220 protein-coding genes, 1 tRNA gene and 1 pseudogene (1 of these 222 cut by a window edge) are annotated in these 230,686 nt (G+C 64.5%); 106 read left to right on the top strand and 116 right to left on the bottom strand.

Going from position 1 to position 230,686, the window contains the following annotated elements; all coding sequences use genetic code 11:
* Window positions 1–208: the final stretch of a hypothetical protein gene (locus tag E4P29_RS19820; protein ID WP_135046841.1), read on the top strand. Its footprint begins 461 nt before the window's first position; the window shows 208 of its 669 coding nt (coding positions 462–669); its start codon lies off the left edge, out of view; the stop codon is at window positions 206–208.
* A 149-nt stretch (window positions 209–357) separates the two neighbouring features.
* Here E4P29_RS19820 and E4P29_RS19815 read toward each other — a convergent pair whose 3' ends face one another.
* Window positions 358–807, bottom strand: coding sequence for a GNAT family N-acetyltransferase (locus E4P29_RS19815; RefSeq protein ID WP_209205470.1), 450 nt, complete (start codon window positions 805–807; stop codon window positions 358–360).
* A gap of 26 nt (window positions 808–833) precedes the next feature.
* Between E4P29_RS19815 and E4P29_RS19810 the strand changes: the two genes are divergently transcribed.
* Entirely contained in the window at window positions 834–1,508 is a 675-nt protein-coding gene (locus E4P29_RS19810; RefSeq protein ID WP_135046840.1) for a TetR/AcrR family transcriptional regulator, read from the top strand.
* Here E4P29_RS19810 and E4P29_RS19805 read toward each other — a convergent pair.
* Together E4P29_RS19805 and E4P29_RS19800 are read right to left on the bottom strand one after the other, a co-directional pair.
* The gene (locus E4P29_RS19805; RefSeq protein ID WP_167735549.1) at window positions 1,492–2,106 is read right to left on the bottom strand and encodes a LysE family translocator; all 615 of its coding nucleotides are present in this window, start codon (window positions 2,104–2,106) and stop codon (window positions 1,492–1,494) included. The two genes, E4P29_RS19810 and E4P29_RS19805, sit on opposite strands and share 17 nt — an antisense overlap.
* Window positions 2,103–3,119, bottom strand: a complete 1,017-nt coding sequence (locus E4P29_RS19800; protein ID WP_209205469.1) for a redoxin family protein — start codon at window positions 3,117–3,119, stop codon at window positions 2,103–2,105. Before E4P29_RS19800 ends, E4P29_RS19805 begins: the two co-directional genes overlap by 4 nt.
* Before the next feature lie 136 nt (window positions 3,120–3,255).
* Between E4P29_RS19800 and E4P29_RS19795 the strand changes: the two genes are divergently transcribed.
* Complete coding sequence (locus E4P29_RS19795) at window positions 3,256–4,410, top strand: NAD(P)/FAD-dependent oxidoreductase (protein ID WP_135046838.1); 1,155 nt, start codon at window positions 3,256–3,258, stop codon at window positions 4,408–4,410.
* On the opposite strand, the gene E4P29_RS19790 is transcribed toward E4P29_RS19795, so the two are convergent.
* Window positions 4,373–5,236 carry a helix-turn-helix transcriptional regulator gene (locus E4P29_RS19790; RefSeq protein WP_135046837.1) on the bottom strand — a complete coding sequence of 288 codons (864 nt, stop codon included), beginning with the start codon at window positions 5,234–5,236 and terminating at the stop codon, window positions 4,373–4,375. The genes E4P29_RS19795 and E4P29_RS19790 overlap by 38 nt on opposite strands.
* Window positions 5,237–5,386: 150 nt before the next feature.
* Between E4P29_RS19790 and E4P29_RS19785 the strand changes: the two genes are divergently transcribed.
* Complete coding sequence (locus tag E4P29_RS19785; RefSeq protein WP_135046836.1) at window positions 5,387–6,196, top strand: NAD(P)H-dependent oxidoreductase; 810 nt, start codon at window positions 5,387–5,389, stop codon at window positions 6,194–6,196.
* On the opposite strand, the gene E4P29_RS19780 is transcribed toward E4P29_RS19785, so the two are convergent.
* Complete coding sequence (locus E4P29_RS19780) at window positions 6,168–6,644, bottom strand: DinB family protein (RefSeq protein ID WP_135046835.1); 477 nt, start codon at window positions 6,642–6,644, stop codon at window positions 6,168–6,170. The genes E4P29_RS19785 and E4P29_RS19780 overlap by 29 nt on opposite strands.
* Window positions 6,645–6,777: 133 nt before the next feature.
* Between E4P29_RS19780 and E4P29_RS19775 the strand changes: the two genes are divergently transcribed.
* On the top strand, window positions 6,778–7,200 hold the full coding sequence (locus E4P29_RS19775; protein ID WP_245154411.1) for a hypothetical protein: 423 nt from the start codon (window positions 6,778–6,780) through the stop codon (window positions 7,198–7,200).
* 96 nt (window positions 7,201–7,296) lie between these two features.
* Window positions 7,297–8,319: an ABC transporter substrate-binding protein gene (locus E4P29_RS19770; RefSeq protein WP_135046834.1), complete on the top strand. Its 1,023-nt coding sequence runs from the start codon at window positions 7,297–7,299 to the stop codon at window positions 8,317–8,319.
* On the opposite strand, the gene E4P29_RS19765 is transcribed toward E4P29_RS19770, so the two are convergent.
* A complete protein-coding gene (locus E4P29_RS19765) occupies window positions 8,294–9,577 on the bottom strand; it encodes an MFS transporter (RefSeq protein WP_245154410.1) in 1,284 nt (427 codons plus the stop codon). The two genes, E4P29_RS19770 and E4P29_RS19765, sit on opposite strands and share 26 nt — an antisense overlap.
* Before the next feature lie 194 nt (window positions 9,578–9,771).
* Between E4P29_RS19765 and E4P29_RS19760 the strand changes: the two genes are divergently transcribed.
* The gene (locus E4P29_RS19760; protein WP_135046833.1) at window positions 9,772–10,962 is read left to right on the top strand and encodes a transposase; all 1,191 of its coding nucleotides are present in this window, start codon (window positions 9,772–9,774) and stop codon (window positions 10,960–10,962) included.
* Window positions 10,963–10,982: 20 nt separating this feature from the next.
* Here the strand turns inward: E4P29_RS19760 and E4P29_RS19755 are convergent, their stop codons facing one another.
* Window positions 10,983–11,321, bottom strand: coding sequence for a hypothetical protein (locus tag E4P29_RS19755; RefSeq protein WP_245154409.1), 339 nt, complete (start codon window positions 11,319–11,321; stop codon window positions 10,983–10,985).
* 211 nt (window positions 11,322–11,532) lie between these two features.
* Here E4P29_RS19755 and E4P29_RS19750 point away from each other — a divergent pair, with 211 nt between their 5' ends.
* Both E4P29_RS19750 and E4P29_RS19745 read left to right on the top strand, forming a co-directional pair.
* Window positions 11,533–12,225: a hypothetical protein gene (locus E4P29_RS19750; RefSeq protein WP_135046831.1), complete on the top strand. Its 693-nt coding sequence runs from the start codon at window positions 11,533–11,535 to the stop codon at window positions 12,223–12,225.
* Window positions 12,226–12,270: 45 nt separating this feature from the next.
* A complete protein-coding gene (locus tag E4P29_RS19745; protein ID WP_135046830.1) occupies window positions 12,271–12,579 on the top strand; it encodes a hypothetical protein in 309 nt (102 codons plus the stop codon).
* Here E4P29_RS19745 and E4P29_RS19740 read toward each other — a convergent pair.
* The 5 genes from E4P29_RS19740 to E4P29_RS19725 all read right to left on the bottom strand — a co-directional run bounded on the left by E4P29_RS19740 (window position 12,559) and on the right by E4P29_RS19725 (window position 17,030).
* On the bottom strand, window positions 12,559–13,167 hold the full coding sequence (locus E4P29_RS19740) for a hypothetical protein (RefSeq protein ID WP_135046829.1): 609 nt from the start codon (window positions 13,165–13,167) through the stop codon (window positions 12,559–12,561). The two genes, E4P29_RS19745 and E4P29_RS19740, sit on opposite strands and share 21 nt — an antisense overlap.
* Window positions 13,168–13,251: 84 nt before the next feature.
* Window positions 13,252–14,568 (bottom strand): hypothetical protein, encoded by a 1,317-nt coding sequence (locus tag E4P29_RS19735; protein ID WP_135046828.1) that lies wholly within the window; start codon window positions 14,566–14,568, stop codon window positions 13,252–13,254.
* Window positions 14,565–14,984: a hypothetical protein gene (locus E4P29_RS19730; protein WP_209205468.1), complete on the bottom strand. Its 420-nt coding sequence runs from the start codon at window positions 14,982–14,984 to the stop codon at window positions 14,565–14,567. Before E4P29_RS19730 ends, E4P29_RS19735 begins: the two co-directional genes overlap by 4 nt.
* Window position 14,985: 1 nt before the next feature.
* Window positions 14,986–15,150: a hypothetical protein gene (locus E4P29_RS26000; RefSeq protein ID WP_167326471.1), complete on the bottom strand. Its 165-nt coding sequence runs from the start codon at window positions 15,148–15,150 to the stop codon at window positions 14,986–14,988.
* The gene (locus tag E4P29_RS19725) at window positions 15,147–17,030 is read right to left on the bottom strand and encodes a hypothetical protein (RefSeq protein ID WP_135046827.1); all 1,884 of its coding nucleotides are present in this window, start codon (window positions 17,028–17,030) and stop codon (window positions 15,147–15,149) included. Before E4P29_RS19725 ends, E4P29_RS26000 begins: the two co-directional genes overlap by 4 nt.
* 139 nt (window positions 17,031–17,169) lie before the next feature.
* On the opposite strand from E4P29_RS19725, the gene E4P29_RS19720 reads away from it, so the two are divergent.
* The gene (locus tag E4P29_RS19720; protein WP_135046826.1) at window positions 17,170–17,964 is read left to right on the top strand and encodes a hypothetical protein; all 795 of its coding nucleotides are present in this window, start codon (window positions 17,170–17,172) and stop codon (window positions 17,962–17,964) included.
* 2 nt (window positions 17,965–17,966) lie between these two features.
* Here the strand turns inward: E4P29_RS19720 and E4P29_RS19715 are convergent, their stop codons facing one another.
* On the bottom strand, window positions 17,967–18,374 hold the full coding sequence (locus E4P29_RS19715; RefSeq protein ID WP_135046825.1) for a hypothetical protein: 408 nt from the start codon (window positions 18,372–18,374) through the stop codon (window positions 17,967–17,969).
* 240 nt (window positions 18,375–18,614) lie between these two features.
* Between E4P29_RS19715 and E4P29_RS19710 the strand changes: the two genes are divergently transcribed.
* Window positions 18,615–19,754, top strand: coding sequence for a lipase family protein (locus E4P29_RS19710; RefSeq protein WP_135046824.1), 1,140 nt, complete (start codon window positions 18,615–18,617; stop codon window positions 19,752–19,754).
* Here the strand turns inward: E4P29_RS19710 and E4P29_RS19705 are convergent, their stop codons facing one another.
* Window positions 19,755–21,569 (bottom strand): 2-isopropylmalate synthase, encoded by a 1,815-nt coding sequence (locus E4P29_RS19705; protein ID WP_167735548.1) that lies wholly within the window; start codon window positions 21,567–21,569, stop codon window positions 19,755–19,757.
* Between the two features lie 51 nt (window positions 21,570–21,620).
* Between E4P29_RS19705 and E4P29_RS19700 the strand changes: the two genes are divergently transcribed.
* Window positions 21,621–22,301, top strand: a complete 681-nt coding sequence (locus E4P29_RS19700; RefSeq protein ID WP_135046823.1) for a FadR/GntR family transcriptional regulator — start codon at window positions 21,621–21,623, stop codon at window positions 22,299–22,301.
* A gap of 397 nt (window positions 22,302–22,698) precedes the next feature.
* On the opposite strand, the gene E4P29_RS19690 is transcribed toward E4P29_RS19700, so the two are convergent.
* The 3 genes and pseudogenes from E4P29_RS19690 to E4P29_RS26425 form a co-directional block, all read right to left on the bottom strand.
* Entirely contained in the window at window positions 22,699–23,079 is a 381-nt protein-coding gene (locus tag E4P29_RS19690; protein WP_135046822.1) for a VOC family protein, read from the bottom strand.
* Between the two features lie 42 nt (window positions 23,080–23,121).
* Window positions 23,122–23,760 carry a hypothetical protein gene (locus tag E4P29_RS26430; protein WP_245154420.1) on the bottom strand — a complete coding sequence of 213 codons (639 nt, stop codon included), beginning with the start codon at window positions 23,758–23,760 and terminating at the stop codon, window positions 23,122–23,124.
* A gap of 85 nt (window positions 23,761–23,845) precedes the next feature.
* Window positions 23,846–24,190, bottom strand: a pseudogene (locus E4P29_RS26425) (NAD-dependent epimerase/dehydratase family protein); the annotation flags it as partial.
* 164 nt (window positions 24,191–24,354) lie between these two features.
* Here E4P29_RS26425 and E4P29_RS19680 point away from each other — a divergent pair.
* Window positions 24,355–25,407 carry a YihY/virulence factor BrkB family protein gene (locus E4P29_RS19680; RefSeq protein WP_135046821.1) on the top strand — a complete coding sequence of 351 codons (1,053 nt, stop codon included), beginning with the start codon at window positions 24,355–24,357 and terminating at the stop codon, window positions 25,405–25,407.
* A 246-nt stretch (window positions 25,408–25,653) separates the two neighbouring features.
* On the opposite strand, the gene E4P29_RS19675 is transcribed toward E4P29_RS19680, so the two are convergent.
* The 3 genes from E4P29_RS19675 to E4P29_RS19665 form a co-directional block, all read right to left on the bottom strand.
* The gene (locus E4P29_RS19675) at window positions 25,654–26,157 is read right to left on the bottom strand and encodes a hypothetical protein (protein ID WP_135046820.1); all 504 of its coding nucleotides are present in this window, start codon (window positions 26,155–26,157) and stop codon (window positions 25,654–25,656) included.
* Between the two features lie 21 nt (window positions 26,158–26,178).
* Entirely contained in the window at window positions 26,179–27,390 is a 1,212-nt protein-coding gene (locus E4P29_RS19670) for a GMC family oxidoreductase (RefSeq protein WP_348539775.1), read from the bottom strand.
* 200 nt (window positions 27,391–27,590) lie between these two features.
* The gene (locus E4P29_RS19665; RefSeq protein WP_167735547.1) at window positions 27,591–28,250 is read right to left on the bottom strand and encodes a hypothetical protein; all 660 of its coding nucleotides are present in this window, start codon (window positions 28,248–28,250) and stop codon (window positions 27,591–27,593) included.
* A gap of 169 nt (window positions 28,251–28,419) precedes the next feature.
* On the opposite strand from E4P29_RS19665, the gene E4P29_RS19660 reads away from it, so the two are divergent.
* A complete protein-coding gene (locus E4P29_RS19660) occupies window positions 28,420–29,169 on the top strand; it encodes a TetR/AcrR family transcriptional regulator (RefSeq protein ID WP_245154408.1) in 750 nt (249 codons plus the stop codon).
* 68 nt (window positions 29,170–29,237) lie between these two features.
* On the opposite strand, the gene E4P29_RS19655 is transcribed toward E4P29_RS19660, so the two are convergent.
* Genes E4P29_RS19655 through E4P29_RS19620 form a run of 8 tightly spaced genes read right to left on the bottom strand, consistent with a single transcriptional unit; the run spans window position 29,238 to window position 35,612 of the window.
* Entirely contained in the window at window positions 29,238–30,074 is an 837-nt protein-coding gene (locus E4P29_RS19655; RefSeq protein ID WP_135046816.1) for a methylamine utilization protein, read from the bottom strand.
* Between the two features lie 32 nt (window positions 30,075–30,106).
* Window positions 30,107–30,403, bottom strand: coding sequence for a biphenyl 2,3-dioxygenase (locus E4P29_RS19650; protein WP_245154407.1), 297 nt, complete (start codon window positions 30,401–30,403; stop codon window positions 30,107–30,109).
* Between the two features lie 8 nt (window positions 30,404–30,411).
* Window positions 30,412–30,750, bottom strand: a complete 339-nt coding sequence (locus E4P29_RS19645) for a plastocyanin/azurin family copper-binding protein (protein ID WP_032387665.1) — start codon at window positions 30,748–30,750, stop codon at window positions 30,412–30,414.
* 10 nt (window positions 30,751–30,760) lie between these two features.
* Window positions 30,761–32,326 (bottom strand): multicopper oxidase family protein, encoded by a 1,566-nt coding sequence (locus tag E4P29_RS19640; protein WP_135046879.1) that lies wholly within the window; start codon window positions 32,324–32,326, stop codon window positions 30,761–30,763.
* Between the two features lie 20 nt (window positions 32,327–32,346).
* Window positions 32,347–33,600, bottom strand: coding sequence for a hypothetical protein (locus E4P29_RS19635; RefSeq protein ID WP_245154418.1), 1,254 nt, complete (start codon window positions 33,598–33,600; stop codon window positions 32,347–32,349).
* Window positions 33,601–33,656: 56 nt separating this feature from the next.
* Window positions 33,657–34,355 carry a methylamine dehydrogenase light chain gene (locus E4P29_RS19630; protein ID WP_135046813.1) on the bottom strand — a complete coding sequence of 233 codons (699 nt, stop codon included), beginning with the start codon at window positions 34,353–34,355 and terminating at the stop codon, window positions 33,657–33,659.
* A 34-nt stretch (window positions 34,356–34,389) separates the two neighbouring features.
* The gene (locus E4P29_RS19625) at window positions 34,390–35,004 is read right to left on the bottom strand and encodes a redoxin domain-containing protein (protein WP_135046812.1); all 615 of its coding nucleotides are present in this window, start codon (window positions 35,002–35,004) and stop codon (window positions 34,390–34,392) included.
* A gap of 26 nt (window positions 35,005–35,030) precedes the next feature.
* Entirely contained in the window at window positions 35,031–35,612 is a 582-nt protein-coding gene (locus E4P29_RS19620) for a MauE/DoxX family redox-associated membrane protein (protein WP_167735546.1), read from the bottom strand.
* Window positions 35,613–35,951: 339 nt separating this feature from the next.
* Here E4P29_RS19620 and E4P29_RS19615 point away from each other — a divergent pair, with 339 nt between their 5' ends.
* From E4P29_RS19615 to E4P29_RS19605, 3 genes are all read left to right on the top strand, one after another.
* Window positions 35,952–37,451: an APC family permease gene (locus tag E4P29_RS19615; RefSeq protein WP_135046810.1), complete on the top strand. Its 1,500-nt coding sequence runs from the start codon at window positions 35,952–35,954 to the stop codon at window positions 37,449–37,451.
* Window positions 37,452–37,456: 5 nt separating this feature from the next.
* Window positions 37,457–38,224, top strand: a complete 768-nt coding sequence (locus E4P29_RS19610) for an IclR family transcriptional regulator C-terminal domain-containing protein (protein ID WP_280634553.1) — start codon at window positions 37,457–37,459, stop codon at window positions 38,222–38,224.
* Window positions 38,225–38,311: 87 nt separating this feature from the next.
* Entirely contained in the window at window positions 38,312–38,746 is a 435-nt protein-coding gene (locus tag E4P29_RS19605; protein ID WP_135046808.1) for a GNAT family N-acetyltransferase, read from the top strand.
* Window position 38,747: 1 nt separating this feature from the next.
* Here E4P29_RS19605 and E4P29_RS19600 read toward each other — a convergent pair whose 3' ends face one another.
* Together E4P29_RS19600 and E4P29_RS19595 are read right to left on the bottom strand one after the other, a co-directional pair.
* A complete protein-coding gene (locus E4P29_RS19600; RefSeq protein WP_135046807.1) occupies window positions 38,748–39,917 on the bottom strand; it encodes an MFS transporter in 1,170 nt (389 codons plus the stop codon).
* Complete coding sequence (locus E4P29_RS19595; protein ID WP_080739000.1) at window positions 39,917–40,756, bottom strand: MurR/RpiR family transcriptional regulator; 840 nt, start codon at window positions 40,754–40,756, stop codon at window positions 39,917–39,919. Before E4P29_RS19595 ends, E4P29_RS19600 begins: the two co-directional genes overlap by 1 nt.
* A gap of 142 nt (window positions 40,757–40,898) precedes the next feature.
* Between E4P29_RS19595 and E4P29_RS19590 the strand changes: the two genes are divergently transcribed.
* Genes E4P29_RS19590 through E4P29_RS19575 form a run of 4 tightly spaced genes read left to right on the top strand, consistent with a single transcriptional unit; the run spans window position 40,899 to window position 44,623 of the window.
* Window positions 40,899–41,474, top strand: coding sequence for a tripartite tricarboxylate transporter TctB family protein (locus tag E4P29_RS19590; RefSeq protein WP_167735545.1), 576 nt, complete (start codon window positions 40,899–40,901; stop codon window positions 41,472–41,474).
* Window positions 41,475–41,477: 3 nt separating this feature from the next.
* Window positions 41,478–43,001 carry a tripartite tricarboxylate transporter permease gene (locus tag E4P29_RS19585; protein WP_135046805.1) on the top strand — a complete coding sequence of 508 codons (1,524 nt, stop codon included), beginning with the start codon at window positions 41,478–41,480 and terminating at the stop codon, window positions 42,999–43,001.
* The gene (locus E4P29_RS19580) at window positions 42,998–43,990 is read left to right on the top strand and encodes a tripartite tricarboxylate transporter substrate binding protein (RefSeq protein WP_135046804.1); all 993 of its coding nucleotides are present in this window, start codon (window positions 42,998–43,000) and stop codon (window positions 43,988–43,990) included. The genes E4P29_RS19585 and E4P29_RS19580 overlap by 4 nt, the downstream gene beginning before the upstream one ends.
* Before the next feature lie 21 nt (window positions 43,991–44,011).
* The gene (locus E4P29_RS19575; protein WP_135046803.1) at window positions 44,012–44,623 is read left to right on the top strand and encodes a methyltransferase; all 612 of its coding nucleotides are present in this window, start codon (window positions 44,012–44,014) and stop codon (window positions 44,621–44,623) included.
* 8 nt (window positions 44,624–44,631) lie between these two features.
* Here the strand turns inward: E4P29_RS19575 and E4P29_RS19570 are convergent, their stop codons facing one another.
* The 5 genes from E4P29_RS19570 to E4P29_RS19550 form a co-directional block, all read right to left on the bottom strand.
* Complete coding sequence (locus E4P29_RS19570; protein WP_167735544.1) at window positions 44,632–45,387, bottom strand: EAL domain-containing protein; 756 nt, start codon at window positions 45,385–45,387, stop codon at window positions 44,632–44,634.
* 258 nt (window positions 45,388–45,645) lie between these two features.
* Entirely contained in the window at window positions 45,646–46,938 is a 1,293-nt protein-coding gene (locus E4P29_RS19565) for a lipase family protein (protein WP_245154406.1), read from the bottom strand.
* A 20-nt stretch (window positions 46,939–46,958) separates the two neighbouring features.
* Window positions 46,959–48,548, bottom strand: coding sequence for a GMC oxidoreductase (locus E4P29_RS19560; protein WP_135046801.1), 1,590 nt, complete (start codon window positions 48,546–48,548; stop codon window positions 46,959–46,961).
* Window positions 48,549–48,654: 106 nt separating this feature from the next.
* Window positions 48,655–49,200, bottom strand: coding sequence for a TetR/AcrR family transcriptional regulator (locus E4P29_RS19555; protein ID WP_135046800.1), 546 nt, complete (start codon window positions 49,198–49,200; stop codon window positions 48,655–48,657).
* A 50-nt stretch (window positions 49,201–49,250) separates the two neighbouring features.
* Window positions 49,251–50,576: an MCE family protein gene (locus E4P29_RS19550; RefSeq protein WP_135046799.1), complete on the bottom strand. Its 1,326-nt coding sequence runs from the start codon at window positions 50,574–50,576 to the stop codon at window positions 49,251–49,253.
* A gap of 132 nt (window positions 50,577–50,708) precedes the next feature.
* Here E4P29_RS19550 and E4P29_RS19545 point away from each other — a divergent pair, with 132 nt between their 5' ends.
* Entirely contained in the window at window positions 50,709–52,334 is a 1,626-nt protein-coding gene (locus tag E4P29_RS19545; RefSeq protein ID WP_167735543.1) for an FAD-dependent monooxygenase, read from the top strand.
* Window positions 52,335–52,375: 41 nt separating this feature from the next.
* Here the strand turns inward: E4P29_RS19545 and E4P29_RS19540 are convergent, their stop codons facing one another.
* The 5 genes from E4P29_RS19540 to E4P29_RS19520 are packed head-to-tail and all read right to left on the bottom strand — an operon-like array spanning window position 52,376 to window position 56,077.
* A complete protein-coding gene (locus E4P29_RS19540) occupies window positions 52,376–53,134 on the bottom strand; it encodes a 1-acyl-sn-glycerol-3-phosphate acyltransferase (protein ID WP_135046797.1) in 759 nt (252 codons plus the stop codon).
* A 6-nt stretch (window positions 53,135–53,140) separates the two neighbouring features.
* Window positions 53,141–53,533 (bottom strand): hypothetical protein, encoded by a 393-nt coding sequence (locus E4P29_RS19535; RefSeq protein WP_135046796.1) that lies wholly within the window; start codon window positions 53,531–53,533, stop codon window positions 53,141–53,143.
* A gap of 8 nt (window positions 53,534–53,541) precedes the next feature.
* A complete protein-coding gene (locus E4P29_RS19530) occupies window positions 53,542–54,684 on the bottom strand; it encodes an FAD-dependent oxidoreductase (RefSeq protein ID WP_135046795.1) in 1,143 nt (380 codons plus the stop codon).
* Window positions 54,681–54,878: a ferredoxin gene (locus tag E4P29_RS19525; protein WP_027495453.1), complete on the bottom strand. Its 198-nt coding sequence runs from the start codon at window positions 54,876–54,878 to the stop codon at window positions 54,681–54,683. The genes E4P29_RS19530 and E4P29_RS19525 overlap by 4 nt, the downstream gene beginning before the upstream one ends.
* A complete protein-coding gene (locus E4P29_RS19520; protein ID WP_135046877.1) occupies window positions 54,875–56,077 on the bottom strand; it encodes a cytochrome P450 in 1,203 nt (400 codons plus the stop codon). The genes E4P29_RS19525 and E4P29_RS19520 overlap by 4 nt, the downstream gene beginning before the upstream one ends.
* Before the next feature lie 158 nt (window positions 56,078–56,235).
* Between E4P29_RS19520 and E4P29_RS19515 the strand changes: the two genes are divergently transcribed.
* A complete protein-coding gene (locus tag E4P29_RS19515) occupies window positions 56,236–56,916 on the top strand; it encodes a TetR/AcrR family transcriptional regulator (RefSeq protein WP_135046794.1) in 681 nt (226 codons plus the stop codon).
* 13 nt (window positions 56,917–56,929) lie between these two features.
* Here the strand turns inward: E4P29_RS19515 and E4P29_RS19510 are convergent, their stop codons facing one another.
* From E4P29_RS19510 to E4P29_RS19495, 4 genes are all read right to left on the bottom strand, one after another.
* Window positions 56,930–57,142 carry a hypothetical protein gene (locus E4P29_RS19510; RefSeq protein WP_135046793.1) on the bottom strand — a complete coding sequence of 71 codons (213 nt, stop codon included), beginning with the start codon at window positions 57,140–57,142 and terminating at the stop codon, window positions 56,930–56,932.
* 237 nt (window positions 57,143–57,379) lie between these two features.
* Window positions 57,380–58,228: a GAF and ANTAR domain-containing protein gene (locus tag E4P29_RS19505; protein ID WP_167735542.1), complete on the bottom strand. Its 849-nt coding sequence runs from the start codon at window positions 58,226–58,228 to the stop codon at window positions 57,380–57,382.
* Window positions 58,229–58,376: 148 nt separating this feature from the next.
* Window positions 58,377–60,734: a pyruvate dehydrogenase gene (locus E4P29_RS19500; protein ID WP_135046791.1), complete on the bottom strand. Its 2,358-nt coding sequence runs from the start codon at window positions 60,732–60,734 to the stop codon at window positions 58,377–58,379.
* A gap of 238 nt (window positions 60,735–60,972) precedes the next feature.
* Window positions 60,973–61,602 carry a TetR/AcrR family transcriptional regulator gene (locus E4P29_RS19495; protein ID WP_135046790.1) on the bottom strand — a complete coding sequence of 210 codons (630 nt, stop codon included), beginning with the start codon at window positions 61,600–61,602 and terminating at the stop codon, window positions 60,973–60,975.
* Between the two features lie 118 nt (window positions 61,603–61,720).
* On the opposite strand from E4P29_RS19495, the gene E4P29_RS19490 reads away from it, so the two are divergent.
* The 6 genes from E4P29_RS19490 to E4P29_RS19465 all read left to right on the top strand — a co-directional run bounded on the left by E4P29_RS19490 (window position 61,721) and on the right by E4P29_RS19465 (window position 67,687).
* Window positions 61,721–62,701, top strand: a complete 981-nt coding sequence (locus E4P29_RS19490; protein ID WP_135046789.1) for an NmrA family NAD(P)-binding protein — start codon at window positions 61,721–61,723, stop codon at window positions 62,699–62,701.
* Complete coding sequence (locus tag E4P29_RS19485) at window positions 62,698–63,483, top strand: SDR family oxidoreductase (protein WP_135046788.1); 786 nt, start codon at window positions 62,698–62,700, stop codon at window positions 63,481–63,483. Before E4P29_RS19490 ends, E4P29_RS19485 begins: the two co-directional genes overlap by 4 nt.
* A 12-nt stretch (window positions 63,484–63,495) precedes the next feature.
* Window positions 63,496–64,212, top strand: coding sequence for a TetR family transcriptional regulator (locus tag E4P29_RS19480; protein ID WP_135046787.1), 717 nt, complete (start codon window positions 63,496–63,498; stop codon window positions 64,210–64,212).
* Between the two features lie 130 nt (window positions 64,213–64,342).
* Window positions 64,343–64,978, top strand: coding sequence for a VOC family protein (locus tag E4P29_RS19475; protein WP_135046786.1), 636 nt, complete (start codon window positions 64,343–64,345; stop codon window positions 64,976–64,978).
* Between the two features lie 16 nt (window positions 64,979–64,994).
* Window positions 64,995–65,921, top strand: coding sequence for a fumarylacetoacetate hydrolase family protein (locus E4P29_RS19470; RefSeq protein ID WP_135046785.1), 927 nt, complete (start codon window positions 64,995–64,997; stop codon window positions 65,919–65,921).
* A complete protein-coding gene (locus E4P29_RS19465; RefSeq protein WP_135046784.1) occupies window positions 65,918–67,687 on the top strand; it encodes an FAD-dependent monooxygenase in 1,770 nt (589 codons plus the stop codon). The genes E4P29_RS19470 and E4P29_RS19465 overlap by 4 nt, the downstream gene beginning before the upstream one ends.
* Here the strand turns inward: E4P29_RS19465 and E4P29_RS19460 are convergent.
* Window positions 67,675–68,436, bottom strand: coding sequence for a TspO/MBR family protein (locus E4P29_RS19460; RefSeq protein WP_135046783.1), 762 nt, complete (start codon window positions 68,434–68,436; stop codon window positions 67,675–67,677). The genes E4P29_RS19465 and E4P29_RS19460 overlap by 13 nt on opposite strands.
* 252 nt (window positions 68,437–68,688) lie before the next feature.
* Between E4P29_RS19460 and E4P29_RS19455 the strand changes: the two genes are divergently transcribed.
* Genes E4P29_RS19455 through E4P29_RS19440 form a run of 4 tightly spaced genes read left to right on the top strand, consistent with a single transcriptional unit; the run spans window position 68,689 to window position 72,320 of the window.
* The gene (locus tag E4P29_RS19455) at window positions 68,689–69,372 is read left to right on the top strand and encodes a hypothetical protein (RefSeq protein WP_135046782.1); all 684 of its coding nucleotides are present in this window, start codon (window positions 68,689–68,691) and stop codon (window positions 69,370–69,372) included.
* Window positions 69,373–69,382: 10 nt separating this feature from the next.
* Window positions 69,383–70,240, top strand: coding sequence for a hypothetical protein (locus E4P29_RS19450; RefSeq protein ID WP_135046781.1), 858 nt, complete (start codon window positions 69,383–69,385; stop codon window positions 70,238–70,240).
* A gap of 9 nt (window positions 70,241–70,249) precedes the next feature.
* Window positions 70,250–71,467: a lipase family protein gene (locus E4P29_RS19445; RefSeq protein ID WP_135046780.1), complete on the top strand. Its 1,218-nt coding sequence runs from the start codon at window positions 70,250–70,252 to the stop codon at window positions 71,465–71,467.
* A 19-nt stretch (window positions 71,468–71,486) separates the two neighbouring features.
* A complete protein-coding gene (locus E4P29_RS19440; protein ID WP_135046779.1) occupies window positions 71,487–72,320 on the top strand; it encodes an alpha/beta fold hydrolase in 834 nt (277 codons plus the stop codon).
* Between the two features lie 68 nt (window positions 72,321–72,388).
* Here E4P29_RS19440 and E4P29_RS19435 read toward each other — a convergent pair whose 3' ends face one another.
* The gene (locus tag E4P29_RS19435) at window positions 72,389–72,829 is read right to left on the bottom strand and encodes an Hsp20/alpha crystallin family protein (RefSeq protein ID WP_027495425.1); all 441 of its coding nucleotides are present in this window, start codon (window positions 72,827–72,829) and stop codon (window positions 72,389–72,391) included.
* 295 nt (window positions 72,830–73,124) lie between these two features.
* Window positions 73,125–74,294: a thiolase family protein gene (locus E4P29_RS19430; protein ID WP_135046778.1), complete on the bottom strand. Its 1,170-nt coding sequence runs from the start codon at window positions 74,292–74,294 to the stop codon at window positions 73,125–73,127.
* Between the two features lie 93 nt (window positions 74,295–74,387).
* Between E4P29_RS19430 and E4P29_RS19425 the strand changes: the two genes are divergently transcribed.
* Together E4P29_RS19425 and E4P29_RS25995 are read left to right on the top strand one after the other, a co-directional pair.
* Entirely contained in the window at window positions 74,388–74,858 is a 471-nt protein-coding gene (locus E4P29_RS19425) for a helix-turn-helix domain-containing protein (RefSeq protein ID WP_135046777.1), read from the top strand.
* A 29-nt stretch (window positions 74,859–74,887) separates the two neighbouring features.
* Window positions 74,888–75,052 carry a hypothetical protein gene (locus E4P29_RS25995; RefSeq protein ID WP_167735541.1) on the top strand — a complete coding sequence of 55 codons (165 nt, stop codon included), beginning with the start codon at window positions 74,888–74,890 and terminating at the stop codon, window positions 75,050–75,052.
* Between the two features lie 14 nt (window positions 75,053–75,066).
* Here E4P29_RS25995 and E4P29_RS19420 read toward each other — a convergent pair whose 3' ends face one another.
* Window positions 75,067–75,657, bottom strand: coding sequence for a LysE family translocator (locus E4P29_RS19420; RefSeq protein ID WP_135046776.1), 591 nt, complete (start codon window positions 75,655–75,657; stop codon window positions 75,067–75,069).
* Window positions 75,658–75,709: 52 nt separating this feature from the next.
* Here E4P29_RS19420 and E4P29_RS19415 point away from each other — a divergent pair, with 52 nt between their 5' ends.
* Window positions 75,710–76,264, top strand: coding sequence for a CGNR zinc finger domain-containing protein (locus tag E4P29_RS19415; protein ID WP_135046775.1), 555 nt, complete (start codon window positions 75,710–75,712; stop codon window positions 76,262–76,264).
* A gap of 224 nt (window positions 76,265–76,488) precedes the next feature.
* Here the strand turns inward: E4P29_RS19415 and E4P29_RS19410 are convergent, their stop codons facing one another.
* The 7 genes from E4P29_RS19410 to dcd form a co-directional block, all read right to left on the bottom strand.
* Window positions 76,489–77,568, bottom strand: a complete 1,080-nt coding sequence (locus E4P29_RS19410) for a fused (3R)-hydroxyacyl-ACP dehydratase subunits HadA/HadB (RefSeq protein WP_135046774.1) — start codon at window positions 77,566–77,568, stop codon at window positions 76,489–76,491.
* An 83-nt stretch (window positions 77,569–77,651) separates the two neighbouring features.
* Window positions 77,652–78,620, bottom strand: a complete 969-nt coding sequence (locus tag E4P29_RS19405) for an Hsp70 family protein (RefSeq protein WP_167735540.1) — start codon at window positions 78,618–78,620, stop codon at window positions 77,652–77,654.
* A 137-nt stretch (window positions 78,621–78,757) separates the two neighbouring features.
* Window positions 78,758–79,045: an ANTAR domain-containing protein gene (locus E4P29_RS19400; RefSeq protein WP_135046773.1), complete on the bottom strand. Its 288-nt coding sequence runs from the start codon at window positions 79,043–79,045 to the stop codon at window positions 78,758–78,760.
* 149 nt (window positions 79,046–79,194) lie between these two features.
* Window positions 79,195–80,247, bottom strand: coding sequence for a hypothetical protein (locus tag E4P29_RS19395; protein WP_135046772.1), 1,053 nt, complete (start codon window positions 80,245–80,247; stop codon window positions 79,195–79,197).
* 83 nt (window positions 80,248–80,330) lie between these two features.
* Window positions 80,331–81,770, bottom strand: coding sequence for a CYTH and CHAD domain-containing protein (locus tag E4P29_RS19390; RefSeq protein ID WP_135046771.1), 1,440 nt, complete (start codon window positions 81,768–81,770; stop codon window positions 80,331–80,333).
* An 86-nt stretch (window positions 81,771–81,856) separates the two neighbouring features.
* On the bottom strand, window positions 81,857–83,323 hold the full coding sequence (locus tag E4P29_RS19385) for an Hsp70 family protein (RefSeq protein ID WP_167735539.1): 1,467 nt from the start codon (window positions 83,321–83,323) through the stop codon (window positions 81,857–81,859).
* Between the two features lie 168 nt (window positions 83,324–83,491).
* Complete coding sequence (gene dcd, locus E4P29_RS19380; RefSeq protein WP_027495411.1) at window positions 83,492–84,070, bottom strand: dCTP deaminase; 579 nt, start codon at window positions 84,068–84,070, stop codon at window positions 83,492–83,494.
* 556 nt (window positions 84,071–84,626) lie between these two features.
* Here dcd and E4P29_RS19375 point away from each other — a divergent pair.
* The 3 genes from E4P29_RS19375 (at window position 84,627) to E4P29_RS19365 (ending at window position 87,730) form a co-directional block, all read left to right on the top strand.
* Window positions 84,627–86,474, top strand: a complete 1,848-nt coding sequence (locus tag E4P29_RS19375) for an EAL domain-containing protein (protein ID WP_280634555.1) — start codon at window positions 84,627–84,629, stop codon at window positions 86,472–86,474.
* A gap of 19 nt (window positions 86,475–86,493) precedes the next feature.
* Window positions 86,494–86,567, top strand: a tRNA-Gly gene (locus E4P29_RS19370).
* A 188-nt stretch (window positions 86,568–86,755) separates the two neighbouring features.
* Window positions 86,756–87,730 carry an alpha/beta fold hydrolase gene (locus E4P29_RS19365; protein ID WP_135046768.1) on the top strand — a complete coding sequence of 325 codons (975 nt, stop codon included), beginning with the start codon at window positions 86,756–86,758 and terminating at the stop codon, window positions 87,728–87,730.
* 4 nt (window positions 87,731–87,734) lie between these two features.
* On the opposite strand, the gene E4P29_RS19360 is transcribed toward E4P29_RS19365, so the two are convergent.
* Window positions 87,735–88,922, bottom strand: coding sequence for a helix-turn-helix domain-containing protein (locus E4P29_RS19360; protein ID WP_135046767.1), 1,188 nt, complete (start codon window positions 88,920–88,922; stop codon window positions 87,735–87,737).
* A 164-nt stretch (window positions 88,923–89,086) separates the two neighbouring features.
* Here E4P29_RS19360 and E4P29_RS19355 point away from each other — a divergent pair, with 164 nt between their 5' ends.
* From E4P29_RS19355 to E4P29_RS19335, 5 genes are all read left to right on the top strand, one after another.
* Window positions 89,087–90,835, top strand: coding sequence for an aldehyde dehydrogenase family protein (locus E4P29_RS19355; protein ID WP_245154405.1), 1,749 nt, complete (start codon window positions 89,087–89,089; stop codon window positions 90,833–90,835).
* 28 nt (window positions 90,836–90,863) lie between these two features.
* Window positions 90,864–92,450 (top strand): GMC family oxidoreductase N-terminal domain-containing protein, encoded by a 1,587-nt coding sequence (locus tag E4P29_RS19350; protein WP_135046765.1) that lies wholly within the window; start codon window positions 90,864–90,866, stop codon window positions 92,448–92,450.
* A gap of 154 nt (window positions 92,451–92,604) precedes the next feature.
* Window positions 92,605–93,294: a hypothetical protein gene (locus E4P29_RS19345; protein WP_135046764.1), complete on the top strand. Its 690-nt coding sequence runs from the start codon at window positions 92,605–92,607 to the stop codon at window positions 93,292–93,294.
* Between the two features lie 103 nt (window positions 93,295–93,397).
* Window positions 93,398–93,868: a hypothetical protein gene (locus E4P29_RS19340; protein WP_135046763.1), complete on the top strand. Its 471-nt coding sequence runs from the start codon at window positions 93,398–93,400 to the stop codon at window positions 93,866–93,868.
* On the top strand, window positions 93,865–94,530 hold the full coding sequence (locus E4P29_RS19335) for a methyltransferase domain-containing protein (RefSeq protein WP_135046762.1): 666 nt from the start codon (window positions 93,865–93,867) through the stop codon (window positions 94,528–94,530). Before E4P29_RS19340 ends, E4P29_RS19335 begins: the two co-directional genes overlap by 4 nt.
* Here the strand turns inward: E4P29_RS19335 and E4P29_RS19330 are convergent.
* Window positions 94,517–95,833, bottom strand: coding sequence for a hypothetical protein (locus E4P29_RS19330; RefSeq protein WP_135046875.1), 1,317 nt, complete (start codon window positions 95,831–95,833; stop codon window positions 94,517–94,519). The genes E4P29_RS19335 and E4P29_RS19330 overlap by 14 nt on opposite strands.
* Before the next feature lie 79 nt (window positions 95,834–95,912).
* On the opposite strand from E4P29_RS19330, the gene E4P29_RS19325 reads away from it, so the two are divergent.
* From E4P29_RS19325 to E4P29_RS25990, 5 genes are all read left to right on the top strand, one after another.
* Window positions 95,913–96,710 (top strand): S-methyl-5'-thioadenosine phosphorylase, encoded by a 798-nt coding sequence (locus E4P29_RS19325; protein ID WP_135046761.1) that lies wholly within the window; start codon window positions 95,913–95,915, stop codon window positions 96,708–96,710.
* Entirely contained in the window at window positions 96,707–97,765 is a 1,059-nt protein-coding gene (locus tag E4P29_RS19320) for an NAD-dependent epimerase/dehydratase family protein (protein ID WP_135046760.1), read from the top strand. The genes E4P29_RS19325 and E4P29_RS19320 overlap by 4 nt, the downstream gene beginning before the upstream one ends.
* Window positions 97,758–98,411: a glycosyltransferase family 2 protein gene (locus E4P29_RS19315; RefSeq protein WP_135046759.1), complete on the top strand. Its 654-nt coding sequence runs from the start codon at window positions 97,758–97,760 to the stop codon at window positions 98,409–98,411. The genes E4P29_RS19320 and E4P29_RS19315 overlap by 8 nt, the downstream gene beginning before the upstream one ends.
* Window positions 98,408–99,064: a DUF2064 domain-containing protein gene (locus tag E4P29_RS19310; protein ID WP_135046758.1), complete on the top strand. Its 657-nt coding sequence runs from the start codon at window positions 98,408–98,410 to the stop codon at window positions 99,062–99,064. The genes E4P29_RS19315 and E4P29_RS19310 overlap by 4 nt, the downstream gene beginning before the upstream one ends.
* A gap of 177 nt (window positions 99,065–99,241) precedes the next feature.
* On the top strand, window positions 99,242–99,403 hold the full coding sequence (locus tag E4P29_RS25990; protein ID WP_167735538.1) for a hypothetical protein: 162 nt from the start codon (window positions 99,242–99,244) through the stop codon (window positions 99,401–99,403).
* 5 nt (window positions 99,404–99,408) lie between these two features.
* On the opposite strand, the gene E4P29_RS19305 is transcribed toward E4P29_RS25990, so the two are convergent.
* Entirely contained in the window at window positions 99,409–99,843 is a 435-nt protein-coding gene (locus E4P29_RS19305; RefSeq protein WP_032367083.1) for a MarR family transcriptional regulator, read from the bottom strand.
* Between the two features lie 148 nt (window positions 99,844–99,991).
* Between E4P29_RS19305 and E4P29_RS19300 the strand changes: the two genes are divergently transcribed.
* Window positions 99,992–100,615 (top strand): class I SAM-dependent methyltransferase, encoded by a 624-nt coding sequence (locus E4P29_RS19300; RefSeq protein WP_135046757.1) that lies wholly within the window; start codon window positions 99,992–99,994, stop codon window positions 100,613–100,615.
* Between the two features lie 79 nt (window positions 100,616–100,694).
* On the top strand, window positions 100,695–102,530 hold the full coding sequence (locus tag E4P29_RS19295; protein ID WP_135046756.1) for an acyl-CoA dehydrogenase: 1,836 nt from the start codon (window positions 100,695–100,697) through the stop codon (window positions 102,528–102,530).
* A gap of 348 nt (window positions 102,531–102,878) precedes the next feature.
* Here E4P29_RS19295 and E4P29_RS19290 read toward each other — a convergent pair whose 3' ends face one another.
* From E4P29_RS19290 to E4P29_RS19275, 4 genes are all read right to left on the bottom strand, one after another.
* Window positions 102,879–103,490, bottom strand: coding sequence for a hypothetical protein (locus tag E4P29_RS19290; protein ID WP_135046755.1), 612 nt, complete (start codon window positions 103,488–103,490; stop codon window positions 102,879–102,881).
* Window positions 103,491–104,473: 983 nt separating this feature from the next.
* The gene (locus E4P29_RS19285; RefSeq protein WP_135046754.1) at window positions 104,474–104,965 is read right to left on the bottom strand and encodes a flavin reductase family protein; all 492 of its coding nucleotides are present in this window, start codon (window positions 104,963–104,965) and stop codon (window positions 104,474–104,476) included.
* 169 nt (window positions 104,966–105,134) lie between these two features.
* Window positions 105,135–107,360, bottom strand: a complete 2,226-nt coding sequence (locus tag E4P29_RS19280; RefSeq protein WP_135046753.1) for a VanW family protein — start codon at window positions 107,358–107,360, stop codon at window positions 105,135–105,137.
* A gap of 229 nt (window positions 107,361–107,589) precedes the next feature.
* A complete protein-coding gene (locus tag E4P29_RS19275) occupies window positions 107,590–108,894 on the bottom strand; it encodes a helix-turn-helix domain-containing protein (RefSeq protein ID WP_280634552.1) in 1,305 nt (434 codons plus the stop codon).
* Window positions 108,895–109,042: 148 nt separating this feature from the next.
* Between E4P29_RS19275 and E4P29_RS19270 the strand changes: the two genes are divergently transcribed.
* Genes E4P29_RS19270 through E4P29_RS19250 form a run of 5 tightly spaced genes read left to right on the top strand, consistent with a single transcriptional unit; the run spans window position 109,043 to window position 113,842 of the window.
* The gene (locus E4P29_RS19270) at window positions 109,043–109,864 is read left to right on the top strand and encodes an ABC transporter ATP-binding protein (RefSeq protein WP_245154404.1); all 822 of its coding nucleotides are present in this window, start codon (window positions 109,043–109,045) and stop codon (window positions 109,862–109,864) included.
* Window positions 109,854–110,576: an ABC transporter ATP-binding protein gene (locus E4P29_RS19265; protein WP_027495389.1), complete on the top strand. Its 723-nt coding sequence runs from the start codon at window positions 109,854–109,856 to the stop codon at window positions 110,574–110,576. The genes E4P29_RS19270 and E4P29_RS19265 overlap by 11 nt, the downstream gene beginning before the upstream one ends.
* Before the next feature lie 26 nt (window positions 110,577–110,602).
* Window positions 110,603–111,481, top strand: coding sequence for a branched-chain amino acid ABC transporter permease (locus E4P29_RS19260; protein ID WP_032374817.1), 879 nt, complete (start codon window positions 110,603–110,605; stop codon window positions 111,479–111,481).
* Between the two features lies 1 nt (window position 111,482).
* The gene (locus E4P29_RS19255; RefSeq protein ID WP_135046752.1) at window positions 111,483–112,526 is read left to right on the top strand and encodes a branched-chain amino acid ABC transporter permease; all 1,044 of its coding nucleotides are present in this window, start codon (window positions 111,483–111,485) and stop codon (window positions 112,524–112,526) included.
* Complete coding sequence (locus E4P29_RS19250) at window positions 112,523–113,842, top strand: ABC transporter substrate-binding protein (protein WP_027495386.1); 1,320 nt, start codon at window positions 112,523–112,525, stop codon at window positions 113,840–113,842. The genes E4P29_RS19255 and E4P29_RS19250 overlap by 4 nt, the downstream gene beginning before the upstream one ends.
* Window positions 113,843–113,991: 149 nt before the next feature.
* Here the strand turns inward: E4P29_RS19250 and E4P29_RS19245 are convergent, their stop codons facing one another.
* Window positions 113,992–115,290, bottom strand: a complete 1,299-nt coding sequence (locus E4P29_RS19245; protein WP_135046751.1) for an acetyl-CoA C-acetyltransferase — start codon at window positions 115,288–115,290, stop codon at window positions 113,992–113,994.
* A 139-nt stretch (window positions 115,291–115,429) separates the two neighbouring features.
* On the opposite strand from E4P29_RS19245, the gene E4P29_RS19240 reads away from it, so the two are divergent.
* Both E4P29_RS19240 and E4P29_RS19235 read left to right on the top strand, forming a co-directional pair.
* A complete protein-coding gene (locus tag E4P29_RS19240) occupies window positions 115,430–116,776 on the top strand; it encodes a 3-oxoacyl-ACP reductase (protein ID WP_135046750.1) in 1,347 nt (448 codons plus the stop codon).
* Entirely contained in the window at window positions 116,773–117,630 is an 858-nt protein-coding gene (locus tag E4P29_RS19235) for a MaoC/PaaZ C-terminal domain-containing protein (protein ID WP_135046749.1), read from the top strand. The genes E4P29_RS19240 and E4P29_RS19235 overlap by 4 nt, the downstream gene beginning before the upstream one ends.
* 69 nt (window positions 117,631–117,699) lie before the next feature.
* On the opposite strand, the gene E4P29_RS19230 is transcribed toward E4P29_RS19235, so the two are convergent.
* Window positions 117,700–118,302, bottom strand: coding sequence for a TetR/AcrR family transcriptional regulator (locus E4P29_RS19230; protein ID WP_135046748.1), 603 nt, complete (start codon window positions 118,300–118,302; stop codon window positions 117,700–117,702).
* Window positions 118,303–118,364: 62 nt separating this feature from the next.
* A complete protein-coding gene (locus tag E4P29_RS19225) occupies window positions 118,365–119,540 on the bottom strand; it encodes a glycoside hydrolase family 3 N-terminal domain-containing protein (RefSeq protein ID WP_135046747.1) in 1,176 nt (391 codons plus the stop codon).
* A 154-nt stretch (window positions 119,541–119,694) separates the two neighbouring features.
* On the opposite strand from E4P29_RS19225, the gene E4P29_RS19220 reads away from it, so the two are divergent.
* The 3 genes from E4P29_RS19220 to E4P29_RS19210 all read left to right on the top strand — a co-directional run bounded on the left by E4P29_RS19220 (window position 119,695) and on the right by E4P29_RS19210 (window position 124,706).
* Entirely contained in the window at window positions 119,695–120,162 is a 468-nt protein-coding gene (locus tag E4P29_RS19220; protein ID WP_027495380.1) for a universal stress protein, read from the top strand.
* 103 nt (window positions 120,163–120,265) lie between these two features.
* Entirely contained in the window at window positions 120,266–120,436 is a 171-nt protein-coding gene (locus E4P29_RS19215; protein ID WP_072692026.1) for a DUF2613 domain-containing protein, read from the top strand.
* Window positions 120,437–120,458: 22 nt separating this feature from the next.
* A complete protein-coding gene (locus E4P29_RS19210) occupies window positions 120,459–124,706 on the top strand; it encodes an alpha-(1->3)-arabinofuranosyltransferase (RefSeq protein WP_135046746.1) in 4,248 nt (1,415 codons plus the stop codon).
* Here E4P29_RS19210 and E4P29_RS19205 read toward each other — a convergent pair.
* Window positions 124,684–125,829: an acyltransferase gene (locus tag E4P29_RS19205; RefSeq protein WP_209205467.1), complete on the bottom strand. Its 1,146-nt coding sequence runs from the start codon at window positions 125,827–125,829 to the stop codon at window positions 124,684–124,686. The two genes, E4P29_RS19210 and E4P29_RS19205, sit on opposite strands and share 23 nt — an antisense overlap.
* Window positions 125,830–125,996: 167 nt before the next feature.
* Here E4P29_RS19205 and E4P29_RS19200 point away from each other — a divergent pair, with 167 nt between their 5' ends.
* Window positions 125,997–127,121, top strand: a complete 1,125-nt coding sequence (locus tag E4P29_RS19200; RefSeq protein WP_135046745.1) for a DUF3068 domain-containing protein — start codon at window positions 125,997–125,999, stop codon at window positions 127,119–127,121.
* A 169-nt stretch (window positions 127,122–127,290) separates the two neighbouring features.
* On the opposite strand, the gene E4P29_RS19195 is transcribed toward E4P29_RS19200, so the two are convergent.
* The 3 genes from E4P29_RS19195 to E4P29_RS19185 all read right to left on the bottom strand — a co-directional run bounded on the left by E4P29_RS19195 (window position 127,291) and on the right by E4P29_RS19185 (window position 131,054).
* Window positions 127,291–129,009, bottom strand: a complete 1,719-nt coding sequence (locus tag E4P29_RS19195) for a nitrilase-related carbon-nitrogen hydrolase (protein WP_135046744.1) — start codon at window positions 129,007–129,009, stop codon at window positions 127,291–127,293.
* On the bottom strand, window positions 129,006–130,448 hold the full coding sequence (locus tag E4P29_RS19190; protein WP_135046743.1) for a cytosine permease: 1,443 nt from the start codon (window positions 130,446–130,448) through the stop codon (window positions 129,006–129,008). Before E4P29_RS19190 ends, E4P29_RS19195 begins: the two co-directional genes overlap by 4 nt.
* 168 nt (window positions 130,449–130,616) lie before the next feature.
* Window positions 130,617–131,054 (bottom strand): MarR family winged helix-turn-helix transcriptional regulator, encoded by a 438-nt coding sequence (locus E4P29_RS19185; RefSeq protein WP_135046742.1) that lies wholly within the window; start codon window positions 131,052–131,054, stop codon window positions 130,617–130,619.
* A gap of 103 nt (window positions 131,055–131,157) precedes the next feature.
* Between E4P29_RS19185 and E4P29_RS19180 the strand changes: the two genes are divergently transcribed.
* A complete protein-coding gene (locus E4P29_RS19180) occupies window positions 131,158–132,234 on the top strand; it encodes a substrate-binding domain-containing protein (protein ID WP_135046741.1) in 1,077 nt (358 codons plus the stop codon).
* Here the strand turns inward: E4P29_RS19180 and E4P29_RS19175 are convergent.
* The gene (locus E4P29_RS19175) at window positions 132,215–133,429 is read right to left on the bottom strand and encodes a polysaccharide biosynthesis protein (protein ID WP_209205466.1); all 1,215 of its coding nucleotides are present in this window, start codon (window positions 133,427–133,429) and stop codon (window positions 132,215–132,217) included. The two genes, E4P29_RS19180 and E4P29_RS19175, sit on opposite strands and share 20 nt — an antisense overlap.
* Before the next feature lie 25 nt (window positions 133,430–133,454).
* On the opposite strand from E4P29_RS19175, the gene E4P29_RS19170 reads away from it, so the two are divergent.
* Entirely contained in the window at window positions 133,455–135,239 is a 1,785-nt protein-coding gene (locus E4P29_RS19170) for a hypothetical protein (RefSeq protein ID WP_135046740.1), read from the top strand.
* Here the strand turns inward: E4P29_RS19170 and E4P29_RS19165 are convergent.
* On the bottom strand, window positions 135,174–136,406 hold the full coding sequence (locus tag E4P29_RS19165) for a glycosyltransferase family 4 protein (RefSeq protein WP_135046870.1): 1,233 nt from the start codon (window positions 136,404–136,406) through the stop codon (window positions 135,174–135,176). The two genes, E4P29_RS19170 and E4P29_RS19165, sit on opposite strands and share 66 nt — an antisense overlap.
* Window positions 136,407–136,489: 83 nt before the next feature.
* Between E4P29_RS19165 and E4P29_RS19160 the strand changes: the two genes are divergently transcribed.
* Window positions 136,490–137,260 (top strand): class I SAM-dependent methyltransferase, encoded by a 771-nt coding sequence (locus tag E4P29_RS19160; protein WP_245154403.1) that lies wholly within the window; start codon window positions 136,490–136,492, stop codon window positions 137,258–137,260.
* Between the two features lie 9 nt (window positions 137,261–137,269).
* Entirely contained in the window at window positions 137,270–138,148 is an 879-nt protein-coding gene (locus tag E4P29_RS19155; RefSeq protein ID WP_135046739.1) for an ROK family protein, read from the top strand.
* Window positions 138,149–138,214: 66 nt separating this feature from the next.
* Here the strand turns inward: E4P29_RS19155 and E4P29_RS19150 are convergent, their stop codons facing one another.
* The 4 genes from E4P29_RS19150 to E4P29_RS19135 all read right to left on the bottom strand — a co-directional run bounded on the left by E4P29_RS19150 (window position 138,215) and on the right by E4P29_RS19135 (window position 143,370).
* A complete protein-coding gene (locus E4P29_RS19150; RefSeq protein WP_135046738.1) occupies window positions 138,215–140,044 on the bottom strand; it encodes a phosphoenolpyruvate carboxykinase (GTP) in 1,830 nt (609 codons plus the stop codon).
* 308 nt (window positions 140,045–140,352) lie between these two features.
* Complete coding sequence (locus E4P29_RS19145; protein ID WP_135046737.1) at window positions 140,353–140,655, bottom strand: DUF6802 family protein; 303 nt, start codon at window positions 140,653–140,655, stop codon at window positions 140,353–140,355.
* A gap of 79 nt (window positions 140,656–140,734) precedes the next feature.
* Complete coding sequence (locus E4P29_RS19140) at window positions 140,735–142,288, bottom strand: hypothetical protein (RefSeq protein WP_135046736.1); 1,554 nt, start codon at window positions 142,286–142,288, stop codon at window positions 140,735–140,737.
* Window positions 142,285–143,370: a hypothetical protein gene (locus E4P29_RS19135; RefSeq protein WP_135046735.1), complete on the bottom strand. Its 1,086-nt coding sequence runs from the start codon at window positions 143,368–143,370 to the stop codon at window positions 142,285–142,287. Before E4P29_RS19135 ends, E4P29_RS19140 begins: the two co-directional genes overlap by 4 nt.
* 243 nt (window positions 143,371–143,613) lie before the next feature.
* On the opposite strand from E4P29_RS19135, the gene trmB reads away from it, so the two are divergent.
* From trmB to E4P29_RS19120, 3 genes are read left to right on the top strand one after another with little or no spacing between them, the layout of a single operon-like run.
* Complete coding sequence (gene trmB / locus E4P29_RS19130) at window positions 143,614–144,372, top strand: tRNA (guanosine(46)-N7)-methyltransferase TrmB (RefSeq protein ID WP_135046734.1); 759 nt, start codon at window positions 143,614–143,616, stop codon at window positions 144,370–144,372.
* Window positions 144,373–144,386: 14 nt separating this feature from the next.
* Entirely contained in the window at window positions 144,387–145,073 is a 687-nt protein-coding gene (locus E4P29_RS19125) for an NYN domain-containing protein (RefSeq protein WP_228139387.1), read from the top strand.
* Window positions 145,074–148,505 (top strand): MMPL family transporter, encoded by a 3,432-nt coding sequence (locus E4P29_RS19120; RefSeq protein ID WP_135046733.1) that lies wholly within the window; start codon window positions 145,074–145,076, stop codon window positions 148,503–148,505.
* Between the two features lie 116 nt (window positions 148,506–148,621).
* Here E4P29_RS19120 and E4P29_RS19115 read toward each other — a convergent pair whose 3' ends face one another.
* The 3 genes from E4P29_RS19115 to E4P29_RS19105 all read right to left on the bottom strand — a co-directional run bounded on the left by E4P29_RS19115 (window position 148,622) and on the right by E4P29_RS19105 (window position 152,380).
* Window positions 148,622–150,520 carry a DUF2339 domain-containing protein gene (locus tag E4P29_RS19115; protein ID WP_209205465.1) on the bottom strand — a complete coding sequence of 633 codons (1,899 nt, stop codon included), beginning with the start codon at window positions 150,518–150,520 and terminating at the stop codon, window positions 148,622–148,624.
* Window positions 150,521–150,595: 75 nt separating this feature from the next.
* Entirely contained in the window at window positions 150,596–151,246 is a 651-nt protein-coding gene (locus tag E4P29_RS19110; RefSeq protein WP_135046732.1) for a DUF1707 domain-containing protein, read from the bottom strand.
* A 21-nt stretch (window positions 151,247–151,267) separates the two neighbouring features.
* Window positions 151,268–152,380: a glycosyltransferase gene (locus E4P29_RS19105; protein ID WP_135046731.1), complete on the bottom strand. Its 1,113-nt coding sequence runs from the start codon at window positions 152,378–152,380 to the stop codon at window positions 151,268–151,270.
* A 110-nt stretch (window positions 152,381–152,490) separates the two neighbouring features.
* On the opposite strand from E4P29_RS19105, the gene E4P29_RS19100 reads away from it, so the two are divergent.
* Entirely contained in the window at window positions 152,491–152,880 is a 390-nt protein-coding gene (locus E4P29_RS19100) for a MarR family transcriptional regulator (protein ID WP_135046730.1), read from the top strand.
* A gap of 4 nt (window positions 152,881–152,884) precedes the next feature.
* On the opposite strand, the gene E4P29_RS19095 is transcribed toward E4P29_RS19100, so the two are convergent.
* Genes E4P29_RS19095 through E4P29_RS19080 form a run of 4 tightly spaced genes read right to left on the bottom strand, consistent with a single transcriptional unit; the run spans window position 152,885 to window position 156,137 of the window.
* Window positions 152,885–153,103: an autophagy-related protein 2 gene (locus E4P29_RS19095; RefSeq protein ID WP_135046729.1), complete on the bottom strand. Its 219-nt coding sequence runs from the start codon at window positions 153,101–153,103 to the stop codon at window positions 152,885–152,887.
* 37 nt (window positions 153,104–153,140) lie between these two features.
* Window positions 153,141–153,767 (bottom strand): response regulator transcription factor, encoded by a 627-nt coding sequence (locus tag E4P29_RS19090; RefSeq protein ID WP_209205473.1) that lies wholly within the window; start codon window positions 153,765–153,767, stop codon window positions 153,141–153,143.
* Between the two features lie 35 nt (window positions 153,768–153,802).
* Window positions 153,803–154,972 (bottom strand): DUF5931 domain-containing protein, encoded by a 1,170-nt coding sequence (locus tag E4P29_RS19085; RefSeq protein WP_032367106.1) that lies wholly within the window; start codon window positions 154,970–154,972, stop codon window positions 153,803–153,805.
* Window positions 154,959–156,137, bottom strand: coding sequence for an AI-2E family transporter (locus tag E4P29_RS19080; protein WP_135046867.1), 1,179 nt, complete (start codon window positions 156,135–156,137; stop codon window positions 154,959–154,961). Before E4P29_RS19080 ends, E4P29_RS19085 begins: the two co-directional genes overlap by 14 nt.
* A gap of 142 nt (window positions 156,138–156,279) precedes the next feature.
* Here E4P29_RS19080 and E4P29_RS19075 point away from each other — a divergent pair, with 142 nt between their 5' ends.
* The 12 genes from E4P29_RS19075 (at window position 156,280) to E4P29_RS19020 (ending at window position 167,623) form a co-directional block, all read left to right on the top strand.
* Window positions 156,280–157,755, top strand: coding sequence for an adenylate/guanylate cyclase domain-containing protein (locus E4P29_RS19075; RefSeq protein WP_135046866.1), 1,476 nt, complete (start codon window positions 156,280–156,282; stop codon window positions 157,753–157,755).
* A 9-nt stretch (window positions 157,756–157,764) separates the two neighbouring features.
* Window positions 157,765–158,898 carry a YbhN family protein gene (locus E4P29_RS19070; RefSeq protein ID WP_135046727.1) on the top strand — a complete coding sequence of 378 codons (1,134 nt, stop codon included), beginning with the start codon at window positions 157,765–157,767 and terminating at the stop codon, window positions 158,896–158,898.
* A gap of 112 nt (window positions 158,899–159,010) precedes the next feature.
* Window positions 159,011–159,562, top strand: a complete 552-nt coding sequence (locus E4P29_RS19065) for a YceI family protein (RefSeq protein ID WP_135046726.1) — start codon at window positions 159,011–159,013, stop codon at window positions 159,560–159,562.
* A 211-nt stretch (window positions 159,563–159,773) separates the two neighbouring features.
* On the top strand, window positions 159,774–160,148 hold the full coding sequence (locus tag E4P29_RS19060; protein ID WP_135046725.1) for a DUF3054 domain-containing protein: 375 nt from the start codon (window positions 159,774–159,776) through the stop codon (window positions 160,146–160,148).
* A gap of 74 nt (window positions 160,149–160,222) precedes the next feature.
* Entirely contained in the window at window positions 160,223–161,599 is a 1,377-nt protein-coding gene (nhaA, locus tag E4P29_RS19055; RefSeq protein WP_135046724.1) for a Na+/H+ antiporter NhaA, read from the top strand.
* Between the two features lie 79 nt (window positions 161,600–161,678).
* The gene (locus E4P29_RS19050; protein ID WP_135046723.1) at window positions 161,679–162,932 is read left to right on the top strand and encodes an APC family permease; all 1,254 of its coding nucleotides are present in this window, start codon (window positions 161,679–161,681) and stop codon (window positions 162,930–162,932) included.
* Between the two features lie 31 nt (window positions 162,933–162,963).
* Complete coding sequence (locus tag E4P29_RS19045; RefSeq protein WP_135046722.1) at window positions 162,964–163,329, top strand: metalloregulator ArsR/SmtB family transcription factor; 366 nt, start codon at window positions 162,964–162,966, stop codon at window positions 163,327–163,329.
* Window positions 163,326–164,414, top strand: coding sequence for an ACR3 family arsenite efflux transporter (gene arsB, locus E4P29_RS19040; RefSeq protein WP_135046721.1), 1,089 nt, complete (start codon window positions 163,326–163,328; stop codon window positions 164,412–164,414). Before E4P29_RS19045 ends, arsB begins: the two co-directional genes overlap by 4 nt.
* Window positions 164,414–164,836 carry an arsenate reductase ArsC gene (locus E4P29_RS19035; protein WP_135046720.1) on the top strand — a complete coding sequence of 141 codons (423 nt, stop codon included), beginning with the start codon at window positions 164,414–164,416 and terminating at the stop codon, window positions 164,834–164,836. Before arsB ends, E4P29_RS19035 begins: the two co-directional genes overlap by 1 nt.
* Window positions 164,833–165,249, top strand: coding sequence for a low molecular weight phosphatase family protein (locus tag E4P29_RS19030; RefSeq protein WP_135046719.1), 417 nt, complete (start codon window positions 164,833–164,835; stop codon window positions 165,247–165,249). The genes E4P29_RS19035 and E4P29_RS19030 overlap by 4 nt, the downstream gene beginning before the upstream one ends.
* Window positions 165,246–166,310: an ArsO family NAD(P)H-dependent flavin-containing monooxygenase gene (locus E4P29_RS19025; protein WP_135046718.1), complete on the top strand. Its 1,065-nt coding sequence runs from the start codon at window positions 165,246–165,248 to the stop codon at window positions 166,308–166,310. Before E4P29_RS19030 ends, E4P29_RS19025 begins: the two co-directional genes overlap by 4 nt.
* Window positions 166,307–167,623 carry an FAD-dependent oxidoreductase gene (locus E4P29_RS19020; protein WP_135046717.1) on the top strand — a complete coding sequence of 439 codons (1,317 nt, stop codon included), beginning with the start codon at window positions 166,307–166,309 and terminating at the stop codon, window positions 167,621–167,623. The genes E4P29_RS19025 and E4P29_RS19020 overlap by 4 nt, the downstream gene beginning before the upstream one ends.
* Before the next feature lie 75 nt (window positions 167,624–167,698).
* On the opposite strand, the gene E4P29_RS19015 is transcribed toward E4P29_RS19020, so the two are convergent.
* From E4P29_RS19015 to E4P29_RS19005, 3 genes are all read right to left on the bottom strand, one after another.
* Entirely contained in the window at window positions 167,699–168,445 is a 747-nt protein-coding gene (locus E4P29_RS19015; RefSeq protein ID WP_135046716.1) for a sulfite exporter TauE/SafE family protein, read from the bottom strand.
* A 33-nt stretch (window positions 168,446–168,478) separates the two neighbouring features.
* Window positions 168,479–170,140, bottom strand: coding sequence for an NTF2-like N-terminal transpeptidase domain-containing protein (locus tag E4P29_RS19010; protein WP_027495345.1), 1,662 nt, complete (start codon window positions 170,138–170,140; stop codon window positions 168,479–168,481).
* 107 nt (window positions 170,141–170,247) lie between these two features.
* Window positions 170,248–172,044, bottom strand: coding sequence for a penicillin-binding transpeptidase domain-containing protein (locus tag E4P29_RS19005; protein WP_245154402.1), 1,797 nt, complete (start codon window positions 172,042–172,044; stop codon window positions 170,248–170,250).
* A gap of 123 nt (window positions 172,045–172,167) precedes the next feature.
* Here E4P29_RS19005 and E4P29_RS19000 point away from each other — a divergent pair, with 123 nt between their 5' ends.
* The 3 genes from E4P29_RS19000 (at window position 172,168) to E4P29_RS18990 (ending at window position 175,355) form a co-directional block, all read left to right on the top strand.
* Window positions 172,168–172,713, top strand: a complete 546-nt coding sequence (locus E4P29_RS19000; RefSeq protein WP_135046714.1) for a hypothetical protein — start codon at window positions 172,168–172,170, stop codon at window positions 172,711–172,713.
* Window positions 172,714–172,846: 133 nt separating this feature from the next.
* Window positions 172,847–174,472: an ATP-binding cassette domain-containing protein gene (locus E4P29_RS18995; protein WP_135046713.1), complete on the top strand. Its 1,626-nt coding sequence runs from the start codon at window positions 172,847–172,849 to the stop codon at window positions 174,470–174,472.
* A 97-nt stretch (window positions 174,473–174,569) separates the two neighbouring features.
* On the top strand, window positions 174,570–175,355 hold the full coding sequence (locus E4P29_RS18990) for an alpha/beta hydrolase (protein ID WP_209205464.1): 786 nt from the start codon (window positions 174,570–174,572) through the stop codon (window positions 175,353–175,355).
* A gap of 178 nt (window positions 175,356–175,533) precedes the next feature.
* On the opposite strand, the gene E4P29_RS18985 is transcribed toward E4P29_RS18990, so the two are convergent.
* Complete coding sequence (locus E4P29_RS18985; RefSeq protein WP_135046865.1) at window positions 175,534–177,222, bottom strand: AMP-binding protein; 1,689 nt, start codon at window positions 177,220–177,222, stop codon at window positions 175,534–175,536.
* A 104-nt stretch (window positions 177,223–177,326) separates the two neighbouring features.
* Here E4P29_RS18985 and E4P29_RS18980 point away from each other — a divergent pair, with 104 nt between their 5' ends.
* Entirely contained in the window at window positions 177,327–177,800 is a 474-nt protein-coding gene (locus E4P29_RS18980) for a DUF3995 domain-containing protein (RefSeq protein ID WP_209205463.1), read from the top strand.
* On the opposite strand, the gene E4P29_RS18975 is transcribed toward E4P29_RS18980, so the two are convergent.
* From E4P29_RS18975 to E4P29_RS18955, 5 genes are read right to left on the bottom strand one after another with little or no spacing between them, the layout of a single operon-like run.
* Entirely contained in the window at window positions 177,797–178,903 is a 1,107-nt protein-coding gene (locus E4P29_RS18975; RefSeq protein ID WP_032374789.1) for an ATP-binding cassette domain-containing protein, read from the bottom strand. The two genes, E4P29_RS18980 and E4P29_RS18975, sit on opposite strands and share 4 nt — an antisense overlap.
* Window positions 178,904–178,914: 11 nt before the next feature.
* Entirely contained in the window at window positions 178,915–179,781 is an 867-nt protein-coding gene (locus E4P29_RS18970; protein ID WP_135046711.1) for a carbohydrate ABC transporter permease, read from the bottom strand.
* Window positions 179,781–180,731 (bottom strand): sugar ABC transporter permease, encoded by a 951-nt coding sequence (locus E4P29_RS18965; RefSeq protein WP_135046710.1) that lies wholly within the window; start codon window positions 180,729–180,731, stop codon window positions 179,781–179,783. Before E4P29_RS18965 ends, E4P29_RS18970 begins: the two co-directional genes overlap by 1 nt.
* The gene (locus E4P29_RS18960) at window positions 180,728–182,080 is read right to left on the bottom strand and encodes a sugar ABC transporter substrate-binding protein (RefSeq protein ID WP_245154401.1); all 1,353 of its coding nucleotides are present in this window, start codon (window positions 182,078–182,080) and stop codon (window positions 180,728–180,730) included. The genes E4P29_RS18965 and E4P29_RS18960 overlap by 4 nt, the downstream gene beginning before the upstream one ends.
* The gene (locus tag E4P29_RS18955; protein ID WP_135046709.1) at window positions 182,077–183,102 is read right to left on the bottom strand and encodes a sugar-binding domain-containing protein; all 1,026 of its coding nucleotides are present in this window, start codon (window positions 183,100–183,102) and stop codon (window positions 182,077–182,079) included. Before E4P29_RS18955 ends, E4P29_RS18960 begins: the two co-directional genes overlap by 4 nt.
* A gap of 116 nt (window positions 183,103–183,218) precedes the next feature.
* On the opposite strand from E4P29_RS18955, the gene E4P29_RS18950 reads away from it, so the two are divergent.
* Both E4P29_RS18950 and E4P29_RS18945 read left to right on the top strand, forming a co-directional pair.
* Window positions 183,219–184,253 (top strand): NAD(P)-dependent alcohol dehydrogenase, encoded by a 1,035-nt coding sequence (locus tag E4P29_RS18950; RefSeq protein WP_135046862.1) that lies wholly within the window; start codon window positions 183,219–183,221, stop codon window positions 184,251–184,253.
* Window positions 184,250–185,725, top strand: coding sequence for a mannitol dehydrogenase family protein (locus tag E4P29_RS18945; protein WP_135046708.1), 1,476 nt, complete (start codon window positions 184,250–184,252; stop codon window positions 185,723–185,725). Before E4P29_RS18950 ends, E4P29_RS18945 begins: the two co-directional genes overlap by 4 nt.
* Here E4P29_RS18945 and E4P29_RS18940 read toward each other — a convergent pair.
* The 6 genes from E4P29_RS18940 to E4P29_RS18915 all read right to left on the bottom strand — a co-directional run bounded on the left by E4P29_RS18940 (window position 185,709) and on the right by E4P29_RS18915 (window position 192,871).
* The gene (locus tag E4P29_RS18940) at window positions 185,709–186,374 is read right to left on the bottom strand and encodes a TrkA family potassium uptake protein (protein ID WP_135046707.1); all 666 of its coding nucleotides are present in this window, start codon (window positions 186,372–186,374) and stop codon (window positions 185,709–185,711) included. The genes E4P29_RS18945 and E4P29_RS18940 overlap by 17 nt on opposite strands.
* Window positions 186,367–187,680 carry a potassium transporter TrkG gene (locus tag E4P29_RS18935; protein ID WP_135046861.1) on the bottom strand — a complete coding sequence of 438 codons (1,314 nt, stop codon included), beginning with the start codon at window positions 187,678–187,680 and terminating at the stop codon, window positions 186,367–186,369. The genes E4P29_RS18940 and E4P29_RS18935 overlap by 8 nt, the downstream gene beginning before the upstream one ends.
* A 197-nt stretch (window positions 187,681–187,877) precedes the next feature.
* A complete protein-coding gene (locus tag E4P29_RS18930) occupies window positions 187,878–189,077 on the bottom strand; it encodes a mandelate racemase/muconate lactonizing enzyme family protein (protein ID WP_135046706.1) in 1,200 nt (399 codons plus the stop codon).
* A gap of 73 nt (window positions 189,078–189,150) precedes the next feature.
* Window positions 189,151–190,104: a 2-hydroxyacid dehydrogenase gene (locus E4P29_RS18925; RefSeq protein ID WP_135046860.1), complete on the bottom strand. Its 954-nt coding sequence runs from the start codon at window positions 190,102–190,104 to the stop codon at window positions 189,151–189,153.
* A gap of 44 nt (window positions 190,105–190,148) precedes the next feature.
* On the bottom strand, window positions 190,149–191,495 hold the full coding sequence (locus E4P29_RS18920) for an enolase C-terminal domain-like protein (RefSeq protein ID WP_135046705.1): 1,347 nt from the start codon (window positions 191,493–191,495) through the stop codon (window positions 190,149–190,151).
* A gap of 32 nt (window positions 191,496–191,527) precedes the next feature.
* Entirely contained in the window at window positions 191,528–192,871 is a 1,344-nt protein-coding gene (locus E4P29_RS18915; RefSeq protein ID WP_135046704.1) for an MFS transporter, read from the bottom strand.
* A 341-nt stretch (window positions 192,872–193,212) separates the two neighbouring features.
* On the opposite strand from E4P29_RS18915, the gene E4P29_RS18910 reads away from it, so the two are divergent.
* Genes E4P29_RS18910 through E4P29_RS18900 form a run of 3 tightly spaced genes read left to right on the top strand, consistent with a single transcriptional unit; the run spans window position 193,213 to window position 197,037 of the window.
* Window positions 193,213–194,811 carry an aldehyde dehydrogenase (NADP(+)) gene (locus E4P29_RS18910; RefSeq protein WP_135046703.1) on the top strand — a complete coding sequence of 533 codons (1,599 nt, stop codon included), beginning with the start codon at window positions 193,213–193,215 and terminating at the stop codon, window positions 194,809–194,811.
* 31 nt (window positions 194,812–194,842) lie between these two features.
* A complete protein-coding gene (locus tag E4P29_RS18905; RefSeq protein ID WP_135046702.1) occupies window positions 194,843–195,769 on the top strand; it encodes a 5-dehydro-4-deoxyglucarate dehydratase in 927 nt (308 codons plus the stop codon).
* Complete coding sequence (locus E4P29_RS18900) at window positions 195,766–197,037, top strand: glucarate dehydratase family protein (protein WP_167735554.1); 1,272 nt, start codon at window positions 195,766–195,768, stop codon at window positions 197,035–197,037. Before E4P29_RS18905 ends, E4P29_RS18900 begins: the two co-directional genes overlap by 4 nt.
* Window positions 197,038–197,044: 7 nt before the next feature.
* Here E4P29_RS18900 and E4P29_RS18895 read toward each other — a convergent pair whose 3' ends face one another.
* The 3 genes from E4P29_RS18895 to E4P29_RS18885 are packed head-to-tail and all read right to left on the bottom strand — an operon-like array spanning window position 197,045 to window position 200,069.
* Window positions 197,045–197,692 (bottom strand): TetR/AcrR family transcriptional regulator, encoded by a 648-nt coding sequence (locus E4P29_RS18895; RefSeq protein ID WP_135046700.1) that lies wholly within the window; start codon window positions 197,690–197,692, stop codon window positions 197,045–197,047.
* Window positions 197,689–198,534, bottom strand: a complete 846-nt coding sequence (locus E4P29_RS18890; protein WP_135046699.1) for an SDR family NAD(P)-dependent oxidoreductase — start codon at window positions 198,532–198,534, stop codon at window positions 197,689–197,691. Before E4P29_RS18890 ends, E4P29_RS18895 begins: the two co-directional genes overlap by 4 nt.
* Window positions 198,531–200,069 (bottom strand): NAD(P)/FAD-dependent oxidoreductase, encoded by a 1,539-nt coding sequence (locus E4P29_RS18885; protein ID WP_245154400.1) that lies wholly within the window; start codon window positions 200,067–200,069, stop codon window positions 198,531–198,533. Before E4P29_RS18885 ends, E4P29_RS18890 begins: the two co-directional genes overlap by 4 nt.
* A gap of 127 nt (window positions 200,070–200,196) precedes the next feature.
* Here E4P29_RS18885 and E4P29_RS18880 point away from each other — a divergent pair, with 127 nt between their 5' ends.
* Together E4P29_RS18880 and E4P29_RS18875 are read left to right on the top strand one after the other, a co-directional pair.
* The gene (locus E4P29_RS18880) at window positions 200,197–200,808 is read left to right on the top strand and encodes a chorismate mutase (RefSeq protein WP_052061535.1); all 612 of its coding nucleotides are present in this window, start codon (window positions 200,197–200,199) and stop codon (window positions 200,806–200,808) included.
* Between the two features lie 161 nt (window positions 200,809–200,969).
* Complete coding sequence (locus tag E4P29_RS18875) at window positions 200,970–202,679, top strand: ribonuclease J (protein WP_245154399.1); 1,710 nt, start codon at window positions 200,970–200,972, stop codon at window positions 202,677–202,679.
* An 11-nt stretch (window positions 202,680–202,690) separates the two neighbouring features.
* Here the strand turns inward: E4P29_RS18875 and E4P29_RS18870 are convergent, their stop codons facing one another.
* Both E4P29_RS18870 and E4P29_RS18865 read right to left on the bottom strand, forming a co-directional pair.
* Window positions 202,691–203,095 carry a MerR family transcriptional regulator gene (locus E4P29_RS18870; protein ID WP_135046698.1) on the bottom strand — a complete coding sequence of 135 codons (405 nt, stop codon included), beginning with the start codon at window positions 203,093–203,095 and terminating at the stop codon, window positions 202,691–202,693.
* 34 nt (window positions 203,096–203,129) lie between these two features.
* Window positions 203,130–204,638 carry a SulP family inorganic anion transporter gene (locus E4P29_RS18865; RefSeq protein WP_135046697.1) on the bottom strand — a complete coding sequence of 503 codons (1,509 nt, stop codon included), beginning with the start codon at window positions 204,636–204,638 and terminating at the stop codon, window positions 203,130–203,132.
* Window positions 204,639–204,811: 173 nt separating this feature from the next.
* Here E4P29_RS18865 and E4P29_RS18860 point away from each other — a divergent pair, with 173 nt between their 5' ends.
* Complete coding sequence (locus E4P29_RS18860; protein WP_135046696.1) at window positions 204,812–205,705, top strand: LysR substrate-binding domain-containing protein; 894 nt, start codon at window positions 204,812–204,814, stop codon at window positions 205,703–205,705.
* A gap of 77 nt (window positions 205,706–205,782) precedes the next feature.
* Here E4P29_RS18860 and E4P29_RS25985 read toward each other — a convergent pair whose 3' ends face one another.
* The 4 genes from E4P29_RS25985 to E4P29_RS18845 all read right to left on the bottom strand — a co-directional run bounded on the left by E4P29_RS25985 (window position 205,783) and on the right by E4P29_RS18845 (window position 207,920).
* Window positions 205,783–205,950, bottom strand: a complete 168-nt coding sequence (locus tag E4P29_RS25985) for a hypothetical protein (RefSeq protein ID WP_167735537.1) — start codon at window positions 205,948–205,950, stop codon at window positions 205,783–205,785.
* Complete coding sequence (locus E4P29_RS18855; RefSeq protein WP_135046695.1) at window positions 205,947–206,279, bottom strand: hypothetical protein; 333 nt, start codon at window positions 206,277–206,279, stop codon at window positions 205,947–205,949. Before E4P29_RS18855 ends, E4P29_RS25985 begins: the two co-directional genes overlap by 4 nt.
* 349 nt (window positions 206,280–206,628) lie before the next feature.
* Entirely contained in the window at window positions 206,629–207,024 is a 396-nt protein-coding gene (locus tag E4P29_RS18850) for a universal stress protein (RefSeq protein WP_135046694.1), read from the bottom strand.
* Window positions 207,021–207,920 carry a 2-hydroxyacid dehydrogenase gene (locus E4P29_RS18845; RefSeq protein ID WP_167735553.1) on the bottom strand — a complete coding sequence of 300 codons (900 nt, stop codon included), beginning with the start codon at window positions 207,918–207,920 and terminating at the stop codon, window positions 207,021–207,023. The genes E4P29_RS18850 and E4P29_RS18845 overlap by 4 nt, the downstream gene beginning before the upstream one ends.
* Window positions 207,921–208,356: 436 nt before the next feature.
* Between E4P29_RS18845 and E4P29_RS18840 the strand changes: the two genes are divergently transcribed.
* From E4P29_RS18840 to E4P29_RS18810, 7 genes are read left to right on the top strand one after another with little or no spacing between them, the layout of a single operon-like run.
* Complete coding sequence (locus E4P29_RS18840) at window positions 208,357–209,934, top strand: ABC transporter substrate-binding protein (RefSeq protein WP_135046693.1); 1,578 nt, start codon at window positions 208,357–208,359, stop codon at window positions 209,932–209,934.
* 1 nt (window position 209,935) lies between these two features.
* Window positions 209,936–210,865, top strand: a complete 930-nt coding sequence (locus E4P29_RS18835) for an ABC transporter permease (RefSeq protein ID WP_027495305.1) — start codon at window positions 209,936–209,938, stop codon at window positions 210,863–210,865.
* Between the two features lie 8 nt (window positions 210,866–210,873).
* Window positions 210,874–211,860 carry an ABC transporter permease gene (locus E4P29_RS18830; RefSeq protein ID WP_032400489.1) on the top strand — a complete coding sequence of 329 codons (987 nt, stop codon included), beginning with the start codon at window positions 210,874–210,876 and terminating at the stop codon, window positions 211,858–211,860.
* Entirely contained in the window at window positions 211,857–212,876 is a 1,020-nt protein-coding gene (locus E4P29_RS18825; RefSeq protein WP_135046692.1) for an ABC transporter ATP-binding protein, read from the top strand. The genes E4P29_RS18830 and E4P29_RS18825 overlap by 4 nt, the downstream gene beginning before the upstream one ends.
* Complete coding sequence (locus E4P29_RS18820; RefSeq protein ID WP_135046691.1) at window positions 212,869–213,864, top strand: oligopeptide/dipeptide ABC transporter ATP-binding protein; 996 nt, start codon at window positions 212,869–212,871, stop codon at window positions 213,862–213,864. Before E4P29_RS18825 ends, E4P29_RS18820 begins: the two co-directional genes overlap by 8 nt.
* Window positions 213,865–213,875: 11 nt before the next feature.
* Window positions 213,876–214,601 (top strand): sulfite exporter TauE/SafE family protein, encoded by a 726-nt coding sequence (locus E4P29_RS18815; RefSeq protein ID WP_167735552.1) that lies wholly within the window; start codon window positions 213,876–213,878, stop codon window positions 214,599–214,601.
* A gap of 46 nt (window positions 214,602–214,647) precedes the next feature.
* Window positions 214,648–215,721 carry an SDR family oxidoreductase gene (locus tag E4P29_RS18810; protein WP_135046689.1) on the top strand — a complete coding sequence of 358 codons (1,074 nt, stop codon included), beginning with the start codon at window positions 214,648–214,650 and terminating at the stop codon, window positions 215,719–215,721.
* 38 nt (window positions 215,722–215,759) lie between these two features.
* Here the strand turns inward: E4P29_RS18810 and E4P29_RS18805 are convergent, their stop codons facing one another.
* The 3 genes from E4P29_RS18805 to E4P29_RS18795 all read right to left on the bottom strand — a co-directional run bounded on the left by E4P29_RS18805 (window position 215,760) and on the right by E4P29_RS18795 (window position 219,349).
* The gene (locus E4P29_RS18805) at window positions 215,760–217,160 is read right to left on the bottom strand and encodes an FGGY family carbohydrate kinase (RefSeq protein ID WP_135046688.1); all 1,401 of its coding nucleotides are present in this window, start codon (window positions 217,158–217,160) and stop codon (window positions 215,760–215,762) included.
* Window positions 217,161–217,200: 40 nt separating this feature from the next.
* On the bottom strand, window positions 217,201–218,898 hold the full coding sequence (locus tag E4P29_RS18800; protein WP_135046687.1) for a SulP family inorganic anion transporter: 1,698 nt from the start codon (window positions 218,896–218,898) through the stop codon (window positions 217,201–217,203).
* Between the two features lie 106 nt (window positions 218,899–219,004).
* Complete coding sequence (locus E4P29_RS18795; protein WP_027495297.1) at window positions 219,005–219,349, bottom strand: metalloregulator ArsR/SmtB family transcription factor; 345 nt, start codon at window positions 219,347–219,349, stop codon at window positions 219,005–219,007.
* 113 nt (window positions 219,350–219,462) lie between these two features.
* On the opposite strand from E4P29_RS18795, the gene E4P29_RS18790 reads away from it, so the two are divergent.
* The 4 genes from E4P29_RS18790 (at window position 219,463) to E4P29_RS18775 (ending at window position 223,395) form a co-directional block, all read left to right on the top strand.
* Complete coding sequence (locus tag E4P29_RS18790; RefSeq protein WP_135046686.1) at window positions 219,463–220,110, top strand: TetR family transcriptional regulator; 648 nt, start codon at window positions 219,463–219,465, stop codon at window positions 220,108–220,110.
* 149 nt (window positions 220,111–220,259) lie between these two features.
* Window positions 220,260–221,417 (top strand): acyl-CoA dehydrogenase, encoded by a 1,158-nt coding sequence (locus E4P29_RS18785; protein WP_027495295.1) that lies wholly within the window; start codon window positions 220,260–220,262, stop codon window positions 221,415–221,417.
* A gap of 5 nt (window positions 221,418–221,422) precedes the next feature.
* Window positions 221,423–222,271 carry a 3-hydroxybutyryl-CoA dehydrogenase gene (locus E4P29_RS18780; RefSeq protein ID WP_280634554.1) on the top strand — a complete coding sequence of 283 codons (849 nt, stop codon included), beginning with the start codon at window positions 221,423–221,425 and terminating at the stop codon, window positions 222,269–222,271.
* A 200-nt stretch (window positions 222,272–222,471) separates the two neighbouring features.
* Window positions 222,472–223,395, top strand: coding sequence for a glucose 1-dehydrogenase (locus tag E4P29_RS18775; protein ID WP_080736605.1), 924 nt, complete (start codon window positions 222,472–222,474; stop codon window positions 223,393–223,395).
* An 85-nt stretch (window positions 223,396–223,480) separates the two neighbouring features.
* On the opposite strand, the gene E4P29_RS18770 is transcribed toward E4P29_RS18775, so the two are convergent.
* The 5 genes from E4P29_RS18770 to E4P29_RS18750 all read right to left on the bottom strand — a co-directional run bounded on the left by E4P29_RS18770 (window position 223,481) and on the right by E4P29_RS18750 (window position 227,873).
* On the bottom strand, window positions 223,481–224,239 hold the full coding sequence (locus tag E4P29_RS18770) for an SDR family oxidoreductase (RefSeq protein ID WP_027495292.1): 759 nt from the start codon (window positions 224,237–224,239) through the stop codon (window positions 223,481–223,483).
* An 83-nt stretch (window positions 224,240–224,322) separates the two neighbouring features.
* A complete protein-coding gene (locus E4P29_RS18765; RefSeq protein WP_135046684.1) occupies window positions 224,323–225,060 on the bottom strand; it encodes a 1-acyl-sn-glycerol-3-phosphate acyltransferase in 738 nt (245 codons plus the stop codon).
* A 15-nt stretch (window positions 225,061–225,075) separates the two neighbouring features.
* Window positions 225,076–225,831 (bottom strand): ABC transporter permease, encoded by a 756-nt coding sequence (locus tag E4P29_RS18760; protein WP_135046683.1) that lies wholly within the window; start codon window positions 225,829–225,831, stop codon window positions 225,076–225,078.
* Complete coding sequence (locus E4P29_RS18755; RefSeq protein ID WP_135046682.1) at window positions 225,828–226,811, bottom strand: ATP-binding cassette domain-containing protein; 984 nt, start codon at window positions 226,809–226,811, stop codon at window positions 225,828–225,830. Before E4P29_RS18755 ends, E4P29_RS18760 begins: the two co-directional genes overlap by 4 nt.
* Before the next feature lie 96 nt (window positions 226,812–226,907).
* Window positions 226,908–227,873, bottom strand: a complete 966-nt coding sequence (locus E4P29_RS18750) for a lysophospholipid acyltransferase family protein (protein ID WP_135046681.1) — start codon at window positions 227,871–227,873, stop codon at window positions 226,908–226,910.
* Between the two features lie 116 nt (window positions 227,874–227,989).
* Here E4P29_RS18750 and E4P29_RS18745 point away from each other — a divergent pair, with 116 nt between their 5' ends.
* Window positions 227,990–229,393, top strand: coding sequence for a GntP family permease (locus E4P29_RS18745; RefSeq protein WP_135046680.1), 1,404 nt, complete (start codon window positions 227,990–227,992; stop codon window positions 229,391–229,393).
* A 19-nt stretch (window positions 229,394–229,412) separates the two neighbouring features.
* Here the strand turns inward: E4P29_RS18745 and E4P29_RS18740 are convergent, their stop codons facing one another.
* Both E4P29_RS18740 and E4P29_RS18735 read right to left on the bottom strand, forming a co-directional pair.
* A complete protein-coding gene (locus E4P29_RS18740; RefSeq protein ID WP_032369542.1) occupies window positions 229,413–230,117 on the bottom strand; it encodes a M50 family metallopeptidase in 705 nt (234 codons plus the stop codon).
* A gap of 112 nt (window positions 230,118–230,229) precedes the next feature.
* On the bottom strand, window positions 230,230–230,686 hold a 457-nt coding region (locus tag E4P29_RS18735), incomplete at its 5' end, for an acyl-ACP desaturase (protein ID WP_167735536.1).

The raw sequence follows: 230,686 nt of genomic DNA, 5'->3' as shown, positions 1-230,686 counted from the left end.
AGCATTCGCCAATCAGTGGACGCCGACGTCGACGAGTTCCACTGCCGCGCCTACCGGTAGTGCGACACCGTTGGCGATCGAAGGTGACATGGTCGATGACGGCAGCACGGGTGACGACGGGGCGGGGCCGATTCTTCTCGGTGTGGTCGCAGTGGTGGTTGTCGTCGCCGGCGGTTCTGTGCTGCTCGTGCGTCGACTACGTCGGTAGCCATCACCTGCCGTGGATGAGATCTGTTCTGTTCTAATCGATCGATTCCCGCGTCACCCACAGCGCGGACGGGACCTGAACTACCGTCGAACCCGCGGTCAGATCGGGTAATCGCGTTCCCCGTAGGCTCGAATTCACGGTCGACTCAGTCACTTCAGCCGCAGCACTCCAGCGGAGGTTGAATCGAATCCACATGCCACAGAGTAGAATTCGACTAGATGTTCCTCGTAATCGACGTGCAGCCACTCGATATCGGTTGTACGCAGATCGGAAACGACATGAGAGACGAGCCTGGTGCCGATCGCCTGGTGTCGCCATTCCGTAGCAACTGCGGTGTCGAGCAGGAACGCGTGCTTGCCACCGTCCCATGCTGCGTTCACGAATCCGCACAGCACACTGCCATGGAAGGCACCGACCCACGATTTGCTGTGTCGCTGCAACCGAGATCCCCAAGGCACCAACTCGTAGTTCCCCCCGAACGCATCGTGATGGAGCTGCGAAAGCTGGACATCATCGATGTCGAAGCGGACTCGGAAATCAACAGCCATGCCGAACAGCATAGAAATGTCGTCAATAGCCCGCAGTCCGGCATGGAACAACGTTCCAGTTGTGACAGGATTTGCGCATGCCAGTCAAGAAGCCGACACCCGCGCGACGTTCCGATGCCCTGTCCAAAGGGCGCATCGTGCAGGCAGCGATCGAGATGCTCGACGAGGGCGGCACCGATGCTCTGACGTTTCGCACCCTCGCCGCACACTTGTCCACGGGTGCCGGAGCGCTGTATCACCACGTCGGCAACAGGGAAGATCTGCTCACGGCAGCGGCCGAAACCGTCATGGCGTCGGTCTTGGAATCCTCGCCCGAGAACGAGCCGACAGAGCAGGGCGTTCGCGGCGTGATGATGAGGGTGTTCGACATGATCACCACGCGGCCATGGGTGGCGACGCAACTCGCCGGCGCGCCGTGGCAGCCGGCCGTCATGCATCTCTTCGACCGCATCGGAACCGAACTGGACGTACGCGGAGTTCCGGAGAATGCGCAGTTCGACGCCGCGTCCGTGCTCATGTACCACGCCCTCGGGGCCGCGAGTCAGCGCGATGCCGGACGGCAACTGGCCGCCACGGTGACGGACCGCGCGACATTTCTCGACTCCACACGCTCGGCGGTGACGGATACCGGCGACTATCCGTTCCTGACCCGAATCGCGTCACAATTCGCCGAACACGATGATAGAGAACAGTTCCAGGCCGGTGTCGACATCATCCTGGCCGGGATCGACCGAACTAGCGTAAGACGATGAAGACAGCGCACAGGAGAAAGACCGCGGCAGTGGTTCGGTCCACTATGCGTCGACCACCGCGGTCGAAGAAGCGACGAAGGCGCATCCCAGCAAGACCGTAGAGCCCGATGATCACTGCCATGACCGTGGTGAGGGTGAGTCCGAGCAACAGATAGTCCTCGACGTACACGTGTGAGAGGTCTATGACGCCGGGGAGTAGCGCAACGTAGAAGCCGATAGCCACCGGATTGGACATGGTGAGCACGATTCCGAGGCCGACACTGTGAGCTCGGCGGGAGGTGCCACGTGCGGGCACTGAGCGCGCCGACGTGCCAGCTGTCCTCCACTTCTTCGCGGCGAGATAACAGAGATACACAGCGCCGGCCCAGGTGAGGGCGCGAAGGATCGGCTCGTAGGCCGCCGTCGCCGCGGCGAGGCCTGCCATGGCCATGCCGAGGAGAGTCAGCTTTCCGACAATGATGCCGGCGGCCAGTCCAGAAACGCCCCGGAACCCGGAGTCGAGGGATCGAGCCGTCACCGCAACAACTTCGGGGCCGGGGGTGGCAGCTGATGCCGCGAACACTCCGGCGAACAGCGCGAGATCGGCAATGCCGATCACTGCCCGTCGCCGTCGACAGTGCGTGATGCGATCCGCGTCGGTGCCGTCACGTGCTGGGGGTGTTGATCGAGCCAGTCGAGGACGGTCTGCGCGTGTCGGTCCGGTGGGAACACCGGGTAGAACACGTGCTCGATGATTCCCCCGGTGATGACGAGAGCAAGTCGTCGGTAGACCGTGAGATCCTCTGTGCTGAACGTCGGTAGTCCGATCGCGTCGTGCAGAATGAGTTCGCTGTCGGTGAGCAGCGGATAGGGAAGTCGCAGTGCCCCAACCAGTTCCGATTGATATTCGACGGGTTGGCTCGACAGTCCATAGACCGCGCTGATCCCGGCCTGCACCAGCTCTGCATAGTGGTTACGCATGTCGCAGTTGTGCGGGCTGCATCCGCGGGCACCGGGGATGGCGTCCCAACCGTCGGGCATGTCATGCCCTGGTGCACCGGTCATCGGAAATACATAGACCAGGACACGGCCCGTTCCGAAGGCGGCGAGGTCGACGTGGCCACCGTCGGTGGACGGCAACCGGGTCGTCGGCATTGCCACCCCGCGCAGATGATCGGTCGCTCCGTCGTCGTGTGGAACGTCGAGGTCGGCCGGCAGCGGGGCGAGATTGGGATTGTGCGCATCGGCGGTGGCCCACTCGTCGGCCATCCGTGCGCTTGCCTCGGCGAGGTTGGCGACCAGCGCGACGCGTTGGCGATCGAGGTCGTCGATGGCCTGTTCGACCCGCTGAATCGCCCGGCGATACCCCGACAGCGAGGCGGGACAGGTGTCCGCGTGCAGACTTCCGGCGTTCAGGCAGTCGATGAACGGGTGCATGTCCGCGAGCGGAATTCCGAGTGCATTCAGCCGGTGGATATGCGCGACGACTCGAACCTGGTGGCGGTCGTACACGCGGTAACCGTTGGCGGCCCGTTCGGGGACAACGAGATTCAATGCCTCGTATCCGCGCAACGCCTTCGACGAGGCACCTGTCTCGCGGGTGACATCTCCAACACTCAGCAGGTCGTCCATCTCCGTACCGTAAACCCGGCCCCCAGGGGACAGGTCAAACGCGAAAGGCGACCGAGGGCGTCCGCCTACTTGACAGCGTTGGAACAGTGTTCCATTCTTACTTGGAACAGCGTTCCAACAACGGGCGGAGACATCCATGGCTACATCCATCTCGATCATCGGTGCAGGACTCGGCGGCCTGGTGCTGGCACGAGTACTGCACGTGCACGGAATCGCCGCCACGGTCTACGAGGCCGACGCCACGGCTGACGTGCGCACCCAAGGCGGGCAGCTCGACATCCACGAGGACGACGGGCAGGTCGCCCTCGCCGCGGCCGGACTCACAGAACAGTTCCGCGCCATCATTCACGAGGGAGGCGAAGCGACTCGCGTCCTACGCCCCGACGGCGAGGCTCTACTCGACGAACCCGACGACGGCACCGGAGGTCGACCGGAAGTACTGCGCGGCGACCTGCGACGCATTCTGCTCGACTCACTGCCGGCCGGCACCGTTCAGTGGGGGCACAAGCTCACCTCCGTCCGCCCCTTGGGCAATGGACAACACGCACTCGAGTTCGCGAACGGAACCACGGCGGTCAGCGATCTGCTCGTCGGGGCCGACGGCGCGTGGTCACGAGTCCGATCCCTGCTCTCGGCTGCCCAACCCGAATACGTGGGTACCGTCTTCGTCGAGACCTACCTCCACGACGTCGACGTACGTCACCCCGCGACGGCTCGCGCAGTCGGCGGCGGTGCCATGTTCGCCCTCACCCCGGGTAAGGGAATTTCCGTGCACCGCGAGGCAGGCGACATCCTGCACACGTACGTTCAGCTCAATCGCAGCGCCGACTGGATCGACGCGATCGACTTCAGTGACACCGACTCCGCCAAAGCAGCGGTCGCAGCCGAATTCGACGGTTGGGCAGCGGAATTGACAGCGCTGATCACCGACGGCGAAACCGCGCTGGTTCCCCGAAAGATCTTCACGCTCCCCAACGACCACCGCTGGGATCCCACGCCGGGAGTAACCCTCGTGGGCGATGCCGCACACCTGATGCCCCCATCCGGAGACGGCGCGAATCTGGCGATGTTCGACGGTGCCGAACTCGCTCTCGCCATTGCCGATCACCGCGACAACATCGACGAAGCGCTGTCCGTCTACGAGGCGTCCCTGTTCACCCGAAGTGAAGCGGTGGCCATCCAGTCACACGAAACGCTCGACCTCTGTCTCGGGGAACGCTCCCCGTTCGGAATGATCGACCTGATCACCGGCGTCACCCCTGTGAGCTCGGGTGATCGTCTCTCGCAGTAGCAGATTCACTGTCCGACGCCGTATCGAGCGCGAGGGCTGCAAGCAGCCGCAAGCCGTCCTCGCTGGCACTGCCGGCCGCGGCGCTCAGGACGATCATCTCCATTCCCGGCTCACCCGGCAGAGCGAAGTTCTCCTGATGCAGCTCCAACAGACCCACCAGTGGGTGACGGTAGGCCTTGCGGCCGTGGGTTCGAGCGCACACATCAGCGCGTGCCCACAGTCGACGGAATCGATCACTGCCCATGGATAATTCGCCGATCAGTGACGCCAACCGAGGGTCGTCCGGATACTGTCCCGCAGCGAGTCGAAGGTGCCCGACGACGTCCATGGTGCAGGTGTTCCAGTCGTCGTACAGCCCCCGCTCGGTTTCCTCGAGAAAGATGTGCCGTGCAGTGTTCAACCCCGGGACGGGTTGGCCGTACAGCACACGTGCAAGTCGGTTGGCCGCAAGCACATTCATGCGGTGGTCCATGATGAACGCAGGTGCCCCCTGCACCAGATCGAGGACGCGTAGAAGTTCCGGTCGCACGCGCCCCTTCGGGGTCTTCGCGGGCCGGCGACGTCGGCGGGCGAGCCGATCCAGGTGCGCCCGTTCGGTGTCGTCCAAAGCGAACACCCGCGCCAGAGCGTCGAGAATCTGGTCGGATGGCTGTGTGGCGCGGCCCTGTTCGAGACGAACGTAGTAATCGATGCTGACGCCCGACAGGTGAGCGACCTCCTCGCGCCGCAGCCCGTCTACGCGGCGATACCGGTCGACGGGGATCCCGACCGAGGCCGGATCGACACGGGACCGCCGAATTCTCAAGAAGTTCGCCAAATCGTCCACACCTGAAGTATCCCCCGGATTCGTCGGTCGAGAGTGGTACCGCCGATACCAGGAACACCGACCACAGGACATCGCGCCCCTGAACGAGACGGGCAGAACGAGACAGAGTGAAGGCGTCACTCGAACACAACTCGACAACAGGGAGCACTCGTGAAGACGCTCATCGTCTACGCCCACCCAGAACCGCAGTCGCTCAACCACTCCCTCAAGGATCTGGCCGTCACCACGTTAAGAGCCGCCGGTCACGAAGTGCAGGTGACCGATCTCTACGGATCGAACTGGAAGGCCGCACTGGACGCGTCGGACTACGGGCCCGCCGCCTCATCGCCGCTGCGGGTGGCTGCCGATTCCGGGCGCGCTTTCGACACCGGCACCCTCACGTCCGACGTCCGCACCGAGCAGGAGAAGTTGCTGTGGGCCGACACCATCATCTTCCAATTCCCCCTGTGGTGGTACTCGATGCCCGCGATCCTGAAGGGATGGGTGGACCGAGTGTTCACCTACCACTTCGCTTATGGCGTCGGCGAACACAGCGACACCAAGTACGGTGAGCGCTTCGGCGAGGGAACCCTCGCCGGCAAAAGAGCACTGCTGTCAATCACCGTGGGCGGCCCTGAAGCCCACTACTCGGATCGGGGCATCAACGGCCCGATCGACGACCTGTTGTTCCCCATCCACCACGGCATCCTCTACTACCCGGGAATCGACGTTCTGCCTCCGTTCGTCGTCCACGGATCCGATCGATTGACGGCCGAGGAGTACGCAGTTGCCGCGAAGAACTGGGAACGGCTACTACTCGAACTCGAGACGACCGAACCGATAGCGTTCAGGAAACAGAACTTCGGCGATTACGAGATGCCGTCTCTTCGTCTCAAAGACGGCCTCGAGCAACCCGGGCAGTCGAGTTTCGCCTTGCACGTGCGGTCGCCAGTCACTCCCGACGAAGGACGTCGCGGGTGAGCTCGAGCTGGCCGAGATGCTGAGACAGCTCACGCACCAAGTGTGTCAACACCCATTCCGGGGTGGCGGTTGCCAGCTCCGGACGCGTGGAACCCATGACGGTCCGATCGCGAATGCCCTCGCGTAATGCCAAATCCACCCACTCGGGCAGACGCGTACGAACGTCGTCGACCCGTGCGATCAGGTCATCGACCCGACCGGTGGCCGTGAATTCGGTGGCGCGGTCCCGCGGGATTTTCAGGCCGGCGATCACCGAGCCTCCCCAGTGCTCGATCACGGCGACACAGTGGAAGACGATGGCGTACGGACTGTTTGCGCCCGGCAGATCCGGTGTGGTGTTGGCCAGCTCGTCACCCAGGCCCCTGAGAATTTCCGTCATCGACGACAGGCTCTCGCCGGTGATGACGAGAGTGGCGTCGGCTACGCGCCTTTCGATGTCGTCGTGCATCACCGGACCGTACACCCGGCCATCTCGCGAACCCAGTGTCGATGGCGTCTCGATAGCTCGTTTGCCACCATCTCGCCTCGAATAGGAGAGAGGATGGGGCCATCGCCAGATTCCGAAACCAGTGGAGGTTGTCATGGCAAGGCTTGTTCAACGGGTTGCAGTGTGCGGTGCGGTAATGGTCGGTGCGGCGATCGCGTCGGCTGCAGTGGCGTCCGCAGAGGTGACGATCCCGTTCCAGTTCAACCCAGCCCCCTACGGAAACCCCAGGGGCAGTGTCGATTCACCGCCGAGCAATTGTGCCGTGGTGGTGGGCGAGCAACCCGGGATCGCCAAGGTCACCGACGTCCCGAACGCGAACACCGGCTGCTACCTCATCTCCGACGTGCGCTGGGTGAACCTGACCACCGGGGCCAGTGGCAACGCGCGATTGTCCGACGCCCTCTTCGGATCCCCGCACGAGGCAATTGTGTACAGCGGGCCAGGGCAAGTGGCACTCATCGGACTACCGACTTCTGCGACCACTGTGCCGGGGTTCGCGACGTTCTACGTTCCGTAGCCATTCGAGAAGGTATCGACCGCAGAACGTAGGACAGCACAATCGGGCGAGCGTGGACTAGATTAGGGCATCCAAACTACGCTCGAAGGAGACTCGATGAATCCCGTGGTGAATCGGCGGACTGCATTATCGATGACGTTCGTGTCGGTCGCCGGGCTCGTCGTAGCCGGCTGCGCCAATGGCTCGGCGGAACGTTCGGATGGTTCGAGCTCGACGGCGAACGTCGAGAGCGGCGCGTTCCCCGTGACGATCGAGCACAAGCTCGGTTCGACGACCATCAACACCGCTCCCACTCGTATCGCCGCGGTGGGCATCGGCGACTCCGACGTGCTGCTCTCGTTGGGTCTGACGCCTGTGCTGGTGCCGGTGTGGAAGGGCTCGACCGACGACGGCATCGGCATCTGGGCCGAACCGACAGTCAAGGGAGACGAACCGGTCGCGCTGGCGAATGCGACGACCGAGTTCGATGTGGAGACGATCGCCGCCGCTGCCCCCGATCTGATCATCGCCGTCAACAACGCCATCGACGAGGACGTCTATGCGCAGCTCAGTGCGATCGCGCCGACGGTGCTGCACGCTGCCGACCAGACCGACTGGGTGCTGCCGTGGCAGGAGGTGACCACCAGAATCGGACGCTCCGTAGGTTTGCCGAGTGCCGCTCAGGCCGAGGTCGACCGCGTCGAAGCCCTGGTGGCGCAGGCTCGAACCGACAATCCGCAGTTCGTCGGCAAGACGGCTGCATTGGTCATCAGGTGGAGTGACGGCAAGCTACGGGCGTTCAGTCCCGACTCGGCGCGGGCCCAGCTGTTGACCGCACTCGGCTTCGAGGCACCCGCCGCGTTGGCGTCCCAGTTCGAAGGCAAGCTGAACACCGAACTGTCGGCGGAGAGCTACAGCTTGCTCGACTGCGACTACCTCTTCTTCGACAATTACGAACTCCACCGCGAGTCCATGGAATCGCAGGAGACCTTCACCAGTCTGGGTGTCGTGCGCAACGGTGGATTGATCGCGCTGGATCCGATTGTCTCCGACGCAGTGTCGATGCCGAATCCGCTGACCATCCCGTTCGTGCTGTCTGCGTTCATCGACGACATCAAGGCAGTCGACGCGGCCAGATAGCGTCGGACATCGACGACCACACACCGAGCACAACGGCAGGCGCGGCAATGCAGCCGGCGACCACCAACCATGGGGTCGCCGCTGCAACGCTGCCGTCGTCGAGTCGATCGTAGAGATACCCGACGCCGATCGTGCCGATCAACGACAGACATCCACCGATGGTGTTGAGCAGTCCGAAATGTGCTCCCAGATAACGCTCTCCGGCAATTCGGGCGAGCGTGTCTCGCATCGAGGGCACCATCAACATCTGCCCCAGATGCAGTAGTGCGATCCACGCTGCAATCTGCACGTACGGCCACACCGAGTCGGTGATGGTGCCTGGCCCTAGCGCCGGAATGACGAACGACGCCGCCATCACGGCCAAGCCGATGGTTGTTGCGGCTCGCGATCCCATCCGTGCCGCAACCGCCACCATCGGCCGTTGACCGACGATCACCAATACCGCTGCCCCCACGTAGAACCAGCCGAGCAGATCCTGAGAGCCGATGCGTAGCGAGAGTTGCTCGGGCAGCATCAGATACAGCTGAGCGAGCGCGACGAACTGTGCGCTGCACAGCGTGGCCAGCACGACGTAGCGTCGATTGCCCAACACCACACGCCAGACCCGGGTGATGGAAGTACCGACGACACTGCCGGTTTCGGTTGTCCTGGGGAACAGGAAGTAGAACCCGATCCACATGCCGGCGAACAGGATTGCGGCCACAGCGGCGGAGGCCGAGAACGGGAACACCAGGAGCACCGCCCCCAACGCGGGCCCGAGCACGGTGCCGAGCCGACTGCTCATCTGCTCGTAACCGAACAGTTCGGTGCGTTTGATGACGCCTGAGTCTTCGAGCTGTCGCCCGATATCGGCGTTGGCGGATTCCACCGCAGGCGCGAACAGTGCTGCGGCGAAACCGATCAGCAGAATCCCGACGATCACTGCGGGGAGGCTGCTCGCAAGCGCCAGCACAACGAACCCGACGATGCGTATTGCTATGCCCCACAGAATAACCGGTCGACGACCGAAACGATCGGCGATGCTGCCGCCGAGAAAGAACATGCCCTGCTGACTGAACGTGCGCAGACCCAATACGAGCCCGACGATCCAGCTCGCGAAGCCTAGCTCCTCTGACAGATGCACCGCGAGAAACGGAACCACCAGATAGAAGCCGACATTGAACAACACCATCGATGCCAGCACGAGCTTGACCACCGACGGAAGGTCTCGTAGTCGACCTCGCGCCGACGCACCACCGACTCCAGGGTTGATCGTCACGAACGTCGACACTACTGGCGCGAGGACCGGTGTGGTCCCCTCAGCCCTTCAGGGTTCCCACGTATTCGACCCTTGCTGACGATGTTCTCGATCTCATAAGCTCTGATCATGACATCGCGCGTCGGCGACTGGGACGATCGTGGCAGCGTAGATCCTTGGAATGTCTCGACGTCCATTCCTAGAGAGCAGGTTTCGTGAAGCACTCCGGAATTGTCGACGCCGACCATCACCAGTTCGTCGTCGGATCACCGTCCGCAGAGACCTACGAACCTGCTGTGACCGGCAGCGTCATGGAAGTGGGGCGGAATTTCGTTACTGTCATGACAGGAGTCGCGTACGGCCCGGTATCGGTGACGGTCGAACTGCTTACTACCGCTCCCGGCGACCCTGGCGCTGAGGTCGAGTGGGAGGTCATCGAAGAAGCCACGATCAAAGTGAGCACACCGTTCCGGGTCGTCACTCTCGATGGTGAGATCTCGCAGGATTTCCCGGCGCTGTCGACAACGAAGGGCCTCAACACCTTCCGCGTCAGCGCGCGAGGTCGAGATGCGAGGCCGGACCAGACCGTCACCGCCCCCACCGAGTCCTACCTCGTGCAGGTCTGGAAAGTCACCCAGCCAGCCACAATGCGGCGACTCCACAAGACCGACACGGTATGGAACGACGACATCACCGTCCGCAAGATCCGAAGCTGGTGGGACCCCGATCCCGCCGCAGACGCGACCTTGTACATCAAGTACGGCTACGAATACATGACGAACCAAGTCAAACAGGACGCGATCAATTGGGGTGGGCGACCGCCCACCGACAAGCTCTACCGCGCCCACTCTTCCAAACAGTTCGCCTTTCACGACAGAATGCTCGTCGACGCACTGGCACGCGCCCGCGCACCGAAACTTCGCAAGATCGCAGCGTGGGCCGTGCGCAGGTCTTACACATTGGCCGGCGTTGCAGATATCGACTGGATTCGGGCAGGACTCGAGGCGTTCGAGAACGAGACCCCGCTCCCAGCACCGTTCGACGACAGGCACAGCACGAAAGTGTGGGACGCCTTCAACGCCGACACCCGCATCCAGATGTGGGTCACATCGGACAGCGGCGAGCAGGTCCCGACGGCTGCGTCGGCAGCGGCCAATGCTCTGACAAGAGCCAGCGGAGTTGAGCCGTTCGTAGCCCTGTTCGACGTCCTGCAAACCCTATTGGTGGTGCAACATCAGGTCGACCATCCGGACCAGCGGCCGTTCCAGAGGCCGGACTACGACTACGTGGGACTCATCTCCGTCGTGCGTCGCGAGTTCTTTCCGAAACTGGCCCCCGCCGACCGATACGAACGCTGGATCGGTCACACGATCGACGATGTGCTGCAAGCAGATGCCGGGCGATGACGGCGCGGGTCCTCGATCGATCACGTGCTCTCTGCGAGCTCGCCCATTCGTGTGATGCCGCCGTTCCTGTCACGCCACACAGCTACCTCGTTAACGAGCTGCGGGCTCATGAACCCGCCGGCATCACCCCACGGCCACGCTGTGTGGGCCTCGGCTACTGCGTTCTGGACAAGATCCGCCATCGACCACAACGCAGCATCTTCATCGGCATCGATGTTCGCGCCGGTGCCGTTGCCGTTGAGACCGTTGGCTCGCCGACCGGTTATGGTGACCGCGCTAGCAAGCCACACCGCGCCGCCGTCGGGGTCGTACTCGGCTACCCAATCGATGTGTTCGATCAGACCGCTGTACTGGCGCACATGCAGATCACGGCTGAGTCGGTGAATAGCACGCAACCACGGGTCAGGCAGGTCAGCATGCGTTATCTCGACTCCACTCGATGGCGTCCATGTCCCGGTCAACACTTGCTCTCGGTTCGGGAAGAAGGGGTTCACCACGTGAGTATCCCAGCTGCGCATGGGCGGCCGGGTGTCAGATGCGAACCGCTACTCCCTGTTAGGGTTTGGCGGCATGAGGTGGTCGATCATCCCGGTTGCTGCAGTGTTCGTGGCAACCGCATGCGGCACACCGGCCGTGGCCCCACCCACTACCGCGTCGCCGACGCCCGAGCGCTACTTCACCACCGCTCCTGTCAACGCTCCCGTCGACGACACCGCTGTATGCGTGGACTCCGACCAGCCGAACATCACCGAGGACGATTACGTCACCTACTGGCAGACCGTGTTCGACGACCAGCGTGCCGCCTACCCGGATCAATCGTTCCCATCACCTGCACAGATCGCCGAGGACAAGAGCGCGGAATGGCGGCAGGGGCCGAACGACGAAGTTCCGAGCGGCGCCGACGCAGCCTTCTCGAATGCAGTGTGCGGCTTGCCCATCAACGACGGGTCGCTGCACTCGGGAATCGAGTTCCGCGCCCTCCGAGGCCAGGTTGCACAGTACGGACGAGCGACGTGCAATTCGATCGCCGGTTCCGGAGTTCCCCAGATGTGGGAGCAACTGCATCCGAACGACCCTGCGGCCTCATCGGTTCCTGGCGATCAGGCAGCCCAGTTCGAGCTTCTCGTCTATTCGGCAATGGCACACATATGTCCGCAGCTGGCCGACTATCAGGGCTTGCCCCCCATGAAGAACTGTGCCGACTTGACGCCCGACCCGTCGGCAGATCCCGAAGCGCGGGTTTTCTGTCGCGGTGAACGCTGAGCTCAGGATGTCGTCGTCCGTCAGGCACTCCGTCATGATGTACCGGTGCCATCTATCGATCCGTTCCATGCCCTCGTTCTGATGAACGCCGTGTTCGCCTCAGCAGCGTGGTGTCTGGCCAGGCCGTCGTGGCCCGCGGCGATATCGCTGGGTGTCGTCTCGATGCTGTGGCTGTTCTTCAACGCCCCCATCGAAGGCAGGACGTTGTACGTGGTCGACGCAGAACGAGGTCTCACCGAGTCCGACTTCATGACACTCGCAGGGCTGGTGTTGGCAGCGGTGACGATTTACCGGGTCCGACGCGGACGGACCAGAACGCAGACCCCTCACAGGTCAGAAGTCGAAGGTGAGTGAAAACCTGTACCAGGGCCCGCCCAGGCTGGTGTAGTCGAGTTCTTCACTCGATGATCGTGGTTGCGGCGGACCGTCGGGAGAGTAGATCCAGCCAGAAATGTGGCTGAAGAACACGGTATCCGCGTCGACGAAGTAGACCTCGGTCTCGTTCAACCCGCGGCTGACACTGGTGAGATCGAACGCGTCGATCGACACGTTGTCCACATTCACTGGTCCGGTAGCGGGCAGGGTCGCGACGAACGCGTCGAACTTCGGCTTCGACCGCTCGAACGATGGCTCCGGAATGGTGAGCGCCAGAATCAGTCCGATCACGACGATGACCGGTGCCACGGCGATCATCCGCGACCACGGCTGCCCTGACCGTAGGTACTTCACAGTCTTGTACCACCAGACGACGCCCACGACGAGGAGGATCAGCGCAACTGCAACGAAGACAAAGAAATTGAGTAGGTTGAAGACTCGCCCGGCAACAGGCCAGTAGTTCATCGACCCGAACAATGCCGCCGCGCACAACAGGAAAGTGATAGCGGCCAGAACTTTTCCGGGAGGGCGCACCCGCTTCTCTCGCTTGGGTATCGGGCGGTCCACAGTGCACATCGTGCAGGAAGAGTAGCGTTCCTGCCCCGTCATTATTCCGAATTTCGGACAATCCTCGATTCGCGTGCGGCCCGATCACGCACCGAACAGCAGGAACAATCCACCGAATGTGTAGAGCACCATCACGACCATCATGGCGAGTTGACCGGTAGCCGCGTGTTCTTTCGGCAGAGTTCGCAGCGAGGCGTCGTGGGCGAGGGTGATGCCCACCAGGTGCCCCACCACGACCGCCAGGACGGCGATGCCGGCGACGACCGACGGGTGGTTGGACAGGACGTAGGAGACCGATGCATCCCGCAGCCCCAGTACATTCGCTCCGTTGCCCAATGGATCCGATAGCGAAATGATTGTCTGCTGGCCCTTCTCGACGAAGTACGTGAGGTAGTGAGCCGTCATGTAACCCACCACGATCGGGATCAGGGAATGGGCGAGCAGGCCAGGTAGCGCGGCACGGCGAACACGCGACACTCCCCCGGTGGCACGGGCCGCAGACCAGAACGCCGCTCCGACAACGCAGATGACGGCAATCAACCCGAGTGTTCTGGTCGGCACCGATCCGAGAGCGGACTCGTCTACCAGCGAACGCCACGCCGGTATCTGCCCGATGCTGTCGAAGGCGGTGGACCCGAGCAGAACGGCGAGCACTGCCACTGTCCCCCGCTGCACCGGCAGGCTGACGGCTCCGTCGAGCGGTGACCGCAGCGCCAGAAGGCCGGACGCGGCATCTCGGGTGAGTGGCGACAATCGAGACACGGTATCGCTGTACACCTCGAAAGGGTCTGCACGAGAGAACCATTCGTCACCGAAGATCGCCGCACCGACTGCCATCACCACGACGTACACCGCGCACCACAGACGAACGGCCGACACCGAGCCCGAGTCGGGTGAGGCCAGTTCGAGCCAGACGAACGCGAACAGACCGACAACCGCAGGTACGCAACCCCATTCACGACGGTAGGCGACCATTGCCGCCGACGTCGGACGACGCAACAGTCCGCACACGACGCGGTGTAGTGCCCGCATCGGAGACACGATTCGCCAGAACGGCCCGAACACCAGCGATGCCGGAACGATGCCCACCCACACCAAAACGTAGAAGGTGCCGAGCAACGCGTTGCTGGAATCCTGTGGCCCCCACACCGATGCTGCGGCGACAGTGCCCGCCAGCAGCACCGACAAGGTCCCGACGAGACCCCGGACGATCGCCGAATCGGCCACCACCGTCGTCCGCGGCAGCGCCACGACGACACGCGTGGGGTCGAGCCTGGGGCGACGCCACGCGAACAACAGCAGCACGAACGACGCCGCCAGCACCCACGCCCCTCCGATCAGGGCGTAGGTGACAGGAATCGGCAGATCGGTCGACCCACCGAGGCCGTGGGCGAGAATCACGGACGAACGACGAGCGTGGCGACTGTGCGATCGCTGTGATGCAGTTCGACATCCACCTGTCCGGGCACATCGACGGTGAACGTGAACAGCTGATCTTTGCCCGGCTCGATCTCGAAGGTGTGCTCGGGAACCGAATGCACGTGCAGTTCGTCGGTGATATCACTGCTGATCGACATCGAAATCGATTGCCCCACAGAGGCGTCGAGGCGTTGATTGGTCGGTTCGACCGTCCCGCCATTGATCGACAGATTCATCCGCAGGGTATCGGGCTGCGCGGACACCGACGCGGTGGAGTCGGTGCTGGGCACCGGTTCTGCCGCGGTGGGCGAGGTAACGTCGGACGACGATCCACAACCGGCCACCAACGCCACCGCTGCACATCCGATGATCGCTGCCCGCACTGGCGACAGTCCCATGTCAGTGCTCTCCTTCTTGTTCGAGTTTCTCTGCGCGCTCCGCCCGGCGGTCCTTCCTGACGACGTACAGCACCGCGGCCACGATGATCAACGCAGGCGCGACCGCCGGAATGGCCAGCACCACAGAGTGATCGGCGAGATAGACGACGTCGGATGCTGCCGTCATACGGAGCTCGAATCCAGCGTCCTGCGTGACACCGATGCTCCCGGGGTCTCGGTACTGATGCGTACTGCGCCCCACGACAGAGCCCAGATCAATGCCAGAGTGCAGACGAGCACAACCAGTGATGCGGCACCGAACAGCCACGCCGGGTGGTCGAAGCTCCGTTCGCGCTGCAGCAGCGCAGTCTCGCTCTGCAGCTGCCGCGTGAACTGGGCGTCGGCCGAGACCTCGGACGCGCCGATGCCGGGATCGGCCGCCATGAAGATCGGCGTTCCGGTCAACGTTCGACCGTCCTGGATACGCAGGAACGTCTTCCAGGTGCCATGCGCCGGAACCGGGCGGGTCGACCGATACATCCCCGGCCCGGTCCGTTCGAGACGATCGACGACCAGACCACGCAGAGTGTCACCGGCACCCTGCCACGCCAGGATCGCCACCCACTCGGGGTCGTCGGACACCAGATCGGTTGGATCGAGACGGACCGTCGCCGTCACCATCCGGCCACCGTCCTGCGGCGGAGCATCCGCGAGAGTGACCGTCGCCGTTGCGTTTTCCGGCACGTCGATCATCAGACCATTGGCTGTCGCGCCGCCGAGGACGAGTACCAACGCGACGACGATCGTCCGACGAACCGCAGGTGCCGGCAGCCCGTCCCCGCTGAGCAGTTGCGCGAACAGCCCTGCCGTCAGCCCACACATGACGCCGACAGGTACTGCCATTGCAAGTGCCTCGACCCACATCGACGTCGGCCACGGGTAGACGAATACCGCGTCGATCCACAACGATTCGAGCCACAGACCCACGGTTGCGGCAGCCAACCCAGCGAGCATTCCGAATCGAAGTCTGTGCACCACGAGCGGAGTGAGACCGACGAGTTCGACCACCACCGCGATCCCGAGAAACAGTGCGAAGACGTTGTGCGGTTCACCCAGTACCGGACCGACGACGAATGCCGTCAGCTCACGAATGACGGCGGCGAATGCGACGACGAACAGAGTCGCGCCCCGTCCCACGACCAGTCGTGCTGCGACGAGCGCGAACGCTCCGGCACCGACGATGAGCATCGGTTGGAACACCAGCCGGAACTGCTCGACTCCGAAGTCGAACTCGATCTGGAACACCGACAGTCCGATGAGGAGACCACCGAATGCGCTGGCTTTGAGAACCCAAGACAACACCGAGCGTCTGGGTCCCTGCGCAGGTTCGTCCACCTCGTCGGGGGACGTCTGCTGCGCCGCGGCCAGCGCCAGTCTGCCTTCGTGCTCGAGCAGCAGGACTCCGATGAGAGACAGTCCGGCACCGCCGATCAGCATGAGGTGAGTCGGCCCCCACAGCGTCACGTCCTGGCCGAAGATGCGGTGCCAGATGTCGTCCAACGGAAAACCGATGAGCGCATACAGTCCACTGCCCGCGATCAGCAGACCGCCCGTGGGCGCATACCAAGTGCGGGTGATCTTGACGGCCGCACGACCGGGCTTCTCGTCGAGCGGCAGGATGATCGCCAGCGCGCCCGCGATGAACAGGAAGAACAAGCCCACCAGGATGAAGTAGTGGGCCGGGTTGGCCAGTGGCCCCTCGTCGCGCCCTCGTCCGATGTGCAGGCTGACGTCCCAGATGAACCCGAAGAATGCCGTCAGGATCGTCGAGACGAACAGGACCAGAGGCAACGCAGCCCAGCCGGGTAGGTTCAGCTTCGATCCCGCGAAGTCCGCCAGCCTCGCCAACCAGGTGATGCGGCGAGTGCGGTGCATGAATGCCAGATACAGCAGAAACAGCGAGACGACGGCCGCGGCTGCCGTCATACCGAAGACCTGGTCCAGCGCCGCGCCTCCGCTTTCCGACTGAGCAATGACGTTACTCATCGTCACACTTACTTTGACCATAGCGAGAGTATGAACCATGGCGCGCTGTTTCGGTCAAATTCGGAACAATCGGTGGATCGCTGCTCCGCGATCTAGTCCTACAGAGTGATGTGCGCCCGAGCCTTCGATGATTGACTCTCGTGCGGAAGGGAGCCGTCCGATGAGTAAGTCCGTCCCACGCGACCGCTGGTGGATCGTTCTGTTGGCATGTGCAGGAGCACTATTGGTGGCCGCGTTCGTTCTCGGACCGGCCGCGCTGCTGCGCGGAAGCTACCCGCAGTTCCAGGATCAGTCCGCCATGGGCCCACTGCTCGGCCGTGGATTGGTCGAGTATTGGGGCAGCGGTGTTCGCACCTTCCCTCCCGGCTTGGCGGAGATGGTGGACTACTGGTTCGCCTGGCACGCCATCAAGATCGTCATCTCGGTGCTGCTGACCGTCGTTCTGGGGCTACTGGCAGCGACGCTGTGGAGGCGATCCCTGACTGCCGGACTGGGTCACGTGATCGCTGCGACCAGCGCAACGGTGCTGTCGCTGTTGTCGGTGTTCGTGGCCGTGATCAACATCCAGTCGACGGTCGCTCCCGTCGTCGCGCTGCTTCCGATGCTCTCCGATGACGACGCGGACGGGAAGACGGCTCAATCACTGATCGAAAGCGGTGTGCGGAGCGGAGATACGCGGCCGCCTCTGCTCGAGCTGCTCACACAGGTAGAGCACTACAACTGGGCGGTCGTTGTCGCGACGGCTGTGGTGATCGCAGTTGTCGCTACCGGAACCGTGATCGCGTTCCGTCGGTATGTGAAGACGGACTCGGAAGATCGTCCCCACCGTCGGATGTTCGCAACCCTCGGGTCACTGGGCGCACTGATGACGATCGGGATGGCGCTGCTGTTCATCGCGGCCGTCGTGGCCGTCGTCGATCCGAGAGAAGCGCTCCTCGGATCAGTCGGCTTGTAAAACTACTGCCGGCTGCGATCGCGGGCACGCGCGCGGAATTGTCCGAGGGCGAGGATGGTCAACGCGACCCCCAGCAGGGTGAGGGGGATTTGGGCGCGGGGCGCGTCGATATCGAGTACGAGGATCTGCCACACCACCCACCCGATGGTCACCAACCCGACGCACACGACACACGTCGGAGCGTCGTACGCATCGACGAGCACAGCCGCAACCGAGATCAACGATCCGAGTCCGAGAAAGATCAGCACGAACAGCCCGGAGATGCGGTAGTCCCAGGTATGCCACGCAGGGAGCATGTCGACATCCAAGCCCAGTGACCGCCCACTGGGGTCGGAGGTCAACGACATTCCGTTGAACGTTCCGGCTGCACCCAACAGGATCAGCAGTGCCACCGTCGATAGCTTGTTCACGGTGACGTCATTGTTCGTCGTCCTTCGGTTGCGGCAGTATGCGGTGCGTCTCCGCTGATTCTGCCAGAACGAGGCCGCTCGGTCTTGTTCGCCGCACGAGACCATCAGGTCGGAACTCGCCGCCGCCCTCACCGGTCATCGATGAAGACTGCAGCTCGCACTGGCACCCGGTATATTCCCGCACCAAGGATGGACAGGTGACCATTGTTCGTCCTCTTCGCTCGACACCTTTAGGAAGACATGACGATTCGATCCGCTGCGATTACGACGCTGGCTGCCGGACTGCTCGCTGCCACAGGCATTCTCACGCCCATCGCCGGCGCGGCGCCGGCAACGTCCATCGATGTACTTCCCCGGCTGATCGACGGTGCCGCCGCGGGCTATGCACTGACCTACACAACCACCGACGAGCATGGCCGTCCCGCGATTGCCCGCGGACAGGTCTACCTCCCCTCCGGCACACCACCACCGGGAGGATGGCCGGTCGTGTCATGGGCCAAAGGGACCGTCGGCGTGGGTGATTCGTGCGCCATGAGTACCGCACTGGACGACGGGTCTGCCGAGGACCCGATGGCCGTCGAACTGTCCAAGCCCCTGCTCACCCAACTTCTACGGAGCGGCACGGCCGTTGTCTCGACGGACTACATCGGACTCGGAACCGCCGACGCCCACCATTACCTGAACAGCATCTCTGAGGCGAACGCCGTCACCGACATCGTCAGCGCTGCCGCAGACGAACTACCCGAGCTGTCGCACACCTGGGTTGCCGCCGGACACTCTCAGGGCGGCGCAGCCGCACTCACCACCGGGGCTCGCGCGGATGCCTACGGGGCGGACACGGACTTTCGAGGGGTGATGTCGTTCGCACCGTCGTCGAACCTCGAAGCCGTCCTTCCGCTGCTCTCTCCCACCACTCCTCGCATCGCACCACTCGACAACATCACGGCCACTCTGATCTACGTCCTGTACGGGCTCAGGGATTCTCGGCCGGATCTCGACGTGGACAGCTACCTCAGCGAACTGGGGCGCGACTACCTGGCGCATGCAGAAGACACTTGCATCAGCGACCTACGACAGAAGGTCAGTGGTGTTGCACCACAACAACTCCTGTCTCGACCGCTGTCCGACCCCGCCATGACCTCGGCTATCCGCGACTACCTATCCGTGCCGACCACCGGTTACACACGGCCGGTGACCATCGAGCAAGGCCTGGCAGATACCGTCGTGCCGCCGGCTCTGACGACCGCCCTCACCGCGGAACTGGTGGCACAGGGAGTCCGCGACGTGACCTACCTGCCCGTGCCCGGTGCCACTCATTACGACGTCATCGCCGCCACCGTCGACGACGCCCTACCTCGAATACTCGACATGCTGCACTGATCAGCCACCGACATGAGGCGGACGCCGATCGCTACCGAGCACGTGGTCCCGCTGGGTCGCCGAGCCGGCGGCACGAAGGACTGCGTCGAGGGTGGCGGACAGGACGGAGCGATCGATCCCTGCCGCCCATCGAGACCCGGTGGCAGTGCGGTACTCGAGCATCGAGACCGCATCACTGTCGTTGCCCGCTCGCACACTGGTCTGCGTCAGACCGAGGATGTCCACGTGCCGGCCATGGGCGGACAACGCGTCGACAAGTGCCTCGACCGGGCCGACTCCCGTGTGTGATGTCTCGAAGGTCGCGCCGTCGATCTTCAATGTGATGCAGGTGTCGGCCGACCCGTCGTTGTCGTGAGAGTCGAAGCCGACCAGCGTCACGTCGGGTTCGTCGACACCGATGTACACCTCCAGGAAGACGTCCCAGAGTTGCTCGGCCGACAGTTCGGTACCGACAGAATCAGTGCGGGCCTGCACATGTCGGGCGAGGTCGATCTGCAGGCGACGCGGAAGTTCGATACCGTAGTTGGTTTCGAGGAGATAGGCGATTCCTCCCTTGCCCGATTGCGAATTCACCCGAATGACCGCGTCGTACGAGCGACCGATGTCGCTGGGGTCGATCGGTAAGTACGGCACCCGCCATTCGATGTCGCGCTTGGAGCGGCCTTCGCTCAGCGCCCGCGTGCGATGCTCGACGAAACCCTTCTTGATGGCGTCCTGGTGCGTACCACTGAAAGCGGTGTGTACGAGGTCGCCGACATACGGATGCCGAGGGTGAATCTCGAGCTGGTTGCAGTATTCGACGGTTCGCCGAATCTGATCGATGTCGGAGAAGTCGATCATCGGATCGACACCCTGTGCATGCAGATTCAGTGCGAGAGTGGCGATATCGACGTTTCCGGTGCGTTCGCCGTTGCCGAACACGCAGCCCTCCACCCGCTGCGCGCCGGCCAGGACAGCCAGCTCTGCGCAGGCAATTCCGGTCCCGCGGTCGTTGTGCGGATGCACCGACAGGATTACGCTGTCTCGTCGCGCGAGGTTGCCGTTCATGTACTCGATCTGGTCCGCATAGACATTCGGCGTCGCCACCTCCACGGTTGCAGGCAGATTGAGGATGACCGGCCGCTGCTGCGTCGCGTCCCACAGAGTCGTCACTGCATCGCAGACATCGAGGACGTAGTCGGGTTCAGTGAGATTGAAGACCTCGGGCGAGAACTCGAATCGCACGTTGGGCAGGTCGCCGGCAAGTTCGAGGACGTCGGATGCACCCGAAAGTATCAGTGCGCGAAGCTCGTTGGCCTCCCGGCCGAGCACTACCTCACGCCACGTCGGAGCCGTGGCGGTATACATGTGGATCACGACGTCGTTGGTGATTCCGCGGATCGACTCCACGGTTCGCTCGATCAGGTCGCGTCGGGCCGGAGTGAACACGACCACGGTGACGTCGTCGGGTGCCAGATCAGTGTGGGCGAGCAGCCGCACGAAATCGAAATCGGTCTGCGATGCCGATGGATAGCCGACTTCGATCTCCTTGTAGCCCATCGCGACCATCAACTCGAAGAACTGTTTCTTGCGGGCAGGATCCATCGGCTCGGGCAACGCTTGGTTGCCGTCGCGCAGATCGACCGGCACCCCTAGCGGTGCCTCGGTCAACCGTCGCTCCGGCCAGCGACGGTGGGACAGCGGAATGTCGACCTTGGCGTAGACGTCACGGTAACGATGCGACGGCATCTGGGAGTGCCGCTGCCGATTCCAGGTGGGCGCGCCGACGGGAACGGGTCCGGCGGGAGTGGACAGAGTGGGGAAATCTGTGCGCATGCGAGCAATGTAGCACTACTCCTCAGACAAGCTGAGGAGTAGTGTTTCGGTGTGACCGCGATACGCCGAACATCCTTGGCCGATCAGGCCGCCGAACTGCTGCTTGCCAAAATTCAGTCCGGCGAGTGGCCGGTCGGCACCAAACTGCCAGGTGAAACCACCCTTGCCCCCATGTTCGACGTCGGGCGATCGACAATGCGCGAGGCCATCAGACAACTGGCGGGGCGTGGAATTCTCGTCACCCGGCAAGGATCCGGAGTCTTCGTCGAATCACTCGATGAGGCTCGGACGGACTGGGACCGAGTGTTGCAGCGGGTTCACATCACCGCTGTCCTCGAAGCCCGCCTCGCCATCGAAGGTGAGGCGGCAGCTCTCGCCGCGGCCCGACGCACCCCCACCGACCTCGACGCCATCCGTAGCTCACTCGAGCTACGCAACACCGCCCGCGCCGACGCGGTCGTTCTGGTGGAGGCGGACATGGCCTTTCACCGCACCATCGTGGTCGCGTCGCACAACGACATCCTGCTCGAACTCTTCGACTCCATGGCTCCACGGTTACGGACCGCGATGATCGACATGCTGAAGATCAAGGGCGCGTTCGGAGAGGACTCGGACCACGACACCCACGCCGACGTCGTCGAGGCAATCGCCGCACGCGATGAGCACCGCGCTCACACGCTCACCCGCACACATCTCCTGGAGTTGTCGACGACCATCGCTCCACCGAAGTGAACACCGTCCGAGTACAGAATCCGGTGCAGCTGGCCGCGGTGAGCGCGGTCAGCTGCACCGGATTTTCACCGTTCGTGGTGTAGCCATGGGCACCACACCGATGTCGATCGGTGCCCTCATCGTCGTTGCCGTCATGCTGAACAACTCGCTGGGGCTCGCTGTTCGTTACGGAATCGGCAGGGCATGCGGACTCGATGTCGCCAGCCGCCGCGCGATCAGCATCGAAGTCGGTATGCAAAACTCCGGCTTGGCAGCGGCACTCGCATCGGTACACTTCTCACCCGCTGCCGCACTCCCCGCTGCGATTTTCTCGGTGTGGCACACGTATCCGGATCGCTGCTGGCCAGCTACTGGTCCAGACGGTCGACGGGTGCCGATCACAGCCAGAACAGTACCGTCACACGGGACTGAGTCTTGGACGCAGCAAACAGAATTCGTTGCCTTCCGGATCCGCCAGCACGTGCCACGATTCCTGGCCGGTCTGGCCGACGTCCACTCGTCGCGCGCCGAGAGTGAGCAGTCGTTCGAGCTCGGCGTCCTGATCTCGATCGGTCGCATTGACGTCGATGTGCAGTCGAGGTTTCGCCGGCTCGGGATTCTCGCTGGGGATGAAGATGATGGTCGGCTGCGAGCCGCCGAACCCGTCGCGCGCACCGATTTCGACGGAACCGTCACCCTCCCTGTCCAATACGACGAAGTCCAACACCTCACACCAGAACGTCGCCAAGACCTCGGGATCGCGACCTTCGAGTACCAGTTCACTGATTCGACATGCCATGAGCGCGAATTTACACCTGCCGCGGCGTCGGATATGCCGTGTTCACGGCCTCTTCGCGCGAGATATGAATCCCCGTCGACCGAAGGCCCGGATGCGGTCGACCACCGTGCGTGAGCGTAGCGCGCTCGTGATGGAACCTGCGTCGTCGCGCATTCCGCGAACGACCTCTCGGACCACATCGGGGCCGTCCATGCGGGGAGTCCAGTCCAGATCCCGTCGAGCGCGGTCGGTGTGCAACATCGGGGTGGCGAACGCGAGATCGACCCAACCGTGGTGGACAGCGGACAGGTGGGTCTCGAAGCCGAGGCGCGCAGCAGCGGACAACACCCGAGAGGGCACGGGCACGATGCGCGCACCGAACGCGTCGGCCACGTCGTGGGCTCGCACGGGTGTCGGGCCGCCGAGGTTGTACGGCCCGGTTGCACGTCGATCCAGCACTCGCACAATGGCATCGGCGACGTCGTCGCTGTGCACCGCAGGAACGGCGAACGACCTGTCGATGGGCAGGATCGGAAGATGATCGACGATTGCCGACGGCACGAGATCGGGCAGCGCGTACCGCAACAGCGCGCTTCCGAACTCGTATTGGCCGATCAGGCCCGGCCTGATTCGCGCGACCGCAATATCGGGATGCGCTGCCTCGAACTCGTCGAGCACATCCTCGGCGGCAGCCTTGTCCATGCTGTACGTCGACGAGCACCCCGGTTCTCGGCCACGACTCGTCTACCTTCTCGCCGTACGACCCCGGTGCGTACACCCCGCCGGACGACATGTGCACCAGATGAGGAACTCCCGCTTCCGCGCAGGCCGTTGCTACCGTCCGCACTGCGTCGACATTGACTGCCCGTAGGTACGAGCGCTCTCGCATCGGCTGAAAAGCGATGGCCAAGTGGACGACCGCATCTGCATCGCGCATCACCGCGCGCAGGCGATCCGCGGCGTCGGCGGCCATCACGTCCAGCGATACCCACTCCATTGTCGGGAACGGGGATTCGGTTTCCGGTGGACGCCGCGCGACCCCGACAACCGAATCGTTCGGACGATCCCGTGCCAACGCTCGCAGCAGGGCCGTGCCGGCATTTCCGGTTGCTCCGACGACGACTGTTCGCATCTTTTACCTCCGGTGATCGCCCCCCAGTCGAAGTGCCCTCGTGTGCGTCGATCGAAACCGACGTGATTCACGAGTTCGAGCCGCCGTTCTCCCGGGCATCGAACCACCGCCACGGCGGGCGCATTTCCCGGTTTCCACCGAAAAACCCCGGGTATGCGACCGCCATGGCCGATTCAGCAGCATCACCCGCACCCACCGAGGCAGATCCGGACGACCCGCGCAAAGCGGATTCTCCTGCCGATCTGACCAAGCCGTCGTGGATCTATGTTCTGAAGAAGACTGCCCGTGAATTCTCCCGGGATCAGTGCACCGACCTCGCAGCCGCGTTGACCTACTACGCCGTGCTCTCGCTCTTCCCCGCGATCCTGGCCATCGTGTCGTTGCTGGGTGTGTTCGGCCAGGGACAGGCCACGGTCGACGGCGTGCTGCAGGTCGTCGGCGATCTCGGCCCGCAATCCGCTGTCGACACGTTGCGTCCAACCATCGAACAGCTCGTCCAAGCGCCCACTGCCGGATTCGCTCTGATCATCGGTATCGCAGGCGCACTGTGGTCTGCATCCGGCTACGTCGGCGCATTCGGCCGCGCGATGAACCGCATGTACGAGGTGGACGAGGGTCGGCCCATTTGGAAGCTGCGCCCCGTGATGCTTCTGGTGACGCTCATCGCCCTGGTCCTCATCGCGCTCGCCGCCGTCATGCTGGCCATCAGTGGCCCCGTGGCCAAAGCTGTGGGCGACGCCGTCGGACTGGGCGACACCGCACTGACGATCTGGAACATCGCACGGTGGCCGCTCGTCCTGATCGTGGTGGTACTCGCCGTCGCAATCCTGTACTACGCAACACCGAATGTGCAGCAGCCCAAGTTCAAATGGATCAGTTCCGGCGCTGCGGTCGGCATCATCGTATGGATTCTCGCCACCGTCGCGTTCGGCTTCTACGTCGCCAACTTCTCCAGCTACAACAAGACCTACGGCTCCCTCGCCGGGGCCATCGTATTCTTGCTGTGGCTGTGGATCACCAACTTGGCGTTGCTGTTCGGTGCCGAACTGGATTCCGAACTCGAACGCGGCCGCCAACTCCAGGCCGGAATCGTCGCCGAAGAGCGCCTGCAACTGCCGCCCCGAGACACCCGGGTATCGGACAAGAACGACGAAAAAGACGCACAGGCTGTCGAGGATGGTCGCAGGTTGCGGGAGGAACACAACCGGACTCCGTGAATCATGCCGCCTCGCATCCTCGCCGAGCCCACCGTCCATCGACCATCGACCATCGACCACGAACATCCGAGTTGACAGCTCCAACAACGAAAGAAGGCCTAACACGCCACCCATCCCTCGCCCGGGATCAATCGTCACCGGCACCAGAACATCGTCGTCGTCCACCAGCACATGATTCCCCAAGCGACGACGTTCCAACCGAGGCATCGTCCGATTCGGGTCGTCGGTGCACGGCACGCATCGTGGTCACCGGTCCAGAGTGAAGTACATCAGCGTGATGCGTCGCCGCATGACAGTGAGGTACATCGCGGCAATGAACACCCCGGGCCCCAGCGCAGCTGCTTCGCCGGTGATGAGCGGAACCGGCCGAGGGTTCGCATGCTGGTTGTAGTCCAGTGCTGCGTGGTGCCCGTCCTCGGCGGTCGTGATCGCGAAGTCACCGAATGTGCGGGGTCGTCGGCGACTGATCCACAGGTTGGTTCCAGTGTTGCCGTCGAATCTCTTGCCGCGCCATATCGGGCGCGTGAGCATCGCGATGATGGAAGTGATCGGAGTGCGCAACATGCCCGGAAGTCGCTGCAGGGCAATCAAAGAGACTATTCTTCCGGTGTAATCGCCGGCAAGGACGACGGGCGAGGGCGAGGCATTCATCAGCGACGCCAGATCGGCGAAGCCGAGACCGTCACGCGATGTCGGTATCGGAGCAGTGGCGTCGGCGAGGCTGTGCAAGCGAATTGCGTTGTCTTTCATCGGATTCTCCTGACAGGTGTTCTACGACCCAGAGGTTTCTGGGCATCGGTAGATTTGATGGCTGATGCGTTCGGCCATTGCGGCAATGGTCATGGCGGGCGGAATGCCGGGCGCGGACGGTAGTATCGACCCGTCGGCGACGAACAGTCCGGGATAGTTGTGAACCTGCCCGGAGGGGTCGACCACCCCGTTCGTCGGCGACTCGGCCATCGGTACTCCACCGAGTGGGTGGACCGAAGCCAGACGCGTACTGTCGCGCCCGAAAGGCGCATTGACGATCGTGCGTTTCGCCCGGTAGCCCGAGGCGATGGCCGTGGCGTGATCGGCGAGGCTGTCGAACAGTTCGGAATCGTCGTCGCGGTCGGTGCTGAGGTGAAGGTTGCGCCCGTCGTAGGTGGCTTCCGACGCGATACGGTCCGCGCCCATACCGACCAGCAGGGCAGTTCGTGGCAGCAATCTCGCCACTGCGGCGGACGGGGCCAAGTGGTGCAGGCGAAGCCCCACCTCGGCAGTGAGGAAGTCACGTTCGCCCTCCGCGGTCAGATACGCGGTGATCGGCGGTCCCGCAACGGAATCGACTCGCTGCGCGGTCCGATGAACCACGGTCACCATGTCCCCGTTGGGGGTGAAGCCACGTCCCAGGGCGGAGCTGACAAGGGGCAGCGTTCCGAGCCGGTCGCGAGCGTCGAACAGGAGCCGCATCGTTCCCAGCGTTCCTGCCGACAGGATCAATCGAGGTGCCGATTCGACATAGCTGCGACCGCGTTCGTGATCGCGGTACCGCACCTGCCATCCGCCGTCGGGTGTCTGCGACATGGCGACGACCTCACTCATGGCCCGCAACTCGGCACCGTGACGCAGCGCCACCGGCAGATAAGTCGTTCCCATCGTCGCCCTGCTCGGTTTGCCGAGGGGATTGCTCGTCAGAGCGAGATCGGGAAAGTGGACCGGGCCCAGTCCCGCTGCGGTCGCGGCGCGGTCGAATGCGCGCGCCTTCTGCGGAATCGGAGCAACCGGACGTGGGGCGACCATTGTTCGGACCGCGTCGATATATGGCCGCATCTCGGCTGCGTCGATGCAGTCCGGGAAAGCGTCGAGGTAGGCGTCCGGTGGTGGCACCTGCATGTCGGTGTAGACGAGAGATCCGCCGCCGACCCCGCTGGACACCACACAGGTCAACCGGTCGAACTGATGTAGCTCGTACAGTCCGTGACGGCGGACTCCGACAGACATACTGCGTGACCGAGTGGAGTATCGGATCCCTCGCACCATATGCAATGGGCCCGTCCGACCCGACGCGGGAACCCGGTCGCCATCCCACCAGGTCCCGCGTTCGAGAATCAGAACCCGGTGGCCACCTTCCGCCAGTCGTGCTGCAGTGACCGCACCGCCGAATCCAGACCCGACGACTATGGCGTCCCACCTGGGCTTCGTCATGGACCCACACGACCGTTCACGCTGCCCTGCGCGGTGAGAGCACGACCGTCGAATCGATCGAACTCGTGCCACACCTTCATCGGGGACACCCGTCGTCGCAGTGCCAACGACAACGCCGAGACGACGGCCCCGACCAAGTAGGTTCCTCCGACGATCAGTTCGTCGACCACGCGACTTCCCAGTACCGACTGCCCGCGTATCCGGCGAATCAGCGCTTCTGCGGTGTTGCCGGATACGTTCAGCAGCGTCATGACTCGAACGACGGTATCGAGGTCACGGATTTGCTGTGGGCTGTACCGGTTTTCCATCCGACGTTCGAGGGCCTCGTCAGCACGACCGAGACCGTTCGCCGCTCGACTCTGCGCCCACACCACCGCGATCAAGACATCGTCGGTCGCGTCGGCCGGGTCCAAGCCGACCAGCCGCGCCAATCCGTCGCGGTCCGCGCCGGAGGTGATCGCAGCGTCGTCGTGCATGAAAGCGCAGAACTTGCAGTCGTTGACCATCGCAACGGCGAACATGACCTGCTCACGCAGCAGCGGATCGACGCAGGTCGGTGTCCAGACGGTGACAAGGCTGCGTCCGCGCCTGAGAAGAGTGCCGACATCACGCGTCATGGCGGCCGCGGTGAACGTGCGTTTACGGAAAGGGGGCACTACATCAGTGTGCCGACCGGGTTGAGCTGCCATGTTCGCCACTTCCTTCGATCGATGTGAAGCGAAATGTAATCACCGATAACATTTCGATCGGTGATCGCACAGTAGGCGCTGCCTGCCTACACTGTCAACGGGGAACGGGAAGACAGGATCGGGAGGAGTGGTCACAGTGGGCGGAGCAGCTGCACCATCGCGTCGAGAAGCTCGACGTAAGGAGACCGTCGACGAGATCAAGACGCGGGCTCGTGCGCATCTGGCCGAACACGGGCCGGGCGGGTTGTCCTTGCGTGCTGTCGCACGGGAGATGGGAATGTCCTCGGCGGCGATCTACCGGTACTTCGACAACCAGTCGGCCTTGATCGGCGCGCTCTGCATCGACGCATACACCGCGCTCGGCGACTCCATCGACGCTGCTCGAACCGACGCGGACTCACATGATCTGCAGGCCCAGTGGTGGGCCATGGGCCACGCAATCAGACAGTGGACGCTCGCCCACCCCCACGATTTCACGCTGATCTTCGGCACCCCCATCGCCGGCTTTCACGCGGACGCCGCAGTGACCGGCCCGGCAGCAAGCCGTGCGCTACTTTCACCGATGGTGGTCTATCTCGCTGCGGTCGAGAACGGATCGGCAGACCTGACTCGGTGCCGGATCCCCGAACTGCTCGAGCCCGGCGATCTCGGGACCTACCTACTCGATCTGCAAGAGACTGCTCTCGCGAAAAGTATCGACCGCCAACATCTTCTGCGTATAGCGGCGGTAGGACTCAACGCATGGGCGTCGATCCTGGGTTTTCTCGTCTCCGAGCAGTTCGGCAATTTGCCACGCCTGGTCTCGAGTGTGGACGCGCTCTACGACTCGCACCTTCGAACGGTGTTGTGCGGGATGGGGTTCAGGGAGTCGGAACAACACGACTGATTCAGATCGGGAAACCACAAAAAGGGGTGGCCCGGGTATCGAACCCGGGCCACCCCTGATTGCACAGCTCAGAGCAGGGCGACTCCCGCGAACACGGCTGCACCGACGAGCACGGCACCCGTGAACGCCTGAACGCGGCGGTCCACGACGCACATCAACGACAGGAAGCCGGGCATCGATCCGCCCCGGCGGGTGTGCACGATAGCCAGCGCACTCGGCATGCAGCGGCCGAGCGAGACCGTCACGAACAGAGCCGCACCCAACGCAGGCGAGCCCATCGCTGCCACACCCAGTGCCATCAGGTAGTACGCACTGGACCTGATGTAGATCAGGAAGCCCGGCCCGATGATGGCACCGAACAGCAGGGACACCTTCCACGGTTCCATACTCCGCCGCAGGTGACGCGGTAGCTGCTGTCGACGCATCGGAGTCGGCATCGAGATCAGCCCCAGTTCGTGCAACCCGTACGCGAGAGCGAGGGCGGCCCACACCCCGAGCAGCGCGGCCATCGGCACAGCACCCGAGAAGACTCCCCCGACGGCACCGATCGCGGCACCCGTGACCGAACCGGTGACGACGGAACCCAGTGCGTGCCAACCGAGTCGACGAACCGGGGTAGATGACCCCTTACGCCCGGGTTGCTTGGGTGCTACGACAACTCCCGCGACGGACATTCCGCACGTCGACCAATTGGCCGCCAGTGCCGTGACGGCTCCCGCGGCGACGACGACACCGATCAGCCCGGTCGCGGCAGTCGGAGTGAACGCGAATGCAGCACCCGCGCCGATCGCAGCGGCAGCCGAAATGAGCACGGTGCGTGTGCCGAGCCCCACCGAGCTCTGCAGGGTCGGTCTGATCTGGGGCATATCCTGTTGCAGTGCAGTGTGATCGATGATCGTGGTCATGGATACCTCCTCGATTTCTGTGGTGGTGCACATCAGCCGACGTGAACCGTTCCGGACATGTACGGGTGAATCGAGCAGTGATACTCCACGTCACCCGGCGTGTCGAACGTGAACCGAAACGTGCTGTCTCCGTTGACCCCACTGTCGAACACGCCGTCGGCGTGAACTTCGTGGAGCAGTCCGCCATCGTCGAAGTGCCACTCGACGGTGCCGCCGACCGGAATGCTCACCTCCTGCGGATCGAACCGGACGTTGCTGATGAGCACGGTGGCGTCGATGTCGGGTTCGGACGAGCACCCGGCGGCGAACGCCAGGATGGAGACCGCCACCACCGTTCTCACTCCTCGACGACGACCGTGCCGAGCATCATCGGGTGCGGGGTGCAGTGATAGTCGAATGTGCCTGCCTCCTCGAAGGTGTAGGAGTAGCTACCTTCGGTCAGCAGCTCGCTCTTGAAGGTCTCGTCGGCAGTCTCGACCACATCGTGCGGCAGACCGTTGTCGTCGAAGATCCACTCGACGGTCTCGCCCTTCTTGATCGTCACCGACGCCGGGCTGTAGCTCATGTTCTCGACTCGGACCGTCGCCGCGGGGGCATCGCTTCCCGAGTCGCTACTGCACGCCGTCAGGCCCAGCAGCGCAACCAGCGCCGCGACCAGGACAAGTATCTTCTTCATGGATTACCTCTCATCTGATGTACATCAAGTTCGCCGTCATACCCGCCTCGAAGTGATAGGCGTTGTGGCAGTGGAACATCCACTCGCCGGGATTATCGGCATCGAAGTCGATCGCCAACGAGGTCCCAGGCAGGACGTTCACGGTGTCTCGGCGCAGCCCGCCGTAGTCCGGAACCGCGAACGTATGTCCGTGCGTGTGCATCGGGTGCCACATGGTCGACGTGTTGTTCATGGTGATGCGAATTCGCTCGCCCTGCTTCATGACGAGCTTGCCCGCATCGGATCCGGCCATCGCCCACACGTACCGATCACCGGCCTGCAGCAGATCCACCGAGAACTCGCGGTCGGGAGTTCTGTCGGCCAACTTCGACTTCTCTGCCGGCCGGAGCTCACTCTCGAGAACCAGCTCGCGTCCCAGCTCCGGAATCGCTCCTCCGACATCAGGATTCGACATAGGCGCGGCGTCCGTGCTGCGCAGTACCGTCGACGCGTATCCCGGTCGGCCCTCCACTGCGGCCACCATCGGCCATGCGCCGGAAGCGACCGTCACCAGTACGTCGTATCGCTGCGCCATACCGATGAGAATCGCATCGGTCTCGACCGGCACCACGTCGAAGCCGTCGACGGCAACGATCGTCAGGCGGTGTCCGGCGACCGCGAACCGATACGGAGTCTCCGCTCCCGCGTTGATGATTCGCAGCCGTAGCCGAGATCCGGCAGCGGCCTCGACGACGGCAGGGTCATTGGGAGGTCGGCCGTTGATCAGGTGGAGCGGATAGGCGATGTGCTGCGTCATGCCCCCGAGCACCTGAGACTCCCCGTGTCCCGACGAGGTGAACGAGGTTGCAACCGTGGCTTCGTCTGCGCCGATCGGGGCCGGAGCCGCTGCGCCACCGTGACCGGCATGACCGCCGCCGTGCAGTTCCGGGTTCAGCGCGGCCATGATCGCGTCGGGCGTCGTTCCCAGGCCGTCGACCCAGTCGTCGAGTACCAGAACGGCATCGGCGTCGGCACCGGACTCGTCGCGGGGATCTTCGACGATCAGGGCCCCGAACAACCCCCGGTCGGCCTGAAGGCCGGAATGCGAGTGGTACCAATACGTCCCGGGATCGGGGGCGATGAACGAGTAGTCGAACGTGGTACCCGGAACTATTGCCTCCTGCGTCACCGGTGGTACTCCGTCCATGTCGTTACGGATCCGGATGCCGTGCCAATGGATACTCGTGTCGCTCGACAAGGAGTTGGTGACCGACGCCCGCATCGTGTCTCCGGCAGTGAGCCGAAGTTCCGGCGCGACCGCACCGTTTCCGTAGGTCCACGTGTTCACCAGACGCCCGCCCAGGTCCACTGCTGCCAGGCCTGCCGCGAGAGCGTAGGTTGCCGTCTTCCCGGAGGATGCGCGCGCAGCCTCGGCAGCAGCGACCTCGGGGTCGGTCGGTTTGATGTAGTTCAACTTGTCCGTGGATCCGGACGCCCCCTCGGAGGAGGCGCTGCATCCGGCGACACCGAGTGCGCCGATTCCCGCCAGGCCGACGCCCGCTGTCGCGAGGGACAGGAAGCGGCGTCGGCCCAGCATCGTCCGGGTGTCCGACGAAGTCACTCGATTTCCTCGGGGGTGATCAGATTCGTGATCGGGTTGACCGCGCCGTCGATGTCGACGGAGCTGACCTGCTGCCCTGTTGCGGCATCGAATCCGACGAGCTTCTGGGGCGCTTCGCCGTCGACCTCGGCACCGTCGCCCAGCACGTAGAACGTCTTGCCGTCCAGACTGAATGCCATCGAGGAGAAGCTCTCGATACCGATGTCCGCCAACGTCAACGAACGCACTGGGGCCAGGTTCGCAGCGTCGGACAACACGATTTTCGCCACCGAGCCACCGCGGGCAGAGTCCGGGTGGACGATGCTGTCGGTGTAGGTGATGGCCATGCGGGTCGCGTCGGCATTGATGACGTTCTCCGAGAAGCGTCCGGACGGGTCGCCGGCGTTACCGATCGGCTTCACTGCCTCGGTGGGAAGTCCGTTCGAGAAGTCGAAGACGAACACGTCGCCGTTCTCACTGACGAGCAGAGCCTTCTTCGCATCCTCGGCGAAGGTCGTCTTGCGGGTACTGACGAAGTCGTCCGGGAGCACCTTCTCGCGGCCGACTTCGGTGGGCACACCGTCGTCACCGATGTTGACGTGCAACAGCTCTCGGGTGTCCTCGCACACGCTGTACAGATCGTGGCCGACCATCCACGTGAACGGACCACAGCCGACGATGCGGAGTGCGCCCGACTCCTCACCGGCCCCCAGATCCACGACGCGAATTCCGTAGAGTCCGTCGTCCCAGCTGACGAAGTACTTTCCGTCGGAGGTGACGGCGTTCGATCCTTCCCGTGAGTGCACGCGTGCCACATCGGGGAGTTTCGCTTCCTTCGGTTCGAGCAGGTTTCCCGAATAGGTACTGACGGTGAAGTCCGCTGCCCCACGTGATCCACGTGGACGCCACACCTCGGCTGCGACAATGGCCGGGTCGCTGCTGGTCTCGCCCACGAACCCGTGCACCACCGGATCCCAGATTCCCGCACCGACGGTCACGCGCGTGGTGACCTTGCCTGTCGCGGGATCGAGTGCGTTGACGGTCATTTCGAGCTTGCCGAAGCCGCCTTCGATGCCGAGGATCTGGTTTGCGCCGATCGGGGTGATCTCGCCGACGTGGAGCGGCTCGGGGATCTGGCCCGTGATCTCCTGATCCTCCTCACCGAGACCGATTCCCTCACCGGGGGCGGTGAACTCGACGGACGGGTAGGTGACCTCGGTCGAAGAGGCCGAGTCCTCGGTGTCATCGCTCGACGAGCTGCACGACGTCATAGCGAGCAGCGCCGCCAGCGGGGCGGCAGTGAGTACCGCGGTGCGGCGTAGACGTGTCACGAGCCGGCACCTACCTTCGGGCGAGCAGCGGGACGGGCCTGGCAGTCCGCGCCGACGATCGGAGCCATGGTGCAGGTGTAGGCCTGCGATTCGTCGGAGACGCACCAGATGATTTCTTGGTCGTAGCTGCCGCTGACCGGGTTGTACATCGTTGCCTGCATGTCGGGTTCACCGCAGAACGAATTGGAACAGCTCGGTGCACCGCAGCAGTCGTAGTAGGCGATGAGGTACGTCTTGCCGTCGGCAGGGTTGGTGCAGCAGCCGACCCAGAATTCGGCTCCGGGCTTGGACCCTGGTGCACAGGTGGTCAATCCACCGCCTTCACATGCAGCACAGGACGTTCCGTCCATGCTGCACCACCGCCAGTAGTCGCACTCTGCGGGATTGCTGCCGTCGTACTCGGGAACCTGCGGCTCGGGTGTGGGAGCCGCAGGAGTCTCCTGCGCGTATGCCCGAGAGACCGGGAGCGCGCTGACGACGGCCACGCCCGAGGCACCCAGCGTCCATCTACCGATCTTCGAGATCATGGATCGACGTGAAACACGCTCGGACAGTTTACGACCCGACCGGCTCGCGAAACTACCCCCGCGTCCTGCCATCCATTCGGCCTGCTCGGCCACTGTGTTCTCGTCGACCGGATACCGCTGCTCGCTACCACCCGAGTGCGGGTCGTGGGGATGTTCGTGATTGTCCATGTGCTCTCCGATGTGTGAAGGGATCCGAGTGGGACTAGGCAGCGCCTGCGTGATTTCGGGCAGCCTGGGTGTGCAGGTGCTGCAGCGACGGTGTGCCGGATTCGAGTGCGTTGAGCAAACTTTCGACCTGGGCCATGTGGTTGCACAGGCCCTTCGCCTTGATCTTGCCGTGTTCGTCGAGAATGACGCCGAACGGAGTGGTACCGATCTGGTACGCGATTCCTACGTCTCGGCCGTCGACATAGCTCAGTTCGGAACCTAGTCCGGCGCCGGCGAGGAACTCAGCGTGCTCGGCCGGAGTGCCGTCGGAGATCATGACGATGTCGAGGTCGGATTCACCCTTGGCCATCGACTTCATACCGGGCAGAAGCGATTTGCACGTCGAGCATCCGGGAGCGGTGAACAGGAGCAACTGCGGCCGCTCGCGATGTCCACCGACACTGACCGTTCGTCCGACATGATCGGTGAGACCGTGGAAGCTGGGTCCTGCCTGTTCGATCTTGGGGCCGGTGTCCATCATCCGCGCGCCGAGCGGCCCCAAACGCACTTGTACTCGCCCGACTTCGCGGGCCAGTCCGAGAATCATGAGCAGAAGCCCGGCAACGGCCACGGTGAGGACGAGAACCATGGTCACGAGAAATACAGTCATCGACGTGCCTTTCGGAATGAGTGAAATCAGTAGCGGCTGACGGACGAGATTGCGCGCAGTTCGATGGCGGCGTTGGTGAGGTAGTCGTCGATGGGCCGACGCCCGAACGACATGACCGAGCGCGCGTAGACCCCGACACACACGAGTGCGACGACGAACAGGCCGACTCCCGTTCCGGTGAGGCGGTCGAACACGCCGATCTCAGGAGTCAGAGTGACTGCCGCCGCGAGGATCGCGAACGACGCTGCGCGGGCGGAGTGCCACCATCCGATGTGGGCGATCTCTTCGCCACCGGCCGAGAACGCGAAACATCCGCAATCAAGATCGCGGCGTCCGCGCAGCAGGTTGATCGTCAGTCCGGCGAAGAAGGCGAAAAACATCGCCGACGCGACCGCGCCCGTCACCACGGGAGCGACGCCGAGAATCAGACCGGCACCGAGCACGATTTCCAGCCAGGGAAGGACGCGGCCGACGACCACGGCCACCTGATCGGGGAGCAGTCGATACCCCCGCACGGCACGAATCATGCGCTGGTTGTCCGTGACCTTCGGTATGCCTGCCACCAACAGAACTGCGCCGACAACGCACGATAGGGCTGCCCAGAGCATCGCCAACTCCTCACCTCGTTCGCCTCACGCCGCCCGTCACTCGGTCGGCTGTACGAATCATGCGAGGTGGATGCGACGCCGACGCTTCTCCCGAGTTACATGCGCAACGACGCCAAGTGGTGCGTCGAGTGGCCGATCCGCGCAGGTCAGAGCGTTCTGATGCGCCCGACTATGGTCTGAATCACCGCCCGCCCGACGTCCGGTTCGATTTTGGGTCGCCGATTCTCACTTGAACTTCCAACCGTTGAAATCGTTGAAACACGGAAGAAATCACCGCGTCGTACCTTGTGCTTCTCGACCGGCTTCATTCCCACCCCGGACACCGCCCTCAGGACGACGATGAACACCAGTGCACTGCGTGCCGCCCTCGAACAGGCCGCTCTGACCGAGCGGCCCATCAATCCTGTGTACTCCCCGTTGAGCGCGCTCGGGCGTAAGCAACTGACCCCGTTCGATTTGCTCGGTCAATCCATGTCGACCATGGCTCCCGCGACGTGCATGGTGTTCATCGCTCTGTGGATGTCTACTTTCGGGGTGGGCAGCGCCGGGCTCGTCGCCATCGTCGGTGCCACTGTCGTCATGACCCTCGTCGCCTTCTGCATACGGCAGTTCACGCTCCGACTCGCGGCATCGGGTTCGCTCTACAGCTTCGTCGCCCATGGCCTCGGGAAACGGGCCACCCTGACCGCCGCCGCGGTATTGCTCGTCGGCTACGTGGGCGTGTCGATTTCGGTGCTGTCGAATGCAGGCGCGAACCTCGTCAAGGTGGCAAAGGTATCGGGACTTCATCTCGGTGGTGGATCGGTGATGATCGCCAGTGCCGTTGTCGCAGTGATCGTTGTGTCGATCGCGGTCAGGGGCGTGCGCTTCGCGAGCCGGACCATTCTCGTCATCGAGATCTGCACCCTCGTCCTCATCACCGCGCTGCTGATGCGTGCGCCGGTCGAGTTGAACGTGGCGAACACCTCCACCGACGCACCGATCGGATTCGTCCTCTTCCTCGCGATGCAAACTGTGCTCAGCCTGGCCGGATTCGAGAGTGCCGCGTTCTTCGGACCGGAGGCCCGTACGCCCCTGCGCTCGGTGAGCCGGACGCTACTGGTGTCCCCGTTACTGGTCGGAGCGCTCTACGTGTTCGCCGGATGGGCCGGAATGACCGGGCACGCAGGCACACTCCTCAACGCGTACTTCGGCGGCGTCGATTCGGGCTCGAGCCTTCTTCTCGTGATGGCGGTGAACATCGGAGTCTGCTCTTCCTGGATCGCATCGACACTGGGATTCGCGCAGGCCGGTTCGCGGTTGTTGTTCTCGATGAGCATCGAGAAGATCGTCCCGAGCTTTCTCGATCGAGTGCACCCTCGCTTCCGGACGCCGTGGGCAGGAGTCGTGCTCTTCGTCGGTGTGTCGTTGTTCGGGTCGTTGTGGCACAACCCCGATCACGCACCGGACAACTACGACGTCGTGATCGAGATTGCGCTCGTTCTCGGTTACACGATGGTGTCGATTGCCGCGTTGCGATTCCTCGGCCGAATATCCGAACACACAGTGTGGACTCGACTGTGCGGATTGTGCGCCGCTGCAGCCGGATCCGGACTGTTGGTGTTCGCGGTGATCGACACAGCCAGATCCGGAGCCTGGGCGTACATCGCGTGGTTCGTGGCGCTCGGAGCGTCCGGCACGATCTGGCATTTGTTCCTCCGGTGGTTCAGACCTGAGAGCATCGACGCTATCGGGGTGTTCGACAGCGTCGAAACAGCCGATCTGTTACCGGGATCGGCCGAACTGGAGATGAGCGCGGCGGGCAAACCCGTACTGACTCCTCCTCGTCACGGGAGATAACCGTGGTGACCGAACGACACGATGCGCGCCGGGGTGGATCGGGAACAGGGTTCGGGGGGCAACAGCCGAAAGCCGTGCAGAAGGCTCTCGCCATGCTGGAGGCGGTGGCCTACCTGGGTGCCGGCGCAACCGCGAAACAGATTGCGGCTCATACACACGTGCCGCCGGCGACCGCCTACCGCATGCTGAACTTCTTGGTGGCCGACGGCTTCCTGGTACGAGTGCCGGACCTGTCGGGTTTCGCATTGGGGCGGCGGACATCGGAACTGGCATATGCAGCAACGGAATCGGACCCGGTCCGCACTGTCGCGGACGTTCTCGGCGGCATGCGCGAGCAGACCCGGCACGGCCTCTACGTCGCCGGCATCCGCGGAGGTACCGTGCGCATGGTCGACGTGGACCCCGACCACGAGGTTGTCTCCGCATCCACGATCATGCGAAATCCGCACGCACACGCAGTGGGAAAACTCCTGCTCGCGTTCACGCCCCGAGCCGTCGACAACCTGGAACTGCGGGCGGTCACCGCACACACCCTCGTCGACGAGCCCTCGCTCCACAGCGATCTGGCCCGCATCCTCGCCACCGGAGTGTCGTTCGAGAACGAGGAATCACGAATCGGCCGAGCCGCTCTGGCGGTACCGGTCCGAACGCGCGGTTCCGATGTCGTCGGCGCTCTGTGTCTGCAAGGAATCGCGGGCAGAGTCACGCCTACCAATTCCGAATTGGTCGAGTTCCTCGTACAGGGGTCCACGGACTTGGAGGGACTGATCTGATCCTGTGCATCACGCCACCGACGTGGGAGAATTGCTCGGGCCACCGCACACGATGCGAAGATCGATACCTCCCGAGGAAACGGACCCATGCCTTCCCTGCACCATGCTCCACTAGCTGACCTGGACCCGAGCACCCTCTACCGAATCATGGCGCTTCGGGTTGCGGTGTTCGTGCACGAGCAGAAGATCGTCGACGAGGCCGAACTCGATGGCGCGGACCTACTTCCGACGACCGAGTTGTTCTGGATCCAGGACGAGGACGGCGAGGTGGCGGCTACCCTCCGAGTGCTCGTCGACGACACGGTCCACATCGGCCGCGTCGCGACCGCGGCTGCGGGCAGGGGCCGAGGCTACGCCGGACAGCTCGTCGAGGCCGCGCTGAAGGCGTACCCGGGGGTGGTCGAGATGTCCGCGCAAGCGCACCTCGAAAAATGGTACGGGCGATTCGGATTCACTCGAGTGGGAGAGCAATACCTGGAAGCGGGAATCCCCCACGTGAAGATGTCCACCCATCCCACTTGAGTCAGGGCCGACTTCTCGGGTGCGAGGCCGCGACGATCGATCCCCCGAGCACGAGTGCATTGCCGAGCAGAATGCCCGTCACCCCGAACGGGCCGGCGATCGCGCCGACCGTCAGTGGGATGAGGATCTGCGCAGATCTGTTGGCCGACATCCGCAACCCCAACGCCTCCCCCTGCGTGGACTTCGGCACGATCGACACCACCCACGACATGGTCAACGGCTGCGGAATACCCAAAGCGATGCCGAGTGCGATCATGACGCCGATGGCCCCGACGGCCTGTACGAACGGCAGCACGGCGAGAGCGATCGCGCCGGCCGCAAGCGAAACATTGAGCAGCACAGTGCGACCGAACCTCGCGTCGAGTTTGCCGAGCCCCACTCGGCTGACAACCGACACCCCGGCACGCAACGCCAGCAGCCACCCCACCGTCGTCACCGACACTCCACGCTCGACGGCCCACGCCGGCACGAAGGCATAGAGCAGATCGACCGTCACCAGCACGGCACCGCTCACCGTCAACGACTGCCACATGCCCGGCAGCTTCAGCAACTTCAGCCCCGACGCTTCGCCCTCAGCAGGTTTCTGCGCGCGAATGTGGTTGTGGCCGAGCATCAAGAACAGAGCGGTGGGGAGCGCTACCGCCGTGAACGCACCGGCAGTGAGGATGCCTGCCGTCGTATTGGGACTCTCGACGCTCGCGCCGCCGAATCTCGACGCGACGGCCGTCACAGCGAGCGGCCCGACCAACTGACCCATCGACGCGGCGGCAGTCAGTGCGCCGAAGGCACTTTCGTTCTTGCCGTCGACGTGGACGTGTGCGACGAACGCCTGCTGCCCGATCATGATGAGCAGATTGCCCAGACCGAACGCGGCCGTACACGCAAGCAACGCCCACATTGCCGAAAACGCAACGAGTACACCGGTTGCCATCGAACACAACACAATTCCCGACAAGATCACCACCGGCCCGCCGAACCTGTCGGCGATGCGCCCGATCGGGAGGGCTGCCAGTACCGCGGGCGCGGCGAACAGTGCCGCAATCACCGCCAGCGTTCGAGTGTCGGCACCCTCGGCGATCGCCCGATAGCCGATCATCAACCGCACGCCGACCCACCCGGCTTGCGCAGCCGTGGCCTGAACGGTCAGAGCAATGGAGTCACGAGACGGCATCAGCGCAAAGGAATTTCGTCGGTTCCTCCGACCAACCTCGATACGTCGTTGATGTCGTCGCGCACCGCCCCGTACCGATCGGGATCGAGGTGGAAGATGGCCAACTGCAGGGCGTACGCGATGGCAATGGGAATGATGAGGGTGTTGTACTCGGAATCGTCTCCGCGTTGCGCGACGAGGAGATGCGTCGGCGCGGGCCTGAAGTGGTAACCCGGCGCATCGCTGATCAGAATCGACGTGCCGCCGCGTCGTTCCGCTTCACGGACCAGAGCAGGCAGCTGAGACGGTGCCTCGCGCAGCGCGAACGCAATAAGGATGGAGTCCTCGGTGAAGCTGACGAACCGCTCGGCGAGGTCCTTTCCCCCGAGACCGAGCTCGACGACGACAAGACCGAGTCGGCGGAGACGACGGGCCAGCATATCCAGGGCAGGGCGTTCGTCGGCCTTGGAGAACAGGTAGACCACCCGCGCCCGATGAATGGACGTCGCCACGTCTACCAGCTGCTCCTGCGGGATGAAGCTCGACAACCGCTCCAGTGCACGGGCCTCGTCGCGCGCGAAGACAGCCAGTTCGTGACCGGTATCGCTGCGCATCAGAGCCGATGCGGTCACGGGTTCGGGGTTGTCGCGTTCGAGATCTGCGCGCAAGTCCGGGAAGCCGCTGTATCCGAGCTTCTGCGCCAACCGCACAACGGTCGACTCGTGAGTTTGCGCGCGGGCCGCAACGGGAGCTGCGCGCAGACTCGACGGCTCAGGCTCGCCGAGAAGCACCGCAATGACCCGTTTTTCGGACGCGCTCAGCGACTTCCCGCTGCTCGCCACCACTGTTCGGAAGCTCATACCCTCCACTTTCCACTGTGTCTGTTGACACACTCAACCACAATCCTGTAAACCTGTGCAAGATTGCAAGTGATCCACAGCACAGCAATCCGGCCGACCTTCTCAGGCCGCATCCGAACATATGTCAGAAAGGCGGCAGGCCGTGAAGGTACTGCTCGGCACACAACACACGATCGAATGGATCGTGCTCGGCGCGACCCTCGTCGTCGGCCTGGCGACGGTCACCATGGCAACCGGGTACGGCGTCACGGCTGACCCTGGCGTCGGGGCGGGCTTCCTGCCTTTGGTGGGCGGCCTCGGCATGATCCTCGGCGGTGCGATGTGGGCAATTCAGCTCGTTCGAGCACCGCGGACGAGCGCGCCCGAACCGGAGCCCGAACTCGAGCCCGCTACCTCCGCGGCCGTCGCATTCCTCTCCAGCGACAACGAGGAAGATGCCGACGAGACCGAGCTTCCCGACCGCGCCGGCTGGATCAGAATCGGAGTCGTCGTCGCAGCGATTGCCGGCGCCGCACTGGTACTTCCCACCCTCGGCTACACCCTGTCCATGGCCCTGATGCTCGCCGTCGTCCTGACCTTCGTCGGTAGACGGACCCCCGTGGTCGCCGTCGGCGTCGCAGTGGCCACCACCCTGGCCACCCGACTGGTGTTCGACGTCTGGCTCGGTACGGCCCTGCCGGCTTCCTCCATTCCGTTCCTCGCTGACTGGGGGTTGTGAGTCATGGGCTTTCCCGATCTGATGGCAGGCTTCGTCAACGTCCTCACGCCTACACATCTACTGTTCGCACTTCTCGGGTGCGTACTGGGCATGCTCGTCGGTGTGCTGCCCGGCTTCGGCCCCGCCGCTGCGGTGTCGCTGCTGATCCCGATAACGTTCGGGCTCGACGCCACCACAGCGCTGATCATGCTCGCCGCGATTCTGTACGGAGCGGCGTTCGGCGGCACCGTCACCGCAGTACTGCTCCGCATTCCCGGTGAGGCGTCGTCCATCGCCACCACGCTCGACGGCTACGAGATGGCCAAGAGCGGACGCGGTGGACCCGCCCTCGTCGTTGCCGCCCTCGCGTCGTTCGTCGGCGGGCTCGTCGGCGTCGTCGGATTCGTCGTCGTCGCCCCGTTCAGCCGATTCGCACTCGAATTCGGCGCTCCCGAACTGTTTCTCGTCGCACTGCTCGGCATGGCCCTGATCACCAGCTTCTCGGGCAACAACCCCGCGAAAGCACTGATCAGTGTGGGGCTCGGCCTAGCGATCGCGTCGGTGGGCATCGACTCCGGCCAGGGCATCCAGCGATTCACGTTCGGCATGCCGGAATTGTTCGACGGCGTCGCACTCGTGGCCGTCGTCATGGGCTGCTTCGGACTCACCGAAATCCTCATCCAGGCCCGCTCGGCGGGCGGTGCCGGCCGTCGACCGCTCGCCGTCGGAAAGCTGTTGCCCACCAAGACGGACATCACCAGGTCCGCGGGACCGACTATGCGGGGATCGGTCATCGGCTTCTTCATGGGCCTGCTCCCCGGATCTCCAGGTGCCGCAACCTCATTGGCCTCCTACGCGATGGAGAAGAAGCTCACCAAGCGTCCCGGACAGTTCGGCAAGGGTGCCGTCGAGGGTGTCGCCGGACCGGAATCGGCCAACAATGCGCTCGCACTGTCGTCGATGATTCCACTGTTCACCCTCGGCATCCCTACCTCCGCCACCGTTGCCATCATGGCCAGCGCCTTCACCATCAACGGTCTGATCCCCGGCCCACTGTTGTTCCGCGACAACCCCGAAGTGGCCTGGACCATCATCGCCAGCTTCCTCGTCGGCAACATCATCCTGCTGATTCTCAACGTGCCCCTGGTTCGTCTGTGGATTGCCGTACTGAAGATCCCGTTCCACTACCTGATGGCGATGATCCTGGCCTTCATGTTCCTGGGCGTCTACAGCATCAACGGCAGCGTCTTCGACATCTTCATCATGCTCGGCGCAGGCGTCATCGGATACCTGTTCCACCTCACCAAGATTCCGCTGACTCCACTGGTGCTGGCTCTCATCCTCGGGCCGTTGCTCGAGGAGAACTTCCAGCGTTCACTCTCGCTCTCTCGCGGGGACTACGGCGTCTTCGTCGAAGGCCCGATCAACAAGGTTCTCCTGCTCGTCTTCATTGCAGCCGTTCTGTTCGGAATGCTGCGCCCCGTCCTCGCTCGTATCCTCTCCCGCCGCGCCACCCGAACCCAGCCCATCAAGGAGTCCGTCTCATGAGAACACTGCCCACCCTCGTCGCAGCCATCTCCGCCGCTGCCCTGATCGCCGGTTGCAGTGGCGGCACAACCGATTCCGGTGCACCCTTTCCGCGCAGCGGAGCCACCGTCGAATGGGTCGTCCCGTCCGCCGCCGGTGCTGGCAACGACATTCTGGCCCGAATCATGGCCCCCGCCATGGAGACCGAACTGGGCGTGCCGGTCAAGGTAGTCAACAAGGAAGGCGGTAGCCAGGTCGTCGGCCTGAACTACCTGGCCAACGCCAAGCCGGACGGCGAGACCATCGGCTTCACGAATATCCCGTCGATCCTCGGGCGATACCTGGACCCGAGCAAGAAGGCCGGGTTCGATCGCGAAAGCTTCGCGCCCATAGGATCGTTCGCGTCCAACGACATCGTGATCGGGGTCAACAAGTCCAGCCCCTACAAGAACATGAGCGAACTGTTCGATGCAGTGAAGGCCAACCCCGGCACCATCACAGTGGGTACCGACTCCCGCGCGGGCGACGACCACGTCAACCTGCGCACCCTCGAAGACACCCTGGGCCTCGACTTCAACATCGTTCACTACAACAGTGGAGCCGACAAGATCTCGGCTCTGGTCTCCGGCGAAACCGACTTCGCCCTCGGTGGAGTCTCGAGCTTCTACGGCCAGTTCGCCTCGGGTGAGGTCAACATCCTCTCGGTACTCACCGAGGAGCGAAACAAGCTCATCCCCGACGTACCGACGCTGGCGAGCGAGGGATACGACGCCCCGTTCATGACCAACAACTTCGCCATCAGCGCCCCCGCGGGCACGCCGGACGCAACGATGACCACGCTGCAGAATGCCCTCGAGACTGCACTCGCCGACCCCGCAGTCGCCGAGAAGCTGACCGGCGCAGCGACACAGCCCGATTGGGTCACCGGGGCCGACGTCGCGACCTTGTGGGAACAGCGCGAAACCCAGATCGAACCGATCATCGCCGAACTGCTCGCCGACCAGCAATAACATCCGAAAGGCATTCGCATCATGAGCACCGAAACATACTCAGCGCCATCCGTATCCGACGAGATGATCGACCGATTCTCCCGCGTGCCCGCAGCCAACGTAGGCGATGCCCAGGAACGCTTCGGCATCATCGCAGGCCTGCGACCGATCTGGGCCGGAGCAGCCGTCACCGGCCGGGCCTACACCGTGTGGACCCGGTCGGGCGACAACCTCTACATCCACAAAGCTCTCGACGATGCCCGCCCCGGCGACGTCATCGTGGTCAACGGATCGGGTGACGACACCCGCGCCCTCATCGGCGATCTCATCGGAATTCGCGCCAAGTCGCTCGGTATCGCAGGCTTCGTCATCGATGGTGCCGTGCGCGATGCCGATGCCTTGGCCGAGTTGGGTCTGCCCGTCTTCGCGCGCGGTGTCACACCGGCAGGTCCCTACAAGAATGGGCCGGGCCGACTGAACGAGCCGGTCGCGCTGGGGGGCGTCGTCGTCTCCCCCGGTGACATCATCGTCGCCGACGCCGACGGAGTGGTCGTCGTCAAGAGCGCCGATGTGGACGACGTCATCGTCGCCGCCGAAGAAGTGGTGGCACGTGAGGCCTCGAAGCGGGAGAGCTTCTCGGCCCGCAGCCACTGAACACAGCCTCAGACAAGCAGATCCACCGCTGCAGGGCGACCGATTCGGTAGCCCTGCAGCAGATCGGCCCCGATCAGCGTGGCCGCCTCGAGATCGTCATCGGTCTCGATGCCCTCGAACACGCACCTGGCCTCGGTCCTTCGTGCGAACTCGAGCACCAGTTCGGCCATGGCCGACTTCACCTTGTGCCCTTTCATGCCGTGGACGACGAACGCATCGAGTTTGATGATCTGCGGCTCGAGCACGACGAGCTGCCGCAGACCTGCATATGCGGATCCCACATCGTCCACCGCGACGGCTACGCCGCCGCGTTTGAGCTCGCCCAGGACAGCCACCACCGCGTCCTCGTCGTCGAGGGCACCGTGTTCGGTCAGCTCGACAACCAGTGGTCTTTGTCGGCCGTAATCGAGAAGTTCGTTCACCAATGCAGCATCGACCAGTAGCGTTGCAGCACTGAGGTTCACCGCAACGAAATACCCGTCCGGCAGCCGCGCCGATTCCGCCAGGGCCTTCACCGCCGCAGACCTTTCCAGAGCAGGCCCGAGGCCGCAGTGCGCTGCATCGGCGAACCACGCCTCGGTGTCACCTCCGCCCGCCGGGAAACGCGAGAGGGCCTCGTATCCCTCGATCACAGCATCGTGTGCACGGACGATCGGCTGAAAGACGATGTCGGGACCACCGCCGGCGATCACGGTCTCCACTCGACGCCGCGACCGCAGCAGGGTCGAGCGCAGCGGGGTCGAGGCAGGCCTAGTCGACGGCACGGTTCCACACCCGCACCACCGGATGAAGCCGAACCGGAGCCGCAACCGGGCACATCGCAGCAACGACGGCATCCGGGTCCCGATCCCCGAAACTAGCGATCAGCGAACGAACTCGCCGCGTGTCGCGAGGCCAGAAGGCCCCGAACGCCTCGGCTATCGCGACATAGTCAGCGGCGCGTTGCTCGACGCTCAGGCGTGCGGGACAGCGATGCCGGAGTACGAATTGCCGCACCAGCCGCCAACGCCTGCGATCGCCCCTCAGTCGATGGAGCATATTGCCATGGGGACGTCGGCGAACCGATCCATCAGGAACGTCGCGGCGGCACCGCCGTATCCGTCGATCAGCTGCGGCCCGAAGTGGTTGGGCAACACCGCACCCTGCAGGATCGGCGGCAACGGGTTGGTTCGGAATTCGACCGTGGCGCCTCGCCCACACCAGTCCTGGGCCAACTGCCGGGCCTGACCGTACGGCACGGTGTCGTCGTTGATTCCGCTGGTGATCATCACCGGCGCGTTCGGGGTACTGCGCCCGATCCGCTGCGCCTCGAGGATGGGCCCCGCCTGCGGAATGGCACCCAGGTTGTCGAGCATCGACTTACCGTCGATTGTCAACGATTCGGTACGTAGGAACGGGTACTTCAGGATGGTGTCGCCGATGCACTGCGTCGACAGATCGCTCAGCACCGCCTTGCCGTGATCGGTCAGTCGTTCGTCGATCAGCGGCAGCAAGCTCGGATCTCGCTCGACGAAACCGTTGAGGGCGTAGCCGATCACGCCTCCGATCAGCGTGCCGTCGACGGTCTTCAACACCTCGAGCAAGTCCGCTGTAGGAGCTCCGGCCCATGTGCCCTTCAGGTTCACCTCAGGCGCGTACTCCGCGGCCAGTTCGGCCGCCGCGGCTGCAGCTCCACCACCTTGGGAGTAGCCCCAGATACCCACGGGCGCATCGGCATCACCGAGAAGTTCGTTCGCGGCGCGGGCACCGTCGAGAACCGCATGAGCCTGCTCGACACGATTGACGTAGGTGTGCACGCCGGGTGTTCCCAACCCGATGTAGTCGGTGACGAAGACGTTCGCACCCATCGAACCCCACAGTGTGGAGGACAACGCTTCTTGGTTCGCGGAAATCGACAACGGCTGCGTCACAGCATTGACCGTCGTCGGGAACGCACGGGAGGGAGCGCACTGATCAGCTTGGCCCACCGTGCCGGGTGCGACGACGATGGTCGGCCGAGGACCGGCCCCACGCCACGGCACCTCGGTCTCGATGAACGCCCCCGACACCCCCACCGGCGAATCATCCTGCGTGCGCGACGTATACAGCACCCGCTTCGCCTGAACGGGGTAGACACCGTCCGGACCGGGCAGCGCCGCGAACAGCGACATCGGCTGAGTCCGCAGCACGGCACCGGGGTCGTCGACGATCTGTGCCGGTGGAACGTAGAAATCGTCGACGGGGTCGGCTTGCGCAGCCGGGGCTCCGAGCAGGGCCACCGAGGACGCGAGCACGGCAGTGACTGCGACGCCGATCATGTTGCGGTACAGATGCATCGATCTCTTTCTGGTGGGGGTCAGATAACGGAGCCGATGTCATCGGCAACGATGTTGTCCAGTGCGCGCTCGGCCAGTGCGGCGATGGTCATGGATGGGTTGCACGCTGCGGCGGTGCCGGGCATGAGCGCCCCGTCGAGGACGTAAAGCCCCCGCTGACCGTGGACGCGACCGTCGAGGTCACACACCGCGCCCATGTTGGCCCCACCCAACGGATGCCAGGTCGAGGGGAACAGCGCGTTGGTATCGGTGAGAACGCTGCCCGATCCGGCGATGCGACGCACCGTCGGATCGATCGATCCGTCCTGAATGATGCTGTCGCCGTTGGCCGGCCAATGCAAGCGCACCTGGTCGGCGGAGGAGTCGTAACCGAAATGTCCGCGGCCGCGGCTGACTCCGTAACCGACGAGCATCGTACTGTGGGCATCGAACGACAACGGCGGTATCGATGCCTGAATGACGGTGTGCGCAGTACTCGGGTCGTCCCAGTTGAGGCTGCCGTACACCACCGGGCCACCTTGTGGTGCGCCGAATTGCTGTTCGATACTCGACCACACGTAGATGCGATCGGCATTGGTGCCCCAGCCCTGCCCGAGCTGGTCCGGCAGGTCCGAGATCCCTCCGGTGGCACCGGCGCGCACCAGTAGCTTGGTGGTGTTCAGACTGCCTGCCGCCATGATCAGCGCTCCGGTGGTGAGAATCTTGTTCTCCAATACCGTTCCATCGGAATCTATTCGGTCGACATGGACCGTCCAACGGCCGTCGACGCCGCGTTCGATACTCGTGACGTCGTGCTGCGCGGCTACCGTGGCCAATCCGGTAGCCTCGGCGGCCGCGATGTAGGTGACGTCGACGGAGTGCTTGCCACCGTTGTTGACTCCGAACGCACCGGATCCGTCGGTGTACGACGGTGCCATCACCCCGCGCGTCTCGTCGAGGGCGAAATTCCAGTCGATCGGCATCGGGATCTTCGAGACCGGCAGACCTGCCTGCCGCGCGTTGGCCGCGAACGCCCGCGCCGCAAGGTAATTGGGCGTGTCGATCAGTTCGTCGGGAGCCTCCTCGAGCTGGAGCATCCGCGCCACACGCGGGTAGTGCACTCGGTCCAGCATCGACCAGTCGAGCCCGGCCGGGAAGTACTCCTCGAACACCGACTGCGCCGGCTGCAACGTCATACCTTGATAGACCAACGACCCACCGCCGACACCGGCAGCACACAGGGCCGTCATGTTGTCTCCGGGCACCGCCTCGAGCAAACCGACGTACGGGTCGAACGGGACCGGCCTACCGAACAGATTGGGACTCGAGCCGAACCACAGCATGCGCTTGTCCGGCGACGTGGCCCGCGGGAAGGTGTCGGCATTCGGTCCTGTCGGCCAGCGCCTTCCGCGCTCGAGCACCAGCACCGGCACACCGGCTTCGGCCAGGCGTAGCGCGGCGACGCCCCCGCCGAACCCCGATCCGATGATGACCACGCGATGGTCCTCGCGGGTGAGCGGGATCTGGGAACGCCGCCCACTGGATGCTCGGGCCTGCCCAGATCCCAATACTGCGGCCAGGCCCGCCACCGCGGTTGCACCGAGGAATGACCGGCGGTTCAAGTTCGACAAGAGTCCCCCAAGGATGTGTTGCAGCGCATCGAGACATGCATCACGTGCAGGTGCGGTGCAAAACTAGACAGAAGTGGGATCCGGTGTCAAGTTTTAGAGGTTGCTGTCAGAACAGGAGCGGGCAGAGCCAGCGCCGGAGATACGCCCGCAGACCGTCGTCGTCGCTGATCTGCGCGTCGTCGAACAGGATGACCGACAGCGCCACTCGAATGAGCATTCGCTCGATACCGTCGAACAGGGTGGAATCGAATTGCGGGTTTCGTTCGATGTAGCCATCGAGGAATTGACGAGCCACCGGCTCGGCTCGATCCACGACGTCCGGATCGAACAAGGGATTCGCATTACCCGAATGCAGCAACGTGTTGAGCACCGGCTCGCCGCGAACGACGTTGCGGGCGGACACGATCATCTCGACGACGAACTCGGACGGCGTTTCGGCTCGATCGGCGCTCTCACGGATGCCACCGAGGACTGCGAAGACGAGTCCGACCATCGCCTCGGAAATCATGTCCTCACGGGTGGTGAAAATCGAGTACACCGTCTGCCGCGTCACGCCCGCGGCACGCGCAGCCGCGGCAATGGTGACGTCCTCGAATCCACCCTCGGCAATGAGACCGAGTGTGGCGTCGAGAATCTTTTGCTTCGAACGCATGGTTCCGAGTATGACCGCTCCCGCACAGCCGCGTCGCCACCCACGTCCCATCAGTGCAGTTCGATCTGACTGCCTCGCATGGCCGGTGCACCCAACAGTGTTGTCCAGGAGGGAATTCGCGAAGGCTCCACGCCCGATCGGTTTGCGTAGACGACGGCCAGAGTCTCCCGCTCGACATCCGAGCCGGCGTACGACGCGGACGCGGCAGGAAACGCGACGTTCTGAGCAGTGGGTTCGCCGCCTCCCTGAGGACCGGGATTACGTGAGGGCACCTGATACGCACCGTCGTTGAAGGAGCCGCCGGAATACTGTGACATGTTCTCCCCTACCGGAGGGCTCGGTAGGCACCTGGGCGGTCGATCGTCCAAGAATCGCGGCTCGTCCTGGTTGGGTAGGTATCGCCCCTTGGGGTTGACGAACTCGGCTGTTCCCTGAATACCGGGAAAGTCGCCGTCCGTTTCGAGGACTTCGGGGATCTGCGGTACCACCGCGACGATCTGGTCGAGGAAGCACTCGACGGTGGGGATGTACTCCTGGAGGGTTTCGAGCGCTTCCCGAGAATCCGCTGCCAGGCTGATGACGTCGTCGGAGTTCGCAGCCACGAAGTCCGCTGTGGTCGAACTGCTCGAAGTCAATGACGCGATCAGCGTGTCGACGGCGGGCCGTCGTTCGACAACGGTGTTGCCGGTAGCCCGGAAGTTGTCCAACGCATTCACCAAGGACGGAAGAGCATCGGAGTATGTGTCGGCGAGGTCGGCGACCCCGCGAATATCGTCCTGCAAAGCGGGCATGTCGGCATTCAGCTGCTCGAAGATGTTCTCGAGGCGGTCGATCGTCGACCCGATCTGCTCGCCCCTTCCGGACAGACCTTGGGCGAGGGCACCGAGGGTACTGGCCAGATCCTGTGGCGGAATTGCCTCGAGCAGGGGCTGCAGTCCGTCGAGGAGAACTCCGACCTCGATGGCGTTGCCGCTCACGTCCTGCTCGAGCACCGATCCGTCGACGACCGGGTCCACCGGGCCGACAGGAACATTCAAGGCGACGTAACGCTCACCGAACAAAGTCTTCGGGAGCAATCGCGCGGTCGCGTCCGCGGAGATCATCGGAGCGAACGACGGCGTGATGGCCAGGTGTGCGACGACAGCCCCGTCGCGAACCGACGTCGAATCGACATGCCCCACCAGAACCCCACGCACCTTGACGTCCGCGCGGAGCGGCAACGAATTGCCCGCGGAGTTCAAGACCACATCGACGTCGACAGCGTCGTCGAATGTTCCGTCGTACCTGGTGACGGACCAACCGATGAAGACCGCCAGCAGAACGAAGAACACGGCACCGAGTGGAACGGTCGTCGTGCGCCGGCGTGACTCGATCATGACGAAGTGGTGCGGTCTGAGTGATTCATGCCATACTCCTTTGCGATTGACGGTATCGTCACGCATGGCGGTACCGTCAGTCAAGTGCCGTCGCCCCCGAGCTTCACGCTCCCGCCTACTTCGAGGAACCACATGACCAGCAACAACGGTGGCGCCAGCCCTGCTCTCGACGTGGATGTCGTCATCATCGGGTTCGGTCCCACCGGTGCCACCGCAGCCAACCTCCTGGGGCAGCGCGGAATCCGGACGGCCATCGTGGAGCGCGATATCTCCATCTATCCGCGCCAACGCGCGATCGCGTCGGACGAGGACGCGCACCGGGTGTGGCAGGGGCTCGGCCTGTTCGACGAGATGCTGGCCACGATGTCCTCGGACGTCCGGGTGCATTTCAAGAACGGCGATCGAACGTTCCTGTCGATGACGTCGTCGCAGAGTCATGGGCAGGGCGTGCCCGGAATGTGTTACTACCATCAGCCCGAGCTCGAACGTGTTCTGCGCCAGGGGATCGAACGCTTCCCCACCGTCACGGTCATGCCGGGATACGACGCGATCGATCTGTCGCAGGACGAGGAATCCGTCACCGTCACTCTTCGCCCTGCCGAGGGCGGACCGGATCGGCAGATCACCGGACGTTACGTGATCGCCTGCGACGGCGGCTCCAGCTCCATCCGTAAGCTCCTCGGAATTGCGTTGCCCGGCAAACACATCGAGGAACCCTGGTTCGACATCCAGCTCCGAGCCTGGTACGACCTGCCCGTCGACGCCCCGCTGGACTTCACCTTCATTTCCAACCCGCATCGTCCCGGCGTCGACTGCCCGTGCCCCATGGGCTACCACCGCGTCGAGTTCAGGGTCAACAAGGGCGAGACCGTCGAGCAGCTGCAGACCGAGGAGGGCCTACGCGGCCTGCTCGCAGAACGCGGGATCGACTACGACCAGGTCGAGATTTACCGGAGCTGGGGATACACCTTCCACATCCGGCAGGCCGAGAAGTGGAGCAAGGGACGGGTCTTCCTCGCGGGCGACGCCGCGCACATCATGCCGCCCTTCGCCGGGCAGGGAGTCTCGTCCGGGGTCCGTGACGTTGCCAATCTGTGCTGGAAGCTCGACGCAGTGCTCAACGTTCAGGCCGACCCGAGCCTGTTGGACACCTACGAGCCCGAACGCCGACCGAACGTCACCAAGCTCACCGCATTCTCACTGCGCATCGGCAAGCTGGTGATGCTCGGCAACCCTACTGCGGTGCGTCTGCGCGACAGCGTGATTCGAGCAGCCATGAAAGCCCCGGGCCTGGGGAGGGTCATCACGACGAATGGACTCAAGCCTCGCTACGAACTGGGCACGAAGGGCGGCTTCTTCGCCGCGAACACCCGACTACGCAGCCCTCGCGGCACCTTCATCCGCCAGCCATGGGTGGTGGGCTCCGATCTGGCCCCGGTCAGATTGGACACGATCCTGGACAACAGCTGGACCTGGATCGGATTTCCCTCCGCGCCCATCCCCCGCGCGCTCGCCGAGGCCGGCGTGCGCGAGGTGAAACTCGAATACGCCTCTGCCGTAGCCACTCACACCGTCGAGCCAGGACACTATGTCGACAGCGAAGGCGTCGTGGCGCGTCAGATGCGTAGATCTCGCGCAAGCGGATTTTTGGTTCGCCCCGACAGGTTCATCTACTGCAGTGATCGCGACATCACCGCGGACGATTACCAACGAGTGGCGTCGGTAGTCGGCGGGGCAAAGCTCTCGACATACGCCTGAATCGGCCGTTGGGCCGTCATCGAATGCCGACGATTTCGACGTCATCCGATGACGGGTCGCCGATCCTTCGTCAGTTCGTCGAGTTCGGCCTGCATAGCCGAGTGCACCCGCACTGCGAACTCCTCGGCCGTATCGTCGGCCTCGGGGCGCATGGGTGCGAGCACCGTCGTTTCGAGTTTGGTGGGCAGCGGCAGGTACGGAAGAAGCCCAACCAGACCGAGATTGACGCCCCACGGAATGGACACCGTCAGCGGAAACGTTTTGAGCCGCAGTACCTTGTTCAACCTCAGCGCCTTCGCCAATCGCTTCCCGCTGCCGAGTACCAGCAGGGACTCCCCTGCTCCTGCCGTGACGACGGGGACGATCGGCACCCCCGCCTCGATCGCCAACCGGGCGTACCCGGTACGCCCGTCGAAGAGAATCTCGTTGCGGTGCTTCCATGCCTTGAGCGCATCGACATCTCCACCAGGAAACACCAGGACGTTGTGGCCCTCCTCGAACGCTTCGAGTGCCGTCTGTTTGCTTGCGGGCCTGGCACCGAAGGGTTCGATCAGCTTTTCGGCATGCAGAGTCCACGCGATCTGGTGGGTCAGCGTGATCAATTCACGATCGATACCGAGCTCGTCGTATGCGGCCGCGAATGCGAACACGTTGAGATCGATGACTCCACCGAACCCATGGTTGGCGACGAACAGCACCGGGGTGTCCGGAACCGGTTGCGCTACGGTCACTTCCAATCGGTTGTAGAGGCGAACGGCACCGATACTCGTCGCGCGAACGACTCGAGCGAAGTTGTCCACCGCCGACTACCGGTCCAGTTGCAGGTCCGCCAGCGCGCCGGCGATCACGAAGCCTCCGGCAATTGCACAGCCGGCTGTTCTCGTTCGTTGCGGCAGGTGAGCGGTGAGCGCGAACGCCGCGGTGTCCCAGACGTCGACGGCCACACCTGCTCGCAGCAGAGTGCGCACGGCCTTCGGCGCGTACCGAGTTGCCGCGTACAGGCCGCCGCCGATGTAGATTTCACGAATTCCGAAGGTGCGAGCCGCAGCTCGCGTCGTCGCCACCGCCGCATCTGGCCCGGCGAGGAGTTCGTTGGCGCGAGTGGGTGCCACCATGTGGGCGATTCCGATCGCTGCCCGGGCGAGCCCGACCGCCTCGGGAAGACGACGAACCAGACCGGACTCAAAGCTGAAAGCCATGAAATTCCTTACGTAGTGGGAACAGCGGAGTCACGAGCAAGCCGTCTGAGCAGGCCGACGGCCTTCTTCATGCCGTAGGCAACGACGGTCGTGCGGCCGTCGTCGTGGTGCCACTGCAGGAGCGCCGATCCGTCGTCGACGGATCCTCCGAGGACGGTGGGTTCTCCCTGCAGAGGGAGTGGCCCGACGACCTTGATGGACAGTCCCAGAATCTCGGTCCAGAAGTAGTCGTCGGTAGGCGCACACGTGGGTTCGAGGCCGAGCGCGGAGGCCGCGGCTACCTTGCCCTGCGCGACGGCATTCGACCAGAACGAAGCTCGGCCGGAACCGGCACGTGAATACGCGACGTCGCCTGCGGCGAACACGTCGGGAACTGCTGTGGCACAGCGCTCGTCGATGGGAACACCTCGATCATCGGCAATCCCGGTGCCGTTCAACCATTCGGTCTCGGGCACATCACCGGCGCAGGTGACCACCACATCGGCGTCGAGGGTGCGGCCCGCGAACTCGATCCCGGTGACGGGGTTGCCCGTCAACGTAACCGGGCTGTCCGCGCGGAGAAACTCGACCGACGCGGCCTCGGCACGCGCGGTAATCGCGTCGGACAGGTAGCTACCCACTAGCCGTTTCAACGGAGGGTCGACGTCCACGACGGTGACCGCGATTCCGCGAGAGACGCAGGCACTGGCTACCTCCATGCCGAGGAATCCGGCCCCGACGACGATTGCCGTCTGCGCCGCATCGAGTTTCGGGCGTAGTGCCCGAACATCGTCGAAGGTACGGAGCACCGTCTCGCCCGTTTGCCCGGGAGCCGCGATGCGACGTGCGGCCGCTCCGGTAGCGATGATCAAACGATCGTATGGAACATGAGTACCGTCAGCAGTGGTGACGACGTGATCTTCGGTATCCACCGATACGGCCCGATCACCGTAAGTCTCGAGGCCGAGGTCGGAGAGATCCCACGTTTCCGCCTCGGCCGCTTCACCTTTCAGGACGTGCTTGGACAACGGCGGCCGGGCATAGCAACCGTCGGCATCGGCCCCGATCATGGTCAGTGGACCGTCGTGGCCGCGGGCCCGCAGTTCGCGGACTGCCGTGCACGCGGCTATGGAGTCTCCGACGACGACGATCCTGCTCTCGAGAGAGCTCACGCCTGTTCTCGCAGTGCCGCTACCGGGCACACGCCGACCGCAGACCGGGCCGAGGCTGCGAGGTCGTCGGGAATGTCGTTGCCGTCGAAGGCGTAGTGCAGTTCGCCCTCGTCATCGAGGCTGAACACCTTGGGTGCCTGTTCGGCACAGATGCCGTGGCCCTCGCAGCGATCCCAATCGACGTCGATCCTCATGGCTGTGTCCCTTCTGCTGCCACCAATTTCAGGGGCAACCGTTCGTATCGATGAATGACGTTGTTGACAGCTCGTACGGGTGTTCCTGTGGGAACGAACTTCTCGACTCGCTGCGCCAGCACCCGGAGCATGGTCTGGGCTTCCAGGCGGGCGAGCCCCTGACCGGCGCACCCGTGCACACCGGATCCGAAGCCGAGTTGACGCGCCGCGTCACGGGTGATGTCGAAGGTGTCGGGGTTGTTCCATTCACGCTCGTCGCGGTTCGCCGACGCATAGACGACCAGTACGCGAGCACCTTTCGGAATTCGCGATCCGTCGATCTCGACGTCATGGACCGCACGACGCGAGAATGCTCTGATCGGCGACTCGTATCGAACGACCTCGTTGATCGCATTGGGTATCAAGTCCGGGTCCTGCCTGATCGCCTGCCACTGCTCGGGGTGCCGGGCGAACAGGTCCAGGGCGCCGGAAATCGCCCCGATGGTGGTATCGAGCGAGGGACCGAGGTAGTCGATCATCAGCGCAGGACAGGCCGACTTCTGAATCTTGTTGTCGTCGGCGGCCTTCAGGACATCGTCGCCCATGCTCCCGGGAATCACCGATCGATCTCGCACCACGCGCCGCGAGAAAGCGAGCATCTCGGCGGCACCCTTGACGGCGGTGATCGAGTGCCGGTTGACGGGGCCGAGGGAGTCGAATGTCGCGCCGGCCCAACGGAGTAGATCCTCTCGGCCGTCCTCCGGCCACCCGACGAGATCGGGCACGATCGACATCGGCAGGGCTGTCGCGAGATCGTCCACGCCGTCGACGAACTGTTTGCTCAGTGCCGCGTCGACGATGCTGTTCGCTTTTTCCTCCACAGCCGCTTTCATCTTGCGCACGGCCTTCGGAGTGAGTCGATGCGCGAGCACCGATCGCTTGGTCGCATGCTCGTCGCCGTCACTGTTCAGTGTCGTTCCGCGGCCGAGCCGATTGGCGACGGGATTGAGCGCCACTCCGTCCCCCGAGATGAAGGTCTCGTCGTCGAGCAGCACGGCCTTGCAATCCGCGTAACGCGGGACGGCGAATACCTGCTGGCGCGGCAGCCACACCACCGGACCGAGGGCGCGTAGCCGGGCGTAATGGGGGTACGGGTCGAGGATCGCATCGGTGGAGTACAGATCGGTGCGGTACTGCGGGATCGTCGCGTTCGTCGTCATGAGGTCCTTCGGTGCCGCCGGAAGTCGATTCCCCTGCCGTCGCAAGGTGTTGACGATATCGTCACTCATGCCACGGCCGTACGTCAAGGTTTTTTGACGAATTCGTCATCATTGATTCGCGATAGGCTGCACTCGACATCGCAGAGCAGGAGCAGATCGTGACCGAAGGCAACCGCGTCGAGCGCCGCAAGGCACGCACCAGAGCCGCGCTGATCCAGGCCGCGCAAGGGTTACTCGCCAACGGGAACACCAACGCACCCGTGCTCGAAATAACGCAGGCCGCCGACGTCAGCAACGGATCGTTCTACAACTACTTCGAGAGCAAAGAAGAACTGTGGCAGGCCGCCATCGACGCCGCTCTCGAGTCCGTCGGCGACTACCTCGATTCGCTCACCGTCGGTTTCGAGGATCCGGTCGAGAAGTTCACCCAGTCTTTCAGATTGTCCGGGCGCCTGTTCCGCCTCGAACCGCAACTGAGCCGCGTGCTGCTCAACTCCGAGGCCGCCGCGTTCGCCGCAGCGGGCGGCCTGGCACCACGGTCGCGTCGCGATATCGAATCGGCCGCAGCGCAGGGAAGATTCGACGTCGACGATCCGGATCTCGCCCTCGCGATAGTCGCCGGTTCACTGCTCTCCATGGGCCGCCTGCTCCTGGCACAACCCGACCGCGACGAGGCGGCGACGGTCGACGGCACGACCGAGCGAGTGCTCCGCGCACTCGGCATATCGACCGACGAGGCTCGCACACTGTGCAGTAGTCCACTGCCGGCGTCGTACAGCGGCGACGTCCACGCGGCCGTGGTACCCACGGCGTCCGTCCGGGACGGCGGCGAAAGCTGATCCGCGTACGGCTCTAGTCGTCGACGGCCCTGGGGGCCACACTGAGGGCCTCCTGCGCCGACATGTCGGCCTCGACCGCGCCCTGCAATTCGGCATCGTCGACGCCGACTACCAACGGGACATCGACGTCGGTCTGCCCACGTACATCCGCGAGCCCTTGCTCGTGTTCCTTCGCGCGCCGATAGACGGCGAGTGCTGCGTCTTGTTTCTCTTGCGCCGTGGCCATGCCGTCAGGCCCTCTGGTGTCGGGGTGGGCCGTGCACAGGTACCGGTGCCGGGACTGCCCGAGCAGCCGGCTCGGTCTTCCGACTCCCCCCGCCGGTGTCGATGTCGAGAAAATGTTGAAGTTCGTCGTGAATCGGAGTGTCCGTCATGGGCCTTGACCTTCTCGACCTTCGGTGATGCAGATCGTTCGGCTTCGCTGAACCATTGGTGATGCTCGGTGGACCGTGTGACCCCGACTCTACGGCCCTTCGGAATCCTGCCGTCGGCCGACGGAATCGACCATCCGGGCCGCCAACACGGCAACTCGAGTGTTCTCTCGCTGCGATTGCTGCACCAACGCGGCGAATGCAGCCTCGGGATTGATCGACTGCGTTGCCATCAGGATGCCCTTTGCCTGCTCGATGGTGGCCCTGGTCGCCATCGCCGCTCGAAGACCGACCACTTCCTGCTTCGCCTCCGCCGTGTGCCGGGAATTCCATACTGCCGCTTCGACCGACGTGACGAACATTTTCACCACCACTTCGTCGATATCGTTGAAGCCATCGGCATCGAACCCGTAGATGTTGAGCGAGCCTGCATGCTCGGAGTCGACGGCCAGCGGTGCCGACAGGTAACTCTGCACTCCGATGTCTGCCGCTGCGGCTGCGAATGCGGGCCAGCGAGTAATGACTTCGTCGATTCGGACGCACACCATCCGATCGTGGCGCGCAGCTTCGAGGCACGGCCCCTCGTCCGCTCGGTACTGATCGGCATCGATATCCACCACGCGAGCGTCCGAGAATGCAGCGGTGGCAGGATTCTCCGAATCATGATGCAGCAGGGTAACTCCCGCCATATCCGCCCCAGGAATTGCCACCACGGCCTGCTCACACAGGCCCTGCAGCACAGTCTCGAATCGGCTGTGCTCGAGCAATATTCCGCGGAACACATCGAGCGCCTCGAAGGTGTCTTCCGCGAAATACGTCGTCGCACCCGGCACGTGAGATCGCCTCGGGAGTGCCGCCGCGATCTGCTCGTCGAACGCGGCGGCGGCCGCTCTCTCGGCAGCCGAATCGTCCGGCGGTCCCTCGGACATTCGATCGGTCACGTGATCCCGCCCCCATACGATGCGGCCATCACACCCTTCGCCGTGAACGAGCACCCCACGGCGTTGGCCCTCGCCGAATGTTACAACCGTACGCCCGCTGTCAACCCGAACTGGATGAATCGGACACCGAGCGTGAGCACCCGGGGCACTACTGCCCGGTGACATCCAGTGCGGCACCGACGATCGAATCTGTGTCGATGTGATGATGCTTGTACACCTCGTCCAAAGAGCCCACCTGACCGAAGTTGCTGACGCCCAACGACGTCGACGCCACGCGGTTCACCGTGGCCAGGAACGCCAACGTGTGCGGATGGCCGTCGAGAACGGTCACCATCGGTGTCGCCCGATCGGCCGGCAACAGCTGATCGAGAATCCACGACTCCGCGTCGCCGTGCCCCTGCCGCGCCTGGACGGCTCGATAGAGCTGGCCCGGACTCGTGATGCACAGTACGTCCGCGAGAATGCCGATGCGCTCCAAACGTGCTGCAGCGTCGAGAGCTTCGGGCATGAGCGCACCCATCGCGGCGATCGTGACGGTGGCTCCGTCTCGTCGGACGAGCGGATAGCCGCCGGCCACCACCTGCTTGCGCCTGCGTTCGCGGGCCGCCGGATCGCTGGGCACGTCGGCCAACGTCTGATCGACCGGACGGGTCGACAGGCGCAGGTACGCCGAGGTGCCGTCGGGACGACCCAACTTGGCGATGCTGGCGAGCAACGTCCACTCCACGTCGATGGCAAAAGCCGGCTCGTACGAGATGCACCCGGGCTGCTCCAGACCGATCGACGGGGTCTTGATCGACTGGTGCGCACCACCTTCCGCGGCCAACGTGACACCCGACGGCGTACCGACGAGAATCGACTGACCGCCCGCGTAGATGCCGTACGACCACGGTTCGAGTGCGCGTTCGACGAACGGGTCGTACATCACCCCGATGGGGAACAGCGGCTCTCCCCACCGGCTCCACGTCGCCCCGAGCTCACCCATCAATCCGACCAGATTGGTCTCTGCGATACCGAGTTCCATGTGTTGACCGGTGGGACCCTCACGCCAGTGCATGATGGTTTCGGCATCGTCGCCGAACCAATCGTGCCGCTCCGACGAAGACCACACGCCGACCTTGTTGACCCAACCGCCGAGATTGGTGGTCGAGCTGACATCGGGACTGACCGTGACGACGCGTCGCGCCGCATCCGGGGCCTCACGCGTCAGGTCGATCAGGGTGCGGCCCAGCGCGGCCTGTGTCGTGGCCGTGCCCTTGGGAGTCCGGCCGATGTCGGTGGGAACTGCAGGCGGTGCCGCGACGGGCACCGGTTCGCGGCGCAGCCGTTCGGCGACATCGGCGCACAACTGCCCGGCCGCTGTGGCGTCGTCGAAACGTCCCCAGGGCGAGTCGGCATCCGTGCCGAGAGTCGCTGCGAGTGAGGCATATTCCTCGATCGTCAACAGGGAGGAATGGTTCTGTGGGTGCCCTTGCGTAGGGAGCCCGAAGCCCTTGACCGTGTAGGCGATGATGACCGTGGGGCGGGTGTCGTCGATCTGCGCGTAGGCCTCGCGCAGCGCGTCGAGATCATGGCCGCCGAGATTGCGAATCGACTCGGTCAGAATCAGATCGTCGAGGTCACCGATGAGCGCCGAGATCGTCGCGGCATCGGAACCGTTGCCGGGCAACCGATCTCGCAACTCGGTCGCCGAGCACCGCAACAGCCGCTGATACTCGGGATTGGGCATGTCGAGGATGCGACGCCGCAGGGCGTCACCACCGGTACGCGCGAACAGGTTCTCGAGCAGCCGACCGAAACGCACGGTGATGACCTGCCAGCCTGCCGCGTCGAACATCTTCTCGAGGCGACGCGCGGCGATGTTCGGCACCACTCGGTCGAGGGACTGCCGGTTGAGGTCGACGATCCAGACGATCTCGCCCAACTCACCGATGCCCGGATCGATGACGGCCTCCCACACGGCACCCTCGTCGAGCTCGGCATCTCCGACGAGCGAATACTGCCGGCCGCGAAACCCGCTCGGAGCGTCTTCGGAAAATGCGGAGTCGACGAAGCGGCGCGACATTGCGCCCCAAATAGGAGCCGTGGCACCGATACCCACCGATCCCGTCGAATAGTCGACGGTATCGGGATCTTTGGCGCGCGACGGGTAGGACTGCAGACCACCGTACGAGCGCAATGTCGTCAGATATTTCTCGTCCAGCTCACCGAGAAGGTAGTTGATGGCGTGCAGCACCGGCGACGCGTGCGGCTTGACCGACACTCGGTCGCCTGCTTCGAGCTGCTCGAACCACAGCGAGGTCATGATGGTGACCATCGACGCGCACGACGCCTGATGACCGCCCACCTTGAGACCTGTCGGATTGGGCCGGATTCGGTTGGCGTGGTGAATCATCGACGTCGACAGCCACAGCACCCGCTCGGAAATGTCGTGCAGGGTTTCGCGCCCACCGGTGACCGCGTCTCCGTCGGTCGAATTGCCGGTGGTCGAGCTGAGGCTGGTCATGGCGAGCACTCCTGAAATAGGCGACGAAAGATTGCATCGAGTGGACGTGGCGGGACCGGATGGGCCGGCGTCACTCCATGAGGCAAGCGTTCGGATTGCGAAGCGCCGAGTCAGTCGCGTCTGTGATGCAACCGGCGTCAGTCGACCAGAGCTTGACCGGCTGCGCAATAGAAGTGAGTCAGGTTGGGCATTCTGCGCAATATCCCGAACACGCAGTTGCAGATTCTGGTCGACCTGATCACCGAGACCCGGCACCTCGACGAGTCGCAGAATCGATGACGGCTTCGAATGCATCGACGATCAGCGCGACCGATTCGTCCAGATCGAGATCCACCGATTCGAAGAAGGCGTCGGCGGTTCGATCGAGGAAGCCGGTCCACCCCGAAATAGCGACAGCGACCAGTGGCGGCAACGGATCCGGGAGTTCGGCCAGGACTGCAACCTGACGCTGACCCTCGGCGCGAGCCTGACGGAGGGCGCTCTCGACGCCGGCCTCGCCGAATTCCTCCTCCCGCACTACGCGCAGGTACAGCGCGCGGTGATCCCGCAGAAACTCGATGTGCCGTCGAACGAACCCTTCCAGCCGAGCTCGGACGGTCCGCTCTTCGGATTGCGGCCCCTGCGCGTCGGACAACTTGCCCAGAACGTCGGCCAGTGCAGCCTGCACCAGGCCCTGCTTGTCGGTGAAGTAGTAGAAGAGCAACCCGTGCGCCACACCCGCTCTGCGCGAGATCGCCGCCGCACTGATGTCTGCGCTGGCACCTTCGGAGATCATCTCGATCGCGGCGTCGATCAACGCCTGACGGCGATCGCGACGTGGGCGGGCACGCCGCGACGGCTCTGCATCGTCGACGTCGTTCGAAGGCACCGTCCGAGACTAATGCAGATCGAGTCGGCTATTGCGTCGACCTCTTGCGTTATGTGCAGATCATCTGCAATATGTGCAACCGGGCCGGAGTTGCCGCGCTCACCATCGAGGAGGTCCGATGATCACAGTGACCAGTGCCGCGGGCGGGATCGGACGGTTGCTCGTCCGGCAGCTGACCGCGCAGAAGATGCCCGTCCGCGCTGTCGTGAAGAACGACAGTCAGGCTGCGACCACCCGTCGAGACGGGGCAACAGAGGTCGTCGTGGGCGATCTGCGGTCGCCCGACACGCTCGACAGAGCCCTGGCCGGCACCGACGTCCTCTATCACGCGGCACCGACCCAGGTCATCGACGAAGGACCGATCATCGAGCACCTGATCGCAACGACGCCGGCAAGCGGGTTGCAGCACATCGTGTTTCACTCCGTCATCCATCCGGACCTGCATCAGCTGACACACCATCACCAGAAGGACATCGCCGAGGGCCTGCTCCGCGACAGCGGAATCCCCACCACGGTGCTCAGGCCGTCGCACTACATGCAGAACTACCTGGAAGTGTGGGAGTTCCTGCAGGCAGGCGTCATGCCGTACCCGGTGTCACCGGACAGCGTCATGGGTGTCGTCGATCTCGCCGACGTCGCCGAGGCCGCGGCGAACGTGCTGATCGAACCGTCGCCGCACATCGGCCGCACCTACGACCTGTCCACGGTCGAACTCACCCGGCACCAGATGGCCGAGATCTGGTCTCGCGTGCTGGGCCATCCGGTGACCGCCATCCGCATCCCGCCCTCGTCTCTGACCAACACGCTCGACGTTCTGCCTGCACTCCCCGCCGTCATCGGTCACGCTGTGCGATCGACGAAACTGAATTCGATCGGGCACCTCGTTCGCGGTGCGCAGGCCGCGTCGAACCCCCGCGACATGAAGAGTTGGCCGGAAGACGCACGTCAGGCGTACCGCACGATGATGACCCATTACGACCGCCATGGTCTGCCCGCGGGAGACTTGACGGTTCTTCCGACCCTGCTCGGACGAGCACCCACCTCGTACGAAGAGTTCGCCCGCCGCTCGGCCGCCGAGCTCGGGCGCTCGGACCGATGAGCCCTGGAGCTTGTCGATACCGTCCGGGCCGCTCGCTGGTCACCGGCGCGAGTTCCGGAATAGGCGCCGAGTTCGCGCGCGTGCTGGCCGCCCGCGGCTCCGATCTGGTGCTCGTCGCGCGACGGGAAGATCGTCTGACAGCGCTGGCGGACGAGCTCGAATCGACCTACGGTGTGCGCTGCCGAACAGTGCCCTGGGATTTGTCGGAGGAGGCCGGTGGTCGGCGGCTCCGCGCCATCGTTCCCGAGCGCATCGACCTCATCGTCAACAACGCAGGATTTGCGGTCCAAGGACCGTTCGTCGACGGCGACGCCGACGATTTCGAGCGACTCGTCGCCGTCGACATCCGCGCGGTCGTGGACATCTGCTCGGCGTTCCTGCCGGACATGATCGCCCGTACAGCAGGCACCATCGTCAATGTGGCCAGTACGACGGCATTCCAACCTGTCCCGACTCTTGCCGTGTACGCGGCCGCGAAAGCCTTCGTGCTGAGCTTCAGCCAGTCGCTGTGGTACGAAGCAGCGCAACATGGAGTCAGAGTGTTCGCACTCAACCCCGGCCCCACCCACACCGAATTCTTCGACGTCATAGGCGATTCGGCCACAGCCACCGGTACCTACCAGAGACCGGCCGACGTCGTCGCCACCGCCATGAAGGCACTCGACGCCAAACGTTCACGGCCACATGTTATTTCCGGTCGCCGCAATGCTCTTCAGGCGGCGATGGCGGGTATCGTCCCCGCACGAGTTCTACTCCCGACCCTCGCACGAATGCTGCACTAGACTGTCACGATCATGGCCAGGGTCTCGAGATTCACACTCGCCGATCGCCGAGAGGCGGTGGCACGGGCATTCGGGGGTTCCGAAAGCCCGGCAGCCGTGGCCACGGACTTGGGCATCCACACCACCACGCTGTACCGCTGGGCCGGATCGTCGGCCACAGACGAACCCGGGCCCGCACCGACACGCCTCATCGAGGCCACCCAGGAGCTCCTTCGGCACGCCGACTACGCAGACATCACGATCGAAAGTGTCGCTGCGCAATGCGGTCTGGCCCCCAGAACGGCCTTCCACCATTTCCCCAACAAACGCCAACTGTTTCAGGCCGCCGTCGACGACGCCGCCACCGTTCTGATCGAACGCATCCGTGAACGGTCTGCGGATGCCGGATGGCCGAACACCCCACTCGAGCAGCTGCAGACATTTCTGCGAATAGCGGCCGAGAGCATCTACGAGACACCGCGCACGCACGTGCTGTTCCGCAATCTCGGAGTCCCGAAATCCGAAGGTACAGCTGAGCGTTGGCACGACAGCTTCGTCGATGCCATCACCGAACTACTCCGCGCCGCTGCCGAAGCAGGGCAGATCGACAACGCCACGGACCTCCCTGCCTCAGCCCGACTGCTCACCGGTGCCATGCGCGGCATCCACACAGCGGTGTTCGACGGTGCCGACGCCGACACGGCATTGGCCCTCGTCGGCCGTGTTCACCTTCTGATCCCGCCCGCCTGATTCCAGGACGTCTTCTCACCTACGGCATCGGTCGACGCTCGCAATCTACTGACTGTCAGTCAAATTATTGACTGACAGTCAAACTGCACTTAATCTGGACCACACTCCGATCGCGACGAAAGGTCGATTCATGAGCGCAACGCACGATGCACCGACGATCGAGACGCAACGGGTCGCGCCCGACTACATCGCGCATTGGGTCGTCAAATCTGCGCGAACCGAGGAGATGGTGCGCTGGTACGGCACGGTGTTCGGTGCCGAGATCGCCTACCAGGACGACGAGATCACGTTCTTGACCTGGGACGACGAGTCGCATCGACTCGCGATCATCGCCGTACCCAAGCCGGTGAAGTTCCTGTTCCCCTTCGCCAAGCTGCGGCGCAAGGCTTACGGCATCGATCACATCGCCCTGACGTTCCGATCTCTGGAACGACTGCTGGAGAACTACGTGCGGCTCAAGCGCCAGGGCATCCTCCCGGTGTGGTCCATCAACCACGGACCGACGATCTCGCTGTACTACGAGGACCCCGACGGTATTCGGCTCGAATTCCAGGTGGAGAACTTCGACCCCGACCACACCGCGGCCTTCTTCTTCACCGAGGAATTCGCACGCAATCCCATCGGCGTCAACATCGACCCCGCCTACCTCCTCAGCCGACTCCGAAACGGAGCGACCCACGAGGAACTGCGGCAGCGTGAGGCCGGGACCAGGCCCGGCCGGCCGGTGATCGCCAACAAGAAGACCATCACGCCGAAAACTCTGTAGGGGGAGAACGAACAGCATGTCCGTCAACATCATTCGAGCCACGGACGGCTGGTGGCGTCTCGACGGCGACCAGGCCGTCAAGATCGACACCACTGCGCAGACCACCCGTGAGCTACTGGCCGACCGGACGGCTATCGACGCCGCATCGGGGGCAGGCACGAATGTCGCCGAGCTCGAACCCCTCTCACCCATCACCGCGCCGTGCCGAGTGGTGGCTCAGTTGCTCAACTACCGATCCCATGCGATCGACGCCGGCTCGGACCCGAAGACCCTGCAGCCGACGTTCTTTCGTAAGTCGTCCGCGTCGATCAGTGGCCCGAACGATCCCATTCGGCAGCCCCCGGAGGTAGCGCTGCTCGACTACGAGATCGAGCTGGGCGTCGTGGTCGGTGCCGATATCCCCATCGGCACAACCGTCACCGACGACAACCTCGCCTCCTACGTGGCGGGCTTCGTCGTGGCCAACGACGTGTCGGCTCGGGAGATCCAGTTGACGAAAGTGCAGGTGTACGAGAGCAAGTCGTATCCCACGTTCACCCCACTAGGTCCTCGGCTGGTGCTGCTCGACAACGACGAGCTGCGACGACTGCCCGACCTACGCATGACTCTGGCCGTCAACGGAGAGATCCGTCAGGACCAGACCATCGGCGACGACCTCATCACGCCGCCCGCCGAGGCCTTCACCAGACTGGCCCGTTTTCAGAACATGACCGCAGGCGACGTCCTGTTGACCGGAACTCCGATCGGCACGGCAATCTCCGCGCCGCCCAGGGTGATTCAGAAGATCGGTGAACTCATCCCGCCTGCGCTGAAGTGGAAGTTCTTCTTCGCACGCCAAGCCAAGAACCCCAAATACCTCTCGGTCGACGACGTCGTCACTGCCACCATCCGCACTCCGGACGGGTCGATCGACCTGGGGACCCAGGAAACCGTAGTCCGATGAGCACTCCTGTCGTCATCATCGGTGCCGGTCCGGCGGGTACCACTGCAGCGCTTCTGCTGGCGCGCAGAGGTATTCGAACGGTGTTGCTGGAGCGTCGAACCAATCCCCTGTTCCATCCGGCGGCTCACGTCATCAATGCTCGGACGCTGGAGATCTGGAACGAGTACAGCCCCGAACTGGCCAAGTCAATTGCGGCAATGTCGCCTCCGCACGAACAGGTGAATCTGATCAGCTGGTACGGCGACCTGGCCGGTGACGCCATCGGGTCGATCGACCTGCTGTCCGATCCCGAGCGCAAAGCCATCGTGGAAAGCCAAAGCCCGTACATGGTGTCGCACATCGGCCAGCACATTCTGATGCCCGTGCTGTGGGACGCCGTGGACGCCGAACCGTTGATCGAGTTTCGCCGCGGAGTCTCCGTCGAATCGGTCGACACGAACTCCTTTGACGCGCGCATCGCCTTCCGCACCCTGACGGGTGACGTCGACGAACTCGGTGCGCCGTATGTCCTCGCCTGCGACGGTGCCAACAGCGCGACCCGCGACGCGGCCGGGATATCGCTGACCGGGCCGGTACTCGCCAACATGGGCAGCGCGTTCTTCACGTCGACAACACTGTTTCCCGACGACGCGCGTCCGCTGTTGAGTTGGATCTACACCCCGGACCTGTGCGGAGTGCTCATCTCGCACGCCGACCACCGCTACATCCTGATGACGGCCTATCTGCACCCCGCGCAGGAGATCGCCAGGAACGGCCGCCGATTCTGGGAGAAGACGCTACCGAAGGCGTTGGGTACGAACGACTTCACGCTCGAATCGACGGGCACGTGGGTGATGACGTCACAGACGGCCGACACGTTCCGCCACGATCGGCTGCTGTTGCTGGGCGATGCCGCTCACCGCTTTCCGCACACCGGCGGCTTCGGGCTCAATTCGGGAGTGCAGGATGCCCACAACCTCGCGTGGAAGCTCGATGCCGTGCTCTCCGGTGCGGCAGGCCCGGAGCTGCTGGACACCTACGACACCGAGCGTCGGCCCGTGGTGGAGAAATTCGCCGAACAGAGTGTGGCCAACCACTTCCGCATGGACGACATCGGCAAGCGCGTCGGGATCACCAACGCCATGCTGGCCAAGGCAACTCAGGCCATGGGGCGGGCACCACTGAACAAGATCCCGGACCGACTGATCGCGCCCATCGCGGCCGCAGCAACCCGCAAGCAGATGAGTCGGTCGCGAAGCCTGCGCCCGGACGTCCCCGGGTCGGCGGAACTGCGTGCCGAAATTACCGCGGCGATTCCACTGCAGTTGGAGCATTTCGTCTCCACTGGTCTGCAATTCGGCTACCTCTACGACAGTCCACTGATCGCCCAGGACGCGTCGACGAAGCCCGTGGAAGATGTTGTCGATTACGTGCCCACCACCTACCCCGGTGCGCGATTGCCGCACGCGCTCGTCTCGGTCGACGGGCAACTCGTCTCGCCGCACGACGTGTTGGACCCGAACATGTTGACGCTGTTCACCTTCGATGGTTCTGCGTGGGAAGCGGTGATTGCTGGTATGCGTGATGTGCGCCCGGGTGTGTCGCTCGTCGTACTGGACGCACCCGTCGGCGTCGATCGCAACGAGCTGATATCGCTGTACGAAGTAGGTGAGTCCGGAGCAGTCCTCGTCCGACCCGACGGTCACGTCGCCTGGCGTACCAACGATTCGGGGAGTTCGCTGTCCGACTTCCTCGAAACGCACTGGAGAAAGTACTACGCCGCCTGACGGACCGTCGACAACCGTGATCGGAGCCTGATTCCCACCGTCACGACGGCGACGATCGCTGCGGCAAATACTGCCGTCCATCCGACCGTAACGTTCGTGAGCTCGCCGCCGAGACGCCCCTGTGCCAGCCACCCCAGACCCCAGACGATGGCGAGCATCGGAGCAACGGCCCCGTTGGAATAACGCGCCAGAGTCACCCCGACCAGTGCTGCGACGGCCAGTACGACGACTGCCCAGACCGTTGCGCCGCCGGTCACTCCGAGATCGACCAGCCACGCCGAGATGTTGGCGATTGTCGCGACGCACACCCACCCGAGATAGAGGCCCATCGTGCCGTCGGTGATCACCGCGTCGGCCACGGATTCCGGGCGTTGCTGTTGCAGGAGTACGAACACGCGCACGAGAGCGGCCAACAACGCAACGATGACCACCACGCTGAGCCACACCTGCCCGAACTGAATCGCGAGAATCCACGCCGGATTGAGCAACATCGACGCGATAGCCGGTGCCCGCAAGGCGTCGTGACGTGCAGTTCGACCGGGTAAGAACTGCCAGACGGCATAGACGATGAGACCGGTGTAGATCACCGACCAGATCGAGAACGCGGGACCAGCGGGAGCCACCAGCGTCGACGTGGCACTGAGCGCCCCGCCAGCTGCCTCGGCAATGGGCGTCCCTATCCACGCGCCGGACCCGAGAAACGACACCACAACCGCAACGACCGCACTGACAACGACGCCAATCCTCATGGCTGCGATAGTCCCCGAAAAACGGAAGCGACAAACCCTGAACTGCAATGCCGCTACGTTGTGCTGATGACATGGCGATGGACGGTGGGACTGATGCTCGTCGCCATCACCGCGGTCACCTGTGCCTCACCAGCGTCGCTGAGTCCCCACCGGGTCGTCGCCGAAATCGGATCTGCAGAGGCATTTCGGTGCGACCGAGGGCCCCAGATAGACGAGCCGCGACCGAGATTCCCTCGGCCCACACCTGGGACAGTGCCTGACGATTTCGTTCCAGTAGCCGCGATCGTCTGCGACCAAATCGACGAGGGGGTCGCCCCCGACACCGTGCCGTACCGCGAGCACAGATACGAAGGCGACCTCACGGAGGTGATCCGCCTACTCAACGCGCCGTCCGAAAGCATGCTGATCCGCGGCTATTGCCCGACATACAGCGTCGTCGAGCCGCCGCAGATATGGCTCGTCGACAACCGAGGGCGCGCAATAGAACCGACTCTCCCTACTGGGGAATGCGGGCTGCCGAATCACAGCGCCATCGCCGAAATTCGGACACTCGAGATGGTGACCGAATTCGAACACGACGTATCGGTGATCGGCTACGACCGGCAACGAGTCTCGAGCTGCTCCCCCCATTACTCAGAGGCTCTCCTCGGCAGTGAGCGCGCAGGGGGTCTGACCATCGGCTACACGTACTGCTTGTTCTCCGGCACCGAATTCACAGGAGTCACCGGAGAGACCGGGATATCGATCGAAGACTTGGCCCCCGCCGAGCCCTGCTCGATGTCCGCAACACGGACGGCGGTGACGACGTATGTTGCTGACTGGCCGTCGAACATTCGTAATTTCACCATCGAACTCGACGGATGCCGTCGCGTCATTCCCGACGGATATGCGCCACTGGAGGCGAGCAAGGAGTTGTTGGCTCCTTTCTTGCGCTAGCGTGCGAGCCATGCTTCGCAAGGTACTTGCGCTTGTCGTCATCCTTGCCGTCGGTGCGGCCGCGTGGCATCTCACCACGCCCAATCGCCCCATCGCACGCATCGTTCCTGCTGAATCCTTGGCCTGCGCCACTCCGTATCCGCTCGGTGCGCACAGGTCGACACCACTGGCCACTGTGCCGAGAGAGTTCGAGCCGGCAGCAGCCATCACGTGTGACGCATTCCTGAGCGATCGAGTTTCTGCGGACAAAACTGTCAGCTTCGTTCAACGCCGTTGGGAAGGTGATATATCGACGTCCATCGACCTCCTCAATCGATCGTCCGAGCATTCGGCTTGGATCGACGACTGCGACACGTCCACGTATCTGTTTGCAGAACTGGATGAGTTCTGGCTATTGGACGATCACGGGCGTGCGATCCGCCCTGGATTCCCACAAGACTCCTGCGGGCTGCCGAAACCAGGTGGACTCGCCGCGATCATGGATCTGACGGAAGTCTCTGCTGTGGAGCACAGAGTTCCCCTGTCGGACAACCAGATCAACGACTATTACTACTGTTCACCGGAATACACATCGCCCCGCGCCGGCACAGGACGACCAACCGTTGCGCCCCTCGGAAGCAGCTTCTGTAAATTCGACTCGGGCATCTTCGCGGGCACGGTCTCGGCTGACAGTACTGTCGATGTGGACTCACTACCGTTCGCGACCGACTGCGAAACTGAGGCCACCGAGGTAGCAACGACCCGGTATTCCACCGGCTCCGAACTAGGACAACAACTCACCATCGAACTCGACGGATGCCGTCGCGTCATTCCCGACGGATATGCGCCATTGCAGGCGACCGAGGAGTTGTTGGCTGCCTTCTGGTAGACACTCGGCATGCCCGCATCCATTGCCCTGTCGTCTCGTCGAGTTCTCGCAGCTGCGTGCGGGCTCACGCTGTTGACGGCCGTCGGATGCAGTTCGTCGCCCGCTGTGCCCGACTCACCCGAGCCCGCAACGACGTCCGCAGCACAGTCGCAGTACGAGCTGACGGGTACAGCGGGGACGCTGCTCGAATCGGAGGATTTCGAGTCCCGGTCGGCCAGGCTCACGGCGACGGGCGCGACCGTCTATCGCTTCGTGTACGAATCGACGTCCGGTGTCGATGATTCTGCGACTGCGGTCTCCGGTGTCGCCGCTGTTCCGCCCGGTACACCTCCGGCAGGTGGATGGCCGATCGTCGTCTACGGCCACGGCACCACCGGCGTACAGGCCGACTGCGGGCCCTCCCTCTACCCCGACCTACTCGGATTGGACTCCACAGTCGAGGCGTTCACCGGACTCGGCTACGTCACGGTGCTGCCCGACTATCAAGGACTCGGCAGCGGCAACGGCACCCACCCGTACCTGGAGCCACGCACTACGGGGCACAACATGATCGACGCAGCGCGCGCCGTCCACAACGCCCTGCCCGAGACTTCTGCACGGTGGGCGGCCGTCGGAATGTCACAAGGTGGGCAAGCAGCCTGGGCCGCAAACGAATTGAACTCCAGCTACGGGCAGGGACTGGATCTGGTCGCCTCGGTGTCCCTGTCCCCGCCCACGGATCTGGCGCCGCTTGCGCGCGCCGCCAGTGACGGCACCCTGACCACACCGCAGAAAGGGCTGCTGCCGTACCTGCTCTACGGGGCGCAGCAGGTCGATCCCACGTTCGACCCTCGCGACTACAGCGGCACGGTTGCCCAGACAAACAAAGAACTGCTGCTCACGTGCCAAGGCATCGACACCGCAACCAAGGAGCGCGCGGTCAGCGAGATGGCGCCGAAGGAGTTCGCGCCGAGATCCCCTGAGGCCGAGCAGAAGCTGTTCGATCTGATCGGCCGTTACACCCTCCCCCAGGTACGAACCACCGTGCCCATGTTCGTTGCCTACGGTGCGCGCGACGACATCGTGCTACCGCAGTGGACGGCAGACGCCGTCCGCGCAGCGTGTGCGATCGGCGATCGGGTTGTCGCCCAAGAACAACCAGAGCAAGGACACAACGTGAGCGACGACGCGGCCATGCAATTCCTCGCCGCCGAATTCGCCGGTGCATCGGTTCCCAGCACGTGCTGACCAACGAAAGGACTCTTCGGTGAGTGAGAGGATTGCACGCTACACCCATGACGGACTCGAGTTCGACGTCCTCGACCAGGGACCTCTGGACGGCCCGGTTGTGTTGCTGCTGCACGGCTTTCCGGAACGTGCCGCGTCGTGGTCCGCAGTGATGGACCAGCTGAACGAGGCCGGGTTTCGAACAGTCGCGCCCGATCAGCGCGGGTACTCGCCGGGTGCCCGACCCAAACGCCGACGCGCCTATCGCGTCGGTGCGCTCGTCGACGACGTCGTAGCCCTCATCGACACGATCGGAGCCCCGGTGCATCTGGTCGGCCACGACTGGGGAGCGAACATCGCGTGGGTCACCGCGGGTCGGCGGCCGGATCTGATGTTGTCGCTGACCGCGTTCTCCGTCCCACATCCCGGGTCGTTCATGACGGCTCTGCTCACCTCTCGACAGATCCTCCACTCCTGGTACTTCGCGTTCTTCCAACTGCCGATACTGCCCGAGAAATGGATGACGCGGCCCGGTCAGAGGGCCGAAAAATGGTACGAGAGAAGCGGTATGAATGCGGACGACCTGGAGCGCACGCGCACGGACGTCGTCGACTACGGCGCACTTCCCTACGCTGTCACCTGGTATCGCGGACTGCCGTTCTCCAACCCTGGTATCGGCCGTCTGCGCATCACAGTGCCGACATCGATGGTGTGGAGTGACGGCGACACATTCATCGGCCGCTCGGCCATCGAACGCGCACAACAGTACGTCGACGCCCGCTACACCCTGACAGTGCTTGCCGGAGTGACACATTGGATCCCGACTCAGGCACCGACCGAGGCAGCGCAGGCAATTATCGCCAACGCCTCGTAGATGCCTTCGGCAGTGGTGCGACTATGTGCCCTCTGCGGCGCATTGCCGCACCACTGCGCGAAGCGCACTCAGCTCTTCTGCGGCTCGATGGTCTTCTGCGTGTTGTCGTGGGCGATCTCGATCTTGCGCGGCTTCGCGCGCTCTGCCAGCGGGATGGTGACCGTCAGGACGCCGTTGTCGTAGGAGGCCGAGATCTTCTCCGCGTCGACGCCGTCTCCGAGGGAGAGTTGACGCCGGTACGTTCCGGCGAACCGCTCCGACGAAAGCCACTGCACACCATCACTACTCGGAGCGGTGCGATGAGCCGTCAGAGTGAGGGTGCCTCGGTCGATGTCGACGTCAATGGAGCCGGGGTCGACGCCGGGTAGGTCAGCGTTGAGTACGTAATGGTCGTCGAGCTTGTACAGATCCATCGGCATGAATCTGGGCGCACGGTCCGAACCACTGGTCGCGCCGAGCATGCCGGCGGCAATGGAGTCGAGGTCACGGAACGGATCGAAGCGAAGCACAGCAACCACCTCCTGTACGACGAAGCGTCCGCCCCTGTGGCGGGCCGCCCTTCACTGTGCAGAACCCAAATTAGCACTCTCCATCGGAGAGTGCCAAGAGGTAGTTCCAATTTTTCTGCGCCCAATTATGTTGCAGTGGTGCAGCTATGGGCTCAGCTGCACCACTGCGGACATCTCAGGCTGCGTCGGCAAGCCTCACGAGATCGCGGCCCTTAGTTTCCGGTGCCAGGTACGACGACACCAGGGTGCGGTTATGTGCCCTCCAGGGGACTCAACCGCACCACTGCCGGAGGCACTACAGGCGTTCGATGATGGTGGCGTTCGAGAGCCCTCCGGCCTCGCACATCACCTGTAGGCCGTAACGCTGCTCGCGCTCGGCGAGCGCGTGGACCATGGTCGTCATGATTCGGGCACCGCTGCCGCCGAGCGGATGGCCGATGGCGATGGCCCCGCCGTTGACGTTCACCTTGTTCAGGTCTGCGCCGGTCTCCCTGGCCCAGGCGAGCACCACGGAGGCAAAGGCTTCGTTCACCTCGAACAGGTCTATGTCGTCGATGGTCAATCCGGTCTTCGCGAGCACTTTCTTCGTCGCCGGGATGACTGCGGTGAGCATCATCAGCGGATCGTCACCGACCACCGCAAAGCTGTGCAGCCTCGCCATCGGAGTCAGGCCGAGTTCCTTCGCTTTCTCGCTGGTCGTGATCATGACGGCCGCGCTACCGTCGTTGATCTGGCTTGCATTGCCTGCGGTGATGTTCCAACCTATTTCCGGGAAACGCTGCGCCATGGCGTCGCTGTAGTAGGCCGGTCGCAGTCCCGCCAGCGCGTCGAGTGTGGATCCGGTGCGGATTCCTTCGTCACGGTCGAGCCCGCGAATAGCGCTGATCTCCCGCTTGAAACGTCCCTCTTCGGTGGCTGCAGCTGCCTTCGCGTGACTCGACCGAGCGAACTCGTCCATCTCGGTGCGGCTGATACCCCACTTCGCTGCGATCAATTCGGCACTGATGCCCTGTGCCACCAGACCTTCCAGATACCGCTCGGCGAAACCGACACCTGCCGGATCCTCGGTTCCGACCAGGTTCGAACCCATCGGAATGCGGCTCATCGACTCCGAACCGGCAGCCACAGCCAGATCGTAAGCACCGGAGATGACACCCTGCGCGGCGAAATGTATTGCCTGCTGGCTACTTCCACATTGCCGGTCGACGGTGGTTGCGGGTACAGATTCCGGATAGCCCGCCGCCAACGCCGCACGCCGAGTCATGTTCGACGCCTGATCCCCTACCGCAGTGACAACTCCACCGATGACGTCGTCGATCTGGGCCGGGTCTATCCCGCTGCGCCGCAATACCTCTCGCAGACTGTGGGCCATGAGGTCCACCGGGTGCTCCGGGTGCAGTGTGCCGTTCACTTTGCCCCGTCCGACCGGGGTCCTGACTGCCTCGACGATGACTGCATCTCTCATGACGGCTCCTTGTCCGATCGATCCGTTCCTGTTGGATCGCTGACACCACGGTACGAGCTGGCTATAGTTTTGTAAAGCCAGTAGGATCGTGGCATGCCCCTCCACATGGACGGCCCACTGTCCGACCTCGAAACCTGGACAGCAGGCGACCGATGCTCCATTGCGCGCGCCCTGTCGGTGGTCGGCACGCGGTCGACCATGCTGATCCTGCGTGAGGCCTTCTACGGCACGACCCGCTTCGACGACTTCAGCCGACGCGTCGGCATCACCGACGCCAGCAGTGCGGCCCGACTAAAGGAACTCGTCGACGTCGGAATCTTCGTCAAACAGCCCTACCGACCGGACAAGGGAAGAACGCGCTACGAATACGTTCTGACGAGGATGGGCGAGGATCTGCTGCCCGTCGTACTCGGGCTGATGCAGTGGGGCGACCGATATCTGCAAGACGACGACGGGCCACTCGACGTCGTCGATTCACAAGGCGAGCCCGTGCGCGTACGCGTCACCGACGGCGGCGGTTCCGAAGTGCCGATGAACGAGCTGCGAGTGCGCGTTGCCGGATGATTGCCGGGCCGACGCGTAGCGTGTCCGCGATGGACGATGAATCGTGCATCGAACCCGAGGACGACCCGCGGGCACAGTGGCGACAGCTACCCGACCCCGTGCGGCCGACCCACGAGGGCCAGGCCCTGGAATCCGACGCGTCTCTGTGGGACCGCAAACCCACATACGACCCGGAAGTCGGAATCGTTCGCTGACTTTGCGGAGGTGCTCACATAGCCTCGACAGCGAGTGCGACTCCGATACCGATGAACAGGACGCCGATCACTCGGTTCCAGGATGTCGACTTCGACGAACCACCGGCCAGACGGCCCACAGCCGCAGCGACCACCGCCCAGACCGCCAAACCGATTGCCACGTCGACGATTCCGAGTAGCCCGATTTGCAAGGGAAGCGGTCCGTCGGCGTCGACGAACTGCGGCAGCAGCGCGACGAAGAACAGAACGGCTTTCGGGTTGAGCACATTCGTCACCAGACCCATGCGGAACCAGCGCACGTCGGACGTGGCACTCCCCTCCGACGACGCCTGCCTCAGCGCCGAGATACCCAGCCACACCAGATACAGACCCCCGAGAATCTGAATGAAGTTCAGCGCCATCGGTGATCGCGAGATGAGCAGTGACAGCCCCACCACTGCAGCGATCATGTGCACGCACAAGCCGGTCTGTGCACCGAGGCCCGCTCGCCACCCGGCACTGCGGCTGGTCGCTGCTGCCCGGGCCACCACTGCGAAGTCCGGACCGGGTATTGCGTACGCCAACAGCACGACGCCGAGGAACGGTAACCATTGGATGTCCGTCATCGTCTCGACGGTATCTGATGCTTTTACATCCGTAAACCATTAGACTTAGGCTATGGACTGGAACTGGCTCGGCGACCACTTCGCACTCGACGTGGTCAACACCGTGCAGTTGCAACGCGGCACCTACGTCGAGCTGATCGCCTCCACCGCCGATCTCCAGGAATGGGCCGAGCTACAGGGTGCCCGGGTGCCTGAAACGATCCCTGACGATGCCGACATCGATACATTCCGGCTGACGCGAGATCACATGCTGGCGCTACTGCGGGCGGTGGCGTCGGACATGGAAGTTCCGGGAGCCGGCGTCGACCACATCGACAACATTGCCCGACGCCATCCGGTGACCCGTCGGCTCGATCTCGGGAGCGGCGGTGGCGTCGGACATGTTGTGGGTACGTCGGATCCGATCGACGCGATCCGGGCCCGCGCGGCCTCTGCGGTGATCGATCTACTCAACGGGCCGGATCGCGCACGGTTGGCCTTGTGCGATGCTCCGCGATGCGGTCAACTGTTTCTGCAGGATCGGCCCAATCAGCAATGGTGTTGCAGCGCTTGCGGAAATCGCGCTCGTGCGGCACGACACCACGCAAAGGAGAAGCGCGGATCATGAACATTTCAGTAGCGAACAGAGGGCTCAGCCGACGTATTTACGCCCCCAGCAGCAATCCACGCCGCCCGCACGGGGCGTAAATTCCGACCCCTCCGACACATCGGCTCCCCACATTCGGAAACCCGACGCCGATCCGGTAGTTGTCAACCTGTCTGAGACAGGTTGACAACTACCGGATCGGAGTCAGAAATCCGAAACTGAGGAGCTGATACGCGGCTACAGGCTCAGCCCAATTGCACTGTTGCCGTAGCGCGGTGGCCGAAGATGCGCTTGCCCTCGAAGGTCGCGCCGATCGAGATGACGGCCGTACGGGACTCCTCGTCCTTCGACTTGATCTTGCCGCTGAAGACGATTTCGGCCGGCTTGTGTGTGTCCACCGGGATCGGGGTGGTGAAACGAACGGTGTAGTCCTTCACCGCACCTGGATCGCCGAGCCATTGGCTGATGAATCCGCCGCCGACACCCATGGTGAGCATGCCGTGCGCCAGGACGTTCTCGAGATCGATCATCTTGGCGAACTTCTCGTCCCAGTGAATCGGGTTCGCATCACCGGCGACACCGGCGTAGTTCACCAGATCTCCGCGAGTCAAACGCACGGTGCGCGTGGGCAACTCGTCGCCGACGTTCACCTCGTCGAACTTCTTCGTCGGCTGACCCCGGTACTCCTCGACGACGAGCGGCTCGTGTTCCTGCGGGGTGGACAGCGTGTCGTGCTCACTGGCGGCAGCGGCAGCGGCATCCATCGAGGCGCCGAACATCACCAGGCTCTTGGCTGCGTCCGAGATGGCCGGGTCGATCTCGCCCGAACGCCCGACGAGCAGCGTGGTGTACGTGGTCTGCACCAGTTCGTTCTTCTGGTTGGACACGACGTTCTTGGTCACCATCATGTCGCGGCCCATGACCGTCTTGAACGAGTCGAGCGAGACATCGCAGGTCAGTTGGTCACCGGCCAGAATCGGCTTCTGGAACACCAGCACCTGGTCGGTCTGCAGAATCTGACTGAGGTCGTATCCCTCGGCGATGGACTCGAGGAGCTTCTTCTGCGCCAGCGTTCCGACCAGCGACATGAACGTCAGCGGGGCCACCAGAGCACTGTGGCCCAGCGCTGCTGCGGCGTCACCGTCCCAGTGGGCGGGGTGGAAATCCTGAACGGCACGGGCGTACTCGCGAACCTTCTCGCGGCCCACCTCGTAGTAGTCCTCGGTGCGGTAGTGGTACCCGACCATGCTGCGCGCGTGCTCCGCCGGATCGAATGCTCCCGCATCGGATGCTGCTGCGCCGGACTCCGCTACCTGCTCTGCCACTGTTGCCCCACCGTCTCGTCCCTACTGTTCATCATTACCCGAGCAACCTACCCAACGACGACACACGTTGGCCAGGAAGGGGCTCAGGCGGAACGGTGCCGCGGGGCGTCCCGGTACCCCACCATGCCCACCATCGCGGCCGACTGCGTCAGGACCGACGCACTGCTCATCGCGCCGCGCGGACGGTGTTGCCGCGACGCGACCGCATCGATTGCCATCAGGGCTGCCCCGTGCGCAGTGAGGGACTCGGGATTGGCAGGCGCGATGACGGGCAACATCAGATCGCGTCGAAACATCCGACGAAGCGACGGCAGGTTGGCGCATCCGCCCACCATCACCAACGCATTCACGGCGCAGGGTGCGTCGACGATGATGCTGGCCACCCAATCTTCCAGTGATCGGATACTGCGTTCGAGAACATCGTCGAACGTGTTGCGCCACAACCGAACCGGCCCGCCGACGAACGGACCGGCGATCTCTGCCACCCGCAGGCGTGACAGCTGTTCGCGTGCCGTGCGGATCGATACCAGCAACTCCGCGCGTGCCCGCTCCGAGGCCAATTCGTCTGCCCCGTAGACCGACAGCAGGTAGCGAGAGATCTGCGCGTCACACCCGATTCCACCGAACAACGTGGTGCGCACCGAACTGTGCACAGCTCCAGTGGCCGGGTCGGCGATCGACACAGTGGTTCCCGACGCTCCGATGTCGCACACGGCCACGGTGCGCGCGCCCTCGAGCATCCCGGTGCCGCGCAGATACCGAAGCTGCGCCCCGAGCTCCGACGCCACCAGCAGACGATCGGCCTCGTACGTGGAATACGCCGACGTGCGTCCGCGAGCACCGGGATCGTCCGGGACGGCGAGAACGATGTCCGGTCGATCGACCATTTGATCCCGCGACATCGAATCCAACAGATCGAGAGCGACCTGCAGATGGTCGTCGGGATCGAACGATCGCACGACGTGCGCAGAACGTACCGACTCGTCCGACGCGTCCAGGGCTACACCCCGGGCGATGGCTGAACCCACCGAGACACCAAGGACAGATCTCATGTTTCCTCGACTCGCCTAGCTACTCCGACCTGGCGATCGTAGCGCCTCGAACCGACTCGAAATCGGAAACTGCCGCAGTTCATCGAACTTTTGGTTTGTTTTGGGACTTACTACAACCGCTCAGGCGACGAGTTGGATCACGCGACGTGCCCGAACCCGTCGCGACGGTCGGCGAGCAACGAGCCCCACTCCTCCTGCGCCGACGACATCGCGGCACAGCCCACGCCGTAGTCGGAGTCCATTCCTCGTGCCGCAGTGACGATGGACCGAGCCGACTGCACGAGAGAAACATCGAAACGGAAACTGTGCGCCGCCAATTCGGCGAACGCCTCATCCGGGCTGCAGCCGCGCAAGGCGATGAGGACACCCACCGCCCTGTCGATGGTCGTGCGCGTCACCGGTTCTACTGCGGATTTGTCGGTCATCGAGAACTCACCGTCTACTGGTCGATCACCCGATGGTAGCCAGGCTCGAGCAGAAGTTCAGGTGTCCGAGTCGAATTCACACACCTGTCACACCATGGACTTTTCGAAGTAGCGAACCCGCTCGCTCACAACGGAATATCGGTGAATCGTCACTCGGCCGAATCGGTGACAGGTGGTTCTGCCGTTCGGGGCGCGGGCTCGGTATCCGTCGGCCCCGAAGGCTCCGAAGTCTCGGTGGGCCCCGTCGGCTCCGTGGTCTCGGTCGGGCCCGGATCGGCGTCGGTGGGATCCGGGACATCCGTCGAAGTATCGGTGGGAGCTGTGGTTTCGTCGTCGGTCGGCGGAGTCTCGGTGTCGGGCTTCGGATTCTGGGTCTTCGTCACCCGACCGACCGGAGCGGAATCGTCGCCACCCGAGTTGTCTCGTCCCGTCGACGACGACCGCGGCGCGTTCGATATCGTGCTCGCGACATCCACCGGGAACGCGTCGACCCGGACATCTCCCGGTGCGACCCCAGCGGGCGAGACATCCAGAACTCCCGCGCCGATAGGTGGAACCGCGGATGGCCCGGCCACAGGATCAACCGCCCCGGCACCCGACGCCGGCCGACCGGGTGTCGACGGGGTGATGCTGGAACCGGCGGTATCGAGAACTGCGTCCCGAGTGGGCGCAGGCGAGGAGAACGCCCACACGGTTGCCCCACTCAGAGCAGCCAGCACGGCAACACCCAATCCGACCGTGGCCCATCGAGACTTCCGCGACGCAGCTTCGGAGTCTGCGGCCCGATCGTCCCAGCCGGATTGCACCGTAGAAACCTCGTCACTCGACGCACGGCCCGTTCTGGACGCGGCGCCGACGACGGCGGCGGCCACGTCCGACGGATACTCGTCGGGCAACCGCGGATCGTCCATCGCCAGTACCTCGACGTCGACGACGCGGTGGTCCGCCAGCGCCGCCCGGACGATCTCGCCCTGGAGGGGGTTGTCGCAGACGACCGCTGCCCCGTCGACGATCAAGTCTCGTTGCGCAGCTTGGACTCGCATGATTCCGAGAACCGTCGCGACGGCATCACCGATTCCACCGGGAGCCGCGGTGAGCGATACGGGTCGGGACGCGACAGGGCCGAGTCCGGGCAGGTCTGTTTGGACCAACACTGCCGAGATCTCGTCGGTACCGACGTGAACGCCCAGCGCAACGGACATACCTTCGACCATCCCTTACTCGATTCGGCCTCACAGTACACTTCGAGGCCCGAAACAGGGAAAAGGATGGTTTGGCTGTTCGATCAGAATTCCAGCTTGCTCGCCTCAGCACGCGCCAGCTCGGCCGCCCGGCGCTCACGCTCGAAGAGCAGCCCGAAGGTGAACCCGTTCTCACCGGAGGTGGTTCCCGCCCGGGCACCGAGAGTGCGCAGAATCTCGGCCGCGATGACGGCATCCTGATGCTCGCCGAGAACTTCCTGAATCTGCTTGTATCGCTTGATATTCGACTTGGACACCTTCTTGTCCAGGACGGGTGCCACCAACTCGGCCGCATACCGAGCCCGCTTCGAGGCCTTCCTGGCGCGGTGCAGTTGCTCGTCGTCGGTACCGCGCACAGCCTTCTCGGTGCGGTCGACGGCCTTCTTACCGGCCTTGCGCGCCAGCTTGATCAGCAACCGCTCGCTCACCTCGCCGTCGATCGGTAGTCCCCTCGACCAGGCGGCCACGGTCGTGAGCAAATCTCGGTACCGTTCGCCATCGAGCTCGGCCATCGCAGCCTCGCGGTGGCGGATCTGCTCGGCCAGCAGATCGTTCTCGATACGCGACGCCACCGGGCCCAGAACCAATTCCGACGGAAGGTCCCGCAGAGCAGCTGCAAACCGCGCGCGCTGCACCTGCCTATCTCTCACCTCGCCGAGCAGGCTTGCATACCAGGACAATTCGGCCTCGAGTGCAGCCGTGGGCTCGTCCTCGAACACACTGCCGAAGACGCGAAGCGTGCTGCGATAGCGCCTGATGGCCACCCGCGTGGAGTGAATCGGATCCAGTCCGCGACGCAGATACACGTCGCCGGCCACGATGGCCTGGGCTTGTTCGTCGAGATAGTCGACGAGCAACCGAAGCCCGTCGTGCGCCGGCTCCTCCCGAACCACCGACAGCGCGCGATGCAATTTGGACGGATGCGCCGACGGCGTCGCACCCGACGCGCGGAGCACCTTGCTCGCCTTCTTCAGGAAGGATTCCGAGCCGGCCGGCCCGAGCTCCACCTCCACCTCGCGCCACTGCGGCCCGGTCGCGCCGCCGATCAGCACGACCGACACCGCGTCGTCGGCGAATTCGGCCACGACGGATCCGGCTGCGTCGGTGACGGTACGAATCGTCCGACGCGTCGTCAGGGTGGCGACAGCCGACAACTGCTGGCCCATGACCGCGCCGCGGAGCACGTCGGCCAGCTCGTCGGGCACGGCTTTCGTGTCGCCGGTGCCGAGCGGAAGCCTGATCTCGGTTCGCGCCTTCTCCGCAGGAACCTTTGCGTGCCAACCATTGTCGGAGTCTCCGGTGCGTCGACGAAGGGTGATCCCACGGCGCAGCAGATCGTGACCGGTGGTGTCGAAGTACTCGCTGACCAGTTCGGTCTCCGTTTCCGTCATCGCGCCGTCGGCAGGAACGAGCGAGGTGAGGGCGGGGAACTCGAAGTCTGCATCGACATCGAACTTGTCTTCGCGCTCGGTCTGTGACTCCATACCGACCATCCTGCCTCGAGCATGCGGTGCCGTGGCGGCCGAAACCGCAGATCTATCTCCTCGACGGCGTATCGAACCGGGGTGGGCTACGACCGCCGAGTAGTGGTCGCGGGTTTCGTCGGGGTCGGAGTGCGAGTGGTGGTGCGCGGCATCGTTGTTGTGGTCGGTGCGGTAGTTGTCGGCGCAGTGGTGGGCGTGGGGTGAGTCGTGGACGTCGGAGCCGTGGTGGTGGTCGGGGCCGTGGTGGTGGTCGGGGCCGTGGTCGTCGTCGGAACTCGACTGCCCTCACGCGCGGGTCGAACGACGGATGCGTCCGGAACCGCGGGGCTTCGAGGCGGTGAATCGGCAGCACTCGGCGAGGTGGGTGAAGGAGAGGACGACGGGTCGCCGGATGTCGGGGACGCCGAGGACGGAGCGGCCCCGTTCGAGGCCGACACCGAGGGCTGCGTCGACACGGACGGTGAGCCGTCCACCGCCGGCATCACAGCCTGCGATCGGGCGGAGGGCGACGCGCTCTGCGAGGTCGCGATCGACGGTTCGGGGACGTCGTCGGTGGTCCGAGCTGCTGCTGCGACCACGGTTCCGGCCACGCACACAGCAATCAGCGCGGCGAGTGCGCCCCCGACGCGCCGGGACTTGGCTGCTCTGGCCATTCGATTCGACGGGCTGCCGCTGTGCCGCGGACGACGGGAGGGCACGGTGGTCACTGCAGGTGACGGTGCAGGCCTGACACCCACGGTCCGCGCGATCCCGGCCGCACCACGCGCAGCCAGCAGTTCCGGCCGTTCCGGCGCGTAGACGGGCATCGACACGGCGTCGAACAGCTTCTGCCGAACGATCTGCATGTTGGCACCGCCGCCGACCGCAACGATCGCGTCCACGCGAACGCCGCTCGCGGCAACGGAAGCGAGCACGTCGACGGCAGTGGAGACTGCCCCCTGAACGGCGTCGCCGATCAGCTCGTCGAGGTCGTGGCGCCACAACGAGGCGCGGCCGCCGACGAACGGCCCGAGGACCGAAACGCTGCGCAGGATCGACAGCTGGTGCTTGCCGGCTCGCACGTCGTGCACGAGCTGTCGGCGAGCGTCCACCGTCAACGCCTCCGCCGCGCCGAACGTCTCGATGAGGTGATTGCTGAGCACGTGGTCGCAGTCGTCGCCGCGCAGTTCTTCGGTGCGATGAGAGGCCAGGACCCGACCGGACTCGACATCGATCACCGACACACTGGTGCCGGATGCGCCGACGTCGAACAGAGCGACGCAGCGCTCACCGGCGAGCACTCCGGTTTCTCGCAACGCGCCCAACTGCGCACCGAGTTCGGAGACGAGCACGATGCCGTCGGAGAAGTCCTCACGGAAGGCCGTGTCGGGATCGCTCTCACGGAGGGCGAGCACCGGGTAGTAGCGAGCGGACGCGTATCGGTCTGCCGTGCTGTGCACCGATGCGACGACGGCATCCCACGGATCGGGGGCGAGACCGTTGGGCGCAGGCCCGGTGGCAACCGGTTCGAGGGCGTCGAGCACCGTATCGACACCCGAGCTGTCGCTGATCACACTGCGGACGCCAGTCGACCCCAGGGAAGCGCCGAGCACGGAAGGATCGGGTACCGCGGACACGAGAAACCTCATTCTGGCAGGCCCCAACCCACGTTCGGACACCAGAATACCGTTACAACCGGGAACTCACCAGGTTTCGTCCAACAAAACAGACCGAACGTTGGTCTATGTCACGTCCGACTGGATGAAATTCAGATACGCCTTGGACGGGGTGGGACCACGCTGCCCCTGATACTTGGAGCCGACCGCGGCGCTGCCGTACGGATTCTCCGAGGGCGACGACAGCCGAAACAAGCACAGCTGCCCGATTTTCATTCCCGGCCACAGCGTGATCGGCAGGTTGGCGACGTTGGACAACTCCAACGTGATGTGGCCGCTGAATCCCGGGTCGATGAACCCGGCCGTCGAGTGGGTGAGCAGTCCCAGCCGTCCCAGCGAGCTCTTTCCCTCGAGCCGGCCCGCCAGATAATCCGGCAGTGTCGTCAGTTCGAGAGTGGAACCGAGGACGAATTCCCCGGGATGAAGAACGAACGGCTCACCCGCTCGGGGCTCCACCAATGTCGTCAGCTCGTCCTGCTGCTGAGACGGATCGATGTGGGTGTACCGGGTGTTGTTGAACACCCGGAACAGCTTGTCGAGCCGCACATCGACGCTCGACGGCTGCACCATCGACGGATCGAAGGGATCGATCGCCAGGTTGCCCAGGGTCACTTCGGCACGAATGTCACGGTCGGAGAGCAGCACCACTGCAGGTTACTGGTCCCCACGCGCCCTGCGCGAAGCACCCGAGTGACCACTTCCGCAGGTACAGCCGGACCGAACACATTCCAGTCGATGTTCCCTCGTACATCGGCCACCCTTCCGGTGCCGCATTCCGGCCACGACGCCACCTGAAGTCGGTATTTGTGGACACAACTCATCGACGACGCCCGGATCGACTCCGGCGCATTACATCCGCGGTGGATTCGCAACGGAGAACGATTGGGTGACTTCACATCTGCGCGCACTGGCCGTGCAACCTGTCTCGCCGTCGTTCCTCTACGCGCACTCGGGACGAATACCGCACATTGTCACCAGTACTTTCGGATACGTTGCAGCACTTGAACTTCGAGCTGCAGGAGCACGCGAGGCCGAGTCGATCGCTCCGGTGTAGCGCGCCACGAAGCGCGATACAGTCGTAGTGTCCCGGTTTCGGGCTCCCTACCGGGGTAGAGTCCGGAATAGACCAGGGGGAACAGTCCTGCACTGCGTCTACCGGAGCGGTACACCAGACCGCGCGACGAGAGGCGGGAGTGGGGCCCTGGAGAACGGTCGGACACTCGAGGTTCTCGTCACCGGCGTCGCCACCGAACTGATGGGAGTCGACGCGGCGTCGGTGCGCGAAGCATACCTTTCGGTATTGCGTCAGCTCGTGGATTACCTGGGCATCGATTTCAGCTTCCTACGGCACCACGATTTCGATGCCCGGGCAACCAGACTCACCGCGGAATGGCCACCGCGCCTGAGCATGCCCGATCCCGACCCCCTCGCCGTCGTCTACTTCGACAAGACGGATTCGGTCTTCGCGGTAACCGAAACACTGTCCGAGCCGGCAGTGTTTCGACCCGACCCGGAGCAGGAGGAGTTTCTCCCACAGGTCGAGAATGCCTCAGGATTCAGCGCCACCTCGATGGCCGTCGTACCGCTGCGGCACTCCGAACGCACCATCGGGACTCTGGGCTTCGTCAACATGGGTGACCGAACCTGGTCCGAGGCAGAACTGAACGGTCTCACAGCAATTGCCGCGCTGCTCTCGCAGTTGCAGGCGCGAGTCGATGCCGAGGAACAGATCAGGTTCTCGGCCTTGCACGACGGCCTCACCTCGCTCCCGAACCGCACCGCACTCACGCAGCACCTTCGTGAACGACTGGACCCGTCGATGCCCGGCCCGATAGCGGTGTTGCACATCGACCTGGACCGCACCAAGGCGCTCAACGACTTTCTCGGACACCTCGCCGGCGACCAGTATCTCCAGGCTGTCGCCAGACGTCTGCAGGCGTTCGTCGGCAAATCGGTCAGTCTCGCGGCCCGCCTGAGCGGCGACGAGTTCGTCGTGGTCCTGGCCGGCCCGTGCTCGGACAGCGTTGCCGCTCAGCACGCCCGCGAGATCGCCGAGTCCATCCAGGCACCGGTCACTCTCGGTGTCGAGCGAATCGGTCGCAGCGCCAGCATCGGCATCGCCTTCGGCGTGCCCGGTGACCACACCGCCGAATCCCTGCTCCGACAAGCAGGGCAAGCCGCTCTGGTGGCCAAGCGTGCTGGTGGACATCACATCTCACTGTTCACCGACGAGATGCGCGCGCAGTCCGAACTCCGCAACGACGTCGAGATCCACCTACGTGACGCCATTGCGGGAGACTCGCTGACGCTGCACTTCCAACCGGAGGTCGATCTCGTCACCGGGCGCATCACTGCGGTGGAGGCACTGGTTCGGTGGCGTCACCCCACCCGCGGCCTGTTGCCGCCGTCCGCCTTCATTCCGGTGGCGGAGGAGACGAACCTCGCCGGCGAACTCGGCCGGTGGGTTCTCGACCGCGCGTGTCGGACCTTGGCTGCCTGGCAACGGGAGATCCCCGGCCTCGACATCGTGATGCGCGTGAACATCTCGCCCGTGCAGCTGGTCACCACCGGCTATGCGGCCGCCGTGGCGCGCGCCCTCGACGAATTCTCGATCGCGGGCTGCCACCTGTGCCTGGAGATCACCGAAGTAGCCGTCGTACAGGATCTTTCGCGTACCCGAGTGACGCTCCGAGAACTGCGGGACCTCGGCGTTCAGATGGCGATCGACGACTTCGGTACCGGATACAGCTCGCTGTCACACCTCAAGGAACTGCCCGTCGACGCACTGAAAATCGACCGGGCGTTCGTCACCGACCTCGGATCGGGCGCGACCGGCGACCTCGCGATCGTCCAGTCGATCATCGGGCTCGCGCACGCCTTCGGCCTGAGCACCATCGCCGAGGGCGTCGAAACCGAGAGTGCCAGGCGCACACTGGTGGCGTTGGGCTGCACCCGCGCCCAGGGCTACCTGTTCTCCGAACCCGTACCGGCCGAGGACGCCCAGGCCCTGCTGCACGGTGTACGCATCGACGTCGGGCCACCCTGCTAACCTGGACGCCGCACCACACGCCGGTGTAGTTCATTGGTAGAACGCGACCTTCCCAAGGTTGAGAGGCGGGTTCGATTCCCGTCACCGGCTCCACGGTCCCCTTGTCGGCGGTAAACCCGCCTTTCGATCGATCCCCGCATCGACACCCCCACGGTCACCCGAAGCTCGGTCGACAATCGGCATGCGACACAATAATCGCTACATAACTATTGTTGTGACTTTTATGCGCTCATGCCCGATTTCGTAGGGACATTTCACAACTGCAGGAATACCGTATGGTCATGCGCGGACCACGCCGAATTCTGATTGCTGTCGTCGTCGCACTCGCCACTGCCCTGTCGGCCTTGCTGACCCACGCGGCACCACTCGCCCACGCAGGCCCGCTCATGCCCATCGCCGCTGCGCCGTCTCAACCCGACCACGCCGATGCCATCCGCTACGCGGCCACCAACCGCGACGCCGCCCCACCCGGGGCAAACGACATGAGCTGCGTGCCCACCGCCGAGCACCCCAATCCTGTCGTACTCGTGCACGGCACCGACGCCACCGCGTATTCCGATTGGGCCGGCTTCTCCCCGATCCTGCGTGCCGCCGGCTTCTGTGTCTTCGCGATCAACTACGGCGCATCACCGGACGGCAAGTCCAACGGCTACGGAGTCATCGAAGACAGTGCAGCACAACTGAAATCGATGACGACGGCCATCCTCGACGCGACCGGCGCTGCGGCGGTGGACGTGGTGGGCTACTCGCAGGGTGCTGCCGTCGCCCGATACTTCGTCAACAGGCTCGGCGGTGCCGATGTCGTCGACCGATGGGTGGGAATCGCGTCACCGACCTACGGCGGCACCATGTACGGCGTCGCCCCCGTCGTGCAGGCCGTGCCCGGTGCGACCGGTCTGGTGGCCGACGAATTCGGACCGGGCCTGGCCCAGTTGATGGCCGGATCGGATTTTCTCGAGAACCTCAATGCCGGCGGCGACACCGTACCCGGGGTGGACTACACCTCGATCGCAACCAAGGTCGACGAGGTGATTCAGCCGTATACCAATGCGCTGCTACGAGATCCAGGAGCGCACAACATCGTGATCCAGGACGTGTGCCCCGACACCGAGGTCGCACACTTCACGTTCACCTACGACCCGACCGCACTCCGGCTCGCGCTCAACGCCCTCGACCCGGCGAATGCGCGTCAGCCGTCCTGCGTTCCGGTACCACTGGGAACGGGAATCCTCGACGTCGTGTTGGCCAGCCACTGACCCGTCAGGTCAGTAGTTGATGGGCTCGAAGTCCTACGTAGAGTTCGGCGGCCTGCACGGGATCACGGAAGTCGCGGCCGGTGAGTTCCGCGATACGCCGCAATCGGTACAACACCGTATTGCGGTGGTAGTGCAGCTGTTCCGCGGCATCCTTGGTGGAGCCACCGCACGAGAACCACGCATCGAGAGTCGCCAGCAGACTCGTCCGCTCAGCGCGGGGCAACGCCAACAGATCGCCGAGAATCTGACGGGCCGCGATTCGGCCGGATTTCGGGTCGCGCGCGAGCAGTAACGGCACCGGTACCGAGTCGTAACGCACCGGCGTCGACGGCACAGAATCAGGGAAGCTGCACGAACGGGCCAGACGGGCCTGCCCCACAGCTTCACCGATACCCGACGGCGACCGGAACACCGAACTGACACCGATCCGTCCCGGGCACAGTTCTCCGATGGTGACCAGTGCCGTGTCGATGTCGGATTCCCGAGCGGCGCAGAACAATCCGATGCTGCCGTCCACCTCGGCATCCCACACCGACTCGGTACCCACGGCCCGTAACCGAGCGACCACACCTTCGATACCGAGTCCCGTCGACGAGGGCTCCTGGGATACCACCGCAAAAAAGCCACGATCCGGAATTCGGAACGCACGCAGGGCATCCGCCGCCGCGGCCGGATTCGCGGCATGGTCGGCGAACAGCACCCGAATCAGGCGACCGCGGGCTTCGGCGCTCTCGCGGGCTCGCATATCTGCGCTCTCTCGATACGCTTCGGCCGCCTCATCGGAATACACGTCGACCAATGCCCACACCTGCGCAGCCATGTCCAGCAGCGCGTGGCTGGCCCGGCCGTGCGAACGCACCATCAACTCGTCCCAGACCAGCCTGCCACCGAGCCGGAACGCATGAAGCAATGCCGCCAGCGGTACACCTTGCTCGGCCTTGAGCCTGCCCGCCTGCTGCGCCGACTCGAGTCGAACCGGTGCACGCCCGGACAGCTTGCCCAACATCGAGGCCAGATTGCTGCGAGACGCTTCGTGGAGTTGATCCGCGGTGAGGAGCGTCGCCTCGAGATAGGCGTGCTCGGCTCCCAGGATGCGCCGGACCAGTTCGCTCGCCAGCTCGTCCACGTCGTCGAGCATCGTCGCCGCCAGCTCGGTCGGTGACGGATGCAGAGCGGACTCGGTGGTGGTCATGACTGAACCATAGCTCGGCGGATGTAAGCCACACCACACCCAAACTGTGCGACGGCACAATCCGCTGCGCCCGATTGACAGCCGTGGCCCATGGCATGCCGCCCCGAATACGACCAGAATCACAGTCGAAGCCGTGTATCCGAACGACGAGTGGAGACAAGAAGTTGACCAGCGAAGTCACCCCACACCTACAGCCTGTACCGACGAACGGACCGGACGCCTCCTCGGCGGTCGACACCGCTCTTGCCGACCTCGCGGCAGGTGAGCACACCTGGGGCCGCCTCGGTCTGGCCGACCGCCGGGCACTGCTCGAGCGCATGCATGCCCTCACCACGACGCACGCACAGGAATGGGTGACCGCCGCCGCGTCGATCAAGGGCCTGGACCCCTCGTCCAGCCTGCTCGGTGAGGAGTGGCTCTCCGGCCCGTACTCGCTTCTCGGCGGACTCGGCACGCTCGCACACACCCTCTCGGCGCTCGAGGCAGGCGACAGCCCGCTGGCCGGAGTGAAGTTCGGAACAGCTCCGGGCGGACGCACGACCGTATCGGTGTTGCCGCTCAACAACTTCGAGAAGCTGCTGCTCAACGGATTCAGTGCCGAGGTGTGGCTCCGGCCCGGAATCGACCGTGCCACCGCACAGCGCACCGCAGGCCTCGCCCAACTCGACCCGACGCGCACCGCGGGAATCGGCGTCGTACTGGGCGCAGGCAACATCAGCTCGATCGCGCCGCTCGACGCCCTGTACGAACTCATCGCCTTCAACCGAGTCGTCGCGCTCAAGCTCAACCCCATCATGGACCCGCTGCTGCCGGTCTTCGAGAAGATACTCGCGCCACTGGTGGACATCGGGGCCCTGCGTCTGCTCACCGGCGGGGCCGACGTCGGCACCTACCTGGTCAACCACGATCGCGTCGACCACGTCCACATGACGGGCAGCGCAATCACCCACGACGCCATCGTCTTCGGGCCGGGACCCGACGGTGCCGCCCGTAAGGCGGCGAACCGGCCGATCCTGACCAAGGAGATTTCCAGTGAACTCGGCGGTGTCTCACCCACCATCGTGTTGCCGGGCGAGTGGAGCCGCGCGGACATCGAGTTCCAAGCCGAACACGTAGCCACCCAGCGACTGCACAACAGCGGATACAACTGTGTCGCTTCGCAGGTCGTCGTACTGTCCTCGGAATGGAAGCAGCGCGACGAGTTCATCGCAGCTCTGCGGGCCGCACTCGACCGGGCACCGGCCCGGGCCCCCTACTACCCGGGCAGCGACAGACGAGTGTCCGACGCCACCGCCACGTACCCGTCGGCCGAACGGCTCGGCGACGGCGGTGGCCGAGTGCTCATCACCGACCTCGATCCGGGCGAGTACGCACCGCTTCTGCAGACCGAGTACTTCGCACCCGTGATGGGCGTCATCGAGTTGCCCTACAGCGGTACAGCTTTCGCCGCCAAAGCCGTGCAGACGGCCAACGAGGAGTTCACCGGCACCCTCGGCATCAACATCATCGGCACGCCGAGCACCATCAAGGAACTCGGTGAGAAGTTCGACTCCATGCTTGCAGACCTGCGCTACGGCACCATTGCCGTCAATGCCTGGACTGCCCTCGGCTTCCTCACGGCGTCGGCCACCTGGGGCGCGTTCCCCGGCCATACCGTCGACGATGTCCAGAGCGGAATCGGCATCGTGCACAACGCATTACTGATCGACGGTGCCGAACGAACCGTCGTGCGCGGACCCTTCCGCCCACTGTCGAGGTCGCTGATCAGCGGAGAGATGTCCATCTCCCCCAAGCCGCCGTGGTTCGTCACCAACAAGACCGCGGCATCGACCGGGAAACTGCTCACCGCATTCGCCGGAGCACCGTCCTGGACCAAACTGCCGGCGATCTTCGCCTCCGCCCTGCGCGGCTGAGCAGCGCCGACGAACCCGAAGGACAACCATGAGCACACAGAACACAACTGCCGACTACATCGTCGTGGGCGCGGGCTCGGCCGGCGCAGTGGTGGCCAACCGTCTCAGCGCCGATCCTCGCAACAGCGTGATCCTGCTCGAGGCAGGCCCGGAAGACAAGAACAAGTTTGCCCACATCCCCGCCGCGTTCTCCAAACTCTTTCGTACCGAGGTCGATTGGGACTACCTCACCGAACCGCAGCCGGGGCTACGCGACCGCAGCATCTACTGGCCGCGGGGCAAGATGCTCGGCGGCTCGTCGTCGATGAACGCCATGATGTGGGTGCGCGGATTCGCCGCCGACTACGACGAGTGGGCAGCCAATTCCGACGACTCGTGGTCGTTCCGCAACCTCGTGGGCTACTTCCGCAAGATCGAAAACATCGAGGGCACAACCGAACTGGACGCCGGAACCGGCGGTCCGCTGATCGTGTCCCACCAGCGCAGCTCACGCCCGCTCACCTCGTCCTTCCTCTCCGCCGTCGAGGAAGCCGGCTACTCGGTGGAAACACCCAACCTGCCCGAACCCACGGGCTTCAGCCGCACCATGGTGAACCAGAAGCGCGGTGCCCGTTGGAGCACCGCCGACGCCTACCTCCGCCCGGCGAAGAAGCGCACCAACCTCACCGTCCTCACCGAGGCACAGGCCACCCGGGTTCTGTTCGAGGGCAGCGCCGCCGTCGGCGTCGAATACACCTCCGACGGCGTCACCCATACGGTGCGCGCACACAAGGAAGTCATTCTGTCCGGCGGAGCCATCAACACCCCGCAGCTGCTGATGCTCTCCGGCATCGGAGACCAGGAGCAGCTCAAAACCCACGGCATCGCTGTACAGCACCACTCGCCGGACGTCGGGCAGAACCTCCTCGACCACCTGGCTGCCCTCATCGGATGGAAGACCGAGAAGGACTCCCTGTTCCACGCCGAGAAGATTCCCGAGCTCATCAACTATCTCGCGCGCCGACGCGGCATGCTCACCTCCAACGTCGCAGAGGCATACGGCTTCATCCGGAGCCGCGAAGACCTGCCGCTGCCGGACCTCGAACTCATCTTCGGGCCGGCCCCGTTCTTCGACGAAGGCCTGATCGCCGCCGACGCACACGCCGCGGTCATCGGCACCGTCCTGCTGCAACCCAAGAGCCGAGGCGAGATCACCCTCCGGTCCGCGGACCCCCTGGCCAAGCCCATCGTCGAGCCGCGTTACCTCAGCGACCCCGACGGCATGGACCGCAGAGCCATGATCGAAGGACTGCGCGTGTGCGTCGCGCTGTCGGAGACCCCGTCTCTGAAGGGGCAGCTCGGGGACGTCGTACGCCCCAGGGTGGCGTCGAACATCTCCCCGGCGGATCTGCTCACCGAGGCCCTCGAGCAGAACGCGCACACTCTGTACCACCCGGTGGGCACCGCGCGGATGGGCAACGATGCCGGCAGCGTCGTCGACGCCGCGCTGCGGGTTCGGGGCGTCGACCGCCTCCGTGTCGCCGACGCATCGATCATGCCCAGCATCATCCGCGGCCACACCCATGCACCGTCGGTGATCATCGGCGAACGAGCCGCGGATCTGATCCTGGGCTGAGCCGAACGTGAACATGTCTGGTTTGACCGTTCGCGCAGTGGGGTAACAGGTCGGCACGCTTGAATGCAAGCATCGCGATGAAGACCCATCCGATCGGCAAGCAGCGCCGAATCACCCACAACGCTCGAGAGACGAGCACGGAAGGTTGACCGACATGTTCACTGTTCGTAAAGCTTTGGCCGCCACCGCAATCGGTGCACTCACCATCGTTCCGCTCGCCGCATGCTCCAGCGACGACGCATCCAGCACCGTCGAATCGGCCACCTCTTCTGCCTCCGAGGCAATGGAGAGCACCCCGGAGCCCGCAGCCGAGGTCGACGACCTCAGCAACGGCGTCGACACCGCAGTTGCCCTCGACCCGGGCTTCCTGGGCGCACTGACCACCCTCGGCCTCACACCGGGCGTTGTCGGAACCGCAACTCTCGCAGACGGTTCCATTCGCTTCCCGATCACCGGTGGCGACGTGAAGTACTGGGAGCCCGGCACGGTCGACCCCTACGTGCAGGGCGAGATCAACCACGACGGTAGCGGATTGTCGCTGACCGCAGGCGAGACCGTGGTCGAGCTGACCAACTTCGACATCGATCCGGGCACCTCGCTGCTCACCGGTGACGTCACGGTCAACGGCGAAGAGGCTGCTGCCGACGCCGTACTGTTCGACCTCGACGGCCGCACCCTGCAGCCGTTGGCCACCGGCCCCGACAACACCGCCATCCTGCAGGGCACCCAGGTGAAGATCTCGGAGACCGCAGCCGGACTGCTCAACGACACGTTCAAGACCGACGCTGTCACCCCGGGACTGCTCGTCGGCGTTGCGACCATCACGGTCAAGACCGCCGCGTAATCTCTTCCTGAACCCGTGCGCGGGCAGTTACCGACCGACGTCGGTGCTGCTCGCGCTCTGGTGCTTTCACAGCCGTTTCGTCGACGCGACAGGGGATTTCGGAATGAGAGCCTTCCGACGGATATACGGCGGCCACCCTCTGCACGCCGTCGGCCTGCTGTTCTCTTTCGCTCTGGTCGGTTACGTCGTCCACATAGCCGGTCCGAAAACGTTGTGGAACAGCGACATCTGGTGGCATTCCATTGCCGTCTGGTTCTTCGGATCGGTACTGCTGCACGACGCGGTCCTGTTCCCACTCTATTCGGCAGCCGATCGCCTTCTCACCGGGCTCGGACGACTGCAGCTGACCGTCTCGCCCGTCAACTACATTCGCGTTCCCGCTCTCGGCACCGCACTGACGTTCGTGATGTTCTTCCCCGGAATACTGTCCCAGGGCGCGGAAACCTACCGAGCGGCAACAGGTTTGACCCAAGACCCCTTCTTGGAACGATGGCTGGTCCTGACGGCCGTGTTGTTCACCGCCAGCGCCCTCGTCTACTTCATTCGCTTCACCGTGGTACGGAGCCGAACATGAGCGTCACCGCAGACACCCTTTTTCACCGCGCCGCCGCTGGATTGCCCTGCTGGATCGGCGATTCCGACGGCTCGAGAGAACGTCTGCCCACAGCCCGCTGGATGGGTGGGAGCGCATCCTCGGCAGAGGATCGCCGAGCCGACCACGCCATGATCAGCCGATGTACCGGGTCCACCATCGATCTCGGCTGCGGGCCCGGCCGGCTGACCGAGGCTCTTGCCCGACGCGGGCTCTCGGCGCTCGGCGTCGACACGTCCAAGACTGCCGTCGACCTGACCATCGGCCGCGGCGGAAATGCCGTTCTCCGTGACCTCTTCGAGCCTTTGCCCGGTACCGGCACGTGGTCGTGTGTACTGCTTGCCGACGGCAACATCGGCATCGGCGGAGATCCGGTGCGCCTGCTCCGCCGAGCCGCCGACCTGCTGGCACCACACGGAGCCATCATCGCCGAGGTCGACGAACCCAGCGACTCCGGCATTCGGCACCGCACCGTCCGCTGGGAAACCGACACCATGGTGGGCGATTGGTTCGCCTGGTCGAGCGTCAGCGCCGACGCCACCGCCGACCTCGCCCGCGCCGCCGGCCTCCAGATGGTCGACGTGGCTCCGATCGACGGCCGCTGGTTCGCGCAGATGACGCCGACTCCGCTCACCAATTCGTGAACAGCAGATGATTGACGGCCAAAGCCCCGATCACCTGCAGCGCCAACCAGAATCGATGTGTTCGACGCGGCAGCACCGCCGGGGCGATCAACATCCACATCGCGAACGGCAGCCAGATTCGCTCCGTCTCCGCTTTGCTCAGCTGACTCAGATCGGCCATCACCACCGCCGCGAGGCCGCCGAGCACCAACAGGTTGACCGGCTGCACCCGCGTGGCGATGCGCGGAAATGCCGCCGGCACAGCCACACCCAGCGCACAGAACAGTGCAGCGAAGTTCGCCCAGCCCCAGTACTCGAACGGACGATCCTTGGCGATGCCCTGGTAGTACCGTTCCTGCACCAGCTCGTACCCGTCGTACCACCAGAATCCGTACGCCGTGAAGATCCCCGCTACGAGCACGGCACCGATCACCGCACCGAGGAACGGCAGAACCTTTCTGCCGGCTATCAGTACCGCAACCGCGGGCAGTCCCATCAACACCAAGCCGTAGTTCAGGTAGATGCCGAAACCGAGCAACACTCCTGCACCGATCGATGCGGGCCACAGCCAGCGCTTCGTCGAGACCGCCAGCAGCGCGACACCCCACGCCGCGACCCCGGCATAGAACGCATCGGCGGAGACGGCGATCCAGATCGCTGCCGGAGCGATCGCCACGAACGGTGCTGCGCGCCTGGCCATGTCCTCGTTGCCCAGAACACCGAGCGTGAGAACCACGGCAACTGCGGCACTGGTTCCCACAAACACGCACAGCGTTGCTGCCCAGGCCCCGCCGCTCAGACCGAGACGGTCCAGCCAGACGAACGTCAGCAGCGCACCGGGCGGATGGCCCGAGACGTGCGTGGTCCACGAATCCGCCTGGAAGTCCAGAATGCGCTCGGAGAATCCTCGCAGCGTCGCGGGGATGTCGGTGATGCCGGGCACCTCGTGCAGGTACTCGTCGGTCGACGCCAACCGGTCGACGAACCCACGCTTCCAACCGTCGACCATCGCCAGCGCCATCGTCCACGCCGCCGACACACCCCACACGACGAACAACAGCCGCGTCCAGGACAGGCGTCGAGCCACGGTCGGTCCCCACAGCACGGTAGCCACCGCGATGAGGACGGCGAACGGCGTTCCCCATCCGACATGAACATCACGAAAGCCGAACAGCGGTGCGGCATCGGCGAAATCGCGCACCTGCTGCGGTGTTCTGTTGATGATCGGGGTGACGATCTCGTTGCCCAGATACGGAACGACGAACGCGACGGCAACGAGCACGACGGCCAGCGCACCGGCTACGGCTTCTCTCCAGTAACGGATAGTGTTTTCTCCCTGCGGACTTGAAGACGAACACGGTTTCGGACCAGCATATCGACCGACGGTGATGGAGGATGGGTAGATGAACACGCAAGCGGGGGTACGCGCCGAAATCGCGGTGATCGGCGGCAGTGGCTTCTACTCGTTCTTCGCCGACGACGCCGAAGAGATCGAGCTGGACACCCCCTACGGATCCCCGAGCGCACCGATCACCGTCGGCGAGGTGGAAGGACGACGAGTCGCGTTTCTTCCTCGACACGGCCGCGCTCACGAATTCTCGCCGCACACCCTGCCGTATCGGGCCAACATGTGGGCGCTGCGCATGCTCGGTGTCAGCCGCGTCTTCGCCCCGTGTGCCGTGGGATCGCTGGTGGCCGAATACGGTCCGGGAACCGTCGTGATTCCGGATCAACTCGTCGATCGGACGTCCGGCAGGACCCAAACCTATTTCGACAACGGCGGCATCCACGTCGAATTCGCGGATCCGTACTGCGGGGAGCTGCGCAACGCGGCTGTCCAGGGGTCCGCGGTCGACGGCGGTGTCATGGTGGTCGTCGAAGGCCCTCGGTTCTCCACTCGTGCCGAAAGCCAGTGGTTCGCGCGCCAAGGTTGGACACTGGTGAACATGACCGGTCATCCCGAAGCCGTCCTGGCCCGCGAGCTCGAACTCTGTTACGCACCGATAGCGTTGGTGACCGACCTCGACGCCGGAATCGAATCCGGCCAGGGAGTCAAGGCAGTGGATGTGTTCGCCGAATTCCAGAAGAACATCGAACCGCTCAAGGCGCTCGTCCGATCGGCAGTACGCGATGCGCCGACAGGCGACTGCCCGCACTGCCGGGTGCACGCCGGAGTTGCACTGCCCATCGAGCTCCCGTGACACGCGTACTGCTCACCGGCGCAGCCGGATTCATCGGAGGCCACATTCTCGACGCAGCGCGCGACACCGATCTCGAGATCGTTGCCGTCGACGCGATGTTGGATTCCGCCCACGGACCGGGCGCGAAGGCCGAGGGCATCACCGATCTGGATGTGCGCGACAAGGATTCACTCGTCGATGCCCTACGCGGCGTGGATGTCGTGTGCCATCAGGCTGCTGTCGTCGGTGCCGGTGTCGACGCCGCGGACGCGCCGGCATACGCCAGTCACAACGACTTCGGAACCGCAGTCCTGCTCGCGGCGATGTACGAGGCAGGGTGTTCCCGCCTGGTGCTGGCATCGTCGATGGTGGTCTACGGCGAGGGGCGTTACCTCAATTCCTCCGGCGAGACAGTCGTGCCCCGGCCGCGCACCCGGGCCGATCTGGACGCCGGGCTGTTCGACAACCGGGACCCCGCGTCCGGGGAGCCACTCGATTGGCTACTGGTCGAGGAGGATTCACCGCTACAACCGCGCAGCACCTACGCAGCGAGCAAACTGGCGCAGGAGAGCTACGCTTCGGCGTGGGCACTGGCTACCGGTGGTTCCGTCGTCGCACTGCGCTACCACAACGTGTACGGCCCGCACATGCCGCGCAACACCCCGTATTCCGGTGTGGCAGCCATGTTCCGATCGTCGCTCGAGCTCGGGAAACCGCCCACGGTCTACGAGGACGGCAAGCAGGCCCGCGATTTCGTTCACGTGCACGACGTGGCAGCAGCGAACATCGCATCCATCTCCGCCGAACTGGACGGCTTCACCGCGCTCAACGTGTGCTCGGGTCATCCGATCACCATCGGAGAGGTGGCGTCCGTTCTCGCCGACGCGAGGGGTGGACCAGCGCCCGAAATCACCGCCCAGTACCGAGCCGGGGACGTACGGCACATCGTCGCCAGTCCACAGCGGGCAGAAGAGGTCCTGGGATTTCGCGCGCAGATCCTGCCGCAGGAGGGTCTCACCGCGTTCGCCGACGCACCGTTGCGCGACGCCGAGGGAACGGGCCCACCCCGTGTCTGAGCCCGGATCTGTCACCGTCGTCATTCCCTGCATGAACGAAGCCGAATCGCTTCCGGCCGTGCTGGATTCGATCCCGCCGGGATATCGAACGATCGTCGTCGACAACAACTCGACCGATGCCACCGCCGCGGTGGCAGCCGCCCACGGCGCGGCAGTGGTAGCGGAAACCGTCCCCGGATACGGTGCCGCCGTGCACGCAGGCGTCCTCGCCGCCGACACCGAAATCGTCTGCGTGCTCGACGGAGACGGCTCGATGGACCCACGCGACCTACCCACCCTGGTGGCTGCACTGAACAGCGCAGACCTGGCCGTCGGCCGTCGCCGGCCCGCCAAGGGAAGTTCCCCGCTGCACGCACGAATCGGCAATGCCGTTCTGTCTCTTCGACTTCGGACCAAGTACAAGTTGCCCGTACACGACCTGGGTGCCATCCGAGCGGTCCGCCGACAGGCACTGCTCGACCTCGATGTCACCGACCGACGCTCCGGCTACCCGCTGCAGCTGCTCGTGCTCGCGGCCGAGGCCGGCTGGACCGTCGTCGAACACGACGTGGACTACCGGCCACGAACCGCAGGCACGTCCAAGGTCTCCGGCTCGGTCCGCGGCACCATCGTGGCCGTGCGGGACTTCTGGAAGGTGCTCTCGTGACCGTCACCGCCCTCGTCGTGGCCAAAGCACCCGTTCCAGGACTCGCCAAGACTCGCCTCGCCGCAACGATCGGCGATGCGGCCGCAGCCGAGGTGGCAGCTGCCGCGCTGCTCGACACCCTCGACGCCGTCACGGCAGCCGACGTCGACCATCGCGTCGTTGCCCTCACCGGCCATCTTCACGACGCGGCCCGCGCCGAGGAACTCACCCGAGCCCTCGCGTCGTTCACGGTGATCCCGCAGCGCGGCGACGGACTGGGCGAACGGCTGGCGAATGCGCACGCCGACGCGGCAGCCGCGGGTGCGGTACTTCAGATCGGTATGGACACCCCGCAGGTCACCGGGCGACTACTCAGCGAAGCAGCCGCGTTGCTCGCCGACACCGATCTACTGGGTGCGGCCGAGGACGGCGGTTGGTGGATCCTGGGTCTGCGGGATCCGTCTCGGGCCCGGGCATTGTCGACCGTACCGATGTCGGCACCGTCGACGGGCGTCGACACTCTTGCGGCACTCACTGCCGCGGGTGCCGAGGTCACCATGGTGTCGGAATTGCGGGATGTGGATTTCGAATCCGATCTCGACGTGGTGTCGAGCATGTGCACACCGAACAGTCACTTTCGCCGAGTCGTCGAACAATTACGCGACACTCGGTAATTCGATATTTCGACGAAGCGACGGAAAAACAATCCTTCAGGTCTCTACATCCGTTGGGGAGCAAGAGGCTTCGCTTTGTCGTATTTGCCGGACCGCGCGCGACGTATATCGAACCGCAACACTTCATAACCACCGTTTCACGGCGATTTCTCAGACATGAGTGCTAGAAAGTGTCACATGACCGGGTTGCTGATAGGCGTAGTCGTCTGGATGGTGTGCGCAGCAGTAGTCGCCACCGTCCTCGGCCGCGTCGCACACCGAGGAGACTCCGAGGAACTCGGATCCACCCTCGAGTGGAATATCGACGGTCTCGATCGCGAAGTTCAACACGAGAACTGACGGTCTCAGTCGACTCGATCGACCAATTCGATCAGGATTGCCGACGCTGCGGCCAACGTTTCCCGCTGCCGAGCCGACAACTCGTCCAACTGTTCGGCAAGAGCGATTTCGCGAGACGCCACTTCGTCGCGAGCAGTCGCAACGCCCGCCTCGGTCAACTGCAGCACCACCTGTCTGCCGTCGGTCGGGTGCGGCTCACGGACAATCAGGCCGGCCTCGACCAACTGATGCGACGACCGCGACACCGACGGCGGCTTGATTCGCTCCCGAGAAGCCAGTTCACCGGTCGTCATCGGCCCCTCGCGCAACAACGTCGTCAGAATCGACAACTGAGCCACCGGCAACCGGTCACTCGAATGGCGCAGACGCAGTCTCCGATTCAGCCGCATCGCACTGACGGACAGATCCCGCGCCAACTGGGAATCGGGTAAATCACTCACGGTGTCCAGATTACGACACCGAGGTGTATTCGCCCGATTCGAGAAACCGGCCACGAGTTGATTCATGTCGCAGCCCGAACTCGAAACCTCCAGCAGAGCGTGCTGTTGCTACGGGCCACGCTGTAGCAGTTCCCATTAGGCTTCCGGCGTGGACGCTGCCGAATGGGACCGCAAGTACGAACGCCGAGAACTGGTCTACGGCGAGGCTCCGAATGCCACCTTGGTCGAACTCGCGACGACGCTGCCGCGCGGTCGAGCCCTCGATCTGGCGGCCGGCCAGGGCCGCAACGCCATCTGGCTCGCGACACGGGGCTGGACCGTGGACGCCGTCGACTTCTCGTCGGTGGCACTGACGCGGGCGAGTCGAGTGGCCGAGTCGGCCCCGAGGTCGGTGCGCGAGCGCCTGACCTGGATACATGCAGATGTGACGAAGCTGGCAACCGAGCCCAACTATGACCTGGTGCTCATGTTCTACCTCCATTTGCCCCCGGAAGAGCGACGCCGAGCCGTATCGGCTGCCGTGTCCGCGTTGAAACCTGATGGAATCCTCATGATTCTCGGACACCACTCGTCGAATATCACCGCCGGCGTGGGCGGCCCACAGGAACCCGAAATCCTCTACACGCCAGAAGATCTGGCGGCAGACGCCGGGGACCGACTCACCGTCACCACGGCCGAGAACCGGTATCGAGACGTGAGCGGCGGCACAGCGATCGACGCTCTATTACTGGCGAGTAGGTCCGCCCTTGGCAGCGGAACCGATCGGGGGTAATATCCGTTAAGTTACCGACGAGTAGCTAACTTGGGCGGTACTCACGAGACCGCACCACCGACTGGAGAGCGAACGAGCAATGGGCCATTACAAGAGCAACCTCCGGGACCTCGAATTCAACCTCTTCGAGATGTTCGGACTCGACGAGACACTCGAAGGCGACAACTTCGGCGACATGGACGGTGAAGTAGCCCGTGACATGCTGCGCGAGGTAGTACGCCTGGCCGAGGGCCCGCTCGCCGAGTCCTTCGCGGACGCAGACCGCAACCCCCCGGTCTTCGACCCCGAAACCCACAGCCTGAAGCTTCCCGAATCCTTCAAGAAGTCCTACAAGGCCCTCGCCGACGGCGAGTGGTGGCGCGTGGGCCTCGACGAAGAAGTCGGCGGCACGGCAGCACCCCGAAACCTGCTCTGGGGCATGAACGAGATGCTCCTCGGATCACAGCCCGCAGCCTTCATGTACTCCGCAGGCCCCGGATTCGCAAACATCTTGTACCACAACGGAACCGATGAGCAGAAGGAATGGGCGAAGGTCATCGTCGAGCGCCAGTGGGGTGCCACGATGGTTCTCACCGAGCCCGACGCCGGATCCGACGTCGGCGCCGGACGCACCAAGGCAATCAAGCAGGACGACGGCTCCTGGCACATCGAGGGCGTCAAGCGCTTCATCACCTCGGCCGTCTCCGACGACCTCTTCGAGAACATCTTCCACCTCGTGCTCGCCCGCCCCGAAGGTGCCGGACCAGGCACCAAGGGCCTGAGCCTGTTCTTCGTTCCGTCCATCCTCTTCGACTTCGAGAAGGGTGAACTGGGAGAGCGCAACGGTGCCTTCGTCACCGGCGTCGAGCACAAGATGGGCCTGAAGGCCTCCGCCACCTGTGAGCTCACCTTCGGTGGCCACGGCATCCCCGCGAAGGGCTGGCTCGTCGGCGAGGTCCACAAGGGCATCGCGCAGATGTTCGACGTCATCGAGCACGCTCGAATGATGGTGGGCACCAAGGCAATCGGCACCCTCTCCACCGGCTACCTCAACGCACTCGAGTACGCCAAGGAGCGCGTCCAGGGCGCCGACCTGACCCAGATGACCGACAAGACCGCACCACGCGTCACCATCACGCACCACCCCGACGTGCGCCGCAGCCTCATGATGCAGAAGGCGTACTCCGAGGGCCTGCGCGCGGTGTACCTCTACACCGCCGCGCACCAGGACCCGATCACCGCCAAGCAGGTCTCGGACGCCGACGAAGACATCGCCTACCGCGTCAACGACCTGCTGCTGCCCATCGTCAAGGGCGTCGGCTCGGAGATCGCCTACCAGGTGCTCGCCGAATCGCTGCAGACCTTCGGTGGCTCCGGCTTCCTGCAGGACTACCCCGTCGAGCAGTACATCCGCGACGCCAAGATCGACTCGCTGTACGAAGGCACCACCGCCATCCAGGCGCAGGACTTCTTCTTCCGCAAAATCGCCCGCGACCGCGGCGTAGCCCTCGCTCACGTTGCCGGACAGATCAAGTCGTTCATCGACAGCGAAGCAGGCAACGGACGCCTCAAGGCCGAGCGCGCACTGCTCGCTACCGCCCTCGAAGACGTCCAGGCCATCGTCACCTCGATGACCCAGCACCTCATGGGCGCACAGGACCAGCCCACCGAGCTGTACAAGGTCGGCCTGGCGTCGGTGCGTTTCCTCATGGGCTTCGGCGACCTGCTCATCGGCTGGCTGCTGCTGCGTCAGTCCGAAATCGCCATCGCCGCACTGGACAACGGCGCAGAGGGCAAGGACAAGGCGTTCTACGAGGGCAAGATCGCGGTGGCCTCGTTCTTCGCCAAGAACATCCTGCCGCAGCTCACCGCCACGCGGGCCATCCTCACCAACATCGACAACGACATCATGGAACTGGACGAAGCAGCGTTCTGATTCTCTGAAACCTTCGACGGCCGCACCTGTTTCTCGGGTGCGGCCGTTGTTGTTTGTGCGCCGTCGGTCTCGCCTCGGCTGACGGCCTGCGTAGCGGCGCAAACGCGCGCGCGTTTGTCAGATGCGCGCGAATTCTGCAGAATTTTTAGGCAATTTCGTGCGCGTTCGGCAAATGCGCGCGCGTTTGCGACCTAGCCGGGGCCGATGGACTTCACGCGCTACGGTCACCGAACCCGACCCACGTAGACGCTCCCCCGTAGATGCTTCCCCTAGCCCTGGCGACGCTTCCCCCAGCCCTGGCGCAAACGCGCGCGCGTTTGTCAGATGCGCGCGGATTCTGCGGAATTTCTAGGCGATTTCGCGCGCGTTCGGCAAATGCGCGCGCGTTTGCTCGCCACTCGATGTAATTCGCACGCTCCCTCGCGGTGGCGGCAAGGCAGCGGCCCGTTCTACAGCTCGGGCAACGCGCGCCACCAACTCTGCTGGATTCGCCAGGTCCGCCCAGGTCCAGCGCACCACCGGATATCCGAGATCGCGCACCGCGTCCTCCCGTACCTTCTCCCTGAACACCACGTCGCCGGGGTTCTCATCCTGTCGCAAGTACTTGGTGTACTTGGCTTTACCGTCGAACTCGCATACGACGAGGCCATTGACCATCCAATCGATCCGTGCCACCGATCGCCCACTTGGATCCAGGATCTCCACCTGAGACTCGACGTCGAATCCACCCTGGCGCAGTATGATTCGACTCTGCGATTCCCCCGGGTTCTCGCTGCGCCCGTCCATGAGGTTCACGGCTCGTCGCGCCTGCGCCACACCTTTCCAGCCCCGAGCCCGCTGCAACTCCGCGTCGAGCTCATTCTCGTCACAGCACTTCAAAGCCACGTCACCTGCGATTAACGCAGACAGCAGCGTCTCGGTTCGAGCAAGGTCGACCACTGTCCGAGCCAGCGAGGTCACCGAGACTCCGTCGACCGTCACGCTCGACAAGGACGGTGCACAGTGCACGGTCACAGCTGTATTCGTACGACCGCCGCCGCGGCGGTGTCGGGTGATGTGAACCTTGTCCAATCCGCCAGTGGGTAAGGGTAATCCGTGCAGTAGTGCAGCCGAACGGTGACTGACGACGTAACCACCGGACAAGATCGGCAAAATCGCATCGATCAACAGTCTGTGCCGCTCCTGTTCTGTCAGCCCGGCCAATCTCGACGACGGAACGTAGACGCCATTCACAAAACGCTCCCAGCCACCCCGCTCATACATTGCGCGCAACTCGTGATCGGCGCTCCCGTCTGCCAGCGCCTCGGAGCGTCGAATCATTCGGTCGTCCTTCATGCTCCGAGTCTCGGCCATGCGTCGACGGAGTCGAGCTCGAAAGCTGACGACTGTGCACAACTCCGGGCTTGTGGATGAATACAGGTACCGGCGTACCAGTTCGCCTAGCTGTCAGTCCCGCAAACGCGCGCGCTTTTGTCAGGTGCGCGCAGAATTGCCCACGATTGGGCCACTATTTCGCGCGCGTTCAGCACGTGCGCGCGCGTTTGCGAAGCAGACGGAGCCGAAACAGGTGGACGAGCAAACGAGGCCGCACCGAGCGAAGCGCAGCTGCACCACCAGGAGAACCGGCTCGGCGAAGCGTCGCTGGCCGACTTCACGAGACCGATCCGACAAACGCGCGCGCATTTGTCAGATGCGCGCAGAATTGCCCACGATTGGGCCACTATTTCGCGCGCGTTCAGCAAGTGCGCGCGCGTTTGCGAAAACCGGAGGGCGAACCGAACAGGCCGAAGGTGGGCGGACAGGGCCGAACCGGAGGGCGAACCGAACAGGCCGAAGGTGGGCGGACAGGGCCGAACCGGTGGGCAAAGCGAACAGGCTGAAGGGGGCCGAACCGGTGGGCGAAGCGAACAGGCTGAAGGGGGCCGAACCAAGTCGAACAGCGGTTACTGCTGGAGTTTGCGGAACTTGCTGCCGTGGAACACGATTGGGTTCACTTCGCTCTGCACTTCCAAGGAATGGATGCGTAGCAACACTATTGCGTGATCGCCCGCTGGAATTTGCTGCTCGACGGTGGTGTCGAGCCAGGCGGTGGCACCGACGATGAAGGCCGCGCCTCCGTCGGTGACGGTGAGATCGAGACCGGCGAAGCGGTCGCCGGTTTTCGCAGCCAGAGTGCGGACGGCATCGTTGTGTGCTTCCCCGAGCACGCTGACGCCGATGTTCGGCGCAATTTCCAGCTTCGGCCACGTGGTCGACGTGTTCTGAATACACACCGCTACCAACGGCGGATCGATCGATACCGATACGAAGCTACTGGCCGCCAAGCCCACCAGGACACCGTCGATCTTCGCAGCGATCGCCACGACGCCACTGGGGAACTGCGCGTACGCCTCACGAAGTGTCTGTTGATCGAGGACGGTGCGTGTGAGCGTCATGGAGGAAGCTCCCTTTCGATCTTGCGGTGCCGAGCGCACCTGTACTGTGCAACCTCGTCGCGGCGGCATTCGTTCCGGGCATACGTCTACGTCCAGCAAACACCCGATCGAGCGTCGACGCCACAGTCCGAATCCGCGTGATTCGAAGTGACACGTCGAGCACAGGACGTCACTCGTCGTCGTTCGGGCGCGGGGCGTCGTCGGGTTCGGGCGCCGGAGCCGGCCGGTCGGGCTGGACGCACTTGACGATCGGTATGGGGTCGTATTTCACGGTTCTGGTATTGCGCGAGATCTCGCTGCCCGACGCGGAGTCGCTGATCACCCGGGTGTCACTGGCGGTGAATCCAGGTCCCCCGCCGGACGCGACGCAGCCGGCACCGGCCGGCAATGTCACGGTATTCGGCGAGGTGGGCCGCGTCCGCGGGCCGGTGATGGACTCGACGTCGACGGTTTTCGTGCCCCACAGCCGGACGGTCACGCTGGACGAATCCGCGAACGACTCGATCACCACGCCGGTGTCGTTGGGATTGGTGAACTTCAGGTCGATGGCCCCTTCGAAGACCGTCGCCTCCCGGGCCTCGGGGTATCGACTGATGTAGTAGCTGTGCTCGGTGTGATCGGTGTCTTCCATGCCCGCGAAGTACGACGCGTTGTATAGGGTCGTCGCGAACTGGCTGATGCCGCCGCCGACGGCACGATCGGGTCGCCCGTTGTCGATGATTCCCGACTCGACGAAGCCCTGGGCGGTACCGCGCGGGCCGGTGTACCCGTTGAGCGAGAACGTTTCCTTCGGCTTGACCAGCGCCCCGTTGACGATCTGCGCGGTGAGCCCGATGTTCACGCCCGACGCGTACTCGAAACCTCCGGTCGTGTACTCCGCGATCACTTCTCGCACACCGAGATTCTGTGCCGCCTCGGTGGTGAGGGCAGGCGGTGCCGGTTGGTAGACGGCCTCGGCCGAGCGGGGACCGTCTGCAGCCAGCAGAGCGGGAAGCTGCTCGAGGGTCTTGTTCCACTCGACCAGCTCACCCATCACCCCGGGCACGACGGTGGGAGCTCCGCCGGTGAATGTGAACGACGCGTCCTTGGGTGGAACTTCGGTGCGGACCAGCTGCGGAGCAAGAATTCCGGTGGCGACGCCGGTGTCGTAGATCGGAGTCAGGCCGCCCTGCCCGTCCGGGTCGAAGCGCAGCACCTCACCCACACGGTCCGCCGGCAACGTCGCATCGACGTTCTGCCGACCTTCGATGACCACCGGTGCCGACACTGCGGGCGCCGCGACGTTCGACAGAGCCTGATCGACCGCATCCTGCGTCACAGTGACGGGCGTGGATTCGTAGACGACCTCGGTCGCACCCGTCGACCACTCGGTCTGCAGGTTTCGACGCGTTCCGTCGGCGTCCAGTACCCGCCCGGCCAGCGGCTCGACGGCTACAGGGGCACCGCCTTCGAAGACGACATCGCCTTCGACGGGCTCGCGGTCCGTCTCCGCTCGAAGGCCGTCCACGGCGACCGCAAGTGCCTGCTCGTCGGTGGTCGAGACGACGCCGATCTCCCGGCTGCCGAACAGTGACGTCAGACGCGTGATCGGGTTGATGGGCTGCGTACCCGCGCGATCGAGCGTCGCATTCCAGTCGACTCCCAGCCCGGCTGCGGCAGGCAAGACTTCGACCTGTCGGTCGTCGATGCCCACCTGAATCGGTTGCTCCGCGCGAGGTCCCAGCTCGGCACGCAGCACGGCCTCGGCGTCGGAATGACTCTTGCCGCCCACCTCGATGCCGGCGACGGTCACGCCGCGCGGAACCCGATCGCTGGAGGCAATCCAGTCCGCCGCGTACAGCAGCCCGAGAACGGCAACCACCGCGCCGGTACCGATGGCAATTTTCTTCCACGGCGGGGTGAACCCGGATCCAACGGGCTCCGACGAACCGTTTTCGGAGGGAGTAGAGGGAGAGCCGGCCGATGGCTCAGGCTGCCCGGCGTCAGGCGACTGTGGGGAAACAACGGGCTGTGCCACCGTCGGTGATTCGTCCGCCACCGGTGTGGTCGGTGCCTCCGTGACCGGTGCAGGAGACTCGGCCCCGTCGATCGGGGCACCATCCGAATCACCGTCGGTATGGAGGTCGGCAACAGGCTCGGAGTGCTCGATCTCCGCAGTGCCATCGGATGCGGTTCCGTCGGCCTGTGTCAGCTCGGCTTCGTCAGCCTCGACTTCGTTCGCCTCGGCTTCAGGGGCGTCCTGGCCCTCGGGGACAGGCTGCACTGCATGCTTCGGGGCTTCGGAGTCGTCGCGGATGGCCCGGAACACCTCGGTCGGCGTGTCGTACGGCGGTACGTCGGGGCTCGGCTCGGCACCCTTCGGCGCGTCACCCGACCTACTGTTGCCCTCGCTCACTTTCGACCCTTCCAGGACCGTCGATACATATTCCGGCCTGCTGCGCGGCGTACCCCGCGAACGAGCTTACGCAAACCGCACAGCACCGCTCGTTCCGAGACCCTCGCATGCGCCGTACGCAAAAAGGCCCCGCACTGCTGCCGGGTCGGGGGTCAGGCAGCAGTACGGAGCCACACGGAATATATGCAGACTTCAACCACTCGTTACAGCGAGTTCGGAATTGCCATCGTCATTTCATTCGATTGAATGAACCGCGGGCCGTCGAACAGTCGTCCTGCTCGACGGCCCGCGCCCAATGTCCCGTCCTGACCAGCGCAAGAGTGAGCAGAAGCCGGTCGCGTGCGTCGGTGAGATCACGCCCGGTCAACTCCGCGATTCGACGCACCCGATAGATGACGGTGTTGCGATGGCAGTAGAGCGCCTTCGCGGCGTTGGTGGGCGAACCGTCCGAAGCGAGCATGTGCGCCAACGTGTCGAGCAACGTTTCTCGGTGCGGTTCCGGATGCGTGAACAAAGCGCCGAGCGCATGGCGAACCAACAGTTCCGACGACTGATCGTCGGCGGCCATGATCACCCTCGGCAATCGGTCCGTCGCCAACGCGACGCCACTGTCTTCGGTGATGGTCTCGGCCGTCAGTGCCGCCAGGCGATACGCCGCCGCGAACGACGCCACTCCCTCGGGTGAATGCGCGACACCCACCGGGCCGACCGCCCGCGCGGCAAGGGCGTCGATGACCGATCTCCACGATCCGGTCCCGAGCGCCACGAGCGCGAATTGATGCCCGTCCCGTGTGTTCCAGTGCGACACTGCGCCGATCTGATCCATCGCGTCCTCGGGCGCGGGGAGCGGAGGCGACCCCTGATCGTCGAGCGGACCGACCACGCAGGCAATCTGCTGTGAGGCCGAAAGGCCGAGGGTCGCGCGGGCCTCGATCACGAAAGCCGGATCGCCGCCTCGGCCCGACCGGAGGCCGTCGAGAATCACCAGCACATTGGCGAGATCGCGCTGCTGCATACGCGCGCTCTCCTGGCGGTACGCCTCGACAAGAGTTTCGTACTGACTGTCCAGCGCTCTCCACAACTGTTGACCGGCGACCAGGAGTAGATGCTCGTCGATCACGGATCTGCATTGTTCACGCTCGAGCATCAGTTCTTCCCACAGTGTCCGACTTCCGAGCGTGTACGCCTTCAGCACCAACTCCATCGGAATGCCTTGGCGTGCACGCTCTCTCCCGGTGCGACGCCATACCTCTCGGGCGTTGTCGCCCGCGGCCGCAAGACCGGACAGCGTGCGTAGGCCCTGGCTGATATGCGCGCGGGTACTGCGACGAATTTCGCCGGCGATGTCAGGAGTGGTGCTTGCCAGGTATGCGGGTTCCTGCTCTATCAGCGCCAGCGTGATCGAGTCGGCGATCGCATCCGCCCGCGGCAACAGCGCGGCCCACGCACCGCGGATCTTCTCCTGGTCGGAGGGGTTCACCGCGCCGCGCGCAGCGGAACGCGACGACGCGCGCCGAACCCCGGAAGAAGCCATCCGCTCATTTTTGCGCACAGAGCCCACATCACAGGGTGATTTGACCGTTACTGGTGCCCAGACACCCAAACATTCTGTGCGAAGCGCCCATACCGCGCGTTGTGCTGCACGCCCCATAGTGGACCCAACAGATTGTGAGGTGCATCACTTGAACTCTCTCGACACGATGAATCCGGTCCTCACCATGACGGACGTCGACGTGTCCTTCGGCGGCATCGTCGCGCTCTCCGGAGTGACCATCGAGGTACGACCCGGCGAAGTCCTCGGCGTCATCGGACCCAACGGGGCAGGCAAGACCACACTGTTCAACGTTGCGTGCGGTCTCGTTCGACCCCGATCGGGAACCCTTGCCCGACACGGCGAGACCTTGAGCCACCTCCGCCCACACGACCTGCCCCGGCTCGGCATGAGCCGAACGCTGCAGGGGCTGGGACTGTTCGATCGAATGACCGTGCTGGACAACGTCATGGTCGGTGCCGACCGAGTGGCACGCACCGGAATTGTCAGCGGCCTGCTGGGCCTTCCCTCGAGCGCGGCCGACGACGCGGCGGTCCGCGCGACCGCCATGAACACCCTGGAACGACTGCGCATCGACGGCTACGCGCACCGGCTGCCACCGAGCCTGCCCTACGCGGTCCGAAAGCGCGTAGCCCTCGCGCGCGCACTGGTGAGCGAACCGTCGTTGATCCTGCTCGACGAACCCGCCTCGGGCCTGTCCAACGACGAAATGAGCGAACTCGGTGACGAAATTCGCTCTCTCACATCAGCAAACAAGGATTCCCAGCCGGACCGACCGGCCACATCGGTCATGCTCGTCGAACACCACATGGACCTCGTCATGACCGTGTGCGACCGGATCTACGTTCTGGACTTCGGCAAGGTCATCGCCCAAGGCACACCGGATCGGATTCGCGAGGATCCGGCCGTACTGGCCGCATATCTCGGAAACGAGGTGGCACATGACAACTGACGCGACACACCTGAAGATCACCGACCTCACCGTGCACTACGGGCCGGTCACCGCACTGGATTCGGTGTCGATGACCGTCACCGCGGGCACGATCACCGCCGTACTCGGAGCGAACGGTGCCGGAAAGACCACGCTGCTGCGCACTGTCTCCGGCCTCCTGAAGCCGACGTCGGGGCGTATCGAGCTCGCCGGCGTCGACATCGTCGGCATACCTCCGGATCGCATGTCCCGCAAAGGGCTTGCGCACGTCCCCGAGGGTCGTGGGGTGATCGCGGAACTCACCGTCGACGAGAATCTCCGACTCGGAGCATTGGGACGCAACCGAAGTCACGATGCCGTGACCCTCGATCGCATCTACGACATGTTCCCACCGCTGACCGGACGGCGAACCTCGTCGGCGCACACGCTGTCGGGCGGAGAACGGCAGATGCTGGTGATCGGTCGAGCACTGATGGCAACGCCGTCGGTTCTTCTCCTCGACGAACCGTCGCTCGGGTTGGCACCGAAAGTCGCCGCACAGATCTTCGAAACGCTGCGCGCACTCGTCGATTCCGAATCGATGACGGTCGTGCTCGTCGAACAGAACGCACGAAGTGCACTGTCGATCGCCGAACATGCCGTCGTCCTCGATCTGGGCAAGGTCGCGGTGGAAGGCCCGGCCGACACCTTGGCCGGGGACGACGCCCTCCGACACGCCTATCTCGGGTTCTAGAGCAAGCCGAAAGGACGCCAGCCACAGTGCAACAACTGCTCACCATCCTCATCAACGGCGTGACGACAGGCATGGTCTATGCCGCGTTCGCCCTCGCTCTCGTCCTCATCTGGCGATCGACCCGCATCGTCAACTTCGCCCAGGCTCCGATGGCCATGATCACCACGTACGTCGCACTGGTCGTCATCGACGCCGGTTACTCGTACTGGTTGGGCTTCGGAGTCGCACTGCTCAGCGGACTGTTGTTGGGAGCGTTGATCGAACGACTCGTCATTCGGTTCGTCGACAGCTCCTCGCACATCAACCCGGTGATTCTGACGCTCGGGTTGTTCATCATCATCCACGCGGTTGCGGCCATCATCTTCGGGAACCAATTTCGTTCGTTCCCAGCACCGTTCGGTCTCACCGGCCAGAAGGTCGGAGAGATCAACGTGGCCCTGACCGGATACGACGTGTTCAAGATCGTCGCCGTTCTCGTGGTCCTGGGCCTGCTGATTCTGCTGTTCCGGTTCACCGATCTGGGACTGAAGATGCGCGCCAGCGCATTCGAGCAGGAGGTAGCCAAACTGCTCGGAGTCCGGGTGAGTCGAATGCTCACGCTCGGTTGGGCTTTGGCCGCAGTCGTCGGATCGCTGGCCGGGCTGCTCATTGCAGGCGGCTCGCTGGTGCACCCCGGGTACATGGACTCGATCGTCGTCTTCGGTTTCGTCGCAGCCGTTCTCGGTGGTCTCGACAGCCCGGCAGGCGCAGTGGTCGGAGGCCTGCTGATGGGCGTCGGGCTCAGTTTCGTCAGCGGCTACCTCGGCCAGGACCTCGTGTCGAGCGCGGCGTTGATCATTCTGATCGTCGTTCTCCTCGTCCGCCCGAGCGGGTTGTTCGCCAGCGCAGCAGCCAGGAGGGTATGACGTGAACGCAACTCTCACTCGAATCACGGCCACCCCGGTACGACGCCACTTCCTCTGCGCTGTCATCGGACTCGTCGTCATCGTGCTGGCGCTCGAATCACTGAGCACCTTCCGTCAGAGTCAGCTGACCTCGGTCGCGTACCTGGCGATCGCAGCCGGCGGATTGACCGTGCTGACCGGTCTGAGCGGGCAGCTCTCGCTCGGGCACGGTGCGTTCATGGCCGTCGGTGCGTACACCGCGGCATTGATGTTGCGGGCCAACGATTCCGGATGGTCGGTGCCCCTCGTACTGCTGGCCGCCACCGTGATCTCTGCCTTGGTGGGCGTGGTCGTGGGAGTGGCCGCCGCCCGACTGCACGGCCCGTACCTGGCCGGTGCGACGCTGGCTCTGGCCGTCGCAGTACCGGGACTGGCCTTGTACTTCTCGGACTACCTCGGCGGTGAACAGGGTCTCGTCGTCCCGGCTCCGAAAGTCCCTGATCTGATCGACGACGTGATGTTCTTCGTCACCGGAAACGAGCTCAGCGGAACCAAATTCGTCGCCTACGTCAGCTGGGTGCTGCTCGTCGTCGTGTTCTTCTTGCTGGCGAACGTCTCGTCGAGCCGAATCGGCCGTCGCTGGCGGGCCGTTCGAGACGACGAAGTCGCCGCCGAGCTGTCCGGAATCGATCTCGGGCGGGCACGCATCCTGGCGTTCGTCGTCAGCGCCGCATGCGCGGGTGCCGGAGGTGCCGTCCTCGCGATGTCGGCGCGGATCGCGGCCCCGAGCGGGTTCACGCTGACGCTCTCCCTGACATTGCTCTCCGCCGTCGTCATCGGCGGGCTCGGCACCCTGTTCGGGGCATTGATCGGGGCACTGTTGCTCACCTACATCCCACCGGTGGTCACCAACCTCGGGCTCGATCTGGGGCTGAGCAGTCTGCAATCCGCCGAACTCGCACCACTGGTGACCGGCATCTTCACCGTCCTGGTCATCCTGTTCGCCCCACTGGGTCTGGTGGGCACGTTTCGAAGGTTGCGTTCAACCAGAAAAGAGATGAAATGAAGAAGTTCGGATCGGTGGCGGTCAGAACGACCGCACTCGTCGCCGTCGTCTCGTTGGCTGCAGCATGCGGTGCAGGCGGTAGAGACGAGGCAACAGAATCCTCGGAAGGCTCGACGATCGGCATCACCGACACCTCGGTGAAGATCGGAGCCCACTTCCCACTGACCGGGGTCGCAGCACCCGGATACAGCGAAATACCCACGGGCGCAAAGGCTTACTTCGACTACGTCAATGCCGCGGGCGGCGTCAACGGCAGGCAGATCGAGTACGTCGTTCGTGACGACTCCTACGATCCGACGACGACCACCCAGGTAGTCAACGAACTCGTCCTCCAGGACGAAGTGTTCGCCGTCGTCGGTGGACTCGGCACGGCGACGCACAGCGCAGTGATCGACTTCCTGAACGAGGAGGGTGTGCCGGATCTGTTCGTCTCCTCCGGCGCGATCATGTGGGGCAACGACCCCGAGAAGTACCCGAATACCTTCGGCTGGCAGCCCGACTATCAGGTCGAAGGCAAGATCATCGGCGACTGGGTGACGAAGAACCGCCCCGACGCGAAGGTCGGACTGTTCCTCCAGGACGACGATCTCGGCAGGGACAGCGAAGCCGCGGTACGCCAATATCTCGACGACCAGATCGTCGAGGTCGTGCGCTACACGTCCGGCAACACCGATGTCGCACCACAGATCGCGGCTCTGCAGGGTGCCGGAGCCGACCTCGTACTCGGCTTCAACGTCCCGTCGTACACCGCACTGAGCCAACTGACCGCGATGCGGCTCAACTACGATCCCGAGTGGTTCTACAGTTCGATCGGCTCCGACGTCGACCTGGTCGGTTCTCTGCTCGGACGCTTCTCCCAGGGCGCGGTCACCAACGGTGCCCAGTCCCTCGAAGGCATGATCTCGCTGGAATACATCCCCGGCGTCGACTCCCCCGAGAATCCGTGGACGCAACTGTGGCAGAAGGTCTGGGCGCAGAACGGAACAGGTGACCCACTGACCAACTACCGCATCTACGGACTCAGCCAGGCGTACGCGTTCGTCCAGGCACTTCAGGCGGCCGGCGAGAATCCCACCCGTGAGGGCATAGTCTCCGCGATCCAGGACGGCGGAATGGACTTCCAGGGCCCGCAGCTGGCCCCGTTCCGATACTCCGACGAAAGCCACCTCGGAATCTCCGGAGCCAGTGTCTTCCAGATCCGCGGAGGTGTACCCGAGTACCTGACTCCCGTGTTGCAGACCGACATCGGAGACTCGGCAGTGGAGGAATACACCGGGGACGAATCGACTCCGCCGGAGAGCGGCATACCCGGCTGATCGGACACGAAAAGGCACGCAGAGCGAGCTCTGCGTGCCTTTTCGACGTTGTGATCAGCAGATCCGAAAACCCCTCGTTTGCCGGATCCGCCGACCCTGTGACCCCCAGATCGTGTCCCCGTACCGGGGAGCAGCCGAAGCTGCGGTGATCAGCGCTCGATGATGGCGGTGACGCCCTGGCCACCGGCCGCGCAGATCGAGATCAGGCCGCGGCCCGAACCCTTTTCGGCCAGCATCTTCGCCAGCGATGCGACGATGCGTCCACCGGTCGCGGCAAACGGGTGGCCCGCGGCGAGCGAGGATCCGTTGACGTTGAGCTTGCTGCGGTCGATGGAACCGAGCGCACCGTCGAGTCCCAGACGCTCCTTGCAGTACGCGTCGCTCTCGAACGCCTGCAGCGTCGCGAGCACCACCGAAGCGAACGCCTCGTGGATCTCGTAGTAGTCGAAATCCTGCAACGTCAGACCGTTACGGGCGAGCAGACGCGGGATCGCGTACGTCGGGGCCATCAGCAGGCCGTCCTTGAACGATCCGTTGCCGTGGATGTAATCGACCGCGGCGGTCTCGGAATCGACGAGGTGCGCCAGCACCGGCAGGTTGCGCTCGGCAGCCCATTCGTCACTCGACAGCAGCGCAGCCGACGCACCGTCGGTCAGCGGAGTCGAGTTGCCGGCCGTCATCGTGGCGTCGCCCAGCTTGGTTCCGAAGACCGGCTTGAGAGTGGCCAGCTTCTCCACGGTCGATCCCGGACGCAGGTTGTCGTCGCGGGTCAGGCCGAGGAACGGCGTCACCAGGTCGTCGAAGAATCCGCGGTCGTACGCGGCTGCCATGTTGTGGTGGCTCGCCGCGGCCAGTTCGTCCTGGTCCTCGCGGCGGATGCCGAATTCCTTCGCCGTGATGGCGGCGTGATCACCCATCGACATACCGGTACGCGGCTCACCGTTGCGGGGAATCTCGATGCCGAGCATGCCCGGACGGACGTTGCCGAGGAGCTTGATGCGATCGCCGGTGCTCTTCGCCCGATTCAGGGAGAGCAGGAACTCGCGCAGTTCGTCGTTGACGCCGATCGGAGCGTCGGACGTCGTATCCACGCCGCCGCCGATACCGGCGTCGATCCGGCCCGAGGCAATGGCGTCGCCGACGGCGATGATCGACTGCAGACCTGTACCGCAGGCCTGCTGGATGTCGAAGGCCGGGGTGTACGGGCTCAGCGCGCTGCCGAGCACGACCTCACGGGTGAGGTTGAAATCGCGCGAGTGCTTGAGCACTGCACCGGCGGCGACGAGGCCGAGACGCTCGCCCTGCAGACCGAAACGGGCGACGAGACCGTCGATGGTGGCGGTGAGCATGTCCTGGTTGGACGCCAGCGCGTACTTCTTGTCCGAACGCGCGAACGGAATGCGGTTGCCACCGACGATTGCGACCGGTCGTAGCTGCTTGCTTGTCACTGACGTCTCCAAACATCGTCCCCAGCATGTGGGGAATGGCCCTGGTGGAGTTTCATCTTACTGGCGAGTAAGTTGGTTGTCGACACCCGGTCGTGCGCCTCGCCCTCAGAGCGAGCAGCGCTGAATGAAAGGTACGACAGTGGCAGCCTCCAAGGGAGCCCCAGATCTCTACTCAACGTTCCTCGCGTCCGCGCCGGGAGCCTTCATCGCCAAGCAGGCCGGCCTGCCGCAGCCCGAGAAGCTGCGCCGCTACAAGGCAGGCGAGCCGCCACTGGCCGGACCGGTCCTGATCGGTGGCAGCGGCCGCCTCGTCGAGCCCCTGCGCGAGCTGCTCTCGGACTACCCGCAGTCGCAGCCCCACGACGACAAGCACGGCGGATTGGTGTTCGACGCCACCGGAATCGGCAACGTCGCCGAGCTCGAGCAGCTGTTCAAGTTCTTCCAGCCGGTCATCCGCAACCTGGCACCCTCGGCTCGCGTCGTCGTCATCGGCACCACCCCCGAAGAGACCTCGAGCGTCGACGAGCACATCGCTCAGCGCGCCCTCGAAGGCTTCACCCGCAGCGTGGGCAAAGAGGTCAAGCGCGGCGCGACGGCTCAGCTCGTCTACATCTCTCCCAAGGCGTCGACCGGCCTGTCCGGCCTCGAATCGACCCTCCGCTTCCTGCTCTCGGCCAAGTCCGCCTTCGTCGACGGCCAGGTCATCGTCGTCGGTGACGCAGATTCACAGGCACCGGCCTCGTGGGACAAGCCGCTCGCAGGCAAGGTAGCCGTCGTCACCGGCGCTGCCCGCGGCATCGGTGCCACCATCGCCGAGGTTCTCGCCCGTGACGGAGCCACCGTCATCGCCGCAGACATTCCCGCAGCGGGAGAAGCACTCTCGCAGACGGCCAACAAGGTCGGCGGCACCGCGCTCGCACTCGACGTCACCTCACCCGACGCCGGAGAGACGCTGAGCAAGCACCTCCTCGAGCGCCACGGCGGTGCCGACATCATCGTGCACAACGCAGGCATCACCCGCGACAAGACCCTCGCGAACATGGACGACGCCCGCTGGAACTCCGTCATCGGCGTCAATCTCGCTGCGCCGCAGCGCATCACCGACGAGCTGGTGGCATCGGGCGCGCTCAAGGAAGGCGGACGCGTCGTCGACGTCTCGTCCATCGCCGGTATCGCGGGTAACCGCGGCCAGACCAACTACGGCACCTCCAAGGCCGGCGTCATCGGCCTGGTGCACGCCTCCGCACCGGTACTGGCGAAGAAGAACATCACCATCAACGCCGTTGCTCCCGGCTTCATCGAAACCGCGATGACGGCAGCCATCCCGTTCGCCACCCGCGAGGCCGGACGACGCATGAGCTCGCTGCTGCAGGGCGGCGAGACCGTCGACGTCGCGGAGTTGGTCTCCTACTTCGCTTCTCCCGCATCCAACGCCGTCACCGGGCAGGTCGTGCGCGTGTGCGGCCAGAGCCTCCTCGGCGCATGAGCACCATCACGCTCACCGAGCAGCCGAAGACGTCGCAGATCTACACCGCGGCGGCACTGGGCGCGTTGCCCTTCCTCGGCTCCAAGTCGAAGACGGTGCCCAGCACCGTGTTCGAGCTCAAGGGCCTGCGAGTGGACCAGGACAACCTGGCCGGCTACTGCCGCGCGACGGGGCTGCGATTCGGCGACCAGCTCCCGATCACCTACCCGTTCACGCTCGTGTTCCCGACCGTGATGAAACTGATGGTCTCCAAGGGCTTTCCGTTCGCCGCAGTCGGTTCGGTGCACGCCGAGAACGTCATCGAGCAGTTCCGCGGTATCTCGGCATCGGAGCCGCTGGACATCCGAGTGCACGCGGAGAATCTGCGCGAGCACCGCAAGGGCTTACTGGTCGACCTGATCAGTGAGGTCAAGGTGGGACGCGAGCTGGTCTGGAAGCAGACCTCGAGCTTCCTGAGCTTGCAGAAGACCTCGCTCTCGGGTGGGCCTCGCGAGACGCCTCCTGCAGACGAGGTTCCGCCGCCCCCGACCCGCACGTTGCGCGTCGACCAGCGGATCATCAGCCGGTACGCGGCCATCTCCGGAGACCGCAACCCGATCCACGTATCCTCGCTCGGTGCAAAGGCATTCGGCTTCCCGAAGACCATCGCACACGGAATGTGGAGTGCTGCAGCGGTACTGCAGACGGTCGAAGGTCGAATCCCGGAGGCCGTGAACTACAGCATCCGCTTCGGCAAGCCGATCTTCCTGCCCGCGACGATCAACGCTTACGCCGATGCCGTCGGTACCGGCTGGGACCTGTCGCTGAAGAACCCGAAGAAGGGCTACCCGCATCTGACGGGAACCCTGCGCTGAGCTAGCTCGAACTCGAAGTTATGGACGGATTTCACCGGATTTCCGTCCATAACTTCGAGTTCGGCAGTCTCAGGTAGTTGCAGTTTTCTTGCCGGCGAGTCCGCGCCACGCCAGGTTTTCCAGGAGGTCCGCTGCGGCGTCGACCTCGATTTCTCCGCCTGCCACGCGGTCGGCCACGGCCTCACCGGCCCCGACCAGTGCGACGGCCATCAGCCCGAAGTTCTGCGACTGTTCCGGGTCTCGGGTACTCATCGCCAGCAGACCTGCGGTCAGCTCGATCAACCGGTCTCGGCTGCTCTGCACCTGCGAGGCAAAAGCCTGCTGACCGATCGCCTGGCGGTAGAGCACCATCCACGACTTCCGGTTCTCGCCGACGAAGCCGAGGAAACCGATCAGCGCGCGGCGCAGTTGCTCGCGCGGCGTCAGGGTCGGGTCTGCGGCGGGCGTCAGGGCTTCGACGAACTTGAGGCCCTCACGATGGATGCACGCAGCGAACAGCTCGTCCTTCGAGCCGTAGTACAGATAGAGCATCGGCTTGGAGATGGCCGCCTTCTTGGCGATCGAATCCATCGATGTCTCATGAAACCCGTTGTCGGAGAACACATCCACTGCCGCGTCGAGCATCTGCTGCTCACGGACGGCGCGGGGCAGTCTCTTGGTGCCGCCAGCCATGGATCCTCCAATACGTACGAAGCACTAGACGTTACTCCACAGTAAGGTCCAGCGACGACCGATCAGGCTCCGCACGCACCTTTGAACCGCGCAACCGTCGCCGCTGCCTCGTCCACCTGGGCTGCGGGAAGGCGTCCCGTCGCCACTGCGTCCTCCAGATTGTCCAACACCGCCGGCACCTGATCGGTGGTCAGCCACAACGCCACATCGGCTCCGGCAACCAATGCCGATTCGACCGCGTCGACGATCCCGAGCCGGGCCGTGATCGCCGCCATGCCACTGAGGTCGTCGGTGAAGATCGGGCCGTCGAAGGGCTTCGCCCCGTATCCGACGCCGTCACGCAGCAACGCCATGGCCGCAGGGCTGATGCTGGCGGGAACACCGGGGTCGGTCAGTCCGGGCACGTCGAGGTGGCCGACCATGACGCCGACCCCTGTGGTGTCGAGCGCGGCGAACGGCAGCAGATCCTTGGCTTTCAGCTCGTCGAGCGACGGTGTGGTGACGGCACCGGTGTGCGAATCGCCCGAACCCGAACCGTGCCCGGGAAAGTGCTTGATGACCGGCTCGACTCCTGCATCCTTCAACCCCTTCGCGTACGCCCCCGCGTACTCGATGACGACCTGCGGATCGTCGGAGAACGAGCGATCACCGATGACCGAATCATCCGGCTGAGCACTGACGTCGACGACCGGCGCGAAATCGACGGTGACGCCGAGATCCTTCAGCCCCCGGCCTCGCGTCAAGGCCTCCTGATATGCCTCGTCCACCGACATCGTCTGCGCCAGTTCCCGCGCCGACGGTGCCGCACCCAACAGATCGGCAACCCGCGACACGCGTCCACCTTCCTCGTCGATCGTCACCATCGGGGCCACCGCGGACGCGTCGAGCACCTGCGGCACCTCGCGGTTGCCGAGCATCGACTCGTCGGTCCAGCTGCCGACGAAGATCCCACCCACCTGCTCGGTGGACATGATCTGTACGGCGTCCTGCGTTCCGGTGACGCCCACGGTGAGCAACTGAGCCAGACGTTGCCGCTCGGTCAGGCCGTCGACGAAAGTGACACACGCGTCGGCCGGCGGAGGCGTCGACTGCGGGGCCGACGTCTGCGGAGCGGTCGTCGTCGAGGAGGGAGCCGACGGCGTCGAGGCCACCTGCGTCGATTCACTCGAGCACGAGACGAGCAACCCCACCCCGACCGTCAGAGCTGCAGCGGACCGAACCGAAAACCGAAGTCGCATGGAATACGACGGTAGCCGAGAAGTTGCGTGTTGCTGACCGCCCTCCGGTTGGGATCAATGCGACTTTGTTGCACTCCGAGCGACTGAAACCCACATTGATCCGGGGTGGGGGCGGGGTAATCTGGACGAAAGCGACATGAGGAGAATTGCCACCATGACTGCTGATCTCATACTCATTGCCTACGACGGTTCCGACAACGCCAAACGAGCCATCGACTATGCGGGACGGTTTCTCACCACCTCTCGCGCGATCGTCGTCACGGCCTGGGAGCCGATGGTGCGTCAAGCAGCGCGGATGTCGGGTCTGTCGGGCGTCATGCAGCCCGAGTGGGTGCCGGACGACGAGGCCGAGGACGTTGCTCTCACCGATGCGAAGGTGACCAACAGCGAGGGCGTCGCACTGGCAGAGGCCGCAGGCCTGAAGGTGGAAGGCCAGTGCACCGAATGCACCACCGCCATCTGGAGCGCGATCGTGGAGAAGGCCGACGAGATGAACGTCGACATCATCGTCACCGGCACCAGGGGCACCACCGGGCTGCGGGCCCTCCTGCAGAGCTCGGTGGCCGAGCACGTCCTGCGGCACAGCCACCGACCCGTCCTGATCGTTCCGCCCGGAAAGTAACGCGTCCACCGGCCGGTTCAGCTGGTGCAAGTGATACCGTGATGCCCGCGTGGGGGACAACCTCGCCCACTGCCTCACTGAGCCGACTGACTGGAGAACCGAGATGAAGTTCGCTGTCCCGGGTGTCATTGCCGCCGTCGTCGGAGCCGTACTGGGTGCCGGCGTCGTATTCGGAGTCACCGCCGGTGCAGCAGACAACTCTCGTCCGGATATCGATCGCACCGGAAACGCCGACTCGTCCTTGCTGAACCAGGTTGAGTACGGCAGCCGCTGACGCTGGTCGCTCACGTGGATCGTTGATCTCGGCCGAGCCGCTCGGCCGGATTTGGCTCTTCGGAGTCTCCGCTCTCGTATTCCTGCTCACGTTCATGCAGGTTCCGGGCTTCACCGTCGCCGATACCAAGTTCGACCTGGCGCAGAACCCTCTCGGATTTCTCGAACGCGCCTCGCATCAGTGGAACAGCGCCGCACCGCTCGGCCAGGTGCAGAATCAGGCCTACGGCTACTTCTTCCCGCACGGAGCGTTCTTCGCCGGCGGTGATCTGCTGTCGATTCCACCGTGGATCACCCAACGCATCTGGTGGGCATTGCTGCTCGTGGCCGGGTTCTGGGGAATCGTCCGGCTCGCCGAGGCACTCGGTGTCGGCAGCCGCAGCTCCCGGCTGATCGCGGCGACGGCATTCGTGCTGTCCCCCAGGGTGATCACCACTCTGGCGTCGATCTCCTCGGAGACGATGCCGATGATGCTCGCGCCGTGGGTGCTCGTACCCATCGTTCGTTGCCTGAACACTGGGTCCGCAAGTAACACGCTTCGGCGAGCAGCGGCACAATCGGCGCTGGCCGTCGCGTTGATGGGCGCGGTCAATGCAGTCGCGACGGCCGCTGCGGTGTCGGTCGCCGTCATCTGGATGCTGTGTCACCGGCCGAACCGCCGCTGGCTGGTGTTCGCTTCCTGGTGGACCGGCTTTCTGGTGCTGGCGACACTGTGGTGGATCGTCCCACTGCTGTTGCTGGGCAAGGTCTCGCCGCCGTTCCTCGACTACATCGAGTCGTCCGGCACGACGACCCAGTGGACGTCGCTGACCGAGGTGCTGCGCGGCACCGGCAGTTGGACCCCGTTCGTCTCGCCGGAGCGAGTGGCCGGCGCGGTCCTGGTGACGCAGCCCGCTGCCGTGATCGCGACCGGCTTGATCGCGGCCGCGGGGATCGCGGGTCTGGCCATGCGCTCGATGCCGGCCCGCGGCCGGTTGACGATCATGTTGTTCGTCGGTCTCGTCGGCCTGGGAGCGGGATTCGTCGGCGATCTCGACGGTCCGTTCGCGGCAACGGTCCGAGTGTTCCTCGATTCCGCGGGCGCACCTCTGCGCAACATTCACAAACTAGAGCCGGTCATCCGAATCCCGTTGGTACTCGGCCTCGCTCATCTGCTGGCCCGGGTTCCACTGCCGGGCTCGGTTCCACGGCCGACGTGGCGAGCGGCCGTCGCGCATCCCGAGAAGCACCCGATGATGGCGGTGACCGCGCTGGTCCTGGTGGCGCTGACCCTGTCCACGGCGCTGGCATGGACGGGCAAGCTGGCGCCGCGCGGTGCGTACGAGGCAGTGCCGCAGTACTGGCACGACGCCGCCGACTGGCTCACCGACCATGCCTCGGGCTCGAGCCCCGACGGTTCCGACGCGCAGCGGGCATTGATCGTGCCCGGCGCACCGTTCGCTCTGCAGACCTGGGGACTGACGCGCGACGAGCCGTTGCAGGCTCTCGCGACCACGCCCTGGGCCGTCCGAGATGCGGTGCCGCTCACGCCGCCGGGTGCCATTCGCGCCCTGGACTCGGTACAGCGACTCTTCGCCGACGGCAGGCCGTCGACCGGCCTGGCCGATACCCTTGTGGGACAGGGCATCAGCTACGTCGTCGTGCGCAACGACCTGGATCCGGAGGATTCGCGGTCCACTCGACCGGCGTCCGTCCACCGCGTGCTCGACGGTTCGCCGGGGCTCGAGAAGGTGGCGGAGTTCGGCGAGGACGTGGCCCCCGGTCAGGTGGACGGGGTGGTTCTGGACGGCGATCTGCGGCCTGCGTATCCGGCCGTCGAAATCTATGCGGTCGACGCAGCGGCCGACGTCCCTGCCTCCGGCCCGTACACGGTCGACGTGGATCGGGTGCCGGTGGTGCAGGGCGGTCCCGAGTCGATTCTGCGATCGAACGAGTTGCGCAACAACGGCGTTCGGCTACCCGTTCCGGCCGGACCGACGCTGCTGGCGTCGGATGCAGCTGCTGCGGGTCTGCCCGTCGATTCGGTGACGGTCACCGATACACCGATGAATCGCGAGACCGATTTCGGTCAGGTCGACAATCACAACTCCGCTCTTCGTGCAGCCGACGAGCCCCGCCGTTCGCTGAACGAGGTGCCCGATTATCCGGTGTACGGGGCACAGACCGTGGACGCCGAGTGGGAAGGCGCGACGTTGACCGCGTCGAGTTCGGCGTCGGACGCGACTCAGATCGGAGGCAGCGTGCCCGGCAGCGGTGTCGCGGCCGCGGTGGATGGCGATCTGGCCACCAGTTGGATCAGCAACGGCATCGAACGCGCTGTGGGGCAATGGCTTCAACTCGATTTCGACACTCCGGTGCGCGGCGGGCTGCTGCACATGCGTACCAGCCCGGGAACGATCGGAGACCCGGTCAAGTGGGTCGAGGTCACCACTCCGAACGGTTCGACGGCGGCGCGGGTGGACAAGCCGGGAGACCCGATGACGGTGTCGTTGCCCGGTGGGGAAACGCCGTGGCTGCGCATCACCGCGAAATCGACGGTCGACGGCACCCGGGGCAGTCAGTTCGGCATCAGCGAGGTGTCGGTGGACGACTACTCCGATCGAGACAACCCGAAGCCGGTCTCCATCGTGCACCGTGCGGTGTTGCCACCCACTCCTGCGGGAGCGAGCGTCGACGCCTGGGAGCTGGGCCAAGAATTTCCGGGGCGCTCTGGTTGCCTGGACACCGACGATCGAATCCGGTGCAGCAGTGGACTGTCCAAGTCGCCGGAGGAACTGGGTCGCTTCTCGCGCACGATCGACGTCCCGATGGGTACCGCGGTGATCCCCGAGCTGACGGTACGCACGCGGCAGTCCCCCGAGCTCGAGGCGCTGCTGGCCCAGCCCGGCCGGCCGCTGGCGAGCGGGGCGTCCGACGTCGCGGACCTCGACGGCTCGGCCTTCGCCGCCACCGACGGCGATCCGCGTACGTCGTGGACGGCACCGGAGAAGTCGATCACCGATCGAGCCGGTACCGACCCCACGTTGACCATTCAACTGCCCGCTCCGACACTGGTGGACGGGCTGAAGCTGAGCCCCAGCCTCGGCGCGCTGCCTGCCCACCCCACGCGGGTGGCAGTGAATCTGGGGAACGGCCCGATGGTGCGTGATGTGGATGCCGACGGTTCGACGACACTCGAGCTGGCACCGTACGTAACCGACAGGATCGTGCTGTCCATCGTGGACTGGGACGGTGTACTCGACCGAAACTCGTTGGGCTTCATCCAATCTCAACCGCCCGGATTTGCCGAGGTCACACCGCTGTCCGCCGGCGAGCCGATCGGGCCGCCGTACGACGGTGACCGGCAGATCACGGTCGACTGTTTCGACGGCCCCCTGGTGTCGATCGCGGGGCAGACGGTCCGCACCTCGGTGACGGCGACAGCGGACCAATTCCGTTCCGGTGCAGCATTACCCGCATCGGTCTGCGACGCGGACATCCCGGTGAACGAGAACTTCGTCAACCCCGTCTCGCTTCCCGAGGGACGCCAGGACATCGTCGTCGAGCCCGGTGCGTCGTTCTTCGTCGACGGGCTTCGACTGCGCACCATGCCGATTCCGGCGTTGTGGCCGGATACGTCTGCGCCGCAGGCGGCGCGCACCACCGCGTGGAGCCCCGACCACCGCGAAGTGACCCTCACCTCGAGCACCTCGGATCGCCTGCTCGTCATTCCCGAAAGTAACAACAGCGGCTGGCGCGCAACGACTCCCGGGGGGACCGAATTGACCCCCGTGGTGGTCGACGGCTGGCAACAGGCCTGGATCGTCCCGGCCGGGGCGTCGGGCACGGTGTCGTTGGATTTCACCACCGACCGCTGGTATCGACTCGGGATCTTCGGTGGGCTGCTGCTGTTGATTCCGCTGCTGATCGCTGCGCTGCGGCGGCCTCGCGGCGTCGTGGATCCGGGTCCAGCGCCCCGGCCGTGGCGTAGCACCCCGGTGGCGTTCGCGGCGCTGCTCGGTGCGGCGATCGTGCTGGCGGGCATTGTCGGTGCGATCTCGGTGCTGGTTCTCGGTGCCGGCTCGGCGCTCCTGAGCCGCCGGTACGGGCCGGAGATCTCGTCTCGTGTATCGGTCTGTGCAGCAGGAGGATTCGCCCTGCTGGGGGCCGCGTTGCTCTCGCTCGGACCGTGGCGGTCGGCAGACGGATACGTGGGTGGGTCCTACGCGGTGCAGCTGGCTTCGTTGGTCGGCATCGTCGCGCTGGCCGTCAGCGCGATGCGGAAGTCGTGACCGCCTTCTTCGGCGCGAACCTGCGGCGGGCCGGCTCTTCCACCAACGCATAACTCGCGGCAGCGACCGGAATCGACAGTGCCAGGGTCACCGTCAGCACGAACCACATGCCGCCCGAGAAGGGGACGATGCCGAACACCGGGAACACGACTGCGAGCACGGCCAGGTGCCAGATGAAAATTCCGTACGACCAGCGGCCGAGGGTCAGCATCACCGGATGCTCGAACACCCGATGCCGGCGGCCGGAATCGGCCAGCACCAACGGCGAGAGCATCGCGAACGCAAGCACGGCACCGAAGACGATCTTGAGCTCGAACTGCCACGGCTCGGGCCGCACCAACCCTTGCGGACCCGCCAGCGGCGTCGCCGACAGAACGAACGCCGTCACCGCGATCGCGGGCATCACCCACCTGCGACGCGCCCATCGATGCACCCACATCTGCGGACCGACCGATACTTCGGCGAGGAGCATGCCTGCGGCGAACCACGGAAAGTAGCCGGGCAACCAGTTGTCGTGATGAATGGCTTCCGGTGTGGCGATCGGGACGAACGCCCAGGAGAGCGACACCGAAGACGCAGCGAGCAGAACCCACACCCGATACCTCGCCGACGAACCCCGCAGCCGCATCATCAGCCAGGCGAACACGGGCAGCAACAAATAGAACGCCACTTCCACCGACAGCGACCACATCTGCGTCATGCCCTCGGTCAGTGTCAACGGTACGAACACCTGGGTCAGAGACAGGTTGGCCAACCACACTCGGTAGTCCCCGCCTGCGTGCGGCAGAAACAGCAGGACCAGCACCGTGACCACCCAGTAGGCGGGCAGGATGCGCACTGCGCGAGACCAGAAATACCGCCGTGTCGGCTGCGCGGCTCCCGACCCACGGGCCTGCGCGGCATGCGGGCGCCACAGCAGAAATCCCGACAGCGCGAAGAAGATCGCCACCGTCAGATCGAACCGGCCCCAGACTCGGCCCATCAGCGGGGAATTGGCGGCCCCGGTCTGGAACGCGACGTGGGTGACGACGATGCCGATTGCGGCGACTGCCCGCATGCCTTCCAGAGCGGGCACGAAGGCGCGCAACGGTACGACGGACGCCGAGTGGACTCCAGTGCTCATGGTGGCTCAAGTGTGCCGTGTCGAACCGGCGTGGACGAGACCGGTGCCACTGTCGACTGTTACTGTCACCTGCGACGTGTCGTAAGAAATCGGGCAGCGCATCGGGGAATTCGTACGATCCCGCCTGCGGTGTCTTCCAGTGAAGCGGTCGACTAAGGAGATTCAGCATGGCGGAGCGCTCAGGGCCGAGCCGGATACTAGCCCTCGTTCTCATCGGCTTGGGCGCATTTCTGGTGGTTGCCGCCATCCTCATCCCCACCTACACCGTCTCGGCGCTCGAGAAGACTCCACTCGACCTCGAGGTCACCACCGTGTCCACCGGCACCGGAAGCGTCCTCGACGCGCGGTCGCTGGCAGCCGGTCGCGCCGTGGTCGATCAGAACGTTCCACTGACCTCACAGCGATTCGTCACCGTCGAGGACCCGTCCGACGCCGACATCATGACTCTTCAGGCCGGACAGACGTTGCGCCGCACCGACAAGCAGGCCGACACCGGACTACTGACCGCCACGGTCGACCGCGTGAGCATCGACCGTAAGACCTCGATGCCCGTCGAGAGCCCGATCGGCACCATCCAGGTGGCAGGCGACAAGCCGGCCGAGGAAGTGGCCCACACCGGTCTGCAGTACAAGTTCCCGTTCAACGCCGAGCAGAAGAGCTACCCGTACTTCGACGTCAACGCGCGCGCCTCGAAGGACATCGACTTCGTCGAGGAAACCGAAATCAACGGCACGCCGGTCTACCAGTACCAGCAGACCGTCGGACCGGTCGACCTGTCGACCGTGGTGAACCTGCCGACCAACAAGGTCACGCTGCCCGCCGACACCTGGGGCGTCGAGGGCGGAACCGCACCGGTGACGATGACTCGCTGGTACGAGAACACCCGCACGGTCTGGGTCGAGCCCGAGACCGGCGTCGTCGTCAAGGGCGAAGAGCAGATCCACCAGTACTACGGCCGTGAAGCAGGCAAGCCCGAGGTCGACGTCCTGAAGGCCCCGATCACGTTCGACGAGAACACCGTCGAATACCAGATCCAGCAGGCCAAGGACGGCCAGGACAAGCTGTCGCTCTTCGGCCGCACCGTTCCGATCGTCGCCGGCATCCTCGGTGTCATCTCGTTGATCGCAGGAGTCGTTCTGCTGCTGCGCGGAGGCGGCAACGGTGGACACCGTCAGCCCGCCCGCACCGACGCCGCTCCCCGCCCGACTCCCAGTGGCGGCACCGCACCGAACCGCGATTGGACGACGGACCGCACGGAAGAGATTCCGAGGACGAACCTCTCCAAGGAGTAAGTGCGCTTCGCGCAGGAGTGGAGCCTGCGGAACGACCCGGGTGGCAGGAGTGGAGCCTGCGGAACGACCCAGGTGGCAGGAGTGGAGCCTGCGGAACGACCAGATAGCCAGTGGCGTGGTTATGTGCCCCAGCGGGGACATAACCACGCCACTGGCGTTTCTCGGCCACTCAGGCCGTCGAGAGGATTCCGTACTGGTGTGGTTGGCGCATCAGCACGAGGTCTTTGCGGCGCACGACGTTGGTGGGGTACGCCCCACCCAGGTTCGTGGTGTCCACGACGCCGGTCGCGTGGCCCGGCGCGTCACTGTCGACGAGGGCTTCGGTTCGGGGGAAGGCGAAGGTGTCCGGCCCGAATACTCCGCTGTGCCCGGTGATTCCGCGGTCGGTGTCGATCGAGTTGGCGAAGGCGAAGTACACGTTGTTCTCGCCTGCCCGGACGCGCATGTGATGCCAGTGCGTGGGATCGGCTCCGGTGGGGACCTCTGCTGCATGAGGGATTTCGGTTCCCGGGTGCGAGCCGACGAAGGTGCCGGCGAGTGCGGCCGGGCAGACGATCAGATCGCAGCCCCGCAGAGCCAGGATCCGGCCTGCCTCCGGTATCAGTGCATCGTGACCGACGAGCATTCCCACTCTCCCGACGGGAAGGTCGACGACGGTCCAGCGGTCGCCCGCATCGAACAGCGACGTATGTTCGGCGGACAGATGGATCTGGCGGTACGCCGTGCAGGTTCCGTTCGGCTGGACCAGCACTGCAGAGTTGTACACGCGATCGGTCCCGTTCTCACGCTCGGCCAATCCGACGACCAGCGAAACATCATGGCGGGCAGCGATATCGACGACGCGTGAGAGCGACGTTCCGTCGATCGATTCCCCGACCTCGCGCGGTGGTCGATCCGCGGAGACCGGCCCGGTGACGGACAGTTCGGGAAACACGATGAGATCACTCGCGTCCGCGAGGCCGGCGGCCCACTGCTCGATGTCGTCGAGGTTGCCGTCGATCGACGTCCCCGGTGTGCATTGCACAACGCTCACCGACGAAGTCCGCCCGGCCGGTAAGGGCGAGTGGCCGTAGAGGGTGAAGAAATCGAGCGGGTTCCACGCGTACGTGTTGGTCTGCAGTTCACGGTACAGATTCGGCCTGCGCACGGGCCCGGGCTCGCGTGTGCGACGAATGTCGATGTCGCCGAGAACGATACCGTCACCGACGTCGAGGAGACCGGCCACGTTTCCGTCGGGTTCGATGATGCAGGTGCCGCCGCTGAACTGAACGGTTCGTTCGAGACCCCAGCGGTTGCTCTCGATGACGTAGCAGTTGTTCTCGAAAGCACGACTGATCCAGTAGGGGGCAGGAGTGCGTTCGGCGAGCCAGTTGCTGATGTGGCAGATCACGTCGGCACCCTGAAGCGCAACCACTCGCGCCGTCTCCAGGAAGTGCAGATCCATGCAGATGAGCAATGCGATGCGCCCGAGTGAGGTCTCGAACACCTGGTGCCCGAGATCGCCCGGGGCCGCCCATTTGGGCTCGGCGATGTACGGATGTGTCTTGCGGTGTGTGCCGACAATTCCCTCGGGCCCGATGAGAACGGCACTGTTGTAGAACAATCCGCTCGTCGCATCGACTTCGGGCATGCCCACGACGATGTAGCAATTACGACGAGAAGCGATCTCGGCGAACGTCTCGGTGGTGGGGCCGGGGATCTGTTCGACGACGGTTGCCGCTTCCTCGGTGTCGTGGAAGCAGTAGCCCGTGGTTGCCATTTCGGGTGTCGTGATCAGGCGCGCTCCGTCCGAGGCCGCCTTCTCCACGAGTTCGGTCAGAGCGGCGATGTTCGAGTCCTTGGCGAACAGTGTGGGCTCGAACTGGACGGCCGCTGCAGTGAATGTCATGACGCCACAGTCCTTTCGGCGATGAGGGGATCGTTCGATTTCGGTGGTTCGTAGAACTGTCCGCGGGTTGCGATCGTGAGCGGAACGTAGAGCAGCGGGCCGAGAAGCATGGCGATGAACGACGCGTAGTACGACGGGTAGAGGCCGAATACCCCGAGCCCGCCCACCGCGACGCCCGCTGCCATGGCGATGATGCCGCAGGGGTTCCAATTGCGTACTCGCCCTTCACGGAACTCGATGTTGTCGCGTGGTGCCAGGCCGAGCATTCGTCTGCACACGAAGTAATCCGCGAGCAGAATGAAGATCCAGGTGTTGGTCATGATGCCGGTGACGGCCAGGAACTTGTCGGTGTACTGCAGAATGTTGACGGGGTAGCACAGCACGCCCACCACCAAGAGCGCCACCATCCACCATTGACGGCCGACTTTTTTGGGCGAGAGCACATCCCACGCGTTCGACAGGGCCAGGGATCCGGAATACAGGTTCATCACGTTGATGCGTACCTGGGTCACCACCGCGAAGATCACGCCGAGCAGACCCATGACGATGGCGAAGTACAGTCCCGGGTCGGTGGCCGAGAGTTCCGGTGTTGCAGTGGTTCCGGTGAAGTGACGCAGCATCGTGAAGCCGAGGAACGCACCGAGAATCATCACGACGACGATCATCAGCAGTTCGGCCAGCATCAGTCCGGCCGTTCCGACGTAGCTGACGCTCTTCTTGGCGAACCGTCCGTAGTCGGTGGCGATGAGCGCCTGGAACACCACCTGCCCGTTGGCGAGACTGAAGGCCTGCCACATCGCGGTGGCGGTGAATCCACCGGTCGCTTCCCATTCACCGGGCCCGACGAGTACGTAGCCGCTCGCGAGCATGTACATACCGACGGCGAACAGGATCAGGAAGATCGGCATCCCGAAGCGCTGCAGAATGTTCATCGAGTGCATACCGCGCCAGGAGAAGAACAGCGCCACGAGTGCGACCAGCGCGAATACCACTGTGGCCCAGGCAGAGTTGATATCGATCCCCGCGAGCTCACTGAGCCCGTGCGAGACGATGCTGCCCTCGAAGATGAAGTAGAAGACGTAATTGACCGCGTAGACGAGCGAGGCGACGGCAGAACCCTTGGTTCCGAACCCCAGCCCGCGGGTGAGCAGTGGCAGCGACAGACCCTCCTGGCTGGCGATACGCATGATGAGGCTGCCGACGAGCGTCGCGCCGATCACCATGTAAGCCACGGGGATCAGGAACATCGGCCATCCCACCAGAAACCCGATCTGGCCGCCGAGGGCGAACCAGAACATCGCTGTCACGTTGCCGGTGAGGACGAGCAGAATCGCGGGCCGACGCCAGCGTTGGTCGTCGGGCACTCGGGAGGTTGCGTAGCTTTCGATCTGATCGTCGAGGCTGGTCGCTGGCCCCTCGAAGTACTTCTTCATGTTCATGAACGGGTGTCCACTTCGGTTCGCGGCGAGAGCGCTGGCTGCGCTGCATCGGAACAATACTTGCCACGGACACTATTGCGTCGTGAAACATGTTAAAAACAGATCACCAAACGAGCCGACCTGGCAGGGAACGGCGGAGCCGCGTCCGAAACCGGACGCCGACAGCGGTCAGTGAGTGATCGAGGCCGTCTTCGCGTTGGTCTCGAGCGCCCGGAGCAGAGACTCCAACAGCTCACGATCCGACTCCGACGGGAACACCGTCGCCGCGACGTCGTTCATCACCGGGGCGGCCGCGTCGTGCTTGGCTTTTCCACGAGCCGTCGACCGGATGAGCACCTGGCGACGATCGACGGTGCCGGTACGGCGGTGCACCAGATTGTTGGACACCAGCCGATTGACCGCCTTGGTCAACGTCGGCGGGGAGAGCAGAGCGAACTCGGCCGTCTCGGCCATCGTGTGCCCCTCACCGTCGGACAACAACGACAACACTCGCCATTCTTCGAGGTCCAATTCCCACGGCACGAGGGCGGCGCGCAATCGATCCGACACTGCCCGCTCGACCACGGTGAGCAAACGCGCTGCCGAGGCAGCGTCCTGGTGATCCATGTGATCGTCCCCCTGCTCGGTTCCTGCGTCGGCGCTACAGTCTCTGTCAGCGATTCTATGGTGAAGCGAACCGCGCAGAGACACCGAGCGGACGGACGGCACGATGAACAGCGACGGGTTCGACACATTTCGCGTCGGCCTGATCTTTCCGATGTCCGGACCGTTCGGCATCATCGGGCCGTCCAGCGAGCTGTCGGCCCAGCTGGCCAGGGACGAACTCAACGCCTCGACAGGCGTAGTGGGCCGCCGCGTCGAGTTGATCTCCATCGACGGCGGCCGCGATCCGGTGACGGTGGCCCGCGAGGTCGCGACACTGCTCGATGCCGGCGCCCTCGACGCGGTGGCAGGGATGCACACCTCGGCGGTACGGCGAGCCGTCATTCCGGTGACGCTCGGTCGAATTCCGTACGTGTACACCTCCCTGTACGAGGGCGGCGATCGCTACCCGGGACTGTTCATCACCGGTGAGACGCCTGCCAACCAACTGGTCCCGGCGCTGGAGTTCCTCGTTCGCGAATTCGGACGGCGACGCTGGGCGATCGTCGGAAACGACTACGTCTGGCCACGAAAAAGTGCTTCCATCACCGCAACTCGGCTACGTGGGCTGGGCGCATCGGTGGTGCACGCCGAGTTCGCACCGGTCGGCACGAGCGACTTCGCCGCGACCGTCACTGCGATCGAACGATCGGGTGCCGACGCGACCGTGGTCCTCCTCATCGGCGACGACGCAGTCCATTTCCATCAGCAGTTCGCCACGGCCGGGCTGGACGGGCACTGCGTCCGCCTCAGTCCACTGATGGACGAGAACATGTTGCTGGCGGCCGGCGGCGAGAACACCCATGGGCTGTACGTCGCGTCCGGCTACTTCGAAACCCTCGCCACCGAAGCGAGTTTGGGGTTCTCCGCTCGTTTCGCTCGTTCCTTCGGGGTCGATGCGCCGATCGTCGGCGCACTGGGACAGTCGTGCTACGAGGGCATCAAACTGCTCGGGGCGTTGGTGAACAGGGCAGGCACCGCCGATGTTCGCGTCATCGAATCCGTATCCGATTCGGTGTCGTTCACAGGTGCCCGCGGGCACCTGTTTCTGTCCGACGGCCATGTCTCGCAACCGATCTACTTGGCATTGGCCGGTGCCGTCGACTTCGAGATCATCGGCGAGATCAGACCTGCCGGCGACTGATCCTGTCTCCGAACAGAACGACTGCGCACACGACGACCATCGTGACTGCGGCGGTAACGGCTGCGACGGTGACGAACTGGGCCAGCGTGGAGGCCACGAACAGCAACAGCAGCACCTCGGCCGCGAGGGCGAACCAGGCGACGAGGGCCAGGCGGGTACGCTCACCCGCTATCGCCCACAGCAGCGCGCTCTGCAGTACCGCCAGGCACGCCCCCTGCAGCACGAACAGCCACACGTATTGCTGCACACCGGAATACGTGTCGCCGACAACCAACGGCAGTAACGGCGACGCCAGCGCGCCCCCCAATACCAGTACCGTGCCGAGTCCGGCGACGACGGTCAGCGCCGAGCGCACTGCGGCAGCCGAGTGCAACGGGTTCGCCATTCGCGGATACAACACCACCCCGACCGCCTGCGGCAGCCAGAACGCTGCTTTGGACGCGACAGCACCGACCGCGTACAGCCCGGCCTCGGTACTGCTGAGCAACGAACGAGCCAGCACCAGATCCAACGCGGACATCGCGATCAGCACCAACTGCACCTGCGAGGCCTGCAACACCGTCAGAACGGTCACCCTGGTTTCCGACACCGCGTTCACCGGCACTCCAGCGGCCGACCGCGCGCCGACGGCCACCACGCCGATACCGGCCGCCGTCGCCAGCAGCACCGAACCCGGGCCGCCGCCGAGCAGCAACACGACCACCGCCGGCGCCACCTTGCCGAAACCGGCCGCCGCCAACACCACGCTCAATGCGCCGAATCGGCCGCGTCCTTGCAGAAGCCCCTGCTCCGCGGCCAACAGCACCAGCACCGGCGCAGCGATCACGGCCGACACCGTGGCCGCTGCGGAGACGTCCATGGCCGCCGACAACGCAGGCGACACAGCGAGAGCCAGCACACCCACGACCGCCGCACAGCGGTAGCCGACACCGCGCAGCTCGCGAGAACTGCGGCCGCGCACCACCTCGCGCGCGACGACGGACTGCAACGCCAACGCCGGTACCGCCAGAACCAATTGCACCGCAAGAAGACTCGCGAACTCACCGTAACCCTCGACGCCGAGCATGCGACTCGCGAGCACCTGCAACAGATACGCCACGACATTGGCGAACATCGAGCCGGCCGTCACCATCCCCATCCCGGCGACGGACGCACCCGCCGGGTGGTCTGCCTCGGACGAGGCGCGAAACGACATGTGCCCACGGTATAGGGTGCCGATCATGGCGTGGTCGAGGTCGAGGTGGACGCCGCCGCTCTACAGCCTGCTGCTCTCGCTCGTCGTTCTCGGACCACTGCTCGGCCCTGGATATCTCCTGCTGCGCGACGCCGTCAGCACTCCCCGTTCATACTTCACCGACTCCGCCTGGGGAATCGCCGACGCGGCCGCGCGGGCCGTGCCGCAGGATGCCGCGATCGCCGCCCTGACCACGGTGTTCGACGGTGGCCTCGTGGTCAAGGCCGTCCTGCTGCTGGCGTTGTGGATGGCCGGCTGGGGCGCGGCGGTGATGGCGCGGAGGATCCTGCCCACCGCACCACTGCCTGCCCTGCTCGTCGCGTCGACGGTGGCCGTGTGGAACCCCTACGTCGCCGAACGCCTGCTGCAGGGGCATTGGAGCCTGCTCGTCGGATACGCCGCCCTCCCGTGGACGGTGGTCGCCGCACTCGCGGTCAGGTCCGGTCGCTCCTGGTGGGCCCTCGCGGTCTGCCTGGCCGCTGCCGGGCTCACCCCCACCGGTGCACTACTGGCAGTAATACTCGCGCTACTCGTCGTCGCCCTCCCCGGGGGTGCCCGACGCGGCCTGCGTGTGGTCGCCACCCTCGCGATCGCAGCCGTCGCGTCGGCGCCGTGGCTGATGGCGACAATGGTGTCGGGCGGTGGCGTCGAACCGGCGGATCCGGCGGGTTGGGCCGCGTTCGCAGCACGCGCCGAGCCGGGTCTGGGCACGGTGGGCAGCCTGGCCGGTCTCGGCGGTATCTGGAACTCCGATGCCGTACCCAATTCTCGGACAGGACTTTTCGCTGTTGTGGGGACGGTCCTGTTGCTGACCGTCGTCGCGCTCGGGATACGGCCGCTGTGCCGGCGTCGACGTAATCCGGTGATCGTGGGTCTGGGTGTCGTTGCGCTCGGTGCCATCGCGCTCCCTGCGCTGGCAGCAACCGGACCGGGGTTGGCGGCCGCACGCGTACTGGGCGACACCGTCCCCGGGGCCGGCCTGCTCCGCGATTCGCAGAAGTGGGTTGCGCTGACCATGCCGATGTACGCCCTCGCCGCTGCGGCCGGTATCAGCTGGTTGGCGTCCCGGCGCGCCCATCACCGCCGACCGAATTCGGTGCAGTGGGCCGCGCTGAGCGCGGCCGAGCGCACCCGATTCGGCAACGCCTGGCTACCAGGGGGCGTTGCCGTGCTGGCGTTACTCGTTGCACTCCCCGACCTCGGCTGGGGCGTCGGCAACGCACTGAAGCCGGTGACGTACCCGCAGTCGTGGCGAGCGGTCTCGGCGGAACTCGCCGACCAGGACGGCGACGTGGCCGTACTCCCCGCCGGAATGTTCCGCCGCTTTCCCTACAGCGGCTCAGCGCCCGTGCTGGATCCTGCACCCCGAATGCTGCCTCTCGACGTACTGCAGACCGGTGAACTTCTCGTCGCAGGCGGCACGGTCCGCGGGGAGGGCCGACGGGCAACGGACGTGCAGAACGCTCTGCTCGCAGGCGACTCCGCGGACACTCTCGCGGCCCTGGGCGTCGGTTGGGTACTGGTGGAGAACACGACGCCGGGCGAGCTCGGCGATGCGCAGCAGACGTTGGACCGGCTCGACGTCGTGTACTCCGACGAGGAACTGAGCCTGTACCGGGTGCAGAATCCGGTAATCCTCGAAAGTCGTTCGGCGACAGCCGTAGTGCTCGCACATCTGGCGTGGGCACTGCTGTTGCTCGGAGGACTAGCGGTAGGACTCCTGAGCCGATTCGGCAGGGGTATGCGCGTCGGCCGCTCCCACCAGACCTGACGACCAGGTGCCGCGCGTCGTCCCGTCGAGCACCGAGAACACGCCGTCGGCGCACTGGCCCCAGGAGAACTCTCCTGCGCGCACTCGCGCCTTCTCCCCGAGGCGAGTGCGCGCCTCGGCGTCCTGCAGCAGTTCGGCGACGGCAGCGGTCAGCGCGGACACATCGCGGTCCTCCGCTCCGGACGTCGAACCACCCACGAGAACACCGGTGACGCCGTCGATGATCGAATCGGTGAGCCCCTTGGAGCTGCGGTACCCCACCGTGGGAACACCGTGCTGGGCGGCTTCGACGACGGAGAGGCCCCAGCCCTCCTTTCGGGAGGGCATCACGTGCACCCACGACCGACCGAGCAGTGCATGCTTGCGCTCCTCGTCGACGTGGCCGTGGAAGGTGACGTACCGATCGACGCCCAGGCCCGTGACGTACTCGCGAAGATTGTGTTCCCACCACCCGCCGCCGATGACGTCGAGGTGGATGTCGGGAATGCGGCCGCGCAGCGCAGCCACGACGTCGATCGCGTCCTCGATCTGCTTGTGCGGAACCAGTCTCGACAGCACGGACAACGACGGGTGCGGCGTGCGGGTGTCCTCGCCGCCCTCCGGCACCGACAGAGGAATGTCGTCGGCCCCGTTGCGCACCACGGCGATGCGCTCCCGATCGACCCCGAGCGCGATCAACTCGTCCGCGGAAGGCAACGACACTGTCAGGTACTGATTACGGCGGTGCACCTTCGGCGAGACTGTCGACTCGAGCCACCAGCCGAGCTTTGCCATCATCGGGCCCGCCACCGGCCACTGCTCGCGATGACAATGATGCACCAGCAGCGTCACCGGCACGCCGAGTACTGCGCGGGAGAAGAACGGAATGCCGTTCTGGGTGTCGATCACGGCATCCGGGGCGATCCCCTTGAGCGGGCCGAAACCGAGCCGACCAGCGGCGATAGCAGCCAAGGCACGGGGATACACCGACAGGCGGCCACCACCGCGACTGATGCGGATGCCGTCGACGATCTCTTCGGCGGGAGCACCGGGGTACGACGCCGTCCGCAGCGTGACGCGGACGCCGCGTCGAGCCAGGCCCGCGCCCACTTGCTCGAGGTAACGCTCGCTGCCGCCGCCCTGCGGATGCCCGGTATCGCGCCAGCACAGCAACAGAACCTCGCGCACCGCTCGCTTCACCTCATCCACCGTGCTCGCTTCTCGACCGTCGTCGAATACCGCTGCCACACTAACCGCTAGGGTTCGTTTTCGTGACTTCCGCCGTGACACGACTGTTCGCCTCTCGCGCGACACTGCGTCGCTCGGTGAAGCTACTGAAAGACTTCGGGCACGAGCAGAGTTCTCCGGACATCTTCTACGGCGCCCTGGCCCGTGATTCCGTCGAACTGATCGGAGACCTGTACCGCGGCCTGACCGGCACCGACATGTCTGCGGCGACGGTGCTCGACGTCGGCGGCGGACCCGGATACTTCGCCGACGTCTTCGGAGCGAGTTGTGCGCGCTATCTGCCCGTCGAACCGGACGCCTCGGAAATGCACGCCGCCGGACTGCAGATCCCCGGTTCGGTGCGCGGCTCCGGCATGGCGCTGCCCTTCCGCGACGACAGCGTCGACATCTGCTTTTCGTCCAACGTCGCCGAGCACGTCCGCGAACCGTGGACCATGGCCGAGGAAATGCTGCGTGTCACCAAACCCGGCGGACTCACTGTGCTTTCGTACACCATCTGGTTCGGCCCGTTCGGCGGCCACGAGACCCGGCCGTGGCATTACCTCGGCGGCGAATACGCGGCCCGACGTTACGTCCGCACCACCGGACACGAACCCAAGAACCGATTCGGTGAATCTCTGTTCGACATCAGCGCGGCAGACGGATTGCGTTGGGCGCGAAGCACTCCCAACGCAACGTTGCTGGCCGCTTTTCCGCGCTATCACCCGCGCTGGGCATGGTGGATGATGCGCGTACCGATACTCCGCGAGTTCCTCGGCAGCAACCTCGTCCTGGTCCTGAAACCGAACGCATAACCTGGATCGATGACGGCACTCGCGCTCGACATCGGCGGCACCAAGATGACAGCGGCACTCGTCGGCGACGACGGACGTCCGCAGCACCCGGAAACCGTTCCGACACCGGCCTCCGGCGTGTGGGAGGCCTGTGCCCAACTGCTGCGCAGGGTCGTCGGAAGCGCCGACGTGACGCGGGTCGGGGTCGCGTGCTCCGGTCCGGTCGACCTCGTCACCGGGTCGGTCGCGCCGATCAACGTCGACGAGTGGAAGAACGGATTCGGTCTGCGCGAGCACATCGCTGCCGCGCTTCCCGAAGCCGACATACTTCTGGCGATGGACGGCAGCGCGGCGGCGTTGGGTGAGCATCGATTCGGTGCCGCGGTGGGGGTGCCGGACGTGCTGAGCCTCGTGGTGTCCACCGGGATCGGCGGAGGCCTGGTGCTGGGCGGGAAGATCGTCGCCGGTGCCAGTGGCAATGCCGGGCACATCGGCCACATCGTCGTCCCCGGTTCGACGACGTCCTGTGCGTGCGGCGGAATCGGGTGCGTGGAAACGGTGTCGAGTGGGCCGTCGGCGGTGCGGTGGGCTCGGGAGCAGGGCTGGCCGGGGAGCACCGGTGTCGAACTGGCTGCGGATGCCGCCGCGGGCGAGCCGCTCGCCGTCACCGCACTGCAACGCGCCGGAGTCGCTCTCGGTCAGGCCATCGCCTCGGCGGTCGCACTGGTGGACGTGCGCATGGTGGTGATCGGCGGCGGTTTCGCTCAGGCCGGCCCGCCGCTGTGGGACCCGATCCGGGAGTCGATCGCGCTGCACGCGCGCCTGAAGTTTCTCGACGGCCTGCAGGTGGTGCCGGCTGCATTGGGCGGTCTGGGCACGCTGCACGGCGCGGCAGCTCTCACCGCCTGATCTCACATACTTCGAAAGCCAGAACGGGGCCCACCCCTCGGTGAGCCCCGTTCTGTCTCGTGAATACTACGCGCCCAGGCGCTGCTTGAGGGCGTCGAATTCGTCCTGAATCCCGGTAGGCAGCTTCTCGCCGACGAAGTCGAACCACTCCTGGATCAGCGGGATCTCGGCCTTCCACTCGTCGGTGTTCACCGCGAGTGCCTCGGCGACGTCGTCGACGGTGGTATCGAGTCCGTCGATATCGAGTGCCTCGGCGGTGGGGACGACACCGATCGGGGTCTCGACGCCCGCGGCCTTGTGCTCGATGCGCTCGACGATCCACTTGAGCACGCGCGAGTTCTCACCGAATCCGGGCCACAGGAAGCGCTTGTCGTCGCCGCGACGGAACCAGTTGACGTAGAACACCTTCGGCAGCTTGGACTCGTCGGCGTTCTTACCGAGGTCGATCCAGTGCTGGAAGTAATCGCCCACGTTGTAGCCGAGGAACGGCAGCATGGCCATCGGGTCGCGTCGCACGGTACCGACAGTGCCCTCGGCGGCAGCGGTTTGCTCGGAGCCAACGGTGGCTCCCATGAACACACCGTGCTGCCAGTCGCGGGCCTCGGTCACCAATGGAACGGTGGTCTTGCGTCGCCCACCGAACAGGATCGCCGAGATCGGCACGCCCTGCGGGTCGTCCCACTCGGGAGCCATCGACGGGCACTGAGCCATCGGCACGCAGTACCGCGAGTTCGGATGTGCGGCATCGGTTCCGGACTCGGGCGTCCAATCGGTTCCCTTCCAGTCGATCAGGTGATCGGGCTTGCCTTCGAGGCCTTCCCACCACACGTCACCGTCGTCGGTCAGGCCGACGTTGGTGAACACCGAGTTGCCCTGATCGATGGTCTTCATCGCATTCGGGTTGGAATCCCAGTTGGTGCCGGGCGCGACACCGAAGAAACCGAACTCCGGGTTGACGGCGTAGAGCCGGCCGTCCTCGCCGAACCGCATCCACGCGATGTCGTCACCGATTGTCTCGGCACGCCAGCCCGGGATGGTCGGCTGAATCATTGCGAGGTTGGTCTTGCCGCACGCGGACGGGAACGCCGCGGCGATGTAGTACGCCTTGTCCTCGGGCGAGATCAGCTTGAGGATCAGCATGTGCTCGGCCAGCCAGCCCTCGTCGTGGGCCATCGCCGACGCGATACGCAGCGAGTAGCACTTCTTGCCCAGCAGCGCGTTGCCGCCGTAGCCGGAGCCGTAACTCCAGATCTCGCGATCCTCGGGGAAGTGCGTGATGTATTTGGTGTCGTTGCACGGCCACGGCACGTCGGCCTGGCCCTCGGCCAGCGGAGCACCGAGCGAGTGCAGCGCCTTGACATAGAACCCGTCGTCGCCGATCTTGTCCAGCGCGGCCTGACCCATGCGGGTCATCACACGCATGGAGATGACGACGTACTCCGAATCGGTGAGCTCGACGCCCAGCTTCGGATCGGCGGCGTCGAGCGGGCCCATGCAGAACGGAACGACGTACATGGTCCGGCCGCGCATGCAACCGCGGTAGAGCTCGGTCATCAGCGACCGCATCTCCGACGGGTCCATCCAGTTGTTGGTGGGTCCGGCGTCGATCTCTTCCTTGGAACAGATGTACGTGCGCGACTCGACGCGAGCCACGTCCGACGGATCGGAGTTGCCGAGGAACGAGTTGGGCTTCTTCTCGTCGTTGAGACGGGTGAAGGTGCCTGCCTCGACCAGCTTGTCGGTCAGGCGCTCCCATTCGGCGTCGGATCCGTCAGCGAACACCACGGAGTCCGGTTCGGTCAGTTCGGCTACCTGAGCAACCCAGGCAAGCAGTTCTTTGTGTCGAGTCGGCACGCTGTCGGTGCCGCTCAAACCGGGAATGGTCGCTGAGGTCATCTAACTCTCCTGGGGTTAGCCGGAACCGGGAAGAATTCGCACGATCGCTGTGGGCAAGCACGCACGAGTAGATCTCGGTTTTCCCCTCTCGGCGGGGCGCTGCTCGGCCGTTCGAACTGCAGTACACCATGTTACTGGGTACGGCAAGCCGAGGACCGAGCGCCGGATGTCCTGTTGTTCAGGTTAACGCCGAGCGACGTGATTCCAGAAACAGGGTGTTGTCCGATTGGTCACAAGACCGATTCAGATAGGGAAAGATCGACGCAAGAAGCCGTCCACCAGGGCCGATGCAAATCAGACCGACTGGCCTACAGTCGGCCTGATTCGGACGATCTACCCTCCCCGAAACCGTTCGCTTCCCGAAAAATCTCCCAGGATTCGTAGTGCCCGTCACGGTCGAAGGCGGTGAACTTGTCTGTCACACCGTCGCCATCGACATCCGTTCCCACCGTCGTTCCGGCCTCTGTCGTCCGCACGGAGGTCTCGTGACGACCGTCGCCGTCGAGATCGAACCAGTCCGTCGAGACGTAGCCGCCGCCGTCGTCCGACGCGTCCTCGGCAGGCTCGTTCGTCTCGAAACCGCCCACTGCGAAGCCATCCACCGCGATCATCGACGCTCCTCACTGTCCGGGCCCTGTTCTCACTGTCAGGTCACCTGTTCGGCACCTGCGAATCTGTTCGGAGGTGCACCTACCCGCTTCGACGCATCGGTGCGCCGATCGGTTCCGGATCCCCGGGAGAGAATTCGACGGGATTCGACGGCACGACCATGCCGTGCCCGGACCCGCGAAATCGCTCCAGCCCACGCTCGAGTGCAGCCAGATCCCGATCGCACGCCGAGAGCAGAGCCGATCGGTGATCGGCGAGCCTGCGGAGTTCGGCGTCGATCTCGGCCAGCGACAGATCGATACGTGCCACCGCCTCCCGGTCCGTCGACGTCAACGCCGACGCGAGCGCGGACTCGGCTTCCAGAATGCGAGAGAGCAGCCGCTGTTCCACTTCCGATTTCACGCGAGCCAGACTTTCCTGGGTCCAGCCCCGAAGATGCGCACGGTCGGCGACCAGTGCCCGTGATCGGGTCAACCACCACGCGATCGCGGCACCGACGGCAAGTGAGACGACCGTGTTGGCCACGGCCAAGGTAGGAATCAGAGCCAGGGGCGAGACGATCAGCCGACCCAGTCCCACCCCGGCCGAGGCCCCCAGTGCAACCATCAGGACGTCTTCGATTCCGCGTCGCCGGGTCGGTTCGCCGATGTCGATCTCACCGCCTGCGGTACCGGGTTCGGGCACCGTGTCGGCGAGCCCGAGTTCGACTTCCACGGCGCGGAGACCGGCGGACAACGCGGCGTCGGCGCGTGCTCGCACTGCCCGTGCGGACTCGGCGAGGTGCCCGGGCAGATGGCCGAGTTCGGCCCGCCGCGATCCCTCGATCGTCTGCCGTACCCGGGAACCGAGCATCCGAACGTCCTCGGCCGCAGCGTGAATGCAGTCCACCCGAACCCGCTGAATACGGTTGTGCAGCAATGCTCGTCGGTCACCACCCAGATGTTCTCGTTCACCGAGCAGCCGCGCCCGCCGGGCACGCAGAGGGGCAGTGTCACCACCTCCGGTCACTGCGCGAGCTTCGGCCACGATGGCGGCCTTCGCCTCTGCGGCAGATTCCTGCACTACAGCAACGTATTTGCGCTGGGCCCCTACCGCCGCGGCTTGCATCAGCAACGCGTCGATTCTGTCGGCGACCGCCCCGAAACCCGACTCCGCGAACACGGCGGCATCGCCGCTCTCCCTACCGGCTCGTGCCAACCGTGCCGAGACCGGATGAACGGAGTGTTCCACCGCACGCGGAACACGCTCGGCGAGAATGTCGATATCGGCGTCGACCACCTCGCGCCACCGGCGATGCACATCGATCTTGTTGACCACCAGAACAACCGGTGTCGACTCGAAGGCAGGACGCCAGCGCTCGACGTCGGCTCCGCCTACCGGAGCCGACGCGTCGACAACGATCACGACCACCGCGGCTTCCTCGACCGAGTCGGCGAACCCGGTCTCCGCGTCATCGCGCCTGGTGAGCAGATGGCAAATCTCGGTCTTACCGGATCCCGCGGTGCCGGTGACGTGAATGCCTGCGGGTCGACTGCTGCGTACACGGTCGATGCGTACGAGTGACTCCGAGTTACGGCGACGCAGAACACTTTTCAGATCGTCGGGCACAGCGACGACCCGGTTCGAATCGATCACGGTCGGAGCATCCGCACATAGCCACGGCACAGGGCCAGGGCGGAGCGCCGGATGGTGTCGTCCTCCGACGTGGCGGCACACCGCTTCCACACCAATGCCTGCTCCAGCAGGGCCTGCTCCGATCCTGTCTCGATCGAAACTCCCAATCGAGTTGCAGCACAGCGCATATCGGTAGCCACCGCCTCATCCGACGCGAGATACGATTCGACGGCACCTCGAACGTCTCGGTGACGGGCGGATATCTGCAGCAGTTGTTCGTGCAGGTCGTCGTCGCGCGCCGTCGCAGCAGCGGAGACGCCGTCGGACACCACCGTCGTCACGGCGTCGACCCCGGTGGCCTCCCACAACTCACGCAGTACATCCGCGTCGGACACTCCACTGCGCCGCCGGAGCGCATCGACGAGCAGGGCGAGACCGCGTAATTCCACACAGTCGAGCAGCGCCTCCCGTCGAATCGTCGAGAGCGAAATATCAGCACTCCGAAACCGATCGACCGTCAGCAGGTCCCCAGGATGCAATTCACCGGCCGCGACGGCCCGCACATCGGCCATGTCCACAGCGGATCCTCCGGCCACGCCACCCAGGCCCGCCGCGACAGATCCCATCACCGGCAGCACGCGTCGCCCCAATTGCGCGGATGCCGCTGCGGCTGTCACCGCTGGTTCGTCGAGAGTGTCGGCCTTGTTCAGCAGGATCACGGTGTGTTCCGGCGGACCACCGGGTCGAGCGGAGAGGAATGTGATGTCGTCCGGGGACACGGCACCGGCCAACACGTGGACGAGAACGTCGGCATCGCATGCGCTGCGGTTCTGCTGCACATCCACCGCACGTGGGGTGTCGGCCCATTCGCTCTCGAGCAACCGAACCTCGAACCCGTCGGTATGCAGTCGCGCGGCATCGAGCACCGACAGAATCACCGACTTCCCGACTCCGACGCGGCCGGAAATGTGCACCTCCAGCGGCCGAAGACGCCGTTGGACAGCGGTCTCGACAGCGTCCCGGGCTGTAACGGCCCCCGCCGTGTCCACCTCTCCCGAGCGCTCACACAACCGACCCAGACCTGCCTCGGCACCGTCCATCATCGATCCCCCCGGACACGACCCCCGAACAGCCACACAAGGATGCGCGATCGGCTCGTCGAGCACGATCGGCCACGTGGCCCGCAGCCCCCTGCTGCGGCCTCGATTCTGGCACACGACATCCGTTCCGGACGTGCTGTCGAGAATTACACCGTTGTAATTGGTCGACGCGGTCCTACCGCTGATCAGCAACGGAACCGCAAGTCTCAACTTCAACTCGAGACCCACCTGTCACACACTCCGCCGATGCGCGACAATGGACCGGTGAACGAGCCACAGGACACCTCTGCCGACACCGGAGACAACTCGGTGCAGACCCAGGAACGGGGCTCGCGGCTTTACCCCAGAGTGACCAGTTTCCGCTCCCGCCGCGGAGCGCTGACCGACGCTCAGCAGAGCACCTGGGACAACCTGTGGCCACGCATCGGCCGCGATGTCGCCGACGAGCAGATCGACGTCGACGCCTGGTTCGGGCGCAGCGGTCCGGCGATTCTCGAAATCGGGTCGGGCACGGGCACGGCCACCACGGCGATGGCGATGGCCGAGCCGCATGTCAACCTCATGGCCGTCGAGGTCTACCGACCCGGGCTCGCGCAGACTCTGCAGCAGATCGAGCGCGAGAACATCGAGAACGTCAGGTTGTTCCGCGGCGACGCGATGGACGTCCTCGAGAACATGCTGACCTCGGAGTCCTTGACCGGCGTTCGCGTCTTCTTCCCGGACCCGTGGCCCAAGGTGCGCCACCACAAGCGTCGGCTCCTGCAGGGCCCGACGTTCGCGATGATCGCGGACCGACTGAAGCCGGGCGGCGTTCTGCACGTGGCCACCGATCACGCCGAATACGCTGAGTGGATCGCCGAGGCCGGGAACGCCGAGCCCGGCCTGACCGTTCTCGATTGGGAGTCGCCCATGACGCACGAGCGGCCGGTGACGAAGTTCGAGGGCAAGGCCCAGCAGGTGGGCAGCTCGGTGACGGAATTGATCTGGGGAAAGAAGACAGCATGAGCGTCAGTACGGACATGCCCGACACCGTGATCGATCCCGCCGAACTCGGTGCGATCGGTGAGTCCCGCCACAGCAAGCGAGTCCTCCTCGTGTGGGATGCACCCAACCTGGACATGGGTCTCGGCGCGATCCTGGGTGGCCGGCCCACCGCCGCCTACCGCCCACGGTTCGATGCGCTGGGCCGATGGCTGCTCAGCCGCACCGCCGAACTGTCCACCTCGGGCACCGCGACACTCGAGCCCGAGGCGACGGTGTTCACCAACATTGCACCCGGCAGCGCCGACGTCGTCCGCCCCTGGGTCGAAGCATTGCGTAACGTGGGCTTCGCGGTGTTCGCCAAGCCCAAGGTCGACGAAGACAGTGATGTCGACGCCGACATGCTCGACCACATCGACTTCCGCAACCGTGACGGCGGCCTCGCCGGTGTCATGGTCGCGTCCGCCGACGGTCAGGCGTTCAAGGGGCCGTTGGAGGCCATCGCAGCAACCGGTGTACCCGTTCAGGTACTGGGGTTCCGGGAGCACGCAAGCTGGGCTGTCACGTCGGACATCCTGGAATTCCTCGACCTCGAGGACATTCCCGGTGTGTTCCGTGAGCCACTGCCACGGGTGAGTCTCGATTCGCTCCCCGACGAGGGCGCGTGGCTGCAGCCCTTCCGACCGCTGTCCGCCCTGCTCGTCGGGCGCCAAGGAGTTTCTTAAGTGTTCGCCAGATGGGGAGACATCGTCTACCGCCTGCGGTACACCGTTATCGGTGTCATGGTGGCCGGGCTGTTGGGCTTCGCCGCCTACGGTCTCGATCTCAACAGCCATCTCAGTCAGAGCGGTTGGGACGATCCGACCTCGGAATCGGCCCAGGCTGCCCGTCTGGCGGACACGACGTTCGGACGCGACAAGCAGGGTGACGTCATCGTCCTCTACACCGCGCCCGAAGGGTCGTCGATCGACGATCCGGCGTTCCAGTCCAAGGTCGTCGCCAGTCTCGAATCACTTCCCGTCGACCACCCCGACCAGATCGAGAAGGTCAACGGCACCTACTTCAAGGTGCCCGGCGCACCCAACCTCGCGGCTCTCGGTACCAACGACAAGCAACACGCCATCGCCAGTATCGCGATAAAGGGTGCCGACGACACCGAACTGACCAACAACTTCCAGGCCGTCAAGGACGCCTTCTACATCGACGGCGTCGACGTGCAGGTGACCGGACTTCAGGCCGTGGCCGGGGCGCTGCAGTCGACGATGGCAGGCGACATCCACCGCATGGAGCTGCTGGCGATTCCCGCCGTCGCGGTCCTGCTGTTCTTCATATTCGGCGGCGTCGTCGCCGCGGCGCTCCCGCTGATCATCGGCGGTCTGACGGTCGTCGGAGCCAACGGCATCGTCAAGGTGTTCACCAACTTCACCGAGGTCAACTCGTTCGTCGCGCCCGTGGTCTCGCTCGTCGGACTCGGGTTGGCCATCGACTACGGACTGTTCATCGTCTCCAGATTCCGAGAAGAACTCGGTGACGGATACACGACGCCACAGGCCGTGCGCCGTACCGTCATGACGGCGGGTCGCACCGTGGTGTTCTCCGCGACGATGATCGTCGCCTCCCTCGGCGGCCTGTTGCTCTTCCCGCAGGGCTTCCTGAAGTCCGTCGCATACGGGTCCATCGCCACCGTCGCGCTCGCAGCGCTGACGGCCATCACGATCCTGCCCGCGATGCTCGCCATCCTCGGCCCACGCGTCGACGCCCTCGGTCTGAAGTTCATGCGTAAGACCAAGTCGAGCGAAGAGATCGAGAACGGTATGTGGGGCAAGCTCACCCGCTGGGTGATGCGCAACCCCGTCAAGGTCACCGTGCCCATCGTGCTCGGATTGGTTCTTCTGACGCTGCCCGTCGGCAACATCAAATTCGGTGGTATCAACGAGACCTACCTACCACCGGACAACGTCACCCGCGTCGCGCAGGGAGAGTTCGACAGCCTGTTCCCCGGCCAGCGCACCGAACCCATCAAGATGGTCATCGAAGGCGCGCAGGGTCCGACGCTCGGCGCGATCACCACCCAGGCGAACAACGCTCCCGGATTGATCGAGAAGTTCACCCCCGTCGGCGCCAGCAAGGACGGCGTCATCGTCTTCAAAGCCGGGTTGACCGATCGCAACGACTCGAAACCGGCCATCGACTTCCTCCGCAGCATCGACGTGCCGGACGGCGCGACGGTCATGATCGGAGGCACCCCGGCAATCGAGCAGGACTCGATCAGCGCACTCATCGACAAGCTGCCGCTGATGGCCGTGCTGGTGGTGTTCATCGTGACGATGCTGATGTTCCTGACGTTCGGATCGTTGGTGCTGCCGATCAAGGCGGTGCTGATGACCGTCCTCGGCCTCGGTGCAACCATGGGCATCCTGACGTGGATCTTCATCGAGGGTCACGGGGCGGGGCTGATGAACTTCACCCCGGGGCCGATCATGGCTCCGGTGCTGGTGCTGATCATCTCGATTGTGTTCGGCCTGTCCACGGACTACGAGGTGTTCCTACTCTCCAGAATGGTCGAGGCACGCGAAAAGGGTGCCAGCACAAGCGAAGCCATCCGCATCGGAACCTCGCATACCGGACGCATCATCACCGCGGCGGCACTGATCCTCATCGTCGTCACCGGAGCGTTCGCGTTCTCCGACCTGGTGATGATGAAGTACATCGCCTACGGCATGATCGCCGCCCTCATCATCGACGCCACTCTGATTCGCATGTTCCTCGTGCCCGCCACGATGAAGCTGCTCGGCGACGACTGCTGGTGGGCTCCGCAGTGGATGAAGCGAATTCAGCGCAAGCTCGGCCTCGGTGAGACCATCCTCGAAGACGAGCTGCTGCCCACCGGAGACGTGCCCGAACTCGCACTCGCGGGCGGTGCACCCTCGTCGACCGTCGCACCCCCGATGCGTCCGACGCCGCGCCGCGGTGAGCCGCTCACCGAACCCATCCCGGTGGTGGCACCGCACGGAGGCGGACCGATCCGTGCCACGCACGCCGCGAAGGAAGAGTCGCGTCGAAGCGTGACCGGCCGGCCCGCGACGCCACCCGAGCCGACCCGCGCGGCACCGGCCACTCCCCCGAAGCAGGCTGAGCCACAGCCCGACTCGGCGCAGCCGTACTCGTCGCAGGCCTATTCGCCCCAGCCCTACTCGTCGCAGCCCTACTCGTCGCAGCCCTACTCGTCGCAGGCTTACTCGCCGCAGGCACCCGCGGCGCGTCCCACTCCGCCACGTCCTGCCGAACCGCGCCCGCCTGCATCCGAGCCGACTCGGGCTCAGCAGGTACCGCCGCGTCCGTACGTCGAACCCGAACCGACTCAGGCCGCGGACGTCGTTCGCCCCGCTCCCCCGAGCGCGGCACCCGCACCCGTACCGGAACGGTCGACGCAACCGCCGAGTGCACCCCCGAGCCGCACCCGCAGCACGCGAGCGGGGCGGGCCGAGGAGCCGGATTCGCGATCCATCGAAAGTTGGCTGGCCGATCTGCGAGCCCCGAGCGCATCGCAGGCACCACGGCCGAGCACTCCGCGAAGCGAGTCGCCCAGCAACGGCTCCCACGGTTCTGACAGCCATGCTTCGAATGGTCACGGCTCGAACGGTCACAGCACCGGTGCCAACGGGTCATCGTCCAACGGCTCGACCACCAACGGGGCTGCTACCAACGGGTCTGCAACGAACGGAGCCACCACCAACGGGTCTGCTACGAACGGGGCCGACAAACACGGCACCAACGGCTCGAGCACCGGCACCCACGGCGGCACTGCTGCCGGACGCAACGATTCCGAGCGAAACGGCAACGGCGACAACGGTTCCGAACGCCGTGGCTCGAACGGAAACGACATCGACCGCAATGGTTCGAACAGCAGTGGTTCCAACAGCAGTAGTTCCAACAGCAACGGGTCCGACCACCGCACCTCGGAACGATACGACACCGAAAGCAACGGCAACGGTGTCGGAGCGAGTTCGGAATCGGATCGCGAGGAGAAGCCGTCCGGTCGTCGTGCCGCTCCGTCGACCGAAGGCGGGGACAGTGGCCGCCATCGCGGCGGCGACAACGGGCAGGTGCTCAGTGTCAGCGAACTGCTGGCTCGGGAGCGCAACCGCTCACGCTGACGCCAGTCGTCACAGCCGGGCGGTGCCCCTCCCCCGCAACGCGTGAATGAACCACTGCACCGTCGAGACGTGTGCAGTGGTCCATTCACGCAGTGGGGATAAGTAGGCAGTGGGGGTCAGGAGGTAACCGCGCCCTCTCGGTCCGCGAATACCTTGGCGTATCGGGTGCCCGCGATCAGCAGCAACAAGCCGACTGCGATGAAGGCGATGACGCGGAAGAGGCCGTCCAGGGCGACGAGGTCGAACAGGAACAGCTTTGCGATGGAGGCGGCGGTCAGCGACAGTCCGGCCAGCAGTGCCAGGTGAGCGTGGGCGACACTTCGTAAGCCGAAGGCCAACAGGGCGAATGCTGCGATCATCCACTCGATCGTGGCGGCGGTATGCCCGGCGGTGAATCCGGTGGTGTTGCCGCCGATCGAGGTTCCCAGGCTCACGGTGGCCGAGGTCAGGCCGTACAGGGCGAGCACTCCGGAGACGATAGCGAGGGTCTGCATTCCGTCGTCGACGAGTTTCAGTTCGGTCAGTACGTAGGCGAACCCGAATGCTGTTGCAGCGAGCAGCATTCCGCCGATGATGATGCCCGCATTCCCGGCAGCGTGATCGGAGTCCAGGAGAGCCTCCGGCGGGGAGATCGAGACGAAAGTCAACGCGCCGATCACACCGAACGCACTTCCGATCAGGTACGCCAACGACGAGCGGGTGCGGTGGGCCGCGGCGAACAGAGCCAGGGCAACGGCGAACAGCACGACCGGACGCACGTCGACCGTCGTCGATCCGACTGCGGCCTGCAGCATTGCCACGGCACCGATGATCGAGACGGTGATGCGGGCATGCGCCGGCAGCCAGTGCACCAGCAGCACGATCGCCAGCGCTGCGGCCACCAGCACCAACTGCACGGTCACGGTGGTCCACCGATCGAACACGCTCGCCGAGATCAGAATCGGCAGCGCAGCCAGAGCCGTCATGACGGTGGCCACCACGTCGGAGACGTTGCGGCGCAGCAGTTCCAGAGACATACCCATTCCGGATGCGGCCACCAGGACGACGACGAGAAGCAGTCGATAGTCGGTCGGTTCGGACAGGTCGGTGCCGACCAGCGCTATCAGGACCGTGCCGACGAGGGGAAGGGTTCGGACGATCTGCAGCAGCGGCCAATCACGGCCGATCTGAGCCGGGAAGCTCGCAATGTAGGTGGCGATGAAGAACGCAATCAGGGCCAGGGTCGGACCGTCGGTCAAGATGGGGCCGCACGCCGCGACTCCGGCGAGAATCAACACCGCCATCGGCTGCGACTTCCACTGCACTGCGAGAGCTGTTCCTGCAGCGGCAATCCCGAATGCCGCGATCAACCCGATCACCGGATCGAGCCATTCGTACAGGACGGACGTTGCCAGAACGTCGAGGTACAGACCCGCAATACCCGTAGCGGCCAGAGCAATTCCGCCGACGCGTCCTCCGGAGCGACCGAACACTCGCACACCGGCGCCGATCAGCGCGAGGGAGAACACCCCGCCTGCGGCGACGCGTAGAGGCGGTCCGAACCAGCCGGCCTGTGCGGCCAGAACCAGCAGCATCACGACGCCCACGAGCGTCACACCTGCGCCTGCGACGGCGAGCAGTCGACTGATGACGCCATCTCGTTGCCACCACGGCTCACGGGGCGGAGCAGGCGGCCGCGGCGCGACCACGGGCCCACGCAAGGCCGGGGCTGCCATGGGCTGATCGGTCCTCGGAGGCGGTGTGACCGGCGGTGCCGTCACCGGACCGCGCGCGGCATAGGGCTGCTGCGGTACAGGCATCTGGGGGAAGGTGAACGTCTGCGGTGGAACGGCCGGCACATACGACCGCGCCGGCTGCGGCCTGGCGGGAGCCGAAACGGGTGCGGCACCGAGCTGCGACTGCAGTGTCTGTAGGTCGACGGCCACCTGACGCATGTGGTCGCCCAGGGAATCGAAGCGGCTGGACAGGCGCGCGACGAGTTGCGGGTCCAGCCCGGAGTTCTGGGAAGAAGTCATGGGATAGATCCTGCGGGCCGCGCGGCGCAATAGCCTGAGTAGTGCTACTCGGATCCCTCGAGTAATCCAGCCCGACTACCCGAAAATTTTGCGGAGCGAGCTACCGAAGGGATGCTTGACGGTGAGGGAACCGAAGCGGACTTTGCCGGTGAGCACCACGTGCAGCGGTCCGTACGGCGGGCCGGTTCGCACCTTGTTCGTGACGGTACCTGCGACGGCCTCGGCCCCGTTGACGTCGGCGGTTGCCTCCGTCGGGAGGATCACGGTGACCGAGCTGCAGTAGTCGTCGACGTGGATGTCGACGACCTGACTGACCATGACGGCCTGCGTGAAGTCGAGCGTTACCGACGACAGCCGCGTCACCACGTTCAATCGGCGCGGTACGTTCCACGGGCCTTTGCGGGTGATGGTGGACATGCTGCCGCGCACCGTGTCCGGCGTACCGCCGCCGTGTCCCCAGTGCTCCTGCACGACGCGGCGCGGCGTCGGTTGCGGGGTGGGATCGGCGAAGGGTTTCGGCGACGGGAGGTGCTCGTCGGCGATCTGCATGCCCGGTAGATCGGCGAGTACCGAGTTCAGCTCGCCGCGGGTCTTCGACGCCAGAGCGGTGTCCATCCTTTCGGTGAACTCACCGAGCGACAACATGCCTTGGCCGACTGCTCGTTGCAGCAGCTGCCCGACGTGCTCGCGTTCGGCATCGGACACTCGCAGATCCCTTGCCTCCATGGGCCCAGGGTAGCGAAGATGTCAGGCGAAGTGTCCGCGGAGAACCGACAACATTCCGTGTACCGATGCTGGCCAGCCGAACTCTTCGGCGCGTACTCTCGCGGCGATTCGGCGTCCGTCGGCCGGAAGCCGAAGTAGCCGTTGGATTTCCGCTGCGAAGCCGTCGGCGGTGTCGATCGAGGATCCGCCGCACTGCGGGGTGACGATCTGGGCCAGTGCCGAGCTTTCGGAGACGACGACGGGCGTGCCCGCGGCGAGCGATTCCAGTGCCGCGAGGCCGAATGTCTCGTGTGGTCCCGGTGCGAGGGCGATGTCGGCCGAGGCGAGCAGCTCGGCGACGGCCGACCTGCCGTCGACGAAGCCGAGGAAGTCGACGGGCAATCCTCGGGCGCGTCGTTCGAGGCCCGCTCGTCGGGGGCCGTCGCCGGCGATGATCAACCGAGCCCGCATACCCGAATCGCAGAGCGCGGCAAGCGAATCGATACTGGTCTCGACATGCTTTTCCACCGACAGCCGGCCGCAATGGACCAGCAGCCGGTCGGCGCTACCCAACCATGCCGAACGCGCGCCGGCGCGACGTCGTCGGGGATGGAACAGCTCGAGATCGACGCCGAGCGGTACCCGATGGACGTTGGGTGTTCCGATTCGATCGAATTCCTGCTGGGCGAATTCGGTGGTGCAGACGACGGCATCGTACGACTCGGCAGTGCGCCGATTGGCCGCGTCGGCGAGCGGCCGGGCGTACCGCATCGGCATCGTCTGAGCCAGCAGCCGGTCGAGGCGCTCGTGGGAGATCATCACGCTGCGGATGTCGCGCCGCGACGCCCACCTGCCCATTCCTCGCAGGGTCAGTCGATCCGACACCTCGATCACATCCGGCCGTAGACCCGACGTGACCGAGGCGACCCGTCGAGGGTCGGCCACGCGGTAGCTATCGGTGAACGGGACCTTCGGCGCAGGCACCTCGACGCGTGTCACCCCCGACAGCAGCGTCGTCTCACTCCACCGCGCACCCGGCACGATCAGCGTGACGTCGTGACCAGCGGCCACGTAGCCCGATCCCAGCTGGTCGACGGCCGTCCGCAGACCGCCGGACCGCGGCCCGTAGAAGTTCGCCAGTTGAACGATGCGCACCTGCTCAGTCTCTCCGGCCGGACGTCCACCCGATGCCGCCGTGGTGGATGGTGACCGAACGTTCGGCGAATATCCGTGTGGGGACGGCTACCAACGGGTAGGTGAGAGCTATGCGAGTGACACTGCAATCCACCGGCGACGCCCCGGCACCCGAGGTCTGGGAGCGTTACATGGACCCGACGGTCTGGAAGACCTGGGCTCCGCAGATCATGGGCGTCGAATACCGGGGCGAACGTCTCGACTCCGACACCACCGGCCGAGTGCTGGGGCCGTTGGGGGTGCCGATCGATTTCGAGGTGCACTCGGTGGACGAGCAGTCGTGGACATGGGCGTGGTCGGCGTGGTTCCAGAACAGAGCCATCGGTGTGGATCTGGCACACGGAGTCGTCTCACGAGCCAGCGGGACCCGGGCATGGCTCACCATCGACGGTCCACTGCCGCTCGTTCTGCCCTACCTGCCGATCGCCAAATTCGCGCTCGGCAGGCTGTGTACCCAGTAGGGGGCTACTCGGACCGCGTGACGGTCTTCTCGTCGCTCTGGTCGGCCACTTCGGTCGGCTCGGGTGTCGGTAGTTCGGACTCCTCGCCCGACCCGTCCAGATGGCCGTCGAATTCGTCGATGGCCTCGGCGCGCTCGTCACCGGTCTGATCCTGGTCGGCGTCGACGCCCTTCGTGTGCTCGGCCGGATCGACTGTCGTGTCCACTGCTTCGTTGTCGGTCATGCGGTCAAGAGTGCCCGTCGGGCCGGGTCGCAAACCCCTACAGACCCTTTTCGATGGCGTACCGGGTCAATTCGACGCGGTTGGCCAGCTGCAGTTTTCGCAATGTCGCCTGCACGTGGTTCTCGACCGTCCGGTGGCTGAGCGTCAGCCGGGTTGCAATCTGCTTGGCGCTGAGCCCTTTTGCGACCAGCCTGAGCACCTCGGTCTCGCGCTCGGTCAACGTGGGACGGGTATCGGACTCCGGTTCGGGTGACGACGACATCCGCCGGAATTCGCCGAGAACCAAACCGGCCAGACCCGGGGTGAACACCGCTTGTCCGGCTGCGGTGGCGCGGACGGCGTCGAACAGTTCCTCCGCCGATGCGCTCTTGACCAGGTAACCCGTCGCACCAGCTTTGATCGCGTCGAGCACGTCGCTGCGTTCCGCCGACGCCGAGAGCACCAGAATCGTGGATCTCGGGGACGCGTCCAGCACTGCGACGGTGGCATCGGCACCGTTCCCGTCGGGCAGATGCATGTCCATGAGGACGACGTCGGGAGTGGTCGCTCGGGCGCGGCGTCCGGCCGCGGCTACTCCGTCCGCGGTGGCGACCACCCGAAATCCGGCGGCCTCGAGATCCCGGGCGACGCCGTCTCGCCACATGGGGTGATCGTCGACGACCATCACCGCGATCTCGGCGTTCGGGTTCTCGTCGCCGGTCATCTCGCTCCTCTCGTTCGCGGAACCCGAATTTCCCATTCGGTGCCCTCTCCCTCTCCGGTGTCGAGTATCGCAGTACCGCCGAGAGATTCGACCCGGCCGAGGATGGACTTCGAGACGCCCATCCGGCCCTCGGCCTCGGCGGCAGCGAGCCGTCCGGCGGGTATTCCGCGGCCGTCGTCACGAATGCTCAGGATCAGCTCGCCGTCGACGTCTTCGAGCAGTACGTAGGCCTTTGCGTCGGCACCTGCGTGGAGCTCGACGTTGGACAGGGCAGTGGTCACGACGGCAGCGAGTTCCTCGGCGACGTCGGATTCGACGAGCACCGGGTCGGCGGGAGTCGACACCGAGATCGACGTGCCGGCCTGAGTACGCAGCAGGGCGCGCACGTCGACGATCGATCCGGTGTGATCGTCGCGCGGAGCCGACTGTTCGGAGATCAGCACGCGCAGAGCGACTTCCTGCTCACCGGCGAGCTCGGCGAGTTCGGCTGCCGGCCCGCCTATTTCGAGACCCCTACGGCGGACGAGGGCCAGTACCTGCAGCACGCCGTCGTGCACCTGTCGAGCCAGTCGCTCACGCTCCTCGGTGATCGCGGCCAACCGTGCCGCACTGCGCAATTCCTCGTGGGCGCGCCGGGCGGTGTTCGACGCCAATCCCAGCGCGAGCCCGGCCGACAGCAGCACCGGGGCGGTGGCGTCGGACCACAGGTCGGTGTCGAATCGGTCCCGTACCAGGGCACTGACCAAGGACATCACCACACCCGAGGCGATACCGCCTTTGGGCCCCAACAGAATTGCGGCGGAAATGACGGCGTTGGTGGCCCACAGGGTGGTGGGCAGGGTCTGGCGGGTGCTGTACCAGTCGTAGTCGGCCACCAAACGCGTCGAGGCCATCAGGGCTATCACGATGATCTGATCTGCGAGCACCACCTGCCAGCGCGGCAGGGTCGCCCGCGAGAGCAGGAGTGCCGAGGCTCCGGACCACACGGCCATCAGGGCGACCAACGCCCAACTCAGCCGCGGGTTGGTGTAGTTGTCGACGGTCGCGGCCTGGTAGCTGACGGCGTACACGAGAGTCACCAGACGGAAGGCCTGCGAGGCACGCCACAGCGGGCTGTCGGGATCGGCCGAGTTCAGCGTCGGCCGCACTCGGTCAGTCGTCCGCATCGGTCTTCGGGTCTGCAGTGTTCAGCTCCCCCTTGGCAAGTCGATCGGGCTCGGAGGAACCGGCAGGAGTGTCCGGGTCGCTGGGTTCGGCGGAGTACAGCGTGTCGCTGACGTCGAGTTCCTCGTACACCTCGTCGGGGTCGTCGGCGAGCAGCGACCGGACGGCGGTGTTGAGCACCGCGACGATCGGGACCGCCAGCAAGCCGCCCACGATGCCCGCAAGCAGAATGCCGACGGTGATGGACAGGACGACGGCCAGCGGGTGCAGCCGAACGGCACGGCCGAGCAGAAGCGGCTGCAACACATGGCCTTCGAGTTGCATCACCGCTATCACGATGCCCAGGGTGATGACGGCGGTGATGAGCCCCTTCGTCACCAGGGCGATGAACACCGCGACGAATCCGGTCAGCACGGCACCGATGATCGGAATGAATGCGCCGATGAACACCAGCGAGGCCAACGGAAGTGCCAGCGGTACACCGAGAATGGCGAGCCCGGCACCGATACCCACGGCGTCGGCCGCGGCCACGGCCACCGTCGCGCGAACGTATCCCACGAGTGACCCGAACCCCTGAATACCGGCTGTGCGAATCCTCTTGCGCGCCTTCGTCGGTGCGAGCCGGGTGACGAACTGCCAGATCTGATCGCCGCCGTACAGGAAGAAGATCAGCGTGAACAGCGTCAGCAACGCCCCGGTCAGAATTTCGCCGATCACCGTCGCCGTGGTCAGCGCTCCACTGGTGACCGCTTCCTGGTTGTCCTGGATGACCTTGACCAGATTGTCGGTCGCCTGCCGAATCTGGTCCTCGCTGATGTGCAGCGGCCCGTTACTGAGCCACTCCTCGACACTGTTGATCGATTGGGTGAACTGATCACCCACCTGCGGCAGCCCCTCGATGAACTGCTCGACGATGAACGTCATGATTCCGGCGACGACGCCGATGCTGGCGATGATCACGATGATCACCGCGGCGACACGCGGCACTCCTCGGCGCTGCATCCAATCGACGATCGGCACCAGCAGAGCGGCCGCCAGCAGCGCCAGACCCAGCGGGATGACCACCGTGCTCAGTTTGGCGATCACATAGGCAAAAGTGATGAATCCGGCAAACAGGACAAGCAGTCGCCACGTCCATTCCGCTCCCACCCGCACCAGCGGGTGCACCGAATCTGCGGCCGAAGTGAGGCGCGGGGACGCCCCCGTACCTTGCGCCCGCAACTCGTCGGTGCTCACCCGCTAAATTTAACCTGTGCTGGCATCTTTCCGAGCGGTCTCGCTCACCCTGAAGAGTCGCTGGCCGCTCTATATGCTCTCGATGCTCATCGCCAACGTGTTCGGCGCGGTGCTGGTATTCGCCTTCGTTCGCTACGGTCTGCCCATTCCCGAGTCGGATTCGATCGTCGCCGACCGCGTCCGCAACGTGTACATCTTCGGTGCGTATCTGGGTGTTGCCCTGGTGGTCAGCCTGATCTACGCGTACACACTGCTGCGCTCGGTCATCAGGTGGCAGCTCCGCGGCGGCCCACCCACCCGCAAAGAACAGATGACGACGCTGCACGCGCCGCTGCGTCAGGCCATCGTGCATCTGATCCTGTGGATCATCGGCGGCATCATCTTCGTGTTGCTGACCATCGCGGAAATGCCGTCGTTGTCGATCGCCGTCATCGTCACCGTCGGCATGGCCGCCACGGTCACCTTCGGCTTCACCTACATGCTCGGCGAACGCATCCTCCGCCCGGTCGCGGCACTGGCATTGAGCGAAGGCCGCTTCGATCGCACCATGACTCCCGGCGTCGGCACCCGCATGGCCATGACGTGGGGACTGGGCACGTTGATGCCCGTCATCGGCATCATCTTGCTGTGCGCCACCCAGCTGACGACCGACCTGGTGTTCTCGCCGAACGCACTGGCCGTGGCCATCATCCTGCTCAGCGTGCTGGCCATCGTGCAGGCCTTCGTCCTGTCGATGCTCACGGCAAGCCAGATCTCCGACCCGATCAGCCAACTGCACAACGCCATCGAACGCGTGCAGCGCGGCGAGACCGACGTCGAGGTCGACGTGTTCGACGGCAGCGAGATCGGTCGCCTCCAGGTCGGCTTCAACCGAATGATGGAGGAATCCGCCGAGCGACGCGTCCTGCGTCAGCTGTTCGGCCAACACGTCGGCGAGGACGTGGCGCGTCGAGCACTGCAATTCGGTACCGAACTGGGCGGCGAGACACGATTCGTCGCGGTGCTGTTCGTCGACATGGTCGGATCCACCGCCACCGCGTCGGAACGCCCGCCCAGCGAGGTCGTGGTGTTGCTCAACGAATTCTTCCGGGTGGTCGTCGACGTCGTCGGACGCCACCACGGTTTCGTCAACAAATTCATGGGCGACGCGGCGTTGGCGATCTTCGGAGCACCGCTGGACCGTCCCGACGCTCCCACCGCCGCCTTGGCCGCGGCGCGGGAACTGCGTTTCGCACTGGACGAGATCACCGGACTCGACATCGGCATCGGGGTGTCCGCGGGGCTGGCCGTCGCCGGCAACATCGGCGCGGCCGAGCGCTTCGAGTACACGGTCATCGGAGACCCGGTCAACGAGGCGTCACGACTGACCGAACTGGCAAAACTGCGTCCCGGACGCGTTCTGGCGTCCACCTCGGCTCTGTACTTCGCCGACGACGAGGAGCAGGAACAGTGGGAGTTGGGCGACCAGGTGCAATTGCGTGGTCGACGACGGGCAACCCACCTGGCCTGGCCGGTGGAGTATCCCGACTCCTCCTCGAGTGACGGTTAGTCTGACAGGATGCCCGACCCCAGCTCGACCAGCGGACCCGCAGCGCGGCGCCCGCGAAACCGGCTGAGATGGGTCAAGTGGATCGCCGCAGTCGCCCTGGTCGCACTGCTGGTGGGCGAGGCGATCTACCTGTGGCCACGGCTGCACGAATCCTGGACAGCCGTACGAGAAATCCATTGGGGCTGGCTGGCTGCGTGCGTATTTGCCCAAGCCGTGTCGCTCAGCGCGTTCGGCCGAGTCCAGAAGCAGCTGCTCGACGCGGGCGGCGTGCAGGTGCGTCAACGCAAGTCCGTCGCGGTCATCTACGGCAGCACCGCGATGTCGCTGACTCTGCCCGCCGGCCAGGTCTTCTCGACGGCCTTCACCTACCGCGAGACCCGACGCTGGGGCGCAAGTCCGGTTGTCGCCTCCTGGCAGCTGGCCATCTCCGGCGTCATCGCCGCGGCCGGGTTGGCGGTGCTCGGCGTTGCCGGCGGACTGGTCGTCGGTAGTTCGTTCAGTACTTTCACCGTGGTGCTGCCGATCATCGGCGTCGTCGCGATCGTGGCCGCTGTTCGATACATCTCGAACCACCCGGAGTCCATCAAACAGATCGCCCGTTGGGGTCTGCGCAAGTACAACGCGTTCCGCAACCACGATCTCGACGCCGGGGCCGAGGCCATCGACAAGGTCATCGGCCAAGTTCAATCCGTACAGCTCGGCAAGCGGGACGGCGCACTCACGTTGTCCTGGTCGGCTGTGCACCGGCTCGCGGACGTGGCGTGCCTGGCGTTCGCGTGCTTCGCCGTCGGCGCAGATCCACGGCTGTCCGGGTTGTTCATCGCGTTCGCTGCGGGCAAGGCCGTCGGATCCGTCCCGCTCGCACCCGGCGGACTGGTGGTCGTCGACGCCACCCTCATCGCGTTCCTCACCAGCGCTGCCTCGATCACCGCATCGCAGGCGGTGGCGTCGGCGCTGGTTTATCGCGGGGTCAGCTTCATCTTGGTCGCGATCGTCGGGTGGATCGTGTTCCTCGTCCTGTTCCGCAAGCACCAGCACGCCGATCTCGAATTCGACATCGCCCTCGAGCGGCAGGAGACCTCCGATCTCGGCCGACCCGCCGAGCCCGATCGAGACTCCAAGGGCGATCCGGAGACCGCGTAGCCCCGCGCTGTTCGGTATGGCATCCGTCACTGTCCGTTCATCCGGAATATATACGGACCCCGGTCCGCTTGTGTACTATGAGTTTGAAACTTCAACCCATCAAGGAGTCCTCATGACCACCGCCATCGCACTTCCCGAGCTCACCGCAGGCACCTGGGCCATCGATCCCACCCACTCCACCGTCGGATTCACCGTCCGCCACCTGGTGGTCAGCAAGGTCCGCGGTCGTTTCCAGAACTTCAGCGGCACCGTCACCGTCGCCGCCGACGGCACCCCGTCCGTCGACGCCGTGATCGACGTCACCTCGATCACCACCGACAACGAGCAGCGCGACGGCCACCTCAAGACCGCCGACTTCTTCGAGGTCGAGAAGTTCCCGACCGCGACGTTCAAGTCCACCTCGGTCAAGGCCGACGGCGGAGACTTCGTCGTCACCGGAGACTTCACCCTCCACGGCGTCACCAAGTCCATCGACCTGAAGCTCGAGTTCAACGGCGTCAACGCCGGCATGGGCAACGGACCGGTCGCAGGCTTCGAAGCCAGCACCACCATCAACCGCAAGGACTTCGGCATCAGCATCGACATGCCCCTCGAAGGCGGCGGCGCAGTCGTCGGCGACAAGATCGCCCTGAACCTCGACATCGAGGCCGGCCTCCAGGCGTAAGCCCCCCCCCCGGATTCACCCCCTCCTTCCGGATTCACCCCCTCCTTCCGGATTCACCCCCCTTCCTTCCGTATCAATGCGCCTTTGTTGCAGTCCAACCGACTGAAACCCACATTGATCCGGTCCTGGGGACGGGATCCAGTGGCATCGAACGGCCCGCACCTGCACTCGTAGGCGCGGGCCGTTCGCGTCGGTGTCCTACAGTGGGCCCGTGAAGTTTCGTTCCCCAGCCGTCGCTGCCGTCCTCGATCTCCTCATGATCGTGCTGTTCGCCGCGATCGGCCGTCGCAGTCACGACGAGGCCACCGCACTGTCCGGCCTGTTCCATACCGCGTGGCCGTTCGTGGTCGGTGCCGCCATCGGATGGGTAGTTACGTTCGCGCTGTACCGCAACAAGTTCGACGCTTTTCTCATCGTCCCGACGGGCATCGTCGTGTGGGTGACGACGGTGGCAGTGGGCATGGTGTTGCGTGCTCTGACCGGGCAGGGAACAGCCGGGTCCTTCATCATCGTTGCGACGATTTCCACTGCGGTTCTACTGCTCGGTTGGCGCGCGATCGCCAGATTCGTTCCCTCGGTTCGGTGACAGGGACCTTCTCGCGATAAGATCATCCACGGTGCGCCGGGAAGTCTGGTCGGCAACTGTTCTGTGCTGCGCATATGCCTTGTCGTTCGAGGGGCTCGCACTGCACGACGTTGCTACCGAAAGGCTTTGACACTGTGTCCGACTCACCGATCCCCAAAGAGAAGTTGCCGCTGTTCTCCCGCGGTTCCTGGTCCGAGGCCGACCGCATCGCGCAGGTCCTGCGCAAAGAAACAGTCGGCGGCGCGTTGCTTCTCGTTGCTACCCTCGTAGCGCTGATCTGGGCCAACTCGCCATGGTCCGCCGCCTACGACTCGTTGATGAGCACTCGCGTCGGTCCGTCAGCTCTGCATCTCGATCTGACTCTGTCCACGTGGGCGGCCGACGGGCTGTTGGCCATCTTCTTCTTCGTCGTCGGGCTCGAGCTCAAACGCGAGTTCGTCGCCGGCGATCTGCGCGATCCGGCACGCGCCGCATTGCCTGTGGCCGCGGCCGTCGGCGGAATGGCAGTTCCCGCAGTTATTTTCGTGCTGTTCAACCTCGGCACCGGGGATGGCGCTCTGCTCGGCTGGGCCATTCCCACCGCAACCGATATCGCGTTCGCCGTGGCCGTTCTCGCTGTGATCAGTACCCATCTTCCGACTGCGCTGCGTACCTTCCTGCTGACTCTGGCTGTGGTCGACGACCTCTTGGCCGTCAGCGTCATCGCGATCTTCTACACCGACGACATCAACTTCGTCGCGCTCGGCCTGACGCTGATCCCGCTCGCACTGTTCGCCGTCGCCGTGCAGATGCGCGTGCGCTCGTGGTGGGTGCTCATCCCGCTGGCCGTGGTGACGTGGGTTCTCATGCACGAGTCGGGTGTCCACGCCACCGTCGCGGGCGTTCTGCTCGGCTTCGCCGTCCCGGTGATCCGCAGCAAGGCCGCAGGCGGTCCCGATGCGGGCCCCGGTCTCGCCGAGCATTTCGAACACAAGATTCGGCCCATTTCCGCGGGTATTGCCGTGCCGCTCTTCGCTTTCTGCGCGGCCGGCGTGACCGTCGGTGGATTCTCCGGCCTACGCAGCGCACTGACCGACCCGATCGCCATCGGCATCATCGCCGGTCTCGTCTTCGGTAAGGCCATCGGTATCTTCGGCACCACGTACCTGGTCTCGCGCTTCACCCGGGCGACGTTGGACGCCGGACTGAAATGGCTCGACGTCTTCGGCGTCGCAATGCTCGCCGGTATCGGCTTCACGGTGTCGCTGCTGATCGGCGATCTGGCATTCGGTGAAGGCACACAGCGCGACGATCACGTGAAGGTCGGTGTGCTCGCCGGTTCGATCATCGCAGCGTCCATCGCGTCGATCATTCTGCGAACCCGCAACAAGGCGTACCGGGACTTCTACATCGAAGAGACGCGCGACGACGACCACGACGGAATTCCGGACGTATATCAGCAGAAGAAGTAGACCGCGGCCGACATCTGGTCTGTTGCCACTGGTGCAGCACCTTTACAGTTGTCGCCGTGATCGACATCCGGGTCCAGACATGACCGACCCACAGCCGCTGGCCCGTCGACTGGGCCTGGTCGATGCAGTCGTCATCGGTGTCGGCTCGATGGTCGGGGCGGGAGTGTTCGCGTCGTTCGCGCCCGCGTCGGCCGCAGCGGGTGCCGGCTTGCTGATAGGCCTCGCCATCGCGGCTGTCGTCGCGTTCTGCAACGCGACGTCGTCCGCGCAACTCGCCGCCCAGTATCCGACGTCGGGCGGGACGTACATCTACGGTCGCGAACAACTCGGTGAGTGGCCCGGCTTTCTCGCCGGCTGGACCTTCGTCATCGGCAAGACCGCAAGCTCGGCGGCCATGGCGATGGTGTTCGCGGCCTACGTCGCCCCTTCCTGCTATACGAAAGTCGTTGCGATTCTTGCCATTGTCGCGTTGACGGTGGTGAACTACTTCGGCATCACCCGTACGGCGCTGCTGACGAAGATCCTCGTCACCGCGGTGCTCGCCATCCTCGTCGTCGGGGTGGTTCTGGGCTTCGCCGGCTCGCCGGGCAACGGCATCGGCGCTTCGGGATCCCTCACCGGGGACGGCTGGTACGGAATTCTGCAGTCCGCGGGATTGCTGTTCTTCGCCTTCGCCGGCTACGCGCGCATCGCCACCCTCGGCGAGGAAGTGGTGCGGCCCGAGCGCACCATTCCACGGGCCATCGTCTCTGCCCTCGGCATCGCGTTGCTGATCTATGCAGCGGTCGCCGTGACGTTGTTGACGGTATTGGGCCCGGACCTACTGGCCTCGTCGTCGGCTCCGCTGGTCGATCTCGTTGTGTCGTCCGGACATTCGTGGGCATCACCCGTCATGCGCATCGGTGCCGGACTGGCCGCGCTCGGAGCGTTACTGGCCTTGATCGCCGGTATCGGACGCACGTCGTTGGCGATGGCCCGCCACCATGATCTGCCGTCGTATCTGACTGCGGTCCACCCTCGTTACTCGGTGCCGCACCGGGCCGAGATCACTCTGGCGGCGATCGTCAGTGCCGCAATTCTCGTCGTGGATCTTCGTGACGCCATCGGCTTCTCGTCCTTCGGGGTGCTGCTGTACTACCTGGTTGCGAACCTGAGCGCCTACACCCAGGAAAACGAGAACCGGCGGTACCCGAAGGCTCTGCAGATCATCGGCAGTATCGGATGCATCGTCCTGATAGCCACGCTGCCTGCGACGTCCATTGCCGTCGGAACCGTGGTGGTCGTGCTCGGTGTCGCGTATCGGCTCGTCCGCGTTCGGCAACTGTTCACTTGACGACTGGTTCGATGAACGTCAATATAGACGCATGTCGAACCAAGACCGGTCGTCCGTCGACGGCGAGTGCTGCTCGCCGCTGATTCGCGAGCCCCTCACCGTGGACTGGGCCGGAGATCTCGCCCGCATGTTCAAAGCTCTGGGAGATCCCGTCCGGCTGCGTCTGCTCAGCCTCGTCGCCAGCCACGCCGGCGGCGAAGCATGTGTCTGCGATATCTCCCCCGCATTCGACCTCTCCCAACCCACCATCTCCCACCACCTCAAGGTCCTACGCGAGGCGGGCCTGCTCGACTGCGAGCGCCGCGGGACCTGGGTCTACTACTGGGTGATTCCTACTGCGCTGCAACAGCTGTCGTCGGTTCTCGACTCGGCCGATCCGACGGCGGTCATGGCATGAGCACAGCGACCGAGACCGCCGTGGTCGGCAAGCTCCCCACCCTCGACCGTTTTCTCCCCGTATGGATCGGCGTGGCCATGGTCGTGGGCCTACTGCTGGGACGCATGATCCCCGAGCTGAACGACGCGTTGTCGTCCATCTCGATCGACGGAGTCTCACTCCCGATCGCCGTCGGACTGCTGATCATGATGTATCCGGTGTTGGCGAAAGTGCGCTACGACCGCCTCGACACCGTCACCGGCGACAAGCGTCTGCTGATCGGCTCCCTGCTCCTCAACTGGATCCTCGGACCGGCGATGATGTTCGCTCTCGCATGGCTTTTCCTCCCCGACCTGCCCGAGTATCGAACCGGCCTGATCATCGTCGGTCTGGCTCGATGTATCGCGATGGTCATCATCTGGAACGACCTCGCCTGCGGAGACCGAGAAGCCGCCGCGGTTCTGGTGGCGATCAACTCGGTGTTCCAGGTCTTCATGTTCGCCATCCTCGGATGGTTCTACCTCTCCGTCCTTCCCGGCTGGCTCGGGTTGGAACAGACGACCATCGAAGCCTCGCCCTGGCAGATCGCGAAATCGGTGCTGATTTTCCTCGGCATCCCGCTGATTGCGGGATTCGCCTCGCGCTTCTTCGGTGAGCGCGCCAAGGGCCGCGAGTGGTACGAGGAGAAGTTCATCCCGAGGATCGCCCCGTGGGCTCTCTACGGGCTGTTGTTCACCATCGTCGTTCTCTTTGCGCTGCAGGGTGATCGGATCACCTCACAGCCCTGGGACGTGGTGCGCATCGCGCTGCCTCTGCTGGTCTACTTCGCGGTGATGTGGGGCGGCGGCTACGCCCTCGGTGCCGCAATGGGCCTGGGCTACGAGCGCACCACCACCCTCGCGTTCACCGCTGCAGGCAACAATTTCGAGCTGGCGATAGCCGTCGCCATCGCGACCTACGGCGCGACCTCCGGGCAGGCACTCGCCGGAGTCGTCGGACCACTCATCGAGGTGCCGGTCCTGGTCGGCCTCGTCTATGTCTCCCTCGCCTTGCGGAAGCGGTTCTCCCCCAGCCTTTCCACGACCACGTCATCGAAGGATTCCTGATGTCCGAGACACCCAGCGTGCTGTTCGTCTGCGTCCACAACGCCGGCCGCTCTCAGATGGCCGCCGGATTTCTGACTCATCTCGCCGGCGATACCGTCGAGGTGCGTTCCGCAGGTAGCGCTCCCGCGGACACCATCAACTCGGCAGCGGTGGAGGCCATGGCCGAGGTCGGTATCGACATCTCGTCGCAGTCGCCGAAGATCCTGACCACCGAGGCCGTCGAGACATCCGACGTCGTCATCACCATGGGCTGCGGTGACGCCTGCCCGGTGTTCCCCGGAGTGAGTTACCGCGACTGGGCACTGGCCGATCCGGCAGGCAAAGGCGTCGAAGCCGTGCGGCCGATTCGCGACGAGATCAAGAGTCGAATCGAAGAACTGATCGCCGAACTGGCTCCAGCGAAGCAGAGTTCGGCGTCATGACGACACCCAGCGTGCCGTTCGTCTGCGTCAAGAACGGCGGCAAGTCTCAGATGGCCGAAGGTTTGATGCGCAAGGTCGCCGGGGATTCGGTCGAAGTACATTCTGCCGGAACGAAACCTGGTGGCGGCGTCAACGCGTTGTCGGCCGAGGCTCTCCTCGAAGTCGGTGTCGACCTGTCCGGTGGTCGGCCGAAGCCCATCGATCCGGAGTTATTGTCTCGCATCGACTACGTGATCACCCTCGGTAGCGAGGCGCAGGTGGAACCCGTGGACGGACCGACGTTCGAGAACTGGAACACCGACGAGCCGTCCGAGCGTGGTATCGACGGGATCGAACGGATGCGTCTGGTACGCGACGATATCGCCGGTCGCGTCGAGGAATTTGCGTCCCGAATACGAAGCGCAAGTAGCTGATTCGCGTGAAATACGAGGTAGTGGTGATCGGCGGCGGTCAGGCAGGACTGGCCGCCGGCTACTACCTGCGCCGAGCCGGGCTGGACTTCGTCATTCTCGACGACCAGACGCACGCCGGCGGTTCGTGGCAGGACTACTGGCCCTCGTTACATCTGTTCTCACCCGCCGAGTACTCGCGACTACCCGGCTGGCCGATGCCGCCGTGGCACAGTGGTTTTCCGCCGGCTTCGCATGTGGTCGACTACCTGCGGGCATACGAGAAGAAGTACGAATTGCCGGTGCACAGGCCCGTCGACGTGAAGTCCGTGCATCGTACGACCGAGGGCTATCGAGTCGACACCGACGGCGAGTCGTACGGTGCCGCAGCAGTCGTCAGTGCGACGGGAACGTGGTCTCGGCCGTTCTGGCCCAGCTACCCGGGCATGCGTGAGTTCGGTGGGACCCAGCTGCATGCCGCTGACTACCGAACGCCGGATCAGTTCGTGGGCAAGCGAGTAGGAATTGTCGGCGGCGGAAACTCGGCGGCGCAGATACTCGCCGAGATATCCACGGTCGCCCAGGCCCTGTGGTTCATCAACCGCGAGCCGAGGTTTCTGCCCGACGACGTCGACGGTCGGGTGCTGTTCGATGTCGCCAGCGATCGGTCCCGCACTCTGGCGGCAGGCGGTCCCGATACCGGCGGGGTCGCCGGTCTGGGCGACATCGTCATGGTCCCGCCGGTGCGGGAGGCCAGGGATCGCGGAGTGCTGCACGCCCGGCCGATGTTCACCGCGATCACCACCGACGGCGTCACCGACGGACATACAACGGAGAAGCTGGATGTACTCCTGTGGTGCACCGGATTCCGACCCGCACTGCGGCATCTGCAGCCGCTGCACCTGCACACCGAAGGATCGGGAATCGTGTTGGACGGCAATCACGTCGGCGGCGAACCAACGCTGGTGTTCCTGGGCTACGGCGACTGGACCGGCCCGGCCTCGGCGACGCTCATCGGCGTCGGCCGGACCGCACGCGCAGCAGTGGACACTCTCGTTCGACGAGGAAAGGTAGATCAGTCATGAACGAATACCCCGTAGTGGTGGTCGGCGCAGGCCCCATCGGTCTCGCTGCTGCGGCGCACCTGACCGAAACCGGTTCTGCCGTCATCGTTCTCGAACGTGGACCGTCGGCCGGATCGGCGGTGTCCGAATGGAATCACGTGCGGCTGTTCTCTCCGTGGTCCGAGGTCGTCGACCCGGCTGCCGCCCGACTGCTCGAGCCCACCGGCTGGACCGCACCGGACGGCGACACCTACGCCACCGGACGCGAATGGGTGGAGCACTATCTCGCGCCCCTCGCTGCTGCGCTCGGCGATACCGTCCGAGTCGACTGCGAGGTGGTCGGCGTCGCCCGCCGCGGACGCGACCGCGTCGTCGACGCCGGACGCGACACCGAACCACTGTCGGTGCACATCCGCCACTCCGACGGCAGCGAGGAACGCATCCTCGCTCGCGCCGTCGTCGACGCGTCGGGCACCTGGGGATCGCCGAATCCACTGGGGAGCGAGGGGCTTCCGGCCATCGGCGAGAAGGCCGCCGCCGACCGCATCGACTACCGAGTCCCCGATCTGGCCGATCCGGCGGTTCGCTCCCAGTTCGCGGGCAAGCACACCGTCATCGCCGGTAGCGGCCACTCCGCGCTGACCGCCATCATCACGTTCGCAGAGCTCGCCGCCGACGAGCCCGGCACGACGCTCACCTGGGCAGTGCGTCGAGGCGTCACCGCGGAGGTCTTCGGCGGCGGCGCGGCCGACGAACTCGCGGCGCGCGGCGCTCTCGGCCAGCGCGCGAAGAAGGCCGTCGACGACGGTCTCCTCATCGTGGTCTCCGGATTTCGCACCGAAGCCGTTGTTGTGCAGGGTGATCGGCTCACCCTCGTGGGCGACGGCGGCATCCGTATCGAGAACGTCGACCGCGTCGTCGCGCTGACCGGGTTCCGTCCGGACCTGTCGTGGCTGTCCGAGGTGCGCCTCGATCTCGATCCCACACTGCAGGCCCCGAAGTTCGTCGCCGCACTGGTGGATCCGAACATTCACTCCTGCGGCTCGGTGTCACCACACGGAGTCGAGGAGCTCACTCAGCCCGAGCCCGGCCTGTACCTGGTCGGTATGAAGAGTTACGGACGTGCGCCGACGTTTCTGGCAATGACGGGATACGAGCAGGTGCGCAGTATTGCCGCCGAACTGGCAGGCGATCACGAGGGCGCGCGAAAGGTGCAGTTGACGTTGCCCGACACCGGCGTTTGCGGTGGAGCCGGGCTGTTCGACGAGCCCGACGCCCCCACGACCGGCGGTTGCTGCGGTGTCTCCCCAGAAGCTGAGGCACAACTGATCTGAGTGTCCACTATTCGGTCAAGGAAGCGGGATCGCGCCTCCCGGCTGCAATGGTGGACAGTCGGATCACCTACGACGTCAGCCGAATGCCTGGTATCCCAACCAGCCGGCGAGGCCGAGTCCCAGAATGCCGACGCCGACGCGGAGCACGATCGGCGAGATCACCTTGACGGTCGGTGGCCCGCAGGCACCGCCGACGAAGCAGCCGATTGCGAGAGCCAGAGCGGCCCACCAGTTCACGTGACCGGAGAACGAGAAGATGATCGCCGCAATGAGATTGGCAATGCCGAGGAAGAAGCTTTTCAGAATGCTTGCGCGCCAGAACGTATCGGACGTACAGATCAGCGCCAGAGCCAAGAAGATCACTCCGGCTCCGGCTCCGAAGTAGCCCCCATAAATGGCGACGGCGAACAGCGCCAGCGGGTACAGCGTCGGAAATTGCCTGCCGCCGGACAGTGTTCGGATTTTCGGCTGCAGCAGCAGTGCAATCGCAGCCATCGCGACCAGGAACGGCACGATGACCTCGAACGATCCCTCCGGAGTGACGAGCAGCAGGATGGCTCCGGTGGTCCCACCGAGCGCCGAGTAGATGGCGTAGCGAATGAGCTGTTTGCCGTCCTTGGCGAGTTCGGCCGACGAGCTCGTAGTGGCACCCACTCCGGCGGCGACCAGCGCGACGGTATTGGTGACGTTCGCCGATACCGCGGGGAGCCCTACCGCCAACAGCGCCGGATAGGACACGAGGGATGCGAGCCCGGTGACGAACCCGATGAGGCCGGCGAAGAACCCGGCCACCACCAGTAGTCCGAAATCGAGCACAGTCACCGAACAAAACTACCGTGCCTAACGATCGGGCCCCTATTCGACGGGGTTCGCCATCTCCTGCAGCAAGCGGCTCGTCATCCGCACTGCCTGATCCCCACCGTCGGCGTCCTCGATGTAGACGGCGAAGGCAACGTCACCGCTGGTCGCGAGCACGAATCGATCATCGCCGCTCTCCCCGGCAAATCCCTGCACGCCGTCGAATGTATCGAGGCCGCTGCTGTTCGACGAGGCGGCCACGATCTCACGCAAGCGGGCTGCAGCGTCAGGGCCCATGGGCTCGGCTGCGCGGTCTGCCACTGCGGTCTGCCCGGCGACGATCGCCGGCGTGGGCGCGCTGCCGCGGGAGATAGCTGCTGCCATCTGGGCAAGTCCGAACGGTGTCACCGTCGCCTCGGCACCGGATGCGGTGGAGACGTTCCGAATACCGTCGATCGCGCTCCGGCTGTCGGCGGGGGTGCCGGTGTAGGCGTCGAGACCGGGCATCGCATAGTGAATTCCCAGACCCAGGCGTGCTGCCGCGTCTTCGGCACTGTCGTCGCCCCGATCGGCCTGTACGGCCTTGATCAATTCCGACGCGGTACCGGCCGGATAGGAGCCCGCGAACACCACGTCACCCTGCTCGTTGGCGTAACTGTTCTGGGCTGCACCGAGAATCGCGCCGGTCGAGGTGGACACCGCCACGATCGACGCGGACGTACCCGCCATCACCACAGCGTTCTCGGCCGCGAGTTGGACTCGCGGATCGAGTGTTGCGTGCAGGTCCGGTCCGCCCGGTCCCTGGAATCCCACCCGTCGTTCACCGGTTCCGTCGACGGTGTAGGTGTCGACAGCCCAGCCTGCGGTGGCGTCGCGGCCGGATTGCCATGCAGCGCGCAGGGAATCGAGCACCGGGGAGGTGATTCGACGGTCGTCGACGATGAGCTTCGGCTGCGGGGCGACCACCACTCCCGGCACCGCTCGCAGATCGTCCTCGAGAACGGCGAAGTCGTCGTCGCGCAGTGTCACTGCGGTGATCGGAGCTCCGTGGGCCGAATCGAGTTCCTTCAGTAGCGATTCGGAGGTGATCAGCGGCGCGACGACGTCGATGACATCGGCGAGTTGCTGAGTCGACGCCGCCGGATCACTCATCTGGGCGGGGTCGAGAGAGATGGCGTTGATGGTCCGCTCACTCATCAGCACGTTGTTCGCGGAATCGAAGATCAACGGCGGAGCGGCGTCGGTGCGGGTGTAGCGAACCGACCCACCGGAGGTCAGATCCGGAACGAGGGTGGCCGGATCCCACGCGATACGCCAGCCGACGCTGAGCTTCTTGGTTGCGCCTTGGGCGCTGTACTTCCAGTCCTTGCCTTCGCCGAAGTTCCAGGCAGACGCGAGCGTGAAGAATCCGCTCTCATCGGAGAGATCCATGTACTGCGTCAGGTCGAAGTCGCCCGTCGATCTACCGTCGGCCGACAAACCGTCGAACATCTGATTCAGAGCTGCCGTCGCGGCGTTCGGGTACGTCGTCAGTGCGGCCGCCGCCGCGACATCGCGGTTGTCCAGCGCGTCGACGAACTTGGAGACCAATACCTCGGCCTCGCTCGGTGGGCGGTCGACCATCCAGAACACGGCCGAGACCGACAGCGTCGCCGATGCTGCAACTGCGACGAGGTAGCGACCGCGGACCTTGCGCGGGCCACGACGGACACGACTCATAGAACTCATGAGTCACAATATTCACTGTAGTCACACGAGTAACAAGCACGGGATTCATACAAGCCGGTCACGATTGAGATACGGAGTGGTCCGTTTACCTCGGGCTGTTACCTCAGAAAGCGTCCTGCAGCCTCGATGGCGGGAGTCGAACTTCCCGCGTTGTTCACGAAGACAGCGAACGCGAGATCACCGGAGATGCCGACGAACCAGCCGTGCGCTCCTTCGTTGTTCGGCCCGAATTCGGCGGTTCCGGTCTTGCCGAGCAGCCCCGGGATGTCGTTCAGTGCCGTGGCCGTACCACCGGTGATGGTCTCGCGCATCATGGTCTTCAATTGCTCGGTCACCTGTGGATTGACCGCTGCCGGCTGCATATTGCCGACGCCCGGCTTACCTGCGACGACCGTCGGCGGAAGTAGACCGTTGTTAGCGATGGACGACGCGACCAGCGCCATGCCGAACGGCGACGCAGTCACCTGCCCCTGGCCGATGGCGGATTCGACGCGCTGCGCCGGGGTGTCGGCGGACGGCACCGAACCGGTGACAGTCGTGAGACCGGGGGTCACGTAGTCGACGCCGAGGCCGTACTGCGCGGCCGCGTCGGTCAGACCGTTCGGCGGCAGGGCGACGCCGAGTCGGCCCATCGTCGTGTTGCACGATTTTGCGAAGGCAGTGTGCAGTGGAACGTCGCCGAGCGCGAAGTTGTCGTCGTTGGGAATCTGACGTCCCTCGATGTTTTCCGTCGCCGGGCACGGCAACACGGTGTCGGGGGTGACGGCACCGGATTGCAGAGCAGCCGAGGTGGTCACCGTCTTGAAGGTCGACCCGGGCGGGTAGAGACCGGTCAGAGCAATCGGGCCCTCCGCATCCGCCGCGGCGTTCTGTGCGACGGCGAGAACCTCTCCGGTGGACGGCCGAAGCGCGACGATCGCAGCCTGCTGCGGCACCGACGCCAGGGCGTTCTCGGCCTTGATCTGCAACGCCGAGTCGACGGTGGTCGCTATGTCGTCACCGGTGGAGGCATCGCGACCGGCAAGCTGGGTGACGGTGTTGTCGGCGGCGACCGATTGGATCGCCCAGCCTCGATTGGCCGCCTGCTCCTGTTCCCACAGCGACGTCAGGTCGCTGAGAACCGGCGAGACAAGATTGCGATCGGTGGCCAGCAGCCGAGTCTGTGGTGCCAGGGTGACTCCCGGAACGGCCGCGAGCTGCGCGCCGATGGGATCGATATCCGCCTGACGGAGCGAGACTATGGTCGCCGAATTACCTTGTGCCGCAGCAACGGACGCCGCAACAGACTGGGCCGAGATCCCGGGAACGACAGATCCGACGAGAGCGGCGACGGCCACCGGATCGGCCGTCGCATCGACGTTGACGAGGGTGACGACCTGCTGCGACATGAGCTCGCCGCCGTTGGCATCGAACACCCTGGGCGCGACGAGCGCATCGGTCGGGGTGAATCGGACCGAGGAATCGGCAGTCAGTCCGGGGACCAAGATGGCCGGATCCCAGGTGATCTTCCACCCTTGCGGAGTCTCTGCCGCGGTTGCAGTTGTCGTGTAGTTCCACTCCTTCGGCTGGCCGTCCGGCTCCGCCGTGCCGTCGGTGGTGGTCGAGAAACGCCAGCCGGCGTTCAGCGTGAACGTGCCCGCATCCTCGTTCGCGTCGACAGCCTCGAAATCGGGAGTGGCCGTCACCGTTCCGCCGCCGGACAGCCCGTCGTACAGCTGGGTGAGAGCGGCGCTCGCGCCCGCGGGATCGGTCGTCAGCGCGGCTGCCTGATCGATGTTCGAGCTGCTGACGGCGGCCGCGAACTGCTCGGCGACCGTCTGCGGCTGATCGGGCCCACTGTTTCCGCAGGCAGCGACCACCAGCGCCAGTACGGACACGATTGCGGCCAGAGTCATCGGTCTTCTCGTTGTGCGCACGGAGTCGATCATGCCCCAGGCCACCGACGAACCGGCGGTGGCGCGAACCCGAGATGGGGTGTAATCATGTAATCAGTATTACTGAACTACAGAGGAGTCACCATGAAACCCAGTGGACGCTCGTTCGGTCGCCCCGGCGGCTGGCAGCACGCAGATGTTCCCGACGCCACCGATGCCGGCGACTGGTTCGGCGGCAGACTGCCCGACAGCTGGTTCGAGGGCACCGCGTCGGTCGAGGTGGATCGCGAGGAGATCGTGGTGGTCGGGACGTTGCCCACCGAAGGGAGCAGTTCACCTGCCGCCACCGAAGGTCGCATCGCCCGATTCCGCGAAGGCACCCGGGCCGAGCGCATGCAGATTGCCGACGAGGCCGAGAAGCGCTACGGACGCAAGGTTGCCTGGGGAGTTCGGACCGATTCCGAGGTAGTCCTGTTCACCCACCTGGCCGTCCCGGTCATGACCCGCCTGCGTCAGCCCGAACGACGCGTCCTCGACACCCTCGTCGATGCCGGAGTCGCGCGGTCTCGTGCAGACGCTCTGTCGTGGGCCGTGAAGTTGGTCGGCGAGCACACACAGGACTGGTTGGACGAACTGCGCGGAGCCATGTCGACAGTGGACGAACTACGCAAAAAGGGGCCCTCGGTCTAAATCGCTTGCGGACTACCCACGTTCGGCATTAGCGTGGAGATCGCCTTGTTGCCCACAGATTCGGAGAGGCCATTGCTCTTCCAAAGGTTCTAGACGCCTGCAGATCGACCGCACGCACACCTTTGGAGCATCCATGCCTCATTCGTCTTCCCTCTCTGTCTCCGACCTGACGTTCTCCTGGCCTGACGGCGACCCCGTGTTCGACGCTTTGTCGGCCCTCTTTCCGAGTGGCACAACAGGTCTCGTCGGCTCGAACGGTGCCGGAAAGTCGACCCTTCTGAGATTGCTCGCCGGAGAACTGACGCCGCAGCGCGGTTCGATTTCGATGCCCGGGGTCCTTGGTTATCTCCGTCAGGACATCGCACTCGACCCCGAGCTCCCCGTGGATCGCGTGCTGGCTATCGATTCGGTCCGAAAGTCATTGCATCGCATCGAATCCGGTACATCATCCGAGGACGATTTCGCCATCGTCGGATCGGCCTGGGACGTCGAGGAGCGCGCGCTGGCGTTGCTGAACAAGCTCGGGCTCGGCGGCATCGTCGGCTCCCTCGACGACCTGGATCGACCGGTCGGCACCCTGTCCGGTGGCGAAGCAATACTGCTGGCTCTCACCGCTCAGTTGCTGGCCGAACCCGACGTACTGCTGTTGGACGAGCCGACGAACAACCTGGATCTCGTTGCACGAGAACGTCTGTATGCGGCCGTCGACGGATACTCGGGGGTGCTCGTCGTCTGCAGCCACGACCTCGAACTGCTCGAGCGTGTCGATACCATCGCCGAGGTTCGCGCCGAACGCACCGGCCCTTCGCGGGTGCGCATGTTCGGTGGAAACTACACGCACTACCGATCGGTGATCGACGCCGAGCAGGAAGCCGCACGGGCGAGCATCCGAGACGCCAAGAACGAGGTGCGCAAGCAGGAACGCGAATTGGTCGACACACAAATCAAACTCGATCGCAGGTTGCGCTACGGCAAGAAGATGGCCGAACAGAAGCGCGTGCCTCCCATCCTTGCGGGCCGACGTAAGCGGGCCGCGCAAGAATCGGCCGGCAAACTACGCGGTACCCACAGCGACCGCGTCGGCGATGCCCGAACGTCATTGTCCGCTGCCGAGGACCTCCTGCGCGACGACCGCGAGATACGCGTCGACCTGCCCGGAACGAAAGTTCATCCGGGACAAATAGTTCTGACTCATGACGACGTTCATGTCGTCGGACCCGAGCGCATCGCACTCGTCGGGCCGAACGGAAGCGGCAAGACCACCCTGCTGCGCAGGCTCGACGCCGCCGAAGCCGAAGTGCCATGGAAATACCTTCCGCAACGCCTCGACATCTTCGACGAATCACGCACCGTCGCCGAGAACATCGCCGACGTGGCCCCGCACGCCACCGCCGAACAGATCCGTGGCCAACTGGCCCGATTCCTTTTCCGCGGATCCGACGCCGACGCAGTCGTCGCCACCCTCTCCGGAGGCGAGCGACTGCGAGCCGCACTGGCACGAATCCTGCTCGCCGAGCCTGCTCCGAAACTACTGATGCTCGACGAGCCCACCAACAACCTCGACATCACCAGCCGCCAACACCTCATCGACGCACTGAAAACATTCGAGGGTGCGCTGATCATCGCAAGCCATGATCGCCCGTTCCTCGACGCCATCGGACCTACCCGCACCATCGACCTGACACCGACCGCGGAGCTCACCGAGTCGGCCGAGGAAACACCCACCCGGGAAACACCCACCCGGGGGGAGTCAATGTGACGTTTGGTGGACGGGAGTGAAGCCTGCGGAACGACCCACGGGCGCAGTGTGGGGGTCAATGTCACGTCGAGTGGACTCGACGGGCAACAATCGGGGGGTGGAATACGCCTCGAATGCAGACGATGGGACGCGGATCGCATACACGGTGGTGGGGTCCGGGCCGCCGCTGTTGATGGTGCACGGCAGTTTCCTGACGCACACGATCTGGCGGACGTTCGGTTACGTGAAGGCGCTGCGCGGAACTCGGCAGCTGATTCTGGTCGACAGTCGCGGGCACGGTCGCAGCGAGAAGCCCCATACTCCCGACGCGTATGCCATGACCAACTTCGTCGGCGATCTGACGGCGGTCCTCGACGCGGTAGGCGCTCGGACCGTCGACTATCTGGGGTATTCGTTCGGTGCACGGGCCGGTATCGCGTTGACGGCAGCGAAGCCCGAACGCGTGCGTTCACTCGCGGTGGGCGGCGGTAGTCACGGCGCTCAGGCGGGCGCGTTCGACAGGCTCTTCTTCCCGGGCTGCGCGGACGTGTTGGAGCACAGCGGCATGGACGGATTCATAGAGGCATGGAACGAGCACCGCATGCTTCCCGTCGACGCCGGTACGCGAGCGGTGTTCGTCGCCAACGATGCCCGAGCCATGGCTGCATACATCCGCGCATGCGACGCCGATCTCGGACTACCCGACGAGGTCTTGCAGCACTTCACCCAACCGTCGCTGTTCTACGTCGGCAGTGAGGACCGAACCCGACTCGACGACACCCGGGCAGCTGCCGCCCTGGTGCCCGCATCCGAACTGCACATCGTTCGCGGATTCGACCACGCCACGACGATGGCCGCATCGGACGAGGTGCTCGAACACCTCGAACGGTTCTGGAACAACTGAGCTGAGCGCCCACAATTCGCGTCGAAAAGCGGGATCCCGCCTCGCGCAGCGAATAGTGGACGCTCACGTCACCTACGACTACCGAACCTGCCAGCCCCACCCGCAACTGAGCTGAGCGTCCACAATTCGCGTCGAAAAGCGGGATTCCGCCTCGCGCAGCGAATAGTGGACGCTCACGTCACCTCTTCAGTGCGGGGAACTGGTCGTCACGCCACTCCGTCTCCAGTGGCCCGACCGCTGCGTCCTCGCGGGCGCGCAACTCCACGCGGCGGATCTTGCCCGAGATGGTTTTGGGTAGCTCGAAGAACTCGATGCGCCGTACTCGCAGGAACGGTGCCAGGTGCTCGCGGGCGTACTTCAAGATCTCGAATGCCGTGGCTTCGTTGGGTTCCCAGCCGGCAGCGAGTGCAACGTATGCCTTCGGGACGGCCAACCGCGTCTCGTCGGGAGCCGGAACGACGGCCGCCTCGGCCACCGCGGGGTGTTCGATCAGCACGCTCTCGAGCTCGAACGGGGAGATCTTGTAGTCGGAGGCCTTGAACACGTCGTCGGTGCGGCCGACGTAGGTGATGTAGCCCTCGGAATCCCGCGATGCGACGTCACCGGTGTGGTAGTAACCGTCGGCCATGACGGCAGCGTTGCGTTCGGGGTCGCCGAGATAGCCGGTCATCAAGTTGAACGGCTGCTGCGCCAGGTCGAGGCAGATTTCGCCCTCGTCGGCCAGTTCGCCGGTGGTGGGGTCGACGATCACCACGGGGACGCCGGGCAGAGGCCGACCCATCGATCCGGACTTCAGCACCGCACCCGGCGTATTGGCAACCAGCGCAGTGGTTTCGGTCTGGCCGAAGCCGTCCCTGATGTTCAGGCCCCAGTCCTGCTGCACCCGCGAGATCACTTCCGGATTGAGCGGTTCACCGGCCCCGATCGTTTCTCGCAACGATCCACCCCCGCCGCCGAGGTCGGCCTGAATCAGCATGCGCCACACAGTCGGCGGGGCACAGAAGGTGGTCACCTCAGCGCGACGGATTTGCTCGAGCAGTGCTTTCGCGTCGAACTTGCCGTAGTTGTAGATGAAGATGGTCGCTTCGGCGATCCACGGGGCAAAGAAGCAACTCCAGGCATGCTTGGCCCAGCCGGGCGAGCTGATGTTCAGGTGCACGTCGCCCGGACGTAGCCCGAGGAAGTACATCGTGCTCAGATGCCCAGCGGGATAGGAGATCTGAGTGTGTTCGACGAGTTTGGGCTTGCTGGTGGTGCCGGAGGTGAAGTACATCAGCAGGCGGTCGGTGGGCGCGGTGACCGACTCGAACGGCTCGGCCTCGACAGAACGAGCATCGGAATAGTCGACCCAACCATCATGAGCGGCAGTGGCGATTCGCAGATAGTCCCCGGGCACGTCGTCGAATTTGCCGATGTCCGAGGGGTTCACGATCACCGCGCGAGCGTTGCCGCGCACTACTCGGTCGGTGAGGTCGGCGGACCCGATCGCAGTGGTCGTCGGCATCAGGACCGCTCCGAGCTTCATCACCGCGAGCATCGACTCCCAGAGTTCCACCTGGTTGCCCAGCATCAGGATCACCGAGTCGCCGCGGCCGATTCCCTGCGATTCGAGCCAACGAGCCACCTGATCGGAGCGACGCGCCATGTCGTCGAAACTGTATTTGGCCTCGCTGCCGTCCTCTTCGACGATCCACAGCGCGGTGCCGTCGTTGCCACGGGCGATCGTGTCGAACCAATCGATGGCCCAGTTGAACGTCTCGCCGAACGACGGCCATTCGAAAGTCGCTACCGCACGGTCGTAGTCGCCGTAAGTGTCGATCAGTAGATCGCGTGCGTTTCTGAATGCCGTATATGCCGAGTCGACCATGTTTCCTCCTGCGCCTGTGATGCCCATCACCGCCACCGTAGGGGAGATGAACAATCCCTCGCTACCCCTGAACGGGGGTGGCAACTCGGCTAGCCTCGATCACCGTGGCCATCCGATTCTTTGCGATCGCGTGCGTACTGGGGATCGTTCATGCTGCGTTCTCCGCCTATTGGGCTGTAGGCGGTCGATGGATGCTCGACACCGTCGGTGCCTTCGCCACCGAGTGGGTCGACTCCGAACCGGCAACGGCACGAACGGCACTGCTGGTGCTTGCACTCGTCAAACTCGCCGCAGCAATTCTTCCGGCACTCGCGTACATGAACCGGCCCCGCCTGGCAGCACAGAACCGGACCCGGTTGCCGTCGTTGATCTTCGGCATATCCTGGCCCGGCTCTGTACTGCTGATTCTCTGGGGCGGAGCGTCGTTCATCGGCGCGATGATCGGCCTGATCGTCTCGGACGAGAACCGAAGCGTCAAGTACGGTCACCTGTTTTTCGACGGCATCTTCCTGCTGTGGGGTGCCGCTCTTCTGACGGCTTTGGTCCTCGCCCGAAAAGCCCCGTACCAACCGCGTTAGATACGCTCCCCGGTCTCCGGGTGGAACAGATGGATCGCACCGTCGAGTCGCGTCAGACCGATGCTTTCGCCGATCTTGGCCGGAGCTCGGACGGCCGAGCGCGCGACGAGTGAGACCGGACCGCCATCGAGACCCTTGACCTTCGGGTCGTCGAGGTGTGCGTAGAGGTAGGACTCGCTGCCGAGTTCCTCGATCAGATCCACCTTGCCCTCGAAGCCTTCACCGCCGCCGTGCACGATGCCGAGCTGCTCCGGGCGTAGCCCGACCGTGACGTTGTCGAGACCCAGGCTCGCGAGCTTGGTCAGCTCGTCGCGTTCGAGGGGAAGCAGGAAGCTACCGATCTGCACGCCACCCGAGCCGATGGGAACCGTCATCAAGTTCATTGCAGGCGAGCCGATGAAGCCGGCGACAAATGCGTTGACGGGGTTGTCGTACAGGTCTGTGGGAGAGGCGAACTGCTGCAGTTTGCCGCCGCGCAGCACGGCAACACGATCGCCCATCGTCATGGCCTCGACCTGGTCGTGGGTGACGTAGACCGTCGTGGTGCCGAGCCGGCGCTGCAACGCCGCGATCTGCGTACGCGTCTGGACTCGCAGTTTCGCGTCGAGGTTGGACAGGGGCTCGTCCATGCAGAACACCTGCGGCTCACGAACGATGGCACGCCCCATGGCAACTCGCTGACGCTGACCGCCCGAGAGCTTGCCGGGCTTGCGGTCGAGGTACTCGGTGAGGTCGAGGATCTTCGCGGCCTCGGCCACCTTTTTCGTGCGCTCCTCGAGGGACACACCGCGCATCTTGAGTGCGAAACCCATGTTCTCCCCGACGGTCTTGTTGGGGTACAGGGCGTAGTTCTGGAACACCATCGCGATATCGCGGTCCTTCGACGGCACCCCCACCATGTTCTTGCCACCGATCTCGATGGCACCACCGTCGATCTCCTCGAGACCGGCGAGCATCCGCAGAGCAGTGGACTTGCCGGAGCCGGAAGGCCCGACCAGAACGACGAATTCGCCGTCCTGGATGTCGAGGTCGAGTGAATCGACGGCGAGCTTGTCGGCACCTTCGTAGACGCAGGATGCCTTCTTGTACGTGATTGCAGCCATGAGACTTTCTCCTACTTGATTGCGCCGAAGGACAGGCCGCGCACGAGCTTGTTCTGCGCGAACCATCCGGCAAGGACGACGGGAAGTGCTGCGAACGTCGCAGCTGCGGAAAGCTGGGCCCAGTACAGGCCCTGACCGGTGATGAATCCGACGAGGTACACCGGAATCGTCTGAGCCTGAACGGCAGTGAGGTTGACCGCGAAGAAGAACTCGTTCCACGAGAAGATGACGCAGATCAACGACGTGGCCGCGATGCCGGGCGAGACCAGCGGCAGGATCACCTCACGTACCGAGGTCCACAGTGACGCGCCGTCCATACTCGCGGCTTCGAGCAGTTCGCTCGGCACCTCGAGGAAGAACGATCGCATCATCCACACGGCGATCGGGAGATTCATCGCGGTGTACAGCACGACCAAAGTCCAGATGTTGTCGAGCATTCCGATGTCACCGACGATGACGTACAACGGGACGATCGCGGCGACGACGGGCAGCATCTTGGTGGAGATGAAGAAGAACAGCACGTCCTTCGTCTTCTCGACCGGTCGCAGTGACAGGGCAAAGGCGGCCGGAACACCCAGCAACAGAACGAAGATCGTCGATACGACCGTCGCGAACGCCGAGTTCAGCAAGGTGGTGCCGATGCCACTCTCCAGGACCCCTCGATACTGATCGAGGGTCGGTGTGAAGAACAGCTTGGGCGGGTCGGAGTAGGCGTCGGCCTCCTGCTTGAAACCGGTGAGAACCATCCACAGCACCGGGAAGAAGAACGCGATGCCTGCGACCCAGGCGACGAAGGACCAGATCGACCCCGGGCCCCACTTGCTCTTGCGCTTGATCGGCGCGGAGGTAGTTGTCTTGTTCACAGTTGCGGTACTCATCACGCAGCCTCCTCGGTTCCGCTGAAGCTCTTGAAGATCAGTCTCAGCGCCAGGGTGCTGACGATGATGGTGGCGACGACGGTGACGACGCCCATGGCCGCAGCCTGGCCGATGTCGAAGCCGAGGAACGCTCGCTGGTAGATGTAGAACGGCAGGTTCGCGCTCGCCACACCCGGTCCGCCGGAGGTCATCATGTAGACCGCGTCGAAGGTGTTGACGAGGTAGATCGCACCGAGAACGGCACCGAGCTCGATGAATCGACGCAGATGCGGCAGCGTCAGTTCACGGAACAGCTTGACCGGCCCTGCCCCGTCGACCCGCGCGGCCTCGGCGATGTCCTTCGGCATCGACTGCAGGCCGGCAAGGATCAACAGCATCATGAACGGGGTCCACTGCCAGATCAGGTTCGCCATGACGGCGGGCAGTGGGTAGCGCGAGACCCAGTCGATCTGATCGACACCGAACGGGCTCAGCGCGAAGTTGATCAGGCCGAAGACCGGATCGAACATCGTGGTCTTCCAGATCAACGCACCGGCGACCGGGGTGATCAGGAACGGAGTGATCAGCAGGGTACGAATCAGGCTGCGGCCGATGAACTTCCGGTCCAACAGCAGAGCCAGGAACAACCCGAGAACCACCGAGATGATGACGGTTCCGACGATCATGATCACCGTGTTGAGAGCGACCTCACGGAACTGGCTGTCCTGGAAGACTGCAACATAGTTGTTCAGCCAGTTGAACTTCTGCGATCCGGGCCGCACCAAGTTCCACGACTGCGTCGAGTAGTACAGCGTGAACAGAAACGGAACCTGGGTGACGAGAATGGCGAAGACCATGGCCGGGAGCAGCGGTCCGCGTCGTCGCCACCCTTCGGCCTTGGAGATCGTTCTCGGTCTCGGCACGAACTCCTCGGAATCGGCCTGCGCCGATCGTGTTTCGGTGGTGGTCATCCCTGGCCCTCCTGGTACGTCTTGCCGACCACTTCGGCGTACTGCTGCGCTTGTTCGAGCGCGTCGTGGACGCTGATTCGTCCTGCCACTGCGGCACTGATCTGTTGACTGACGCGAGTTCCGAGGTCCTGGAACTCGGGGATGGTCAGGAATTGCACTCCGGTGTACGGGACCGGATCGACCGTCGGCTTGTTGGGATCCGCACCGTTGATCGAATCGAGAGTGACCTGCCCGTACGCAGCGGAGGCTTCCGCGTATTCAGGAATCTGGTAGGTCGACAGACGGCTGCCGGGAGGTACACGTTCCCAACCTAATTCGTTGCCGACCTTGTTCAGGTATTCCTTGCTGGTCATCCACGAGACGAATTTCCAGGCGTCGTCAGGGTTCTCGGACGTCTTCGGGATACCGAGCGCCCAGGAGTACAGCCACCCGTTGTCGCCCTTGGCGGCCGACGGTGCTTTGGCGTAGCCGATCTTGCCGACCACGTTCGACGATGTCGGGTCTTCGAGTACCGACACTGCAGATGTGGCGTCGTACCACATTGCCGTATTTCCCTGCGAGAGCTGCGTTCCGCATTCGCTGAAACCGCTTGTCGCTGCGCCTGCCTGACCGTGCTCACGTACCAGGTCGACGTAGAACTGAACGGCCTGTTCCACCTCTGGGCTGTTGAGCTGGGCGTTCCAGTTCTCGTCGAACCACCGTCCACCGAAGGCGTTGATGACGGTATCCAACGGGGCGAGTACTTCACCCCAACCGGGCTTTCCGCGCAGGCAGATTCCCGATACGTCCGGGCTGTCGAGCTTCGCGGCCGCGTCGGCGACTTCCTGCCAGGTGGGCTCCTCCGGCATCGTGATGCCGGCAGCCTCCATCAGGTCCTTGCGGTACATCAGGAACGACGACTCACCGTAGAAGGGCACCGAGTACATGCTGCCCTCGTACGACAGCGATTCCTTCAACGTGGGGATGAAGTCGTCCTCGTCGTAGCCCGGTGTGGCGTCGGCATACTCGGACAGATTGGTCAGCCAGCCGTTCTCGGCCCACTGCGGGGTCTCGAAGTTGCTGATCATCACCACGTCGAACTCGCCGCCGCCGGTCGCCACCGACGCAGTGATCTTCGCCCGCGCCTCGTTCTCGGACAGCGACACGAACTTCAGATTGATACCCGGGTTCTCCGCCTCGAACTCCGGAGCAAGGGAAATGGCATCGGACATCTGCGAATTCGAGACGATCGCAACGGTGATCGTCTTGCCATCACCGTCACCACCGAACGAGCCGGCTCCGGCACATCCGGACAGCACCAAGGTTGTCGCGAGCGATGCCGCGACAGCCACTTTCGGTAGAACCCTCACTGAAATACCTTTCCATTGGAGGTTGCCGTTGCAGGAGCTTGCGCAACGAGCCAACGTGCACTTTCGATGTCGGTCACCAGGATCGAGGCCAGTCCGCCGCGCAGAGCACCGAGCAGCGCCTCGTGTTTGCGTTGTCCACCGGTGACGAGCACAGCCCGATCGCACGCCCTGATGGCGTCGAGCCCCACCGACACGGTTCGGCCGGGGAGCGATCCTCCGGTGTCCTGTCCGTCGGCGTCGTAGAACCGCCCGCCGATCTCGCCCACCGCGCCGAGCCGGCGCAGTTCGTCGAGAACCTCGAGGTCGATGAAGCTGCCCTCGAACAACGTGGTGGACGTGGAAACGGGACCGATGCCGTACATCATCACATCGGCATCGGCCCCGGCTTTGAGGGCGCGAGAGATCACGGAATCCTGCTCCAGCGCAACCACTGTCGCCTGGTCGGCGTACAGCGGAGCATTGAGCCGAATGGGCGTCGCCTGTAGATAGGAAGCGCACCGCCCGAGCGTGTATTCGACGCCGGTCTGATAGTCGGCCGAGGTGATGGAACCGTCGAGTTGAACCACCGCAGCACATTTGGTGGACCTTGTCTTGAGCGAACTCGCGACGGCCACCGTTTCGGGCCCCCAGGTGAAACCGAGAACGTCCTGATCCTTGAGTCGACGGGAGAGCAACGTCGCCGCCGCTCGGCCGAGGGATCCGTAGCCGGAGTCCGTGCCGTCGATGACGTCCGAGACGACCAACACCTCGGTGAGCCCGTACTGCGCCTCGAGCTCACGCTCGACGTCCGCATGCACGGTGCCCTGCAACTCGTCGGGGACGTTGATCTCGATCGTCACGAGCCCTTGGGAACGAGCCCGCGCGACCAGTCGTCCTGCAGTCGGGCGCGAGACGCCCAGCTTCACGGCGATCTCGGCCTGCGTCGCACCTTCGAGGTGGTACATGGTGGCGGCGCGCAGAGCCAGCCGGAGATCTTCTCCGGACCGCGCGGACTTTGCCCCACTGGGCTCCGATCCGTCCATTACGCCTCCCCGCCTGGTGAGCAGATGCTCAGCTCGTGTTCATCTGCTCACTAAGCTAACATTAAGGTGTGATCCACACAACACCCTCTGATCGGGAGACTCCTGTGCCACAGTCGATGGACGTCAGCGTTCTCAGCGGACCCCAGCACATCGAGCTGGAGCGTCGGCCGGTACCCACACCCGCGGCCGACGAGGTCCTGGTCCAGGTCACCGCCGTCGGCGTGTGCGGGTCCGATGCGCATTACTACCGGGAGGGACGCATCGGCGACCACGTCGTCGACGGCCCATTGGTCCTCGGTCACGAGGCGGCAGGCGTGATCGTCGCGGTCGGCTCCGATGTGTCCGACGCCCGCGTCGGGCAGCGGGTCTCCATCGAACCGCAGCGTCCCGATCCCACCAGCGCCCAGTCGCGCGCCGGCCGCTACAACCTTTGCCCGGCCATGGAATTCTTCGCCACGCCGCCGATCGACGGCGCGCTGGCAGAGTACGTACTGATCCAGTCGGTGTTCGCCCACGACGTCCCCGACTCGATCTCCGATGAGGCCGCAGCACTGTTCGAGCCGCTGTCGGTCGGTATCGCGTCGGCGCAGAAGGCCGGAATCACCGCCGGATCCAGCGTGCTCATCGCCGGCGCAGGCCCGGTCGGCATCGTCACCGCCCAGGTGGCCCGTGCTTTCGGTGCCACCGAAGTGATCGTCAGTGACATCGACGCACCGCGACGTGACAATGCCGCCGAACTCGGTGCGACACGTGTGCTCGATCCAGCAGTGGACGACGTCCGTGCGCTCGAAGTGGACGCGTTCATCGACGCATCGGGTGCCGCTCGCGCCGTCGTCGACGGCATTCATGCTGTGCGGCCGGCGGGTACCGTCGTACTGGTGGGCATGGGCGGTTCGGATTACCCGCTCCCCATCTCACTGATTCAGAACCGAGAACTGGTTCTCACCGGTGTCTTTCGGTACGCCAACACATGGCCGATCGCGCGCGAGCTCGTCCTGGCCGGTCGCGTCGACCTCGATGCCATGGTCACCGCGCGTTTCGGCCTCGATCGCGTCGAAGATGCCCTGAACGCAGACAAGCAACCCGGCAGCATCAAAGCCGTTGTGATTCCTGGTCTTTCCCAGAGCCCATCGAAGGAGACGAACGTATGAAGTTGAACTCGCGCAATCTCGACGACTTCATCGAGGACGTGGCCGTTCCCACCTACGACCGTTCCGACGTCACCGTGGGCATCGTGCATTTCGGTGTCGGCGGCTTCCATCGAGCACATCAAGCGATGTACATCGACCGGTTGTTGCAACAGGGGCAGGGGTCCGAGTGGGGCATCTGCGGAGTCGGCGTACTTCCTGGTGACCGTCGAATGAAGGACGTGATGGAGGCGCAGGACTGCCTGTACACGTTGGCGCTCAAGCATTCCGACGGCACCTGGGACACCCGCGTCGTCGGATCCATCGTCGAATATCTCTTCGCGCCGGACGACATAGAGGCCGTCGTCGAGAAGATGGCCGCGGAGACCACGAGGATCGTCTCCCTCACGATCACCGAGGGCGGATACAACTTCTCCGCGACGACGGGCGAGTTCGACGTCGAGAACCCCGCCATCGTCGCCGATCTCGCGGACGGGGCCGTTCCGGCAACCACTTTCGGGCTCGTCGTGGAGGCATTGTCACGGCGCAAGGAACGCGGACTGAAGCCGTTCACGATCATGTCGTGCGACAACATCGAAGGCAACGGCCACATCGCACAATCGACATTCACCACCTTCGCCCGCCTGAAGGATCCGGCTCTCGCGGAGTGGATCACCGCAGAAGGGGCGTTCCCCAACTCCATGGTCGACCGCATCACTCCGGTCACGACACCGGAAGTGATCGAGGAACTCTCGGCTCGCTACGCCATCGACGACCAGTGGCCCGTAGCCGGTGAGCCGTTCACACAGTGGGTGCTCGAGGACAACTTCACGCTGGGACGCCCCTCTTTCGAAGACGTCGGAGTTCAGGTTGTCGACGACGTCACGCCGTACGAGCTGATAAAGCTACGGCTGCTCAACGCCAGCCATCAGGCGCTCGCGTATTTCGGCTACCTCAGCGGTTTTCGACTGGTGCACGAAGTCTGTCAGGACCCGCAGTTCGCCGCGTTCCTGCTCGCGTACATGGACGAGGAAGCAACGCCCACATTGCAACCCGTTCCCGGCATCGACCTCGCCGAATACAAGCACACGCTCATCGAACGGTTCTCCAACCCGGAAATCCGCGACACCGTCGCGCGCCTGTGCGCCGAGTCCTCGGATCGAATTCCCAAGTGGCTCTTGCCCGTCATCCGCAAGAATCTCGAGAGCGGCGGTGAGATCACTCGCTCCACCGCAGTCGTTGCCAGTTGGGCACGCTACGCCGAGGCGGTCGACGAGGCCGGTGAGCCCATCGACATCGTCGATCAACTGAAGGATTCACTCGTTCCGATCGCGCAGAGTCAGCGGGAGAATCCGACGGCCTTCATCGCCAACCGCGCGGTGTTCGGGGATCTGATCGACAACGAGCGGTTCGTCGCCGAGTACACGAAACAACTGACATCACTTCAGGAAAACGGTGCGCGCGCAACCCTCGAATCACTCATGTCGACTCACTGAATCTCTCGGTGTCTCGAACCTGGCCAGAGACGATGACGGTATCGCCCGCACCGATCACCGTCTCCGCCGTGGCGTAGGTGAACCCTTCACCCAGACGCTTGACTGCGACGACGGTGACTCCGTGCTTGGTGCGGATTCCACTCTCGCCCAGTGTTTTTCCTATCAGTGAGGCCGGCGGCGACGTCTTCGCCATGGCGTAGCCGTCGTCGAACTCGATGTAGTCCATCATCCGACCACGTACCAGGTGAGCTACTCGCTTACCCATGTCGTGCTCGGGCCTGACGACGTGGTGGACGCCGATCTGGCTGAGAATCTTGGCGTGCGCGTTGCTCAGAGCCTTGGCCCAGATGGTCGACATCGACAGATTCACCAGAGCCGATGCGGTGAGCAGGCTCGCTTCGAGATTGGAGCCGATGCCCACGACGGCGCGGTCGTACTCGTGTACCGAAAGTTGTCGCAACGACTCCTCGTCGGTGGTATCGGCCACCACAGCATGCGTCAAACGGTCTGCCACGCGTTGCACTACGGCCTCGTCGCTGTCGACGCCGAGCACCTCGACTCCCTGGCTCATCAGTTCCAGCGCCAGCGACTTACCGAAGCGGCCGAGACCGAGAACGACGACGACGTCGGAGGACGGTTTCCTAGCCAATGAACGGCCTTTCCGTGGGAAGCATGTAGCGCCGACCGCGGTCGCGGGCGGCGAGAGCACTGACCAGAGTGATGGAACCGATGCGGCCCAGATACATCAGGACGATCAGAATCATCTGGCCCCAGCCGGGCAACTGTGCTGTGATGCCGGTGGACAGGCCCACCGTCGCGAATGCCGAGACGACCTCGAAGAGAAGCACGTCGAGGTCGAAGTTCGTGCCGGCCAGCAGCGCCACCACCGGAACCAACACCAACGCGACACCGATCAGCGCGACGGTCAACGCCTGACGCTGCACGCGTGCGTCCATTCGACGACCGAACACCGTCACCTCGCGGTCACCGCGGATTTCGGCCACGATGACGAACAGCAGCAAGGCAAATGTGGTGACCTTGATGCCGCCTGCCGTACCGCCGCTGCCACCACCGATGAACATCAGGACATCGGTGATCAACAGGGTCGCGTTGTCCACATCCGCGTAATCGACGCTGTTGAAGCCTGCGGTGCGGGGCATGACGCCCTGGAACATCGCAACGAGCATCTTGTCCCAGAACCCGAATCCGCCCAGGGTTCTCGACCACTCGAAAAGCAACACCACCGTCGGACCGAGAACCAACAGAACGGCGGTGACGGACAACGTCATCCGGGTGTGCAAGGTCCAGCGCTTGCGAGAACGAACGCCGCGGGCACGCGATCGGATACGACGGGCGATCTCGAACAGAACCGGAAACCCGATGCCGCCCAACACGACCGCGATCAACAACGGCACACAGATCCACGGGTCGGTGGCGAACCCGATCATGTTGTCGCTGAAGAGAGCGAATCCTGCGTTGTTGAACGCCGACACGGAATGGAAGATCCCCAGCCACAGTGCGCGACCCGGTGGCTCGTCGTAGCCGACGACGAAGCGCGCCGCCAGGGCGATCGCAACGACACTCTCGATGATCAGGCTGGTGCGGAACACACCGACGACGACACTCCTGACGTCGCCCAGCCCCGACGTGCGTACCTCGGCAGCCGCGTTGAGTCTGCCGCGCAGACCTATTCGGTCAGCGAGAACCAATCCCACCAGCGACGCGATCGTCATGATCCCGAATCCGCCGATCTGGATCAGGCCGAGGATCACGCCCTGCCCGAAGCCCGACCAGTACACCGGAGTGTCCACCACGATCAGGCCGGTCAAACTGACCGCCGAGGTCGATGTGAACAACGCCTGCAGAAACCCGGACGCGATCCCGGACTGGGTGGCCATCGGAAGCATCAGCACGCCTGCACCGACCAGGATGGCCAGTGCGAATCCCGACGCCATGAGCCGAACCGGCGTGAGCCGGAAGACCGTGGACCATCGCGATGCCGGGCGAGCGTCTGTCACTCGGGAGACAGTACCGGTGGGACGAGCCGCTTCGCGGCACGTGCGCGGAACTTCGTAGCAGGGGTCGAGTTTCCATACACCTGGGTCATTCCGCGGGCTCCACTCCCGCGCACAAGCGCGTCAGCGCTCCCGCGTCAGCGCACCACTGCCTTCGCCACCGTCCAGGCCCGCCCCTGCGCGCTCAGCGTGAATCCCAATCCAGGACGAGCGGACAGATGCATTCGGCCGTCGCGCGTCTCGAGGTGCTCGTCGAACAGTGGGTCCAACCAGTCGAAGTGCTCGACCCAGGTCTGCAGGGGATACACCGCTGCGAGGTGCAGGTGAATCTCCATCGCGAAGTGCGGGGCAAGCTGCACATTGTGGTGTTCGGCCAACCCGGCCAGTTTCAAGAACTGGGTGATGCCGCCGATTCGGGGTGCATCGGGCTGCAGGATGTCGACCGCGCCCGCCTCGAGGAGACGGACATGCTCGCCGACGCTGGCCAGCATCTCCCCCGTCGCGATGGAGGTGCCGAAAGTCCTGGCCAGCATCGCATGCCCCTCGGCGTCGTAGGCATCGAGCGGTTCCTCGATCCAGACGAGGTCGAACTGCTCGAGAATGCGGCACATGCGGTTCGCCGTCGGCCGATCCCACTGTTGATTGGCGTCGACCATCAGCGGCACGTCGTCACCGAGAAACTCGCGTACCGCGGTGACGCGGGAGATGTCGGTGCGCCAATCCGGCTGACCCACCTTGAGTTTGATGCCACCGATGCCGTTGGCGAGTGACCTGGCCGCGTTGTCCATGACCTCCTCGATCGGGGTGTGCAGAAATCCACCGGAGGTGTTGTACGTCTGCACCGAATCGCGGGACGCGCCGATCAGCTTCGCCAACGGTAACCCGGCGCGCTTGGCCTTGAGATCCCACAGGGCAATATCGATCGCAGCGATTGCCTGTGTGGCCACACCACTGCGGCCGACCGACGCTCCGGCCCACACCAACGTGGTCCAGATCTTGCCGATATCGTTCGGGTCCTCACCGATGAGCACCGGCGCGATCTCCTGGGCGTGCGCGAACTGGGCAGGCCCACCCGCCCGCTTCGAATAGCTGAAACCGATTCCCTCATGGCCCTGTTCGGTACGTATCTCGACGAACAGAAACACCACCTCGGTCATCGCCTTCTGTCGACCGGTGAGAACCTTGGCGTCGCTGATCGGATTGCGCAGCGGCAGCACGATCGAGGACAGCGTCACCTCGGCGATGCGGTCGACGGACGCGTCACCGGATGCGAGGGCTCGAATCGCCGCATCGGGCGCGGTGAGTCCGCTCGAGGGCTTGTCGATGTACGTTGTCATCTCACATCTCCTGTGATTGCGAAGGGTGTTGCCTCACAGCCTAATTCGGGTTTCAATGCGCGTCCAACACAATTCAGCGGTCCATCGATACGGCAAGTGCATTGATGTTCGACGCGATGTCGGCGACCCGGCCGACGAACGTGTGCTGCGTGACGCCCGACGAGTGCGGCGTCATCAGCACGTTCTCCAGCTCGCGGAACGGCAGTGAGCTGGGCTCACCACGTCCGTCCGGACCCGGGTAGCTGTACCAGACATCGATGGCTGCGGCGGCGATCTCGTTGCGAGACAGGGCGTCGAACAATGGTCGTTCCTGAATCAACGGGCCTCGGCCGACGTTGACGACGATCCCGTCGCTTCCCAGACTGCGCAGTTCCTCGGCACCGATCATGCCGCGGGTGTTCTCGTTCAGTGGTGCGGATACCACCAGCACGTCGGCGAAGTCAGCCAACTCACCGAGACCTGCTGTGTCCGAGACCCATCGAAGACCATCGGCGGCGGCCTGTCCGCTGCCGGTGACGGCAGCACCGCTGGCTCCGTATGCGCGAAACAGCTGCCAGGTCTGCCGGCCGATGTGCCCGAAGCCGACGAACCCGATTCGCGCACCGCTCAGCGACAACGGCTGAGGGATGGTCGGGTCGTACACGGACGTGGCGAACACCCCCGAGCGGAGGGCGCGGTCCTGCTGCAGAAACTTTCGTCGCAACATCACCGTTGCCGCGACGACGTATTCGGCAATCGACTGTTCGTGGTGAAAGGTGTTGCAGACCTGCACGTCAGGCCGCATTCCGAAACGATCCACGTTGTCGGTACCGGCACCGGCAACGTGAACCATCCGCAGCCTCGGGGCAGCGGCCCCCATAGCCGCGCTGAACTTGCCGCCGACATAGACGTCGGCGTCGTGGAGATGAGCGATCACGTCCTGCTCGTCGAACGGAACACTCCACACCACCTCGGCGTTCGCCGGCAGACCCGCCTCGAACTGCTCGCGATGTGGCACGACGTTACGGTCACCGACGACGATCTTCATCGACGCACCGGAACTCATCGAGCCAGAACTCATCGAACGAGAACTCATCGAACGAGGGCCGGGCGCTTGCTGTCGAACGTCCAGCCCTCGATGAGGTACTGCATGCCGATGGCGTCGTCTCGGGCCCCCAGTCCTTCCTTCTGGTACAGCTCGTGCGCCGCGTCGATCTGCTCGAAGTCGAGTTCGACTCCCAGACCGGGCTTGTCGGGCACCGTGAGGTAGCCATCCTCGATCGTGAACGGCTCCTTGGTGACTCGCTGGCCGTCCTGCCAGATCCAGTGGGTGTCGATGGCGGTGATGTTCCCGGGAGCTGCTGCTGCGACGTGCGTGAACATCGCCAGAGAGACGTCGAAGTGGTTGTTGGAGTGCGATCCCCAGGTCAGACCCCACGCGTCGCAGAGCTGAGCGACACGGACCGAACCGGCCATCGTCCAGAAGTGTGGATCGGCCAACGGGATGTCCACGGCACCGGATCGAACGGTGTGGCCCATTTCGCGCCAATCCGTTGCGATCATGTTGGTCGCGGTCTGTAACCCGGTGGCCCGCTTGAACTCCGTCATCACCTCGCGGCCCGAGAAACCGCCCTCGGGGCCGACGGGATCCTCGGCGTACGCCAGCACGTCACGCAGCCCGCGGCAGGTCTCGATCGCATCCTTCAGCAACCAGCCGCCGTTGGGATCCAACGTGATTCGCGCCTCCGGAAAGCGTTCGGCCAGAGCACGCACAGCGGCGGCCTCCTCGGCTGCCGGCAGTGCACCACCCTTGAGCTTGAAATCCTGGAAACCGTAGCGTGCCTGCGCAGCCTCGGCGAGGCGCACGATCGACTCCGGATCCATCGCTTCCTCGTGCCTGATCCGCAGCCAGTCCTCGGCTCCGGCCGCCTCGTCGGCGCTGCTCCGGTACGCGAGATCGGTCTTGTTGCGGTCGGCGACGAAGAACAGGTAGCCCAACGCCTGCACCTTCTCGCGCTGCTGCCCGTCGCCCAACAATGCCGCGACACTGACGCCGAGATGCTGACCGAGCAGATCCAACAATGCCGATTCCACCGCGGTCACCGCATGAATGGCGATCCGCAGATCGAACGTCTGCGCGCCGCGGCCACCGGCATCGCGATCTGCGAACGCGCGACGCATGCCGGCCAGCACCGCGTTGTACCGGCCGATGCTCTGTCCCTCGACCAGCACACGCGCGTCCTCGAGCGTCTGCCGAATGGGCTCTCCGCCCGGCACTTCACCGACGCCTGTGCGTCCGTCCGAGTCGGTGAGCACCACGAGATTGCGAGTGAAATACGGCGCGTGCGCGCCGCTGAGGTTCAGCAACATGTCGTCGTGACCGGCGATGGGAATGACACGCATGTCGGTGACGACGGGGGTGCTGTTCTGCGAGTTCATGATCGGACCCTCTCGGCCGGTGGAATCGAATTCTATTTCTTCGTGGGTACTGCAGCGTCGATGCTGTCGGCTGCGGCTACGACCCCGCGCGGCTTCTTGATGAGAAGGACCGACAGCGCTGCGAGAGCCGACGCGCCGGCGAGGGCGTACAGACCCCACGTGACCGACCCTGTCGCTTCCTGGATCAGTCCGAAGCCGAACGGCGCGACGAAGCCTCCGAGATTGCCCACCGAGTTGATGACGGCAATGGCTGCCGCGAGAACCATCGGGTGCAGCGTCGACTGCGGGATCGACCAGAACAGCGGGCTAGCGCTCTTGAATCCCATTGCGGCGACGCACAAGAAGATCAGCGCGATCCACGGTGTGGCCACCGCGGCCAACAATGTGCCCACTGCGGCGGTCACCAGGGCGACGATCAACAGGGGTCGACGGTTGCCGGTCCGGTCACCGATCTTGGACATGTAGTACATCGCGAAGACCGCGCAGATCCACGGCAGCGAGGAGAGCAGTCCGACGGTGATGTCGTTCGTCCCGTCGATTCGGCGAACGATGGACGGTAGCCAGAACGTGTTGGCGTAGATGGAGAGCTGGATGGCGAAGTAGATCCAGATGAACAGCAGCAGCTTGGGATCGAGCAGCATCTTCCACCGCGACCGCCCGTCCCCCATACCGGACGTGCGGGCCTTCTCCGCTTCTTCGACGGCAATGGCCTCGTTGAGATCCTTCTTCTCCTCGGCCGTGAGCCACTTGGCGTCGGTGACGTGGGAGTCGATGACGAAGTAGGCGATCACGCCGACGACGATGGACAGCAGCCCCTCGATGCCGAACAAGTACTGCCAACCCCGAGCTCCGAAGAGTCCGTCGAGGGACAGCAACGGACCGGACAGCGGCCCGGAGATCGCTGCGGCCACCGAGGAGCCGGCCACGAACAACGCGGTGGCTCGACCTCGATGACTGTTGGGAAGCCACTTGGCGAAATAGAAGATGATCGCCGGGAAGAACCCGGCTTCGGCGGCTCCGAGAAGGAATCGCAGGATGTAGAACATCGTGGAGCCGTTGACGAATGCCATCGCGAACGAGATGGCACCCCAGCTGACCATGATCCGCGTCAGCCAGATCTTGGCTCCGAACTTCTCCATCATCACGTTGCTGGGCAGCTCGAAGATCGCGTACGCGATGAAGAAGACGCCTGCACCGAACCCGTACGCAGCGGCTCCGATACCGACATCGGCTTCCAGATGCTCGCGTGCGTAGCCGATATTCGACCTGTTGAGTTGATTGCAGATCAACATGATGATGAACAACGGGACGACCCGCCGGAAGATCTTTGCGACGGCAGAGTCGACCGCCGGCGTCGGCGGGAGAGTGATCGGCATCGATCACTCCTTTCTGTAGCTGGGGCGTTGTTCCGTACCGGACAGGCCAAGTGACATACGCAGACCTCGAAGCATCCAGTGACTCGGCTCACAAGCGACAGTAGGGCCACGGATCGATTCACGTCCAACACCATCTGTGCATAGATCGATGCTGAAACGGCATCCGAGTAGACGTGCGGGCTCGACGAGGCCAGCCGGCCGGTCGATGCCGAAGGTGCATCGAAACCGACATCTTTTGACTTGGACATGTATCGATCCGGCTCCTACCGTGGTGAGCTATGAGCCAGGTCACGACCTCGGCATCACTGCACGCACCGCTACACAGCCCTAGGAGTCACCCCATGACAGCGTCGACAACACAGTCCACCGACCTCACCGGTCGGATGATCATCGCCGGCGTTCCGGTATTCGGTGCCGGGACGCAGATTCACGGGATCGACCCCAGCACCGGCGAGAATCTCGAACCCGCCTACGGTCACGGCGACGACTCGGATGTCGAGCGGGCCTGTGCCGCAGCGGCCGACGCCTTCGCCGACTACCGCGCCACTTCCTCGGAAACTCGCGCACAATTCCTCGAGACCATCGCCGACAACATCGCAGCCCTGGGCGATGCACTCATCGAGCGCACTGTCGCCGAGTCCGGACTACCGCTGGCACGCATCACCGGCGAGGTCGGCCGCACCACCGGTCAACTCCGCCTGTTCGCTTCGGTTCTGCGCGAGGGCAGTTGGAACGGCGCCCGCATCGACCCGGCTCAGCCCGAGCGCAGCCCGCTGCCGCGTGCAGACATCCGCCAGCGCAAGATCCCGCTCGGGCCGGTTGCCGTGTTCGGTGCCAGCAACTTCCCTCTCGCCTTCTCCGTCGCAGGCGGAGACACCGCGTCCGCCCTGGCTGCCGGCTGCCCAGTGGTCGTCAAGGCACACGACGCTCACCCGGGAACCTCCGAATTGGTCGCCCGCGCCATCACCGACGCGATCGTCTCCACCGGAATGCCCCCCGGCACATTCTCGTTGCTCTTCGGATCCGGCCGCGGACTCGGCACCGCGCTGGTCACCGACTCCCGCATCAAGGCCGTCGGATTCACCGGATCACGTTCGGGTGGAACAGCTCTCGTCGCCGCTGCGGCGGGTCGTCGTGAGCCCATCCCGGTGTACGCCGAGATGAGTTCCATCAACCCGGTGTTCGTCATGGACGGTGCGCTCGCCACCCGTGGAGCCGAATTGGGCCGTGCGTTCGTCGCATCGTTGACGATGGGCTCGGGTCAGTTCTGCACCAACCCCGGTCTGGTCATCGCCGTCGACGGTCCGGGCTTGCAGTCGTTCACCGACGCTGCCGCCGCCGCCGTGCAAGAAGCCGCACCCTCCACGATGCTGACGCCGAACATCGCCTCTAGCTACGCCGAGGGCGTGCGAACACTGTCCGACGCAGTGACGGTAGTAGCTCGGGGATCCGACACCGACGCCCCGAATGCCTGCCGCGCAGCACTGTTCGACACCGATGCGGACACGTTCCTCACCTCGGAGGCAGCGCAGGCCGAGGTGTTCGGCGCGTCGAGCCTCGTCGTGCGCTGTGCAGATGCCCAGCAGGTTCGGCGGGTGGCGGCACAGCTCGAAGGTCAGCTCACCGCAACCGTTCATGCCGATGAATCCGATCATTCCGAGGCCGGAAAGTTGCTGTCGGTGCTCGAACTCAAGGCCGGCCGAATCCTGTTCGACGGATGGCCCACCGGAGTCGAGGTCGGCCACGCCATGGTGCACGGCGGGCCGTTCCCCGCGACCTCGGACTCCCGCACCACGTCGGTCGGATCGCTCGCGATCGAACGTTTCCTGCGCCCGGTCGCGTACCAGGACGTGCCGAAATCGTTGTTGCCCAACGCTATAGCGGACGGAAACCCGGACGGAATCTTCCGCCGCATCGACGGCCAGCTCACCCAAGACTGACACACCCCACCTAATTCTCGAGGAGACCCCCATGCTCGACGGAGTTCTGTTCTTCCCCGTCACCCCGTTCACCGCATCCAGTGAGGTCGATTACGACCTCCTGGCCGCTCATATTGCGAAGGGTGTCGACGCGGGACCCGGCGGAGTGTTCATCGCCTGCGGCACCGGCGAATTCCACGCACTCGAACTCGAGGAGTTCGGCAAGATCGTGCGCACAGCAGTCGACGTCGTCGCAGGCCGCGTTCCTGTCTACGCCGGTGCAGGCGGATCCGTCGCGCAGGCCAAGGCGTTCGCAGTCGCTGCGAAGGCCAACGGAGCCGACGGCATTCTGTTACTGCCGCCGTACCTGGTGACGATGCCGCAAGCCGGTCTGGTCAATTACACCAAGGCCGTTGCCGCCTCGTCGGATCTACCGCTGATCGTCTACAACCGTGGCAACGCTCGCTTCACCGAGGAGTCCGCCGTCGAGGTCGCACAACTTCCCACCGTCGTCGGATTCAAGGACGGCACGGGCGATCTCGATCAGGTCGGCCGCATCGTCCGCGCGGTACTGGACGCTCTGGAGCCGTCGGGCAAGCCCTTCCAGTTCTTCAACGGACTACCCACCGCCGAGGTCTCCCAGCAGGCGTACCGAGCGATCGGTGTCACGCTGTACTCGTCCGCGACATTCGCGTTCGCACCCGAACTGGCATTGGCGTTCTACCGGTCTCTCGACAGTGGCAACGAAAAGCTCACTGCCGCATTGCTTCGTGAGTTCTTCCATCCGCTCGTCCGCTTGCGCGACAAGGTTCCCGGATACGCCGTCTCCCTCATCAAGGCCGGCGTGACGATGGAGGGCATCGAAGCAGGGCCGGTTCGCCCACCCCTGGTGGACATCAGCGCACCGCACCTCGAGGAACTCACTGCGATCGTTGCCGCCGGCCGGGCCGTACTCGCAGACGAACTCGCAGTGCACTGATGCAGGATCCGGTTCTGATCACCGGCGCTCGAATCACTCCGATCGCCTTCGTCGATCCTCCGCTGCTCAACACCGTCGGCGTGCATCAGCCCTATGCGCTACGCGCCATCATTCAGTTGGACACCGACGCCGGAGTCGTCGGACTCGGTGAAACGTACGCCGACACTGCACATCTGGCTCGTCTCGACGCGGCCTCCACAGCCATCACCGGCCTGGACGTGTTCGCTCTCAACGACATTCGAGATGCCGTCGATACCGTTTTGGGAACCCTGTCGATCACAGGCGGAGACGGCGTCGCAGGCATGATCACCACGGCGAGCACCACCGATCGGGTGTTCTCCCCGTTCGAGATCGCGTGCCTGGACGTGCAGGGCAAGGTCCTGGGTCGACCGGTGTCCGACCTGCTCGGCGGCAAGGTTCGGGACTCGGTTCCGTTCAGTGCGTATCTGTTCTACAAGTGGGCAGCTCATCCCGGCCGGAAACCCGACGAATGGGGCGAGGCGATCGATCCGGACGGCTTGGTTCGTCAGGCCCGAAAGATGATCGACGAGTACGGCTTCGGAGCCATCAAGGTCAAGGGTGGCGTCTTTCCACCCGACGAAGAGATCGCCGGAATCAAGGCGCTCCGCGAAGCATTCCCGGAGCTGCCGCTTCGACTCGACCCCAACGCCGCGTGGACGGTCGACACGTCCATCCGAGTCGCTTCCGAGCTGGACGGCATCGTGGAATACCTCGAAGACCCGACACCCGGTCTCGACGGGATTGCCGAGGTCGCGCGCGAGGCGAAGATGCCACTGGCGACCAACATGTGTGTCGTCGCTTTCGATCATCTGAAGCCCGCGGTGGTGAAGGATTCGGTGCAGGTGGTGTTGTCCGACCACCATTACTGGGGTGGACTACAGCGATCGAGGTTGCTCGCCGGAATCTGCGAGACGTTCGAGATGGGGCTGTCGATGCACTCCAACAGCCACCTCGGAATCAGTCTGGCCGCCATGGTTCATCTCGCAGCGGCGACACCGAACTTGACCTATGCCTGCGACACGCATTGGCCATGGAAGAACGAGGATGTCGTCGTGCCGGGCGTGTTGAACTTCGTCGAGGGCGCAGTGGCCGTTCCCACCGGGCCCGGTCTGGGAATCGAGATCGACGAGGACGCGCTCGCGGCACTGCATCAGCAGTACCTCGACTGCGGAATTCGCGACCGCGACGACACCGGCTACATGCAGAGCATTGATCCGAGCTTCGAGAACACCTGCCCACGTTGGTGATCGGACTCTACGTCTGCAGCGGCGCGACGATGTTGACGAGCATCGTCGCGATCGTGGCGACGACTATGCGGCGATCCGCGGCGTAGCCGCTCTGGAACCAGGTCATCGCAGTGTGGCTGATTCCGCCGATCGCAGCCGTGGCGAGCAGGTCGACATCCATATCGGGGCCCGAGGGCACCTCACCCGCGAACGTGCGGAGGTAACCGAGCAGAAGTGTCCCGAATTGCTGCATCACCGTCAGATACGTCTGCTCGACGCGAGGACTGACCCCGAGCACCTCCATCCACACCACGCGGGCAAGGTGCGGGTCCTCGACAACCTGGAAGAACGGTTCGAGCAACTGCTTTGCAACGGCCCCGAGATCACCGTCAGGATCTACTTCTGCCATGGCTTCGGACACCGAGTCCGTCAGTTGCGCAATGCATTCTGCGTAGACAGCGAGCAGGAGATCCTCGGTCTTGTCGAAATACTGATAGAAGTGGCGGTCGGCGATCTTGGCCTCGCGGCACAGTCCGCGGACGGTCGCGGCGCGGAACCCGATGCTGCCGAACACCCGCAGGCCGGCGTCCAGAAGCTGCCGCCGCCTGCGGTCGTCGCGGTCGGCCGCGCTCTCACCGCCGTAGGCGCGGCCTGCCGCGTCGGACACTGTGCTCATTTCCGTCGGGCATCCAGTTCGGCAGTGAGCCGGATCAATTCGGCGTCCCGCTCCATCATGGTGTCCATGATCGGGTTGACGATGCCGCGCAGTATCGAGATCGGGATCCAGCGACCGGGCACAGCGATACGCGCAGCCCGCCGTCCGATCCCTCGCACGGCCACGCGGGCGAGCTTGTCCGGTGTGATCGGGCGGAGCAACGGAGTGGGAAAGGCTCGAGCTGTCATCGCCGTCGCGACGGTGTCGCCGCCGAATGCGACCTCGGCGATCGGAGTTGCCACCCACCCCGGATACAGCACTCCCGCTGTCGCTTTCGTGCCCGCGAGTTCCGTGCGCAGAGCACGACCGAGTTGTTCCACTGCCGCCTTCGAGGCCGCGTACGGTGCGTTCGCCAGCCCATTGAGGTAGGCGTATGTCGAGGAGGTGAGCAGCACGTAGCCCCCGGACTCGACGATGTGCGGCAGCGTTGCACGCACCGTGTTCCACACCCCGACGAGATTGACCCCGATGACTCTCTCGAAAACACCGTCGTCGACGGAACGGATGGTCGATGCCTGTGCACCGCTGGAGATTCCCGCGTTCGCCATCACGATGTCGAGCGTGCCGAACGTCTCGATCGCGGTGGTCACCGCTGCGTCGAGCTGCTCTCGCACGGTGACGTCGGCATAGGCGATTGCTACGCGCTGGTTGCCCAGCTTCGCCGCGACCGCGTCGAGATCGGTCGATTCCCTGTCGACCAGAACGATCGAGGCACCGCGTCGATGCAGTGCTGCCGCCACAGCAGAGCCGATGCCGCCTGCCGCTCCCGTGATCAGCGCTACCTGGCCCGAATGATTCTTCATGCCGACACCTCGTCTTTCGTCGTCATCTCGGTCGATGACCGGTGGATGTGATGGGCTTCCGGCCGAAAACGCTTGGCCCACCGGCGAAATGTGAAGCTGAATCCCGGGAACATGGCCACCACGTGCCCCGATTTCGATTGGTACCAGCTGTGGCAGCCGCCGTCCTTCCAGACGGTGCCCTCCATATCCCGGTGAATCTTCTCGGTGTACGCCTGCTCAGCGGCTTCGGTAACCTCGATCGCCAGCCCGCCGGAATTACGGACGGCATCCACGGCCCGCACGATGTACTCCATCTGCGCCTCGATGAGGAAGATCGCGGAAGTGTGCCCGATTCCGGTGTTCGGCCCGGTGACGACGAACAGGTTGGGAAAGCCGGGAATCGTGGTGCCGAGGTACGCGCGGGGGTAGGGATCCCAGACGTCCGACAGCGCCCGGCCGTCCCGCCCGATCACCGGATACGAGATGACCCCGTCGGTGGCGTCGTATCCGGTGGACCACACCAGCAGGTCTACGTCGACGTGTTCACCCGAGGTGGTCACGACCCCGGTTTCGGTGATCTCGGCAATGCCGTCGTTCTTGTCGTGCAGGGTCACGTTCACCTGGCCCAGCGCGGGATACAGCGTGTTGGACAGCAGCACCCGCTTGCACCCGATGGTGTAGTCGGGGGTGACTTTCGCCCGAAGCTCGGAGTCCGGAACCTGAGACTCGATGTGCTTCAGGGCAGTGCGCTGGGCCACCGCTTTCAGCATTCGCCGCGAGTACTTGAACCCGATGATGCGGGTCTCGAGGCTCCAGTAGATGCCGGCTCGTACCAGCCGTCGAATGGGTTCGAATCGCAGCAACTTTCGTTGCAACGGCGTGAATTCGCGGTCGTGACGCGGCATCACCCAGTGCGGGGTGCGCTGGAAGACGTGCAACGCCTCGACGTCGGGTTGGATTGCGGGGATCACCTGCGCCGCGCTGGCCCCGCTACCGACGATGGCGACCCGTTTGCCGCTGTGATCGTAGGAGGTGTCCCAGTCGTTGGTGTGGAACTGTTTGCCGCGGAACTTCTCTCGGCCCGAGAACTGCGGGATCACCGGAGTGCTGAGTGGTCCCGACGCGTTGACGACGAACTTCGCGGCGTACTCACCGCGCGAGGTGGTGATCAGCCAGTGATTGCCGACCCATTCGATCTTCTGCACGTCGGTATCGGCATGTGTGCGTTGCGGCAGCCCGTTGGACTCGAGCACGTGCTGGGTATAGCGCTCGAGTTCCTCCCGCTCGGCGAACATGCGCGACCACTCGAACGGCTCGGAAGCAATGGAGTAGAGCGGGCTCTGCACATCGACTGCTGCGCCCGGGTAGCGATTCTGCTTCCAGGTTCCACCGAGAAAGGGCCTTCGCTCGAGAATGACGAGGTCGTCGATATCGCGGTCGAGCAGGGCTTTGGCGGCGCACTGACCTCCGAAACCGCTACCGATGATCACCACGGTGTGAATATGCATGTCGACGAACCCCTCCCGCACGAGACGCAATCCGATGAAGCGCGTCATCACTTTAAAGTGATGACGCGCGATTCCGCAATGGCGGTTCGCTCACTGTTCACCACCGTCGGGCACTATCGGCGTCGTGCGCTGCCGTTCCGAGCAGCGCCGAACCGTCGAACGAAGGGTGCGTGACATGCCTACTGCGGTGTCCCTACCGGCGAACGCATCGCGACTGCGTCGCATCGCCAGAATCGCCGTGATCTCTGCAGCCGTACCGCTGGTTCTGCTGCCGACGGCAGCGACGAGCTCGGCCGAGACGCCCGCCGAGAATCTGCAATCTCTGACCGACGTTCTTGCAGAGCGTCTGGCCACCGCAGACAGCGTGGCCGCGGTGAAGTGGAAGACAGGCAGCCCGGTCAGTGATCCCGAGCGCGAGGCCCAGGTGATCGATACCGCGCAGAACGCGGCCATCGGGCTCGGACTTGCACCCGAACGCGCAGGGACAGTGGTTCGCGACCAGATCGAGGTGGGCAAGGCGATCCAATCGCTCCGCCTGGCCCAGTGGCACGCCGATCCAACCGGCGCTCCCGATGCGCCCACGGACCTCGCGCCGATCCGGGAACGCATCACGGCACTCACCTCGGAGCTGGTCACCCAGCTGGCGTCGAATGCGCAAGCCCTTCGATCACCGACGTGCTACACGGACCTCGTCCAGGCGGTCTATGCCACGAACACCGAACACGGCAGCGACGTCGTCCACGCGGCAGCCTTGGTTGCTGCGTCGCGCTCACTCTGCACCCCCTGAAGAACAAGTCTGTCGGCCGCGCGATCGACGTGGACGACCGCCTGTCGACGGCTCGAGGACGGCCATGACAAGGTCGGCATTCCGTCCTCGACAGGGAACATTGCGTGGATCTACGGACCGGGGTGAAATCCAGGTCGGGAGGCCCCCGTAGCGTTGACCACATGTCGAGATCACCACGTAACCGGAAATCCCCCGCCGCTCCGAGAAAGCGATCCTCGTCCGCACTGCAGGCAGGGCACCTTCGCGTGATCGCGACCGGCGGTCTCGGCGAGATCGGCCGCAACATGACCGTCTTCGAATACGACGGAAAACTGCTCATCGTCGACTGCGGCGTGCTGTTCCCCGAAGAGCATCAGCCGGGCGTCGACGTCATCCTCCCCGACTGGAGTTGCATCCGGGATCGCCTCGACGACGTCGTAGCGATCGTTCTGACGCACGGACACGAGGACCACATCGGCGGCGTCCCCTATCTGCTGCGCGAGCGTGGCGACATCCCCGTCATCTCGTCGCGGCTGACACTGCACTTCCTGGCGGCCAAGTTCGAGGAGTTCAGGGTCTCGACCACGCTGATCGAGGTCGAGGCGGGACAGACCCGGCAGGAAGGCCCGTTCGAGCTCGAGTTCATCGCCGTCAACCACTCGATTCCCGACGGTCTGGCCATCGCCATTCGTACCGACGCCGGGCTGGTGCTGCACACCGGTGACTTCAAGATGGACCAGTTTCCGCTGGACGGTCGGATCACCGACCTCCGTAGCTTCGCACGCCTCGGCGAGGAAGGGCTCGATCTACTCCTCGTCGACTCCACCAACGCCGAAGTGCCCGGGTTCATGGTCTCCGAACGCGACCTGGTCCCGGCCATCGAGAAGGTGTTCCGCGAAACGACGGGACGCGTGATCGTCTCGAGCTTCGCCAGTCACGTGCACCGCATTCAACAGGTACTCGACGCCGCGCACGCGCAGGGCCGCAAGGTTGCGTTCGTCGGCCGATCGATGGTGCGCAACATGAAAATTGCGACCGATCTGAGCTACCTCGACGTTCCCGACGGCCTCGTCGTGGACCTGCCGAAGCTCAATCGGCTTCCGGCCAACAAGATCACCCTGATCTGCACCGGATCGCAGGGCGAGCCCCTCGCGGCTCTGTCGCGGATGGCGTCGGGCGAGCATCAGATCAAGGTCGGCGACGGCGACACCGTGCTGATGGCGAGCAGCCTGATCCCCGGCAACGAGAACGCGATCTACCGCGTCATCAACGGCCTCGTCGACAAGGGCGCCCGCGTGGTGCACAAGGGCAATGCGAAGGTGCACGTCTCCGGTCACGCCAGCGCAGGCGAGCTCGTCTACTGCTACAACATCCTCGAACCCGCCAATGTGCTTCCCGTACACGGTGAATCGCGGCACCTGCGGGCCAATGCCGATCTCGCGATCAGGACCGGCGTTCCTCGCGATCGTGTGATCATCGCCGAGAACGGAAGCGTCATCGACCTGTACGACGGCGTAGCGCAGATCACCGGCTCCGTCCCCATCGAACTGATCTACGTCGACGGCAGTGCCGTCGGTGGCGTGACGGAGGATTCACTGGCCGAGCGTCGCCTCCTCGCGAACGAGGGCGTGCTGACCGTCATCGCGATCGTCGATCCCGACACCGGCCTGCTGGTCGACGACGTCGACTTCATCGGACGCGGATTCGCCCACGAGGCAAACGCTTTCGACTCGTTGGCCAAGGCGATCGGCAAGACCCTCACCCGCGAGAGCGACGTCAAGGTTGCCTCCCGCGAGAACATCGAGAAGCGCATCGTGCAGGAATCGGCCCGCTGGGCCAAGCAGACCCTGGGCCGTCAGCCCCTCATCGTCCCGGTGGTCGTGGACGGCTAGAGCTGGGCCGGTCAGATCTGGGCTGCTGCGCCGCGAGTCGACAGCACCTCGGTGAGTTCCTCGGCGTAGGCGAGCTGCCGCCGCAACGTGCGGCAGCTGTCCTCGGCCTTGGTGTGGCACTCGCGAACGAAAGCCGCGGCCGACGACCTCGCGTCGTCGGTCGCGTTTTCGTCACCGAGAACGTCGAGGGATTCCAGTAGCTGCTTCATCTCGGCCAACGTGAAGTCGAGTGGCTTCATCCGGCGAATGACGAGCAGGCGTTCGACGTCGGACTCGGTGTAGAGCCGGAAGCCGCCGACGGTCCGAGCAGAGGGCGTGACCAGACCGACATCGTCGTAGTGACGAACCGTGCGAATCGACAGCTCGGTTCGCTGAGCTACCTGCCCGATCTGCATGTGTACGCCGTCGTCTGCCATGTGCCGCCTCTCCTCGCCCGACCAACCACCCTAGTCAGTGCTCGGCGCCCAGGTTTCCACTGAGACGATCGTGCCGCTCGGTCGACGGCGCGTTCAGGCCGACGATCTCCACCGTCTTGCCCTTCGCCGCGTACTTGGTGGTGATGGCATCGAGGGTCGCGACGGTGGACGCGTCCCAGATGTGCGATTCGGACATGTCGATGACGACGTTCTTCGGATCTCCGACGTAGTCGAACTGGTAGATCAGATCGTTGCTCGACGCGAAGAACAACTCGCCCTTGACGGCGTAGACGCGGGTGTCGTCGTCGGGATGTGCGACGTCGACAACCTCGGTCAGGTGTGCAACCCGCCTGGCGAACAAGACCATCGCGGTGATCACTCCGACGACGACGCCGTACGCGAGGTTGTGGGTGACCACGGTGACAGCCACGGTGGCCACCATGACGAGAGTTTCGCTCTTGGGCATGCGGCGCAACGTCTTCGGGTGAATGCTGTGCCAGTCGAAGGTGCCGACCGACACCATGATCATCACGGCGACCAACGCGGCCATCGGAATGAGCGCGACGACGTCGCCGAGACCGACCACGAGGATCAGCAGGAAGGTGCCGGCGAGGAACGTCGAGATGCGGGTGCGGGCACCGGAGACCTTCACGTTGATCATGGTCTGGCCGATCATCGCGCAGCCGCCCATACCGCCGGTGAATCCGGTGACCAGATTCGCCACGCCCTGGCCCCAGCCCTCACGAGTCTTGTTGGAGTGCGAGTCGGTGATGTCGTCGACGAGCTTGGCCGTCATCAGCGATTCGAGCAGACCGACCAGAGCAATGGCCAATGCGAACGGCGCGATGGTCGACAGGGTGTCGACCGTGAACGGCACGTTCGGGATCAGGAACGACGGCAGCGAGGACGGTAGCTCGCCCTCGTCGCCCACGTCCGGGACGGCCAGCGCGAAGACGAGCGTGACGGCGGTGAGGATCACGATGGCGATCAGAGGTGCCGGCACGACAGTGGTGAGCTTCGGCAGGAAGAACATGATGAGCAGTCCGACGGCGACCATCGGGTAGACCAACCACGGCACCCCGATCAGGTACGGCACCTGTGAGGTGAAGATCAGGATCGCCAGCGCGTTGACGAATCCGACCATGACACTGCGCGGGATGAATCGCATCAGCTTGGCGACACCGAGGACGCTCAACACGATCTGCAGGACTCCGCCGAGGATGACCGCGGCGATGAGGTAGTCGAGGCCGTACTCGCGAGCCAAGGGGGCGACCACCAGGGCGATCGCTCCGGTGGCCGCGGAGATCATCGCCGGTCGACCCCCGACGATGGAGATGGTGACGGCCATCGTGAACGACGCGAACAGCCCGACACGAGGATCGACTCCGGCGATGATCGAGAACGAAATGGCTTCCGGGATCAACGCCAGCGCCACCACCAGTCCGGCAAGAACCTCGGTCTTCAATCGCCTCGGTGAGCGCAACGCACCCAGCACCGAGACGTCTTCGACGGCGGTGCCGGGCACCTGGGCAGCTCGAGACACGACGACTCCGTTCGATGGTGACGAGGGACGACAACCGGGATGGGCGTCCACTCCGCGAACAACTCTACTCTTACCGGAGAGAAGAGTAGCAATTGCCAGGGCTCTGACGTCGTACGCTAGATTCATACGAAAAGGCACGCCGAAACTTCCAGCGCGATGCAAGGAATGAATCGATGTTCTCGCTCAACAGGCTGTCCTGCTTCATCGCCGTCGCCGAGGAATTGCACTTCGGCCGCGCCGCCGAACGCCTGCACATGACGCAGCCGCCGCTCAGCAGGCAGATTCAACAGCTCGAGAGCGAGGTCGGCGTACAGCTGATCGACCGCACGAGCCGGTCGGTGACCCTGACGGCCGCGGGATTGGCCTTTCTACCCGAGGCACGACGCATCCTCGACCTCGCCGAGGGCGCATTGCTGACGGTGCGACGCGTTCCCACCGGAGACTTGGGGACCGTGGTTGTCGGATTCACCGGGGCATCGGCGCATGCGGTGCTCCCACAGCTGCTCGACGCGGCGCGCGAGAAGCTACCGGACGTGAAACTCGTTCTACGCGAGATGGTCTCGGCAGTACAGATGGAGTCTTTGGCCATCGGCGATCTGGATCTCGGGTTGGCCCGACCCCCGCTCAAGCGACCGGGCATCGCGTCCCGGCCGGTCCTGCACGAGTCGCTGATCGCGGCGATGCCCGAAGAACACCCGCTCGCCGAGAAGGACGAACTCTCGGTGGAGGACTTCGACGAACAGCCGATCATCATGTACTCGCCCGTCGATGCTCGGTACTTCCACGAACTGCTGATCAGTACCTTCACCATCGTCGGGGTCTCACCGCGCTACGTGCAGTACGTGACCCAGGTGCACACGATGCTGGTGCTCGTTCGCTCGGGAATCGGACTGGCCCTGGTGCCCGAGTCGGCGTCGACCATGCGGCCGGAAGGCGTTGTGTTCCGACCGGTTCGGACAGTGAAGGAACGCCCCGTCGAACTCGACGCCGCCTGGCGCGTCGACAACGACAACCCGGCACTGCACCGCTTCATGACCGACGTGCTGCCGACGCGCGAGTGGGTGTGATGCGACGCTGATCGAGTTGCGTACGGGACAGTGACCGCGCGAGTGCGGTACGAGATGGGGTTCGGTTCGTGAGTTGATCAGTCTTTGGGCGGCTTGGTGTCTTTGCCAGCGGCGACGTCACGGAGCCATTGAGGGACCGGCTTGTTGTCGTACTCGCGGAGTTTGATGGACGCTCCTGCGGCTGCTGCGCGTACCTTCCGGCGCTGCTCGGGGGTCCAGGCCCGGCGCGGTTCGGTGGTGGTCATGGGCGCTCCTCGCGGTGTGTTGTAGCCCCATTGTCGCTGTTGTCGTCGGTTTCCGCTAGGTCGTTGCTGTCGAGGTCGATGTCGGCGATCGCTTGCAATGTGTCGCGGTCGGTCTTAGCGATGAAGGGGGTCGCAGCGACGGTGCCGAATACTGTCCAGCCAAGTGCAGCCTCGTCGGGGTTGTCACTGACGGTCCGCTCCAGGCACCAGGTGATGCGTTGCCAGGATTGGGAACGATTGTCTGCCCGAGTGCGCTGGCTGACGGTTCCCACCACGCCGACGATGGCGAGCAGACCGACGATGAGGGTGACCCAGGCTTGTGCCGCCACTGGCTGGGTTCCTTTCAGGTGGGTTCGAGACAGCGCGGGTGGGGACCTTGCCGAGTGGTTGGCCTCAGACCGCCGGACCCACCCGCCACGCTCTCCCCCGTGGGTATGAAAACCGTAGCCCGACCCACCGACACGAATCGGCATGCGAATTCGAGCACCACTGAGGTTCGAGAACTCGCTACGCGAGATTTCTTGGAGAGATAGATCAGCGCATACCCACCGGAAGTTTCGTGCCGATGAGTTTCTGGGCAGCGCGCTGCAACGTCAACAGCTCACCTTTGTATCCTCCGCCGCCAACCTCACTACCGAATGCACGAACGCAGTATCGCCGGCCGGCCGGCCGGCCCAACTACCGCGGCGCCCCCACCGGCGGCTTGACGGCCGTCACCGGGCAATGCGCCTCGAGCAGTACGCGCTGAGAGATGCTGCCCATGAACAACTTTCCGACGGGCGATCGACGCCGGATGCCGATCACGACCAGCTGAGCCTGCTCGTCGAACGACAGGTCGATCAGGTTGTCGGCATGCGAGCGACCGGCCTCGTTGTCGTGAATTTTCGTCGTCACGCCGATCGCCGCCGCCTCCTCGCGAGCCGATTCGACGGTGGCAGCGAAGTCGGCGTCGGCCGCGCTGTTGCCCTCGGCCACGATGAGCAGGTCCGTTCCACGCATGTGCGCCTCGCGAAATGCGAAGGGCAGCGCACCTTTTCCTTCGACGGTCGGCGAGTAGCCGACAACGACGGTCACTTCGTCACCGGCGTGACGAGGGAGCCGTCGGCCAGGAAGCGATCGAGGTTCTCGAGAGTGAGCGCTTCCATCGCGGCCCGCGTCTCCACCGTCCCGCTGCCCACGTGCGGCAGCAGCACCACATTGTCCATCGCGAGCAAGGCGTCGGGCACGTTCGGTTCGTGGGCGAACACGTCCAGACCGGCTCCGGCCAGCTGACCTGCTGCAAGCAACTCGATCAGCGCCTCCTCGTCGACGACGCTTCCGCGGGCCACGTTGATCAAATATCCTTGCGGCCCCAGCGCTTCGAGTACCGAGCGATCGACCAGATGGGCCGTTCCCGAGCCGCCCGACGCGGCGACGATCAGTACGTCGACGCTCTCGGCGAGCGCTACAGGATTGGCCGCGTACGCATACGGTGAACCCTCGATCTCGTTGCGGTTGTGGTACGAGATGGGGCAGCGGAATGCGGTGAGCCGGTCCGCAATTGCAGATCCGATCCGGCCGAGCCCGATGATCCCGACTCGTTTGCCGGTGACCTGGCGGGTCAGCGGAGTGTTGCCCTCGGCCGGCCAGCGGCCGGCCCGTACGAATCGCTCCGCGGACGAGAGCCCACGCACGGTGTCGATCACCAGGCCGACAGCGAGATCCGCGACGCAGTCGGTGAGCACATCCGGGGTGTTGCTGACGCCGATGCCACGCGCGGTGGCCGCGTCGACGTCGGTGGTGTCGTATCCGACTCCGAAGTTCACGACGGCCCCGAGCTGCGGCAACCGCTCCATCAGCGCTGCGTCGACACCGGTTCGGCCGGAGGTGACGACAGCGGTGATCGACGGGCCGTGTTCGGCCAGGAACTGCTCGCGCTCGTCCCCGTCGGGCAAGGTCAGCGCGTCGTAGTCGGCAACCAGAGTGTCCATCAGGGACGGCTTCAGCGGCCCGACTCGGAGCACGCGGCCCCCTTGGCGTGAATCCTGTTGCAACACAGACTTTTCCTGTTGACCGGTGGTCACCGTTGTTCTCCTCGCGATGTGGTGGAGCGTGCGCGTTTCCTGTACGGTATGCCGCTTCTCGGATACCTGTCCAACACGCAAATAACATGGACCGATACCCAAACGGCATGAACGCGCCCCTCAGCATGCAGGTATACCTAACCCGTCTCGACGTTCGACCTGCTCAGAGGCGCTGAACTGCAGGCAGCCGCACAGATCCGGCAGGATTGTGACGTGGATAACGGGCTGAAACGTCGCTTTCGTCCGGTTGACGGTGGAGATCACCCACTCCTACCGTGTGTCTACCGTCACAGATCCGAATGCGGCTCGATGACGCGTATCCCTTTTCCCACTGGAGGCCACCATGAGCCCTGCACTCTCCGTGCAGCAGGGACGGACCCATCGCGTCGCCGCTATTGCTGTTGGCGCACTCGCACTTTCATTGATTGCAAGCAGCTGCACCGTCGCTAACTCGAGCAACGGACCAGCAGCCCGCGCGGACACCCTGCGCATCGTTCTGCCTCAGGAACCGCCCACCCTCGAAGCCTGCGACGTGTCGCTGACGTCGGTCGGAGTGGTCACTCGCTCGAACATCACCGAGCCACTGATGGAGCGCAATCCGAGTACCGGTGATCTCGAACCGAAGTTGGCGGACTCGTGGGAGCAGACCTCGGACACCGAGTGGACGTTCGCCATTCACCCCGGCGTGACATTCAGCGACGGCAGCCCCTTCGAGGCCGCGGATGCCGCGTTCTCGATCGACCGCACGGTCAATTCCGAACTGGGATGCAACGTCGAGGGTTACGTCTTCGGCGACGCGAACCTGGTGGTGAAAGCCGTGGATCCGTTGACGCTGACGGTGCAGTCACCCGAGCCGGATCCCATTCTGCCGCTGCGGCTCTCGTTCGTGGAGATGGTTCCACGCACTGCGAGCTACACCGAGCGGGTGCGCGAGCCGATCGGCACCGGCCCCTTCGCGATCGAGCGGTGGGACTACGGCCAGAAGCTCTCGCTGGTACGCAACGAGACCTACTGGGGTCCGAAGCCCGAATACGCCAGGGCCGAATACCAGTGGCGCAGCGAGGGCAGCGTCCGTGCCTCGATGGTGACCAACGGCGAGGCGGAGATCGCAACGTCGGTCGGACCGGAAGACGGTGCAGGCGACCTCGGCGTGGCCTATCCCAACAACGAGACCACGGCCCTGCGCATGCAGGCCACGCAACCGCCATTGGACGACATCCGGGTTCGGCAGGCGATCAACTACGCCATCAATCGCGACGGCATCGTCAAGGCGTTGTTCCGCGGGCTCGGTTCGCCTGCAGCACAGCTCATCTCCGAGGGGGTCGTGGGATACAACGCGGACCTGACGCCGTGGCCCTACGACATGGACAAGGCCCGCACGCTGATCGACGAGGCGCGGGCAGACGGGGTTCCGGTGGACACCGAGATCCGTCTCATCGGACGCACCGGGCAGTTCCCCAAGATCAACGAAACCGTAGAGGTCATTCAGAACTCGCTGTCCAAGATCGGCATGAACGTGAAGATCGAAATGATGGATGCCGCAGGAACCGCCGAATACCAGGAGCGGCCCTTCCCGGACGTCGGCCCGTATCTGCTGGTGATTCAGCACGGCAATCAAGCCGGCGACTCCGCGTTCACCGTCGATCAATACTTCACCAGTGACGGATTCCAGAGTGCCTACGGCACAGCGGACTTCGACAAGGAGATCGCCGCCGCCGGCGCACTCACCGGAGAAGACAGGCAGGCCGCGTACGCCCAGGTGTTCGCCGACGAACCGAAAGACATCATGCAGATGGCCTACATCGCGCACATGAACGGGGTGCTCGCCAAGGCCGCCTCGGTCGACTACACCCCGGACTCGGCCACGGTCGACGAAATGCATCTGGCCGCGATGACCCGCGCCGAGACCGAGAGGCCCTGACATGTTCAGATTTCTGCGCCGACGGATCTACACCAGCCTGATCCCGCTGTTCGTCGTTCTGTTGGGCGTCTTCTTCCTCGCCCGGCTCACCGGCGACCCCACCAGCCTGTACCTCCCCGAGTCCGCGACCCAGGCCCAACGCGAAGCATTCCGTGCCACCAACGGCTTCGATCAGCCGGTCCTGACACAGCTGTTGGACTACTTCAAGGGTGTCGTGCAACTGGACTTCGGGCAATCACTGCGCACCGGTGAGGACGCGTCGGCGATGGCCTTGCGCGCCTTCCCCGCAACGCTGCAGCTCGCCTTCGCGACGATGTTCCTCGCCATCCTCGGTGCGGTGATCATCGGCTGCTGGGCCGCATACCGGCCGAACTCGCTCGCCGATCGCATCTCGAGCCTGCTGTCGATGACGGCCGCATCCATCCCCGACTTCTGGTTCGCCATCATGGGCGTCTACGTCTTCGCCATCCTGTTCGGGTGGCTGCCCACCTCCGGCGTGGACAGCGGAATGCTCTCCTGGGTGTTGCCGATCGCCACGCTGCTCATTCGCCCGCTCGGAGTGCTGACGCAGGTGGTCCGCGGCGCGATGGTCTCGGCACTGTCGGCCCCGTACGTTCGATTGGCGAGAAGCAAGGGGGCAGGCGACCTTCGAGTTGTCACCCACCACGCTCTGCGCAACGCCGCGGCACCGGCGCTGACCGTGGCAGGCGACCTGATGGTCGGGCTCGTCAACGGAGCGGTGGTCGTCGAAGCCATCTTCGGCTGGCCCGGCATCGGAAAACTGATGATCGACGCCATCCTGCAACGCGACTTCGCCGTTCTGCAGGCAGCCGTGTTGCTGACGGCCGTGTCCATCTTCGTCCTCAACATCGTCATCGATGCCTGCTACGCACTGCTCGACGCCCGGGTTCGCGACAAGGTGAAGGTCTAGGTAAGTACATGTCACTCGACTTCGAAGCACCGAAAACATCCGAGCCGGAGGATGTTCCACCGACGGCTCCGGTGGAAGCCCGCAAGGCGTCGGCCCCGCTGTGGAAGCTGCTCCTGCGGGACAGGGTCGCCACCGTCGCTGCCGCAATCCTGGTGCTGGTCTTCCTCACCGCGATCTTCGGCCCGATGCTGGTCGGGGACGCCGCCACCGATCAGGATCTCGACCGCTCGAACCTGCCCCCGTTCACCCTCGACACCGGCTGGATGAACATCCTCGGCACGGATCCACTGGGACGCAGCATGTTGGCCCGGCTCATCGTCGCCAGCAGAACCACACTCTCGGTGGCCATTCCGGCCGTGATCCTCTCGGCGATCATCGGCTCCTTCATCGGTATGTGGGCCGGCTTCCATCGCGGCTGGCGCGAGACCGCGGCGATGCGCGTCGCCGACGTCATTCTCAGCTTTCCGTCCCTGCTGATGGCCGTCGTCGTGCTCTACGTCTTCTCGCCCAGTGCCGCGAACATCGTTCTGGTCCTGACGGTCACGCGTATCCCGATCTACCTGCGTACCGCCCGCGCCGAGTCCGCCGAATTGCAGAGTCGGTTGTTCGTGGATGCCGCTCGCACGTTCGGCGCGAAGAGCGGATCGGTGATCCGGCGTCACGTGGCCCCGATTCTGCTGCCGACCCTGCTCACCGTCGCCACCCTCGACTTCTGCTTCGTCATTCTCGCCGAATCGTCATTGAGCTTCCTGGGCATCGGCATTCAGCCACCGGATGTCTCCTGGGGCCTGATGGTCTCGCAGGGCCGTACCTACCTGCAGACCGCCTGGTGGCTCTCCTTCTTCCCCGGCCTGGCGATCGTGTTGACGACCGTCTCGGCCACCGTGCTCGCCGCCTGGGCGCGCATCGCCACCGACCCGGCGCAGCGCTGGCGACTCAACGTCCCCCGCTCCAAGCGGTCCCGCCTGCTCCCCGTACGAAAGGTCGTCTCATGAGCGCACCGGCAACTGCACCTCAGCGACCGGACACCGGCAGCGTCGCCCTGGATGTGCGAGGACTGACCGTCGATCTGCGGACGCCGTCGGGCGTCATCCGCGCCGTCGACAACGTCACCTTCAGCGCCCGCCGCGGCGAAACCCTGGCTCTACTCGGTGAATCCGGCTGCGGGAAGTCGATGACGGCACAGGCCATCGTCGGGTTGCTCGAGCCGATCGCCGACATCACCGGCGGCTCGGTCGAGATGGGCGAAGTAGACCTGGTGACCGCCAAGACCAAGGTGCGACGCACCATCGCGGCCACCGAACTGGCCATTGTCTTCCAGGATGCACTGACGGCGCTCAATCCCGTCTACACCGTGGGAACCCAACTGGCCGAGCCGTTTCGGATCCACCGGGGCATGTCGGCCAAGCAGGCGCGAGTCGAGGCCATCGCCCTGATGGCCCGCGTGGGTATCCCCGAGCCCGAATCGCGCGCCGACTCCTACCCACACCAGTTCTCCGGCGGTATGCGACAGCGTCTGCTGATCGCGATGGCCGTCGCCCTGAGTCCGTCGGTACTGCTGGCCGACGAACCGACCACCGCCCTCGACGTGACCGTGCAGGCGCAGATCATGGCACTGCTCAAGGAATTGCGCACCGAGCACGACATGGCCGTCGTACTCATCACCCACGACCTCGCTCTGGTCGCCGAAGAGGCCGATCGAGTGGCAATCATGTACGCGGGCAACGTCGTCGAAACCGGGTTGGTGTCGGACGTGTTCGGATCACCGCGCCATCCCTACACCAAGGGTCTGCTCGACTCGGTACCCGTCCACGCCGTGCGCGGTGAGGATCTGAAGTCGATCGGCGGGACCCCGCCGGATCTGCATTCGATCCCCGACGGATGCGTCTACCAGGCACGCTGCCCCATCGCCCGTGAGATCTGCATCAGTAGCCGCCCGCCGCTCGAATCCGTCGGCAACGGCCGCCTGTCGGCCTGCCACTTCCCGAACGAGGTATCGCGCAATGTCTGAGCAACTGTTGACCGTTCGTGGCCTGAACAAGACCTTCGACGTCGGCCGCGGAAAGCTGCGCGCTCTGGACTCCATCGACCTCGACCTGCGGCGGGGCGAAACCCTCGGCCTGGTCGGCGAATCCGGCTGCGGCAAGTCCACTCTCGCGCGGACGTTGATGATGCTCGAACGCCCGGACTCGGGCACCGTCGCCTTCGACGGCACGGATCCGTTCGCGCTCCGCGGCAAAGAACTCCTCGCCTGGCGCCGACGCGTACAGATGGTGTTCCAGGATCCGTACGGTTCACTGAACTCACGCATGACGGCCGGGGACATCATCGGTGAACCCTGGCGAACCCACAAGAGCCTGTACAAGACTCGACGCGACCGCTCCGCGCGGGTGCGCGAGCTGCTGCATCTGGTGGGCTTGCGACCGAGCGACGAGAACCGATTCCCGCAGGAGTTCTCCGGCGGCCAACGCCAGCGCCTCGGCATCGCGCGAGCTCTGGCGTTGAATCCCGACGTGATCATCTGCGACGAGCCGGTGTCGGCACTCGATCTCTCGGTCCAGGCGCAGGTGCTCAACCTGCTCAACGATCTGCAGAAACAACTCGGCATCTCCTACGTCTTCATCTCGCACGATCTCTCGGTCGTCCGACACGTCGCCGACCGAGTCGCGGTGATGTACCTGGGCCGTATCGTCGAATCCGGCGCTACCGAAGCAGTATTCGATCGTCCCGCGCACCCGTACACAGCGGCCTTGATGTCGGCGGCACCCACACTCGATGCGTCGACCCGCGGGACGAAGATTCTGCTGAAGGGCGAGGTGCCGTCGCCGCTGAATCCGCCGTCGGGATGCCGTTTCCGCACGCGCTGCTGGAAAGCAACCGACCTGTGCGCCAGTGAAGCACCCCCGGTGGCGCTCGATGCCGACGAGGCCGATCACATCGCCGAGTGCCATTACCCTCTCGTAGCAGGCAATCTCGGCCTCGTCGCTGCCGGGACGTGATGGCGACACACCTGAGCGTCACAGGATTCGTCGTCGTCGCGCTGGCCATCTTCTTCGCATCGGCGATGCAGGCGTCCATCGGCTTCGGCATGGGAATGCTCGCCGCACCCATCGTGGCCATCGTCGACCCCGGCCTCATCCCGGCGACGCTGATCATGCTCGCCGTCGTGGTCAGTGTCCTTGTGCTGGTTCGCGATCGCACGGCCCTCGACCTGTCCGGCGCAGGGTGGGCGCTCGCCGGTCGCCTGCCCGGCTCGGCGTTGGGCGCAGTTCTGCTCGTTCTGTTGCCCGAACGCGGACTGGCCATCCTGCTCGCACTGGTGGTGCTGGGCGGCGTCGCACTGACATCGTTCGGTTGGGTCCCTCTGCCGCACAAGCGAAATCTTGTGGTCGCGGGGGCCGCGTCGGGAATTCTGGGAACGGCCACCTCCATCGGCGGACCTCCAATGGCCCTGGTGTGGCAACGCAACACCGGTGCCGAACTCCGCAGCACCATGAGTTGCTTCTTCCTCGTCGGCTCACTCATTTCGCTGGCGGTCCTGGCGGTGGCGGGCGCGGTGGATGCCCACACCGCGACGCTGTTCGTGTTCCTGGCTCCGGCGACCGTTCTCGGATTCCTGCTCTCCCGAGTGGTCAATCGCGTTCTCGACCGTCGACGCCTGCGCATCACCGCAATCACCGTGTCGGCCGTCGGCGCACTCGTTCTCGTCGGGCAACAGGTACTCGCCCTGATGTGAGGGCCGTGTCACGTGTTGCATCGGCCGCGATGGGTAAGCGGTCACGATGACTACGAACACCACGCGCGCACTGATCGTCGGTGCCACCGGGATTTCCGGGCAGGCCCTGTGCCACGCCGCACTCGATGCAGGCTGGACCACCTACGGACTGAGTCGCAGCGGGAGTACCCCCGTCGACGGCGTTGTGCCGGTGGCGGCGGATCTGCTCGACGTGGCGTCGCTCGAGGAGGCACTGAAGGAAGTACGACCCGAGGTCGTGTTCTTCACGGCGTGGATGAAGAAGGACTCCGAGCAGGAGAACATCGAAGTCAACTCGGCGACCCTACGCAATGTGCTGAACGTTCTCGGGCCGCTCGGCACGGTGAAGCACGTCGCTCTGATGACCGGCCTCAAGCACTACCTCGGACCGTTCGATGCCTACGGTGAGGCAGTGATGGCCGAGACGCCGTTCCACGAGACCGAGGACCGCCTCGACACTCCGAACTTCTACTACGCGCAAGAGGACGAATTGTTCGCCGGTGCCGAGAAGTTCGGATTCGGTTGGAGCGTGCACCGCGCACACACCATCTCGGGATTCGCGGTCGGCAACGCGATGAACATGATGCTGACGCTGTCCGTGTACGCATCGATCTGCAAGGAACTCGGCGAGAAGTTCGTTTTCCCCGGTTCCGAGACTCAGTGGAACGGGCTCACCGACCTCACCGATGCCGACCTGCTCGCCGAGCAGATGGTCTGGGCCGCAACCGATGACAATGCGCACAACGAGGCGTTCAACATCGCCAACGGTGACGTCTTCCGCTGGCGCTGGCTGTGGCCGCAGTTCGCCGCGCACTTCGGCGTCGAGCCCGAGGGCTTCGACACCGAGCCGCGTCCCCTCGAACCCCGCATGTCCGACGCGGCTGCCGCGTGGAAGCGGATCGCCGAGAAGCACGATCTGGTGGAGAGCGACGTCTCACGGCTGGCGTCGTGGTGGCACACCGACGGTGACCTCGGCCGCGACATGGAATGCCTGACGGACATGAACAAGTCCAAGAAGGCCGGCTTTCTGGGCTTCCGCTCCACGCCCGATGCCATCGCCTCGGTGATTCAGCGTTACCGAGATGCGCGCCTGATTCCTTAGAGCGGCTGCGCCGCATGTGCGTGGAAACTCGACCCCTGCTACGAGTTTCCACTCACATGCGCGTAGCGCTCTCGCACCGCCGGCGTGGGATCTGCCTCGTATGTCTTCGAGTTGGCCTGTGCCCAGGTCGGCGGCTCACTCGTTCCGGCCAAAGTCCACGCCGCCTGGCGCGCTGCCCCGTCGGCGACGTATTCACCCGGCTCGGGAACGGCCACCGGCACGCCGAGAATTGCCGGGGCCAAGGCCCGCAACGCCGCGGACTTGGCACCGCCGCCGATGAGCAGCACGCGCCGCACGTCCACTCCCTGTGCACGCAGGTAGTCGATACCGTCGGCCAGTCCGCACAGCAGTCCTTCGACGGCAGCACGAGCCAGATGGCCAGGAGTCGAATTGTTCAGTCGCAGTCCATGAATCGCACCGGACGCATCGGGGAGATTGGGCGTCCGCTCGCCCTCGAAGTACGGCACCATCACCACACCGTCGCTCGTCGTCGACAGAGCCAACCGCGACAACTCGTCGTGATCGACGCCCAGCATCCGCGCCGTCGCATCGAGGACGCGAGCAGCGTTGAGCGTGCACACCAACGGCAGTTGACGCCCGGTGGCGTCGGCGAATCCGGCGACCAGGCCCGAACCGTCGGCCGCTGCTGCGGTGGTCACCGCCGAGACGACACCCGACGTGCCGATCGAGACCACCACATCACCGGGCTGCGCATCGAGAGCAAGCGCAGCAGCGGCATTGTCTCCGGTACCCGGGCCGATCAGCGCCCCGGCGGCAGTGCGGCCTATCGCCTCGTTCGGCGCAGCCACGCGGGGCAACAGTGGGTTGCGGCCACGAAAACCCAACTGCAACAGATCCGTTCGATACTCGTTCGTGGCCGCCGAAAAGTACCCCGTGCCACTCGCGTCACCGCGATCGGTGGCCAAGGCGTCGAGCCCCGACGCGCCACCGAGCTGCCAGCTGAGCCAATCGTGCGGAAGGCACACCGCCGCAGTGCGATCGGCGTTGTCGGGCTCGTTGTCGGCCAGCCACCGCAGCTTGGCGACGGTGATCGAGGCCAACGGAACCACGCCGACGGCGTCGGCCCAGGCCTGACCGCCGTCGCCACCGGTCTTCTCGCCGAGTTCCGCGATCAGATCTTCTGCCGCCTGGGCCGACCGAGTATCGTTCCACAGCAATGCTTTACGGACCACGGATCCGTTGTCATCGAGGCAGACCATGCCGTGTTGTTGAGCGCCGACCGACACCGCAGCGACATCGTCCAGCCCGCCGGCGGCGTCGACAGCCTCGTCGAGTGCTTCCTTCCACCGCTGCGGGTCGATCTCGGTGCCGTCGGGATGACCGGCACGGCCGTGACGCACCAACTCCCCGGTGTCGGCATCGCGAACGAAAACCTTGCACGATTGGGTGGAAGAGTCGATTCCGGCAACGAGAGCCACGATGAGCTGGTCCTTTCGTACGCAAGTGTGACCTACGACCCTACCCGCGGGGCGTGGTCGCCTCGGTCACCAGCGTGCGTGCACAGGCGATGGCCTGCTGGGTGGTGTCGAAGACGTGTCGAGCATCGTCGTCCTTGGTGGTGAACACGCCCAGAGCTGCGAGAGGACGCAGGTGCTCGGGCTTGGCACCGGAGATCAGGACGGTGATGTGTCGGTGTTCGAGTTCGGTGATGGTGTCCTTGAGAACCATGGCCCCGGTGGCGTCGATCGTCGTGACTCGGGACATGCGCAGGATCACCACCTTCACGTCCGAAACGTCGGCGAGTTCGAGCAGGAAACTGTGCGCTGCACCGAAGAACAGCGCACCGTCGATGCGATACGCGACGATGTGTTCCCGCAGCAGGTCGCCTTCTTCCTTCGAGACCGCATCGAGCGTGTTCAAGGGGACCTGCTCGACCGTGGCCGATCGCGCAACGGCCCGTAGAGCCAGGACGGCAGCGAACCCGACGCCGACCGCCACCGCCGTCACGAGATCGAAGACCACCGTGACGAGGAAGGTCGCCGCCATCACCACGGTGTCCCCGCGGCCGGCGCGGGTAATCGCCCGGATGGACGCGGTCTCGACCATCCGCACGGTGGTTGCGAGCAGCACTCCGGCCAGGGCCGCGAGCGGGATATCGGCAACCAACCCGGCCGCGGAGTACATGATGACGGCGAGGATCACCGCGTGAGTGAGGGCCGCGAGCCTGGTGCGGGCTCCGGATCGAACGTTGACCGCAGTCCGGGCGATGGCACCTGTGGCGGGGATGCCCCCGAACAGGGGTGCGGCGATGTTCGCAAGGCCCTGCCCGAACAACTCCCGATCGGGGTTGTGGCGAGCGCCGACGCCCATCGAGTCGGCAGCGGTGGCGGACAACAACGATTCCAGGGCAGCCAGAGCGGCGACCGCACACGCCGGGGCCAGCAACGCCGTCACGTCACCCAGGTGGAAGAAGCCCAGACTCGGGGCGGACAACGACGACGGAATGGTGCCGATGCGGGCGATGTCCAGATCGAACAGCTGGGTGGCCACGGTGGCGGCAGCAACCGCGACCAGTGAGAACGGGATCTTCGGTGCGAGGCGGCCGCCGACGAGCATGACGATCGCGACGGCGATCGCCACAGCGGGGGTGAGGATGCTCGCGTGTGCGACGAACGAACGGGCAGCATCGAACGCGGACTGCCAGACCTTGTCGCCTTCCGCGTCGGTGATACCTAGTGCAGACGGAACCTGTTGCAGTGCAATGACAACGGCGATGCCCGCGGTGAATCCTTCGATGACGGGTGCCGGCATGTACCGCACAGCTCGGCCGATGCCCGCTACCGCTAGCACCAACAGAATGATCCCGGCCAGCAGCCCGACCGCGAGCACTCCCGTCGGCCCGTATTCGGCAACGATCGGAACCAGCACCACCGTCATGGCACCGGTCGGACCCGATACCTGGAACCGTGAGCCCCCGAATACTGCGGCCACGACTCCCGCGATGATGGCCGTGGTCAGCCCCGCCGCTGCACCCAGACCGGTGCTGACTCCGAATCCGAGCGCGAGGGGCAGAGCCACCAGCGCCACGATCAGGCCGGCGAGAAGATCCGAACCTGGTGCGCGCAGCGCGGGCTTCCACTCGCTCCACCTGGGTAGAAGGGCGGATACTGCCCTCAGGGCGACGTTCGTGCGGGTGCGTTTCGTCGGTTCGGACATGCGACGCTTCCTGAGAGCTCATCGTTCCTGATCCAGTTGATTGCTAAGTTTAGCAAGTAATGAATCAGACGCGACGAGATGCTGCACACCATCCTCGAACGTCAGCTCAGGTGCGCGATCCGGACTCGCCGTCCAACAGTTCCACCTGGTTGGCCACCACTCCCGTCAATATCTCCCTGGCCACCACCAGGAGGTCCGCCACTTTCGGCGACGTCAGCGTGTACGAGACCGACAAACCCTCCCGAGTGCCCTCGATGAGACCCGCGCGACGCAGAATCGACAACTGCTGCGACAGATTCGCCGGCTCGATGCCCACCTCGGGCAGCATCTCGGACACGGCGTGTTCGCGCTCGCTCAACAGCTCCAGCACTCGAATGCGCGCGGGATGAGCCAACGTCTTGAAGAAGTCGGCCTTCATTCGGTACAGCGGCCGACTCGAATCCGTGGCCATGACGTCCTTCCGCTTCGTCGAACACTGCAGCAGGCTACTTGCGAACACTAGCAATCAGCCGTTGAGAAGGACGACGTCAGTGCCCCTGCCGAAACTCCGCTACCTTCACTGGCATGCGCGGAGAACCGGAGGAATCGACCGACTTCAGGCTGACCGTGGCCACCGCGGCCCTGGATCTGTTCTCGGTCAAGGGCTACGACTCGACGACGGTCGACGACATCGCGGTGGCGGCCGGAATCTCGCGTCGGACGTTCTTTCGACAGTTTCGTGCCAAAGAAGACGTCGTCTTCGCCGATCACGAGATTCTGCTCGAGCAGGTCGACGCTCTGCTCGCGACCAACACCGGCGACCCATGGCAGGCCGTCTGCGATTCCGCACAGCTGGTGTACGAGCGATTCTCGGACTGGAAAGAGATGTCGCGGCTCCGATATCAGGTGGTACATCGAATTCCCGCCCTGCGCGATCGCGAGATCGTCACCGTGTTCCGCTACGACCGCCTCTTCGTCGAATACCTGCAGCGGGCGCTGCCCGACCACCCCCATCTGGAGATCCTGCAGTTCTCCGCGTCGGTGACCGCGACCCACAACTACTTTCTACGACGCATGATCCGTGACGGCCTGCCGACGTCCGTGACCGACCTGCGCGCAGCGTTGGCGCAGGTCCGCGCCCAGTCCTCGGGAGACGTCGTGGTCGCGACATTCCCGCGGGGCACGTCCGTGAACACCGTCGCCGACGCGTTGGCCCGCCACCTCCCCGAGTAACCCCAGCCCAAGATGGCACTCAGTGCCGTCTCGGCGAGCCCCACCCTTGAATCGAGGCCGGTGCAGTCGTACACTGGCGTGAAGCTTGGCACTGAGTGCCCCTTCCTGGACAGTGCTGTACCCCCGACATCGCGAGGAGCGTGGCCGACATGGCCGGAAATCCCGACTTCGATCTCTACCAATCACCCGAGGAGCACGAGGAGCTGCGCGCAGCGATCCGAGCACTGTCGGAGAAGGAGATCGCCCCGTACGCCAAGGAGGTCGACGAGGACTCGCGCTTCCCGCAGGAGGCGCTCGATGCCCTCAACGCATCCGGCTTCAACGCCGTGCACGTCCCCGAGGAATACGACGGTCAGGGTGCCGACTCGGTTGCCGCCTGCATCGTCATCGAAGAGGTCGCCCGTGTCTGCGGCTCGTCCTCACTGATTCCCGCCGTCAACAAGCTCGGCACGATGGGCCTCATCCTCAAGGGCTCCGAGGAGCTCAAGAAGCAGGTCCTGCCCTCGCTCGCAGGCGGCGCGATGGCGTCGTACGCACTGTCCGAGCGTGAGGCCGGCTCCGACGCCGCCAGCATGCGCACCCGTGCGAAGGCCGACGGAGACGACTGGATACTCAACGGCTCCAAGTGTTGGATCACCAACGGCGGCAAGTCCGACTGGTACACCGTCATGGCCGTCACCGATCCCGACAAGGGCGCCAACGGCATCAGCTCGTTCATCGTGCACAAGGACGACGAAGGATTCGTCGTCGGCCCGAAGGAGAAGAAGCTCGGAATCAAGGGTTCGCCCACCGCGGAGCTCTACTTCGAGAACTGCAAGATCCCCGGAGACCGCATCATCGGCGAGCCCGGCACCGGATTCAAAACTGCGCTCGAAACTCTCGACCACACCCGCCCCACGATCGGTGCACAGGCCGTCGGCCTCGCTCAGGGCGCTCTCGACGCAGCCATCGCATACACCAAGGACCGCAAGCAGTTCGGCACATCGATCTCGAGCTTCCAGGCCGTGCAGTTCATGCTCGCCGACATGGCGATGAAGGTCGAAGCTGCCCGCCTGATGGTCTACAGCTCCGCAGCACGCGCCGAGCGCGGCGAGAAGAACCTCGGGTTCATCTCCGCCGCAGCGAAGTGCTTCGCATCCGACGTCGCGATGGAGGTCACCACCGACGCCGTCCAGCTCTTCGGCGGTGCCGGTTACACCACCGACTTCCCCGTCGAGCGCATGATGCGCGACGCCAAGATCACGCAGATCTACGAGGGCACCAACCAGATTCAGCGTGTCGTCATGTCGCGGGCGCTGCTCAAATGAGCAACATCGAACTCGTAGGCGTCATCGGCGGCGGCACCATGGGCGCCGGTATCGCCGAAATGTGTGCCCGCTCCGGTAGCTCGGTGCTGATCCTCGAAACCAGCCAGGCCACGGCCGACGCAGCCGAGGCACGCCTGGACAAGTCGTTTGCGCGAGCCGTCAAGTCCGGCCGCATCGAAGCCGACGCGGCCGAGAAAGCCCGCGCCGCAATCTCGTTGACGCTCGATATGAACGATTTCGCCGATCGCGACCTCGTGATCGAAGCGGCACCGGAGATCGAATCGCTCAAGCTGGATCTGTTCGGCAAGCTCGATTCCATCGTCAAGCCCGAAGGAATCCTGGCGACGAACACCTCGTCGATTCCGGTCATCAAGATGGCCAACGCGACGAAGCGTCCCGGCCAGGTCGTCGGAGTGCATTTCTTCAACCCGGTTCCGGTGCTGCCGTTGGTCGAAATCGTCGTCAGCCTTCTCACCAGCGAAGAGACCGTCGACGCCGTCACCGATTACGCGGCGAACACCCTGGGCAAGAAGACGATTCGCGCCGGCGACCGAGCCGGATTCATCGTCAACGCGTTGCTCATCCCGTACATGGTCTCGGCCATCCGGATGCTCGAGTCCGGCTTCGCCAGCGCCGAGGACATCGACGACGGCATGGTGAACGGTTGCGCCCACCCCATGGGACCGTTGCGTCTGACCGACACCGTCGGCCTCGACGTCACCCTCGCGGTCGCAGAATCGCTGTACGCCGAATTCCGCGAGCCGCATTACGCTCCGCCCCCGCTGCTGCAGCGCATGGTGGACGCGGGAATGCTGGGTCGCAAGAGCGGCAAGGGTTTCTACACGTACTCCTAGCCCGCAGCCTTGCCTTTCCGGCACGCCCCCCTCTGGATCAATGCGGCATTCAGCTACTCCAAGTAGCTGAATGCCGCATTCATCCGTTGGCGGGGATGGCGGGGATGGCGTAGACCACGGAGAGACCCGACTCAGTTTGCTTACGGGCGACTCTGGGCATTCGGCGTGGAGACGGAATCGAGCAGCAGGTTCCCCACGCAATGAATACCAGGTTCGGAGACGACCCCATCGTGAGTGATCAGTACACCTTCACCAATCCCGTCACGCAGTACCGCCAGGACGGATTCCCTGAGCAGCACCAGGATCCGCCGGGCCTCGCTGCCGATCTACAGCCCCTGGCCGACCACGGCGAGCAGACGTACCGCGGGTCCGGACGCCTGACCGGCCGTAAGGCCTTGATCACCGGTGCCGACTCCGGCATCGGGCGTGCGGCAGCCATCGCCATTGCCCGCGAAGGTGCCGACGTGGTTCTCAATTACCTGCCGTCGGAAGAGAAGGACGCTCAGGACGTCGCGCAGCTGGTTCGCGACGCGGGCCGCACCGCCGTCCTGGCACCGGCAGATCTCACCGACGAGAAAGCTGCCCGCGCTCTCGTGCACACCGCCGTCGACGAGCTCGGCGGCTTGGACCTGTTGATCAACGTGGCAGGCAAGCAGCAGTTCGTCGAGGATCTGGCGGACCTGACGTCGGAGCAGTTCGACCAGACCTTCAAAACCAATGTGTACGCACTGTTCTGGATCATTCAGGAAGCGGTGCCGCACATGCCTGCCGGTTCGACGATCGTGAACACCAGCTCCATCCAGGCGTACACACCCTCGCCCGGTCTGGTGGATTACGCGACGACGAAGATGGCCATCAACACCATCAGCAAGGCACTGGCGCAGCAGTTGGCACCGAAGGGAATTCGGGTCAATGTCGTTGCGCCCGGACCATTCTGGACTCCGCTGCAGGCAGCGGGCGGGCAGCCGACGTCGGCCCTGCCCGAATTCGGCAAGGAAACCCCACTGGGCCGGGCAGGTCAGCCGGCCGAGATCGCGGGCGCGTACGTGTACCTGTCCTCAGCGGAATCGGGATACGTCACCGGAGACACCCTCAACGTCAACGGCGGAATGCCGACGCCGTAGTCGCGGTCCGCTGTGCGCTCTGCGTGAATGGACCATTCACACCCGTCTGGGCTCGTGAATGGTCCATTCACGCATGCGGGAGACGTCAGTCCTTCGGGCCACCGGCTGCGTAGACGACCTGGCCCGAGATGAAGCCGGCACCCTCGCTGACGAAGAACGACGCCAGATGGGCGATGTCATCGGGATGTCCGACGCGATTGACCGGAATCTGCGATGCCGCAGCAGCTTTGAAGTCGTCGAACGACATTCCGACCCGCTCGGCGGTGGCGGCCGTCATCTCGGTTTCGATGAATCCGGGGGCGATAGCGTTGGCAGTGACGCCGAACTTGCCGAGCTCGATGGCGAGTGTCTTGGTGAATCCCTGCATGCCGGCCTTGGCCGCGGAGTAATTCGCCTGACCGCGGTTACCCAGGGCAGAGGTGCTCGACAGGTTCACGATGCGACCCCACTTGGCGTCGATCATGTGCTTCTGCACCGCACGCGTCATGAGGAACGAGCCGCGCAGGTGCACGCCGAGCACGGAATCCCAGTCCTGCACCGTCATCTTGAACAGGAGGTTGTCGCGGGTGATGCCTGCGTTGTTGATCAGTACGGTCGGCGCACCGAACTCACTCGCGATGCGGTCGACTGCAGTCTGCACCGACTCCTCGTCGGCCACGTTCGCGCCGATGGCCACGGCCTGGCCACCTGCGGACTCGATAGCGCCGACGGTGTCGCTGCACGCGGCCTCGTCGAGGTCGACCACGGCCACTCCGAAACCATCCTTGGCCAGTCGTTTGGCCACTGCTGCACCGATGCCCCGGGCACTGCCGGTGACGATGGCCGTCTTGATCTGATCACTCACGAGTATCTCCTGAAAAGTTGCCGCTACGATCGGTCACCTGTTTCTACCAGGCCCATTTCGAGGGTGGCCAGACCCCGGCTCGATCAGTACGCAGCCACCGCTCCGTCGAGTGCTTTCTGCATTCCCTCTGCCACTACACGGGTGATGTCGATCGGTTTCTGCGGCAGATCGGTGATGGGGGTATCGAAGTAGACGCTCGCCTGCTTCACTTTCGCCGAGCCGGGGCCGTAGCTCAGCCCGATGCAGATCAACGTCGGCTCGACGCCGAGTTTGCGGGCCCGCATCGCGATGTGGCCGATTCCGCTGCCGACGTGTTGCACCGTCGTCGGATCCTCGAGGTTGCAGGTGCCTTCCGGGAACACGGCGAGGTCGTCGCCTCGCTTCATTCTTTCGGCACTGATGTCCATCATGCGGTTGCCTGCCGCGCTGACTGCCCGCATCCCGTGATTCTTGCCGCGAAAGACAGGAATGCCGCCCATCATGTCGATTCGCTTGCGCTGCTTGGGTTCCTGGAACAATTCGTCCTTCGCGAGCACTCTGGTGCGCCCGATCACCGGTCGCAGCGGCGACGCCCAGGCCGCCGCTGCGAGGGTGTACGGATCACTCTCGGTGAGGTGATTGACCGCGATGAGCAGACGGGCGTTGTCGTACACCAGACGCCGCAACTCCTCCCGGGCACCGTCGGAGTACGACACCCGCGGGCGGAAGCGTCGGGCGAGGGCGGCGTACGCCAGCCTCGCAACCTGACGATTCTGCTGATGCCGCAGATAGAAGTCGTACACCGTCTCGTCGTTCTCGAGAATTACCGCAGGCCGATCCATGACGCGAGCTTAGCCTCACTCGCGCGAGGAGCCCATAGCCCGGATGCCGACGACCAACCCGACCGCCGCAGTGGCCGCGGCTGCGACGACACCTGCCGTCACCGTCGAACTCACGAAGTCTCCGGCGAACAGTGCACGTTCGGCGTCGACGAGATATCCGAGCGGGTTGATGTTCACCAGGAACTGCATCCACCCCGGTGCGGCCGTCAGCGGCAACATCGTGCCCGAGAGGATCAGCAGCGGGAACATCAACGTCTGCTGAATGGACCAGAACACCCAATCCTGGCCCCGCACAGCCAAAGCCAACGCGTAGGACAGTGCGCCGAGCCCGACGCCGAACACCCCGAGCAGCACGATTCCCACAGCGGCACCGATCGGATTCACGGACAACCCGAGCGGCAATGCGACCAGAACGATCAACACGGCCTGCGCAGCGAGCGGCACCATTTCCTTGAACGCCCGCCCGACGAGCAGAGCAGATCGCGGCAACGGGGTCACCAACATTCGCTCGTGAGAACCCTGCTGCAACTCTGCCAGCAGATTCGAGCCGGTCATCGAGGTTCCGAAGATGGTGATCATCGCGAGAACACCCGGCACGAACCAGTCCCAGACACTTCCGTCGCCTAGACCGGGGACATCGGTGAGCAGTGGGCCGAACAGAGCGAGCAGGATCAGCGGTTGGACGAGACTGAAGATGACGGTGAACGGATCGCGCACCATCGGCCGCAATTCCCGACCCATCACCAAAGCGCTTCCGGAGAGAACGTTCATCGGAGTTCTCCTGCCGTGCTCGAGTTGTCGAGTGCTGCGGCACTTTCTCGAAGACTACGGCCGGTGAGTCCGAGGAACACGTCGTCGAGAGTCGGTCGGGTCATGTCCGCGGTGAGTACTCGGACACCGTGTAACTCGCTCCGCCGCAGCACTTCCGGGAGAACGACTTCGGCGCGTCCGACACGCAGGTTCAGCCGCGAACCGGATCTCGTGACATCTCTGATGCCGTCCATTCCGTCGAGAAGTGGAAGGAGCGCCGACGCGTCGGACACGGTGAGAACGATCAGATCGCCTGCCAGTTCCGATTTCAGCGACGCGGCGGTGTCGTCGGCGATGACGGTTCCGTGGTCGACGACGATGACCCGCTCGGCCATCGAATCGGCCTCGTCGAGGTAGTGGGTGGTCAGAACGATGGTCGTGCCCATCTCGCGTCGCAGCCGGAGGATGTGATCCCACAGGTTGGCCCGACTCTGCGGGTCCATTCCGGTGGTCGGCTCGTCGAGGAACAACAGTGCCGGCCTGTGCACCAGCCCCAGGGCGATATCGAGTCGGCGACGCTGTCCGCCGGAGAGCGTCGAGACGGTGCGCGAGCGCAGTTCTCCGAGTTCGAGCGCGTCGATCAATTCGTCTGCGCGAGTTCGTGATCGCTGACGAGTCATGCCGTAGCACAGGCCTTGCACGACGAGTTCGTCTCGCACGCGCTGGTTGTGTCCCGCGCCGTTTCCCTGCCCCACATAGCCGAGACTGCGCCGGACACTGTCCCGGTCCCGGCCCACGTCGAACCCCGCGATCCGGGCCGAACCCGACGTCGGTGCCAGCAGCGTGGTGAGCATTCGCAGCGTGGTCGACTTGCCCGCACCGTTGGGGCCGAGGAGAGCGACCAGTTCTCCCTCACCGATCGTCAGATCGATGCCGCGCACCGCCTCCACGGTCTTCTTGCCCTGCCGAAAAGTCTTGGTCAATCCCGATGTTTCGATCATCTCGTGCGCCCCTCGTCGTATCGGTGAATCCGTACGAGAGGAGACGCTAGAAACGATCGCGGTCAGCTACGGTCCGCGATGCCCGACGCGGGCGAACTAGCCGAACACCGGGAACTTGCGCTTGCTGGCGAGCTCGTCCATGCCGGCCTGAATACTGGCGCGGACCTCGTCGTATTTCGCGTCGACGTAGGCCTCGTCGTCACACCGCGCCGGATCGTGGTCGAGCTCGACCGGAGGCATGAACCGGGTTCGGATCTTGGCGGGCAACGGAATCTGCGGCAACGCGGCAGGCGCGATGATCCACGGCAGCGAGATGGCGATGGGAAAGACCTTCAGGCGCGCAAATCTGTCCAGTCCGAGCGCCTTTGCGAGCTTGTCGCCTCGAATGAGCACCGGCATGGCGTCGGCCCCGCCCACGGTCGCCACCGGCACGATGGGCACACCCATCCGGATCGCAAGCTTGACGAAACCGGTTCTACCACCGAGTGTCGCCTCGTCACGCTTGCTCCACGGCCGCAGCGAATCGACCTCACCACCGGGCCACACGATCACATCCCGGCCCTCGGCCAATGCGGTCGACATCGAGTCCGGCGCCGCAGGCAACACACCCATGGATCGAAAGACCCTGCCGATCAACGGAAATGCCATCAGCGCGTCGTGCGCAGTGCCGTGCAGGATTCGCTTTTCGCCGAAATGCCGCCACCACTGCGCACCCACCGTCCACGCGTCCCACACGAACGGCGCACCCGAATGCACTCCGACGACGAGAACCGGAGACTCGGGAATCGTCTCCCAACCGTCGATCTCCATCCGGAAGTAGCGATCCATCACCCCGTTCCAGAGCTTCTGCTGACGGTCCATCGCCACGGTGTTCTGATCGTCGAGGTCCCAGTCGCCTGCGCGGTCGGCGACCACGGACCCGAGGCCACCCGACGCCTTGGCGCGTCGCTCCTTCATCTTCAGACGAGCCGCCGCGGCATAACGCTGCGCTTGCTCGCGTAGAGCGTCCTTCGAAGGCTTGTCGGAGCTGTCCCCACCCACTACGTGATCCCCATCACTCATACCCGCACGGTACTCCACCACGAACTCCAGGTCCGACGACCGTGCTCGGTATCCCCGCGCGGGCACCGCAGTGTCCGTTATGGTCGAATCTCGAGCCGAGTGAACGAGGTACACAGATGGATCCGATCGAACCGGCGTACGGGACGACTCCCCTACTCCTGATCGCCGCAGCGGCCGTCGCAATTCTGCTGTTCCTGATCATGAAGGTGAAACTGCACGCCTTCGTCTCGCTGGTTCTGGTCAGCGCCGTCACCGCCGTCGCAGCGGGGATCCCACTGGCAGACGTGCCGTCGGCATTGCTCTCGGGCTTCAGTTCCACCCTCGGTTCGGTCGCTCTACTCGTCGCCCTGGGGGTGATGGTCGGCCGGTTACTCGAAATCACCGGTGGCGCTCAAGTATTGGCCGATACTCTGATCAACCGATTCGGAGCCAAGCGCGCACCACTCGCCCTCGGTGTCGCCGCGCTCATCTTCGGCTTCCCCATCTTCTTCGATGCCGGTCTCGTCGTCTTTCTGCCGATCATCTTCACCGTCGCACGACGGTTCGGCGGGTCGGTGCTGCTGTACGCACTTCCGACCGCAGGCGCGTTCGCTGCGATGCACGCCGTCGTTCCCCCGCACCCCGGTCCCGTCGCCGCCACGGAACTCCTCGGCGGAGACATCGGATCGGTCCTTCTCGTCGGCGTTCCCGTTGCCGTCGTCGCGTGGTTCGTCGGCTCGTATCTCGTGGGTACCCAGCTCGGCAAACGATTCGTCACCATGCCTGCAGATCTCTTCGCAGACGGGTCGCAGAATTCGGAAGAACACGACAAGGAGATGGCCGCACTCCGCGACCCGGCCCCGAAGTTCGCAGCGGTGCTGTTCATTCTGTTGACGCCGCTCGTGCTCATCTCGCTCAACACCGTCGTCAACACTCTGACGACCTCGGGTGTGCTGACCGGAGACGAAACCTGGGCAGCGGCCCTGACTCTCATCGGCCAAACGCCGATCGCGCTGCTCATCACCCTGCTGTTGGCCCTGTTCATCCTCGCGCCCGGACGCTTCCCGGTGGCCGAGGGTGCGAAGTACATGGACCAGGCTCTCGGTCCGATCTGCTCGATCATCTTGATCACCGGTGCCGGCGGCATGTTCGGTGGGGTGCTGCGGGCCAGCGGCATCGGCCAGTCTCTGACCGCCTCGTTGTCCGATCTCGGACTGCCGATCCTGTTGCAGGCCTTCCTGATCGCCACCGCGCTACGCGTCGCGCAGGGTTCGGCCACCGTCGCCCTCACCACCACCGCCGGGCTGATCTCGGTGCAGGTCGCCGAATTGGATCTGAGCAACTTCAAGATCGCGCTGTTGGTGTTCGCACTCGCCGCCGGAGCGACCGTGCTCTCCCACGTCAACGATTCCGGCTTCTGGCTCGTCAGCCGCTTCTTCGGCATGGACGAGAAGACCACCCTCAAGACCTGGACGGTCATGGAAACGACACTGGGACTTGCCATCTTCGCTGTCGCATCACTGCTGTGGGTGGTGTTCTAGCGCCTCACCCGGACGAGGGTCACTGCACCGGAACGAGGATTCTCCACGCCCCCAGTGCGAGTGCGCCGACGGTGACGACGAGGAACAGTCCGACCCAGACGATGCCGGGCAGGAACGTCAGCCGAGCCAGTTGATCGGCGTCGGAGTCCCGCGCCCGTCCCGCACTTCGGGATTTCTGCAGTTCGAGAACGGGCCTCGGACCGGCGATCAGCAGGAAGAACGTGATGAAGTACGCCGCGGCGACCTGTTGTTCCCCGGTACCCCACCAGGACACGACGAACAGCAGTCCACCGACGGTGACGAGGGACAGTAGTCCGTAGATGTTGCGAATCATCAACAGCATCAACGCAATCGAGATGATGCCGATCCACAGCACGGCCGAGGCTCGCTGTGTACCCAGTACCAGAGCGGCTCCGAGGCCGAGAAGCGACGGACCGACGTAGCCTGCGAAGGTCATGGCGATGACACCGAGTCCGGTGGGTTTGCCCTTGGAGATTGCGACGCCGGAGGTATCGGAGTGCAGTCGCAGACCCATCAGCTGTCGGCCGGTGATCAGCGCAACGAACAGGTGCGCACCCTCGTGCGCGATGGTCACCACGTTGCGTGCAATTCGCCAGGTCTGCGGCAACACGACGATGACGAGCGCCGCCAGGGCAGCCACTTGGACGATCCACACGGGTGGATCAGGACTCACCGCGGAAATGCGGTCCCAGAATTCGTTCACACCACAGTATGCGGCTTCGCCGCAGTGGTGCGGTTATGTGCCGCTGGGGGCACATGGGAGTGGAGCCTGCGGAACGACCCGCAGGCCTTGTCGCACCACTGCCGCAGGCACCTCAGGACGCGCGCGCCTCGGCCTTGGCGCGTTCGCGGGCCAGCGAACGATCTCGCATCTCCTCGAACTTGGTGGCCTGACGCTCGAGGTCTTCGAGGAACGCGGCGAGTTCCTCGCGCTTGTTCTCACCGCGTGCGGTGAAGTCGTTGCGCTCGAACACGCTCCACTTGCGCAGCACCGGCCAGACGACATCTTCGAGGTGCTGACGCAGGTCGTAGATGCCGTGCTTGGCCATCAACACACCGTTGCGGCGGAAGTTCGGCATGCCGGCACCGGGCATGACGAAGTTCGTCACGATGTCCGAGACGGCCTGCAACGTCTGATCCGGCGAGATGTCCATCGCTGCGCCGGTGATGTTGCGGTAGAAGATCATGTGCAGGTTCTCGTCGGCGGCGATGCGTTGGAGCATGCGGTCGGCGATCGGGTCGTCGCAGACCTTGCCGGTGTTGCGGTGCGAG

It is taken from the genome of Rhodococcus sp. 1R11 (genome assembly GCF_004563845.1).
Taxonomy (GTDB): Bacteria; Actinomycetota; Actinomycetes; order Mycobacteriales; family Mycobacteriaceae; genus Rhodococcoides.
This window is presented reverse-complemented; position numbering and strand designations above follow the sequence as displayed.

Bases quoted from the DNA above. Each gene is read 5' to 3' on its own strand.
- E4P29_RS18975 (WP_032374789.1), bottom strand. From the start codon at position 178,903: ATGGCTGCAATCACGTACAAGAAGGCATCCTGCGTCTACGAAGGTGCC.
- E4P29_RS19150 (WP_135046738.1), bottom strand. From the start codon at position 140,044: ATGACCTCAGCGACCATTCCCGGTTTGAGCGGCACCGACAGCGTGCCG.
- E4P29_RS18790 (WP_135046686.1), top strand. From the start codon at position 219,463: ATGCGCGGAGAACCGGAGGAATCGACCGACTTCAGGCTGACCGTGGCC.
- E4P29_RS19335 (WP_135046762.1), top strand. From the start codon at position 93,865: ATGAGCGTCACCGCAGACACCCTTTTTCACCGCGCCGCCGCTGGATTG.
- E4P29_RS18845 (WP_167735553.1), bottom strand. From the start codon at position 207,920: ATGGACACTCTGGTTGCCGACTACGACGCGCTGACCTTGCCCGACGGG.
- E4P29_RS19670 (WP_348539775.1), bottom strand. From the start codon at position 27,390: ATGTCTGTCGGAGTCCGCCGTCACGGACTGTACGAGCTACATCAGTTC.
- E4P29_RS19605 (WP_135046808.1), top strand. From the start codon at position 38,312: ATGCCTTCCCTGCACCATGCTCCACTAGCTGACCTGGACCCGAGCACC.
- E4P29_RS25990 (WP_167735538.1), top strand. From the start codon at position 99,242: ATGACCGGGTTGCTGATAGGCGTAGTCGTCTGGATGGTGTGCGCAGCA.
- E4P29_RS19220 (WP_027495380.1), top strand. From the start codon at position 119,695: ATGACTGCTGATCTCATACTCATTGCCTACGACGGTTCCGACAACGCC.
- E4P29_RS19225 (WP_135046747.1), bottom strand. From the start codon at position 119,540: ATGCGACTTCGGTTTTCGGTTCGGTCCGCTGCAGCTCTGACGGTCGGG.
- E4P29_RS18825 (WP_135046692.1), top strand. From the start codon at position 211,857: ATGAGCGCACCGGCAACTGCACCTCAGCGACCGGACACCGGCAGCGTC.
- E4P29_RS19425 (WP_135046777.1), top strand. From the start codon at position 74,388: ATGCCCCTCCACATGGACGGCCCACTGTCCGACCTCGAAACCTGGACA.
- E4P29_RS19175 (WP_209205466.1), bottom strand. From the start codon at position 133,429: ATGTCGTTTCGCGCCTCGTCCGAGGCAGACCACCCGGCGGGTGCGTCC.
- E4P29_RS19720 (WP_135046826.1), top strand. From the start codon at position 17,170: ATGAGTAAGTCCGTCCCACGCGACCGCTGGTGGATCGTTCTGTTGGCA.
- E4P29_RS19095 (WP_135046729.1), bottom strand. From the start codon at position 153,103: ATGACCGACAACGAAGCAGTGGACACGACAGTCGATCCGGCCGAGCAC.
- E4P29_RS19125 (WP_228139387.1), top strand. From the start codon at position 144,387: ATGCCCGACACCGTGATCGATCCCGCCGAACTCGGTGCGATCGGTGAG.
- E4P29_RS18910 (WP_135046703.1), top strand. From the start codon at position 193,213: ATGACAGCGTCGACAACACAGTCCACCGACCTCACCGGTCGGATGATC.
- E4P29_RS19725 (WP_135046827.1), bottom strand. From the start codon at position 17,030: ATGGTCAAAGTAAGTGTGACGATGAGTAACGTCATTGCTCAGTCGGAA.
- E4P29_RS18890 (WP_135046699.1), bottom strand. From the start codon at position 198,534: ATGAAGAATCATTCGGGCCAGGTAGCGCTGATCACGGGAGCGGCAGGC.
- E4P29_RS18880 (WP_052061535.1), top strand. From the start codon at position 200,197: ATGCCTACTGCGGTGTCCCTACCGGCGAACGCATCGCGACTGCGTCGC.
- E4P29_RS18930 (WP_135046706.1), bottom strand. From the start codon at position 189,077: ATGACAACGTACATCGACAAGCCCTCGAGCGGACTCACCGCGCCCGAT.
- E4P29_RS19625 (WP_135046812.1), bottom strand. From the start codon at position 35,004: ATGACTGTATTTCTCGTGACCATGGTTCTCGTCCTCACCGTGGCCGTT.
- E4P29_RS19145 (WP_135046737.1), bottom strand. From the start codon at position 140,655: ATGATCGCGGTGGATGGCTTCGCAGTGGGCGGTTTCGAGACGAACGAG.
- E4P29_RS19325 (WP_135046761.1), top strand. From the start codon at position 95,913: ATGAACACGCAAGCGGGGGTACGCGCCGAAATCGCGGTGATCGGCGGC.
- E4P29_RS19750 (WP_135046831.1), top strand. From the start codon at position 11,533: ATGAGGTGGTCGATCATCCCGGTTGCTGCAGTGTTCGTGGCAACCGCA.
- E4P29_RS19675 (WP_135046820.1), bottom strand. From the start codon at position 26,157: ATGAAAGACAACGCAATTCGCTTGCACAGCCTCGCCGACGCCACTGCT.
- E4P29_RS18925 (WP_135046860.1), bottom strand. From the start codon at position 190,104: ATGAAGATCGTCGTCGGTGACCGTAACGTCGTGCCACATCGCGAGCAG.
- E4P29_RS18965 (WP_135046710.1), bottom strand. From the start codon at position 180,731: ATGACCACCACCGAAACACGATCGGCGCAGGCCGATTCCGAGGAGTTC.
- E4P29_RS19585 (WP_135046805.1), top strand. From the start codon at position 41,478: ATGGGCTTTCCCGATCTGATGGCAGGCTTCGTCAACGTCCTCACGCCT.
- trmB (WP_135046734.1), top strand. From the start codon at position 143,614: ATGCGCGACAATGGACCGGTGAACGAGCCACAGGACACCTCTGCCGAC.
- E4P29_RS19360 (WP_135046767.1), bottom strand. From the start codon at position 88,922: ATGACCACCACCGAGTCCGCTCTGCATCCGTCACCGACCGAGCTGGCG.
- E4P29_RS19475 (WP_135046786.1), top strand. From the start codon at position 64,343: ATGAGCGCAACGCACGATGCACCGACGATCGAGACGCAACGGGTCGCG.
- E4P29_RS18795 (WP_027495297.1), bottom strand. From the start codon at position 219,349: ATGGCCACGGATTCGAGTCGGCCGCTGTACCGAATGAAGGCCGACTTC.
- E4P29_RS19690 (WP_135046822.1), bottom strand. From the start codon at position 23,079: ATGGCATGTCGAATCAGTGAACTGGTACTCGAAGGTCGCGATCCCGAG.
- E4P29_RS19595 (WP_080739000.1), bottom strand. From the start codon at position 40,756: ATGAGCTTCCGAACAGTGGTGGCGAGCAGCGGGAAGTCGCTGAGCGCG.
- E4P29_RS19730 (WP_209205468.1), bottom strand. From the start codon at position 14,984: ATGGGACTGTCGCCAGTGCGGGCAGCGATCATCGGATGTGCAGCGGTG.
- E4P29_RS19405 (WP_167735540.1), bottom strand. From the start codon at position 78,620: ATGAGATCTGTCCTTGGTGTCTCGGTGGGTTCAGCCATCGCCCGGGGT.
- E4P29_RS19250 (WP_027495386.1), top strand. From the start codon at position 112,523: ATGAAGAAGTTCGGATCGGTGGCGGTCAGAACGACCGCACTCGTCGCC.
- E4P29_RS19215 (WP_072692026.1), top strand. From the start codon at position 120,266: ATGAAGTTCGCTGTCCCGGGTGTCATTGCCGCCGTCGTCGGAGCCGTA.
- E4P29_RS19810 (WP_135046840.1), top strand. From the start codon at position 834: ATGCCAGTCAAGAAGCCGACACCCGCGCGACGTTCCGATGCCCTGTCC.
- E4P29_RS19065 (WP_135046726.1), top strand. From the start codon at position 159,011: ATGACCACCGCCATCGCACTTCCCGAGCTCACCGCAGGCACCTGGGCC.
- E4P29_RS19490 (WP_135046789.1), top strand. From the start codon at position 61,721: ATGATCACAGTGACCAGTGCCGCGGGCGGGATCGGACGGTTGCTCGTC.
- E4P29_RS19480 (WP_135046787.1), top strand. From the start codon at position 63,496: ATGGCCAGGGTCTCGAGATTCACACTCGCCGATCGCCGAGAGGCGGTG.
- E4P29_RS19285 (WP_135046754.1), bottom strand. From the start codon at position 104,965: ATGACGCTCACACGCACCGTCCTCGATCAACAGACACTTCGTGAGGCG.
- E4P29_RS19600 (WP_135046807.1), bottom strand. From the start codon at position 39,917: ATGCCGTCTCGTGACTCCATTGCTCTGACCGTTCAGGCCACGGCTGCG.
- E4P29_RS18915 (WP_135046704.1), bottom strand. From the start codon at position 192,871: ATGCCGATCACTCTCCCGCCGACGCCGGCGGTCGACTCTGCCGTCGCA.
- E4P29_RS18835 (WP_027495305.1), top strand. From the start codon at position 209,936: ATGTTCAGATTTCTGCGCCGACGGATCTACACCAGCCTGATCCCGCTG.
- E4P29_RS18935 (WP_135046861.1), bottom strand. From the start codon at position 187,680: ATGGCGTCGGGATTCGCACTGGCCATCCTGGTCGGTGCAGGCGTGCTG.
- E4P29_RS18775 (WP_080736605.1), top strand. From the start codon at position 222,472: ATGAATACCAGGTTCGGAGACGACCCCATCGTGAGTGATCAGTACACC.
- E4P29_RS18905 (WP_135046702.1), top strand. From the start codon at position 194,843: ATGCTCGACGGAGTTCTGTTCTTCCCCGTCACCCCGTTCACCGCATCC.
- E4P29_RS18830 (WP_032400489.1), top strand. From the start codon at position 210,874: ATGTCACTCGACTTCGAAGCACCGAAAACATCCGAGCCGGAGGATGTT.
- E4P29_RS19450 (WP_135046781.1), top strand. From the start codon at position 69,383: ATGCTTCGCAAGGTACTTGCGCTTGTCGTCATCCTTGCCGTCGGTGCG.
- E4P29_RS18750 (WP_135046681.1), bottom strand. From the start codon at position 227,873: ATGAGTGATGGGGATCACGTAGTGGGTGGGGACAGCTCCGACAAGCCT.
- E4P29_RS18895 (WP_135046700.1), bottom strand. From the start codon at position 197,692: ATGAGCACAGTGTCCGACGCGGCAGGCCGCGCCTACGGCGGTGAGAGC.
- E4P29_RS18755 (WP_135046682.1), bottom strand. From the start codon at position 226,811: ATGATCGAAACATCGGGATTGACCAAGACTTTTCGGCAGGGCAAGAAG.
- E4P29_RS19580 (WP_135046804.1), top strand. From the start codon at position 42,998: ATGAGAACACTGCCCACCCTCGTCGCAGCCATCTCCGCCGCTGCCCTG.
- E4P29_RS19085 (WP_032367106.1), bottom strand. From the start codon at position 154,972: ATGCGGACGACTGACCGAGTGCGGCCGACGCTGAACTCGGCCGATCCC.
- E4P29_RS18840 (WP_135046693.1), top strand. From the start codon at position 208,357: ATGAGCCCTGCACTCTCCGTGCAGCAGGGACGGACCCATCGCGTCGCC.
- E4P29_RS19525 (WP_027495453.1), bottom strand. From the start codon at position 54,878: ATGAGGATCGACGTCGATTGGGATCGCTGCGAGGGCCACGGCATCTGT.
- E4P29_RS19510 (WP_135046793.1), bottom strand. From the start codon at position 57,142: ATGGCCACGGCGCAAGAGAAACAAGACGCAGCACTCGCCGTCTATCGG.
- E4P29_RS18875 (WP_245154399.1), top strand. From the start codon at position 200,970: ATGTCGAGATCACCACGTAACCGGAAATCCCCCGCCGCTCCGAGAAAG.
- E4P29_RS18860 (WP_135046696.1), top strand. From the start codon at position 204,812: ATGTTCTCGCTCAACAGGCTGTCCTGCTTCATCGCCGTCGCCGAGGAA.
- E4P29_RS19640 (WP_135046879.1), bottom strand. From the start codon at position 32,326: ATGCTGGGCCGACGCCGCTTCCTGTCCCTCGCGACAGCGGGCGTCGGC.
- E4P29_RS19010 (WP_027495345.1), bottom strand. From the start codon at position 170,140: ATGAGTCGTGTCCGTCGTGGCCCGCGCAAGGTCCGCGGTCGCTACCTC.
- nhaA (WP_135046724.1), top strand. From the start codon at position 160,223: ATGCCTTGTCGTTCGAGGGGCTCGCACTGCACGACGTTGCTACCGAAA.
- E4P29_RS19235 (WP_135046749.1), top strand. From the start codon at position 116,773: ATGAGCACCATCACGCTCACCGAGCAGCCGAAGACGTCGCAGATCTAC.
- E4P29_RS19000 (WP_135046714.1), top strand. From the start codon at position 172,168: ATGAAACCCAGTGGACGCTCGTTCGGTCGCCCCGGCGGCTGGCAGCAC.
- E4P29_RS19500 (WP_135046791.1), bottom strand. From the start codon at position 60,734: ATGACCAGCCTCAGCTCGACCACCGGCAATTCGACCGACGGAGACGCG.
- E4P29_RS19135 (WP_135046735.1), bottom strand. From the start codon at position 143,370: ATGATGGACGGTGCCGAGGCAGGTCTGGGTCGGTTGTGTGAGCGCTCG.
- E4P29_RS19185 (WP_135046742.1), bottom strand. From the start codon at position 131,054: ATGGATCACCAGGACGCTGCCTCGGCAGCGCGTTTGCTCACCGTGGTC.
- E4P29_RS19430 (WP_135046778.1), bottom strand. From the start codon at position 74,294: ATGAGAGATGCAGTCATCGTCGAGGCAGTCAGGACCCCGGTCGGACGG.
- E4P29_RS19800 (WP_209205469.1), bottom strand. From the start codon at position 3,119: ATGGACGACCTGCTGAGTGTTGGAGATGTCACCCGCGAGACAGGTGCC.
- E4P29_RS19345 (WP_135046764.1), top strand. From the start codon at position 92,605: ATGTTCACTGTTCGTAAAGCTTTGGCCGCCACCGCAATCGGTGCACTC.
- E4P29_RS19615 (WP_135046810.1), top strand. From the start codon at position 35,952: ATGAACACCAGTGCACTGCGTGCCGCCCTCGAACAGGCCGCTCTGACC.
- E4P29_RS19545 (WP_167735543.1), top strand. From the start codon at position 50,709: ATGACCAGCAACAACGGTGGCGCCAGCCCTGCTCTCGACGTGGATGTC.
- E4P29_RS18785 (WP_027495295.1), top strand. From the start codon at position 220,260: ATGGCCGGAAATCCCGACTTCGATCTCTACCAATCACCCGAGGAGCAC.
- E4P29_RS19460 (WP_135046783.1), bottom strand. From the start codon at position 68,436: ATGAGGATTGGCGTCGTTGTCAGTGCGGTCGTTGCGGTTGTGGTGTCG.
- E4P29_RS19465 (WP_135046784.1), top strand. From the start codon at position 65,918: ATGAGCACTCCTGTCGTCATCATCGGTGCCGGTCCGGCGGGTACCACT.
- E4P29_RS19230 (WP_135046748.1), bottom strand. From the start codon at position 118,302: ATGGCTGGCGGCACCAAGAGACTGCCCCGCGCCGTCCGTGAGCAGCAG.
- E4P29_RS18985 (WP_135046865.1), bottom strand. From the start codon at position 177,222: ATGGTCGACTCGGCATATACGGCATTCAGAAACGCACGCGATCTACTG.
- E4P29_RS18950 (WP_135046862.1), top strand. From the start codon at position 183,219: ATGGACGTCAGCGTTCTCAGCGGACCCCAGCACATCGAGCTGGAGCGT.
- E4P29_RS19555 (WP_135046800.1), bottom strand. From the start codon at position 49,200: ATGCGTTCGAAGCAAAAGATTCTCGACGCCACACTCGGTCTCATTGCC.
- E4P29_RS19030 (WP_135046719.1), top strand. From the start codon at position 164,833: ATGACGACACCCAGCGTGCCGTTCGTCTGCGTCAAGAACGGCGGCAAG.
- E4P29_RS19155 (WP_135046739.1), top strand. From the start codon at position 137,270: ATGACGGCACTCGCGCTCGACATCGGCGGCACCAAGATGACAGCGGCA.
- E4P29_RS18820 (WP_135046691.1), top strand. From the start codon at position 212,869: ATGTCTGAGCAACTGTTGACCGTTCGTGGCCTGAACAAGACCTTCGAC.
- E4P29_RS19115 (WP_209205465.1), bottom strand. From the start codon at position 150,520: ATGACTTCTTCCCAGAACTCCGGGCTGGACCCGCAACTCGTCGCGCGC.
- E4P29_RS18955 (WP_135046709.1), bottom strand. From the start codon at position 183,102: ATGGACGGATCGGAGCCCAGTGGGGCAAAGTCCGCGCGGTCCGGAGAA.
- E4P29_RS19190 (WP_135046743.1), bottom strand. From the start codon at position 130,448: ATGAACATGAAGAAGTACTTCGAGGGGCCAGCGACCAGCCTCGACGAT.
- E4P29_RS19575 (WP_135046803.1), top strand. From the start codon at position 44,012: ATGAGCACCGAAACATACTCAGCGCCATCCGTATCCGACGAGATGATC.
- E4P29_RS19045 (WP_135046722.1), top strand. From the start codon at position 162,964: ATGTCGAACCAAGACCGGTCGTCCGTCGACGGCGAGTGCTGCTCGCCG.
- E4P29_RS18745 (WP_135046680.1), top strand. From the start codon at position 227,990: ATGGATCCGATCGAACCGGCGTACGGGACGACTCCCCTACTCCTGATC.
- E4P29_RS19340 (WP_135046763.1), top strand. From the start codon at position 93,398: ATGAGAGCCTTCCGACGGATATACGGCGGCCACCCTCTGCACGCCGTC.
- E4P29_RS19795 (WP_135046838.1), top strand. From the start codon at position 3,256: ATGGCTACATCCATCTCGATCATCGGTGCAGGACTCGGCGGCCTGGTG.
- E4P29_RS25985 (WP_167735537.1), bottom strand. From the start codon at position 205,950: ATGACCACCACCGAACCGCGCCGGGCCTGGACCCCCGAGCAGCGCCGG.
- E4P29_RS19565 (WP_245154406.1), bottom strand. From the start codon at position 46,938: ATGCATCTGTACCGCAACATGATCGGCGTCGCAGTCACTGCCGTGCTC.
- E4P29_RS19100 (WP_135046730.1), top strand. From the start codon at position 152,491: ATGCGAGTGACACTGCAATCCACCGGCGACGCCCCGGCACCCGAGGTC.
- E4P29_RS26000 (WP_167326471.1), bottom strand. From the start codon at position 15,150: ATGACGGCAGCATCCGACGTCGTCTATCTCGCCGATCACTCTGTGGTG.
- E4P29_RS18760 (WP_135046683.1), bottom strand. From the start codon at position 225,831: ATGAACGTTCTCTCCGGAAGCGCTTTGGTGATGGGTCGGGAATTGCGG.
- E4P29_RS26430 (WP_245154420.1), bottom strand. From the start codon at position 23,760: ATGGACAAGGCTGCCGCCGAGGATGTGCTCGACGAGTTCGAGGCAGCG.
- E4P29_RS19090 (WP_209205473.1), bottom strand. From the start codon at position 153,767: ATGGTCGTCGACGATCACCCCATGTGGCGAGACGGCGTCGCCCGGGAT.
- E4P29_RS19400 (WP_135046773.1), bottom strand. From the start codon at position 79,045: ATGACCGACAAATCCGCAGTAGAACCGGTGACGCGCACGACCATCGAC.
- E4P29_RS19005 (WP_245154402.1), bottom strand. From the start codon at position 172,044: ATGACTCTGGCCGCAATCGTGTCCGTACTGGCGCTGGTGGTCGCTGCC.
- E4P29_RS18800 (WP_135046687.1), bottom strand. From the start codon at position 218,898: ATGTCCGAACCGACGAAACGCACCCGCACGAACGTCGCCCTGAGGGCA.
- E4P29_RS19705 (WP_167735548.1), bottom strand. From the start codon at position 21,569: ATGCGCACAGATTTCCCCACTCTGTCCACTCCCGCCGGACCCGTTCCC.
- E4P29_RS18885 (WP_245154400.1), bottom strand. From the start codon at position 200,069: ATGACGCGCTTCATCGGATTGCGTCTCGTGCGGGAGGGGTTCGTCGAC.
- arsB (WP_135046721.1), top strand. From the start codon at position 163,326: ATGAGCACAGCGACCGAGACCGCCGTGGTCGGCAAGCTCCCCACCCTC.
- E4P29_RS19110 (WP_135046732.1), bottom strand. From the start codon at position 151,246: ATGGAGGCAAGGGATCTGCGAGTGTCCGATGCCGAACGCGAGCACGTC.
- E4P29_RS19445 (WP_135046780.1), top strand. From the start codon at position 70,250: ATGCCCGCATCCATTGCCCTGTCGTCTCGTCGAGTTCTCGCAGCTGCG.
- E4P29_RS19770 (WP_135046834.1), top strand. From the start codon at position 7,297: ATGAATCCCGTGGTGAATCGGCGGACTGCATTATCGATGACGTTCGTG.
- E4P29_RS19630 (WP_135046813.1), bottom strand. From the start codon at position 34,355: ATGGACAATCACGAACATCCCCACGACCCGCACTCGGGTGGTAGCGAG.
- E4P29_RS19655 (WP_135046816.1), bottom strand. From the start codon at position 30,074: ATGACCACGATCATCGATCACACTGCACTGCAACAGGATATGCCCCAG.
- E4P29_RS18810 (WP_135046689.1), top strand. From the start codon at position 214,648: ATGACTACGAACACCACGCGCGCACTGATCGTCGGTGCCACCGGGATT.
- E4P29_RS18765 (WP_135046684.1), bottom strand. From the start codon at position 225,060: ATGGATCGGCCTGCGGTAATTCTCGAGAACGACGAGACGGTGTACGAC.
- E4P29_RS19275 (WP_280634552.1), bottom strand. From the start codon at position 108,894: ATGGCTTCTTCCGGGGTTCGGCGCGCGTCGTCGCGTTCCGCTGCGCGC.
- E4P29_RS19365 (WP_135046768.1), top strand. From the start codon at position 86,756: ATGCGCGGACCACGCCGAATTCTGATTGCTGTCGTCGTCGCACTCGCC.
- E4P29_RS18970 (WP_135046711.1), bottom strand. From the start codon at position 179,781: ATGAGTACCGCAACTGTGAACAAGACAACTACCTCCGCGCCGATCAAG.
- E4P29_RS19075 (WP_135046866.1), top strand. From the start codon at position 156,280: ATGCTCTCGATGCTCATCGCCAACGTGTTCGGCGCGGTGCTGGTATTC.
- E4P29_RS19620 (WP_167735546.1), bottom strand. From the start codon at position 35,612: ATGCTCTGGGCAGCCCTATCGTGCGTTGTCGGCGCAGTTCTGTTGGTG.
- E4P29_RS18870 (WP_135046698.1), bottom strand. From the start codon at position 203,095: ATGGCAGACGACGGCGTACACATGCAGATCGGGCAGGTAGCTCAGCGA.
- E4P29_RS19295 (WP_135046756.1), top strand. From the start codon at position 100,695: ATGGGCCATTACAAGAGCAACCTCCGGGACCTCGAATTCAACCTCTTC.
- E4P29_RS19485 (WP_135046788.1), top strand. From the start codon at position 62,698: ATGAGCCCTGGAGCTTGTCGATACCGTCCGGGCCGCTCGCTGGTCACC.
- E4P29_RS18920 (WP_135046705.1), bottom strand. From the start codon at position 191,495: ATGAACTCGCAGAACAGCACCCCCGTCGTCACCGACATGCGTGTCATT.
- E4P29_RS19780 (WP_135046835.1), bottom strand. From the start codon at position 6,644: ATGCACGACGACATCGAAAGGCGCGTAGCCGACGCCACTCTCGTCATC.
- E4P29_RS19645 (WP_032387665.1), bottom strand. From the start codon at position 30,750: ATGAAGAAGATACTTGTCCTGGTCGCGGCGCTGGTTGCGCTGCTGGGC.
- E4P29_RS19170 (WP_135046740.1), top strand. From the start codon at position 133,455: ATGGCGTGGTCGAGGTCGAGGTGGACGCCGCCGCTCTACAGCCTGCTG.
- E4P29_RS19520 (WP_135046877.1), bottom strand. From the start codon at position 56,077: ATGACGACGAACGCGACGATCCCGCAGTACCGCACCGATCTGTACTCC.
- E4P29_RS19775 (WP_245154411.1), top strand. From the start codon at position 6,778: ATGGCAAGGCTTGTTCAACGGGTTGCAGTGTGCGGTGCGGTAATGGTC.
- E4P29_RS19205 (WP_209205467.1), bottom strand. From the start codon at position 125,829: ATGAGCACTGGAGTCCACTCGGCGTCCGTCGTACCGTTGCGCGCCTTC.
- E4P29_RS19635 (WP_245154418.1), bottom strand. From the start codon at position 33,600: ATGACGTCGTGCAGCTCGTCGAGCGATGACACCGAGGACTCGGCCTCT.
- E4P29_RS19390 (WP_135046771.1), bottom strand. From the start codon at position 81,770: ATGGAGTCACAGACCGAGCGCGAAGACAAGTTCGATGTCGATGCAGAC.
- E4P29_RS19035 (WP_135046720.1), top strand. From the start codon at position 164,414: ATGTCCGAGACACCCAGCGTGCTGTTCGTCTGCGTCCACAACGCCGGC.
- E4P29_RS19050 (WP_135046723.1), top strand. From the start codon at position 161,679: ATGACCGACCCACAGCCGCTGGCCCGTCGACTGGGCCTGGTCGATGCA.
- E4P29_RS19265 (WP_027495389.1), top strand. From the start codon at position 109,854: ATGACAACTGACGCGACACACCTGAAGATCACCGACCTCACCGTGCAC.
- E4P29_RS19420 (WP_135046776.1), bottom strand. From the start codon at position 75,657: ATGACGGACATCCAATGGTTACCGTTCCTCGGCGTCGTGCTGTTGGCG.
- E4P29_RS19470 (WP_135046785.1), top strand. From the start codon at position 64,995: ATGTCCGTCAACATCATTCGAGCCACGGACGGCTGGTGGCGTCTCGAC.
- E4P29_RS19180 (WP_135046741.1), top strand. From the start codon at position 131,158: ATGAACAGCGACGGGTTCGACACATTTCGCGTCGGCCTGATCTTTCCG.
- E4P29_RS19680 (WP_135046821.1), top strand. From the start codon at position 24,355: ATGGCCGATTCAGCAGCATCACCCGCACCCACCGAGGCAGATCCGGAC.
- E4P29_RS19710 (WP_135046824.1), top strand. From the start codon at position 18,615: ATGACGATTCGATCCGCTGCGATTACGACGCTGGCTGCCGGACTGCTC.
- E4P29_RS19415 (WP_135046775.1), top strand. From the start codon at position 75,710: ATGGACTGGAACTGGCTCGGCGACCACTTCGCACTCGACGTGGTCAAC.
- E4P29_RS19195 (WP_135046744.1), bottom strand. From the start codon at position 129,009: ATGACATTCACTGCAGCGGCCGTCCAGTTCGAGCCCACACTGTTCGCC.
- E4P29_RS18945 (WP_135046708.1), top strand. From the start codon at position 184,250: ATGAAGTTGAACTCGCGCAATCTCGACGACTTCATCGAGGACGTGGCC.
- E4P29_RS18995 (WP_135046713.1), top strand. From the start codon at position 172,847: ATGCCTCATTCGTCTTCCCTCTCTGTCTCCGACCTGACGTTCTCCTGG.
- E4P29_RS19535 (WP_135046796.1), bottom strand. From the start codon at position 53,533: ATGGCTTTCAGCTTTGAGTCCGGTCTGGTTCGTCGTCTTCCCGAGGCG.
- E4P29_RS19395 (WP_135046772.1), bottom strand. From the start codon at position 80,247: ATGTCCGTTGCGCTGGGCGTTCACGTCGGTACCGACGAGATCTCGGCA.
- E4P29_RS19200 (WP_135046745.1), top strand. From the start codon at position 125,997: ATGGCGGAGCGCTCAGGGCCGAGCCGGATACTAGCCCTCGTTCTCATC.
- E4P29_RS19070 (WP_135046727.1), top strand. From the start codon at position 157,765: ATGCCCGACCCCAGCTCGACCAGCGGACCCGCAGCGCGGCGCCCGCGA.
- E4P29_RS25995 (WP_167735541.1), top strand. From the start codon at position 74,888: ATGGACGATGAATCGTGCATCGAACCCGAGGACGACCCGCGGGCACAG.
- E4P29_RS19020 (WP_135046717.1), top strand. From the start codon at position 166,307: ATGAACGAATACCCCGTAGTGGTGGTCGGCGCAGGCCCCATCGGTCTC.
- E4P29_RS19350 (WP_135046765.1), top strand. From the start codon at position 90,864: ATGAGCACACAGAACACAACTGCCGACTACATCGTCGTGGGCGCGGGC.
- E4P29_RS19550 (WP_135046799.1), bottom strand. From the start codon at position 50,576: ATGATCGAGTCACGCCGGCGCACGACGACCGTTCCACTCGGTGCCGTG.